Source organism: Bifidobacterium sp. M0399 (genome assembly GCF_016100595.1).
GTDB classification, from domain to species: domain Bacteria; phylum Actinomycetota; class Actinomycetes; order Actinomycetales; family Bifidobacteriaceae; genus Bombiscardovia; species Bombiscardovia polysaccharolytica.
This window is the reverse complement of the sequence record NZ_JACFSD010000001.1, coordinates 346030-575964: the sequence shown is the minus strand read 5'-3', so window position 1 is coordinate 575964 and position 229935 is coordinate 346030. Positions and strand designations below refer to the sequence as shown.

At 59.9% G+C, this 229935-nt stretch carries 213 protein-coding genes, 9 tRNA genes, 1 other RNA gene and 5 pseudogenes (2 of these 228 cut by a window edge); 117 read left to right on the top strand and 111 right to left on the bottom strand.

All coding sequences use genetic code 11. The annotated features are described in order from the left end of the window. On the top strand, nucleotides 1-606 hold the 3' portion of the coding sequence (dnaJ, locus tag H3V09_RS02330; RefSeq protein ID WP_198190815.1) for a molecular chaperone DnaJ. Its footprint begins 531 nt before the window's first position; only the last 606 of its 1137 coding nucleotides appear in the window; its start codon lies off the left edge, out of view; the stop codon is at nucleotides 604-606. A 1-nt stretch (nucleotide 607) separates the two neighbouring features. Here dnaJ and H3V09_RS02325 read toward each other — a convergent pair whose 3' ends face one another. Beyond that, complete coding sequence (locus tag H3V09_RS02325; RefSeq protein ID WP_198190814.1) at nucleotides 608-1402, bottom strand: fructosamine kinase family protein; 795 nt, start codon at nucleotides 1400-1402, stop codon at nucleotides 608-610. Nucleotides 1403-1547: 145 nt separating this feature from the next. Between H3V09_RS02325 and H3V09_RS02320 the strand changes: the two genes are divergently transcribed. From H3V09_RS02320 to H3V09_RS02310, 3 genes are all read left to right on the top strand, one after another. Then, a complete protein-coding gene (locus tag H3V09_RS02320; RefSeq protein ID WP_144177105.1) occupies nucleotides 1548-2423 on the top strand; it encodes an undecaprenyl-diphosphate phosphatase in 876 nt (291 codons plus the stop codon). A 531-nt stretch (nucleotides 2424-2954) separates the two neighbouring features. Then, a complete protein-coding gene (locus H3V09_RS02315; RefSeq protein WP_332461838.1) occupies nucleotides 2955-6146 on the top strand; it encodes an RCC1 domain-containing protein in 3192 nt (1063 codons plus the stop codon). A 741-nt stretch (nucleotides 6147-6887) separates the two neighbouring features. Continuing rightward, nucleotides 6888-7541 (top strand): helix-turn-helix transcriptional regulator, encoded by a 654-nt coding sequence (locus H3V09_RS02310; protein ID WP_110425241.1) that lies wholly within the window; start codon nucleotides 6888-6890, stop codon nucleotides 7539-7541. A gap of 557 nt (nucleotides 7542-8098) precedes the next feature. Here H3V09_RS02310 and H3V09_RS02305 read toward each other — a convergent pair. The 4 genes from H3V09_RS02305 to H3V09_RS02290 all read right to left on the bottom strand — a co-directional run bounded on the left by H3V09_RS02305 (nucleotide 8099) and on the right by H3V09_RS02290 (nucleotide 8468). Then, nucleotides 8099-8171, bottom strand: a tRNA-Val gene (locus tag H3V09_RS02305). 31 nt (nucleotides 8172-8202) lie between these two features. Further along, nucleotides 8203-8274: transfer RNA gene (locus H3V09_RS02300), tRNA-Val, on the bottom strand. Nucleotides 8275-8297: 23 nt separating this feature from the next. Beyond that, a tRNA-Cys gene (locus H3V09_RS02295) sits at nucleotides 8298-8368 on the bottom strand. Nucleotides 8369-8395: 27 nt separating this feature from the next. Further along, nucleotides 8396-8468, bottom strand: a tRNA-Gly gene (locus H3V09_RS02290). 162 nt (nucleotides 8469-8630) lie between these two features. Here H3V09_RS02290 and H3V09_RS02285 point away from each other — a divergent pair. The 17 genes from H3V09_RS02285 to H3V09_RS02205 all read left to right on the top strand — a co-directional run bounded on the left by H3V09_RS02285 (nucleotide 8631) and on the right by H3V09_RS02205 (nucleotide 26265). Further along, a complete protein-coding gene (locus tag H3V09_RS02285; protein WP_024628113.1) occupies nucleotides 8631-9461 on the top strand; it encodes a PAC2 family protein in 831 nt (276 codons plus the stop codon). A gap of 77 nt (nucleotides 9462-9538) precedes the next feature. Next, entirely contained in the window at nucleotides 9539-11584 is a 2046-nt protein-coding gene (gene thrS / locus H3V09_RS02280; RefSeq protein WP_198190812.1) for a threonine--tRNA ligase, read from the top strand. Nucleotides 11585-11587: 3 nt separating this feature from the next. Next, complete coding sequence (gene pgsA / locus H3V09_RS02275) at nucleotides 11588-12262, top strand: phosphatidylinositol phosphate synthase (protein WP_198190811.1); 675 nt, start codon at nucleotides 11588-11590, stop codon at nucleotides 12260-12262. Between the two features lie 4 nt (nucleotides 12263-12266). Beyond that, nucleotides 12267-13256: a phosphatidylinositol mannoside acyltransferase gene (locus H3V09_RS02270; RefSeq protein WP_198190810.1), complete on the top strand. Its 990-nt coding sequence runs from the start codon at nucleotides 12267-12269 to the stop codon at nucleotides 13254-13256. Next, nucleotides 13253-14539 carry a glycosyltransferase family 4 protein gene (locus H3V09_RS02265; protein WP_198190809.1) on the top strand — a complete coding sequence of 429 codons (1287 nt, stop codon included), beginning with the start codon at nucleotides 13253-13255 and terminating at the stop codon, nucleotides 14537-14539. Before H3V09_RS02270 ends, H3V09_RS02265 begins: the two co-directional genes overlap by 4 nt. A 61-nt stretch (nucleotides 14540-14600) precedes the next feature. Next, on the top strand, nucleotides 14601-15356 hold the full coding sequence (locus H3V09_RS02260; protein ID WP_110425236.1) for a YebC/PmpR family DNA-binding transcriptional regulator: 756 nt from the start codon (nucleotides 14601-14603) through the stop codon (nucleotides 15354-15356). Between the two features lie 4 nt (nucleotides 15357-15360). Further along, nucleotides 15361-15942: a crossover junction endodeoxyribonuclease RuvC gene (ruvC, locus tag H3V09_RS02255; RefSeq protein WP_110412913.1), complete on the top strand. Its 582-nt coding sequence runs from the start codon at nucleotides 15361-15363 to the stop codon at nucleotides 15940-15942. Between the two features lie 60 nt (nucleotides 15943-16002). Next, nucleotides 16003-16614, top strand: a complete 612-nt coding sequence (gene ruvA, locus H3V09_RS02250; protein WP_046322898.1) for a Holliday junction branch migration protein RuvA — start codon at nucleotides 16003-16005, stop codon at nucleotides 16612-16614. A gap of 3 nt (nucleotides 16615-16617) precedes the next feature. Then, a complete protein-coding gene (gene ruvB, locus H3V09_RS02245) occupies nucleotides 16618-17694 on the top strand; it encodes a Holliday junction branch migration DNA helicase RuvB (RefSeq protein ID WP_198190808.1) in 1077 nt (358 codons plus the stop codon). Between the two features lie 66 nt (nucleotides 17695-17760). Then, nucleotides 17761-18375, top strand: a complete 615-nt coding sequence (locus tag H3V09_RS02240; RefSeq protein WP_198190807.1) for a preprotein translocase subunit YajC — start codon at nucleotides 17761-17763, stop codon at nucleotides 18373-18375. A 108-nt stretch (nucleotides 18376-18483) separates the two neighbouring features. Then, entirely contained in the window at nucleotides 18484-19068 is a 585-nt protein-coding gene (locus H3V09_RS02235) for an adenine phosphoribosyltransferase (protein WP_046323766.1), read from the top strand. 22 nt (nucleotides 19069-19090) lie between these two features. After that, nucleotides 19091-20305, top strand: a complete 1215-nt coding sequence (sucC, locus tag H3V09_RS02230) for an ADP-forming succinate--CoA ligase subunit beta (RefSeq protein ID WP_198190806.1) — start codon at nucleotides 19091-19093, stop codon at nucleotides 20303-20305. Beyond that, nucleotides 20302-21225, top strand: coding sequence for a succinate--CoA ligase subunit alpha (gene sucD / locus H3V09_RS02225; RefSeq protein WP_198190805.1), 924 nt, complete (start codon nucleotides 20302-20304; stop codon nucleotides 21223-21225). Before sucC ends, sucD begins: the two co-directional genes overlap by 4 nt. After that, nucleotides 21222-22598, top strand: a complete 1377-nt coding sequence (locus H3V09_RS02220) for a cell division protein PerM (protein WP_198199026.1) — start codon at nucleotides 21222-21224, stop codon at nucleotides 22596-22598. Before sucD ends, H3V09_RS02220 begins: the two co-directional genes overlap by 4 nt. Nucleotides 22599-22650: 52 nt before the next feature. Then, nucleotides 22651-24252 (top strand): bifunctional phosphoribosylaminoimidazolecarboxamide formyltransferase/IMP cyclohydrolase, encoded by a 1602-nt coding sequence (gene purH / locus H3V09_RS02215; protein WP_198190803.1) that lies wholly within the window; start codon nucleotides 22651-22653, stop codon nucleotides 24250-24252. A 131-nt stretch (nucleotides 24253-24383) separates the two neighbouring features. Further along, nucleotides 24384-25757, top strand: a complete 1374-nt coding sequence (locus tag H3V09_RS02210) for an NAD-dependent succinate-semialdehyde dehydrogenase (protein ID WP_198190802.1) — start codon at nucleotides 24384-24386, stop codon at nucleotides 25755-25757. Nucleotides 25758-25917: 160 nt separating this feature from the next. Beyond that, complete coding sequence (locus tag H3V09_RS02205; RefSeq protein WP_232339334.1) at nucleotides 25918-26265, top strand: DUF3017 domain-containing protein; 348 nt, start codon at nucleotides 25918-25920, stop codon at nucleotides 26263-26265. 30 nt (nucleotides 26266-26295) lie between these two features. On the opposite strand, the gene H3V09_RS02200 is transcribed toward H3V09_RS02205, so the two are convergent. After that, nucleotides 26296-27564 carry an aquaporin gene (locus H3V09_RS02200; RefSeq protein WP_198190801.1) on the bottom strand — a complete coding sequence of 423 codons (1269 nt, stop codon included), beginning with the start codon at nucleotides 27562-27564 and terminating at the stop codon, nucleotides 26296-26298. A gap of 170 nt (nucleotides 27565-27734) precedes the next feature. Between H3V09_RS02200 and H3V09_RS02195 the strand changes: the two genes are divergently transcribed. The 3 genes from H3V09_RS02195 (at nucleotide 27735) to H3V09_RS02185 (ending at nucleotide 31336) form a co-directional block, all read left to right on the top strand. Beyond that, on the top strand, nucleotides 27735-28508 hold the full coding sequence (locus H3V09_RS02195; RefSeq protein WP_198190800.1) for a pseudouridine synthase: 774 nt from the start codon (nucleotides 27735-27737) through the stop codon (nucleotides 28506-28508). Further along, entirely contained in the window at nucleotides 28505-30613 is a 2109-nt protein-coding gene (gene der / locus H3V09_RS02190) for a bifunctional cytidylate kinase/GTPase Der (protein WP_198190799.1), read from the top strand. Before H3V09_RS02195 ends, der begins: the two co-directional genes overlap by 4 nt. A gap of 246 nt (nucleotides 30614-30859) precedes the next feature. After that, nucleotides 30860-31336, top strand: a complete 477-nt coding sequence (locus H3V09_RS02185; RefSeq protein WP_198190798.1) for a GNAT family N-acetyltransferase — start codon at nucleotides 30860-30862, stop codon at nucleotides 31334-31336. A gap of 446 nt (nucleotides 31337-31782) precedes the next feature. On the opposite strand, the gene H3V09_RS02180 is transcribed toward H3V09_RS02185, so the two are convergent. Then, on the bottom strand, nucleotides 31783-32511 hold the full coding sequence (locus H3V09_RS02180; protein ID WP_144177072.1) for an SdpI family protein: 729 nt from the start codon (nucleotides 32509-32511) through the stop codon (nucleotides 31783-31785). A gap of 10 nt (nucleotides 32512-32521) precedes the next feature. After that, nucleotides 32522-32860, bottom strand: a complete 339-nt coding sequence (locus H3V09_RS02175; RefSeq protein ID WP_052733317.1) for a metalloregulator ArsR/SmtB family transcription factor — start codon at nucleotides 32858-32860, stop codon at nucleotides 32522-32524. A 283-nt stretch (nucleotides 32861-33143) separates the two neighbouring features. Here H3V09_RS02175 and H3V09_RS02170 point away from each other — a divergent pair, with 283 nt between their 5' ends. The 12 genes from H3V09_RS02170 (at nucleotide 33144) to H3V09_RS02115 (ending at nucleotide 43712) form a co-directional block, all read left to right on the top strand. After that, nucleotides 33144-33818 (top strand): HAD family hydrolase, encoded by a 675-nt coding sequence (locus H3V09_RS02170; RefSeq protein ID WP_198190797.1) that lies wholly within the window; start codon nucleotides 33144-33146, stop codon nucleotides 33816-33818. 174 nt (nucleotides 33819-33992) lie between these two features. Further along, on the top strand, nucleotides 33993-34562 hold the full coding sequence (locus H3V09_RS02165; RefSeq protein WP_198190796.1) for a DNA repair protein: 570 nt from the start codon (nucleotides 33993-33995) through the stop codon (nucleotides 34560-34562). 320 nt (nucleotides 34563-34882) lie between these two features. Continuing rightward, nucleotides 34883-35923 carry a zinc-dependent alcohol dehydrogenase family protein gene (locus tag H3V09_RS02160; protein ID WP_198190795.1) on the top strand — a complete coding sequence of 347 codons (1041 nt, stop codon included), beginning with the start codon at nucleotides 34883-34885 and terminating at the stop codon, nucleotides 35921-35923. 314 nt (nucleotides 35924-36237) lie between these two features. Beyond that, complete coding sequence (locus H3V09_RS02155; RefSeq protein WP_232339333.1) at nucleotides 36238-36969, top strand: ABC transporter ATP-binding protein; 732 nt, start codon at nucleotides 36238-36240, stop codon at nucleotides 36967-36969. 32 nt (nucleotides 36970-37001) lie between these two features. Then, entirely contained in the window at nucleotides 37002-38387 is a 1386-nt protein-coding gene (locus tag H3V09_RS02150; RefSeq protein WP_198190793.1) for a hypothetical protein, read from the top strand. A 312-nt stretch (nucleotides 38388-38699) separates the two neighbouring features. Further along, nucleotides 38700-39233, top strand: coding sequence for a ClbS/DfsB family four-helix bundle protein (locus H3V09_RS02145; RefSeq protein ID WP_198190792.1), 534 nt, complete (start codon nucleotides 38700-38702; stop codon nucleotides 39231-39233). A gap of 210 nt (nucleotides 39234-39443) precedes the next feature. After that, nucleotides 39444-40040 (top strand): RNA polymerase sigma factor, encoded by a 597-nt coding sequence (locus tag H3V09_RS02140; protein WP_198190791.1) that lies wholly within the window; start codon nucleotides 39444-39446, stop codon nucleotides 40038-40040. 14 nt (nucleotides 40041-40054) lie between these two features. Continuing rightward, nucleotides 40055-40900, top strand: a complete 846-nt coding sequence (locus tag H3V09_RS02135) for a hypothetical protein (RefSeq protein WP_198190790.1) — start codon at nucleotides 40055-40057, stop codon at nucleotides 40898-40900. 107 nt (nucleotides 40901-41007) lie between these two features. Beyond that, nucleotides 41008-41625, top strand: a complete 618-nt coding sequence (locus tag H3V09_RS02130) for a hypothetical protein (RefSeq protein WP_198199025.1) — start codon at nucleotides 41008-41010, stop codon at nucleotides 41623-41625. Continuing rightward, nucleotides 41622-42380 (top strand): murein hydrolase transporter LrgB, encoded by a 759-nt coding sequence (locus tag H3V09_RS02125; protein ID WP_198190788.1) that lies wholly within the window; start codon nucleotides 41622-41624, stop codon nucleotides 42378-42380. Before H3V09_RS02130 ends, H3V09_RS02125 begins: the two co-directional genes overlap by 4 nt. A gap of 31 nt (nucleotides 42381-42411) precedes the next feature. Further along, nucleotides 42412-43272, top strand: coding sequence for an ATP-binding cassette domain-containing protein (locus H3V09_RS02120; protein WP_198190787.1), 861 nt, complete (start codon nucleotides 42412-42414; stop codon nucleotides 43270-43272). A gap of 35 nt (nucleotides 43273-43307) precedes the next feature. Continuing rightward, entirely contained in the window at nucleotides 43308-43712 is a 405-nt protein-coding gene (locus H3V09_RS02115; protein WP_198190786.1) for a DUF2511 domain-containing protein, read from the top strand. Nucleotides 43713-44011: 299 nt separating this feature from the next. On the opposite strand, the gene H3V09_RS02110 is transcribed toward H3V09_RS02115, so the two are convergent. Next, nucleotides 44012-44539, bottom strand: a complete 528-nt coding sequence (locus tag H3V09_RS02110) for a hypothetical protein (RefSeq protein ID WP_198190785.1) — start codon at nucleotides 44537-44539, stop codon at nucleotides 44012-44014. A gap of 84 nt (nucleotides 44540-44623) precedes the next feature. After that, nucleotides 44624-45427, bottom strand: coding sequence for a MerR family transcriptional regulator (locus H3V09_RS02105; RefSeq protein WP_198190784.1), 804 nt, complete (start codon nucleotides 45425-45427; stop codon nucleotides 44624-44626). 327 nt (nucleotides 45428-45754) lie between these two features. Here H3V09_RS02105 and H3V09_RS02100 point away from each other — a divergent pair, with 327 nt between their 5' ends. The 5 genes from H3V09_RS02100 (at nucleotide 45755) to H3V09_RS02080 (ending at nucleotide 50448) form a co-directional block, all read left to right on the top strand. Further along, nucleotides 45755-46744, top strand: coding sequence for an ABC transporter ATP-binding protein (locus H3V09_RS02100; RefSeq protein WP_198190783.1), 990 nt, complete (start codon nucleotides 45755-45757; stop codon nucleotides 46742-46744). After that, a complete protein-coding gene (locus H3V09_RS02095; RefSeq protein ID WP_198190782.1) occupies nucleotides 46741-47592 on the top strand; it encodes an ABC transporter permease in 852 nt (283 codons plus the stop codon). Before H3V09_RS02100 ends, H3V09_RS02095 begins: the two co-directional genes overlap by 4 nt. A 23-nt stretch (nucleotides 47593-47615) precedes the next feature. Continuing rightward, on the top strand, nucleotides 47616-48389 hold the full coding sequence (locus H3V09_RS02090; RefSeq protein WP_232342046.1) for an ABC transporter permease: 774 nt from the start codon (nucleotides 47616-47618) through the stop codon (nucleotides 48387-48389). 107 nt (nucleotides 48390-48496) lie between these two features. Next, entirely contained in the window at nucleotides 48497-49777 is a 1281-nt protein-coding gene (locus H3V09_RS02085; protein WP_198190780.1) for a sensor histidine kinase, read from the top strand. After that, on the top strand, nucleotides 49774-50448 hold the full coding sequence (locus H3V09_RS02080; RefSeq protein WP_198190779.1) for a response regulator transcription factor: 675 nt from the start codon (nucleotides 49774-49776) through the stop codon (nucleotides 50446-50448). The genes H3V09_RS02085 and H3V09_RS02080 overlap by 4 nt, the downstream gene beginning before the upstream one ends. 69 nt (nucleotides 50449-50517) lie before the next feature. Here H3V09_RS02080 and H3V09_RS02075 read toward each other — a convergent pair whose 3' ends face one another. Next, nucleotides 50518-51150, bottom strand: a complete 633-nt coding sequence (locus tag H3V09_RS02075) for an alpha/beta hydrolase family protein (protein WP_198190778.1) — start codon at nucleotides 51148-51150, stop codon at nucleotides 50518-50520. Between the two features lie 740 nt (nucleotides 51151-51890). Next, nucleotides 51891-52415, bottom strand: coding sequence for a hypothetical protein (locus H3V09_RS02070; protein WP_198190777.1), 525 nt, complete (start codon nucleotides 52413-52415; stop codon nucleotides 51891-51893). Between the two features lie 1518 nt (nucleotides 52416-53933). Here H3V09_RS02070 and H3V09_RS02065 point away from each other — a divergent pair. Then, nucleotides 53934-54239, top strand: coding sequence for a hypothetical protein (locus tag H3V09_RS02065; RefSeq protein ID WP_198199024.1), 306 nt, complete (start codon nucleotides 53934-53936; stop codon nucleotides 54237-54239). Between the two features lie 1629 nt (nucleotides 54240-55868). Further along, on the top strand, nucleotides 55869-56918 hold the full coding sequence (locus H3V09_RS02060) for a hypothetical protein (RefSeq protein WP_198190775.1): 1050 nt from the start codon (nucleotides 55869-55871) through the stop codon (nucleotides 56916-56918). A 341-nt stretch (nucleotides 56919-57259) separates the two neighbouring features. Here H3V09_RS02060 and H3V09_RS02055 read toward each other — a convergent pair. Beyond that, nucleotides 57260-57336 (bottom strand) — tRNA-Pro (locus H3V09_RS02055). 179 nt (nucleotides 57337-57515) lie between these two features. Here H3V09_RS02055 and H3V09_RS02050 point away from each other — a divergent pair. From H3V09_RS02050 to H3V09_RS02025, 7 genes and pseudogenes are all read left to right on the top strand, one after another. Then, a complete protein-coding gene (locus H3V09_RS02050; protein ID WP_198190774.1) occupies nucleotides 57516-58946 on the top strand; it encodes a UTP--glucose-1-phosphate uridylyltransferase in 1431 nt (476 codons plus the stop codon). Between the two features lie 143 nt (nucleotides 58947-59089). Next, nucleotides 59090-59873: pseudogene (locus H3V09_RS09155) on the top strand (helix-turn-helix transcriptional regulator); the annotation flags it as partial. A 74-nt stretch (nucleotides 59874-59947) separates the two neighbouring features. Further along, nucleotides 59948-61045 (top strand): annotated as a pseudogene (locus H3V09_RS09150) (helix-turn-helix transcriptional regulator); the annotation flags it as partial. Nucleotides 61046-61066: 21 nt separating this feature from the next. Beyond that, nucleotides 61067-61390, top strand: coding sequence for a hypothetical protein (locus H3V09_RS02040; protein WP_198190773.1), 324 nt, complete (start codon nucleotides 61067-61069; stop codon nucleotides 61388-61390). Nucleotides 61391-61403: 13 nt separating this feature from the next. After that, entirely contained in the window at nucleotides 61404-63968 is a 2565-nt protein-coding gene (locus H3V09_RS02035) for a DEAD/DEAH box helicase (protein WP_198190772.1), read from the top strand. Between the two features lie 84 nt (nucleotides 63969-64052). After that, nucleotides 64053-64400: an RNA polymerase-binding protein RbpA gene (locus H3V09_RS02030; protein WP_045935333.1), complete on the top strand. Its 348-nt coding sequence runs from the start codon at nucleotides 64053-64055 to the stop codon at nucleotides 64398-64400. After that, nucleotides 64393-65124: an HAD hydrolase-like protein gene (locus H3V09_RS02025; RefSeq protein WP_198190771.1), complete on the top strand. Its 732-nt coding sequence runs from the start codon at nucleotides 64393-64395 to the stop codon at nucleotides 65122-65124. The genes H3V09_RS02030 and H3V09_RS02025 overlap by 8 nt, the downstream gene beginning before the upstream one ends. 257 nt (nucleotides 65125-65381) lie before the next feature. Here the strand turns inward: H3V09_RS02025 and H3V09_RS02020 are convergent, their stop codons facing one another. The 24 genes from H3V09_RS02020 to H3V09_RS01905 form a co-directional block, all read right to left on the bottom strand. Next, the gene (locus H3V09_RS02020; RefSeq protein WP_198190770.1) at nucleotides 65382-65978 is read right to left on the bottom strand and encodes a MerR family transcriptional regulator; all 597 of its coding nucleotides are present in this window, start codon (nucleotides 65976-65978) and stop codon (nucleotides 65382-65384) included. 13 nt (nucleotides 65979-65991) lie between these two features. Beyond that, complete coding sequence (locus H3V09_RS02015) at nucleotides 65992-66435, bottom strand: FHA domain-containing protein (RefSeq protein WP_046322859.1); 444 nt, start codon at nucleotides 66433-66435, stop codon at nucleotides 65992-65994. A 6-nt stretch (nucleotides 66436-66441) separates the two neighbouring features. Beyond that, nucleotides 66442-67275 carry a DUF881 domain-containing protein gene (locus tag H3V09_RS02010; protein WP_082097744.1) on the bottom strand — a complete coding sequence of 278 codons (834 nt, stop codon included), beginning with the start codon at nucleotides 67273-67275 and terminating at the stop codon, nucleotides 66442-66444. 4 nt (nucleotides 67276-67279) lie between these two features. Further along, a complete protein-coding gene (locus H3V09_RS02005) occupies nucleotides 67280-67612 on the bottom strand; it encodes a small basic family protein (protein WP_015021764.1) in 333 nt (110 codons plus the stop codon). Between the two features lies 1 nt (nucleotide 67613). Beyond that, on the bottom strand, nucleotides 67614-68570 hold the full coding sequence (locus H3V09_RS02000) for a DUF881 domain-containing protein (RefSeq protein ID WP_198190769.1): 957 nt from the start codon (nucleotides 68568-68570) through the stop codon (nucleotides 67614-67616). Next, the gene (locus H3V09_RS01995) at nucleotides 68563-69177 is read right to left on the bottom strand and encodes a CDP-alcohol phosphatidyltransferase family protein (protein WP_198190768.1); all 615 of its coding nucleotides are present in this window, start codon (nucleotides 69175-69177) and stop codon (nucleotides 68563-68565) included. The genes H3V09_RS02000 and H3V09_RS01995 overlap by 8 nt, the downstream gene beginning before the upstream one ends. A 4-nt stretch (nucleotides 69178-69181) precedes the next feature. Continuing rightward, complete coding sequence (gene hisG, locus H3V09_RS01990) at nucleotides 69182-70033, bottom strand: ATP phosphoribosyltransferase (protein ID WP_198190767.1); 852 nt, start codon at nucleotides 70031-70033, stop codon at nucleotides 69182-69184. A 49-nt stretch (nucleotides 70034-70082) separates the two neighbouring features. Further along, nucleotides 70083-70346, bottom strand: a complete 264-nt coding sequence (locus tag H3V09_RS01985; protein WP_046322855.1) for a phosphoribosyl-ATP diphosphatase — start codon at nucleotides 70344-70346, stop codon at nucleotides 70083-70085. A 31-nt stretch (nucleotides 70347-70377) separates the two neighbouring features. Next, nucleotides 70378-71043 (bottom strand): ribulose-phosphate 3-epimerase, encoded by a 666-nt coding sequence (gene rpe, locus H3V09_RS01980; RefSeq protein WP_198190766.1) that lies wholly within the window; start codon nucleotides 71041-71043, stop codon nucleotides 70378-70380. A gap of 90 nt (nucleotides 71044-71133) precedes the next feature. Further along, nucleotides 71134-72045 carry a prolipoprotein diacylglyceryl transferase gene (gene lgt, locus H3V09_RS01975; protein WP_198190765.1) on the bottom strand — a complete coding sequence of 304 codons (912 nt, stop codon included), beginning with the start codon at nucleotides 72043-72045 and terminating at the stop codon, nucleotides 71134-71136. A gap of 37 nt (nucleotides 72046-72082) precedes the next feature. After that, entirely contained in the window at nucleotides 72083-72964 is an 882-nt protein-coding gene (gene trpA, locus H3V09_RS01970) for a tryptophan synthase subunit alpha (protein ID WP_198191114.1), read from the bottom strand. Beyond that, nucleotides 72964-75069, bottom strand: coding sequence for a tryptophan synthase subunit beta (gene trpB / locus H3V09_RS01965; RefSeq protein ID WP_144176996.1), 2106 nt, complete (start codon nucleotides 75067-75069; stop codon nucleotides 72964-72966). Before trpB ends, trpA begins: the two co-directional genes overlap by 1 nt. 43 nt (nucleotides 75070-75112) lie before the next feature. Continuing rightward, nucleotides 75113-75547: a phosphoribosyl-AMP cyclohydrolase gene (hisI, locus tag H3V09_RS01960; protein WP_046322851.1), complete on the bottom strand. Its 435-nt coding sequence runs from the start codon at nucleotides 75545-75547 to the stop codon at nucleotides 75113-75115. A gap of 162 nt (nucleotides 75548-75709) precedes the next feature. Then, complete coding sequence (hisF, locus tag H3V09_RS01955) at nucleotides 75710-76486, bottom strand: imidazole glycerol phosphate synthase subunit HisF (RefSeq protein ID WP_198190764.1); 777 nt, start codon at nucleotides 76484-76486, stop codon at nucleotides 75710-75712. 114 nt (nucleotides 76487-76600) lie between these two features. Next, complete coding sequence (rlmN, locus tag H3V09_RS01950) at nucleotides 76601-77788, bottom strand: 23S rRNA (adenine(2503)-C(2))-methyltransferase RlmN (RefSeq protein ID WP_415873492.1); 1188 nt, start codon at nucleotides 77786-77788, stop codon at nucleotides 76601-76603. 70 nt (nucleotides 77789-77858) lie between these two features. Continuing rightward, nucleotides 77859-78848, bottom strand: a complete 990-nt coding sequence (locus H3V09_RS01945; protein WP_198190763.1) for a phosphatidate cytidylyltransferase — start codon at nucleotides 78846-78848, stop codon at nucleotides 77859-77861. 24 nt (nucleotides 78849-78872) lie between these two features. After that, nucleotides 78873-79427, bottom strand: a complete 555-nt coding sequence (gene frr, locus H3V09_RS01940; RefSeq protein ID WP_046322848.1) for a ribosome recycling factor — start codon at nucleotides 79425-79427, stop codon at nucleotides 78873-78875. Between the two features lie 116 nt (nucleotides 79428-79543). Continuing rightward, a complete protein-coding gene (gene pyrH, locus H3V09_RS01935) occupies nucleotides 79544-80299 on the bottom strand; it encodes a UMP kinase (RefSeq protein ID WP_198190762.1) in 756 nt (251 codons plus the stop codon). 229 nt (nucleotides 80300-80528) lie between these two features. Next, nucleotides 80529-81380, bottom strand: a complete 852-nt coding sequence (tsf, locus tag H3V09_RS01930) for a translation elongation factor Ts (RefSeq protein WP_015021749.1) — start codon at nucleotides 81378-81380, stop codon at nucleotides 80529-80531. A 50-nt stretch (nucleotides 81381-81430) separates the two neighbouring features. Then, complete coding sequence (gene rpsB / locus H3V09_RS01925) at nucleotides 81431-82300, bottom strand: 30S ribosomal protein S2 (protein WP_046323753.1); 870 nt, start codon at nucleotides 82298-82300, stop codon at nucleotides 81431-81433. Nucleotides 82301-82525: 225 nt separating this feature from the next. Then, nucleotides 82526-83008: a peptide deformylase gene (locus H3V09_RS01920; RefSeq protein WP_198190761.1), complete on the bottom strand. Its 483-nt coding sequence runs from the start codon at nucleotides 83006-83008 to the stop codon at nucleotides 82526-82528. 3 nt (nucleotides 83009-83011) lie between these two features. Continuing rightward, nucleotides 83012-84994, bottom strand: coding sequence for an AMP-dependent synthetase/ligase (locus H3V09_RS01915; protein ID WP_046322845.1), 1983 nt, complete (start codon nucleotides 84992-84994; stop codon nucleotides 83012-83014). Nucleotides 84995-85032: 38 nt separating this feature from the next. Beyond that, nucleotides 85033-85587 (bottom strand): Rv3235 family protein, encoded by a 555-nt coding sequence (locus H3V09_RS01910; protein ID WP_198190760.1) that lies wholly within the window; start codon nucleotides 85585-85587, stop codon nucleotides 85033-85035. A 150-nt stretch (nucleotides 85588-85737) separates the two neighbouring features. After that, nucleotides 85738-86862, bottom strand: a complete 1125-nt coding sequence (locus H3V09_RS01905; protein ID WP_046322843.1) for a GuaB3 family IMP dehydrogenase-related protein — start codon at nucleotides 86860-86862, stop codon at nucleotides 85738-85740. Nucleotides 86863-87025: 163 nt separating this feature from the next. Here H3V09_RS01905 and H3V09_RS01900 point away from each other — a divergent pair, with 163 nt between their 5' ends. Next, nucleotides 87026-88276 carry an NADP-dependent isocitrate dehydrogenase gene (locus H3V09_RS01900; RefSeq protein WP_198190759.1) on the top strand — a complete coding sequence of 417 codons (1251 nt, stop codon included), beginning with the start codon at nucleotides 87026-87028 and terminating at the stop codon, nucleotides 88274-88276. Nucleotides 88277-88509: 233 nt separating this feature from the next. Next, nucleotides 88510-90072, top strand: coding sequence for a hypothetical protein (locus H3V09_RS01895; protein WP_232339402.1), 1563 nt, complete (start codon nucleotides 88510-88512; stop codon nucleotides 90070-90072). On the opposite strand, the gene H3V09_RS01890 is transcribed toward H3V09_RS01895, so the two are convergent. From H3V09_RS01890 to H3V09_RS01820, 16 genes and pseudogenes are all read right to left on the bottom strand, one after another. Next, the gene (locus H3V09_RS01890; RefSeq protein ID WP_198190758.1) at nucleotides 90042-91877 is read right to left on the bottom strand and encodes an AMP-dependent synthetase/ligase; all 1836 of its coding nucleotides are present in this window, start codon (nucleotides 91875-91877) and stop codon (nucleotides 90042-90044) included. The two genes, H3V09_RS01895 and H3V09_RS01890, sit on opposite strands and share 31 nt — an antisense overlap. A 110-nt stretch (nucleotides 91878-91987) precedes the next feature. Next, a complete protein-coding gene (locus tag H3V09_RS01885; RefSeq protein ID WP_198190757.1) occupies nucleotides 91988-92656 on the bottom strand; it encodes a M23 family metallopeptidase in 669 nt (222 codons plus the stop codon). Between the two features lie 194 nt (nucleotides 92657-92850). Further along, a complete protein-coding gene (arfA, locus tag H3V09_RS01880; RefSeq protein ID WP_198190756.1) occupies nucleotides 92851-94386 on the bottom strand; it encodes an arabinosylfuranosidase ArfA in 1536 nt (511 codons plus the stop codon). Between the two features lie 371 nt (nucleotides 94387-94757). Next, nucleotides 94758-94830 (bottom strand) — tRNA-Asn (locus H3V09_RS01875). Nucleotides 94831-94908: 78 nt separating this feature from the next. Next, a complete protein-coding gene (tsaD, locus tag H3V09_RS01870; RefSeq protein WP_110425172.1) occupies nucleotides 94909-95952 on the bottom strand; it encodes a tRNA (adenosine(37)-N6)-threonylcarbamoyltransferase complex transferase subunit TsaD in 1044 nt (347 codons plus the stop codon). Beyond that, complete coding sequence (rimI, locus tag H3V09_RS01865; protein WP_198190755.1) at nucleotides 95945-96457, bottom strand: ribosomal protein S18-alanine N-acetyltransferase; 513 nt, start codon at nucleotides 96455-96457, stop codon at nucleotides 95945-95947. The genes tsaD and rimI overlap by 8 nt, the downstream gene beginning before the upstream one ends. Beyond that, a complete protein-coding gene (gene tsaB, locus H3V09_RS01860) occupies nucleotides 96454-97242 on the bottom strand; it encodes a tRNA (adenosine(37)-N6)-threonylcarbamoyltransferase complex dimerization subunit type 1 TsaB (protein ID WP_198190754.1) in 789 nt (262 codons plus the stop codon). Before tsaB ends, rimI begins: the two co-directional genes overlap by 4 nt. Then, entirely contained in the window at nucleotides 97239-97841 is a 603-nt protein-coding gene (tsaE, locus tag H3V09_RS01855) for a tRNA (adenosine(37)-N6)-threonylcarbamoyltransferase complex ATPase subunit type 1 TsaE (RefSeq protein WP_198190753.1), read from the bottom strand. Before tsaE ends, tsaB begins: the two co-directional genes overlap by 4 nt. Next, entirely contained in the window at nucleotides 97838-98815 is a 978-nt protein-coding gene (gene holA, locus H3V09_RS01850; protein WP_046322837.1) for a DNA polymerase III subunit delta, read from the bottom strand. The genes tsaE and holA overlap by 4 nt, the downstream gene beginning before the upstream one ends. A 220-nt stretch (nucleotides 98816-99035) precedes the next feature. Further along, nucleotides 99036-99848 (bottom strand): annotated as a pseudogene (locus H3V09_RS09145) (ComEC/Rec2 family competence protein); the annotation flags it as partial. Between the two features lie 1184 nt (nucleotides 99849-101032). After that, nucleotides 101033-101698: a ComEA family DNA-binding protein gene (locus H3V09_RS01845; RefSeq protein WP_198190752.1), complete on the bottom strand. Its 666-nt coding sequence runs from the start codon at nucleotides 101696-101698 to the stop codon at nucleotides 101033-101035. Nucleotides 101699-101797: 99 nt separating this feature from the next. Beyond that, nucleotides 101798-104767 carry a leucine--tRNA ligase gene (gene leuS / locus H3V09_RS01840; protein WP_198190751.1) on the bottom strand — a complete coding sequence of 990 codons (2970 nt, stop codon included), beginning with the start codon at nucleotides 104765-104767 and terminating at the stop codon, nucleotides 101798-101800. A gap of 75 nt (nucleotides 104768-104842) precedes the next feature. Then, a complete protein-coding gene (locus H3V09_RS01835) occupies nucleotides 104843-105673 on the bottom strand; it encodes a glutamate ABC transporter substrate-binding protein (RefSeq protein WP_046322835.1) in 831 nt (276 codons plus the stop codon). A 9-nt stretch (nucleotides 105674-105682) separates the two neighbouring features. Continuing rightward, the gene (locus H3V09_RS01830) at nucleotides 105683-106633 is read right to left on the bottom strand and encodes a magnesium transporter CorA family protein (RefSeq protein ID WP_046322833.1); all 951 of its coding nucleotides are present in this window, start codon (nucleotides 106631-106633) and stop codon (nucleotides 105683-105685) included. Nucleotides 106634-106739: 106 nt separating this feature from the next. Then, the gene (locus H3V09_RS01825) at nucleotides 106740-107552 is read right to left on the bottom strand and encodes a DUF1287 domain-containing protein (RefSeq protein WP_046323744.1); all 813 of its coding nucleotides are present in this window, start codon (nucleotides 107550-107552) and stop codon (nucleotides 106740-106742) included. 5 nt (nucleotides 107553-107557) lie between these two features. Next, complete coding sequence (locus H3V09_RS01820; protein ID WP_046323743.1) at nucleotides 107558-108559, bottom strand: D-2-hydroxyacid dehydrogenase; 1002 nt, start codon at nucleotides 108557-108559, stop codon at nucleotides 107558-107560. A gap of 235 nt (nucleotides 108560-108794) precedes the next feature. Between H3V09_RS01820 and H3V09_RS01815 the strand changes: the two genes are divergently transcribed. Then, nucleotides 108795-108867: transfer RNA gene (locus tag H3V09_RS01815), tRNA-Ala, on the top strand. Nucleotides 108868-108915: 48 nt separating this feature from the next. Here the strand turns inward: H3V09_RS01815 and H3V09_RS01810 are convergent. From H3V09_RS01810 to H3V09_RS01795, 4 genes are all read right to left on the bottom strand, one after another. Then, nucleotides 108916-110088, bottom strand: coding sequence for a tyrosine-type recombinase/integrase (locus H3V09_RS01810; RefSeq protein ID WP_198190750.1), 1173 nt, complete (start codon nucleotides 110086-110088; stop codon nucleotides 108916-108918). 110 nt (nucleotides 110089-110198) lie between these two features. Continuing rightward, nucleotides 110199-110825 (bottom strand): PASTA domain-containing protein, encoded by a 627-nt coding sequence (locus H3V09_RS01805; RefSeq protein ID WP_198190749.1) that lies wholly within the window; start codon nucleotides 110823-110825, stop codon nucleotides 110199-110201. After that, nucleotides 110725-111237, bottom strand: a complete 513-nt coding sequence (locus H3V09_RS01800; RefSeq protein ID WP_198190748.1) for an ImmA/IrrE family metallo-endopeptidase — start codon at nucleotides 111235-111237, stop codon at nucleotides 110725-110727. Before H3V09_RS01800 ends, H3V09_RS01805 begins: the two co-directional genes overlap by 101 nt. Nucleotides 111238-111259: 22 nt before the next feature. Continuing rightward, nucleotides 111260-111643, bottom strand: coding sequence for a hypothetical protein (locus tag H3V09_RS01795; protein ID WP_198190747.1), 384 nt, complete (start codon nucleotides 111641-111643; stop codon nucleotides 111260-111262). Between the two features lie 122 nt (nucleotides 111644-111765). Here H3V09_RS01795 and H3V09_RS01790 point away from each other — a divergent pair, with 122 nt between their 5' ends. Next, complete coding sequence (locus tag H3V09_RS01790; RefSeq protein WP_198190746.1) at nucleotides 111766-112017, top strand: hypothetical protein; 252 nt, start codon at nucleotides 111766-111768, stop codon at nucleotides 112015-112017. A gap of 102 nt (nucleotides 112018-112119) precedes the next feature. Here H3V09_RS01790 and H3V09_RS01785 read toward each other — a convergent pair whose 3' ends face one another. Then, nucleotides 112120-112902: a hypothetical protein gene (locus tag H3V09_RS01785; protein ID WP_198199023.1), complete on the bottom strand. Its 783-nt coding sequence runs from the start codon at nucleotides 112900-112902 to the stop codon at nucleotides 112120-112122. 476 nt (nucleotides 112903-113378) lie between these two features. Here H3V09_RS01785 and H3V09_RS01780 point away from each other — a divergent pair, with 476 nt between their 5' ends. From H3V09_RS01780 to H3V09_RS01570, 43 genes are all read left to right on the top strand, one after another. Next, nucleotides 113379-113567: a hypothetical protein gene (locus H3V09_RS01780; protein ID WP_198199022.1), complete on the top strand. Its 189-nt coding sequence runs from the start codon at nucleotides 113379-113381 to the stop codon at nucleotides 113565-113567. Next, on the top strand, nucleotides 113558-113962 hold the full coding sequence (locus H3V09_RS01775) for a hypothetical protein (RefSeq protein WP_198190743.1): 405 nt from the start codon (nucleotides 113558-113560) through the stop codon (nucleotides 113960-113962). The genes H3V09_RS01780 and H3V09_RS01775 overlap by 10 nt, the downstream gene beginning before the upstream one ends. Beyond that, nucleotides 113943-114176, top strand: a complete 234-nt coding sequence (locus H3V09_RS01770; protein ID WP_198190742.1) for a hypothetical protein — start codon at nucleotides 113943-113945, stop codon at nucleotides 114174-114176. The genes H3V09_RS01775 and H3V09_RS01770 overlap by 20 nt, the downstream gene beginning before the upstream one ends. Continuing rightward, nucleotides 114170-114454, top strand: coding sequence for a DivIVA domain-containing protein (locus H3V09_RS01765; RefSeq protein ID WP_198190741.1), 285 nt, complete (start codon nucleotides 114170-114172; stop codon nucleotides 114452-114454). Before H3V09_RS01770 ends, H3V09_RS01765 begins: the two co-directional genes overlap by 7 nt. 122 nt (nucleotides 114455-114576) lie before the next feature. After that, the gene (ssb, locus tag H3V09_RS01760; protein ID WP_198190740.1) at nucleotides 114577-115011 is read left to right on the top strand and encodes a single-stranded DNA-binding protein; all 435 of its coding nucleotides are present in this window, start codon (nucleotides 114577-114579) and stop codon (nucleotides 115009-115011) included. Continuing rightward, nucleotides 114992-115207, top strand: coding sequence for a hypothetical protein (locus H3V09_RS01755; RefSeq protein ID WP_198190739.1), 216 nt, complete (start codon nucleotides 114992-114994; stop codon nucleotides 115205-115207). The genes ssb and H3V09_RS01755 overlap by 20 nt, the downstream gene beginning before the upstream one ends. Continuing rightward, on the top strand, nucleotides 115204-115341 hold the full coding sequence (locus H3V09_RS01750) for a hypothetical protein (RefSeq protein ID WP_198190738.1): 138 nt from the start codon (nucleotides 115204-115206) through the stop codon (nucleotides 115339-115341). Before H3V09_RS01755 ends, H3V09_RS01750 begins: the two co-directional genes overlap by 4 nt. Continuing rightward, nucleotides 115338-115523, top strand: a complete 186-nt coding sequence (locus H3V09_RS01745) for a hypothetical protein (RefSeq protein ID WP_198190737.1) — start codon at nucleotides 115338-115340, stop codon at nucleotides 115521-115523. Before H3V09_RS01750 ends, H3V09_RS01745 begins: the two co-directional genes overlap by 4 nt. After that, on the top strand, nucleotides 115520-116455 hold the full coding sequence (locus tag H3V09_RS01740; protein WP_198190736.1) for a hypothetical protein: 936 nt from the start codon (nucleotides 115520-115522) through the stop codon (nucleotides 116453-116455). The genes H3V09_RS01745 and H3V09_RS01740 overlap by 4 nt, the downstream gene beginning before the upstream one ends. After that, complete coding sequence (locus H3V09_RS01735) at nucleotides 116452-117177, top strand: hypothetical protein (RefSeq protein WP_198190735.1); 726 nt, start codon at nucleotides 116452-116454, stop codon at nucleotides 117175-117177. The genes H3V09_RS01740 and H3V09_RS01735 overlap by 4 nt, the downstream gene beginning before the upstream one ends. Nucleotides 117178-117226: 49 nt before the next feature. Further along, nucleotides 117227-117610, top strand: coding sequence for a hypothetical protein (locus H3V09_RS01730; protein WP_198190734.1), 384 nt, complete (start codon nucleotides 117227-117229; stop codon nucleotides 117608-117610). Beyond that, a complete protein-coding gene (locus tag H3V09_RS01725) occupies nucleotides 117603-117953 on the top strand; it encodes a hypothetical protein (RefSeq protein WP_198190733.1) in 351 nt (116 codons plus the stop codon). Before H3V09_RS01730 ends, H3V09_RS01725 begins: the two co-directional genes overlap by 8 nt. A 71-nt stretch (nucleotides 117954-118024) precedes the next feature. After that, nucleotides 118025-118264 (top strand): hypothetical protein, encoded by a 240-nt coding sequence (locus H3V09_RS01720; protein WP_198190732.1) that lies wholly within the window; start codon nucleotides 118025-118027, stop codon nucleotides 118262-118264. Then, on the top strand, nucleotides 118261-118665 hold the full coding sequence (locus tag H3V09_RS01715) for a hypothetical protein (protein ID WP_198190731.1): 405 nt from the start codon (nucleotides 118261-118263) through the stop codon (nucleotides 118663-118665). Before H3V09_RS01720 ends, H3V09_RS01715 begins: the two co-directional genes overlap by 4 nt. Next, nucleotides 118662-118811 carry a hypothetical protein gene (locus H3V09_RS01710; RefSeq protein ID WP_198190730.1) on the top strand — a complete coding sequence of 50 codons (150 nt, stop codon included), beginning with the start codon at nucleotides 118662-118664 and terminating at the stop codon, nucleotides 118809-118811. Before H3V09_RS01715 ends, H3V09_RS01710 begins: the two co-directional genes overlap by 4 nt. Beyond that, entirely contained in the window at nucleotides 118808-119539 is a 732-nt protein-coding gene (locus H3V09_RS01705) for a hypothetical protein (protein ID WP_198190729.1), read from the top strand. The genes H3V09_RS01710 and H3V09_RS01705 overlap by 4 nt, the downstream gene beginning before the upstream one ends. Nucleotides 119540-119996: 457 nt before the next feature. Further along, nucleotides 119997-120155: a hypothetical protein gene (locus H3V09_RS01700; RefSeq protein WP_198199021.1), complete on the top strand. Its 159-nt coding sequence runs from the start codon at nucleotides 119997-119999 to the stop codon at nucleotides 120153-120155. Then, nucleotides 120139-120486, top strand: coding sequence for an HNH endonuclease (locus tag H3V09_RS01695; protein ID WP_198190727.1), 348 nt, complete (start codon nucleotides 120139-120141; stop codon nucleotides 120484-120486). Before H3V09_RS01700 ends, H3V09_RS01695 begins: the two co-directional genes overlap by 17 nt. Before the next feature lie 156 nt (nucleotides 120487-120642). After that, a complete protein-coding gene (locus H3V09_RS01690) occupies nucleotides 120643-121119 on the top strand; it encodes a recombination protein NinG (RefSeq protein WP_198190726.1) in 477 nt (158 codons plus the stop codon). Next, on the top strand, nucleotides 121091-122533 hold the full coding sequence (locus tag H3V09_RS01685) for a terminase (RefSeq protein ID WP_198190725.1): 1443 nt from the start codon (nucleotides 121091-121093) through the stop codon (nucleotides 122531-122533). Before H3V09_RS01690 ends, H3V09_RS01685 begins: the two co-directional genes overlap by 29 nt. Beyond that, nucleotides 122530-123981 (top strand): phage portal protein, encoded by a 1452-nt coding sequence (locus tag H3V09_RS01680; RefSeq protein WP_198190724.1) that lies wholly within the window; start codon nucleotides 122530-122532, stop codon nucleotides 123979-123981. The genes H3V09_RS01685 and H3V09_RS01680 overlap by 4 nt, the downstream gene beginning before the upstream one ends. Further along, nucleotides 123920-125224, top strand: coding sequence for a VG15 protein (locus H3V09_RS01675; protein WP_232339330.1), 1305 nt, complete (start codon nucleotides 123920-123922; stop codon nucleotides 125222-125224). Before H3V09_RS01680 ends, H3V09_RS01675 begins: the two co-directional genes overlap by 62 nt. 83 nt (nucleotides 125225-125307) lie before the next feature. Further along, nucleotides 125308-125392, top strand: a tRNA-Tyr gene (locus H3V09_RS01670). An 82-nt stretch (nucleotides 125393-125474) separates the two neighbouring features. After that, a complete protein-coding gene (locus H3V09_RS01665) occupies nucleotides 125475-126059 on the top strand; it encodes a hypothetical protein (protein ID WP_198190723.1) in 585 nt (194 codons plus the stop codon). A gap of 26 nt (nucleotides 126060-126085) precedes the next feature. Next, on the top strand, nucleotides 126086-127042 hold the full coding sequence (locus tag H3V09_RS01660; protein WP_198190722.1) for a major capsid protein: 957 nt from the start codon (nucleotides 126086-126088) through the stop codon (nucleotides 127040-127042). Beyond that, entirely contained in the window at nucleotides 127035-127322 is a 288-nt protein-coding gene (locus tag H3V09_RS01655; protein WP_198199020.1) for a hypothetical protein, read from the top strand. The genes H3V09_RS01660 and H3V09_RS01655 overlap by 8 nt, the downstream gene beginning before the upstream one ends. Before the next feature lie 8 nt (nucleotides 127323-127330). Continuing rightward, complete coding sequence (locus H3V09_RS01650) at nucleotides 127331-127750, top strand: Gp19/Gp15/Gp42 family protein (protein ID WP_198190720.1); 420 nt, start codon at nucleotides 127331-127333, stop codon at nucleotides 127748-127750. Next, nucleotides 127737-128060 (top strand): hypothetical protein, encoded by a 324-nt coding sequence (locus H3V09_RS01645; RefSeq protein ID WP_198190719.1) that lies wholly within the window; start codon nucleotides 127737-127739, stop codon nucleotides 128058-128060. Before H3V09_RS01650 ends, H3V09_RS01645 begins: the two co-directional genes overlap by 14 nt. A gap of 2 nt (nucleotides 128061-128062) precedes the next feature. After that, complete coding sequence (locus H3V09_RS01640) at nucleotides 128063-128311, top strand: hypothetical protein (RefSeq protein ID WP_198190718.1); 249 nt, start codon at nucleotides 128063-128065, stop codon at nucleotides 128309-128311. After that, complete coding sequence (locus tag H3V09_RS01635; protein ID WP_198190717.1) at nucleotides 128308-128694, top strand: hypothetical protein; 387 nt, start codon at nucleotides 128308-128310, stop codon at nucleotides 128692-128694. Before H3V09_RS01640 ends, H3V09_RS01635 begins: the two co-directional genes overlap by 4 nt. Before the next feature lie 69 nt (nucleotides 128695-128763). Further along, a complete protein-coding gene (locus tag H3V09_RS01630) occupies nucleotides 128764-129381 on the top strand; it encodes a phage tail tube protein (protein WP_198190716.1) in 618 nt (205 codons plus the stop codon). A 116-nt stretch (nucleotides 129382-129497) separates the two neighbouring features. Next, a complete protein-coding gene (locus H3V09_RS01625; protein WP_198190715.1) occupies nucleotides 129498-129884 on the top strand; it encodes a hypothetical protein in 387 nt (128 codons plus the stop codon). 74 nt (nucleotides 129885-129958) lie between these two features. Continuing rightward, nucleotides 129959-130264 carry a hypothetical protein gene (locus tag H3V09_RS01620; protein ID WP_198190714.1) on the top strand — a complete coding sequence of 102 codons (306 nt, stop codon included), beginning with the start codon at nucleotides 129959-129961 and terminating at the stop codon, nucleotides 130262-130264. 46 nt (nucleotides 130265-130310) lie between these two features. After that, on the top strand, nucleotides 130311-133274 hold the full coding sequence (locus H3V09_RS01615) for a tape measure protein (protein ID WP_198190713.1): 2964 nt from the start codon (nucleotides 130311-130313) through the stop codon (nucleotides 133272-133274). After that, on the top strand, nucleotides 133267-134091 hold the full coding sequence (locus H3V09_RS01610; RefSeq protein WP_198190712.1) for a hypothetical protein: 825 nt from the start codon (nucleotides 133267-133269) through the stop codon (nucleotides 134089-134091). Before H3V09_RS01615 ends, H3V09_RS01610 begins: the two co-directional genes overlap by 8 nt. A gap of 251 nt (nucleotides 134092-134342) precedes the next feature. Then, a complete protein-coding gene (locus H3V09_RS01605) occupies nucleotides 134343-136187 on the top strand; it encodes a hypothetical protein (RefSeq protein WP_198190711.1) in 1845 nt (614 codons plus the stop codon). Then, entirely contained in the window at nucleotides 136187-136435 is a 249-nt protein-coding gene (locus H3V09_RS01600; RefSeq protein ID WP_198190710.1) for a hypothetical protein, read from the top strand. Before H3V09_RS01605 ends, H3V09_RS01600 begins: the two co-directional genes overlap by 1 nt. Continuing rightward, on the top strand, nucleotides 136432-137238 hold the full coding sequence (locus tag H3V09_RS08975) for a hypothetical protein (protein WP_232339329.1): 807 nt from the start codon (nucleotides 136432-136434) through the stop codon (nucleotides 137236-137238). The genes H3V09_RS01600 and H3V09_RS08975 overlap by 4 nt, the downstream gene beginning before the upstream one ends. A 126-nt stretch (nucleotides 137239-137364) precedes the next feature. After that, a complete protein-coding gene (locus H3V09_RS01590) occupies nucleotides 137365-137727 on the top strand; it encodes a hypothetical protein (protein WP_198190709.1) in 363 nt (120 codons plus the stop codon). Then, nucleotides 137724-137873 carry a hypothetical protein gene (locus H3V09_RS01585; RefSeq protein ID WP_198190708.1) on the top strand — a complete coding sequence of 50 codons (150 nt, stop codon included), beginning with the start codon at nucleotides 137724-137726 and terminating at the stop codon, nucleotides 137871-137873. The genes H3V09_RS01590 and H3V09_RS01585 overlap by 4 nt, the downstream gene beginning before the upstream one ends. Before the next feature lie 87 nt (nucleotides 137874-137960). Continuing rightward, nucleotides 137961-139106, top strand: coding sequence for a LysM peptidoglycan-binding domain-containing protein (locus tag H3V09_RS01580; RefSeq protein WP_198190707.1), 1146 nt, complete (start codon nucleotides 137961-137963; stop codon nucleotides 139104-139106). Between the two features lie 11 nt (nucleotides 139107-139117). Next, nucleotides 139118-139402, top strand: a complete 285-nt coding sequence (locus H3V09_RS09070) for a holin (RefSeq protein ID WP_269748562.1) — start codon at nucleotides 139118-139120, stop codon at nucleotides 139400-139402. Nucleotides 139403-140320: 918 nt separating this feature from the next. Then, nucleotides 140321-141319, top strand: a complete 999-nt coding sequence (locus H3V09_RS01570; protein ID WP_198190706.1) for an Abi family protein — start codon at nucleotides 140321-140323, stop codon at nucleotides 141317-141319. A gap of 212 nt (nucleotides 141320-141531) precedes the next feature. On the opposite strand, the gene H3V09_RS01565 is transcribed toward H3V09_RS01570, so the two are convergent. Beyond that, complete coding sequence (locus H3V09_RS01565) at nucleotides 141532-142167, bottom strand: hypothetical protein (RefSeq protein ID WP_198190705.1); 636 nt, start codon at nucleotides 142165-142167, stop codon at nucleotides 141532-141534. Between the two features lie 262 nt (nucleotides 142168-142429). Here H3V09_RS01565 and H3V09_RS01560 point away from each other — a divergent pair, with 262 nt between their 5' ends. The 4 genes from H3V09_RS01560 to H3V09_RS01545 all read left to right on the top strand — a co-directional run bounded on the left by H3V09_RS01560 (nucleotide 142430) and on the right by H3V09_RS01545 (nucleotide 146859). Then, nucleotides 142430-142726 carry a hypothetical protein gene (locus H3V09_RS01560; protein WP_198190704.1) on the top strand — a complete coding sequence of 99 codons (297 nt, stop codon included), beginning with the start codon at nucleotides 142430-142432 and terminating at the stop codon, nucleotides 142724-142726. Nucleotides 142727-143279: 553 nt separating this feature from the next. Further along, nucleotides 143280-144275 carry an ADP-ribosylglycohydrolase family protein gene (locus tag H3V09_RS01555; RefSeq protein WP_121913316.1) on the top strand — a complete coding sequence of 332 codons (996 nt, stop codon included), beginning with the start codon at nucleotides 143280-143282 and terminating at the stop codon, nucleotides 144273-144275. Nucleotides 144276-144431: 156 nt separating this feature from the next. Further along, entirely contained in the window at nucleotides 144432-145898 is a 1467-nt protein-coding gene (locus tag H3V09_RS01550; protein ID WP_198190703.1) for a purine-cytosine permease family protein, read from the top strand. Then, nucleotides 145891-146859, top strand: a complete 969-nt coding sequence (locus H3V09_RS01545; protein WP_198190702.1) for a PfkB family carbohydrate kinase — start codon at nucleotides 145891-145893, stop codon at nucleotides 146857-146859. Before H3V09_RS01550 ends, H3V09_RS01545 begins: the two co-directional genes overlap by 8 nt. An 89-nt stretch (nucleotides 146860-146948) precedes the next feature. Here the strand turns inward: H3V09_RS01545 and H3V09_RS01540 are convergent, their stop codons facing one another. The 12 genes from H3V09_RS01540 to glyA form a co-directional block, all read right to left on the bottom strand. Further along, complete coding sequence (locus H3V09_RS01540) at nucleotides 146949-148034, bottom strand: glycerol dehydrogenase (protein ID WP_198190701.1); 1086 nt, start codon at nucleotides 148032-148034, stop codon at nucleotides 146949-146951. A gap of 128 nt (nucleotides 148035-148162) precedes the next feature. Further along, a complete protein-coding gene (locus H3V09_RS01535) occupies nucleotides 148163-149092 on the bottom strand; it encodes a hypothetical protein (RefSeq protein ID WP_198190700.1) in 930 nt (309 codons plus the stop codon). A gap of 95 nt (nucleotides 149093-149187) precedes the next feature. Further along, nucleotides 149188-149928, bottom strand: coding sequence for a histidine phosphatase family protein (locus H3V09_RS01530; protein ID WP_046322827.1), 741 nt, complete (start codon nucleotides 149926-149928; stop codon nucleotides 149188-149190). Further along, nucleotides 149921-150397, bottom strand: a complete 477-nt coding sequence (gene rsfS, locus H3V09_RS01525; RefSeq protein WP_046322826.1) for a ribosome silencing factor — start codon at nucleotides 150395-150397, stop codon at nucleotides 149921-149923. Before rsfS ends, H3V09_RS01530 begins: the two co-directional genes overlap by 8 nt. 41 nt (nucleotides 150398-150438) lie before the next feature. Continuing rightward, a complete protein-coding gene (gene glmU, locus H3V09_RS01520) occupies nucleotides 150439-151815 on the bottom strand; it encodes a bifunctional UDP-N-acetylglucosamine diphosphorylase/glucosamine-1-phosphate N-acetyltransferase GlmU (RefSeq protein WP_255297787.1) in 1377 nt (458 codons plus the stop codon). A 14-nt stretch (nucleotides 151816-151829) separates the two neighbouring features. After that, nucleotides 151830-152627 (bottom strand): HAD-IIA family hydrolase, encoded by a 798-nt coding sequence (locus tag H3V09_RS01515; RefSeq protein ID WP_015021717.1) that lies wholly within the window; start codon nucleotides 152625-152627, stop codon nucleotides 151830-151832. A gap of 67 nt (nucleotides 152628-152694) precedes the next feature. Beyond that, nucleotides 152695-152765: transfer RNA gene (locus H3V09_RS01510), tRNA-Gln, on the bottom strand. Between the two features lie 82 nt (nucleotides 152766-152847). Next, nucleotides 152848-153864, bottom strand: coding sequence for a ribose-phosphate diphosphokinase (locus tag H3V09_RS01505; protein ID WP_029678934.1), 1017 nt, complete (start codon nucleotides 153862-153864; stop codon nucleotides 152848-152850). A gap of 103 nt (nucleotides 153865-153967) precedes the next feature. Further along, on the bottom strand, nucleotides 153968-154648 hold the full coding sequence (gene nadD / locus H3V09_RS01500) for a nicotinate-nucleotide adenylyltransferase (RefSeq protein ID WP_110425156.1): 681 nt from the start codon (nucleotides 154646-154648) through the stop codon (nucleotides 153968-153970). Nucleotides 154649-154653: 5 nt separating this feature from the next. Beyond that, nucleotides 154654-155211 (bottom strand): hypothetical protein, encoded by a 558-nt coding sequence (locus H3V09_RS01495; protein ID WP_046323738.1) that lies wholly within the window; start codon nucleotides 155209-155211, stop codon nucleotides 154654-154656. Then, nucleotides 155208-156521, bottom strand: a complete 1314-nt coding sequence (locus H3V09_RS01490; protein ID WP_415873501.1) for a glutamate-5-semialdehyde dehydrogenase — start codon at nucleotides 156519-156521, stop codon at nucleotides 155208-155210. Before H3V09_RS01490 ends, H3V09_RS01495 begins: the two co-directional genes overlap by 4 nt. 119 nt (nucleotides 156522-156640) lie before the next feature. Continuing rightward, nucleotides 156641-157948 (bottom strand): serine hydroxymethyltransferase, encoded by a 1308-nt coding sequence (gene glyA, locus H3V09_RS01485; protein ID WP_110417070.1) that lies wholly within the window; start codon nucleotides 157946-157948, stop codon nucleotides 156641-156643. 202 nt (nucleotides 157949-158150) lie between these two features. Between glyA and thrC the strand changes: the two genes are divergently transcribed. Continuing rightward, nucleotides 158151-159632 (top strand): threonine synthase, encoded by a 1482-nt coding sequence (gene thrC, locus H3V09_RS01480; RefSeq protein WP_198191108.1) that lies wholly within the window; start codon nucleotides 158151-158153, stop codon nucleotides 159630-159632. Between the two features lie 63 nt (nucleotides 159633-159695). On the opposite strand, the gene H3V09_RS01475 is transcribed toward thrC, so the two are convergent. The 15 genes from H3V09_RS01475 to H3V09_RS01405 form a co-directional block, all read right to left on the bottom strand. Then, the gene (locus tag H3V09_RS01475; RefSeq protein WP_198190698.1) at nucleotides 159696-160418 is read right to left on the bottom strand and encodes an ABC-2 transporter permease; all 723 of its coding nucleotides are present in this window, start codon (nucleotides 160416-160418) and stop codon (nucleotides 159696-159698) included. Continuing rightward, nucleotides 160415-161371, bottom strand: coding sequence for an ABC transporter ATP-binding protein (locus tag H3V09_RS01470; RefSeq protein ID WP_408610683.1), 957 nt, complete (start codon nucleotides 161369-161371; stop codon nucleotides 160415-160417). Before H3V09_RS01470 ends, H3V09_RS01475 begins: the two co-directional genes overlap by 4 nt. Nucleotides 161372-161393: 22 nt before the next feature. Beyond that, nucleotides 161394-161801 (bottom strand): GntR family transcriptional regulator, encoded by a 408-nt coding sequence (locus H3V09_RS01465; protein ID WP_198190696.1) that lies wholly within the window; start codon nucleotides 161799-161801, stop codon nucleotides 161394-161396. 442 nt (nucleotides 161802-162243) lie between these two features. Next, nucleotides 162244-164016 carry a DNA repair protein RecN gene (locus tag H3V09_RS01460; RefSeq protein WP_198190695.1) on the bottom strand — a complete coding sequence of 591 codons (1773 nt, stop codon included), beginning with the start codon at nucleotides 164014-164016 and terminating at the stop codon, nucleotides 162244-162246. Continuing rightward, nucleotides 164016-164954 carry an NAD kinase gene (locus tag H3V09_RS01455; RefSeq protein WP_198190694.1) on the bottom strand — a complete coding sequence of 313 codons (939 nt, stop codon included), beginning with the start codon at nucleotides 164952-164954 and terminating at the stop codon, nucleotides 164016-164018. Before H3V09_RS01455 ends, H3V09_RS01460 begins: the two co-directional genes overlap by 1 nt. A gap of 70 nt (nucleotides 164955-165024) precedes the next feature. Then, nucleotides 165025-166338, bottom strand: coding sequence for an ATP-dependent Clp protease ATP-binding subunit ClpX (gene clpX, locus H3V09_RS01450; protein WP_198190693.1), 1314 nt, complete (start codon nucleotides 166336-166338; stop codon nucleotides 165025-165027). Nucleotides 166339-166482: 144 nt separating this feature from the next. Continuing rightward, the gene (locus H3V09_RS01445) at nucleotides 166483-167151 is read right to left on the bottom strand and encodes an ATP-dependent Clp protease proteolytic subunit (RefSeq protein ID WP_015021704.1); all 669 of its coding nucleotides are present in this window, start codon (nucleotides 167149-167151) and stop codon (nucleotides 166483-166485) included. A gap of 9 nt (nucleotides 167152-167160) precedes the next feature. Beyond that, nucleotides 167161-167748 carry an ATP-dependent Clp protease proteolytic subunit gene (locus tag H3V09_RS01440; protein ID WP_198191107.1) on the bottom strand — a complete coding sequence of 196 codons (588 nt, stop codon included), beginning with the start codon at nucleotides 167746-167748 and terminating at the stop codon, nucleotides 167161-167163. Nucleotides 167749-167929: 181 nt separating this feature from the next. After that, nucleotides 167930-169306 carry a trigger factor gene (gene tig, locus H3V09_RS01435; RefSeq protein ID WP_198190692.1) on the bottom strand — a complete coding sequence of 459 codons (1377 nt, stop codon included), beginning with the start codon at nucleotides 169304-169306 and terminating at the stop codon, nucleotides 167930-167932. Nucleotides 169307-169355: 49 nt separating this feature from the next. Next, the gene (locus tag H3V09_RS01430) at nucleotides 169356-170642 is read right to left on the bottom strand and encodes an HRDC domain-containing protein (protein WP_198190691.1); all 1287 of its coding nucleotides are present in this window, start codon (nucleotides 170640-170642) and stop codon (nucleotides 169356-169358) included. Between the two features lie 351 nt (nucleotides 170643-170993). After that, nucleotides 170994-171875: a pyruvate formate-lyase-activating protein gene (gene pflA, locus H3V09_RS01425; RefSeq protein WP_015021700.1), complete on the bottom strand. Its 882-nt coding sequence runs from the start codon at nucleotides 171873-171875 to the stop codon at nucleotides 170994-170996. 97 nt (nucleotides 171876-171972) lie between these two features. After that, nucleotides 171973-174348 (bottom strand): formate C-acetyltransferase, encoded by a 2376-nt coding sequence (gene pflB / locus H3V09_RS01420; RefSeq protein WP_046322815.1) that lies wholly within the window; start codon nucleotides 174346-174348, stop codon nucleotides 171973-171975. Nucleotides 174349-174590: 242 nt separating this feature from the next. Then, nucleotides 174591-174827: a hypothetical protein gene (locus H3V09_RS01415; protein WP_144176940.1), complete on the bottom strand. Its 237-nt coding sequence runs from the start codon at nucleotides 174825-174827 to the stop codon at nucleotides 174591-174593. 5 nt (nucleotides 174828-174832) lie between these two features. Continuing rightward, a complete protein-coding gene (locus tag H3V09_RS01410; RefSeq protein WP_198190690.1) occupies nucleotides 174833-176506 on the bottom strand; it encodes an NAD+ synthase in 1674 nt (557 codons plus the stop codon). Nucleotides 176507-176590: 84 nt separating this feature from the next. After that, a complete protein-coding gene (locus tag H3V09_RS01405; protein ID WP_232342044.1) occupies nucleotides 176591-178246 on the bottom strand; it encodes an MFS transporter in 1656 nt (551 codons plus the stop codon). A gap of 248 nt (nucleotides 178247-178494) precedes the next feature. Between H3V09_RS01405 and H3V09_RS01400 the strand changes: the two genes are divergently transcribed. From H3V09_RS01400 to H3V09_RS01380, 5 genes are read left to right on the top strand one after another with little or no spacing between them, the layout of a single operon-like run. Continuing rightward, complete coding sequence (locus H3V09_RS01400; protein ID WP_198190688.1) at nucleotides 178495-179202, top strand: TetR/AcrR family transcriptional regulator; 708 nt, start codon at nucleotides 178495-178497, stop codon at nucleotides 179200-179202. Beyond that, nucleotides 179193-179564 (top strand): YccF domain-containing protein, encoded by a 372-nt coding sequence (locus H3V09_RS01395; RefSeq protein WP_046322812.1) that lies wholly within the window; start codon nucleotides 179193-179195, stop codon nucleotides 179562-179564. The genes H3V09_RS01400 and H3V09_RS01395 overlap by 10 nt, the downstream gene beginning before the upstream one ends. Nucleotides 179565-179577: 13 nt before the next feature. Then, nucleotides 179578-180117: a peptidylprolyl isomerase gene (locus tag H3V09_RS01390; RefSeq protein ID WP_046322811.1), complete on the top strand. Its 540-nt coding sequence runs from the start codon at nucleotides 179578-179580 to the stop codon at nucleotides 180115-180117. 12 nt (nucleotides 180118-180129) lie between these two features. After that, nucleotides 180130-180621 (top strand): very short patch repair endonuclease, encoded by a 492-nt coding sequence (locus H3V09_RS01385; protein WP_110425136.1) that lies wholly within the window; start codon nucleotides 180130-180132, stop codon nucleotides 180619-180621. Then, nucleotides 180587-181633: a Gfo/Idh/MocA family protein gene (locus tag H3V09_RS01380; protein ID WP_046322808.1), complete on the top strand. Its 1047-nt coding sequence runs from the start codon at nucleotides 180587-180589 to the stop codon at nucleotides 181631-181633. Before H3V09_RS01385 ends, H3V09_RS01380 begins: the two co-directional genes overlap by 35 nt. Nucleotides 181634-181719: 86 nt before the next feature. Here the strand turns inward: H3V09_RS01380 and H3V09_RS01375 are convergent, their stop codons facing one another. Continuing rightward, nucleotides 181720-182298: a haloacid dehalogenase-like hydrolase gene (locus tag H3V09_RS01375; protein WP_046322806.1), complete on the bottom strand. Its 579-nt coding sequence runs from the start codon at nucleotides 182296-182298 to the stop codon at nucleotides 181720-181722. A 403-nt stretch (nucleotides 182299-182701) separates the two neighbouring features. Between H3V09_RS01375 and H3V09_RS01370 the strand changes: the two genes are divergently transcribed. Further along, nucleotides 182702-183142 (top strand): MarR family winged helix-turn-helix transcriptional regulator, encoded by a 441-nt coding sequence (locus H3V09_RS01370; RefSeq protein ID WP_198190687.1) that lies wholly within the window; start codon nucleotides 182702-182704, stop codon nucleotides 183140-183142. A gap of 129 nt (nucleotides 183143-183271) precedes the next feature. Here H3V09_RS01370 and H3V09_RS01365 read toward each other — a convergent pair whose 3' ends face one another. Beyond that, nucleotides 183272-184669, bottom strand: coding sequence for an MFS transporter (locus tag H3V09_RS01365; protein WP_198191106.1), 1398 nt, complete (start codon nucleotides 184667-184669; stop codon nucleotides 183272-183274). 185 nt (nucleotides 184670-184854) lie between these two features. Beyond that, nucleotides 184855-186249: a replication-associated recombination protein A gene (locus tag H3V09_RS01360; RefSeq protein WP_144176924.1), complete on the bottom strand. Its 1395-nt coding sequence runs from the start codon at nucleotides 186247-186249 to the stop codon at nucleotides 184855-184857. A 269-nt stretch (nucleotides 186250-186518) separates the two neighbouring features. Between H3V09_RS01360 and H3V09_RS01355 the strand changes: the two genes are divergently transcribed. Beyond that, entirely contained in the window at nucleotides 186519-188033 is a 1515-nt protein-coding gene (locus H3V09_RS01355; RefSeq protein WP_198190686.1) for an amino acid ABC transporter substrate-binding protein/permease, read from the top strand. A gap of 86 nt (nucleotides 188034-188119) precedes the next feature. Further along, the gene (locus H3V09_RS01350) at nucleotides 188120-188845 is read left to right on the top strand and encodes an amino acid ABC transporter ATP-binding protein (RefSeq protein ID WP_198191105.1); all 726 of its coding nucleotides are present in this window, start codon (nucleotides 188120-188122) and stop codon (nucleotides 188843-188845) included. A gap of 10 nt (nucleotides 188846-188855) precedes the next feature. On the opposite strand, the gene H3V09_RS01345 is transcribed toward H3V09_RS01350, so the two are convergent. From H3V09_RS01345 to hisS, 7 genes are all read right to left on the bottom strand, one after another. Beyond that, nucleotides 188856-191459 (bottom strand): DEAD/DEAH box helicase, encoded by a 2604-nt coding sequence (locus tag H3V09_RS01345; protein ID WP_232339327.1) that lies wholly within the window; start codon nucleotides 191457-191459, stop codon nucleotides 188856-188858. A gap of 109 nt (nucleotides 191460-191568) precedes the next feature. Then, nucleotides 191569-192759: an amino acid ABC transporter permease gene (locus H3V09_RS01340; RefSeq protein WP_198190685.1), complete on the bottom strand. Its 1191-nt coding sequence runs from the start codon at nucleotides 192757-192759 to the stop codon at nucleotides 191569-191571. A 6-nt stretch (nucleotides 192760-192765) separates the two neighbouring features. Beyond that, on the bottom strand, nucleotides 192766-193443 hold the full coding sequence (locus H3V09_RS01335) for an amino acid ABC transporter permease (protein WP_110412705.1): 678 nt from the start codon (nucleotides 193441-193443) through the stop codon (nucleotides 192766-192768). Between the two features lies 1 nt (nucleotide 193444). Further along, the gene (locus tag H3V09_RS01330) at nucleotides 193445-194275 is read right to left on the bottom strand and encodes a glutamate ABC transporter substrate-binding protein (protein WP_046323731.1); all 831 of its coding nucleotides are present in this window, start codon (nucleotides 194273-194275) and stop codon (nucleotides 193445-193447) included. 43 nt (nucleotides 194276-194318) lie between these two features. Next, nucleotides 194319-195173 (bottom strand): amino acid ABC transporter ATP-binding protein, encoded by an 855-nt coding sequence (locus H3V09_RS01325; RefSeq protein ID WP_269748803.1) that lies wholly within the window; start codon nucleotides 195171-195173, stop codon nucleotides 194319-194321. Nucleotides 195174-195317: 144 nt separating this feature from the next. Continuing rightward, entirely contained in the window at nucleotides 195318-197120 is a 1803-nt protein-coding gene (gene aspS, locus H3V09_RS01320) for an aspartate--tRNA ligase (protein ID WP_198191103.1), read from the bottom strand. Nucleotides 197121-197159: 39 nt separating this feature from the next. Next, entirely contained in the window at nucleotides 197160-198545 is a 1386-nt protein-coding gene (gene hisS / locus H3V09_RS01315; protein WP_198190684.1) for a histidine--tRNA ligase, read from the bottom strand. 84 nt (nucleotides 198546-198629) lie between these two features. On the opposite strand from hisS, the gene H3V09_RS01310 reads away from it, so the two are divergent. Then, nucleotides 198630-200192, top strand: coding sequence for a DUF349 domain-containing protein (locus H3V09_RS01310; RefSeq protein WP_198190683.1), 1563 nt, complete (start codon nucleotides 198630-198632; stop codon nucleotides 200190-200192). 217 nt (nucleotides 200193-200409) lie between these two features. On the opposite strand, the gene H3V09_RS01305 is transcribed toward H3V09_RS01310, so the two are convergent. From H3V09_RS01305 to H3V09_RS01295, 3 genes are all read right to left on the bottom strand, one after another. Further along, the gene (locus tag H3V09_RS01305) at nucleotides 200410-202770 is read right to left on the bottom strand and encodes a RelA/SpoT family protein (protein WP_232339326.1); all 2361 of its coding nucleotides are present in this window, start codon (nucleotides 202768-202770) and stop codon (nucleotides 200410-200412) included. A gap of 83 nt (nucleotides 202771-202853) precedes the next feature. Next, complete coding sequence (dut, locus tag H3V09_RS01300) at nucleotides 202854-203318, bottom strand: dUTP diphosphatase (protein ID WP_046322794.1); 465 nt, start codon at nucleotides 203316-203318, stop codon at nucleotides 202854-202856. Continuing rightward, on the bottom strand, nucleotides 203318-203611 hold the full coding sequence (locus tag H3V09_RS01295) for a DUF4193 domain-containing protein (RefSeq protein WP_024627827.1): 294 nt from the start codon (nucleotides 203609-203611) through the stop codon (nucleotides 203318-203320). Before H3V09_RS01295 ends, dut begins: the two co-directional genes overlap by 1 nt. A 167-nt stretch (nucleotides 203612-203778) precedes the next feature. Here H3V09_RS01295 and sepH point away from each other — a divergent pair, with 167 nt between their 5' ends. After that, on the top strand, nucleotides 203779-204864 hold the full coding sequence (sepH, locus tag H3V09_RS01290; protein WP_198190682.1) for a septation protein SepH: 1086 nt from the start codon (nucleotides 203779-203781) through the stop codon (nucleotides 204862-204864). A 23-nt stretch (nucleotides 204865-204887) separates the two neighbouring features. On the opposite strand, the gene H3V09_RS01285 is transcribed toward sepH, so the two are convergent. Next, complete coding sequence (locus H3V09_RS01285; protein ID WP_198190681.1) at nucleotides 204888-206111, bottom strand: alkaline phosphatase family protein; 1224 nt, start codon at nucleotides 206109-206111, stop codon at nucleotides 204888-204890. A gap of 112 nt (nucleotides 206112-206223) precedes the next feature. Here H3V09_RS01285 and H3V09_RS01280 point away from each other — a divergent pair, with 112 nt between their 5' ends. Continuing rightward, nucleotides 206224-208857, top strand: a complete 2634-nt coding sequence (locus H3V09_RS01280; RefSeq protein WP_198190680.1) for a DNA gyrase/topoisomerase IV subunit A — start codon at nucleotides 206224-206226, stop codon at nucleotides 208855-208857. Between the two features lie 17 nt (nucleotides 208858-208874). Here H3V09_RS01280 and H3V09_RS01275 read toward each other — a convergent pair whose 3' ends face one another. The 4 genes from H3V09_RS01275 to H3V09_RS01260 all read right to left on the bottom strand — a co-directional run bounded on the left by H3V09_RS01275 (nucleotide 208875) and on the right by H3V09_RS01260 (nucleotide 218492). After that, nucleotides 208875-213785 carry an ATP-dependent helicase gene (locus tag H3V09_RS01275; RefSeq protein ID WP_198190679.1) on the bottom strand — a complete coding sequence of 1637 codons (4911 nt, stop codon included), beginning with the start codon at nucleotides 213783-213785 and terminating at the stop codon, nucleotides 208875-208877. Between the two features lie 48 nt (nucleotides 213786-213833). Next, nucleotides 213834-216248, bottom strand: coding sequence for a DNA gyrase/topoisomerase IV subunit B (locus H3V09_RS01270; protein ID WP_198190678.1), 2415 nt, complete (start codon nucleotides 216246-216248; stop codon nucleotides 213834-213836). 130 nt (nucleotides 216249-216378) lie between these two features. Next, entirely contained in the window at nucleotides 216379-217797 is a 1419-nt protein-coding gene (locus H3V09_RS01265) for an RNA polymerase sigma factor (RefSeq protein WP_046323728.1), read from the bottom strand. 113 nt (nucleotides 217798-217910) lie between these two features. Beyond that, a complete protein-coding gene (locus H3V09_RS01260; protein WP_176694641.1) occupies nucleotides 217911-218492 on the bottom strand; it encodes a DUF4192 family protein in 582 nt (193 codons plus the stop codon). Between the two features lie 224 nt (nucleotides 218493-218716). On the opposite strand from H3V09_RS01260, the gene H3V09_RS01255 reads away from it, so the two are divergent. Both H3V09_RS01255 and H3V09_RS01250 read left to right on the top strand, forming a co-directional pair. Next, nucleotides 218717-219943, top strand: a complete 1227-nt coding sequence (locus tag H3V09_RS01255; protein ID WP_176694640.1) for a polyprenyl synthetase family protein — start codon at nucleotides 218717-218719, stop codon at nucleotides 219941-219943. After that, nucleotides 219936-222185 carry a protein kinase domain-containing protein gene (locus tag H3V09_RS01250; RefSeq protein ID WP_046322785.1) on the top strand — a complete coding sequence of 750 codons (2250 nt, stop codon included), beginning with the start codon at nucleotides 219936-219938 and terminating at the stop codon, nucleotides 222183-222185. The genes H3V09_RS01255 and H3V09_RS01250 overlap by 8 nt, the downstream gene beginning before the upstream one ends. A 25-nt stretch (nucleotides 222186-222210) precedes the next feature. Here the strand turns inward: H3V09_RS01250 and H3V09_RS01245 are convergent, their stop codons facing one another. Continuing rightward, nucleotides 222211-222900, bottom strand: a complete 690-nt coding sequence (locus H3V09_RS01245) for a lysophospholipid acyltransferase family protein (protein ID WP_046322784.1) — start codon at nucleotides 222898-222900, stop codon at nucleotides 222211-222213. A 48-nt stretch (nucleotides 222901-222948) separates the two neighbouring features. Between H3V09_RS01245 and H3V09_RS01240 the strand changes: the two genes are divergently transcribed. After that, nucleotides 222949-223494: a hypothetical protein gene (locus tag H3V09_RS01240; RefSeq protein WP_198190677.1), complete on the top strand. Its 546-nt coding sequence runs from the start codon at nucleotides 222949-222951 to the stop codon at nucleotides 223492-223494. Nucleotides 223495-223590: 96 nt separating this feature from the next. Here H3V09_RS01240 and trpD read toward each other — a convergent pair whose 3' ends face one another. The 4 genes and pseudogenes from trpD to hpf all read right to left on the bottom strand — a co-directional run bounded on the left by trpD (nucleotide 223591) and on the right by hpf (nucleotide 228776). Continuing rightward, nucleotides 223591-224691: an anthranilate phosphoribosyltransferase gene (trpD, locus tag H3V09_RS01235; RefSeq protein WP_110425116.1), complete on the bottom strand. Its 1101-nt coding sequence runs from the start codon at nucleotides 224689-224691 to the stop codon at nucleotides 223591-223593. 230 nt (nucleotides 224692-224921) lie between these two features. Then, nucleotides 224922-225107 (bottom strand): annotated as a pseudogene (locus H3V09_RS09140) (SEC-C metal-binding domain-containing protein); the annotation flags it as partial. A 260-nt stretch (nucleotides 225108-225367) separates the two neighbouring features. Then, nucleotides 225368-227876: pseudogene (gene secA, locus H3V09_RS01230) on the bottom strand (preprotein translocase subunit SecA); the annotation flags it as partial. A gap of 225 nt (nucleotides 227877-228101) precedes the next feature. Beyond that, nucleotides 228102-228776, bottom strand: coding sequence for a ribosome hibernation-promoting factor, HPF/YfiA family (gene hpf / locus H3V09_RS01225; protein ID WP_110425114.1), 675 nt, complete (start codon nucleotides 228774-228776; stop codon nucleotides 228102-228104). Between the two features lie 177 nt (nucleotides 228777-228953). Between hpf and rnpB the strand changes: the two genes are divergently transcribed. Continuing rightward, nucleotides 228954-229331: RNase P RNA component class A (gene rnpB / locus H3V09_RS01220), an RNA gene on the top strand. Between the two features lie 36 nt (nucleotides 229332-229367). Here rnpB and H3V09_RS01215 read toward each other — a convergent pair. Beyond that, nucleotides 229368-229805, bottom strand: a complete 438-nt coding sequence (locus tag H3V09_RS01215; protein WP_046322778.1) for a regulatory protein RecX — start codon at nucleotides 229803-229805, stop codon at nucleotides 229368-229370. Between the two features lie 2 nt (nucleotides 229806-229807). Next, nucleotides 229808-229935, bottom strand: the 3' portion of a protein-coding gene (locus H3V09_RS01210) for a hypothetical protein (RefSeq protein WP_198190675.1). The gene runs 169 nt beyond the window's last position; only the last 128 of its 297 coding nucleotides appear in the window; its start codon lies off the right edge, out of view; its stop codon occupies nucleotides 229808-229810.

Sequence of the window (229935 nt, the reverse complement as noted above, 5' to 3'; positions counted from 1 at the left end):
CAGGCACCCTGCGAGCGATGCGAGGGCCACGGCACCATCATCGAGCACCCCTGCCCGGTCTGCAACGGCCACGGCCGTGTGCGCACCCGGCGCGAGGTGGGCGTCAACGTGCCCGCAGGCGTGGCTGACGGCTCCCGGCTACGGCTGGCCTCCCAGGGCGAGGTAGGCGAGGGTGGCGGTGCCGCCGGCGACCTGTACGTGGACATCACCATCAAGCCCGACAAGCGCTACACTCGCAGCGGCCAAGACCTGCATTGCTGGATTGCCGTGCCCATGACCTGGGCCGTGCTGGGCCACCAGGTTGACTTGGAGACCTTCGACGGCCAGCGACAGGTGGACATTCCCGCCGGCTGCCAGCCCGACCAGGAGATCACCATCAAGGGTCTGGGCGTCACCAGGCTGGGCAATCGCGAGGAGCGCGGCGACATCATCGTCCACGTGCTGGTCCAGATTCCCACAAAGCTGGATGACGATCAGCGCCGCCTGATTGAGGACTTCGCCAACAGCCACGACTCCGAAGCCAAGCAGGTCCCGCAGAGCGCCAAGCCTGCCGGAGTCGGGGGCCGCAAGGGGATCTTCGGCAAGCTCAAGGACATCTTCAGCTGAGTCAGCCCAGCAGCGACCGGCACATGGACCTGTACTCGCTCACATAGCCGCCGCCGAAGAAGGCACAGTGACCGGCGATGGCGTAGAGCTGCCAGAGTGTAGTCCGATTCTGGTAACCGTCCGCCAGCGGATGCACGCTCTGGTAGCCGTCCAGAATCTGCCCTAGATAGGGGATGCCGAACAGCTGCAGCATGGCCAGGTCCTCCTCGCGATGACCGCCGTGAGCTGCAGGATCGATCAGAACTGCTTGGGTGTTCCCGTCGTTCCTGGTCCACATGACGTTCCCGCTCCACAGGTCCCCGTGGACCCGGGCTGGCTTGTCATTGGCAGCCGCACCCAGCAACTCCGGCAGGGCCTGGATCACCTCTTCGGTCATCTTCATGTCCTCGCGGTTCAGTGCTCGCCGATCCATGGCCATGCTCACCATGGGTTCAAGCCGCCCCTTGGCCCAATATGTGGCTGGGTCGTCCCAGGCACCCACGTCCATGGGCAGCGGATCCTGCAGGGGGCCGAAATAGCAGGTGCCCGTGTAGCCCTCGGGCGCGGAGCCGAAGTGGTCGGCCCCGGCATCATGCATGTGGGCCAGCTGGGCGCCGAAGCGGTAGGCCGCGCCAGGCGTGGGGGAGGCGGAGGTCACCTCCTCGATGTCCAGATAGTCCGGGCCCCAGTCGTAGACGTCCACCACGCGGGGACCGCCCTGCGCCTGCGCCTCGCCCAGCCATTTAAGTCCGCGCCCCTCGCACTCGAAGAATCCCGCCGGGGCCCCGCCCCTGGATTTTCTGTAGGTCTTGGCCATGATGATCCACACCCCTATTCGTCGAGTCGTCGATTCCGACAAGATCCATTGTGGGCATTCTGCGAGACATGCCCGGCCCTTGGTTCTTCCTGCCTTGCGCGGTGGCTATGCTTGCCATTGTTGTCCGACATAGCAAGAGGGGTCCATGAATTTCTTCGAAGCCATTCTGTTCGGCCTGGTGCAGGCCCTGACGGAGTATTTCCCCGTCTCATCCAGCGCCCATATCCGCATTGTGGGCGGCCTGCTGGGCCAGGACCCGGGCGCAGCCTTCACAGCCATCATCCAATTCGGCACTGAGCTGGCGGTCCTGCTCTACTTCCGGCATGACATTGCCCGCATACTGACTCATTGGTTCCGTTGCCTGGCCGGCAAGGACGGCTCCTCCTGGCGCGAGCGGATGGGATCCAAGGACCATGATGCGGCCCTGGGCTGGTACATCATTCTGGGAACCCTGCCCATCGTGGTGGCGGGTCTGCTCTTCCAGAAAATAATCGAGACCAAGCTGCGCAACCTCTGGATCACCGTGGTAGTGCTGATCGTCTTCGGTCTGCTACTGGACTACTTTGACCGCCACGGCCGCCAAAACAAGGAGATCCGCCAGATGAATGCCCGAGACGCCCTGCTCTTCGGCATCGGGCAGATGCTGGCCCTGATCCCCGGCGTATCCCGCTCGGGCGGCACCATGACCTTCGGCCGCGCACTAGGCTACACTCGCGAGTCCGCCACCCGGGTCAGCTTCCTCATGGCCATCCCCGCCGTCTTCGGCGCCGGCATCCTAGAGACGATCAAGTCCTTGAAGAACATCAATGCGGACGCTGCCTTCCCCGGTTGGGGGGCCACCATCTGCGCCACAGTGGTCAGCTTCCTGCTGGGATACATCGTCATCATCGCCTTTTTGAAGATCGTCTCACGCTTTTCCTACCGGGGATTCGTCATCTACCGGATCGGCCTGGCCATCTTCGTGGCCATCATGCTCATGGTCGGCGCCCTGCCCGCCGTAGGCGGCGTGGCGGCCAACTGAGCCTGCAAGAACTGCCGAGGAATTCGGCGCTCTCCTGAATAAGTGATAATATTTTGTCACATGTTGCCCATGGTTCTTAGGGGTGGAATCAGTCCAGGCCTGTATAAGGTTTGTGGTCAATGAGGCATCATGAATTTTGGGGAGGTTTGAAGTGGTTTCGTCGTCTAGGTCTGCTGATTCTCGCAGTCATAGGTTTGGTCTTCGGTCACTCATATCGACATTGGTGCTGATACCCCTGCTTCTGACCGGCATGGCTGCCGGCACCGTTTTCGCCTCCGACGCAGATGTCAACGGGGGGGGGGTCGCTATACCGATCCGGTAGATAACGGTTCGCTTGGCAATTTACAACCGACTAGTCTGCCTTCTCCGTCACCGCTGACGACCTCATCTGTTTCACCGTCGCCTGCTCAATCTCAGTCTGAATCAGCTCCGAGCAATTCTCACGAGGATGCCAAAACCCAGTCAGCTACTGCCGATTCCCACACTGTGGTATTTGATTCCGCCAATGGAGGCAAAGCAGAACGCGTAACTGTGCCGGATGGTTCCTTGGCGTCACCGCCTATTCGCAATCCACAGCGTGACGGCTATCGTTTTGACGGCTGGGCGGAGCATGACGGGATCATGGATTTCCGCACCCCGATCACCAAAGACATCACCTTAAAGGCTAAGTGGACCGCGGTTACTGATTGGACTCTGAGTCCCGACCATGGTCCGGCTTCCGGCGGCACCAGCATCACCGTTACACCTCCGAACGCGGATTCCCTTTCCTTTAGCACGTTGGAAGCCCGTGACGACAAGCTGATCGGTGTGACCGGCGATGGCCGCCTGTTCACGTGGACAACGAACCATAAGATACCCGTTCAGGTGCCATCACCTCGAAGTACGTCTGGCGACGTGCGATTCATAACTGGAGTCGTTGGCAGGAACCGTTACGCGGCCTTGAGCCGGGACCACCGCATCTACACCTGGAATGGGAGCGGGGATACACCAGCCTTGCTCGCCTCAGACTCCACGACCTACGCCAGCATCGCCATGACTCCTGGCCACCTCTTAGCAGTGAATCAAGATGGCCTTATATGCGCATGGACCAGTAAGGGGAAGCTGACAGGAAAGGCCATGAGCCTGCCCAAACAGGCCTTAGCAGTCAAGGCGGTTGGCAATGCTGATCGCCTGCTCGCCTTGGATAGCAAGGGCCAGGTATGGACTTGGAAGCCGGATGCCGTCGATATCAATCAGATACAACCCGTCAAGGTCACCAGCCGCATTGTTCAGATATCATCCATGGATCATGGCTTTATACTTCTTGACTTAACAGGTCAGATTAGCTATCTGGATAACGAACAAAGCCAGCCAAAACCGCTTGTTTCATCTGAACTTTCTGCCATTACAGCCATAAGCAGTAACGTTATGCAAGCAACTCTTATAGACTCAAAAGGCCGCATCTGGGCCTGGAAGCCCGGCGAAGCGCCCATATGTACGACCGATGGGAATCAGCAGTACATGCAAGCCGCCGAAGCCGCCGGCAGCAGGATCACCGCCATCAGCAGGACGGGCGACATATATAGGTGGAGCCTGGACGAGCAGGGCCGGCCCGGCAAGCCAGCAAGGCTCGACACCAGCACCGCGCCCACACTGGAATCAGCCAGCATGGACGGCCAAGCATTGACGTTCAACAAGAACGACGACGCCTGGCAGGCGGAGATTCCCGCCCACAAGCCAGGGCAAACCGCCATCACCATCGCCGGCAGGCAGGACGGCCAGCCCTTCACCAGGAGTCTCAACTACACGGTCGACCAGCCCCTGACCAGGGAGGAGGTGCAAAGCCCCACTTACACGGTCACCTTCAATGCAGAAGGCGGAAACCCCAAACCCGCAGACCAGAACGTCTCCACCCCGTACGGCAGGGCCAAGCGTCCCTCCCCCGACCCGGCTCGCCAGGGCTACCTGTTCGACGGATGGTTCATCGGGGAGGTCGCCTATGACTTCAGCAGACCCGTCACCCAGAACCTTACCCTCACCGCCAAATGGACCTTCAAAGACCCCAACAACACGTGGAAAATTAACCCTGATAAAGGCAGCCAGACAGGAGGCCAACAGACCACCATCACCCCGCCAGACATTCCCAGGCGAGGCATCAGGTTCAGCCAGGTCAGCGAAGGAAAAGAAGGGAAAGATACCTATTTGACCAATTTTTCCTTGGCTTTGGGCAGTGACGGGAACGCCTACGCCTGGGGGAAAAACGACCATGGCCAGCTCGGCGACGGGACGTACACCGACCGGACTACGCCGGTCATGGTGCAGAAGCCTGCCGGCGTGCCTGCGGATTTCACCTACGTGCAGGTCAGTGCCGGAGGTGCCCATTCGCTGGCCCTGGGCAGCGACGGGAACGTCTACGGCTGGGGATTCAACCGGTATGGCGAGCTCGGCGACACGACGAGAACCGAACGGAATACGCCGGGCAAGGTGCCCAAGCCTGTGAATTGTCCGGACCTACCAGCGGATTTCACCTACGTACAGATCAGCGCCGGAGAGGATGATTCGCTGGCCGTGGGCAGCGACGGGAACGTCTACGCCTGGGGATGGGACTGGGATGGCGAGCTCGGCGACGGGATGGAGGGCGGCCTTTGGCTTGAGTCGCACAGAACGCTGAAGCCTGAAGGCACACCCACGAACTTTGCCTTCGTGCAGGTCAGCGCCGGAGGCGCTCATACGCTAGCCATAGGCAACGACGGAAACGCTTACGCCTGGGGATTAAACAGCACTGGTCAGCTCGGAGACGGGACGGACACCTACACCCAGACTAAGCCGGTCATGGTGAGGACGCCTGATCGCAAGACGTATCCGGACGTGCCTGCGGATTTCACCTACGTGCAGGTCAGCGCCGGAGACGCTCATACGCTAGCCATAGGCAGCGACGGGAACGTCTATGCCTGGGGAATCAATGTTGATGGCGAGCTTGGCAATAACAGCGAAGGTGACTTTGCAGGTTCGTCTGTTCCCGTGCGCGTGCGCGACCCAAGCAGCCCCACTGACGCGAGCAAAGGACTGAAAGCCACACAGGTCTACGCCGGAAGCCATCATTCACTGGCCGTGGGCAGCGACGGATACGCCTATGCCTGGGGAGAAGACAAGTATGGCAGGCTCGGCAACAACAGCGGCGGCTCTTCGAGCGTTCCTATTCATGTGCGCGACCCCGCCAGCCCCACTGACGCGAGCAAAGGACTGAAAGCCACACAGGTCAGCGCCGGAATGTATCGATCGCTGGCCGTGGGCAGCGACGGGAAAGCCTACACCTGGGGATACAAAGCCTACACCTGGGAATACGACCACGCTTCCGGTGATATCATCGACGGCGCCACCAACAACTGGAGTGTTCCAGTGCCGGTGGAGATCAAACTGCAGCTGGTGATCACCGGCGTCAGATTCGACCAGACCCCCGTATCAGAACTGAAGCTCGGCGATGGCGGCAGCGTGATCGTGACTACGCCTGCACACATGCCGGGCACGGTCACCGTCAGCGTGGACTACACGGTGCTGGGAGGACCCCAGCAGCCGGACACCTCCCTCAAATACACGTACTTGGCTGCAGGCGTGCTCCCAAAGGCGGGCGGGGAAGGCATCCTGCTCGCCCTGGCCACCGGCATGACCAGCGTGGGCGGGGTCCTGGCATCCCGCCGCCACCGGAGGGAGACACGCCTGCTGTCACACGCTTCGCACGAGTAAGACAGGCCTGAGGCGGATCAATCCCCCCGCCCCGGCCCACAAAAGGGGGCAGGGAGGCCAGTGTCAGTCAAGGCTCAACCCCAAGTGAGCCGACGCTCCCTCCCGCGCCCCCACCACACTTACGCCTGCTGGAGTTCAAGGCAGGCATGAACGCACCTCCCGCCTGGGAGTAGAGGGAACACGGCCGGGCCAGCCACGGGCAGAAACCCGCAGCCAGCCTTGCCGTTGTTTACTCATATAGGCATATGTTGTATAGACCTGTTCAACATCTTTGGTCAAGTCGCCTTTGGATCCAGCTGACATCTAAAAGTACGTGATCAGGCTCACATTATTCCTGTACCTTGTCCTAGGCATGCTATGGTACTTATCCTCAGCTTCTGAATTACTCAGTTTCCCATGATTACCAGGTTTCCGCTCTCATCCAGACCTGCAGGATTCGTGTAAAGCAGCTCCGCTACAACATCGAGTCCATTCCGACTGGCCGGGTTTGCGAAAAGCAAGATTCAGCCGCCTTCTTGCGTTACCATGAAAATTCATTCGGCACCTCAGCACTCCTGCGGTCTCAATAGGTCGTATGTAAAGGACTGAAGTGCACAAAAGAAGGTCTAATATACGGGATTAGAGGAGGCCGATTGGCTGGTATGGAGGTGATGGACCATATCACGCCATCCAATACCTTTCGCTTCCCGCAGCACCAACCGGTGGTTACAAGCCGCCCTGTTAGGATGTTGAGGATCAGCCATGCATTTCACAGTAGACAACCTTGAAGAGGTATTTCCCCTGGCAGAATTCATAGCCGATTCCTTCGGTCCCATGGCCGAGATTGTTGTGCATGACATCACACGCCCGGAAAATTCCATCGTCTTCATCCGCAACGGCCAGCTCTCCGGACGCTCCCTGGGCGACGCAGTCACAGACCAGACCCGACAACTGGCCATACGGGCCGACCAGGACGGGGCCGACTTCGTCTCCGACTACAGAGGGCGCCGGCTGAACAAGCACGAGTTCCGCGTCTCCTCCTACCTGGTCCGCAACCGGGAGCAGACCGTCATTGGTCTGCTTTGCATCAGCATCAACATTACCGAGTTGCAGCAGGCTGCCCATGTGTTGCAGACGCTGTCCTCGATCGACTCCGACGATGTACAGATCTCCACTGAGACCTCCCGCCACCACGTGAGCGAGGAGCCCGCGGAGAACATTCGCAGAATCACCAGAGATGAAGTCCGCCAGTTCAACATTCCTATGGACAAGCTGACCAAGCAGGACAGGCTGGAGATCATTCGCAACATCAAGGACCGGGGCATCTTCCTCATCAAAGGCGCGGTGGGCATCGTAGCCCCTGAGCTCAAGATATCAATTCCCACCCTCTACCGGTACCTGCAGGCCCTGAAATAAGGGCTAAAAAGTAAGACCTCCGGCGGCAGGAGAGGGGGGTATATTTCTGTGCCGCCGGAGGAGCTTTACAGCACGGCCGCCGCCATTGGCGACAACCGGAACATGGCCATACATACAAACCACGCAAGTATTACATAGGTAAAACAGGGAGCCCTCAGTTTCCTCGAGCTGGGGTGCATTGCAGATTCAGCCAGGCTAGATACGTGCTCTCATTGGCCTAGGCCTTTCTTCATGCTATCACCTCTTCAAGGATGTATCAGGTACTCCCGTTTCTGACAGGTCCCCCGACCTGCTACTAAGAGCAAATTATCACAAGGTCCCGGACATACTCAACACTCCGTTCGCTATCCGCCACGAAAACCGGTCGACAGCCACTGTAGTTAAGCATGAACAGCAAACTTCAGTCATGCTGGTAACAATAATTTATTACTTGCATCTTTGCCGGGGAATGACTAATGAGGGATCATCGAGAATTCAGAAAGTTCGTAAAATGCCAATCGCTGACTGAGAACTATCGGTAGATAAAAGATAGGGGAGGGGGAAGGAGAAAATCCAGGTGGGCGATGCAGGAATCGAACCTGCGACCCCTTCGGTGTGAACGAAGTGCGCTAGCCGCTGCGCCAATCGCCCGGATTGGAAAAGACCACCGAAGTGATCCTCGTGGGCGATACTGGATTCGAACCAGTGACCCCTTCCGTGTCAGGGAAGTGCGCTACCTCTGCGCCAACCGCCCGGGTCATTCTCGTTTCGAGAGAGAGGTGGGTACGAGAGTCGAACTCGTCTATACGGCTTTGCAGGCCGCTGCCTAACCGCTTGGCTAACCCACCGTATTGGTTAAACTGCTCGAAACCTCGAGCGGGCAACGGGACTCGGACCCGCGGTCTCGACCTTGGCAAGGTCGCGCTTTACCAACTAAGCTATGCCCGCACATTCAACTTTCACCGTGGTGGTGACTGCCGAAGCACGTTGCACTACTGTAGCGTAGACCTCCGCACTTGGCAAAAAGCGCGTGTCGCCGCGTCATAGAGCCACCCTCCGCTGACGGCAAAGCCGCCAAGTACAAGGCTTCCTACCGGTAGGGTGAGAGGTATGAGTGAAGAAGCCAGGCAGCACTGCACCATGGTGGCCGCCTTCGATGGCTGGAACGATGCGTGCTCAGCCTCGACCAACGTCATCCGCCACCTGTTAAACGTCTATGAGTCCCATGAGATCGGCAGCATTCCGGGCGATGGGTTCTACGACTATCAGATGTCACGGCCCATGCTCTGCCACGTGCAGGGTCGGCGGCGAATTATCTGGCCCTCTACCAAGATCTACCGGGTGCAGATTGATGATACCCACACGCTTCTGCTGGAGATGGGCCCGGAGCCCAACTACCACTGGAGCGACTTCTGCAGGCGCAGCATCCACTGGGCCGAAGACGATGAGGCGGAGGCCATCATCACACTGGGCGCCATGTTCGCCGACTGCCCCCACACCAGGCCCCTGCCCATTGACGACCTGGCTGGCGACCAGCCCAAGACCGACACCGATGGCCACTCCGGCCCCATAGGCATCCCCACCGTTCTGGACGCCCTGGCCACCCAGGACGGCTACAGCACCGAATCCATTTGGGTCTCCGTGCCCCAGTACCTGGGTAGCGACGAGTGCGCCCAGGGAACCCTGCAGCTGCTGCAAAGGCTCTCAGCCATGCTTGGCGTCCACCTTGACGAGGGGGAGCTGCCCCGCAAGGCCGCTGAATGGAAGGCCCAGGCCGGCATGCTTCTGCGCTGCAACGATGACCTGGCCAACTATGTCCACCGTCTGGAGATGGATGTCGACCAGGCCCAGGTGGACGAGCCGGCCGCCGAAGAGCTGGTCCGGGAAGCCGAGGATTATCTGCGCTCCATGGGCAACAAAGGCCCCTCCTTGTCTGAGTGACGACCTAGGCTGTGGGTCGATAAACCATGTCCAGCCTGCACCCTGTAACGCGGGCTCCGATAGCAAGGACGGCATTCATGACACAGTCGAGCATCTCCATCATCGTCAAAGGCGAACGGAAGGAGGTGGCGGCGGATCAGACTGGCGTCCAGCTTTTTGCTGACGACAAGGACATCATCGCCGTCGACCTCAACGGGCAGCCACGCGACCTCTACACACCCCTGCACGAAGGCGACAAGGTCGATCCCATCACCTTGGAGAGCGACCAGGGACTGGCCATCATGCGGCACTCGGCAACCCACGTCATGGCTCAGGCCGTCCAGGAAATTCGCCCGGACGCCAAGCTGGGCATCGGCCCGGCCATCAAAGATGGCTTCTATTACGACTTCGACGTGGACAAGCCCTTCACCCCCGACGACCTCAAGCAGATCGAACAGCGGATGAAGAGGATTATCAAGTCCTCCCAGAGCTTCCGTCGTCGCGTGGTGACCGAGGAGGAGGCCCGCAAGGAGGAGGCCGACCAGCCCTACAAGCTGGAGCTGATCGGAGCCAAAGAGGCCGAGATCAATAGTGAGGAAGCCACTGAGGTGGCCACCGGTGGCGAGCTGACCATGTACGACAATCTGGACCGCGAGGGCAACACGGTCTGGAAGGACCTATGCCGTGGCCCCCACCTGCCCAACACCCGCTACATCCGCTGCTTCAAGCTCATGCGAACGGCAGCCGCTTACTGGCGCGGGGATGAGAAGAACCCCATGCTCCAGCGCATCTACGGCACTGCCTGGGCCAACAAGGACGACATGAAGGCCTACACCGCCCGCCTGGAGGAGGCCGCCCGCCGCGACCATCGCAAGCTGGGCGCCGAGATGGACCTCTTCTCCTTCCCTGATGAGATCGGGCCCGGACTGCCCGTCTTCCACCCCAAGGGCGCGGCCGTCATCAACGTCATGGAGGACTACTCCCGCCAGATGCACCGGCGCAACGGCTACTCCTTTGTGCAGACCCCGCACATCACCAAGGGCCACCTCTACGAAATCTCGGGCCATCTGCAGTGGTACAAGGACGGCATGTACCCGCCCATGCACCTGGATGAGGAGAAGGACGCCAACGGCAAGGTCACCCGCCAAGGCTTCGACTACTACCTGAAGCCCATGAACTGCCCCATGCACAACCTTATCTTCAAGTCCCGGCAGCGCTCCTACAAGGAGCTGCCCCTGCGGCTGTTCGAGTTCGGCACCGTCTACCGCTACGAGAAGTCCGGCGAGGTACACGGCCTGACCCGCGTGCGCGGCCTGACCCAGGACGACTCCCACATCTACTGCACCCGTGACCAGATGAAGGGGGAGCTGACCAACCTGCTCCAGTTTGTGCTCAAGGTGCTCAAGGACTTCGGCCTGAACGACTTCTACCTGGAGTTGTCGACCAAGGATCCCAACAAGTTCGTCGGTTCTGACGAGGTCTGGGAGGAGGCTACCAACACCTTGGCCGAGGTGGCCAAGGACTCCGGGCTGGAACTGGTTGACGACCCCGAAGGCGCCGCCTTCTACGGGCCCAAGATCTCCGTACAGGCGCGCGACGCCATCGGGCGCACCTGGCAGGTCTCCACGATTCAGCTTGACTTCAACCTGCCTGAGCGCTTCCAGCTGGAGTACATCGCAGCCGACGGCTCCCACCAGCGGCCGGTCATGATCCACCGGGCCCTCTTCGGTTCCATCGAGCGCTTCTTCGCCATCCTGCTGGAGCACTACGCCGGCGCCTTCCCGGCCTGGCTTGCACCGGTCCAGGTGCAGGCTGTGCCCGTGGCTGACGAGTTCGCCCCCCACTTGGAGCACCTGCTGGACGAGCTGCGCGATGACATGGTCCGCTGCGAGATCGACCGCTCCGACGATCGCTTTGGCAAGAAGATCCGCAACGCAGCCAAGTCCAAGGCACCCTTCATCCTGATTGCCGGCGAGGAAGATGTTTCCAAGGACGCGGTCTCCTTCCGCTTCCGCGACGGCAGCCAGCTCAACGGAGTGCCTGTGAAGCAGGCCCGCGCCTGGATCAACGAGGCCATCAAGGTCCGCGCGCAGATCAACTCGGCAGACGACTTCCGAGCGAATACCTCCTGCAGTCAGGACTGACCAATGTTCGAGCATCTACGGCGCCCCTGGAAGCGCATCATCGCCCCTATCGCCCGCGGCCTGGTTCATCTGGGCGTGAGCGCCAACGGTGTCACGATCATCGGAGCCGTAGGCACCACTCTGGTCGCCATCGTGACCGGGTTCACCGGCTGGCTCCTGCCCGGGGCCATCGTCCTGGCCATCCTGGTGGCCTTCGACTCCCTGGATGGTTCCGTGGCCTCGCTGACCGGCGGAGGCACCCAGTTCGGGGGCTTCCTGGACTCCACCCTTGACCGGATAGCCGACTGGGCCGTCCTGACCGGGGTCATCATCTACCTGCGCCGCCACGAACTGGCCTGGGTGGCGGATGGCAGCCACCAGGATCCCGACATCTGGGCCCAGGTCGGCATGGCTGCAGCGCTCTTCGCTATCATGACCTCCTTCGTCACCTCCTACGCCCGGGCCCGGGCCGAGGCAGAGGGCTTCGAGGCCAAGAACGGCATCGCCACCAGGTCGGATCGGCTGGTCATCATCCTGGTGGGCATGGCACTGACGGGAGCCGGGCTGCCCCTGGCTGTGCTCAGCTGCTTCCTGGTACTGCTGGCCCTGCTGGGCATCGTCACCGTCTGGCAGCGAATCAGCCACGTCGCCAGGGACATGAGCCGCAACCCACAGCCTGCCAACCCCAACCACGAGTGAGCCTATGCCGGATCGACTGCTCATCTTTCTGGCACAGCACGCTCGTTTGGTGCCCGAGAGGCTGCTGCGCGGCCTCTTCCTGGCGGCGGCCGACCTCTGCTGGCTCTTCCGGATAGGCGGTGTCAGACAACTGGAGCGCAACCTGGCCCATGTCATGCCAGAGGCCGACCATCGCGTCCTAAGGCTGACATCGCGCCAGGGCATGCGCTCCTACTTCGTCTACTTTGTCGAGGCCCTGACCGTGGGGGCTCGCACCCAGGAGCAGCTGCTGGCACGCATACACGGTGGCGGCAGCGCCTACCCGGATCCGGCCAAGAGCGACATCGGCCTGCGCTCCCTGCCAATCGGCATGGGCCACCAGGGCAACTGGGACTACGCAGGCTTCTGGGCCTGTTCCACGGTTGGACAGGTAACCACGGTGGCCGAACGGCTGCGGGACCAGGGAATGTTGAACACCTTTGCGGACATCCGTCGCCGTCTGGGCATGAACATCCTGCTGACCGGCGAACCGGACATCACCGGCCGTCTGACAACCCTGCTACGGGACCCGGGCCAGGTCGTGCCCCTGCTGGCCGACCGCGATCTGAGCCGCCGAGGCGTATTCGTCAAGGCCTTCGACTCCTGGATTCGCGTAGCTGCCGGGCCTGCCGTCATCGCCTTGGATGCCCGTCTGCCCCTGTATACCGTGAACATGCATAGGGAAAAGCTGACGGGGGAGCGCCGCCGGCAGGCCAAGACCCCCTACGGCTATGTCTGCCAGGTGGACGGGCCTATCGCCATCGAACCCTACCTGGATATGCCCCGGAAGCAGGCCATCAACGATCTGACCCAGGCCTGGGTGGACCAGTGGGCGCAAGGCATTCACGAGCATCCCGAGGACTGGCACATGCTCCAGCCGATTTTCCTTGAGGATCTGGATCTTTCCCGGATGCATGACCTGCCGGACTCCATCCTGGCCCAGGCATCCAAGAACAAAGGGAGGTGTCAGGCATGAAAGCACCCGAGCAAAGGCCTGAAGAGGAGCCAGAACGGGACGCCATCAAGGCGCCTCTGCGGGTGGGGATCATCTCGCCCTACTCCTTCGAGACCCCAGGTGGCGTCCAACTGCACATCCGCGACTTCGCCAGGCATCTTATGGAACGCGGCCACCAGGTGCAGGTTCTGGCTCCAGGCCGACGCACCCAGGACATGCCTCTCTGGGTGCAGACCACCGGCTCCTCCTTCTCCATTCCCTACAATGGATCCGTGGCCAACCTAAGCTACTTCGGCGTGGTCGGCCACAAGACCATGCAGTGGGTCAGGCAAGGCCACTTCGACATCCTGCACCTGCACGAGCCCGAGGTACCCTCACTGAGCCACAAGCCCCTGCGGCCCGGATTCATTCCATGCCCCTATGTGGCCACCTTCCATGCGGCCTTCGATTCGACCCCGCTGGCTTTGAGGCTGACCAGACGCTACCTGCGTCGATACTTGGCCAATATCAGCCAGGCCATCTTCGTCAGCCCCTCGGCCATGCAGAACGCCCAGAACCTGCTGGAGCCGGGCATACCCAGCCAGATCATCCCCAATGGCATCGAGACCAGAGCCCTGCGCAATGCCCGGCCACGTCCAGAATGGCAGGGAAGCGACCGGCAGCCCACCATCGGCTTCCTGGGACGGATGAAGGAAGAGCGCAAGGGGTTCAAAATCTTGGCCCAGGCCGCACCTGCCATTCTGCAGCGTGTGCCCGGAGCCCGTTTCCTGTGTGCAGGTGACGGCCAGGGGGAGGCCCGGACAATACTCGAAGCCGTCGATCCCGGACTGGCCCAGCACTTCACCTTCCTGGGTCGGATCAGCGACGAGGACAAGGCCTCCTTCTACCACAGCCTGAACCTGTATGTGGCCCCGCAGACCGGGGGAGAGAGCTTTGGCATCGTGCTGGTCGAGGCCATGGCGGCTGGCTGCCCTGTGGTGGCCTCGGACCTGCCCGCCTTTGAGGATGTTTCCCAGAACGGCCACAGCGCGCGTCTATTTGCCTCCGGAGACCCCAAGGACTGCACCCGGGTGGTCCTTGAACTACTGAACGACCGACCCACACGCCTGAACTTGGCCTCGTGCGGAATGCGTCGGGCCAACGACTACGACTGGGAGCGGGTCACCGACCAGGTTCTGGATGTCTATGCCCGGGCCCTGGCGGCCAGGCCCGATCATCGCCGAGGCCTGCTGGGCAGGCTGGTGGGTCGGAGGGCTGGTTCTCTTTACGATGAAGCCTCCACGGAAGGGCCTGAAAACCCGTAAAATTGTCAAAGAGCGGAACTAGAATTCCATTCGTTTACGCATTCGTACCGTCAGGAGACATATGTCAGGGCATTCGAAGTGGGCGACCACCAAGCACAAGAAAGCAGCCATCGACGCCAAGCGTGGCAAGCTCTTCGCCAAGCTGATCAAGAACATCGAGATCGCTGCCCGCACCGGCGGCGGTGACCCCGACGGTAACCCCACCCTCTACGACGCCATCGTCAAGGCCAAGAAGTCCTCTGTGCCCGCAGACAACATCACCAGGGCCGTCAAGCGTGGCTCGGGCGAGGAGGCCGGAGCGGCCAACTACGAGAGCATCGTCTACGAGGGCTACGCTCCCGCCGGCGTGGGCATAATCATCGAGTGCCTGACCGACAACCGCAACCGTGCGGCCGCCGAGGTCCGTTCCACCCTGACCAAGGGCGGCGGCTCCCTGGCCCAAAACGGGTCGGTCAGCTTCAACTTCGAGCGCAAGGGTCAGATCATTGTCCCCTCGGAGGGCCTGGACTACGATACGGTCTTCGAGAAGGCCGCCGAGGCAGGTGCTGAGGACGTGCAGGACAACGGCGAGAGCTACACCGTGCTGACTGCCCCCGGCGATATGGTCACCGTACGTAAGGCCCTGCAGGATGCCGGTATGGACTACGACTCCGCAGACTTGGTCCTCAACCCCAAGAGCGAGGTCACCCTGGACCTGGACTCCGCCCGCAAGGTCTCAAAGCTGATCGACAACCTGGACGATCTGGACGACGTGCAGGATATCTACAGCAACTGGACTGCGCCCGACGAGGTCATGGCCCAATTGGACGACGAGTGACCTTATGATCGTTCTCGGCGTCGACCCGGGGCTCACCCGATGCGGCGTTGGCGTCATTGAAGCCGGTGCATCGCGCCGGCTTTCCTTTGTTCATGTGGACGTCGTGCGCTCAGACCCCGAACAGAGCCAGGACCTGCGTCTGCTGACCATCTACCAGGGGCTGACGGCCGCCTTGGACCGTTTCAGTCCCGACGTGGTATCAATCGAGCGAGTCTTTGCCCAGTCCAATCACAACACCGTGCTGGGAACCGCTCAGGCGGCAGGGCTAGCCATGCTGGGTGCTGCGCAGCGGGGGATTCCCGTGGCCCTGCACACACCCACCGAGGCCAAGATGGCCGTAACCGGCAACGGCCAGGCTGACAAGATCCAGGTGCAACGGATGGTAGCCCGCATCCTGGGGCTCAATCAGCTGCCCAAGCCTGCCGATGCCGCCGATGCTCTGGCCCAGGCCATCTGCCATGCCCTAAGGCCTGCCGGGGCCATCCAAGGTGGGGAACGCGAGGAGCATCTGACCCAGGCCCAGCGTCAGTGGGCCCAGGCCTCTGCCAAGTACGGCAAGCACCGGGGAGTCCAGCGAGACATGTAAGCTGATTCGAACAGACGTTCGATTCTGAACAGACGTTCGATTCTATTGAGGGGTGATCAAGTGCTGGCAATGCTGACCGGGCGGGTGGCCGCCATTGAAACGGGCTCGGCGGTCATTGATGTTTCGGGAGTGGGTTTCGAGGTGCGCATGCCTCAGTCAGATCTAGCTTCCATGCGGGCCGAGTCCACGGTCACCGTCTACACCGCTCTGTCCCTGACCCAGGACGCGCTGACCCTCTACGGATTCCTCAGCCGCACCTCCAAATCCCTCTTTGCCCAGTTGCAGAAAGTCAGCGGCATCGGACCTCGCGTGGCCCTGTCCATTCTTGCCACCCTGAACTCAGACCAACTGGCCCAAGCCGTGGCTGACGGCGATGCTGCGGCACTATCCCGGGCGCCAGGCCTAGGCAAGAAGGGTGCTCAGAAGATCATCCTCGAACTCTCCGGAAAGCTTGATTTGGATGCCGGCACGGGCAGACAGGGGCCAGCTCAGACCGACGATGGCGCCCACCAGGTGGTTGAGGGACTGATCTCCCTGGGATGGCTACAGCGTGATGCCGAGCAGGCTGTTGAGCAGACATGCCGCGATGGAGGCTACACCCTGCCCCTGCAGTCTGCCGACATTCCCAAGGTGCTCAAGCAGGCCCTGACCCTGCTGGACAGGGGGCGCTGATCCATGGCTGACAAGCAGATATCTACGGGGTATATAGATACCCAGAATGGTGATGCGCAAGAGGAATCCCTGCGGATGGTCTCGGCCAGGCCCATCGAAGGCGAGCCGGTCAGTGACGAGGAGCTGCGTCCGGAAACCCTGGACGGGTTCATCGGGCAGCCCCGGCTCAAGGCCCAATTGAGCCTCTTTTTGAAGGCTGCCAAAAAGAGGGATGTGGCCCCGGATCATATTCTGCTCGCAGGCCCCCCGGGCCTGGGCAAGACCACCCTGGCCATGATCGTTGCCCATGAGCTGGAGGTTCCCATTCGTGTCACCTCGGGGCCAGCTGTTCAGCATGCCGGCGACCTGGCCTCCATCCTGAGCTCTCTGGAGGCCGGTGAGGTGCTCTTCATCGACGAGATCCACCGTCTGCCTAGGGCCGCCGAAGAGCTGCTCTACATCGCCATGGAAGACTTCCGGGTGGATGTCATGGTGGGCAAGGGCCCCGGAGCCTCCTCCATTCCACTGACCCTGCCCAGATTCACGGTCATCGGAGCCACCACTCGTGAGGGCATGCTGCCCTCGCCCCTGCGAGCCCGTTTCGGCTTCACCGCCCACCTGGACTTCTACCCGGAGGAAGAGCTGGAGAAGTTGGTCGAGCGATCAGCCAAGGTGCTAGGCATTGTCCTACAGGATGACGCCGCCCATCAGCTGGCCCTGCGCTCCCGTGGCACGCCCAGGATAGCCAACCGCCTCCTGCGCCGTGTGCGTGACTGGGCCATAGTCCACGATCTTGACCGGGTCGGTCCCGATGATGTCAAGCAGGCCCTGGCCCTCTACCAGATCGATTCCGAGGGGCTGGACCGTCTGGATTTGGCCGTCCTCAAGGCCATCGTCAACAGTTTCGACGGTGGTCCCGTGGGCCTGAACAACCTGGCCGCCATGGTGGGCGAGGAGGCCGAGACGGTCGAAACGGTCTGTGAGCCCTACCTGGTGCGCGAGGGCTTCTTGGTACGTACACCAAAAGGGCGTGTGGCCACTTCCAAGGCATGGGAGCACCTGGGCCGCAAACCGCCCGAGGATGTCATGAAGCTGTTCTAGACTGGGGTCTTCGCAGCAATGCATATCGCCGTTTGATACCCGCCGAAACAAGGAGTGGAAACAACCATGGGATCCATGATTTTCATGATCGTCATCATCGCACTGATGATCGCCATGATGTGGGGAAGCTCCCGCAAAAGCAAGCAGCAGCAGGCCGCCGTCCAGGACTTCCGTCAGTCCCTACAGCCCGGTGACGAGGTAGCCACCACCACCGGTCTTCTGGGCAAGGTCGTTTCAGTTGACCTGGAGAAGGAGCAAGTAGTCATCGACTCCGAAGGTTCGCAGTCCCGCTGGCGCATCCAGGCCATCACCAGGCCACCAATCGTCCCCGCCTACGTTCACGACGACGAGGTTGATGAAAACGGCAACCCCCTGCCCGAGCAGGTTGAAGGCCACTCCGAGGATGTGGATGCCCCAGTCGAGGTCACCGCCGCTGAAGACGATGACAAGGCCGATGATGAAGAACGCACCGCTGACGATACTGCCACACAGAACTTTACAGCCTCAGAGGGCAAGGATGAGGCCGGAGCCAAGTCGAATACCGAGCGGGAGCCGGAGAGCAAATCAGGCAAGGCCGAGACTGCAGAGAAGTCCGACGACGCTGACGAATCGGATTCGTCCAAGGATTCTGTCGAATCCAAAGAATCCGAGACTTCGGATTCGACTTCCGCCAAGTCGTGAGCATTATACGCCCGCCACACCTTCCGCCAGGCTGACTCTGAACGGAAACGCGGCGAGCGTATGATGGCCCCGTCAACCACTTCCAAGGAGCAAGACAGAAAGAAGATCATGGCTCAATCGGACGATATCAAGGTTGGAGAACTTAAGCAGGTGGGCGATGACGACGCCGCTTATCTGATCTCATTGATCCGTACCATTCCGGACTTTCCGAAGAAGGGGATCCTTTTCAGGGACTTTATTCCGGCCATGTCGGATCCCAGGGGATTGGCCATCATCCTCGATGCCATGAAGCGCACCCTCCCCGTGAAGCCAGAGGACTTCGATCTGGTAGCCGGCCTTGAAGCACGCGGCTTTCTGATTGGTCCCCAGCTGGCCAGCGATCTAGGCAAGGGCTTCTTGCCCATGCGCAAGGCCGGCAAGCTCCCCGAGCCCACCTACAGCCAGGAATACGCCCTTGAATATGGCAACGCCCGCATTGAAATCGAGCAGGGTTGCCTGCAACCAGGCCAGCGAGTCCTGATAGTTGATGACCTGATTGCTACCGGCGGTTCCGCCCAGGCAGCTGCACGTCTAGTGGAGCAGGCTGGCGGTCAGGTTGCTGGTTTCAGCTTCGTCATGGAGCTCAACGGGTTGGATGGCCGCAAGGCTCTGGGTGCCTACCCGGTCACCTGCCTGATGAACATGCCCGCCTGAGCACGATTGGGGGATCAGCACCATGGATTTGTACGAATATCAGGCCAGGCAGCTGCTCGCTGAGCATGGGATTTCCCAGCCAAGGGCTGTCTATGCCTCAACTGCTGAAGAGGCCGGGCAGGCAGCAGACGTCATAGGGTACCCATGTATGATCAAGGGCCAGGCCACCATCGGTCACCGGGGACAGGCGGGAGCCGTCAAGCGAGCCGAAAATCACCAGCAGGCTGTGGCACTGGCCGAGGCCATCCTGCCCATGAACATCGACGGCCATCCAGTCAGCGGGATCCTGGTCACCGAAGCCCGCAATATCCTGCACGAGTATTACCTGTCCATCTCAGTGGACCGCACCTCCCGGGACTACGATGTCCTGGCCACGGCCAGTGGCGGCACCGAGGTGGAGACCATCGCCCGTGAGCACCCCGAATCGGTCCGGCGCCTGCACATCGGCCCACTGGAGGATTTCGACAGGCAGGCCGCCCGCACCATGGCCGAGCGCATCGGCTTCTACCACGCAGATCTGGAGCAAGCCACACAGATACTTTTAGGCATGTGGCACACCTTCCAGGACAGCGACGCGACCCTGGTCGAGATCAACCCCTTGGCCAAGGTGGGCGACCCGGATGACGAGGCCACCAAGCATCTGGACGCCCTCGATGCCAAGATCTCCCTGGACGGGAACGCAGCCTTCCGACACGACGGTTGGAAACGCTTCACGGACCCTGCACAGGTGGATCCCTTGGAAGCCAAGGCCAAGGCCGCAGGCCTGCACTATGTCCATCTTGACGGCCAGGTGGGTGTCATCGGCAACGGTGCAGGACTGGTCATGAGCTCCTTGGATGCGGTCGCCGGGTCAGGACACCGACAGGGTGTTCCTATTGGACCGGCTAACTTCTTGGACATCGGCGGCGGCGCCTCTCCAGATGTCATGCGCACCAGCCTGGACGTGGTCCTCTCCGACCCCCAGGTTCGTTCGGTCATGGTCAACGTTTATGGAGGTATCACCTCTTGCCAGCAGGTAGCCCAGGGCATCCTGGCAGCCGTGGATGCTGCAAGCAAGCAAGACCAATACGGCGACCAGCCCATTGTGGTCCGCTTCGACGGCAATGAGGCTGCAGAGGGACTGGACCTGCTGGCCAAGGCCCAGCAACCTCGGCTCAAGGTGGCCCGCACCATGGAGGAGGCGGCAGACCAGGCCGTGGCCCTGGCCGCTCAGGCAGGAAAGGAGACGGGACGATGACCCTCTTCATCGAGGACGGCGCCCCCGTTATGGTCCAGGGCATGACCGGTCACCAGGGCATGGTTCACACGGCCCGCATGATGGCGGCCGGCACCAATATCTTGGCCGGAGTCAATGCCCGCAAGGCCGGAATGACGGTGGATTTCGACGGTCCGAATGGTCAGGCCCATCATGTGCCCGTATACGCCGATTGTGCAACAGCGCGCAAGGCGACCGGAGCCCGTACCTCGGTGGTATTCGTCCCGCCCAGATTCGCCAAGGATGCCATGGTCGAGGCCATCGAGGCCGGCATTACCCTAATCGTGGTAATCACCGAGGGCATTCCTGTGGCCGATACCGCATATTGCGTGGCCCTGGCCAGGGAACGCGGCAGCCGCATCGTCGGTCCCAACTGCCCAGGACTGATGACCATGTCAGGCCGGCCCAACGGCGCCGGCGTAGACCTGGGCATCATCCCGCAGGGCATCGCCGGTCGAGGCCCGCTTGGCCTGGTCTCCAAATCCGGTACCCTGACCTATCAGCTCATGGGGGAATTGTCCTCTATAGGCTTCACCGCCTGCCTGGGCATTGGCGGCGACCCCATCGTGGGAACCACCATGCTAGAGGCTCTGCAAGCCTTCAACAGAGATCCTGAGACCAAGGCCTGTGTCATGATCGGCGAAATCGGCGGCTCGGCCGAACAGGAGGCAGCCCATTGGGCCTCCACCCACATGACCAAGCCCATCGTGGCTTACATCGCCGGCTTTACCGCCCCGGAGGGCAAGCAGATGGGCCACGCCGGAGCCATCATTTCGGGCGGCAAGGGCACAGCCGCTGACAAGAAGGAAGCGCTAGAGTCCGTCGGCATCAAGGTGGGCACCACACCCGGCGAGACTGCCCGGCTGGCCCGCGATCTGCTACGGGAGCATGCCATCATATGACCAACAGGGTGAAAGTATGGCTCCGGGGGGCCCTAGAGGCCTTCCTAGCCATACTTATCTACACCGTCGCCCTCGGTGCATGCATGGCCCTGCTCCTGCTCATCATTTCCATCGAGGAGGGCGGGCCATCCCTGTCAATGGCCACCGTGGCCCTGACAGAAACAATCACTCTGCTCACCCAGGGCTGCGGGTTCACAGCCGGAGCCCTGACCCTAACCATCATCCCCCTGCTGCTGACTGGCCTGCTGATATGGATAATCCGTACTCTGGTCGGCCGCATGGGCATGTCTGTCGGTGGCTGCATTGCCGGCTTGGTTGTCTGGATGCTGTGCAGCCTCATTCTCATGCAGGGCAGCCAGACCATTCAGGTCGACACCACCACGGTTATGCTTCTGCGCACCAGCCTAGTTTTTCTACTGGGTTACGGCTGGGCCTGGGTTCGCTCTGAACCTTTCCGTCAGGCTTTTGCCAAACTTATCAAAGAAGCCCTGCCAGTCCAGGTCCGCATGACCATCCGGCTTGGACTTACGGCCGGTGCGATACTCTTGGCCGCCATGCTGGTTGCCGGTATGATCACCGTGGTTGTCTGGATCGCCCTCTATCACGGAGATGTGGGCCGCCTGTTTAAACTGACGCGTATGGGCACTGCCTCGGCTGTGATGACCAGTCTGGCATCTCTGGCCTGGCTGCCCAACCTGATCATCTGGGCTGTCTCCTGGCTCTTTGGAAACGGTTTCAACATCGGCAGGCTGGCCACCTTCACCCTTTGGTCGGGCCACGCCTCCAGTCTGCCCTCGCTGCCCCTCTTTGGACTTTTCCCAGAGCCCGTTTCCCGGCAGGAGGTTCGTCTGATCCTGCTCAACCTGCCTCTGCTGGCGGGAGTTGTTGCCGGCATTCTATTGCTGACCGGTCCCTGGGGAGTCAGAATTCATGCCGCCGTGCGTCAAGCAGGGATAAAATCCCGAGATACCGCAGTCTGCTTCCTTATCGCAACCCTGGCAATGGCTCTGACCTGGCTGGTCACCCTGCTCGGTCTTGCCCTGCTTTTCCAACTCTCCAACGGAGCTCTGGGCCGCCAGCGACTGGCCGGGGTGGGCGTGCCCATTGCCTCCTCGCTACGCATGATCGGAACCTCCCTGGGGGTTGGCCTGCTGGGAGTATGGCTGCTGCCCCTCATCCTCGCCGCCCTGGTCATCATCAAGGACGCCCTGCTCGACTATCTGCGCCAGGCAGACCACAGAAAAACTTCCGCCAAGGCGGGAAACAAGGAAAAACAAAACCAATCACGCGGTCAGGAGAGAAAGGAGCCCAAAGCAACCGACCGAGCAGACACACCACGACAGATCTCGTCCACCCGCAGACCAGGCAAATAGATCCGAGGGTGGCGGGGCGCCTCGGCATTCAAGCATAGGAGTAGGAGTTTCCATGGTCACCACGAATCGAACCATCAACCGAGCACTGGTCTCGGTCTACCACAAGCAGGGACTTGAGGCCCTGGCATCGGCCTTCCGTCAGGCAGGCACCGAGGTCGTCTCCACCGGCAGCACCGCAAAGAAGCTGCAGGATCTGGGTGTCCAGGTCACCCCGGTGGAAAAGGTCACCGGTTTTCCTGAAAGCTTTAACGGCCGGGTCAAGACCCTGGATCCGCACATCCACGCCGGTCTGCTGGCCGACATGACCAACCCCGACCATGTCCAGCAACTCAAAGACTTGGGCATCGCCCCCTTCGACCTGGTAGTGGTTAATCTCTACCCCTTCGAGCAGACCGTCCTTGATGGTGCAAATGCTGACCAGTGCTTGGAGCGCATCGACATCGGAGGCCCTGCCATGATCCGGGCCGCAGCCAAGAACCATGCCAGCGTGGCTGTGATCGCCGACCCGGACGACTATGCTCTAGCCGCCGAGCGCATTGCTTCAGGCACCGGTTTCAGCCTGGCCGAACGCGCACGCTTGGCTGCAAAAGCCTTCGCCTTGACCGCCTCCTATGATGCGGCCATCGCCGAGTGGACAGCACACACATGGGTTGACGACAAGCAGGACAAGGTAGAGGATCAGAAACCAGCCCAGACGTTGACTCGCACCTGGCGTCTAGCCAGCCAGCTGCGCTACGGGGAGAACCCTCACCAGAAGGCCGCCCTCTACCTGGACCCGTTGGACCGGGACGGCTTCGCTGCGGCAGAGCACCTGGGCGGGGCCAAGGAAATGAGCTACAACAATTATGTAGATGCGGATTCCGCCTGGCGTTCGGTCTGGGACTTCCCAGACCTGCCCGCAGTGGCCGTAGTCAAGCACTCCAACCCCTGCGGTCTTGCCGTGGGTGAGGACATCGCCCAGGCCCACCGCCGCGCCCACGCCTGCGACCCCATGAGCGCCTATGGCGGGGTCATCGCCGCCAACCGCACAGTCACCCTGGCTATGGCCCAGCAGATCAAGCCGGTCTTCACCGAGGTGATTGTGGCACCAGGCTATGAGCCCGAGGCCCTTGACCTGCTGCGGACTAAGAAGAACCTGCGCATCCTGTCTGTACAACGTCGCCCGCGTCAGCGCCCGGTCATCCGTCCCATCGACGGGGGAGCACTAGTCCAGACGCCCGACCTGATTGACGCTCCTGGCGACAATCCCTCCACCTGGCGTCTGGTCTCCGGCAACCCCGCCGACCAGGCGACCATGGATGATTTGACCTTCGCCTGGCGCGCCATCCGCTCCGTAAAGTCCAACGCCGTGCTCCTGGCCAACCAAGGAGCGACTGTGGGCATCGGCATGGGCCAAGTCAACAGGGTGGACTCCAGCCACCTAGCAGTCGAGCGGGCCAATACTCTGGATGAAGGCCGTAACCGGGCCAAGGGCTCGGTGGCCGCTTCCGATGCCTTCTTCCCCTTCGCAGATGGTCTGGAGTACCTGATCCAGGCCGGCATCAGGGCCGTGGTACAGCCGGGAGGGTCCATCCGTGATCCCGAGGTGATCAAGGCCGCCCAGGATGCCGATCTGACCATGTATCTGACCGGAACCCGCCACTTCTTCCACTGATAAAACCGGACCCCGCGGTCAAATGACGCCCTACGACAAAATCCTTGACCGAGGGGTCCAATACGGTGCTATGCTGAATGAACTGAGCAGCGATGATGCTGACTAGGTACCCATAATTCAAAGGAGATATTGTGACCTATCAGACAGTCAATCCTTTTAACAATCAACTAGTCAAGACCTATCCAGATGCCACCGACGAGGACCTGGAGAATGCCCTGGCCCGCGGCCATGACCTCTACAAGACATGGCGCAAGCAAGAAGGCCCCGGAGACCGTCCCGCACAACTACGCCAGGTCGCCAAGCTCTTCCGTCAGAATGAGGATGCCCTGGCAGCCAACATGACCCTGGACATGGGCAAGCTGGTGGGCGAGGCTCGCGCCGAGGTGGAGCTGTGCGCGGACATCGCCGACTACTTCGCAGACCACGCCGAGGAGCTGCTGGCTCCCGTCCCCCTGGACAATCCCGCTGGCAAGGCCTACTACGTCAAGCAGGCCACCGGCATCGTGTTCATGGTTGAGCCTTGGAACTTCCCCTACTACCAGATCATGCGCGTGTTCGCCCCCAACTTCATCCTGGGCAACCCCATGATCCTCAAGCACGCCTCCAACGTGCCAGGCTCGGCTGTGGCCTTCGAACAGACCGTAAGAGAAGCAGGAGCCCCCGAGGGCAGTCTGACCAACCTCTTCGTCAACTATGACCAGGTGGACCGTGCCATCGCCGACCCCCGCGTCTCAGGCGTGGCCCTGACCGGGTCGGAGCGCGGCGGCGCCTCCGTGGCCAAGTCGGCCGGAGCCAACCTGAAGAAGTCCTCCATGGAGCTAGGCGGCAACGACGTCTTCATCGTCCTGGATGACGCTGACTGGGATCTGCTCAAGAAGGTGGCCCCAAGTGCCAGGCTGATGAACGCCGGCCAGGTCTGCACCTCCTCCAAGCGCTTCATCGTCACGGAGAAGCACTACGATGACTTTGTCTCGCTCATCGTCGATGCCTTCTCGCATGCGGTTCTGGGCGATCCCAGCAACCCCGAAACCACGCTGGCACCCATGTGCATGGTCTCCGCCCGCGACAACCTGGCCAAGCAGGTCGAAAGCGCTGTGGCAGGTGGAGCCAAGGTCGCCTACGGCAACAAACCCTACGATTCGCCGGGGGCCTTCTTCACTCCGACGGTTCTGACGGACATCGACCGCAACAACCCTGTATACAACCAGGAGATGTTCGGCCCTGTGGCCTCCATTTACAAGGTGGCCAACGAGGATGAGGCCATTGAACTGGCCAACGACTCCAGCTACGGCCTGGGCGGTGTGGTCTTCTCCTCGGATACTGACCATGCGGATGCTCTGGCACGTCGCATCGAGACCGGCATGACCTTCATCAACGGCGGATGGGTGACCATGCCTGAGCTGCCCTTCGGCGGCATCAAGAACTCTGGCTACGGCCGCGAGCTCTACAGCCTGGGCTTTGACACCTTCGCCAACGAGCATCTGATTTTCCAGCACAAGAACTGATTCGACTGCTCCGGCTTCTTGTTGAAACAGCGACCGTGTCGTCATCGTCCAAGAGCGATGGCGGCACGGTCGCTTTGCGTCAGCGGCGCTGGTAGGCTCGAACCGGCAGATCAAGTGCAGCAACAAATGGAGGTCGTCGGGAATGCGCAAACTGGGGAGCATGGCAGACGCAGATAAGGCCGAGAACCCGGATCTCAAGCCCCCGCAGCCGTACAAGTCATCTGGTCGAGGCCATCCCTTCGTCTCGGAGGCTCAGGAGGGTCGTCCTATCTGTGAGGGCATCATCTTTCTGGTGGTGCTGATTGCCGCGCTCGTGGCCTTCCTCGGATACACCTGGGCCGCAACTGGACTAGTGTCCGTCGCGGCCCTGGTTTGTGGCGCTCTGCGTCTGACTCTCAAGGATCGCAGCCCTTGGAAGGTTCGATCAGTACCCTTCGATGCCTTCATTAGCATCGCCCTGGGCATCGGCCTTCTGGTCACCTACTTCAGCATTCAGCTGTTGCTGTGACCCCTTTCGGGCTTTTCGGTCCTCGGTGGTTCAGTTTTCAGTGGGCTTGCCTTTGGATGCCTCGTCACCGTCTTCTGTTTTGGATGCAGTGCGAAGGGGCTCTACCTGAAGATCGGGAATGGTTCCTGCATCGGCAGGGGCAACATCATCCTGGCCACCCTCAGCATTCTTGCCTGAATTGGCGTCATGGCCAGCATCGACATCGGAAAGAGCCGATACATCAACAGTCTGAGCCGTGGTGTCTGCAGGAGCGTTTTGAACCGGTGCAGGAGATGCCTGGGTCGATTGATCCTGAGCCTGGACACCCGCGGCAGCAAAGGCATCAACCTGTACTTCAGCGCCCGCCTGAGTCTGGACACCGGTCGCAGCAAAGGCATCAGGTTGTGTTTGTGCTTGAGCATCTGCGCCCGCCTGTGCAACTGGCTGGGCATCAGTAGCGGTGCCCATGGCGCGCATGGCCATATTGTCGGTGATGATGTTGGTCATGATGATGACCAACGCCACCAGAGAGGCAGCCAGCAGGGGGCAGATCCAGAAGAGCCAGAGCTGCGAGATCGGGCTGACGGCCATGTGCTTGGACTGGGCGAAGATGGCGATGCCGGTAGACCGAGCCGGGTTCAGCCCCGAACAGGTGATGGGGTAGGTGACCAGCACGCCGACGCCGTAGGCCAGCCCAGTATAGAGGGCATGGTTGCGACGTGCGCGGCCGTCGGAGCGCAAGGTGGTGATGGCCGCAGCCACCACGATTATGCATCCGATCAGCTCAGCCACGATGGCCATGGGCGCCCCGAAGGCGATGTGTTGCTGGCCCAGGGTGGCTGCAGCAGGCGAACCGCCGGAAAAACCGTTGACAGAGAACATGAGCCAGGTCCTGTCCGGCACGGACTTGCTGACCGGAATAAGGGCGACGGCGATCGCACCGGCGCCAATAGCACCGATCACCTGGGCGACGATATAGGTCAGTCCGTCCACCATGCCGATTTGCGAGGTGAACATGGCGGCGACGGTGACGGCAGGGTTGAAGTGTCCGCCGGAGACGCCGCCCAGCATGGCCGTCACGGCCAGGTAGGTCAGGGCGGTTCCCAGGACCGGCAGCACCACACTGGGCTGGCCCATGACCAGTTGGCCGAAGCTGTAGGACAAGTAGATGACCGCGCAGATCAAAAAGGTGCCCGCCAGCTCGGCGGCCGCACGAATCCAACGAACATCACGGGGCCTGATCCGCCTGCGGACGGGCTTTGCGGCAATCTGCCCGTCGGCCTGTTCGAGGACCGGCTCAGCACTTGCTTCCATAGTCATGTTCCCCACCTTGCAATCCCTTCGACAACAATGAACAACAACAGTTTCTAGCTTAGGGCAAGCCAACAACACTTCCCTAGGCTCCGATATAGTATGATATGACCTTTCGGCGGCTGCGGTCGCTCAGAACGGTATCCGTTACATATCTATCAGGCCACGTTGGGAGAACGATGCCACATCCATACACACAGGCGATCAGAGCGCACGAACAGCGGGAGGAGGGCATCCGCCTCCAGAAAGTGCTGGCTCAGGCCGGATTCGGCTCTCGTCGCAAATGCGAACAGATCATCACCCAGGGCAGGGTCGAGGTCGACGGCAAGCTGGTCACCACCTTGGGCAGCCGGGTAGACCCCTCCCGCCAGCAGATCCGCGTGGATGGATCCCGCATCCACCTGAACGACAAGCACGTCACCTTGGCCTTGAACAAACCCCGCAAGGTCCTCTCGACCATGGACGACCCCAAGGGTCGGTTCACCTTGCGCGACATCATCGGGGACCGCTACGAGCGGGTCTTCCACATGGGCAGGCTGGACTATGACTCCGAGGGCCTGATCCTCATGACCGACGACGGGGAGCTGGCTCAACACGTCATGCACCCGCGTTATGAGGTGGAGAAGACCTATATCGCTACACTCAGCGGCCACATTGGCGGCAATGTCTGCAGACGGCTGGTCACCCAGGGTGTAGAGCTAGATGATGGCCTGATTCGCTTGGACCATTGCGCCATCATCGACCACAACCGCGAGCACACCATCGTCAAGGTGGTCCTGCACTCGGGCAAGAACCGGATAGTCCGGCGCATCTTCGGTGCCATCGGCTACCCGGTGACCCGGCTGGTGCGCACCCAGATCGGACCCATTCGGCTGGGCGAGATCCGCCCGGGCTCATACCGGGTGCTCTCCGCCGCCGAGATTAAGGCCTTGGATAAGGAGGTCGGACTGTGATCACTGTCGCCATCGATGGCCCTGCGGGAGTGGGCAAGTCCTCCACCTCGCGAGCCTTGGCCAAGCATTTCAGCCTGGCCTACCTGGATACGGGCGCCATGTACCGGGCGGTCACCCTATGGTGCATGGACCGCGGACTGGACCTGGACGTGGACCAGTCTGACCAGGAGGCGATCACCGAGGCCGTGGCGGATTCCATCACCGGCGGCCACCTGGTCATGGGGCTCGACCCAGAACATCCCAGAGTCAGCCTGGACGATGGTGACGTGGATGAAGAGATACGCTCAACCGAGGTATCCGAACACGTCTCCGTGGTCTCTTCGATTCCAGCTGTGCGACATGTCCTCATCGCCGCCCAGCGGGCCATCATGGCCGACCAGGAGCGGGGTGTGGTGGCCGAAGGGCGAGACATCACCACCGTGGTGGCCCCGGATGCCCAGGTCCGTGTGCTGCTGACGGCACGTGAGGAGGTCCGTCAGGCCCGTCGCAGCGGCCAAGCCCAGTCCGGGTCAGCCGGCGCCGAGGATCTGGCTGCCCGGGATGCCCGGGATTCCAAGGTCACCTCCTTCATGAGCGCAGCCGATGGGGTGACCACCGTGGACAACTCCGATCTGACCTTCGAGCAGACCCTGCAGGTCCTGATCGATCTGGTCTCCTCGGCCATGGAGGAGGACTCCTATGACGAGTACGCTCGCAACCTTGACGACTACGAACTGGACGAAGAAGACCGTGCCCTGCTGGAGGGCGGCTCCGAGAACCAGGATGACCAGGACCAGGGCCCCAAGGCCGTAGGCGTGCTGGCCGTGGTGGGAAGGCCCAACGTGGGCAAGTCCACCCTGGTCAACAGGATTCTCGGACGCCGTGCCGCTGTGGTCGAGGACACCCCTGGCGTTACCAGGGACCGGGTCAGCTACGAGGCCGAGTGGGCCGGCACCCAATTCAAGCTGGTGGACACCGGCGGCTGGGAGAGCGATGTGGAGGGCATCGAATCCGCCATCGCCTCCCAGGCACAGGTCGCCGTGTCACTGGCTGATGCCGTCATTCTTGTCGTGGATGGCCAGGTGGGACTGACCGCCAGCGACGAGCGGATCGTCACCATGCTGCGAGCCGCGGGCAAGCCGGTCGTCCTGGCCGTCAACAAGCTGGATGATCGGATGGCCGACTACACCGCTTCCGAATTCTGGAAGCTTGGGCTGGGTGAACCCCATGCCATCTCCGCCATGCACGGCCGGGGGATAGGCGACCTGCTGGATGCGGCATTAGAACAGCTCAGCAAGACCGAGAAGACCTCGGGATTCCTCACCCCGGAGGGTCTGCGCCGGGTGGCCCTGGTCGGACGACCCAACGTGGGCAAGTCCTCCTTGCTCAACCAGCTGGCTCACGAGGAGCGGGCCGTCGTTCACGATGTGGCGGGCACCACCCGCGATCCGGTCGACGAGGTGGTACAGGTGGACGGCGAGGACTGGCTTTTCATCGACACCGCCGGCATCAAGCGCCGCCTGCACAAGATTTCGGGTGCCGAGTACTACTCCAGCCTGCGCACGCAGGCGGCCATCGAACGCTCGGAACTGGCGCTGATCCTCTTCGACGCTTCCCAGCCCATAGCCGACCAGGACTTGAAGGTCATGAGCCAGGCCGTAGATGCGGGCCGGGCCATCGTCCTGGTCTTTAACAAGTGGGATCTGCTGGACGACTTCGGTCGGCAGCGTCTTGAGCGACTCTGGCAGACCGAATTCGACCGGGTCACCTGGGCCGAGCGGGTCAACCTATCTGCCAAGACCGGCTGGCACACCAACCGGCTGGCCAGAGCCATGCGCACCGCTCTGGAATCGTGGGACAAGCGCATACCGACCGGCAAGCTCAACTCCTTCCTAGGCAAGGTTCAGGCTGCACACCCGCATCCGCTGCGGGGCGGCAAGCAGCCAAGGATTCTCTTCGCCACCCAGGCCTCCACCAGGCCACCGCGTTTCGTGATCTTCGCCACCGGCTTTCTGGAGCACGGCTACCGCCGCTATCTGGAACGCTGCCTGCGCGAGGAGTTCGGCTTCGAAGGCACCCCCATCCAGATCTCCGTGCATATCCGCGAGAAAAAGAAGCGCAAATAAAGATGGTAGAAGGTCCCTAGCCCGACTCTTAAGTCAGCCTAGGGACCTTTCCATACCCCTGCAGATTGGGCGCAGCACATCGATCATCTCACTCCAATAGCCTCGCAATGCAAACTTGGCTGACAGTATTTGTGTCTGTCTCCCAGTTCGGGTTTTATTGATTAACCTTTGGGTCACTTAAACAAAAACTCTTGACTATTACTACCGATATTAATTCGGAGTCTGCACATTAAGTAAGGAGTAAATATGATATTTAAGAAAATAGCATACTTAACTCAGGCAAATGCAGACCAGATCGCTAGAAAATGGCACTATAATGGCCAATACAGCTTTTATGATATGGAAAATGATCCAGAGGATCTTGAAGAGATAATCACTCCGAAGTTACGGGGAAATAAGTATTACCAGGTTTTGAATGATAAAGATGAACTGGTTGGTTATTTTTGCTTGGAAAGGCTATCAGAGGAAAAAGTAGAAGTTGGTTTAGGATTGAGACCGGATTTGACTGGACACGGGTTAGGATTAAATTTCGTCAAAGGAATCGAAGAATTCATACAGAATAATTTTAATTATAGAATTACTGTTCTTTCAGTAGCCAGCTTCAATAAACGTGCAATTAAAGTTTATCAGGGCGCAGGATTTAAAATAATGGGTTCTAAAATGCAAAAATCGAACGATGGCGTATATGAATTCCTTAATCTAAGCAAGACTATGAATCGATAATAGGACGTACGAACTTCCCTGAGATCTAAACTGACTAAATAGCTAAACGAATTTTATAGCGTGCACACAGAAGATTGCCTAGTGTGTAGCCGGTCGTTATTGGGGTAATTAGATGAGAAAGGTGATGTGAAAGCTCTTACATCTCCAACAATCCCCGATAGGAGCGCACTGCTTTCGTCCTCATTTCGAGTGCATTCAACCTTGTTGCCATGAAATACAGGGTTTGTGCGGTGTCTGTTATTACAGTTTCTAAGGTGAGAGCAGATTACCTGTCCAGATTATTGCAGCTTGGCTCGTGAAATGATGCTGATGATAAAGGACCGTATTGTCGGGTGCTTGATTTGATCTAAATCAGCTTTGAGTCCTTCAACGAACTCAGGAAGTTCTTACTTGTATCCTGATCTGTCATTTACAGTCTCTTTTAGCTCACGCATTGCATACAGGAACTAATGGTGGTAGACAGGTCCTCCCTGTCCGGCATACTTTCTGCCCGCGTATGACCCATAGGCAAACATGAGTACAAGGACGATTGCCAGAGCGGTTCCACAGGTCCAATAGAGCCTGACTCCGCCATAAGCCAGGGCAGCAAGGATCATGACCACGCCCAGAATCATGGAGAGCACCCCGCCAAATTGCTGACAACGGCGCCAAGCCTCGCGGCTGGAGTAGGCACCTGGCACTCGAAAACCGCTGATGCCGTTGGGTCTGATTTTAGGAGCAAGATTGCCGATGACTATTAGAATCAGACCGGTCAATAGCATGGCGACTTTATCGATGCCGAAATCCGTCGGCCACCAGTCCCAATGAGGATCGGCAGCGGCTATGGAGAACGTATCTATAACAGCGAAAACAATCTGCATGCCTAGCCCACCCAGCAGAAAAACGGTTAAGGTATGTCCCGCTTCATCACCACGTTTAATCAAATATGCGCGCAGGACGAGCATGAGGATGGTCCAAATCAGCGCAATGACAAGACAGAAGCAGGGCATCCAAACCAGCTCCTGGGGAGAGCCCCAGCGATCCACCTGGTTCTGTGCATTCCAATGAAGCGGGACCTTTTCGTTTGGCAGACGATTGACAACTAAGCAGCTTACGCCCAGCATGATCATCCCCGGCAACCACTGAGCCACGACCAGGGTCGGGACGAACCGACCCGCTTTGCCGCCATCAGCCATGAGAATCTCCTTAGGACTCTGAAACCGCCGCCGAATCAGTTTCCGTGCTTGCAGTCTGCGGTACAGGCAGACTTCTCTTGTCGCTGGCGCTTGTCCGCAGGCGGTAGAGCCACTGAATGGTGCTGTCCAGCACACTCAGATTGAGTTCGTAGATGACCCTGGTGCCCTGTTTGTGGCCGACAATCAGGTCTGCTTCTTTCAACTTCCTCAGATGATAGGACAGCTTGGATGGCGTCATTCCCAGCTTTTCGGCCAGACGTCCGGCCTCCATGCCGCCCTGCTCCAAAAGATCCAGCACACGACGACGCAGAGGATCAGCCAGAGCCGCTGTTGTTTCCTGAATAGCCATAAGACTCCTTTTCGATGATTTTCTCTAGTATTTTTATGCTAACATTGTTTCAACCAATATTGTATATCTTCTTCAAATTATATGTGCTTTTCAATCACTGAGCGCAAAATTTTTGACAATCGTTGAGGTTGATGTCTTTCGTGGCAACACTAAACTGTTGAACATACCTACTTTTCTAAAGACAAGGCTGATTGAGCAGAACATTGGCTCTAAGCCGCTGGGCCAGACCCAATCTGAGGTCATGCTACTATGAATAACTTCGGCGGATAGGAGAATTTGCGGCATGGGCGAAAATGGAATAAAAGTCAACATTGGCAAGGCCGCCATCTTCGATCTCGACGGTACACTTCTGGATTCCTTGGGAGTCTGGAAGGAAATCGACCGCCGATTCTTTGCTCGCCGCAACATCCCCATGCCGGACGATTACGCATCTGTAGTAGCCTCCATGCAGACCGGTGCCATTGCCAGATACACCATCGACCGCTTCCACCTTGACGAGCGCCCAGACGATCTTGTGGAGGAGTGGAACGAGGACGCGCTCCTGCTCTACGCCACGGCTGTACAACCCAAGCCACATGCACTCGATTACCTGCAAGCGCTAAAAGCCAGCGGTGCCGCCCTGGCCGTGGCAACCAGCCTCCCTCCGCGCCTGCGACAGGCGGCTTTGAAACACGCTGGAATGACCGATTCTTTCGACCAGGTCTGCAGCGTGGATGACGCCGAAAGCATCGGTAAGGAAGAGCCGGAAATCTACCTGCTGGCTTCGCGGATGCTTGGTGTTGTGCCTGACCATTGCACGGTGTTCGAGGATCTTCTGGTCGCCGTCGATTCGGCCAAGCGCGCTGGAATGAAGGTCTGGGCCATGTACGACCAGTCTTCGGCCAAGGATTGGGACTCCATTCGCTCTGAGGCCGATGGCGCTATCACTGACTTCGCCCAGGCGCCTGCCATCCTCTGACTCGCTCCGCACCGACTGGAGCCAGCTGTTACCATGAAAAGCGTCAAGTAATTTGGTGGAGGCATTATGGGCAATTCAGGCAGAATAAATGCCGGTTGCTCAAGGTGGCTGTACTCACGTTTGCTCGCTCGTCTGGGATTGCAGAATTGGTGGCCAGCAGAGACTGACTTCGAAATGATGATCGGAGCGGTGCTGGTCCAACATACAGCCTGGGGAAACGCGGCCATGTCCATCGAGCAGCTGCGCAAGGCCAACCTGCTCAACCCCTGCAACATGGCCGACGTCGACCTGGCAAGACTGACGAGCTTAATCAGATCAAGCGGCTTTATGAAGGCCAAGGCACGCACCTGCAAAGCCCTGGCTCAGTGGCTGCTGGCTCATGGCATCCGCACCGCCGATGTGGAAGACTGCGCAGATGAAGGCCTGCGTGACGACCTGCTCACCATTGCCGGGGTTGGACGCGAGACGGCGGATGTCATACGGCTCTATGCCTTCGGCCAACGCTGCTTCATCTGGGACGCATATGCACGCCGAATGCTGGACGGTCTGGGGTGGGCCTCCCTGCGGTCATACCAGGAAGGCGAAAAACACGAGGCAGATTTTATTCGGGTTGACCAATGGCCACTCAACGATCTGCGCGAATATCACGGGCTGATCGTCCAAGCAGGCAAAAACAATCGCAATCCCCAGGCCTACGCTGCTTTCCTTAAGGAACTTGGCGGCCCACAAAGCTCCTCCAAATGAGTTGAATCGTTGGGGTTCGGCCTATGACGTGCATGCAAGGTTGCGTACGATTTGTCACAAGGCGTATGACGATACCTCAATACGCCACCTCTACATAGCAACCCTTATAGGGCGCCCCTATGCAGAACCCCCTATAAGGCACCAATATATGGCTGCATCTTATGACCGTATTCACGTGTGACAATCTTGTCCGCACCTCTGTGAATCGCGCACAATAAGGATTTGACTTGACTTCGAGCGAATTGAACTCCGTAGACTATGTTTCATCCGCATACTTGGCAGACGGATCCGCCAGGTAGTGAAGAATGGGGAGCAGGAGCATGAAGGCAGCAAAGTTTGTGAAGCCGGGTCGCATCGAGCTTGAGGAAGCACCGATGCCGACCATCGAAAAGCCCGGAGATGCCGTGATTCGGATCGTCCGGGCCTGCGTGTGCGGATCCGACTTGTGGTGGTACCGGGGGATTTCCTCAATGCCCTCAGGCAGTCACGTAGGGCACGAAGCCATCGGCCGGATCGAGAAGGTGGGCCCGGATGTCTCTCATGTCAAACCTGGGGACTTCGTCATAGCGCCATTCACCCATGGCTGCGGGCACTGCGCGGCCTGCAGGGCCGGCTTCGACGGTGACTGCCTTGATCCGGACAGGCGGGGGAGCGGCGGCTACCAGAGCGAGTATCTGCGTTTCACCAACGCGGACTGGGCCGTGGTGAAGATTCCAGGCCAACCTGAGGATTATAGCGACGACATGCTTGACTCTCTGCTAACCCTCTCCGATGTGATGGCCACCGGTTATCATGCAGCCGCAACAGCCCAGGTCAAAGAAGGCGACACAGTCGTTGTCATGGGCGATGGAGCGGTGGGTCTGTGCGGAGTCATAGCAGCCAAGCTGCGTGGGGCCGAACGCATCATCGCCATGAGCCGGCATGAGGACCGCCAGAGGTTGGCGCGTGAATTCGGGGCCACTGACATCGTGGCTGAACGCGGCGACGCTGCTGTGGAGCAGGTCATGGCTCTCACCGACGGAGCCGGAGCCGATGCAGTCCTGGAATGCGTGGGCACCGAACTGTCCACCGACACTGCTGTCAGAGCAGCCCGGCCCGGCGCAGTAGTCGGCAGAGTCGGCGTACCGCAGCAGGCTACCATGGACACCTCTCAGCTGTTCTGGCGCAATGTCGGTCTGCGAGGCGGCACGGCCGCAGTCACCACATATGACAGGCATCTGTTGCTTGACCAGGTGCTCAAGGGCAGCATCCAGCCAGGCAAGGTCTTCACCAAGCGCTTTGCCTTGGATCACATCCAGGAGGCCTATGAGGCCATGGACCAGCGCACCGCCATCAAATCCCTACTGCTTGTTAGCGAATGAGGCTGCAGCAGTAATCAGCTGATCCCCGCCGCTACTGACTTTGCCAGTGGCGGCGCGTAAGCATGGCTGATCGAGCATGCCTCTTATTTCGAAAAATCAGGGTCGAATCAGGGATAATTCAGGGTAACTCAGGGTATTTCATCCCTTCTTTCGCTGATATCAATGGAAGTGACTGATGACGACAAGGATGACCGTCATACAGGGGCAAGCGACGAACGAGGGCACATGACATCTGCGAGGCGAATCAGCATTACTGAGCGTAGATACCTCGGTCTGGAAGGTCGTCGATGATCATCCAAGTGAAAGATGCAACCATGAATAACCCCAACGTAAGCGAAAGCAGAGGCCCGACACCCACGATTGAAGCTACGGGGCTGTCCATGGTGGTCTCCCCGCGCCGCGGCGATTCACTGACCATTCTCGATGACATCTCATTCACTGCCTATCCGGGGGAGATGACCGGCATCATCGGGCCGTCAGGCAGCGGCAAATCAACTCTGCTGTACTGCCTGGCTGGGCTGGAGAAGGCCACTAGCGGCACTGTGCTTCTGCTGGGCAAGGACATAACCCGTCTGGGGCTGTCGGCCATGACCAAGTTCAGACGCCAGCATCTAGGCTTTGTATTCCAGTCCTACAACCTGATCACCAGCATGACAGTCGAACAGAATCTGGCTCTGCCATTCACCCTTCGCGGATCCCGCTTTCCCAGAAAGACGGCGGATTCACTCTTGAAGTACTTTGGCTTGATCGATCAGAAAAAGCAAAGCGTCACCCTGCTGTCAGGCGGCGAGCAGCAACGTGTTGCCCTGGCCCGCGTCCTGTTATCCGACGCAGACGTGGTATTCGCGGACGAGCCGACTGGCGCCCTGGATCAGGAATCCGGAGAAAAGGTCATATCGGTGCTGAAGGAACTCGCCAACCACGAGAAGAAAACCATCATACTGGTGACGCATAGCAATGAAGTGGCAGGTCAGTGCGATCGGTTGTTTGCCGTGCGCGATGGCCGAATCAGCCAGTCATTCTCTGCGAAAGCGCCCATGGCATGAGAGGCGCTCTGTCCGAACTCAAAGCAGCGCCCATGGTCTGGAGCGCCGTCTTGCTGGCCATGGTCGTATCCCAGACTGTCATCTGCTCCCTCATCGCGATCGCCACGATCATTGATCAGGACTATCAGGGCCCGGAGCAGGTACTTGGATCCACATACACTGGTCCCGCCTTGGCATTCAGCGTGATCATCACCATAGCTGTGCTGCTATGGGTCATGAATTCAGCACTGAATCAACGCCGGCATCAACTGGCGCTCATGGTTTTGCAAGGCGCTCTGCCTTGGCAACTGCTGGCCTGGAATCTGCTGATAGTCATGGGATTATTCATCCTGTCCATTGCAGCCACCTGCCTTTTGCTGCCGGTGATTACGCCCTTGACCTTCGCCATGGTGACAAATCCATTTGATTTGCATTTGACCTATGCCGGCAGCCACCTGTTCGATTCGCTAGGCAAAGGCCTCGCTTTCAGCGCTGCGCCCATCTTCATAAGCACCTTGTTGACTATCCGTTCGCTCTCGAAAATACGACCAATGGAAGCCCTCAGGCAATCCCAGGACCCTCCAAAGCGGATAGGCGTCTTCCGCTTCCTCCTGGGAATCGTATGCTTGATTGGTGCTGGCTGCATGTTGCTGATTCCAGCTTTTGCACTTGCAACTAACCCTCGTGCCAGTCAGATGAGCAGCGATGCCGCTCCAGATCGGATGACGGTATTTCTCGCCTTCGCCATGGGCGGCATGTTCCTCCTGATATTTTCGCTGGCAGCTTTCGCGCCATATCTCCTGCCCGGCTTCACGGCGATATGGACGCGTATTGTAGCGTTGCCATCCAGAACCTGGAGGCTGGCAGGCCAACAGGCTGTCGGCAGCATACAGCGCCAGGGAGCGACGATAATCCCGATGACTGCGGGTCTATCATTGCTGATGACCGTCAGCGGAGGGTTGAGCACAATGATCACCACCTTGCTAGTCGCTTTTCCCCACACACCAGGCAGCGTTCCGGCGACCACAGACATGTTTGCGAGTCTCTTGGCGCTCACTGGACCGCCAATAATCATCGCGATAACAGGTGCAATTGCAGGCACCTTGATCACTTCCAAAGGCAGAGGACTTGATCTGGCGCTGACCTACGTATCAGGTGCTGGAATCGGCCAGCTCAGAGTATTGGGCGCGCTTGACGGCATCATCACTATGATTACCAGCACACTGTTCTCCCTGGTCATCACATTGCTCTGCACCTCATCCCTGACTTTCATGCTCTCACGCTTCATGGGCAAAGCACAGATGAGCGTGCAATGGGGCGCATGGATCGTAGTGGTGCTCATCGTATCCCTGCTTGGTGCCGCAGCCACAGGAATCCAAGCTCTGACCACCAGGTTCGAGAACTCTGTCAGCGTCATATCGCATGCCATCGGCGAGTAATAAAGTCCTGTGGCATACAGCCGGGTACATATTTGAGCCACTGCAAGCCTGCCGACTTCTGTCATTCCTTCAGGTCTCTTGTTAAATCAATTAAGTCGGTACATGCAACGCTCGGGTTGATGAATTTAATTGGTAGGTGCGACTTTGAGCACTTGATGGCTTTCCACCAATACAGGTAAATATTGGAGTATGCGACGATTTGCTACACACGAGCATTTGCAAGGCCCATATGGGGTACAGTCGATGACAAACCGAGACAGGTGACAATCAACCAGTCAAATCTTGTCAACAACAGACAAATGGAGGACCGTCATGGCGCGACCGACCACCAAGGAAGAACTCATCAAGGCGGCTGATGATGGCTTCGACAAGCTGATGGCGTTGCTTGATCCGATGACACCTGAAGAGCGCAATGGCCGCTTTTCCTTCGACCTGAGTAAGGAGAAGGGGGCCCATTGGGCACGCGACAGGAACATCAAAGATGTGCTCGTCCATCTCTATGAGTGGCATCTGCTGCTGTTGAACTGGGTGGAGGACAACCAACAGGGCAGGACCCACGACTTTCTTCCCGACGGCTACAACTGGCGTAATTACGGCGAGATGAATGTGAAGCTGCGGGACAAGCATGATGACACCACCTACGATCAGGCTCTGAACCTGTTTATCGAATCCCATAAGAAGGTCATGGCCCTAGCACAATCGTTCACCAACGAACAGCTATTCACCAAGGGCGCCCTCCCATGGACCGGAAACTCTACCTTGGGCTCCGCCTTCATCTCTTCGACCTCCAGCCATTACGACTGGGCCCTGAAGAAGATACGGAAGTACTTGAAAGGGCGCAAATAAGCGCTAGGACACCTGAAAAGAGCCGGCTTCACTCACAGACAGTAATGGGTTGCCCTGCGACTTTGCGACTAAATTCACAGGATGGGCGACCCTAAAAGCGACATCCCAACATATTCGTAATAGCAATGGAGCATAACCGCGATAACCGCTTGCATAACAGTATGCAGGATGATATCTAGGATGTAGACAACATAGAGAAGGACATCATCAGTGAAACGATCTCGCATTGATCCAGATGCTGATGATATAAGGCTGATCAAAATGGTGGCTGACGAAAATGAATCGGCCTTTGAAGCACTTTACAATAAGTATGCTCATACCGTCCAAACCTTTATTTCCTTGCGAATATCCGACGATGAGGATGCCAGTGAAGTTTTTACTGACACATGGCTGGGCTGCTGGCGTTCCTCAAAAACCTTCCGCGCAGACAGCAAGGTGCTTACCTGGATACTCAGCATTGCCCGGCGGCAAATTTATATGAAACGTCGCAAACCGAAACCACCTGAGCAAATGGAGCAGGCGGAACTTGACTCAATAACCGATGATCAGCTGGAGCCTGTAGAACTGGTCAATAAGGATCTGACGATGGAAATAATACGGCAAAGGATTGATGCACTCCCAGCAGAAATGGCATACACGGTGACGCTGGCATGGCTTCACCAGTTACCCTACCCGGAAATAGCCTCCCTGCTCGACGTTCCAGTTGGGACTGTGAAATCTCGCATTGCCCGGGCAAGGCAGATCCTGCGCCCGCAGTTGACCGACCTTGTTCCAGCCAAACCCCATAAACTGCAGAGCCAGAGATAATTGAAGGGGTGATTATGACAGACCGATATAAGAGCACAAGCTCAGACAGAACAAACCCAGTTACCGGACAATACCAGGGTGAAGTTCAGGAGGTTCTTAGAGAGAAAGAGCTGAATGCCCAGCCAGCAGTTCCGGCTTTTACTAGCGTAATGAAGGCCATCCACCAGAAGCCTTCGCTGGCAACGGATCAACCGATACCATTCATGCGTCGAGTGCGTTCCTGTGGCCCACTTGTTCGGGCACAATTCCGCCTCATACCGCGATATATCCTACTGGTGGAAATTGCGATAGCAGCGTGCTCCGTCTTAATTAGCAACCTTATGCAAGGTGCACGTTACGGCAGTCTCGGTATGCATATCTTTTCAAATATGCTCATGCTCAACATGGCACTGACAATAATCCTGGTCTTTTCCATTAAAGAAGATCGTGAATTAATGCTCAGTATGCCCCTGGGACCTCAAGTTGTAGTAGCTACCAGGCTATTGCTGGCCTTTATCTCCAACATTGTCGTCGGAGGAGCAGCCTTATTGATTGTCACTGCCATCAACCCTGGAATAAGGCCCCTGCCAGTTATTACCCAAACCATAGCCCCCATAACACTCCTGGCGAATATCGTGGCCCTCTTATGCATATGGCAATGCTCTTGGGTTGCACTGCTCCTAGGGGTACTTGCACCACTAGTGAGAACCTTGCAGAACTTGAGATCATCATTTTTCCTACCGGCATGGGTCAATTCGGTACCCACTACAACCGCAGCCTGGGCGGGGACCATCCTCCTGGCAGTGGGACTCCTGTCTGCTGTTATCCTTACAGCCCCTCTTGCCTGGCATACTCAACTCGCCGGTGGAGATAAAAATTAATGAACCTTTTCATCCTCTCTCGCTACTAACTAAGCAGACGGAACGAGTAGCGAACAGTGTCTGGCGGCAGCCGAGGCCAAAACCAGATATGAGGAAGGTGGACGAGGTTGGCTTTCGTAGGTATACAGCTCAAGAGGCTTTATAGGCTGGTATTACTGCCGTTCATACTGACTGCAGGTATTCTTCTTGCGGGCTTCTTACTGGAAGGCATTTGGTCACCGGGCCGCATACGGCCGGTTATGATGGCTCTTACTCAGGTGCCAGTAATTGCTGCTGGCCTATCTACAGCTTTTGTGCTCAATGGTGACCCAATCGTTGAACTTACTGAGTCAACTCCAACTGGATGGCGGAAAGTTCAAGTGACCAGGCTGCTTATCATTACCGGAGCAAATCTTACTGCCGCAGGCCTTCTTTTTATCGGCTTGCATATGATGCGGCTTTGGCCACGTGACATGGGATGGGTGAGCATCATTACCCCGGTTGGCAGTATATTCATTGTCAACTGTCTGGTTTTCCTTATAGCCGTACTCACCACGTCTATGCCAACATCGTCGCTGGCTTGCATGGCTATTTGGCTGTTTTTATGTTTTATATGGGATCCATACATCACCGATCCGGTTCGGCAACGACTCATTCCATTGTTTATTGCAGCAGCAGGCGCAATCTTCGGATGGGACATGTGTGGTGATGCGGAGCACAATGTTCTAAAGGTGGCAGCCCTATGAGGATACTGAGCCTTGTACGCATCACGCTACTGATGTTTTATCGGCGCAAAGCCTTGTGGATAGCCAGCATACCGCTGGCGCTCTTCGCCCTCTTTTTAGCCTATGCTTCTCCTATGTCACCTGGATTCAGCAACACAGATGGTCTTGTCTTTACCGGACAGGTTCTTGCTATGTTCACCCCATTGGCATACGCAGCATCTTTTAGCGACCTTATGACTGCCGGCAAGCGAACAGGTATGGACGAGCTTGAATCCACCTCCCCCTTGCCGATGGCCGTCATCCGCTCGGCTCATGTCTTGGGAGCCTGGGTTATCTGCATATCATCTTCCCTGTTTTTCCTTGTATTGATCGCGGTCTACCAAGCCTTTAAAGGCAACGGTAAGGCAATACTGGTGGCCCTGGCAGTAGCACTTGTCATACTCTCACCATCAATGCTGATCGTTATGGGGATATCCGCCCTGCTAGGAGCCCTGTTGCCCACAATCGTAGCCCGAATTCTTGCCGTCCTGGTATGGGCTTGGCTGGCTTTCTATACCCCCCTCTTACCACTTCCAACGCTCAACGGTGGCCCTCTGGCCGTTATTGGTGATCCCATTGCGCAGGGATGGTTCCACACAGATCCTATGTACGTACCGGCGAACGGCCCCTTTACCGTCCAATCAGGAGTCATATCCCTGCTCTGGCAGGTGTGTATTATCTTCCTTCTTTTCACTGGTGCAAACATAGCCTCCAACCACATAAAAGCTCGGGTCTGACTTTCATCTGACTTTGAAAGGAATTACTCACATGTTTATCTCCATTGACCATCTGACCAAGGATTTTCGGGGGAGACCTGCCGCTTTAAACGATTTGACCGTTGATCTTCCACAGGGCATGATAGGACTTATTGGACCAAATGGTGCCGGTAAAACAACCCTCATGCGTATTCTCACCGGAATAATCAAACCGACTAAAGGTAAAGTTTTTATTGATGGGCAAGACCTGTCTTCGCCGGCCAATAGGCGAAATTTAAAACGACACCTGGGTTATCTGCCACAGCACATCACCCACTACGACAACCTGACACCACTTGAATTTCTTGACTATATCGGCATCTTGAAAATGATTGGCAACAAACACGTACGGCAGGAGCAGGCACATACCCTCCTGGGACAGGTGGGGTTGGAAGACGTGATGAACCTACCTATCCGGGGCCTATCCGGGGGTATGAGGCGCAGGGTTGGCATCGCACAGGCCCTTATGGGCGACCCCCAGCTGCTGGTAGTCGACGAGCCCACAGCGGGGTTGGATCCCGAAGAGCGCATGCGGTTCCGCACACTCCTTGCCCAACTGGGACAGGATCGAACCGTCATCCTCTCCACCCACATACTCGATGATGTTGCACAAACCTGCCCTTGGGTGTGTGTATTACGTTGCGGACGCAACCAGTATGACGGGCCGACAGAGGGACTGATCCATGAAGCTGCCGGTCACACCTGGGTCACGCCCCCCATCGCAGCCCCACCGGATAATGCCACAATCATCAACGGGGAACCCACCCCACAGGGGACAAGGTACCGCATAGTCACCGACACCCCGCCCGCAGGCTCTGCCGAGACCGCACCCAACCTTGAGGACGGATATATGGCTTTGGCCAGCGAGCGCTAGAAACCGTCTCCAAGTATGAAAGAACCTCGATAATTATGAAACGAATCAAGCAGAGCCTCAGAACCCTTTTCCTTATATGCGCCACAATTATTCTGACAGTAGGGGTTGTCGGCTGCACTGATGGCATGAAGCACCCTGAGGAGTATTCCACTGATGGAAGCAATAAGGTTGCAGCCACCAGTAACCCGCAAACAATTTCGAAAGAAGAACTGGGACACACCTGGCCTCTGAAGGTAGATGAGGGCACCGTGTCATGCAAGCTCAGTAAGCAGGGAGACCCCACTCTCCGCTTTACCACCTCAGATGGCGACCAATATGCGCTCAACCAGGTGCAAGACAATGAGCATCTCAAAAGCATTGAGACATTAAAATCAGATAAGAGTAAGTCAGTAGGAACTCTGATGAGTTTCGCCTTCTCGGTCTGCGATATACCAAAATAAACCAGTTTTACAGGGGTTTGCGGCTTGTCTTCTCCAGGTAGTCTATCTGATCTTACCGGGTCCAGAGCAACCTACCGGATCATGCATCTACATTCTGCTGCCACTGTGCTCTTCAACTGACTGGCAGCGCAGTTGGAATCCCTCTTCTTACCACCAAGTTTTGCCCGCCATCGAGAACGAAGCCAAAATTATCTGCTGAAAGATGCAGAGCCTTATGTTTTGACCCACCGGCTCGTTCGAGACATCTAATCGTTGCTCTTGCAATCAAATCACGAATAGGGGAGGTGCTTGATCTTTGCTCATTGACCGTGCGAGTTCAGATAAACTTGAGCCTTCTGTTTGTCGACAGCCAAAGCGGCTGTCAGAATAAGAATCAGGCCTTCTGGAGTGTGAATCCTGGCTTCGAGTGAGTTCCACGGCTTACGTAATGGAGCTGAAGTGGAGCCAGGACGAAGGCGCTCGCATGCATCCACAATCTTGCTGATCTGCTTTTCCGTGACTGCTACGCTCAGGCTTCCTATGGACTCCATCTCTGTGTCAGGGCTGCCAGCTTTGGGGCCACTCTTGCGAATCAGCACATCCTGAAAGGCCCAGCGCCGCAGGTGAATCATCACGCCTGGCATGGTGTATAAATTGATGAAACCCAATCCCTGCGTCCAGAAAACCTCTGATTCTTCTAGATTGTGGCTATACAGGCACATGAACATGGGCATGAGGTAAATGCCCTTATAAGGCTCCGGCGGCTTCGCATCCTTCCCTGGCTCCGGCACGGGACTTATGCTTGCACCTGTATAAGCAGTAGCTTTGGGCTGGTCATGGTTGTGCATGGTTACCTCGTTCTTTAATTGAAGGATTTTCAATTGGGTTGTCAAACAGAAAACGTGATACGTAGATGGAAGATACTGACTGCGTCACTCCCATTTGGCGGTAGCCGGATCTATCCCATTTGCACGAGCCGCAGTTTCGATTGCAGCAAGCATCCATTGCGCCAATCCAGGTTCCAGTTGTTCGTAATGGCGCCTGAAACGCGGGTCGGCCACATACATTCGCCCCAGAATGACATGCATGGACGGCGTCACATGGAACCATGACAAAGCCTGCCGATGCTCGTCAATCAGTTCTAGAACCTTATCTGAGGACGGTGGCAGGCCTTTTTGTTTGGCTTGTGCAAGCTCACTTTCCACGTCTTTAAGCCGGGTCATGTCCTTTTTCTGTTCTTGTTCGGAGCGGGAAGCTTTTCGCTCCGCATACTCAAGCCACTGTCTGCTAGCACCCCAGAGTTCGTATGCTTCCGAAAAGTACTGGTCCTCCTGATCGGTCTTCGTAGGAGCTGAATCATTACCTGACCTTCCCTCGGCAAAGGCTATGAGTCGGTCCAGACGATCCGCAGCTTTCCTAAGATGCTGGATTTTCTCATCAATTCGCGAGCGCTGTCCCTGCAACTCGTCCAAAGCAAGCGGTGTCTTGCAATCGAGCAATGCCTTGATTTGTCTGGCATTGAATCCCATCTCCCTGTAGGTCACAATTCGCTCCAGCCGTGCGACGTCATCCTGCATATATTGCCGGTAATTTGACAGTCCACGAATGGGATAGATCAGTCCTTCCTCTTCCCAGTGGCGCAGCATTCTCCTACTGACCCCTGTAAGTTCAGACATCTGACCGATGCTCAAGCCGCTCTTGCTGCCTTCGCCACTGAATTCGCTCTCGCGTGTCATGCCTTGACCCTAAACCCTGCCATCATGTCAGGGTCAAATCAATTGTTTCCCGGAGTGGGGTGAGGGAGTGTATGCACACACCGGCCCCAAACGCCCCAATAACAGGTTCTTGAGGAGGCAGCTTTTGATCCTGCTTGTTTGCGAAGTATCCCCCCCCGATTATGAAAACGACTAAATCCAGCGTGACTCCTTTCCCATGGGTGCAAATTAGCCTCGTCAGCAGCGACGTGTCCCCTACAGGGGACAGTTTCTTTTCCCGCGTTGAAGGATTGCGCCCGTCGAACTTGCATAGGAATCAGTTGAATTCCGATTGGAAGGGGAGGCGCAATGGCATATACGGACGGAAACAACGACCCGCAACTGGCTGTATCCACACAGGGGTTGGTCAAGGCCTATGGCGGATTCAAAGCCGTGGATGGGCTGAATCTACGGGTGCCGGCTGGCGGGGTCTACGGACTGCTGGGACCAAACGGAGCCGGAAAATCGACCACTATGAAACTCCTTCTGGGATTGACAAAACCGACTGCTGGAAGCATGCGGCTGCTTGGACAGCAGGTCGGGAAGAAGAGCAGGATCCAGCCGGGCCGTGTGGGCTCCATGATTGAAGGGCCCAGCTTCTATCCAGGCCTGTCGGGCCTGGACAACTGCCGCATGGTAGCCGATTATCTGGGTCTGCCAGTTTCAGCTGCCTCAGAAGTGCTAACCAAAGTTGGATTGCGGGGATACGAGAAAAAGAAAGCGGGCGCCTATTCTCTAGGGATGAAGCAGCGGCTGGGTATCGCCATGGCGCTGATTTCGCAGCCGGAGCTCCTGCTCCTGGATGAGCCCACCAATGGCTTGGATGCCGCGGCGGTGGTCGAAGTGCGACAGATGATCATGGACTTGGCTGCATCCGCGGGAGTCACCGTCATCATCAGCAGTCATATCCTGTCCGAGATCGAAAAGATGGCTCCGGTGGTTGGCATCATTGCCGATGGTCATTTGCTCTACCAGGGGACATTGGATAATCTGCGCGATAAGGGTCATATCGATCTACAGGTGTCCGATCCTGGGCTCGCGTCAGAGATACTTGAAACTCAAGGCATTCACCACGAATATATCTGGAAGAACGCAACCCTGCGCATTCCCGAGATGCCCGATCCGCAAATCGGGGCGCTGGTGACTCGGCTGGTATCGCATGGTCTGCAGGTATACCGTGTCGCTTCCGAACGCAAGAGCTTGGAAGAGGCCTTCCTCGAACTAGTGGAAAACCCGCAGAGTCATGCAGCGCAGTGCCCTATGCAGCCGTCAGGTCATAAACAGAGGAGCATACGATGAGCTCTGTCGAATCAATCTCCATGCGGTCCGAAGAATTTAGATTGGGGAAACCGCCACGCTCATCCCATCCTGGAGGGCTACTTACTCTGCTTTCGATGGAGCTGCACAAGTTGAAAGGCTCATCATTCTGGTGGATGGCCTTGGGCATGATTGCTCTAGTCTCGGCATGGTCGGGCTTGGCATTCATAAAACGAGCTGAATCTGCGAACCCTGCCACACATGCCGTGGCCCTTGCTCAAGGTGAGATCTACCAAACTGTTGGCCTACTGGCACCCATTCTTGCCGCTCTGCTGACCAGCCGACTTGCTGTCCTGGAGAGCGGTGAGCGCATGGATCTCAAATGGCGCTCCCTAGGACAGGATGCGACTGAGAGGTTTCTTGCCAAGCTCATAGTTGCTGGGTGTGTGATTACGCTATGTTTCGTAATTCCTCTGACGTGGGTACCGCTGACAGCTTCGGCACAAGGATTCCATCTCGCCGGCAGTCTCGCCGAATACGTACTCGTTCCAGCACTGATTGCCTGCTTCTCAACCATGGCGGTCACAGCTATACAACTCGTCCTCTCGCTGACGATAGATAAACAAGCCATAGGACTGGGTCTGGGTGTGATAGCCGGTCTGATCGGGACTGGACTGGGCCCGATGAATATGCCAGGTCTAGGCTGGCTCTTCCCGGCAGGAATCAGTTCCGCCGCCAGCCCCTTCCTGTCTTCTGCCAGTCCTGATAGTTTTGCCAGTATGACCTTGGTTGCCAATCCCTGGACGAAGGTCCTGACCAGCCTTCTGGCATGCATTATTTGGTCGGGAATATCAGCATTCATCGTCAAGGCCAAGGAGTTATGCCGATGACTAGGCAGTACCAAGCAAACGCTATGACTATCACCCCGATGCATCGCCACAGGCCATCAATCATTGCCGCTTTCAAATGGGAGATCCACAAGGCCGGCAATATCTGGTACTGGCTGGCCACCATGCTCTTCGACGCCATAGGAATCTTCAACGGTTGGGACCAGTATCGGAGCTACAGACCGGACTTCCAGGCTCAAGGGGTGACCTGGGCAGCGGTCTGGGGGCAGGCAATCCTTCTGCCAAGCATGGTCTTCATGCCAGTCCTGGTCGCGGCCTTTGCTGCCCAAATTGAAGCCAACGAGCACAAGGGCCGCAACTGGCAGCGTCTTAATGCCTCCGGCATGGTTGGGACTGCCATAGCTGGGAAGTTGATGCATGGACTGCTGGCATCCCTCCTTACCGTCGCTATCTTCGAATCTGAATTCATACTCGTGGGTGTTCTGGTAGGAGGCTTCGATCCAGCGGAACTCGGTCCCTATCTCTTGCGTGGCGTACCAATGACGTTGGCAGTGTGGGCGATTATGACTCTGTCCCAGGCCATAGCCGCCAGAGCCGAATCCTTCGCCTCGACTATGAGCATCATGTTTCTGCTCACTCTGGCAGGCTGTGCGCTGTCGGTTGCCACACCGGCCTTGGCGCTGCCGTATCCGCTGGCCTTGATCACCACTGCATCCGCAGCCCGTGACATGGGCAATATCGCATCTATGGCCTCTATGGTGGCTTCTTCTATGGCAGCAATTCTCTGGGTGCTGATCAGCCTCCTTATATTCCGGCACGAGGCCCGCAGAGCAGTCTAATTTTGATGCAGAGTCGATGAAGAGAGGATGTAGCACTCGCAAGGTCGCACATTTCAGTGTCTGACAGCATAATGGACTACCAGCAGTTACCAGGAAGAGGCTCATCGATGAGGGCAGACAAGAAGACTCAAGGTTGGATTCAGTTATGGAACCGGCCTTATACGGCCTTTGTGACAGTCTTTCTCTGCGCCATCTACGAGACGATGATGCTGACCAGGCTGATTCTCGCCCCGGGCAGTGCCAATCGAACCCTTTACCAGGTTTTGAAGTCTGACAGCTGGGGCTTGCCCCTGTTCGTGGTCATTATTTTTGTCGCACTTGTCACCCTATGCCTGCGCCGCCTATATCCTATGGCGACCCTACTGGTTTTCAGTGGCCTGCTTGCCCTGACTGCCGCAATCTATGGCTCGGGATGCACCTACCTGATCATTCCCTGGCTCGTCAACCTCTACGCCTGCGCTGTAGAAGCCAAAAGCATGGCATCATTGGCAGCTGGACTGTGTAGTTCCACCATTCTGGGTCTGCTCAGCATTGCACTCTCTACCAACTGGCATCATGATGTCCACTTCACTGACCTTCTATATCCGACTGGTCTGGCATTCGCCCTGTGTCTGACAGCCGCCTTTTTCTCACGCTCAGCAAGGCAGTCGCGCATGTCGGAGCAGACGCTGGAGGAGGAGCGCTCGCATGCCCTCACCTTGGCCCGAGAACGGGACCAGGCTATGCAGCAGTCCAGGGTCGCCGCTGAGTTGCACGACAGCCTGGGTCACGACTTGACCGCCATCATCGCCCTATCCGAAGGGTTGGATCATGCCAGTGAAAAGTCAGAAATCAATGAAGCCATCGCGATGATCAACGAACTGGCACGGCAGGGATTGGATGAGACTCGAACTGCTGTCAAAACCCTGCAATCAAAGGCAGGATCTGAAAACGACCCAGCGCAGTCCACAGGGGAGGAGCATGGCTGGGATGACATCAAACCCATCCTCGCCCACGCCCGTCATGCCGGCATCAGTACTGCCCTGACAGAGACAGGCCGTCGACCACAAGATCCCAGGCAAGCCAATCTTGCTTTCACTGTGACCAGGGAGGCGATCACCAACACCCTCCGCCACGGACAAGGAGTCGACCGTATTGTGGTCTCCTGGGATCACGACATCCAGGACGGCATAACCATTACCGTTCGTGATGATGGCCAACTTTTGAACAATGATGTTGCCGATAGCGGTGACAGCGGTACAGGCCTTGCCAGGTTGAGAGCCGAATTGCAGACTCATGGTGGCAGCTTCCGTTCGGGTCCTGGTCCCGACGGCTGGACCTTGCAGGCTCGCATACCCTCACTAGTCGCAATGGCAGCTGACGACAAGAGTGAGGAGGAAAGTGCATGATCCGTGTCATGATCGTCGACGATCAGCGTCCGACCCGCATGGGACTGGCACTCATGGTCGCTAAGGATCCAACCTTACATGTCGTAGCACAGGCGGCCAATGGACAGGAGGCTCTGGATCAGCTGGCCGCAGCCGCCGGGAATCAACAGCCTCTGCCCGATGTAATTCTGATGGATGTGCGCATGCCTGTCATGGATGGGCTGGATGCCACCAGCCGTATCAAAAAGCTCCATCCTAAAATCAGCATTCTCATTCTGACCACCTACGACGAGGACGACTATGCCTTCACAGCTTTAGCAGCAGGTGCCTCCGGATTCCTGCTCAAGGATGTCAAGACAGCCGATCTGCACAGAGCCATCCATGCGGTGCATGCAGGCGATGCCATTCTCACGCCGCGTATCACGGCTGAAGTCATCAGAAAAGGAGTCCCGAGGCCAAAAGCCAAAGATGAGTGTAAGGCTCGCGAGCAATTTGCCCAGCTAAGCAAACGCGAGCTTGAGGTCGCTTCGCTGGTCAGCCAAGGACTGACGAATGCGGAGATTGCCGAGCATCTCCAACTGCAGCCTGACTCGGTCAAAAAGAACGTCAGCCGTATATTGGCAAAACTCAAGGTCAGGGACCGGATCAACATCGCCGTCCTTTGGTATAAGGCCAACATGGCAAACCACTGAATAACACTGAATGCAAGCGGGCTTATCCCTAGATGGAAGGGGACTACATCCGGCTGTATCTTTTACGGCTTAATCCATATATTGGCGATAGAAGTCCGCCATTTGGTTCATCAACGGAACATCCAGCTCGAAGCCCCTCGACTTGTCGAAATGCTTGGCCGAATATGCGTTATAGCTTTCGTTAGAAGGCTTTTGACCCAGTCGTCTCATGTGTTCCTTGTATTCCTGGTCGAATTGCTTGCGGTATCGCACTGAGTCCTGTGAATAGTAGACATAGGCGTGCCCGCGATCCTGGTATTCACGAAAATGGAATCGTGGGTTGGACTGAAATATCTCATGGAAGAGGTCATAACTATATCTGACCGGGACCACCTGATCGTCACGGCTCTGAGTTATGAAGATTCCTGCCTTGGATTTCTTCAAGCCATCCAAGGCGGTATAGCCCGCAAACTTCCCAAACTTTACATGCTCATACAAGCCCAGGCAGGGCAGGATAAGCGAGACGGCAGGGCCAGCGATTTTTCTGCCAGGCTGACGCATCATATCGATCGAACGATTGCATCCAGAAACCATGACTGCAGCCTTGACCTCTGGGTGAAGGTTGAGAACAGCGCCGACCGCATAGCCTCCCCAGTTCTGTCCGAACAGGAAAAGAGAAATTAGACGATTACATATCTCGATGGGAGTAAGGTAAAATACCAAAACCCTGGCAAACCACAGCTATAGCACGATTTAAAAGCGCTATCTATCCGAAATACTACGAGACCACATGGGGTGCTAACACAAAGCAATCGAATATGGTCGTACGGGCAAAATAAATCGGACTATTGCTCAATGCCCGGCGTTGTTCCTTTACAGGTGTATTACGAAACACTTGACTGACCGACACAACCCCTTCAGCCTCAAATCCGGCAAATCTAAGCTCGTGCTCATCGCGGTCAACCTTCTAATGTCGTTTAGCTGTATTTGGATGACGAATGAGACTGGCCCAACCTTCAAGAATTCATATTCCACGAGCATAATGGTTCCCAAAATACACGTAATGAAAACACCATCGAGTTGAAGAAACTTGTTTAGATCACTGACATGGACACGAAATGTAAAACTTAACACGGAACCCACTAGCATGCTGTCCATGCATCTCGCTTCACTAAGTACCGCCTCCAAAAACCCACCCAGGAAATCGCGTACCACCCCATATAAGTGATTAGAGTGCGTCATGTCGCACCATTAGTTTAGACAAACGCATATAAGCCGTATAAAACTCGACTCGGCTCCCGCCATCGAATAGTAATTGGAATCTAACTATTAGATGTGGAATTTGAGACAAGGTTGCATATAGAGTTGTCCTACAGTTTTGATCACAATACCTTTATGCAAAAATTGCATTGCTGCAAGACGGGAGGTGGGATATATAGACTAATCATTCTTTTTGAACAAGATTACTCTCTCTCCCATAGAGCTATCTGTAAACCTTCGGTCTGTGCCTCATCTTCTGTGATTGGGAACAGAGCAACAATTCTGTATTGACCGAGATATGTGTATATGTTGCGTCTTGTGTCTTGCTTATACATTATGAAGATATGGCGTTTAAGACCTATAGAATTACCATCACGCTTGGAATTCTCTTCTTTTGGCCAACGTTCAATAATGTATTTTCTATTTGGTGTAGATGAAACAAAGTCCCAGTTATCTTTTCCTTCTTTAAAAAATGATATTTGAAGGCTGGTTAAACCTGGAGAGGCAGCAGTGACATGAGGTGAATTTTTTGCATTTAAACCAGTAGATACCGTTGGCGACCATGAGGAATGCTGATAGAAGCTGTAAACTGACGGAACTTGTTGATTTGTAAAACTAACCTTATTTTGCGCCATGAAAGTAAGTGCTTCTGGAATTGTGTGGAATGTAGCCCCCTCATCAGGAATCCTCAATGATTGCGATGCAATGCCAATAGGGTAGGAATCCATTTTTGTTTTCCTCCATATTTAGTGATCCAAAAACTCATCTAACACTTCACTAGTTTAGTATATGTATCATGTACTAAAAGCTGGTTCGTAAGCAGATTTCTGAGAATTTGCAATAGCATTAATTATGGTCCAAGATTCTTTATGTGGCGCTTGTTTTAGATCTTTGTCATTCCTAGCTACCAAAGTTTCTTCTAGAGTTTTATGGACTCCTCGGCACTGCTTGCTTTGCTATGCCTAAGTATCGCTATTTGTCTTATCCTAATAGCTTTTATATGTTTTCAAGGGTCTTCAGAAATTCCTTGCTTATTGGGATTCTTTGCACTAATCCTTCATTTATATACGATTGTTTTGTCTTTGAGAAACTACGATAATTCTATCAATGCCGTAAGAAGTGGCTAATTCCAAAATTGACTTGTTTGCAAAACTAGTTTGTCTCAGCCGCTATCTATTTTACAATATCTTGCTAGCAAATGATTATTGAGCATTTGAAGAAGAAGTGGCTTTTTTAAATTTGTCTATTTTGCTGCTGGTATCTTTACATTTTTCTTACTTTAACCTCATAAGATATATAATACAGTCTTACGCATGATTATTTTATTTTGATCATTGCTTTCACAATCGCATTTATAATGCGTTCATTGTTCTCTCATCGTTATATTTATTTTGGAAATACCATCTTTGTGTAAGGCTTCAATAACCTTTATTGTTAATGCATGTGACCTATAGCGACTTAGGTAACAGAAAGAGCAGTTATAGGTATTTGAATCTTGCTGGTTCCATCATCAACGCCTTACCACTAAATAATCATTGTGTGATATGCGGTACAACCGGCATTTGGCAGCGTCGCCGCTGACTTCGGCGTTTCAATAGCTGTGACAGGGCAGATTGTTACTGCTGTGATGGGCGGGTATCTTATCGGACTGGTACTGCTGGCTGATCGCTTCTCGCCTGGTCGATTAGTTCCCATTCAATTGGTTGGACTTTCCATCTTGCTAACAGCCGCAACCAGCGCTCCTACTGCAGGAGTTTGGTAGGCGTATTCGGACTTGTCGGGGTCGCTTCCCCAGTCGCTACAGAAGCCGTTTCCGCCGTCGGGCGGTTCACGCCGCTCGAAGTTCGTAGCAGCCCAGTAGGAATCGTTCTTGCAGGAAATTCGGCTGGTATTCTTCTTAGCCGCTTCGTCGGAGGAGCCTTGACGAGCTTGCTTGGATGGCGCGTGGCATGCTTATCTGCTTCGCAGCCCTGCTCGTAGCGACAGGCATGCTCTGCGCAATCGTATAGCCTCGACATCAGGAACAAACCGGAAACAAAGGTTCGTACTTTGCCACTCTGCGAGCGCTTCCTCGATTGCTGCGCATCTCTCCAGCACTTCGACTAACATCCGTAACCGGCACGCTCTGGTTTTCTGCTTTCAATCTCGTTTGGATCAGCCTTTCAATAGCACTCTCCAAACCGCCTTACAGTCTGAATCCTACGCATCTTGGGCTCTATAGCCTCGCCGGTGTCTCGGGACTGCTCGTGACCAGATGGGCCGGCAGCCTGACCGACTGTCACGGTCCGCATGTCGTCGTCATCGGTTGTCTGATCGCAGCCGCAATCGGCGCGACCATCCTGCTCATCGATATCGGCAACCCCGTACTTTGTGTAATCGGGCTCGCCATCTTTGATGCCGGTTGCTTCGGCGACCAAACAGCTAACCGAGTCGCCGTAGTATCCATCGATCCACCTCAGTTTGGCAATTACAGCAGCATGTATCTCACTCTCTACTACGCAGCTGGTGCCATAGGCTCATCCTTAGTGATGCCAATCCTGTTAATTTGCTGATGGACCAAGGTGGCCGTCGTTTGAGTTGTTTTGGCCGCCGCGGGCGCGCTCATCCAATTGCTGAGCTGTAGGATAAAAAGCTCGAATAGATAGCACTCCATCAGTCCAACGATATTCATTGGAGGTCCTGCCCAATTTGAGATGCAAGCTATTTATGATTGGGCAAGAAACTCCAACTCCCGACGCGACAATCGGCCAATCGGAACTCGCGGCGTTGAGCGTTTGAGGGCGGGGCCGTCTAAGCGAATTAGGGAGTGGACCGCCAACACCACGCACACCGCCCGTACCATTTGGGCAGTTTCTCGTCAGCCTTCGCAGGAGTCACAGTGCTGTAGTAACGCCACCGTGAGCGAGTTTACCAACAACCGGCTTATTACAAGCAAAATGTAATCACGTTCATTTGGTCGGTCTCAGTAAATTCGCAACCTCGAACCTAATCACAACAACCAATCACACAATAAGCCGGCCCAAGCTGAAATCTAGTCACGCTATTCAGATCGACTGAAAAAAAAAACTACACCGGTGATTTCCCCATAAACTTCAGCAAAGCACCGACAATAGTCGAGTATACTTAAGGCGCATTAAACCTTGAATAATCTTGAAGCAAGAATAATCTGAACACTGCATCTCAATATTGATCTTTCTGCAATCTATTTGCTCCAATGCCACAATTTGAGTTCCCGCGATAGGGGGGGGGGATGAAAGATGTATCCCATGCGGTTTCTGCAGCATAATATTTCATACAATTTTATATTACACCAGGTGAGAAAGGGTTACTTGTTTCCACCAATCCAGATCCAGTTGTGTACCCTCGATTCCTGAAAGCATAAAGAGCTTGAATCTACCGACGTTATTCATGCGTCTCAATTGACCATAATGTCGTCACAAGACTGGGTAGGTCAAACTCATGGATAGCAATTAGCTTTGATTCCAAGGGCAGACTCTTGGAAATGGCGGCCTATCACAAAAGCCCAGCGGAAATTGGCCCTGGAAAATAGCTGATTGATCACCCAACGACACCGCTAGTCAATAAGAACTTGCGCAGAATGAGAATTTATAGGAGATGACTATGGACAGGAAAGAAATCAATAATTATTTTAATGTAGACGACCAGATACTTGGCAGCATGGCAGCCGGATATGAGAAGGAGAACTGGCAAGCTTGGGGTAGGACCGATTAAGGCCAGGTGTCCTCACATGTCAGATGTGCATCTGAAAACGATCTCGGTGCGGCTTTCACAATCGCTTCTCCGGATCATAGATGTCAAAGCTAAGTCGAAGAAGGAAAATCGTACCGGTCTCTTCGGGACACCTTGAGCCGCGCTCTTCGAGACTAAGGCCCAACATCATATCAAGACTAGCTGCCTACAGGACTCCGACGCAAGCATGCAAATTATGGATTAACAAAGCTCTGCCCACAATATTTGAGCATGAACGCCGCTACCTGAGTACTGCCCAGATGCGTGTTTTCCAATGCGTAGCCAACAATTATTTTGGCTCACCATCTACCGTTAGATTTCTTCGAATGAACTGAAACTAATTAGAGTAAAGATATGGGAACATCTGAAGCACAGGTAAAGCTGAATCAGCACAAAGAACCTTTGATGCCAATGAGAAGGCGGGCATCAAGATGGCCGTTACTGATCTGCAATGGTGTCTTGAGAGCTTCCGTGTCATACAACAAGATAAATGGAATTGCCCTATTCTTATGATAATTGAGCTTCCATTCTATATGCAAGTTCTCGTTGAGAGCTTTCAATTGGAACAAGAGCTATTAAGAAAGCATGGCTTGCGCAAGATGCCACTGCCCCATAGCAAAGAAGCTGAGAATTACGAATTGCGCATGCGTCACCGATTGAAATTACTAGATAATACTAAATTTTCCATTCCCACAATGGAAAAAGAGCTCCAAACAATTTCAGATGTTTTTAAGAACCAATTCTGTATGCATCCAATTAAAGTATTGAGACAATTTCAAAAAGACCTAGGTATTTACACCATAAATAATAGACCCGTGGGTTCAAATTTAACAGTAACATTTCATTTAGGTTATGACAATCCTGAAGAAATAGACAGCATGCACCTTTACGAGTTATGCAGAGAATATGGTGCAGATTTGCGTCTTACCTTCTCACTATTCACTGGAAAGACAGCACTTCCTTCTTCCTTAAATACTGCTGATTTCAACTGGGCAATAGAATGCAAAGATTATTGCTCAGAGAAGTATTTTAGAGACAGATATGCCACAGGCCTATCTACTTCGCGAAAAAGAATACTGTTTCTCGTTGAGTCAGCAATTAATAATATCCTTTTCGTTGCGCCCAAGATCGAGTTTGGCTTCCACGGAACTTATTTTCGCAAACTTGTGCTTATCGCGTATCACTCTTTTAGAGCAATCCGACAAGTAATCCCCCAGAGCACCGAAAAATCTGCTCTTGCATCATTAAAAGACCTTACAGTATACAGTCCGGTGGCAGAATTGTTTAATTCCAAACAGGGACATATCCTCCGTAATCGCTGCATGCATTACTTAGATACCGGAAAACAGATAAATTTTGATAAACCCGACCCAGAAAACTGCATTGTAAGATCGCTATTCCCAGACATGAAGGCAGATGTACTGGGGAAAAAAATATACAAAAGTTTGTTAGAAATCTCTAACTTTCTTACTTATATGTAGCGGTTTTTACGATGTAACTGCAATGCATCCAAGTTTGCCGTTACACGTAATGGCTCTCAAGTTTCCGTCAGGACATATCAAATAACTATTTTTAGCAAAAAGGAATTCACGCCTTTCCGAAGCAGTGATAATATAATACACTGACATGGTTTATGGATTTTGACATGTCGTGCACTTGTAGAACAATCCGAATGACACAATTCTAATTAGTCACAGATGCTCAATACGTCGGAATTAACCCCAACGCATTAGTGAATTAGAAACCGAACTATGCAGTCTTACATCAATCCAAAAGCGCTCAGCAATAATTCCGAGGCTCTTTAAAATCGAATCGCTGTTATTGGTCGGGCCGGCGGGATTTGAACCCGCGACCCCTTGACCCCCAGTCAAGTGCGCTACCAAACTGCGCTACGGCCCGACAGTGCATCAGCACCGAGTAGAGATACTAGCACAGCATAACGGGGCCGACAACGGTCCGGCGAGTCCCAGCAAACAAGTCCAGACAGACCGGGTCGCGTGATCAACTTGCTATCATGTTTCTGGACGGTCGACGCAACCCGCGTCGACCGCAAGTCGTCCCAGCCCGGAAGGGGTTCCATGAGCACAGACGTTTTCGACCTTTCGGCCGCGAAGATGCGAGACAAGGGCATGAGCGAAGTCTCCATCAACCAGTTCAAGCAGCTTTACGAAACTTGGGAACGGGGAGACGCCAAGGCCTGCGTGCGCGAGAAGGATGTCACCCCGCTCAAGGACGTGCCCCGCACCAAAGACATCCACGACACCATGGACATGGACATGGCCCTGGATGCATTCTCCCGCACTGCCTTCATCAAGCTCAACGGTGGGCTGGGCACCTCCATGGGCCTGGAGAAAGCCAAATCCCTGCTGCCCATCCGTCGCCACAAGGCCCGTCGCATGCGTTTCCTGGACATCATCATGGGCCAGGTGCTGACGGCCCGCAAGCGCCTAGGGGTGCCGCTGCCGCTGATCTTCATGAACTCCTTCCGCACCTCGCACGACACCATGCGCGCGGTCAAGCAAGACCGTCGCTTTGTTCAGAAAGACGTGCCCATGGAGATCATTCAGCACATCGAACCCAAGATCGACGCTGAAACCGGCCGTCCGGTCGAATTCCCAGCCAATCCCGACCTGGAATGGTGTCCCCCCGGCCACGGCGACATCTTCTCGACCATCTGGGAGACGGGCCTGCTGGACACACTCAAGGAGCAGGGGATCGACTACCTGTTCATCTCCAACTCCGACAACCTGGGCGCCCGGCCTTCAAGGACCCTGGCCGGTTATTTCGCGCAGTCCGGAGCGCCCTTCATGATCGAGGTGGCCAAGCGCACCGATGCTGATCGGAAGGGGGGCCATATCGTTATCGACAAGGCCAGCGGACGCCTTATCCTGCGGGAGATGTCCCAGGTGGACCCGCACGACCGCAGCTCAGCCATGTCTATCCGCAAGCATCCCTACTTCAATACCAACAGCATCTGGGTCAGGGTCGATGCCCTGCGCGACAAGCTGACCGAATACAACGGCGTACTGCCGCTGCCCATCATCGAGAACCGGAAGACCGTGGACCCCACCGATCCATCCACTCGCCCCGTGGTGCAACTGGAGACCGCCATGGGCTCTGCCGCCACGCTCTTCGAAGGAGCCATCTGCGTACAGGTGGACCGTATGCGCTTTCTGCCGGTCAAGACCACCGATGACCTGTTCATCATGCGCTCCGACCGCTTCCATCTGACCGACTCCTATGAGATGGAGGATGGCAACTACGATTTCCCAAACGTTCAGCTGGATGAGCGCTACTACAAGTACATCGCCGACTTTGACGAGCGCTTCCCCTACGGGGTTCCCAGCCTGGCGGCTGCCAACTCGGTCACGATCGAAGGCGACTGGACCTTCGGCAGGGATGTGACCCTGTATGCGGATGCTCATCTGAGTGATCAGGGGCGCTCCTCATACGTCCCCAATGGTCAGTATGTGGGACCCCAGGGAATCGAACCGGACGAGTGGGTCTAAGGCCAGTCTCAGCAGGGTTCAGCCTGTCAAGAAAAGGTACCGTATTTGGGTGTTTGGCTCCCACGGTCCTGAAAATCAATCTATGATAGATAAACGTGCGTTAGGCGCACTGATACACAAATTTTAACGATACGCGAGGACTGATGGCAGAAGGCACGAACGGAAGACGGCGTTTCTCGGATAAATGGGGCAAGCACGAACTTGATGTCCTAGCCGTCTTATCGTCAGCTTTCCCGCAATGGCTTACATCTCGGCAAATAGCCCAACGGGTCAAGGCCTATGCCGACTCCTATGGCGAGCTGGCTGACCAGGCCGCCAAGGCAGCTTTCGCCAAGCAGTTCCAGCGTGACCGCGCCAAGCTGGCAGCTATGGGCATAGCCATAGAATCCCGTCAGCCCGAGTATTCCTCCAAGTCAGAGGGGCAGGATTTCGCCTCCTACCGTCTGCAGCTGGGGGACGAGCCCCGCATCCGCATGCACTTCAATCAGGAGGACATGCCAGTACTGGCCGCGGCCAACTACCTAGCGCGATCCATAGCCATGTCCCAGGAGGCCAGCGAGGAGCCGACCCGACCGGTCTCGCGCACCACGCCCCGGGTACCGCAGGTGCCCATCCCTGGCCTGGGCCTGGACTCCATAGCCCCTGGATTGGGCACCCAGCGCATTCCCGACGATCTGGTCAAGGTCATCGATTCCCGCCGCTTCGCAGCCACTGTGGACGTGGACGGGGAGAACCTGAACGTGGCCTATGCCGACTCCGATGACCTGGCCATGTTCGTCCTGGAGCACCCCGATGCCTCCATCGTCAGCCCTCAGGAGGCCGCAGATGCCTTCCGGCGCCGCCTGGATGCAGCCGCCCGCTTCAAGCTGGCCGACGAGTCTTTGAGCCCTGGCGCGGCAACGGTCATCTCTCCGGAGATTGCCCGGACCAGCGTCGAGCATTTCGCCACTGACCTAAGCGACGATGACACCGACCTTCGCCACGCCCGTCGGGTCAGTGCATCCTCCTTCCAGACCGGATCCGAGGTGGACCGCCGCCTGCGGCTGATGCTCTTCCTGTCCGCCCACCTGGGCGAGGAGTTCTCCCTGGCCGAGCTGGCCGATCGCTTCATCGGCCATCCCAACAGCAAGGAAGAGCTTCGCAAGTACGTCAATACCATCCATAAGGACATCAACACCCTTACTACGGTCTCAGACGACGGCGAGATGGCCGGTAGCCAGTTCTTCGACATCGACTGGTCCCTTCTGGACGACAGCGGCATCGTCTCAGCCACCAACTCGCTGGGGTTGGAGCGACTGGCCGGCATTTCACCCCAATACTTGAGTATGCTGACCGCCTCGCTCAACTATTTGGCCCATTCGCCCCTGCTGCCCGAGCAGTCCCGTACTCAGGCCGAGTCGCTCTACCAGCGCCTGCGCACACATGTTGGACCTGGTGAGACACCCTGGCTATCCCTTACCGGCTATGAGACCGAGCCCAAGAGCTTTTCGGTAGTCCGCCGGGCCATCAAGACCGAGTCCTTGCTGGACATGGAGTACACGGACGCCGCCGGCCGCACCCGCCGCAAGGTGGTGGCACCTGCCAAGATCTTCGTGGATGAGGGCGTCTACTATGTTGCCGCCTGGACCGATATAGGCGATGCAGCAGAGGGCACTGAGGCTGCGGATGCTCCCTCGGATTCCAGCCGCCACCTCAAGCAGGGCACCGGACGCAACAGGCAGTGGCAGGTTCTGCGAATCGCCAGAATCGAGCACGCAACCATCGTCAAGCCCAGCCATAAGGTGGAGTTCCCGGATGTGCCGGTCAGCGAGCTGCGCAAGTGGTCCTTCGACAATGGCACGGCTGCGGTCTTCATCACCGACCGGCCGGATCTGCCCTACATCAAGTCCCTGCCGGGCGCCTCGGTCGAGCCATGCGGATCCGGGCAGAAGGTCCACCTGACCGTCTCCTCGGACTCATGGTTCGTGGCCTTCTGCATCGCCCACGCCAAGCACATCACCGCAGTGGCGCCCAAGACCCTGCGCACCATGATCCTGGCCCGCGCCCAGCGCGAGATCACCATCAGCGACGCTCACGACAAGGAGCAGGACCGGCACTAGTCCCGGTCGGAGAGGAGTGCCATGCCTGGATGGATCTGGATCTTTCTGGTGATTTTCATGCTGGCCATGCTGATTGGCGGAGCCGTCTACGCCATCCGCCACGCCATGACAGCCGGCCGCTCCATAGGGCGGGTCTCAGACGATCTGAACCGACACATGCCCCAGCCCCCAGTTGCAGGACAGTCCCAGGCAACAGACAGGGCTGAAGGTCCGGCTTTCGCCCTGCCCCTGTCGCACTCAACCGAGCGCTACAGCCAGGCCCACGCCCAGGTTCTGCAGCGCAGGGAGCAGCGCAGGAGGAATCATGCCCGCGTCTGGCGGCGGTGGAAGCAGTTCAATAAGTAGTTCTTGGAGGAATATGTCAGGTCATCGTCACCACGGACAGGATTCATCAACATCCGAACCGGGGCCGGCGGAACGCTACGCCCGTTTCAGTCGTCATCGTAAGCGAATGACCGGGGCGCCCGCACGTTTTCAGTCCAAGTTGCCCTTCCCTCTGGACGACTTCCAGCTGGAGGCCATCACTGCTCTGGAGGATGGCGACAACGTTCTGGTGGCCGCTCCGACCGGCGCCGGCAAGACCATCGTAGCCGATTTTGCAGTATTTTTGGCCCAGGAGCAGAACGTCAAGACCTTCTACACCACCCCTATCAAGGCCCTCAGCAACCAGAAATACCATGACCTGGTCGACCGCTACGGCGAGGACCGGGTGGGACTGCTCACCGGCGACACCTCCATCAACTCCGAGGCGGACATCGTAGTCATGACCACCGAGGTCCTGCGCAACATGCTCTATGAGCAGTCCTCCACCCTGACGGCCCTCAAGTACGTAATCCTGGATGAGGTCCACTATCTTGCCGACCGCTTCCGGGGACCCGTCTGGGAGGAGGTCATCATCCATCTTCCTGCCTCCATCCGCATTGTGGGGCTGTCGGCCACCGTGTCCAACGTAGAGGAATTCTCCGACTGGATTTCATCGGTGCGTGGACGCACCCATCTGGTGGTCTCCGAACGCAGGCCCGTACCGCTGGAGCAGCACGTCCTGGTCCAGGCCGACAGGCACACCGAGCCCGAGATCCTGGACCTGTATCGACACGACAATTCAGGACGGCAGACCCCAAAGATCAACCCACGTCTGGTCTCCCGGCTGGCCCAGCTGGACAAGGCAGGACAAGAACGTGCCCAGGCCCGTGATCAAGGACACCATCACCACCATGGCCGCGGCGGCAGGCCAGAGCGACGGATGGGGGAGCGGTATCGTCCAAGCCGGGCAGACGTGGTCGATGAGCTGGACTTCATGGACATGTTGCCCGGCATCTACTTCATCTTCTCCCGTACCGGCTGCGACCAGGCCGTCCAGCAGTGCATCCGGGCAGGCCTGCAGCTGACTACTGATGAGGGGGCCCGCCGAATACGGCACATCGTGGACTCCATGGCAGCCGGCCAGCTCAGCAAGGAAGATCTCAAGGCGTTGGGATTCTCCCAGTTCCGTTTCGCTCTGGAGCAGGGCTTCGCCGCCCATCACGCTGGCGTGGTCACCCTCTTCCGGCAGATAGTCGAACATCTGTTCGAACTGGGACTGCTTAAGGTGGTCTTCGCCACCGAGACCCTGGCTCTGGGCATCAACATGCCTGCCCGCTGCGTCGTGGTCGAGAAGCTGGAGAAGTTCGACGGCACCGGCCATGTAGCCCTGACGCCCGGCGAATTCACCCAGCTGACCGGTCGAGCCGGCCGGCGCGGCATCGACGACATCGGCCATGTAGTAGTGGTCGACCACCGGGACTTCAGCCCCAAGACCATGGTGGCCCTGTCCAGCCGGAGAGTCTATCCGCTGCACTCCAGCTTCCGACCCACCTTCAACATGGCCGTCAACCTGCTCAACTCCTCCAGCTACACGCGTGCCCGGGATACCCTGGACCATTCCTTTGCTCAGTGGGAAGCCAACCGATCAGCCTCAGAGCTGGAGGAGCGCATCGAGACTCTGACCAGCGGCCTGGAGGACTACCGTAAAGCCGCCCAATGCAGCCGTGGCGATCTGATCGAGTTCATGCGCATCCGTGCAGCCCTCTCTTCGGCCCAGAAGAACGATCGCCGCCGTTTGAAGCGTCAAAGGTTCACCAGCGAGAAAACTCGCGACCAGGCATTCCGTGACCTTGACCGGCACATCGACCAGCTGCGCGAGCAGGAGCGCAACCATCCCTGCCGCCAGTGCCCGGATCTGCCCAAGCACCTTCGCTGGGGGAACCGGTGGATTCGCATGGACAAGGAGCTGCAACGCACCCGTGAACAGTACGAGTCCAAAACAGGATCAGTCTCGCGCCAGTTCGACAGAATCTGCCAGATTCTGGCTGACCTGCACTACACCCGTCCCGTCGACCCTGATGACTGCCGATTGACGCGCAAAGGGCAGCTGCTTCGGCGCATCTACAGTGAGCAGGATCTGAGCCTCGCCGAGATTCTGGATCGAGGCATCCTCAACGATCTGGAGCCCGCAGAACTGGCGGCCGCCGTTTCCGGAATGGTCTACGAATCCCGCCGTGGGGTAGGAGAGCAACCGGGGGAGAGGGCCGGGTACAAAGCTCCCAGGCTGGTTGAGGCCATGGAGGATATGAAGCGTCAGTGGTCCCAGGTGCAGGAACGTTGCGATCAGGCCGGGTTGGAACTGCCCCCGGAACTTGATTTTGACTTAGGGCCGACCATCTACGACTGGGCCTGCGGTGACTCTCTGACCACCATCCTGCGTGACAGCGATTTGACGGCGGGGGACTTCGTGCGCAACGCCAAGCGCCTATCTGACGTGCTCACCCAGATCGTCCAAGTGGAACCCTACCTGGGCAGGGGAGGGCATCACCTAGCCAGGGCAGCCAGCATCGCCGCCGACCAGGTCAATCGCGGCATTGTGGCATATACAGGCGTGGAGTGAACACGGCCGCAGACAGGGAATAAGTTTCAGGTCAACACTGTTCTGTAGCTTGGAGGCAGTGACGGACACGAGTAAGGAGGAATCATGGCAGAGCGCAGTCTTCGCGGCATGAGTATTGGGGCGAAGTCCCTGGAATCCGATCAGAATGTGGACTTCGCGGCACGCAGCGAGGTCGCCTACATCTGCCCCAAGGGCCATCGGACCATTCTGCCCTTGGCCGAGGGCGCTGAGGTGCCGCAGGAGTGGGAGTGCCGCTGCGGGCAGATCGCTCACCTTGAGGGGCATGACGAGCAGGAGTCCGGCAAGACCGGCAAGCCGACCAGGACCCACTGGGACATGCTGCTGGAGCGTCGGTCCGAAGACGAGCTTAAGGCTGTGCTTGACAAGCGTCTGAAAATGCACCGCGAAGGATGGTTCCCCGACTATGAGTAAATCACCGCGCCGCCTGGTTCTGCTGGATCTAGACGGTACCCTGACTGCTTCACATCCGGGCATAATCGCATCTGTGATACAAACTTTCAAAGAGCTCGGTCATCCTGTACCCGATGAGAGCGCACTTCGACGATTCATCGGACCAGCTATCGAAGTATCCTTGCGCCACAACGGGATCAGAGAGGAAGACGTCGATAGGGGCGTTCAAATCTACCGGCGTTATTACAGCGAGAAAGCAGCATTCGAGGATCCTGAGCATCCTGGACAACACATCCCTGGACGCCTGCTCGCCACAGTCTTTGACGGCATTCCCGAACAGCTGGATCGTATGCGCGAACATGGTCTGACATTGGTTGTAGCCACCTGTAAACCCGAGTACCAGGCTCTGCCGGTCTGTGACCACTTCGGGCTGACATCACTAGTAGATGGTGTCTATGGCGCCAGCAAGGACTCCACACGGATCACCAAGGCCCAGGTCATCACCTACGCACTTGAGCAGATTGGCTTCAATGCAAAACTCGACGACAGGGCCCTTATGGTCGGTGACCGCTGGACAGATGCCGATGGTGCGTTAGAAACCGGCCTGGACTGCCTAGGATGCCGCTGGGGCTATGCCGAACCTGGAGAACTCGAGTCTCACGGCTGCTACAGGATCATTGACCGAGTCGATCAATTGTACCTGGCTGCCGATGATTACTTCGACAAGGATCGGACTCAGCACTGAGTCGACTAGAACTGTATAGAACCGTTGCATCTATTAGTGCCACCCGAGATCACCTTGGTCACCCTTTACGATTAGTGAGCAATACTCTTGCAGCGTCAACAAGTTGACCGTAATAAGCAGACAATGAAATCGCTGGAAGACGTCTAAATTAAAATCATGACCTAATAAGCCGATAATGTACGTTATGTCAAATTACTTATTATTTTTCTCCCCCGTTAGGCCGCCACATGGCTTCCGCACAATGTTGTCCTCGTCGATCATGCAGCCCGTTGACGCTGCTCGTGCTGATGCTCCAAACGCTGGCGCAGACGCATAGCCGTCAGCTCGTCAATGGGCCGCTCAGGCAAGCCTGGTGTCAGCTGTCCGGTAGTCAAATCCACATGGTCGCAGGTCTGCAGTTCCAGATCCATCCGATGCCAGATAGCACCCACAGAGATAGCAAAGACGGCACGCCCGGACTGCATCAAAGCGAAGACCTGATCCGGGCCTGAACACTCGCTAACCTCGTCCCCGTCGCAAACCACAGTCACATGCTCAAGCTGACCGACTGTCCGATGCTCAAGATAAGCCACGGTGCTCGTTGCATTGACCAGGTTGACACCGGCATCCAGGAGTCGCTTGAGAACCGCCAGGATGACCACATCTTTAAAAGAATATAGCCTGCGGGAGCCTGATCCATGTGAGGCCTTGATTGAGGGCTCTACAATCCGTTTGCGGGCCCAGTAATCCAGCTGCCGATAGGTGATACCGGCCACCTTGGCCGCGACAGTTCCCCGGTAGCCTCGGGTCGTGCCCTCGGCCTGCTCAGCCGAGAAGAGTTCCCCCTGCACCAGCGTCGGCACCTCTTCGGCCATGCCATGCCCCCTATCAGCTCTTGGCGATAACTGCCCGATTGTCGAAGTAGACCAGCCTGAATTTGCCGATCATGATCTCGTCGCCGTTGTGCAGGTCGGCCTGGTCCACGCGTTCACGGTTCACGTAGGTGCCGTTGAGGCTACCCGTGTCCTCGACCCTGAAGCCTTGGTCAGTCCGTACGAATATGGCGTGCGCCCTGGAGACTGTCGAGTCGTCCAACAGAATATCCGCTTTGGGATCACGGCCCACGCTGACCTGGTCCTCATCGAGCAGATAACGCGATCCCGACACCGCTCCCCTGGTAGAGATCAGCAGGGCTGTACCCTCAGGCAATCGGGCCATAGTCTCCAAGTCGTCCTTGGTCAGTGGACGGTCACCGTTGGAGGTGACTGGAATGTTCAGGGCCGGCATGCCAATGATGGTCGTCTCGCCCGCAGTGGGAATAGGTTCTGTCATAACTGTCTATTCTACAGGCTTTGCATACTGATAGTCCTGCACGCGTCGAACCTGGTCGATTCTGACACTATCGGACTGCTCCACGGACACGGATGCATGGAATTGGACCTTGATCCGCGAGCCCACTCCCCCGGCGATCTGAATGGCGTTCTGCAGGCTATCCGGGTCCCCGATGGCCTTGACGACATAGGGGCTTTGCAGCTTGGAGTGGTCGCACTGCAGGCCGGTGCGGGTATCCAGCAGATAGGTGTTGGTGACCACCCGGACATCGTTGAAGGATATGACCTCGGCCCCTGCATTGCGCAACTCCTCGATTAGGTTGAACATAGTCGAGGCATCCACACGGTCGCTGTCCTCGGTGACAGTCACCACCACTCCCCTGCCCTGGGCTGGCAGCCGTCCGGACAGGATGCCGCTGCTCTGCTCGTTCTGCTGGGCGATGCGGGCGGCTTCCTTTTGCTTGTCGGCGGCGGACTTTATAGAGGTCAGCTGCTGGTTGAGTTGGCTCTTGCGCTCCTCCAGCTTATCGACCTGATTGCTGGTTTCGTCCAACACCCGCACCAGCTCTTCCTCCGACAGGCTTTGGTAAGAGGACTGGTTGTTGCGCACTTGGACGGCGTACCCGAAGCCCAGCAGGGCGCACATAAGGGCCACCAAGACGCTGGTGACCAGCCTGACCCTGGTGGCGTTGGAATTGAGCGTGCGCAGAGGCCGCCGACGTACCACCGGGAAAGCACCGGTCTGCGTATCGTCGGATGGAGCCCTGACCCGCCCAGGCCGCCTGGGTGGAATACTCTCGGGCATCCGTTCATCGCGCTTCTTCCTGAGGGTGTGTCTCATATACTCACCCCTTGAAAATGAACCGTCGAATGGCGGAGACGTTAGAGAAGATGCGGATACCCAAGACCACGATGACAGCTGTGGACAGCTGGGAGCCCACGCCCAGCTGATTGCCCAGGAAGACCAGCAGAGTGGCGGTGATCACGTTAGAGATGAAGGAAACCACGAAGACCCGGTCCGAGAAGCTACGCTCGAAGTAGGAACGGACCGCGCCCATGAGTGCATCCAGGGCCGCCACCACCATAATGGGCAGGTAGGGCTGCAGGACGATGGGAATGTCTGGCTTGAGGAAGATGCCCGCCACCACACCTAGGATCAGGCCTAGAATTGCCGACATGTCAATGACTCCTTCCGGCATAGGACAGATTGGGCAGACCGACTGCATTCAGGTTCAGGCGCCGCTGCTTGTTCACATTGACGGTGATGTTCGCATTCTTCAGGTCATGCAGGCGGCTCTGCAGATCGCTGCGAGACATCAGATCAGACAGTGCACCCTGGTCGCCTATGGCCTCAATCTTGTAGGGTGCCTCGATGGAAGCGGTCCCCACCAGGATGGTCTGACCGGCCGTGCGCACTGATGTCTGTGTCCCTATTCTATTGCCGTTGATGGCAATGGCCTCGGCTCCCGCGGACCAGAGCTTGGTCAGGAACCACTGCAGATCCTGGTCGGTGACCAATTTGATCTGATCCGCATTGTCTCGGACATCCTTGGAGGCAATAGGGTTAGCCAGGGTGATAACGATGCCTTGGCCCTGCACCTTGCTGGTACCGTTGGTCAGATCGTCGGCGGTCTGGGTGCCGTTCTGCCCCTGGCCGCCAACTTGACCCGAAAGCGTGTCGATCTTTCCGTTGAGGTCTGAAATCTGGCTGTTGAGGTCATTGGCACGTTTGCTGACCACCTCCACTTGGGAGATCAGCTTTTCACGTACCTTCTGACGCGGGTCCCGGTGCAGCACCTGCACTATGCCCGTGCCAGCCAAACCAACCAGCACACAGATGACAAAGACCAGGATCCTGTTGACCCAGACGCTCAGCGGTGATCTGCGTTCAGCAGGCAGCAGGCGGGCATCCTCGAACATAGGATCCATGGGGCGGTTGGTCAGATCGTCTATCAGCCTCAAGGACTCATCGGCCATGCGCCGACGAATGGACTCCTGTGAGGGCTCAGAGCTCTCTTCATCAACATAGTGGCGTTCCAGACCAGAAGTGGAATGCGAAAAAGCCGCCCGGCGGTGAATCAGGGCACGGTCGGGCGGCACGGGGAAGGATTCAGGCATCCTCTGCGGTTCAGTCATGATGGCGGTCCTGACGAATCAGTCCGATGCCTTGACGTGCGTATATCAGCCCTGCCAGCCAATAGAGGCCCACCCCCCAAATGACGGCTGCCAGGGCCACCAGATGAAAGAAGCGGAAGAAGGGTGAAGTACCGACATCCGCAAAGATCAGGGCCGGTATAGCCAGCATGAGCACGGCTGTGCCAGTCTTGCCCGCGAAGTGAACCGGCAGAGGACCATAATTGTGCTGAGCCAGCACCAGAACCAGCAGACCCATGAGCACGTCCCGGGCCCCGACCAGGGCCAGAAGCCACCAGGGCAGGATTGAGGCTATGCTCAGGGCGAGGACGGAGCAGAGAATGAGTAGACGATCGGCAACCGGATCCAGGATCTGCCCCAGCTTGCTGACCTGGTTGAACCTACGGGCAATGATTCCGTCCACCCCATCTGACAGGGCCGAAATCAGCATGACCACCAGAGAGATGATCAGGTGCCGATTGGCCACCAGGTAGGCAATAAGAGGTATGGATAGGATACGGAGCAGGCTGATGACATTCGGTACAGTGAAAATCACAGACCGCGGCTCAGGGCTGTACCTGCTGCGTGAAATTCGATCAATCAGTGCCATCCGACTACATTCTAGAAGCTTGAAGGGCTGTTACAAGGATGGCACGCGCACCAATCTCATAGAGGCGGTCCATTAGGTTGTTCACCTGGTCCCTGGGGACCATGGCCCTGACTGCCGCCCACTGCTTGTCATGCAGGGAGGAGACTGTCGGCGACTCGTACCCGGGCGTGATGCCTACAGCCATGGCTACACGCTCGACCGGGATGTCGTAATCCATCAGTACATAGCGACGGGCTGTCAGCACACCCTCCAGCCTACGGGACATGACCGCCAGCCGCTCATCATCCGGATCCAGGCGGGGCGACCTGATGAGAATCCCCTCCGATTTCAAAATGGGATCGCCGAAGACCCGAAGCCCGGCGTTGCGCAGGGTGGTGCCGGTGGAGACCACATCGGCGATCAGGTCGGCTACTCCCAGCTGGACTGACGACTCCACTGCCCCGTCCAAGTGGATCAGTTCAGCCTTGAGCCCTTTGCTGGTCAGGTAATCCTCAAGAAGCCGGTCGAAAGTGGTGCCGATCCGTTTGCCGTCCACGTCCTGCAAGGTGCTGATGGAGCTGTCTTCTGGAGCAGCGAACCTGAAAGTGGAAGCGCCGAATCCCAGCTGCGTGACCTCGACGGCCCCAGTACCAGAGTTGAGCAGAAGATCACGCCCCGTGATGCCCAGATCAATGGTTCCAAGGCCGACATAGACCGCTATGTCGTTGGGCCTTAAGTAAAAGAGCTGGATGTCGTTGTCAACGTCATCAACAACCAACTGCCGATCATTGGAGCGCAGACGATAGCCAGACTCTGACAGCAGCCTCCATGCGGGCTGGGACAACATGCCTTTATTGGGCACCGCGACCTTCAACACGGCAACCTCCTAGTTGCGGAAGCGAATCTACAGTGGGACAGGATTGGGGTCACAGGTACCTGTAGACATCCTCCAAGGTAATGCCCCGATCAATCATCATGACCTGAATGTGATACAGCAGCTGGCTCATCTCCTCAGCCGTCCGCTCCTTGCCCTCATACTCGGCGGCAATCCAGGTCTCCCCAGCCTCTTCATTGATCTTCTTGCCGATGAAATGCGTGCCCTTGTCCAGCTCGTCTACTGTCAAGGACCCTTCTGGGCGCTCCTTGGCCTTGGTCGTGAGCTCCTCAAACAACCCATCGAAGGTTTTCATCTGGCTATCTCCATTCTTCCCGCAAAACCTGTCAGTCCTTGTAGCTTACCTGCGCGGCCTGCCTGATCTGGTCAATGGCCTTGGCCGGGTCGTCTGCGCCGTAGACCGCGGAGCCTGCCACCAGGACATCGGCTCCAGCCTCTGCCACGATGGGAGCCGTGGTGGGGCTTACCCCGCCATCCACCTGGATGTGGGTCTTAAGACCGCGAGCGGTGATCTGGTTACGCAGGCGGCGGGTCTTAGGCATCTGATTGTTCAGGAACTTCTGGCCGCCGAAGCCTGGCTCCACGGTCATGACCAGAATCATGTCAAACTCTTCGAGAATATCGAAGATCGGCTCCACAGGTTCGGCAGGGCGCACGGCCAGGCAGGCCTTGACCCCCATGTCGTGCAGCTGGCGGGCCAGACGGACCGGGGCATGGACGGCTCCGGTATGGAAGGTGACAGAGGCAACACCCAGCTTGGCGAATTCAGGGGCCCAGCGGTCGGGGTCCTCGATCATCAGATGTACGTCCACTGGCAGGTCGGTCACTTTGCAGATGCGCTCCACCACGGGCTCGCCAAGCGTCAGGTTGGGAACAAAATGGTGATCCATCACATCCACGTGGACCATATCGGCATTGGCAATAGCCTTGAGATCCCGCTCCAGGTTGGCGAAATCGGCGGAAAGAATGCTGGGTGCTATCTGAATGCTCATGGAGATTATTCTATGTTGTACGGAAGACCGGCGGCACCGGTTTGTGGCTCAATTGCACAGGTCCCGGCCTTCTGGCAACCGAGCCCTGACCTACTTGCTCTGGCCCTCGGATTCCTGACGTACCTCTAGCTCGGTAATGGTCCTCAGCTTTTCGGACAGCAAGGAGGTCGGCTTGCCCTTGCGCGCTATGAGGACGAAGGCTGCAGCCGCCAGGAAGAAGACCGTCATGGACACCCAGACGTTGATCCTGACACCTAGGAATTCGTGGGCGAAGTCGATGCGAAGGGCCTCGATCCAGGTGCGCCCCAGGGTGTACCACATGACATAGAGGGCGAAGAGGGAGCCGGCCTTGAGGATGTTCACGGCCTTGTGGCCGATCCAGACCAGGAGGGCCGCACCAATCAGGTTCCAGATCATCTCATACAGGAAAGTGGGCTGGAAGAGGGTGCCGGTCGGACAAGTGGTCCCGTCATAGCACTGTTCGCTACTGCCGATGGCGGAACCTGCAGCGTCGATCTTCAGTCCCCAAGGCAGCGTGGTGGGAGCCCCGTAGAGCTCCTGGTTGAACCAGTTGCCCAGCCGCCCGATGGCCTGGGCCACCAGAAGGGCAGGAGCCACGCTGTCGGCCAGCAGGGCGGTCGGGTAATTCTTGTGACGGCACCAGGCCCAGGCTGCCAGAGCTCCCAGGAAAACCGCACCCCAGATGCCCAGGCCTCCGCGCCAGATGCGCAGGATGTCAGCTGGGTTGCCATCAGCTCCGAAGTAGCGTTCGGGGGTGGTGATGACGTGATAGAGCCTTGCACCAACGATGCCAGCTGGAACCGCACAGATGGCGATGTCCAGAATCTGGTCAGTCCGACCACCCTCCTTCTTCCACCGCCTGGTCGTAATCCAGGCAGCCACGATGATGGCCAGGAGCATGGTCAGGGCATAGAACCGGATGGTGACCGGCCCCAGATGGAAGCTGGATATTCCCGGCGATGGAATGTAGGCAAGCGTCATAAAGCCCCAATCTAGACCCTGGGCCTTACAGCCCCACTCACTTCCTGGCCTGGGAGATGCCCCAGCGCAGGTCGGAGCAAATCTCAGCCAGGGCCGCAAGAGCCTTTCTGCGGTCTTTCCGTGGTCTGCCCTCGTCATCCAGAAGACAGTGGACCAAGGCCGATCCGACGATTACCCCGTCTGCATAGGCGCCAACCTGAGAGGCCTGCTGGGCAGTCGAAACCCCGATGCCCACGCACACATAAGGAGCGCCCGCATGTCTGACTCTTGCCACCAGGTTCTGGGCCGAATTGGACATGCTGGTTCGTTCGCCGGTCACTCCCATTCGTGAGGTCGCATAGACGAATCCTCTGGCTGCTCGAGAGGTGATCTGCAGGCGTGTATCAGTGGAGTCGGGCGAGACCAGATAGACCCGGTCAAGCCCATAGCGGTCAGACTGCTCTATCCATTCCCCGGATTCATCGACAATCAAATCCGGGGTGACAAGCCCGGACCCGCCAGCCTCGGCCATGCGCTGGGCAAAGTCCACTACGCCATGATGGAGAATCAGATTCCAATAGCTCATGACCAGAGCCCTTGCACCGTCCGCCTGGACCTGGCGAACCGCATCGAAGACACCCTCGACCTTAACGCCATTGTCGATGGCGCACTTGCTGGCTGCCTGGATTACTGGGCCATCCATGACCGGGTCGCTATAGGGCAGTCCGATCTCAACGATGTCGACTCCGCTTTTCACCATGACCCGCATGGCCTCCAGGGATGTTGGCACGTCGGGGAATCCGTAGGGGAAGTAGCCGATAAAGGCAGGCCTGCCCTGCTGCCGGAGGGCCTGCAAGGTGGATGCCACCGGGCTGGTCGCGCGGCTGAACCCTTTGGGCTGGGCGGGGGCTTTTTGCCATTGCCATATCTGGTTGACCATCATCTGGCCTCCTCTTCCGCTTGATCACTCTTGCCGTGCCCGGCCTGGGCTTCCAGCGCACTGGCCTCCTGCTCGGACAGGTAGCCGAACCATCTGCCCGCAGTGGCCACATCCTTGTCGCCTCGGCCCGAGATGTTGATCAGGATGACAGGATTCCTGATTCCTTTGCGCAAAAGGTCGGTGGCCGCCTTGCTGGCTCCGGCCAAGGCGTGCGAAGACTCCAGGGCGGGGATGATGCCTTCGGTCCGGCAGAGGTCGCTGAAAGCCTGCATGGCCTCCTTGTCGGTTGCGTAGTCATACTTGACCCGGCCTATGTCGTGCAACCAGGCATGCTCAGGTCCCACCGAAGCGTAGTCCAGGCCGGCGGAAATCGAGTAGGTGTCCATGGTCTGGCCTTGGTCATCCTCCAAAAGATAGGACTTGGTCCCCTGGAAGACGCCGATCTGGCCTGTCCCTGGCGACAGGCGGATGGCGTGCTCGCCTGACTTGGGCCCGTTTCCACCAGCCTCGTATGCGTAAAGGGAGACTCGGGGATCATCCAGGAATGTGTTCATGATGCCGATGGCGTTGGAGCCTCCGCCGACGCAGGCCACAACCCCATCAGGATGGTCGATGCCGTACGCAGACAGCTGAGCGGAGGCTTCTTCGCCGATAATCTTCTGAAAGTCCCTGACGATGGTCGGGAAGGGATGGGGTCCTGCTACCGTGCCCAGCAGGTAGTGGGTGGACTCCACGTTGGTCACCCAGTCGCGCAGGGCCTCGTTGATGGCATCCTTGAGAATCCTGGTTCCAGTGGTCACCTCGACGACTTCGGCGCCCAACATTCGCATCCTGGCCACGTTCAGGGCCTGTCTGCGGGCGTCGACCTGCCCCATGTAGATTCGGCATTTGAAGCCAAGGAGGGCACAGACCGTAGCCGTGGCCACACCGTGCTGCCCAGCTCCGGTCTCCGCGATCACGCGGGTCTTGCCCATGCGCTTGACCAGGAGCCCTTGACCCAGGGCGTTGTTGATCTTGTGCGCGCCCGTATGGTTCAAATCCTCCCGTTTCAGAAAGACCCTGACCTGGCCGCCGACCCGATCGCTGATCAGCTTGGCGAACCGAGGCGCAGGCGTCAGAGCCGAGGGACGCCCCACATAGACCCGGTTGAGCCTATTCAGCTCCTCACGGAAGGCCGGATCGGCCTTGGCCTCCTTGTAGACACGCTCCAATTCGTCAAGGGCGCCAACCAGGGCCTCAGGTACATAACGACCGCCATAGGGGCCGAAATAGGGACCGTCATGGGTAGAGAGGGGCCTGGCCTCGGCAGCCTTGAATCGATGACCAGCCTGAACCAGCAAGCGAACCGTCCCCTCCTGGTCCTGGGAGGTGACCAGACCTTCTCCTATCAGGACTGCATCGGCCCCGGCCCGGGCGTACCGCTCCAGCTCGACCGTCCCGAACACTCCGGACTCAGCCACCTTGACCACGTCCTTGGGCAGGTTGGAAGCTAGACGGGCATACTGGTCAACGTCAACACTCAAGTCCTTCAGGTTGCGGGCGTTGATGCCAATCACCTTGGCTCCGGCCGCAATGGCACGCTCGATTTCCTGACGATCATGCGTCTCGACCAGGGCGGTCATGCCCAGACTCCCGGCCAGATCGAGCAGGTGCTTGAGGCGGGTGTCATCCAAGGCCGCCACAATCAGCAGGATCATATCGGCCCCATTGGCTCTGGACTCCCAGACCTGGTAGTCGGAGACGATGAAGTTCTTGTTGAGCACGGGAATGCCCACTGCCTGCCTGACCTGTCGCAAATCTTCCAAGGACCCCAGGAAGCGTCTGCCCTCAGTCAGGACAGATATGGCTGAGGCACCCCCGTTGGCATACTGTCGGGCCAGGGCAGCAGGATTTTTGATGTCGGCAAGATACCCCTTGGAGGGCGAGGCGCGCTTAATCTCTGCGATAATCGGAATGCCGACGCTCTCCCTGAGCAGTCGGGCGGCATCCAGAGGTTTGCGCTTCATGCTCCTGACCTGTTGCTTGAGGCTTTCCAAGGGAATCTTCTGTACCCGGCCCCTAGCATCCTCCACGGCGCCGGCCACCAGTTCATCCAAGACGGTCATAGAGCCCTTCCCTCCAGTTTTCTGTGTGTTCCCTGCAACAACCTTAGCGTCTTTCTGCACTGGATGGCCCTTCCTGACTCTGCATTTCCGCCTGAGTGCGATTGCCTTGCACTACCGGAAGCGGTCCGCCGGCTTCGAAGCACGACCTGGTCCCGGTATGGCAGGCCGCCCCTACCTGGTCCACCTCCACAAGAAGCGCGTCCCCGTCGCAGTCAATACTGACCCCCTTGACATACTGGACATGCCCGGAGGTGTCCCCTTTCCGCCAGTATTCCTGCCTAGAGCGGGACCAGAATGTGACTCTTCCTGTTGTCAGGGTCCGTCTAAGGGCCTCCTCGTCCATGTAACCGACCATGAGCACCTGGCGACTGTCATACTGCTGGACCACTGCGGCCACAAGTCCCTTGGCGTCCTTCTTGAGCCTGGCCGCTATGCTCGGGTCCAAACGCTCTTCCTGGTCCTTCGAAGACTGTGACATTGATCCTCATTCTCCTTTATTCAGCTAATTAATTCGGCTAGTTTGTCCGACATAACCTTGGCGATTGATTGTTCACGGTATGGGTATGGTTTCCCGATGGCTGCCAACAAGGCCTGCACAAGCCATGCACCGTATGGTGCCGAAATTCTTTGCGGGATTGGTTCAGGCCTGCCATCGAACCGGATACCCGGCCGCATGGAGCGCCTGCTTGACGTCCTTGATGGACACCTGGCCAAAATGGAAGACGGAAGCCGCCAGGACCGCATCAGCCCCAGCCTTGACCGCAGGAGGAAAATCGGCAGCCTTGCCTGCCCCGCCGCTGGCGATGAGCGGAAGGGATACTGCCTTGCGCACGTCGGCGATCATTTCCAGATCGAACCCTTGACGGGTGCCGTCCGCATCCATGGAATTGAGGAGAACCTCGCCGGCTCCGAGTTCCTGAGCCTGCTTGACCCAGTCAACAGCATCGATGCCGGTAGACTGGTGGCCGCCCATGGTGGTCACTTCATATCCCGAGGTAATGCCCTGTGCATTAGATCGGCGGGCATCGACCGAGAGCACCAGAACCTGGCGACCAAACCGCTGGGCGATATCGCCGATGACCTGCGGGTTGGCGATAGCTGCTGTATTGATGCCGACCTTGTCAGCCCCGGACCGCAGGAGAGTGTCGACATCCTGCGGGGTGCGCACGCCTCCGCCGACAGTCAGCGGAATGAAAATCTGGTCGGCAGTGCTTTTGACCAGGTCCACCATGGTGGCTCGCCCGCTGCCCGAAGCAGTCACATCCAAAAAGGTCAGCTCGTCGGCTCCCTGTTGGTAGTAGGCGGAAGCCAGTTCGACCGGATCACCCGCATCGCGCAGATTCTTGAAGTGGACGCCTTTGACCACACGGCCCTGGTCGACATCAAGGCAGGGAATGACACGAACCGCAACCGTCATGCGACCTGCCTTCCTGCCTGAACCAAATTGTTTGAGTCAAAACTTTAGCTTCTGCAGTGTCTGATGACTACCGCATGTCCACACTATGGCATGACAAGATTGCAAAACGCTAAATCAGGCCTGAAGCTTGACGGCCTTGGCTGCCAGCTGTCCGCAGGCGCCGTCAATGTCCGATCCGCGGGTGTCCCTCATGGTTGCAGTGATACCGGCCTTGTGAAGGATATCCAAGAAGCGCTGCTCATCCTCAGGCTTGGAGGCCGTCCAACGAGACCCCTCAATCGGATTCAGAGGTATGGGATTGACGTGCGCCCAGTCGTCCCCATAGTGGTTGAGGCGCTTGGCCAGAAGACGGGCATGCTCGGCCTGGTCGTTGATGCCTCGCATTAGGGCATACTCGATGCTGACCCGTCTGCCGCTGGCCAGGTAGTAGTCGTGAGCTGCATCCAGAACCTGGGTCGTGTTGAAGCGCCTGTTCATGGGCACCAGCTCGTCGCGCAACTTGTCGCTGGGGGCATGGAGGGAGACGGCTAGACGGACCGGAATTCCCTCTTTGGTCAGCTTGCGGATGCCGGGAACCACGCCCACCGTGGACACAGTGATGTTCCTGGCCGAGATGCCGAATCCCTTGGGCGGCAGGGCACTGATCTGCCTGACTGCGGACATGACAGCCCGGTAGTTGCCCATGGGCTCGCCCATCCCCATGAAGACGATATTACTCAGACGTCCCGGGCCCCCGGCAACCTGTCCGGACCTCATCATGTGAGAGGCGGCCCTGACCTGTTCCAGAATCTCGCCAGTCGACATGTTCCGAGTCAACCCAAGCTGACCGGTGGCGCAGAAGGGGCAGCCCATGCCGCAACCGACCTGGCTGGAAATACAGAGGGTGGCCCTGGAGGGATATCGCATGAGCACGGACTCGATTCTGGACCCGTCGAAAAGCTCCCAGAGAGTCTTGATGGTCGTCCCTTGATCCGCTTTCTGGACGGTGACTGGGGTGATCAATTCAGGGAAAAAGCGGCGAGCAGCCTCTTGACGACTGGCCGCAGGGAAATCCGTAAAGTCACCCGGATTGATGGACAGGTGATTGAAGTAATGGTTGGCCAGCTGAGAGACACGGAATTTCGGCAGGCCCAGTTGAGCGCAGACCTCCTGACGCTCCTGCTGGTCCATGTCCGTAAAGTGGCGCGGCGGCTTACCTCGACGTGCATGGTCGGCCGCCAGAACGTCCCTGAAGGCACCATCTTTGCCTCCGGGGGTGATGCCGGTTTCAGGCTCGGCACCGGTCATGTCGACATCTGTCATACCTCTACCTCATCCTGTATCAGCTACTCAACCCGCCAAAACTATGGAAAACACGTACAGTCAATTCCGATTACAGACCAGTGATCAAAAGGACCAGTGTGATGAATGGTGCGGACATGAGGATGGAATCCACCCTGTCCAGCACTCCGCCGTGGCCCTTGAGCAGGTGGCCCATGTCCTTGATCCCCAGGTCTCGTTTGATCAAAGATGCGCTCAAGTCGCCCAAAGTGCCAGTGGCGCCGACCATGATGCCCATGAGCAGGGCGACCCACCAGATCCGCCCCCAATCCGCCATAGGATAGGTGGCCGCAAAGATGACCAGAGCGCCGACCAGACAGCAGAGCATGGAGCCTAGGAGACCCTCCAGGGACTTGCCGGGAGAGATGCGGGGCGCAATCTTATGCTTGCCGAAAAGCGAGCCGAAGAGAAGTCCGCCGATGTCGCTCAGGGCAGGCAGGAAAATCACCATGAAGGCGTGCGCGGCAGGATGCCCGCCGAAGGTAGTGGGCAAGGTTATCAGACAGGCCAGGAGGGTGATGTAGACAACAGTCAAAAGAGTGACGCCCACATTGGCAAGGCTGCTTAACTGGCTCTCCGCTTTTGCAGCACCGTAGGAGGCATCGACCATGGTCTGTGCATCCTTGCCCGACAGCTTGGCATTCACCGCCTTGAGCAGACGGCCACCCAGGCGATGATTGCGAGTGGCCGCAAGAGCCCCGATCAAGGCAGTGACCAGAACACCAGCGGTCATGACCACCACGTGGTCCGGCGCGTAGAACGAGGCCAGCATGGTGGCCGCCGAGCAGATCCAGAGCTCTATCACCGGTATATGCAGACCTGCTGTGGCAAAGTCCACCCTGAGCTCCCAGAGACCCAGGGTCATGAAAATCACAATCAGATAGATGAATGCGTCGATTCGCACAAGGATGCAGGCCAGGATGATGACGACCAGAAGCGCGCCAGTGGCCACCGCCTGCGGCATGTTGCGCCCGGTCCGCTTGTTCAGGGTTTCGACGGCATCCTGACCTGTCTTCTCAGCGGAGCTTTCCTTGGTACTCATGAACAGTGGATCCTCCCAGGCGAATCAGACCTCGAGGATTTCCTTCTCCTTCGCATCCAGGAGCTGGTCGATCATGTCGTTCTTCTGCTTGGTGACGGTCTCCAGCTCCTTCTGCAGCCGGTTGCCCTCATCCTCGCCCAGATCGCCATCCTTGACCTTGCCCTCCAGCTCTTCCTTGACCTTACGTCGAATGTTGCGGACAGCCACCTTGCCCTCCTCGGCCTTGTTCTTGGCCAGCTTGACATAGTCCCGGCGACGCTCCTCGGTCAGCTCGGGCATGGTGACCCTGATGACGTTGCCGTCACGGCTGGGGTTGACGCCCAGGTCCGAGTCGCGGATGGCCTTCTCGACTGCGCCTGCCTGAGAGGGGTCGAAGGGGGTAACGGCCAGGGTGCGGGGTTCCGGGACGCCAATGGATGCCAGCGACTTGATGGGCGTCGGAGTGCCGTAGTACTCCACCATGATGTCGTTGAGGAAGGAGGGGTTGGCACGCCCGGTCCTAATTCCCGAGAAGTTCTCCTTGGTCGCCTCGATGCTCTTGTCCATCTGCCTTCCGGCCTGGTCCACCACTGTGGTCATGATCTGCTCCTTGCTGTATGGACCATCCGCCTGTACGCGCGAGGTCCGTCATTCTTATACTCTACGGCCATGGGGCCTCAGGGGCCAAGCGGCGCGGGGTGTGTGCCCGCAACCGGTCACACGGTACGATCAGGACCGCCGTGGACCAAGGTGCCCAGGCGCTGACCTTTAAGCGCCCCGGTCACGTTGCCTTCACCCTCCAGTCCGAAGACGCGTATGGGCATGTCATTGTCCCGGGCCATGGACAGCGCTGCTGCGTCCATGACGGCCAGGTTGTCCACCAGGGCCCGCTGGTAGCTCAGATTGGTGAACATGCGCGCAGAAGCCTGCTTGTGCGGATCAGCCGTATACACACCGTCCACGCCGTTCTTGCCCATGAGGACCTCGACGCAATGTATCTCCAAGGCCCGCTGGATGGAGACCGTGTCGGTTGAGAAGTAAGGCATGCCGGATCCGGCGCCGAAGATGACCACGCGTCCCTTCTCCAGGTGGCGGATGGCCTTGAGCGGAATGTAGGGCTCGGCCACCTGGCCCATGGTGATGGCTGTCTGCACCCTGGTGGCCTGACCATCCTGCTCCAGGAAGTCCTGCAGGGCCAGGCAGTTCATAACCGTACCCAGCATGCCCATGTAGTCACCGCGCGAACGTTCGATTCCGGCCTGACTGAGCTCGGCTCCGCGGAAGAAGTTGCCACCGCCCACCACGATGGCCACCTGAACGCCGCCCTGCACCGCCTGGACGATCTCCTTGGCCACCCGCTTGACCACCTTCACGTCAATGCCGACCTCGCCTCCCCCGAAGGCCTCTCCGGAGAGCTTGAGCAGCACACGACGAGGCGATGCTTGGTTTTGCGCTGAATCGGATCCGGTCATAAAAGCCCTTTCTCCAGACATGATGACGGGCGGTGTACGCCGCTAACAGGGTATCCGTGCTGGGCGACAACCCCTCTTGAGCAGACCGAGGGGATAGGCCCTGGGAATTGACTTAGGACAAAAGAAGGGGAGCGGCTACGAAAGCCACTCCCCTGCCATCAATGCCGGACGTTTGCCAGTCCCTTAGACAAGATCAAGCAGACGACACAAAACATTGCTGGACTACTTACTACTCCTCGTCGCCCTTGCCGACCTCGAGACGTGCGAAGGCCAGAGCCTTACCGCCTGCCTGCTTGAAGAGGTCACCAATGGTCTTGGATGTGTCCTTGACGTACTGCTGCTCCAGCAGAACGGTCTCCTTGAAGAAGGCGTTCAGACGCCCCTCTACGATCTTGGGTATGATCTTCTCGGGCTTGCCTTCGGCCTGGGACTTCTCAGTGGCCACGCGACGCTCGGACTCCACCACATCGGCGGGCACATCCTCGCGGCTGAGCCACTTGGGGCTCATAGCGGAGATCTGGAGGGCCACCTCATGGGCGACCTGGGCGCCGGCCTCATCAGTGGCGATCATGGCCACGATGGATGGGGGCATCTCCACAGACTTGCGATGGGCGTAAATCTCTACACGGGGACCTTCAACTCGGGCCACCTGGCCCACCTTGACGTGCTCATGGAAGAGAGCACCAGCTTCCTCCACGGTCTCCTTGACGGTGCCTGACTTGGATGGAGCGGCATCGACCTGCTCGGCATTGGAGGCATCAGCCTTGGCCACGTCGTCGATGACCTCCTGGCCGAACTCGACGAACTGAGGGGTCTTGGCCACGAAGTCGGTCTCGGAATTGAGCTCAACGGCGTAGCCGATCTGTCCCTGTCCACCCTCAACGACGGTGGAGGCAATCAGGCCCTCTTGAGCCTTGCGGCCCTCGCGGGCGCCTGCGGCCTGGATGCCGGTGGCGCGGATGATCTCCTTGGCGCGGGCCATGTCGCCCTCGGCCTCGGTTAGGGCCTTCTTGACGTCCATCATGCCGGCGCCGGTCTGGTCACGCAACTCCTTGATCAGTGCAGCGGTGATTTTTGCCATAAAACTCTCCTATCTGGTCTTTCCTGAATGCATCATCTAGACGCCAAAGTTCAGGCGGCCTGATCGGCAGCGGGGGTCTCCTGCTGCTGTTGCGCGGGCTGCTCGGCCTGGGGAGCCTGGGCGGTCTCCTGGGCCTGCTCCTGCGGCTGTCCATCCTTGTTCTCCAGCAGATTCTTCTCCCACTCGGCCATGGGCTGGTCAGAGGCCTCCTCGGTCTTGGCAGCCTTGCCAGAGCGCTCCAGCAGACCGTCAGCCACGGCATCGGCCATCAGCCGTGTCAGCAGCTCAACGCCGCGAATAGCATCGTCGTTGGCCGGAATAGGGTAGGTGACAAGCTCAGGATCCGTATTGGTGTCCACCAGGGCCACGACCGGGATGCCCAGCTTGTTAGCCTCGGAGACCGCCAGGGCCTCCTTGTTGATGTCGACCACGAACAGGGCCGAAGGGGTGCGGCTCATATTGCGGATGCCGCCCAGCTGACGCTCCAGCTTGTCCTTCTCGCGCCGCAGGAGCAGGAGCTCCTTCTTGGTCAGTCCCGAGCCATGCACGTCGTCGAAGTCCATCTCCTCCAGCTCCTTCAAGCGGCCAACCCGCTTGGTCACGGTCTGGAAGTTGGTCAGCATGCCGCCCAGCCAGCGCTCGGAGACGTAGGGCATGTTCACCCGGGTGGCTTGAGCCTTGATGGCCTCCTGGGCCTGCTTCTTGGTCCCCACGAAGAGCACGGTGCCGTTGTGGGCCACGGTCTGCTTGATGAAGTCATAGGCTTGGTCGATCAGACCGAGCGACTTGAAGAGATTGATAATGTGGATGCCGTTGCGCTCCATCAGGATGTACTGCTTCATCTTGGGGTTCCAACGACGGGTCTGGTGTCCGAAGTGGACGCCGGCCTTCAGCATTTCGCTCATGGTGATCTGTGCCATGTCCGTACCTTTCATTGTCGGTTATTGCCTGGCCATGTGCACCTGCATGCAACTCCGAGGAGCCGACCGACACAGGACGTCGCGGACATGGCGCGAATTTACGGCGTGTGTTTGGGAATACTCTTGGCGCGCATGCCCACCCGTGACAGCGGACCTGCGCAATGACACGCCAAGTTACTATAATACCCGAGGCCAATGACCTCGGGAACCGTGTTCGCCCTCTGCCTACCTGGCTGATCTCAGCTGCTGCATGGCCTGGCGGCGAACATCGCTCTCCAGCCGATCCACATAGACATGGCCGTCCAGGTGATCGCACTCGTGCTGGATCATCCGACCCATGATGCCATGGCCTTCGAGAGTCACTGTCTTGCCGTCCAGATCGATGCCGTGGGCTCGTGCGTAGTCGGCCCGTCTGGTCGGATACCAAAGGTTTGGAAGGGACAGGCATCCCTCCTCGCCATACTGCTCGCCGGAGGTCTTGTCGATGACCGGATTGATGATGTAGCCCACCTTGCCGCCGATATTATACGAGAAGACTCGCAGGCCCACGCCGATCTGGTTGGCCGATAGGCCTGCCCTGCCCGGATCGTCGACAGTATCCACCAGGTCACGCACCAGACTGCGCACAGCCGGGGTGATGCTGGTAACAGGATCGCATGGTGTACGCAAAACCGGATCGGGAACCACTCTGATTGTACGAATCGCCACTGCCTACTCCTCGTCATCCCGGCCGTCGTGGCCGTCCTTCTCGTCCTCCGGAGCCGCTTCCTCCTCCTGGCGGCCATCACGCTTGCGTCCGGTCATGCTGGCCAGGGAATCGCTCATAGTGGTCCGTGCCCTGCTGACGATGTCGTTCTCTTTAGCAGCGGGTTTGGCTGGCGTCCTAGGCGCATAGAGGACCTTGTCCACAAGTTCGGCATACTGGCGGAGCACCTCGGGGCGCACAACCTTCAGGCTGGGGGTCAGGGTACCGTCCTCCTGGCTGAAGTCCTTGTCCAGCACCAGGAACTTCCGCACCGACTCGGCCCGCGAGACGTTGCAGTTGGCCTTGTCCACATACTGCTGGATGAAGGCATGGATCGCATCGTTATGGCTGGCCTGCTCCATGCTCATGTCAGCGTCCAGACCCTGCGAGGTCAGCCACGATTTCAGCATGCCGACATCCAAAGTAACCAGGGCGCCCACGAAGGGTCTGCCGTCGCCCACGACCACGGCTTGAGAGACTATCGGACAGGTGCTGATCACATCCTCCAAAGGTGCCGGACTCACGTTCTTACCGCCGGCGGTGATGATGACGTCCTTCTTTCGGCCGGTGATGAAGACGAAGCCCTGATCGTCGATCTGGGCTAGATCGCCGGTATGCAGCCAGCCGTCCTTATCAAGCACGGTGGAATCCAGCTCGGGCTGGTGGTAATAGCCCATAAAGACGCTGGGGCCCTTGACCAAAAGCTCATCGTCGTCGCTCAGCCTGACCGTGATGCCCGAGCCAGGTCGACCGACCGACCCAACTTCGTTGGCATCCTCGAAGTTGACAATGCAGGGGGCAGCCGTCTCGGTCATTCCGTATCCCTGAATGAAGGTGATCCCGTCGATTCCGTTGAAGAAGTGGGCCAGGTCGGCGTTCATGGGTGCGCCACCGCAAGCCAGATAGCTCAGGTTGGAACCCAGGGCGGACTCGATTGTGTTGCCGACGGTTTTGGTGTAGAAGGCGTGAGCCAGGCGGGTCAGCGGCGAGTGGCCGCGCCCCTCCTGCTCGTCCTTTGACCACTTGATGAAGTGCCTGGTGGCCTTGGCAAAGACCTTGCCGGCCAAACCTGTGCCGGCCTTCTGCGAGGCGGCATTGTAGACCTTCTCGAAGACTCGGGGCACGCCCAACAGATAGGTGGGCCGGAAGGTGCGCAGGTCAGTCAGCAGGTGCTTGGCGTTGGAGACGTATCCGACCACGCCCTGAGCGCCGATGGCCACGTACTGGATGTAGCGGGCGAAGCAGTGGGCCAGAGGCAAGAAAAGCATCAGGCGGGAGGGGGCTGCCAGCATGTGGTAGAGCACATCCCAGCCGACGAAAACGATGTGGACGAAGTTCCGGTTGGAAAGCATAGCGCCTTTGGGCTCACCGGTGGAGCCCGAAGTGTAGACGATGGTGGCCAAATCGTCGGCCTTGACCTGGGCGATGGCTTGATCCAGGCGCTCGTCGTCAATCCCCTGGCCGAATTCGCTGACTGCATTCAGGCCCCCTGCCTCGAAATTGAAGACATACTTGAGCTTGGGCGATGACCCCCGGACCTGCTCAAGGATCTGCGCATGCTCCGAGTCGCCGGCAAAGGCCAGAACACAGTCCACGTCCTGAACGATCTTCTGGGCCTGGCTGGGCGAGTCGGTCTCATAGATGGGCACAGAGACCGCCCCGATGGCCGCGCAAGCAAAGTCCGTGACCCCCCAGTCATAGCTGGTCGAGGCGTAGATGACTACGGTGCTGCCTTTTTCCACACCCAGGGCCATCATGCCCTTGGCCACGGCACGAACTCGCGCGGACATCTGCCCGGCCTTGACATCGTGCCAGTTTCTGGTCATGGGATCCTGCCACTGGGCAACCAGCTCCTCAGGATCGCGAGCGGTGCGTTTTGCCAGGAGCGAATAGATGGTGTCCTTGTCCGTCGTCGGGTGTTGAAGCTCGACCGTATATTCACGCAACATACCCACCATCATATGGGTCAACCCGCCAAAGCCGCCGCCTAGCCCATGTCGAAGCGTACACAGACCCAGCGCGAACCGCTCCTTGCGACAATCATGTTGGCAAGCACAGTGCGCTCGCCGACCAGGAATCCGATAGTGGTTTCGTATCGGTCACGGTCCACGCGGTAGATCTCAACCAGTTTAGGAATCAGCGGCAAGTATGTCATTCCGGCATGATCCGCAGTACGAACCATGCCCAGATGCCGATCATTCAGCAACCGGGCCAGTAGGGCCAACCGTTCCATGCATACGCGGTTGAGCACACGCTCCAAGCTCTTCATCGGCAGACGGCCCCGTAGCACATCGAAAACCCTGGAAGCCAGTGCGCACAGGTTGACGAGAATTCGCTTGAGACCCCCTGGCAGGCCCTCATTCTCAGCAACATCTTCCGGCCGAACGAAATTGACTGTTCGCACTGTCAGATTGATGTCGCCGAGTCCGAGCGGCACCTGTGTACAGGTGGACGGCCACCAGCTGTCGAACTCCTGTCCTTCTGGATCCTCGATTGCCTGATCATTATCCCAGGCCGGTGCCAGATCCATATACTCCGTCATACTTCTCTCCTTGCACTTCGGCGTGCCTGATCCCCCTCCGCGCACCGGGCAACTGACGCAACGACAGCGATTACGTTCAGAACAGGAATGCGCAGAGGAATTGTAAATGTAAGTGTTGTGAATAAATAGGCTGTGGATGTCTTCTTCTGCTTAGCTGCGTGGAGCAGGAGTCACTGCCACACGGCACTTTTGGAAGTTCTTGACATCCACGTAGCCGGTGGAAGCCATGGCTCGCCGCAGAGCCCCGATGAAATTCAGACTGCCATCGGTGCGATCGCTGGGTCCAAAAAGTATGCGCTCCAGGCTCCCCACCTGGCCGACCTGGACCCTGCGACCCCTTGGCAGCTCAGGATGATGGGCCTCGGCCCCCCAATGCATGCCCTGGCCGGGAGCATCGGTAGCCTTAGCCAGAGGCGTGCCCAGCATGACCGCGTCGGCCCCCATGGCCAAGGCCTTGACAAAGGACCCCGATGTGCCCGTCTCACCGTCGGCGATGACCTGAACGTAGCGTCCGCCGGACTCATCCAGGTAGTCGCGACGCGCCTCAGCCACATCCGAGATGGCCGTAGCCATGGGGGCCTGAATGCCGATGGTGGCGGAGTCAGTTGAGGAGGCTCCCCCGCCGAACCCGACAAGAACCCCAGCGGCACCCGTGCGCATCAGATGAAGAGCCGCCTGGTAGGTGGCGGCCCCGCCAACGATGACCGGAACGTCCAGGTCGTAGATGAATTTCTTCAAATCCAAGGGCTCATGGCTGGTAGAGACATGCTCGGCCGAGACCGCCGTCCCACGGATCACGAAGAGATCCACGCCCGCATCAACCACCGTAGTGTAGAACTCCTGCGTGCGCTGAGGGGACAGAGCCCCGGCCACTGTGACTCCGGCCTTGCGAATCTCCTGCAGACGGCGGGTAATCAGCTCTGCCTTGACCGGCTCCCGGTAGACCTCCTGAATGACCCCAGTCGCCTGCTCCGACGAGGCATGGGCTATCCTGTCCAGCTGCGGACGCGGATCTTCATATCGGGTCCACAATCCTTCCAGGTCAAGCACACCCAATCCACCTAACCGTCCCAGGGCAATTGCCGTCTCGGGGCTGGTCGCCGAATCCATAGGCGCCCCCAGCAAAGGCAGGTCGAACTCGTAGGCATCCACCTGCCAAGCCGTGGAGACATCCTGTGGATCCCTAGTCCTCCTTGAAGGGAGTATGGAAACATCATCGAGCGTGTAGGCGACTGTAGCCTTCTTGCCGAGACCAATTTCGATTTCCTGTGTCATGTCTGTCAGCCTAGCGCCTCATGATGACGCTCCGGCGTGCTACGAACGGGTTACGAGCAGGGGAACAGAGAGTAACAAACTTGGGATAGAACTGTTCGCGAGCGCAATTGCGGCATCGGGAGCAGGATCCGGCCCCCGACCCGCCGACCGATAGGAGGCCGCCATGGACAAGATCGCCGTGAAGGGACGCATCGTCGAGCTCGACGGTGACGAGATGACCCGGGTCATCTGGAAAATGATCAAGGAACGGCTGATTCTGCCCTATCTGGACGTGGACCTGGACTATTACGACCTGGGCATTCGCAACAGGGATGCCACCGACGACGAGGTTACCGTGCAGGCGGCTCAGGCCATTCAACGCGAGCATGTGGGAGTCAAATGCGCCACCATTACCCCGGACGAGGCCCGCGTAAAGGAATTCGGTCTTAAGCGCATGTGGAAGTCGCCCAACGGCACCATCCGCAACATCCTTGGTGGAACCATCTTCCGCGAGCCCATCGTCATCGACAATATTCCCCGGCTGGTTCCCGGATGGACCAAACCCATTGTGGTGGCCCGCCATGCCTTCGGCGACCAGTACCAGGCGACTGATTTTACCGTTCCCGGGCCGGGAAAGCTAAGCGTCATGTTCACTCCTGATGACGGGAGCGACCCGGTGACCAGACAGGTGACCATCTACCCGGGTCCGGGCGTGGCCCAGGTGCAGTTCAACCTTGATGATTCCATCCGTGACTTCGCGCGTTCCTGCTTCAACTATGCCCTGCAAAGGGGCTATCCGGTCTACCTGAGCACCAAGAACACCATCCTCAAGGCCTATGACGGTCGGTTCAAGGATATTTTCGCCCAGGTCTACGAGCAGGAATACCAGAGTCGGTTCGAGGAAGAGGGACTGACCTATCAGCATCGGCTGATCGACGACATGGTGGCCTCCTCGCTCAAGTGGCCGGGAGGATACGTCTGGGCCTGCAAGAATTACGACGGTGATGTCCAGTCTGATGCAATAGCCCAAGGGTTCGGGTCTCTTGGCCTTATGACCTCCATGCTGATGACGTCCGACGGGCAAACTGTAGAAGCCGAGGCTGCCCATGGGACCGTGACCAGGCATTACCGGCGATGGCTCAAGGGCGAAACCACCTCTACCAACCCGATCGCCTCCATTTTTGCCTGGACCGGCGGACTCAAGCAACGGGCTCGGCTGGATGATACGCCCAAGGTAGCTTGGTTTGCGCGAACTCTGGAAACTGTGGTTATAGAGACCGTGCGCTCCGGCCGCATGACCAAGGACCTGGCCAGCCTGGTCGGTCCTGATCAGCCCTGGCTGGACACCGAGGGCTTCATGGATGCCCTGGACCATGCCCTTGCTGAACGTATGGCTTCAGCTACGACAGAGGCCAGGGACAGCAAGGCGGACTAACAGATCATCACACAGAGCATCATCTCCTAGCTATTGCAAACGGTCAATCTGTTCGGATCGGTCTTGACCGTCTGCCCCTTGGCGAGAACCTCGTCACAAAAGCAAGGAGGTTCCATACGCTCCTGCCCGAGAGCCATACAATAGTTGCTCGGGACCCGGCCAGAGTCGGGCTCTGTCAGGATGAAGGAGCGAATGTGAAGAAGACCGGCTTTGCACGGCATTTGTCCGACTTGATGACCCTGCTGGCATGCCTGGTCATGGTCGCATCAGCAAGTGCCTGCGGTCCGGCCATAAGCGGGGGGAGACAATCCCCGACCACCCCGCAGAGCCAGGCGACCTCCACGGCAACTGCCGAAGTACCCGGTCGGGTGGCCATTTTCACTCCCTCTGACGGCATCACCCTCTCCCAGCACACACCCATCAACAAATGGGCCGCCCTGGTTCCAGAGCTCAAATCGGCACTGACCAAGGAACATCTTTCCAGCAAGCGCATCGACGCATACACCAGCGGGAATCTGGAGGATCAAAGCAAAGAACTGCAGGACTACGTGGTCAACCGTCTTTCGGAGCGCAAGGCCGAAAAGACCTCAGAGCCGACCACATTGGTGGTGGCGCCCATGACCTCGCCAGACTCCATCACCCGCCAGTATGGCGACTATATCAGCAAGTCACTGGATGTTGATGCCAAAGACAAGGCGAGTTCACGTCTGGTCTCGTCTCTGCGTCTGGCTGCTGGAGCGGGCATGCATGTGGTGCTGATGGCCAACCAAGTACCGGGCATTCAGCCGGATCTATTCGTACAGTTGTCTGACGCACGGGCCATTGGTCAGATGCAGGCGGAGAAGCTGGCCAGCAAGCTGGAGCTGGACAAGGCCAGCAAGGACAACCCCTGCCACATCGAGATCCTGCTGCCGAACCGTCCTGCCGATGCATCCTCTGATGCATCCTCTGCTGACACGGGTGCTGAAGCCAACCAGGCTGAACAGGACCAGCAAGAGGATCAGAATTCCTTCCCCGCCCAGGCCTTCGCCGGAATCTGGCAGGTGCTAGGTCCATATTTCAAGGATGGAAGGGCCGACAGTCCCTCGGGACGCCTGCAGGCCGATAGTACCGAGCGGGACTGGCAGGCTGTCGCCTTCGATCCAGGCAAGGATGCCTCGGCTACAGGCAAAGAGCTGGCAACCCGCCTATCCATGAACGACGACGCCAAATCCCATACCGAGGTAGACGGCATTCTGGCCATGAACGACTTCATCGTTTCCGGAGTGGTCTCTGAGCTCAGGGATTTAGGATATCGAGGTTCGTCGGCGGATGTCAACCCGGAGATTTCCATATCCGGCATCGTGGGATCCATGGCCGGCCGTCAGGATCTGCACCGTCAGCGCGTGCCCAAACCCGCCCAGAGCCCTGCAAGCCAGAATTCGTCGGGGTCGCAAGCGGATTCTTCGCAGAACACGGGCAAGACCCAAGAATCCACGTCCTCCGACGACCACACCGCCTGGCCTATCATCAGTGGGTATGGCGCCTATGCGGACAACATCCCCCAAATCGTGGACGGACAGCAGTGGATGACCGGACTGGAAGACAGACTGGGGCTTGCGGGTGATATTGCCAAGGCCTGCGTCAACCTCAACAGCCAGGGCAAGGTGCCAGCCATGGATACGATTCAGACCGTCAATCAGGACGGCAAACAGTTACGCCGCCTGTCAAGACCTTTGGTTGCGGTTTCGGCATCCAACCTCAAGGCGACGCTGATCGACACCGGCTACATCAAACCTGCCGATGCTGGTCTTTGAGCATAGATCTCCTGCTCGATCCGATCCTCATACCGCTTGAGAACCTCCTGACGGCGGGGCTTGTATGATGCGGTGAGCAGACCGTTTTCACGAGTGAAGTCCTGGTCCAGAATCAGATAGCGGCGGATGCCTTCGGCCCGGGATACCTGAGCATTGGCCGCATCCACTGCACGGTCGACCTCGGTGCGGATAATGGGGTTCTCCCCAGCCGCAGCGGCCTCTTTCAGGGGCTCAGCGCCCTGGTCCCGCAACCAGCGGTCGACCTCCTCGGAATTGAGGGTGATCAAGGCCGAGACGAATGGCCTGCGGTCTCCAATGACCATGCAGTGGCTGATAATGGGCGAACGTTCAACAGCCGTCTCCAGCAGCGCCGGAGAGATGTTCTTGCCGCCAGCAGTAATGATGATTTCCTTGCGCCGACCAGTCAGCCGAACGAACCCGTCCTCGTCCAGACTTCCCAAATCGCCGGTCAGCAACCAGCCGTCGCGAATCTGCCTGGTGGTGATTTCTGGATGGTTGTGGTAGCCCATGCAGACATCGGGGCCCTTGACACAGAGCTGGCCCTCCTGGTCGATGCCCACGGTGATGCCGGGCATGGGCAAGCCGATGGTGCCCAACCGGTAGCCCTTGGTAGGGTTGACCGTCACCGGACCCATGGTCTCGGTCATGCCGTAGCCCTCGAGGAGGGGCAGACCTATGCCGTTGAAGAAGTCCGCAATGTCCCTGTCCAGGGGTGCTCCGCCCGAAATGGCATACTTGACCCGGCCGCCCAAGGCCTCGAGGATGGGATCGTAGACGGTTCCCGTATACATGAGGTGCTTGGTCTTCAGCGACATGGGAACGCGGGTGCCGTTCTGTTGATGACGGGACCACTGCCTGGCCACCCCTGCAGCATCCAGGAAAATCCTGCCCCTGGCGCCTGTGCCGGCCCGCTGGGATGCGGCGTTGTAGATCTTCTCGAAGATTCGCGGCACAGCCAGGATGAAGGTGGGCTTGAAAGTCTGCGTGTCCTGCAGCAGATTGCGGATGGACCCGGTGAGCCCCAAGGTGAGATCCGTGGCGATGGCGAAGAACTGCAGGCAGCGGGCAAAGGCGTGGGCCAGAGGCAGACAGAGTAGAAGCCGCCTGCCCTCGCCCAAGCAGATGTCGGGAACCGCCTGAGCACCCGAACGAACGGTGAAGACGATGTTGCTGTGGCTGATCTCTATGCCCTTGGGCTTGCCCGTGGAGCCTGAAGTGTAGACGATAGTGGCCAAGTCGGAGCCTCGCACCGAGTCGGCCCGGGATTGGAAGTCTGCCTGGTCCACCGCCCGTCCGTAGGCGGTCATGGTGGTCAACGCCCCCCTGGTTATCACATACAGATCGTTCAGATAGGCGCACTGGGAACGAACCGCGTCCACCCGGGCCCTCATGTCGTCATCCTCCAGAAAGGCCATGCCCACATGGGAGTCGTTGAAGATGCGGCGGATCTGATCGGGCGAGTCTGTCTCGTAGACCGGCACCGTAACCGCTCCGATGGACAGGATGGCCATGTCCAGGGCAGTCCACTCCCATCGGGTGTGCGAGACGATGGCCACCGAATCCCCACGGCTTATCCCCCGAGCCATAAGCCCCTTGGCCAGCCCGACCACACAGTCCCGGAACTCACGGGCCGTTATGGTGCTCCACTCACGTCCGCTTCGGTATTCAATCAAAGGATCGTCCCCCAGGCGGACCACCCTGTCTTCAAGCAGGGAGAAGACGCTGGCATCGGCATCTATGGGCTCCTCAAGCGGACGCGTGAATTCTTGCTGAATGTTCTGCATGACCACTCCCTGCTGAAACGGCGTTATGATTAACGATTCTAACCGCTCCCCCGGGCCAGCGATATACCCGGTCTGCAGACGCGCGCGTCATCTGAATAACTGTGGCACTGCTATAAGGGTTTGAGACGAATCCTATGATTTCCGACCTTAGCGCCGGGATCCAAATAGCGGCCTTGACTGTCTTTGAGACCCCAGTGCAGACACTCCTGAGCACAGTGGTCCGAGACCCCCTCTACTTTCCCCCAGACCATGCCGGCCTGAAGTCGGGTTCCCGCCGGCAAAGAGCTCTGCGCAGGCTCATAGGTGGAGACCAGATTGCCGTGACGAATGGAGACCACGTCCTTGCCTGCTACGGAACCTGCAAAGGCGATGACACCGTCTGCCGGAGTCATGATACGCCTGCCCTGCTGCGCTGCCAGGTCAATCCCACGATGACCGCTCAGCCAGGGATGATCCGGCGGATCAAAGGAACGAATAATAATTTGCGATGCGGCATTATCGCCAGTCAGGGGTTCAAGGGGCCACAGCCAGCCCTGGCGGCAGGCTGCAGTCGATGATGTAACTCGACCGTTCTGCGCCGGAGCTGCAGCCGAAGGCAGGGTCGGCACAGGCTGAGCCATGACAGTTGCCGTGGGCCCTGCGGCCGACAGGACCAGTGCCAGCATCAGCACCAGCAGAGTCCTGGGAAACCAAGGAGGCCGACAGCCGGAAGGCATAATGGGCATCCGGCCGGTAATCCGTTTGATGTCCTTGTTCTTATGGTCACGCGCACAGGCCATAGGTGCACCTTCCCTCCGTCATCGTGAACACCCGATTGAGCGTTCACCATCAGGATGGATTGGATGCCAAGGCCGCGTGAGCCGGAAAGAGGCATGTGGTCGAATATCCAGTCGTCCACATCCAGATAGACCGTAAAGGTACCACACCCTAAAACCTTGAAAGGGTTCCCAGCCCAGATGCCTTTAGCGGCCTTTTAAGCCAAATGAATGACCGTCCAAGAGATGGGAGGCAGTTGAAGATTCAAGGCATACTCATCCATCTTGAAGTCTTTCCGGGCATGCATGACGACCCGTTCCTGGTCTTCAAGAGTATTGCGTGCCGAGGGGTCGTCCTCATGCAGGGTGCTGACTGTGGCTTGTCTGCGTCGATCCTGTTCAGGCAAGGCGATTCTGAAATCAACAGAACTGTCAGGGCTGCGGTTGACCACAAAAACGCTTAGTGAACCGTCGGCACCCCTGACGGCGACTGAATCGGTCATGGGCACCTGACCATAGCGCGAAGTCTCATAGGTGTCGCCGCTTTGCAGACTCTTGAGCACGTTGCCGCCTCGTGCATAACGAGCTGTCAGGGCGAAGGGGTAGAAAATGGTCTGCCGCCAAGCAGGACCGCCGGGCTCAGTCATGATGGGGGCAATGACGTTGACCAGCTGGGCCAGGCTGGCTGCATGAACGACATCGGCATGCCTGAGCAGGGTAATCAGCAAGTCGCCCACCACCACGGCATCTGCTGCCGAATAGACATCCTCCAAAAGCGGCGCGCCTAGAGGCCAATTGCCGATGCCTTCGGGCGATCTGCTGGCCTGAGCCTCCTGGTACCATACATTCCACTCGTCAAAGGAGATGAAAACCTGATGATCGCTGCCCAGCCGGGCACGCGAGGCAGCAATGATGGCCGCCACATCGGTGATGAAACTGTCCATGTCCACGCCGGAAGCCAGAAAGCTGGCCATGTCTCCATCCTTAGGTGCGTAATAGGCATGGCATGAGAGGAAGTTCACATTTTCGAAGCAGCGCTCCAGGACTGTACGCTCCCAGAGGCCAAAAGTGGGCATGGTGTGCGAGGAAGACCCGCATACAACCAGATCCAAGTCCGGGTCGATCATCCGCATGGCCACAGCCGTCCGGTTGGCCAGATCAGCGTATTCCTGTGCACTCTTGTGGCCAATCTGCCAGTCGCCATCCATCTCGTTGCCCAGACACCACATCTTGATGCCAAAGGGACGATCATGGCCGTTGGCCCGCCGTCGTTCGGACAGCTCGGTACCTGATGGCACATTGCAGTATTCGAGCAGGTCCAGGGCTTCCTGCATGCCCCTGGTACCCAGGTTGACGGCCTCCATAAGCTCGTTGCCGCCCAGCTTGTCCAGCCAGTCGCTCATCTCGTGCAGGCCGAATTCGTTGCTTTCGCCGGAGTGCCAGGCCAGATCGAGACGGCGAGGACGGCTTTCGCGCGGTCCCACACCATCCTCCCAGCGATAGCCCGAAACGAAGTTGCCACCTGGGTATCGGATGGTTGTCACGCCTAATTCCTTCACAAGATCCATGACGTCGCGGCGGAAGCCCTGCTCGTCTGCTGTCGGATGCCCCGGTTCATAAATACCCGAGTAGATGCCCCGACCCAGGTGCTCCACGAAAGATCCGAAGAGGCGATCGTCAATGGGTGTAGACTCCTGCTCCTCATCCACCTTGAACTGTGCCCCGCTCCTGTGATTTTGCTGCCCTTGCGTCACTGTCTGGCTCCTTCGTTCTGACTTTATCGTCAATGATTCTCGTCCATCTCCAAAACTATGGATCATCTGAATAGTACAACGTTGCTAATTCGGCCAGGCACCTGTCTGTCGCCTCATGCAATACCGAAAAGGCGCCCTCCGGGTGCCAAACGAAAGGCTACATAATCATTCATCTGTCATGAGAGAAGCGAATCTCCAAAATAAACTGGCAGCATTAAACCCTGGATCAGGAGACTCCAACAGCAATTCAATAGACTGATCGTCCCGATACTCGTGTTGACAACAACCAAGACCATTGGGAATAACAGGATTGCATGTGTCTGAACAATCGCACTATATAAAGAAACCGCCGGAAGACCGGCGGTTGAGAGCTCCCGCAGCTGGGCTTGAACCAGCGACATTTCGATTAACAGTCGAACGCTCTGCCAACTGAGCTATGCGGGAATGTCCCGTTCAACTCTCGCTGAACACAATTACCATACTATAGTCAGGACCTTCGTATCCGACAACTTGGCGTGTCGATTACATGAGGATCTTGTCCATCGGCATGGCTGAATCAATAGAGAAGTCAGGAGCAGAGGGAGGCAGGCCGGCCTGAACCAGATTGACGCCCAGCATGGCCACCATGGCACCGTTGTCCGTGCACAAGTTGATCTTCGGAATACGGACCTTGACGCCCTCCTCGTCGCCGAACTCCTGAAGCCTGCCGCGCAGCTGCGAGTTGGCCGAGAACCCGCCGCCGACAATCAGGGTATCCGTGTCGAACCGGTGGCAGGCAGCCATGGCCTTGCGGGAGAGGACGGTGGCCACGGAGTCCGCCAGCGAGGCGCAGACATCATCCACGGGAATGTCGAGCCCGGCCTGCTGTCTGCGCTCGACCCATCGAGCCACTGCGGTCTTGACCCCCGAGAAGCTGAAGTCATAAGGATGCTCGGCTCCGGCCCGGCCCTTTGTCAGCCCCTGGGGCACGGCGATGGCGTGGGGGTCGCCCAGACGGGCATGACGGTCGATGTGGGGACCGCCCGGATAGGGGAAGCCGAGCAAACGTGCAATCTTGTCGAAGCACTCCCCCGCCGCATCGTCCAGGGTGGTGCCCACCACCTGGACCGATCGCGCCAGATCATCCACGTGCAGCAGCGAGGTGTGGCCGCCGGAGACAATCAGAGCCAGGGCATTCTGGGGGAATGGACCGAATTGGAGCTGGGTGACCGCTATATGGCCGATGACGTGGTTGATGCCGTACAAGGGCTTTTTCGCCGCCCAAGCCAGCGCCTTGGCACCGGAAACGCCTACGGCCAGGCATCCAGCCAGTCCAGGACCGGCCGAGACCGCTATGGCATCGACCTGGGACAGGTTCATATCCGCATCGTTCAGGGCCTTGGAGACGACCGGCACAAAGGACTCAGCGTGTGCCCGTGAGGCGATCTCGGGTATGACGCCGCCATAGCGGGCATGCTCGTTCATGGAGGATGCCACCACGTTGGACAACAGCCGGTTGCCCTGAACCAAGGCGGCCGCGGTCTCGTCGCAGGTGGATTCGATGCCAAGCACCAGAGGCTCACTCATGGTCAATGATCCTTTCCTGTCCTTTCGAAAGCTTGTTGCTGACAAAGCCCACCGGGCCCGGTCCCACCGAGATTAAGGGCCTGGTCATAACCCAGGCATCCACATCCTCAGGCTGATAATAGCCTTTGCACAGACCCGTCTGTGAGAAGCCAAAGTCCTCGTAGAGGTCGATTGCAGCGGAGTTGTCTACGCGCACTTTCAGGTTCATGCGCTGCAGACCCTCGCGATCGGCTCCAGCGATCAGCCTGGCCAGCAAGAATCCTGCAATACCTCGATTCCGGGCTTCCGGCAGCACCCCGATGGTCATCAGCTCGGCATCCTGTTCACCAGACCAGTAACCTCCGTAGCCCAGGATGGCTCCCTGGTCATCCCATACCAGGTAGGTGCGTGAGGGCGCAGACAGCTCGAACCGCAGCGCCTGCCGACTCCAGGCTTGATCGCCGAAAACGCTCGCCTCCAGATCGACCAGCTGGTCCAAATCCCCCGAGGCCACCCCGCGAATCATGACTGGACGGCTACGTGTTTGAGCGGATTGGGCACGGAGACATCCGGCCTACGAAGGTAAAGCGGCTCCACAGGGTCGATCAGCCCCTGTTGGGCACGTCGGCATGCACAAGCAGCCATCAGGCTTGTCCCGTCAATCCTATCCTCCAAGAAGGATCCCTCGTCCAGCACAACCCGTATATCAGATTGCTTGTTCAGACGCTCCCATTGGTCAGCGTAGCGACCGGTTCCGTGGCCGCTAACGACCATGGTGACAGGATCTTGGTCGGGGGACCTCCGCTCTTCTACCATAGCCGCGATCTTCTCACAGATAGCTGCTGGATAGTCGATGCTCATCTCGGTCAGCGGCCTGGCCTGGCCCTCCACGTCTCCAAAATCGTCAAAAAGACGATAGTAGAGCTGGCGACGTCGAGCATCATTGACTGCCAGGACCAGGAGCCGGGTATGGTCTTGGTCCTGCTGCTTGAACTGGCTGTAGGCATAGCGGGCTTGCGGCTCCAGGATGTCCTGTCCAAGCAGACGGGCACCCGTGGCAAAAGCCAGGGCCTTGGCGGTGACGATGCCTGCCCGCAAACCAGTGAAAGGCGCAGGACCCAGTCCCACTACGATGGTCCTCAGTTCGTCTGCAGACAATCCAGCCTGGTCCATGACCTTGGCGATATTGACTTGAAGACGTTCCACATGCGAGCGCGAGTCGGTCTCGATGCAGGGCTCCCTCCCGGGCAGCCCCACAGTCGAGCCATATGAGGTATCGATCACTAAAAGGGGCGTATCGCTCCCGCTCATGCCGTCATCGCCTTTCTCAGCTCCTCCAGTCTGGTGGCCCATGAAGGACCCACTCCACGCAGACGTACCATACGCTGACCCTGGGAGCTGGGTGGAGCGTCAGGATCTTCCCGGGCGTCCACGGGTCGGCTGATGGTCACTTCCAAACGTTGATCGGCCAGCGCCGAGGCCATCTGCTCCCCCCATTCCATCAGGATGATGGTGCTTTGACCCGGATCTTCCAATTCCTCGTCCAGACCAAGGGACTCCAGCTCGTCCAGAAGCCGATCCACGGCATCTTCGCCAGGCAGATAATCCTGTCCGCCCAACCTATAGGCATCCACATGAATCAGGGTCACAGGTGAGCCGTCGGACAGATGGCCGTGCAGCTCTCTTGCGATGGTGAACGTAGGCGAGACTACAGGGCCGTCCACTCCAAGTCCGCTGCCCAGCCCCTGGGCCAGCGTGGTCTTGCCCGCCCCCAGAGGACCAGACAGAAGAATCACATCCCCGCCATGCACACACGAGGCCAGGTTTCTGCCCAGGCGTTGCATGTCCTCGCCCGTAGGCACGGCCAGCTCAAATCCATCCTGCTGACCGGCGCTGCCCTGCAGGCTCATGCCAATGTCCTTCCCTTGGCGGCAATCAGCTCCACTGCCCGTTCCAGAGCATAACGAGCATCGCCGCTGCTGGTCTTGCTGACCTCATCTGCCTGGGCCAAGGCCTCAATGCAGGCTGCCAGACCGGAGGAGGTCCATCCATGCAGCTGCCGTTTTGCCTCCCGCAACTGCCAGTAGGCGGCCTTGGCCTCGGCTGTTGTGATGGATCCCGATTCGATGGCCGCCTCCTTGCCCAGCGTCCGCAACTTCAGAGCCAGTACCCCAATTAGAGAAACCGGTTCATTGCCCTGTTCCAAAGCTGAACGCAGAGCGACGACGGCTTGGGCCGGCCGCCCAGCAAGGGCCCTGTCCGCCACGGCGAATCCGGATACAGCCGGATTATCAGTCAAATACCGGTTAACGATCTCCAAGGTCATGGGGTCCTGGTCAAAATCGAAACAGAGCTGGGAGCACATGGCGGCCAGTTCAGGAGTACGTTCGCCCAGGACATCCACCAGACGCTGGGCCGCCCGTGGCTGGATGCGGCGCTGATGGGCCTTGAATTGTCCATAGACGAAGTCGATCTTGTCATCGAACTTCTTCAGATCCGGCATCCGCTCTATGACTGCTCCAACTCGTTCCATCTGGTCCAGAAGCCTGCGGCCCCGGTTGCCCCCGTCATGACGTGCGATGACAATGCTGGATTCGGTTTCTGCCGGCTCGCGGCAAAAATCCACCAGGGCCTGAGTCAAGGCCTCATCGGCCACCTGCAGATCATCCAGAAAAACCACGGCCGTCTGACTGAGCAGAGAGGGTCCGACCGCCTCCTGAAAGGCGTAAGCGTCGCAGTCTGCCGCGTCCATTTCTATGTATTCGCTGTCCGGATGGGCTGCACATGCCTGTGCACACAGTTCCTTGACGCGTTGCCCGTTGAGGAAGGGATCGCCACCAACCACCAGATGGACGGAAGGGTTCTCCTGCTGAGCTTTGGTCATGCCTCAAATCTCCCTTCATCACTGGACATTGACGTCGGTCGTTTTTGAAGACCAACTGGGCCAAAAGTCCATAGGTCTGTTGCAGCCAGCCCCTGATTGACGCCCAGGCCGACGGCCGAAAGGGAACCCCCGAAGCCACGTTTGTCGCAGTTGACCATGAACAGTCCCGCCTCCGGACGCGGATGAGTCGAATCAGCCGGTGATCAATCACGGCCATGAGACCCAGACCAAGCAGGCAGGCACTGCCAACTGGCCCCGATGGCCAAGCCGCCGGAGCAATAGCCTCGCCCATCCATTTGGCGGCAAAAGCCATAACTCCGGTACCCAGGGAGGTCAGTCGGGCCAGCAAGAACCCCACTGGAGGCCACACCCAGGAGGTGAGCAGAGCCAGCAGGCCGGTCACTGTGGCAGCATCGACCACAGGAGTGACTAACAGGTTGGCCAGCGGGGCCAGCAGAGGCAGTCCTGGACTCATCAGCATCTGCACGGGCAGCGTCCCGGCCTGGGCACACAGGGTCGGGGCCAATGGACGTGCAAGAAATGCTGGAAGATGGTCTTCAAGAAAGGCCGTCAAACGCCGGTTGCCCAGACCGATGCCCAGCACGGCTGCGCAGGAGAGCGCAAAGCCGAAACTTGCTGCCATGGAAGGCCGCAGAATTAGTATCAGCAGCACACACCAGGACAGGGTGTTCAATGACTGGGCAGGCCGACAGGCAGCCAGAGCCAATGCCGAAAGAAGTCCCATGGCCTGAGCTCGCAAGACTGAATCCCCGGGAACCATCAGCATACCCAAACCCATATAGGCTGCAGACAAAACCAAGGCCATCAGCAAGGGCGGCGAGCGTAGGGCCCGCATGATCGAAACCAGCAGCGAGGCCAGGATCATGAAGTGTCCGCCGGAGACGGCCATCAGATGCAGGATGCCAGATGCCCGGAAATTCTGGGTTAGACGAGCAGCATATGCAGGCTCCACTGCCGGTCTGCCCAGAGAACCACCCGACCCGGGTAGGGCTTGGTTACCCAGGATGCCCATGGTCAACCCCGGCACCAGGATTCGCCCCTGGTCATCAAGCCCGCTGGTCTGTTCAAGAAAGGCCTTTTGCATACGAGCTATCAATCGTCTACAGGGCCCTGGCGGCCTGACCTGTTGCAAGCCCTCCTCCACGGTCAGCCAAGGCATAGGACGGCCGTACGTGGGGGGTGCCAAAAGGCCTCGCGCACGATACTGTCCGCCCTGCTGCAACAGGCATGACCGGCTGCGAGCGAAGAGCACGATCCGTTCATCGGAAGGCATGCGCACCCCGGCCAAAGTCACCCATTTCAGTTTTAATTCCGCCTGACAGTCCCAGCCTCGCCGAGAGGATGCGCTCATAGGGCCCACAGCTCGGCCATGCACCTCGGCAAGTGCCTTCCCCTGCCGAATCTGACGGGCTGCAGGCCCATTACGCACTGATTCATGACCAACTGCAGCGGCAGTTGCTACAGCCAAAGCCACCGCAGTCAGGACGGCGAGCATTGGTAGCCTCCGAGGACCATACCAAGCGGACACCAATGTTTGCAAGGCGGAAACAAGCATGGAAGAAGAACGGAATGAGGAAGACTTGCAATCAGAATAGCCCCTGAACCCGGTGTATGAGCGTTTGCCTGAGAACCGGCGTAACCACTGAATCCGGATATCCCGATGAGTCGTATTCTTATAAACGGTGTCTTTGGTGTTCGTGGTATTCACGCAGGGTGCATTCCGATGGTTTTCGTTCCAACGACTTTTGTCCCTATGATTCTTCTGCCCAGGACTCGCACAAACTCGGGACAGCTGGTTCCGTCTGCGTAAGCGAGGGGACCGCCGACATATCTGACTTCTGCAATCGGGATCCTCTGTGGCGGACAAGCAGACGAGTTTGATGGCAAGCAGGACCATTGCAAGGAGTAATGGAAGCGCTAGGGCAAGCGGCATTATCCAGACCGCCATGCCCATGCTTCCACCGGGTGTACTCCCGCCGGCCATAGCACCTCTGGACTCCTCCGCCGTCTTGGCCCAATCACCGCTCTTGCCTGATACTGGCATGACTGCGCCCATGCTCCTGTCCAGAAGCCATAGGACCAGTAGTGCAACCGCCCAGGCCAGACAGGCAGCGGGGAGCATTCGAAGATTGCAGCTGCCGTTCTCCTGATCAATTGCATCGTGAACCCCAGCGTGAACTCTTGAATGAACGGCCATCATTGCGCCATCAAATATGGGCGTAAGCGGGCCAAGGTCTTGGCACCGATGCCGGGGACATCCAGGATCTGGTCTACCGAAGTGTACCGACCGCCGATGGCGCGCCGGTGCTCCAATATTTTTGCAGCCTTGACCGGGCCAATTCCCTTGACATTTTCCAGATCCTGCTGGCTGGCGCTGTTAAGATTCACGCGTCCCGCCTGGTCTGCTGACTCCGAAGAGGAACTGGGGGCCGGCACAGCAGGGGCATTGTCGGCCTTTTCAGTATGTTGGGCGGAGTCTGAGGCCGGATCGGCCTGCTCGCTTACTACTGCGCTCGAAGTGTCCCGGCTACGTTCATTACCCGAGGCTTGCTTGCCTCGGTGTGCAGCGCTGTTCACATTACCGTTCGCAGGAGCCGATGAACTGGTCCCGGATCCGTCAACGGCTGCTCCTGCAGCCAGCGCCCGTCCCTGCTGGGCCAGCAGGGTCAGACTTAGGGCAAGAGCCGACACCAGAATAAGGATGGCTGTCAAGGCCTGGAGGGGCGTAAACGACCAGACGGGCCGATTCCGTCGGACCTGGGACTTGGCCTTGCCTTCGGCTGACCCCTCCGAATGAACCGATTGATTCAGGGCCAAAGCTTGTAGGGGCGGCGCTGGCGGCTGGGTGATGTTGATGCTCATGGACCCAGCCTGGCATGAAAAGTCCCCCGATATGAGGTCGGGGGGCTATGTGGTCGAAGGTCGTCATCCGTCCACAGCCTGGCTGCGGACAGTACAGGATCAGGCCGGCACGACCGAAACGATCTTAGGGGCCTTAACAATGACCTTCCGCGGCTCCTTGCCACCCAGCCGCTCCTGGACGGCGGGCAGTTCCAGGGCCATGGCCTCGAGTTCATCAGGCGCGATGTCGGGACTGACCTGCAGCTTGCCGCGGACCTTGCCTTTGACCTGGACAACGGCGGTGACCGTGTCCTCACCAAGATAGCGATCATCCCAGGTCGGCCACTGGACGTGCGCCAGGGACTCCTTGTGTCCCAGACGGCTCCAGAGCTCCTCGCAGATGTGCGGGGCGATGGGCGAGAGCATGAGCACCAGGGGCTCAATGGCTGCCCTGGGCGTCGGATTCAGCCCGGTCAGATGGTTGTTGAGCACGATCATCCTGGCGATGGCCGTGTTGGGCCGCATGGCCTCCATCTCCACCGTCACGTCGTGGATGGTGGTGTTGAGCAGCTTCAGGGTCTTCTGGTCGAGCTCACCCTCGTCCAGAACCACCTCGCCGGTCCGTTCGTCCACCACGTTGCGCCAGAGCCGCTGCAGGAAGCGCATGCCGCCCACCACGTTGCGCGTATTCCAGGGCCGGGACTCGTCCAGGGGTCCCATGCTCATCTCGTAGAGGCGGAAGGTGTCGGCCCCATAGGTGCGGTACATGTCGTCAGGGGTGATGATGTTCTTCAGGCTCTTGCCCATCTTGCCGAACTCGCGGTTGACCGGCTGCCCCTGCCAGGTATAGCTGACCTTGCCGCCCTCATCATGTTCCTCCACCTCGGCAGCGGGCACGTATTGGCCGCGCTGGTCCGTGTAGGCGTAGGCCTGGATCATTCCTTGGTTGAAGAGCTTGTGGAAGGGCTCCTTGGACGAAACGTAACCCAGATCATAGAGCACCTTGTGCCAGAAGCGGGCATAGAGCAGGTGCAGTACCGCGTGCTCAACACCGCCCACGTAGAGGTCGACACCGCCTGACTCCCCGGCCGTGGCGTTGTGCTGGGGCCCCAGCCAGTAGTCGTATTCCTCCGGATCGACCATGTGCTGGTCATTCTTGGGATCGATGTAGCGCATGTAATACCAGCAGGAACCGGCCCAGTTGGGCATGGTGTTGGTGTCCCTGTGGTAGACCTTGGGCCCGTCACCCAGGTCCAGGGTCACGTTCACCCAATCCTGGTTGCGGCTCAGCGGGGCCTCCGGGCTGGACTGGGCATCCTCGGGGTCGAAGGTCTTAGGCGAGTAGTCGGGCACGTCTGGCAGGGCCACCGGAAGCTGATCGTCGGGCAACAGATGGGGCAGGCCCTGGTCGTCATAGACCACCGGGAAGGGCTCGCCCCAGTAGCGCTGACGGGAGAAGAGCCAGTCGCGCAGCCGGTAGGAGACTGTCCCATGGCCAACGCCGGCCGACTCCAGCCAGGCAGTGACTTTCTCGATAGCCTGGTCAACCCGCAAACCATCCAAGCTGAGCGAGTCGCCAGCGGCCTGGGTTGCCTGAACCGAAGAGTCGACCACAATGCCGTCGTGAGAGACGAAAGGTGCCTTGCCCCGATAGTCGTCCAAGGTCTGTCCGGACTCAGCCAGTGGGCTGACCGTGTAGACGACGGGAAGGCCGTACTTGACGGCGAAGTCGTAATCGCGCTGGTCACCGCCTGGCACAGCCATGATGGCTCCGGTACCGTAGTCCATCAGCACGTAGTCAGCAGTGAAGATGGGCAACTTGGCCCCGGTGATGGGGTTGATCGCGTACAGCCCGGTAAACAGGCCGGTCTTGGCTCCGCCCTCGTCCACGCGATCCTTGGCGGTCTTGGCCTCGGCGGCCCGTCGGTAGGCTTGCACACCCTCAGCAGGATTGACATAGCCGCCCTTCCACTGCTCGGGCACATCCTCAGGCCACTCCTGTGGCAAGTGCTGCAGCAGGTCGTGCTCTGGGGAAACCACAGCGAAGGTAGCACCGAAAAGCGTGTCAGGACGGGTGGTGTAGACCTCCATGGTCTGATCGCCGTCAGGGCTGGGCACGGTGAAGTCCACCGAAGCCCCGTGTGACTCCCCGATCCAGTTGCGCTGCATGAGCTTGACCTTATCGGGCCAGTCCAGGATATCCAGATCCTCCAGAAGCCGGTGGCCGTAGGCGGTGATGCGCATGGACCACTGCTTGAGCTCACGCTGGTAGACCGGGTAGTTACCTCGTTCCGAGCGCCCCTCGGCGGTCACCTCCTCATTGGCCAGGACCGTGCCCAGTCCGGGGCACCAGTTGACCGGCGAGCGAGAGATGTAGGCCAAACGGAAGTCGTTGAGCACCTCGGAGCGCTCGGCCGCGTCCAGGTCATCCCAGGAGGCATCGGCATGGCCGGGGATGGGCCTGCTTCCGGACTTGAAGGCCTCAACCAACTCGCTGATGGGCCTGGCCGAGCCCGTCCCTCCATCTGCACGGCGGTAGTCGGGGTCATACCAGGACTTGTAGATGCGCGAGAAGATCCACTGTGTCCAGCGCACGTAGTCGGTATCGATGGTGGCGAAGGAGCGGCGGTCGTCGAAGCTGAGCCCCAGCCGGTGCAGCTGCCACCGCATGTTGGCGATGTTCTGCTCAGTAGTGACCCGGGGGTGCTGGCCGGTCTGGACCGCATACTGCTCGGCGGGCAGGCCGAAGGCGTCATAGCCCATGGCATGCAGGACGTTCTCGCCCTTCATCCGGTGATAGCGGCTGACCACATCGGTGGCGATGTAGCCCAAGGGGTGGCCCACATGCAGGCCCTTGCCCGAAGGATAGGGGAACATGTCGATGACGAAGTAGGGACTGCGGCCCCCAGCATGATCTCCCTGGGCATCCGTCAAGTCGCCCTTGGTGTTGGCGGCCCAGAAGGTGCCCTCCTTGTCCCAGCGCTGCTGCCAGCGCTCCTCGATGGTCTGAGCCATGGCGGCATCGTAGCGGAATTGAGGCTGTTCGGATTCCTGGGTCTGCTGATGATCCCTGTCTTCATTCGCGTTCATATCGTGAATTATCGCCATTCACATGGACACAGCCAGGCTTATGTCCAGCATCCGTCATCCTAACCGGAGCTGTGCTCAGTGGTCGCCAGGCTGCAGGGTGCGAGCTGCGGCATTGATGGAGAAGCCGATGGACTTGGAGGCCCGACCCAGTGCGGCCTTGAAGGATCCGTCCCGCATCATCCTCTTCAAAGCCTGGTCAATGACATCCACCAGCTCCGGATCCCCGTGGGGCACGCCGATACCGTACCGTTCATGGGAGAAGGGATTGCCGACCAGGCGCAGCTGGCCGCCGCCGCGAACATGAGTCAGGCCGGCCAGGGCAAAGTCGTCCCCGCTGGCGGCATCAGTGTCCCCGCTGAGCAGGGCCGTGATGCACTCGGGGAACTCCTCCCGCTCCTGTACCTGGGCTTGGGGGGCCAGCGAGCGCACCAGAGCCCCGGAGGTGGACCCAGATGCCACGCAGACCCGCTTTTGGGCCAGATCCTCCACCCCGGCGATATCGTTCTGAGTGCGGCGAACCAGCAGGTCCTGCCCCGCAGCCAGGTAAGGCCCGGCGAAATCCACCAGCTTTTGCCGTTCCTGGGTGATGGAATAGCCAGCCACGACCATGTCTACCTGACCTTGTTCGAGCATGCGCTCGCGGTCCGCAGGCTTCACCTGGCGGAAAACAATCTGCGACTCGGCGTATCCAAGTTCGTGGACCACGTACCGGGCCACATCCACATCCAGACCCCGGTACTGGCCGGACTGGGCGAATCCAAGCCCGGGCTGGTCGAAGGAGATGCCCACGCTGATCTTGGGCCCGATGGAACCAGCCCGGTAGCGATCCTCCTGGCGGTCGCACCCGCTCAGGGGCACCGCCAGAACCAGCGCAACCAGAGCCGCCGCAATCCTGCGTGCAAACATAACCGGCCCCTACTTGAACATTCTCGAGCGCGTCAGGAACCAGGTTACCAGGGCGGTCAGCAGGCCTGACAGAATCACCACGACCGCAAATCCCCAGGGCTTGTCGGTAAAGGGCATGCCGAACATACCCTGGTTGAAGTTCATGCCATACATGGAGAAAATCAGCGTGGGCACCGACAGGCTGATGGAGATGATAGTGAAGATCCTCATGACGTTGTTGACATTGTTGGAGACAATGGAGGCGAAGGCGTCAGTCATGTTTGAAAGCACGCTTGAGTAAATGTTGGCCATCTCGATGGCCTGCTTGTTTTCGGTAATCACGTCGCCCAGAAGATCCTCGTCGTCCGGGTAGCGCTTGATCCGCTCCAGGCCGGTCAGCTTCTCCAGGACGATCTCGTTGGACTTGAGGCTGGTGGCGAAGTAGACCAAGGTCTTGTTGAGCTCCAACAGCATGAGAATCTCTCTGTTCTGCATGGAGTGGCGCAACTTGAGCTCCAGCCGGTCCGACTCGCGGTCGATGATGCGCAGGTAGCGCAGATAGAGGGTGGCGTTACGGTAAAGGATCTGCAGGATGAAGCGGGACTTCATGAAAGTGTTGAAACCCCGAATGGTGCCCTCCATAAAGGGATGGAGCAGAACCGTGTCCTGCATGCAGACGGTGACGATCAGATCCTCGGTAACGATGATGGACAGAGGAATGGTCTCGTAGTAGTCCCGCCCGTCGCGCTCCTCGGCCCGGGGAATGTCAACGATGACCATGGTGTATTCGTCCTCCACGTCCACACGCGAGCGCTCCTCATCGTCCAAGGGGGCGCGCAGGTCAGCCAGGTCGATGCCCGTGGTCTGCGAGACGTTGGCCAGCTCGACATCGGTGGGCGCCGATAAGCATATCCATGAGCCCTTGGAAGCCTTGCCGATCTGCTCGATCTGCCCGTTCATGGTGCTGAATACTCTCATCATCGCCATCACCGCCTCTCGTGCTCGAACCCGGCCGACGTGTCTGGCCGAACCGATAGTAGCAGATAACCAGTTGCCGCCGTGTTCAATTTCGCAGGGTAGTCCCTGGTCACCCCCTCCATGGGCGCAGGACGGCGGGTTGGATTTTGGAGGCGTCGAAGCGGAAATGACCGGTGATGGGACGATGACCGGGCGATTCCAGGTAGTCGTTCTCCCTGGCGCGCTGGCCCATGTTATGCAGAAGCAAGGGAATACCCCGGCTGTCCCTTTTATCCGAGGCCATGCCGATGCGCCAGGAGGTATCGAAGATGACGATGTCGCCCTGCTGCCACTGGTCGGTGGCCGCGATGTCGTTGGTCAGACGCTGGGCGTGCCGGGACAGGAATACGCCGAGGACGTTGGTGCGTCTGAAGTCGATGTTCGGATCAGGCCTGCTGATGACTCCGGCATAGGCCCCAGGAGACGAGGCGATGTCAGCGTCGACCATGGCTTTCAGATCGTAGCCGGCCTGTCGGAAGGCCCTCCAGATCTCATCGGTACAGGCACCCCGGTCATCGGGTGGATAGCCGCCCTGATAGTAGCCGCTGTCATAACGTGGATGGATGCGTGCCTCCTGATGGGCTCCACGCACCATAGCCGTGTAATCGTCCACACCGTCGTGGTTGTAGTCCACAGGCGAGATCAGAGGCGGGTGGACAGCAGTCTGCTCAGGAGAATACCCGAGAGGGCTATGGGAAGCGGTCTTGCGGCCGTTTGCAGAGGAACTTTGATTATCATGGCGAGCAGATCCGACACCCATCAGCCTGCCAGCCAAGGCCAAGGAGCCCGCCACAATCAAAGCAAGCGCCAGCAGAACGGCCACCCACCGCAGAACAGTCGTCCGCCCACGACTGTTGCCGCTACGGCTTTGCTCTGTCGGCACGGCGGTCACCTCATCCGGTTGCGAAGGGGTCTGCCATCCATGAACCGACGAAGATTATCCAGGCAAATTTCCCGAACCTTGTCCATGTTGGAGGGGAGATGAGCTCCCCCGGCTACATGCGGAGTGAGCAGGCAGCGTGGTTGCCTCCAGAGTGGGTGGTCTTCAGGCAGAGGTTCCGGTTCGGTCACATCCAGCCCTGCACCGAAAATGCCATCCTTATCCAGGGCTTGGGCCAGAGCCATGCAATCCACGGCATCTCCCCTGCCCGCGTTGATCAGCACGGCGGTGGACTTCATCAATGCAAGACGATGGCCGTCGATGATATGTCTGGTCTGCGGCGTTGAAGGCAGGGCCAGAGCCACTACATCCATCTCAGGCAGCAGGGCATCCAGATCGTCAAAACCAGCCAGACGGTCGAACCCCTCCACCGGCTGGTCGGGATGCCGCCTGATACCGATGGTCCGAGCGCCTACAGCCTTGGCCAGACGAGCGAAGGAGGCTCCGATATCCCCCGTGCCCAACACCAGAACCTGGCAACCGCGCGGTGAAAGGACAGCCCCGCGAGGTTCCCAACGGCCCATGCGTTGATTGTCCCGGTAACCAGGAAGGTCCTTCATCAGGGCCCACATCATGGCGAACATGTGCTCGGAGACCGACTGCCCGTAAACGCCTGAGGCACTGGTCAACATGGCATCCGGAGGCAGAACCCCCGGTTTCAGGTAGGCATCCACACCCGCGCTGCTGGTCTGCAGCCAGACCAGGTTACGGCAGGCAATCACCTGCTCGGCCGGCGGATTACCCAAAATGATCGTGGCCTCCGATCGGAGGGATTGAGGGACATCGATGAGCCAATGCATGCTCTGCCGCATGTCCGTGTCGACAATGAACTCCTGATGAACGCCTGGAGCCGCCTGAAGGAATTCCTGTCGCTCACCCTTATCCAAGGGCAGGCAGTTGATGATCAGCTGGTCCCCGGGATGGTCCTTGTTCCGCTTTTCATCCCGCATTTCGGCATCGACTTTGCCTGTCATGGTCCGCCGCCTTTCAGTTGCTGCCGACCCCCTTGGTCGCCCCTTGCCCTCATGCTAGCGCACTAGCAAGCTCAAAACGACCCAAGACCATTCGAGGATAAAATCCATCAAATAGCTCACAATCCCTGCAATTCCGGGGCAACACACTGAGTTGCTCCATTCGCCAATCCCGGTGTACTATAAGCAAGGCTTCACCAAGCAAGGTAAGTACGGGGCTATGGCGCAGCTGGTAGCGCGTCTCCATGGCATGGAGAAGGTCGGGGGTTCGAATCCCCCTAGCTCCACGATTAATCCCGGTCCGAAAGGGCCGGGATTTCAACGTTTAGAGCACATCACGCAACCGGCGAAACCGACTTTGAGCGCACTTTGAGCGCACTTTGCAGCAACAGCTCGTTCATCGACTTCCCCACCGAATCCAGGTCCTCGTCGAACAGATCCGCATACACATCCAGGGTCATCGCAGCCGACGTGTGACCCAGCTGCCGCTGGATGGCCTTCACGTTCGCCCCGCTCTTGACCATCAGGCTGGCCGCCGTATGCCGCAGGTCATGGATGGTCATCCGTTTCAACCCGGCCGCATCGCACGCACGGGCAAACCACTTGCCGCCATCCTTCGGCGACACCGACTTCACGTATCCATGGAAGCTCCCCGTGAACAGCAGCTCGTCAGGACCACGCCCGCCAATCAGCCGGTGCAGCCTGTCATCGAGGACCGCGGGAAACACCACGCTGCGCTCGCTACCGGTCTTGGGCACGTCCACCTCCATCCTGCCGTTGACTTCCGTTGCGGACACTCTGACCTGCATGCGGTGCCGGCGGAAGTCCACCAGGCCTATTCGCATGCCGATGCACTCGCCCCACCTCATGCCGGTGGTCCCGAGCACAAGCACCAGCACTGAGCGCTGGAAGCGCTCATGGTCGGCGTTCCAGTTCCTGCCAGGTATCAGGCAGGCGTCCGAAAGAGCGTACAGCTGCCGCTCGGTGAGGTAAATGTGCGGTTTGCGCCGGCGCTTCGGCAGGGTCACCTCGCGGGCCGGATTTTCGGCGAGCAGCTTGTCAGCCTTCGCGTCGTCCAGTATGCCGGCGAGGATGCCGTATGCCCGGATGACGACGCTGGCGCTCTTCGGCTTGCCCTCGTCGCCCGAGGACAGACCGGCCACCCACCGCTGTATCTCGCTGCGCTTGATGGAGCGGATGGAGCGTTTCGCCCACCTGGGCCCTACATGCACTTTCCATGCCGTCTCAAGCGTGTAGTAATAGCTGGCCTTGACAGCTATCTTCTTCTTCGCCAGCCACGCAGGGGCCAGCTCCCCCACCGTCCTGCGCCCCTTGGAAACATCGACAAAAGTACCGTCGTTGAGCTGCGTCTCCAGTTTGGCTGCAAACAGCTCCGCGTCCTTCTTACGCGTGAACCCCCGCTTGATGGTCGGCCTGTGGTCCGGGGTCCGATACCGGACCATGTACCGCCGGCCCTTTGCCGTCTCGTATGCGCTCACACTCGCCATGGTTCGCTCCATTCCGCCCCGACGCTAGAATGTAGCGTGAGGCATTTCTCATCGATTTGTTCTCACCGCCCCGTCGCATGGCAGTGCAGACGGGGCATTTTTGGGTCGTCCTACTGGGCCGTCCAGCCGAACACCTCCGGCTTGTCGTTGGATCCGCGCACATTGCAGTTCACGGTCACATCACGCTTCGCGTTGTACTCGTTCTTCACCGTGGCCCTGAACTGGAGCAGCACGCTGTCTGGCGACCACATCGGCTCGGCTGCATCAGTTATGAAATGCGGTTTGAACCCGTAAGGGAACTCTCGCCTACCCCTTTGCTTGCAAGCCAGCTGGGCGTAAGCCTGGGTAAGACCACCCGAAGTGGACTTCTCTACGCTGGGAGCGGGTGTGTTCTGCTGCTGCACCTTTTTCTCAGCCCTTTCCTTCTGCTTCTGTTCGCCTTTCTCACGGGTCTCATCCAGGGAACTCTTCACTGTGAGCTTTACTTTCATATCATCGGTCTTGGTGCCCCCCTTGGGGTCCTGACCAGTGACCATGCCATCGAAGCCGATGCCGCCGGTACCATCCTTGGCATCGTACATGAACCCTGCCTTCGACAAAGTCGCGGCGGCGTCCGAGAAGCTTTTCCCCGTCACGTCAGGCACCTCCTTCTGCGCGCCGCAGGCGGACAGGCTCAGCACCATCGTCAAAGCCCCAATCACAGCCACAATGCCGCGAGCGCGTATTCCAGCCTTCATCTGTTCTCCTTCTCGTCAGGCCTTGACGTTGTTCGAGCCACATTCTGTAATCATGTATGACTTGGACGGTCACACCAAGCTCCGAGGCTATCAAAAACGTGTCACCGTCATATATGGCCTCGGCGCTCGCATACTCCACCGGATTGACGAGGCGCAAGGCTGTCTCTTTGCGTGCCCTGCGTTCGCCTTTGGTGCCGGCTAGCCCGCAACCTGAGTCGTGGTGTTTGGCGTGCACGAGCTCGTGGCAGAGGGTGCAGCGGTATTGCCAGTCGGGCAGGCATTCGTTCAGCATGATCGTGCGGTTCTTGTCCCAGTAGAACCCGCATAAATCCGGGGCAAGTGCGCGCTCTTCAATCCTGACTTCAAGCATTGTTGCTTCGCGCAATAGATCAGCTATATCAGGATGTCTCATGCCTGCTTTCTCCCTCTGAATCTCAATCTCGTGGAGTCTCCCTTTCCATCGCCGCATTCGGATCGCGTAAAGCGGCGATATCGAAATCTTCCGGATGAGCCGCAACCTGATCCAGTAATTCATCCAGCTCATCAGCTCTTGTGTTGGGCTCTTCGGCTGTTGTCTCCAACATCCGCATGACAGCAGATGCTTCAAGGCCAAGCAAGCGACAAAGACCGATAAATTCATCTAGGGTTGGGACGCCGGCCGTCATGTTGAGCAGGCCACCAAGTCGACCATGCTTAATTCCTGTTAGCCCCTCGATAGTTCTTAGTGATAATTTACGCGGATCTTCTTCGATGCGGCGATTGATGAAGGCAACAAACGTCTTGTCTACATCCGACCATGTTCGACCTTTTAATGCCATGTCTCAACAATAACCAATTGTCCAAATAATTCGACAAACGGCGTGTTGTACTTGTCACAATGACCAAATATTTGTACAGTTTTTCTATGACCAAAAATTTGGACACATTGACTTCGTTGACAATGGACGAACTTCTTCGAACAAAAAGGGCCAGCGGTATCAGCAATGTGCAACTAGGACAGGTCCTAGGTCTCAACCGTCAGTCTGTCGGTGCCAGATTCAACAAACAGCACAACATGTCTCTGGACGAGTTCATCGGGACAGCGAAGGCAGCCGGCGAGCTTCCCTCCGAAATCCTCCGGCGCGCAGAAGCACGCTCAACAACGAAAGTCGATGCAACACCTTCCGCGCTCTCAGAAGAGGAGAAGAGATGAAGAAGCTGAACTTGCCCAAATATAGGAGAGATCAGTTCTCGGCTGCATCAAACGTCTTTTTTGACGTACTCGCAAATCTTAACGACGTAATAGGGCAGAACGTCATTGCTGGGCGGCCGGAGCCTCTGGACCGGGAGCAGTTGGACGGGCACCTGGCTGGTGATTTTCAGCATCCGTTTGCTGATCGGAATGCCCGATCTGAGGAGCAAACAAATTGATGTCATCAATAGCTGCCTGGGGAACACCCAGCGTAACCGAGACGGCGGTTATGCACGGAAGAAGCTTCTGCGTCAAAAAACTCATGAAACTTTTGTGCTGCTCCGGTTTGGTTGAAGAAGTAGCCACCACGAACAGCGATGACTGCAGCCTGGAAAACGCAGTGTCGAGCTTAAAGTCACCGGTCGTATCGTACAGGTCCAAGGCCACTTGGACTTCATGTGCGAGGAGAAGCACGTACCGTTTCAGCTCCGACGGGACCGACAACGGCTCCAAAGCTTCACGCAGAGAACCGACGAGCTCCCGCACGCTGTCACGGCGTTCCTTTGAATACACGTTCACCTTGTCCCCAAGCAGCCGTTTCGCAATCCGTAATGCCATCTCGCACTCGTTGCTCAACCCGACACCCCCCTGCGGGATTGGGATATTGGGGTCTCTGTTCTTGTCCCGATGGAAAATTTCCCCAACAGCCCACCAGAGGTCCCTTATGCATTTGGCTGCAGAACCCGCCTCCTTGTCCCCACTGGCCGCCGCGGCCGATAACGCTTCATCAACTTCAGCCATAGCGGCCGATAAGTCGCCGAACTTAAACACCTCGCTATCGCTCGTGGCTCCTTCGCCAAGGAAAAACTTCAGCAGGTATGCAGCGGAGTTCATGGCCACTTCCATCACACTTCCCCTTCGGTGAGAACCGCACCCGACATGCGGCTCTGCAATCCATCTTAGGGGACCGTCGGGGCGGTTTATTCCCACCGCCCCGGCTTCATCTTTGCAGAAGAAAAGAAGAAGCCGCTGGTGACGCAGCGGCTTCATAGACAAGAAAGTTGGTCATTCCAATGTCTGACAACAGTATACCCGCCGAGCCAAAGCAGCGCATGGAAAAGCCCAGGCAGGCCACGCTGATGATGCTGTACGCCCCACGGCAAGGAACCGCCGGCCCTCCGGCTCTCATACCAGCGCGGCGACGCGGGCGAACGTTCCCTGCCGAAGACCGGACTTCCCACAGCAGGGAACGGGAGAACCGATATGAGCTTCCACGGGTCGGCAGCCGGGCAGGCCGGCCTGGTGAGGTGCCTACACCAGCTCGCGCCTCAATTCATCAACGCAGTAGTGAAAACTGCGGAACGCAGCGGGGAGGGACGGCGATGACTGCGATGAAAGCGTTCCTGTTTCTGCTGGCAGGGTCGGCCGGCCTGCTGCTCGCAGGCTGGGGGTCGACATGGCTGGCATACGCACTCACCAAGGGCGTGCTGTCCTTGGCGCACCTGGCGGCAGCCGCCGCCGGCCTGGCCCTGGCTTCATACGGACTAGGGAGGTGGGAGCTGTGCGACTGAGGCAACCCACGATAGAGGATCTGCTGGAGGCCCCCACCCGTGAGGGCGATCCGTCCACCAGTTTCGAGGCGGCCGGCCGGGTGAAGGTCAAGGAGAAGCAGCGGCTGGCCCTGGAAGCGTTGCTGGACCTGCGTCGGCACAACGCCGCACCGGTCGAGGCATGGCGGGTGGATCGCAAGGCCCAGAGGATTCATGAACGGCGTCACCCGCAGGCCCGTCCGCTGGGCGAGTCCACGATTCGCACGCGCCTGTCCGAGCTATGCCGGCTGGGCCTGGTGGAGGTGGCGGACCAGGGGGGCCGCAGCGAGGCTGGGGGCCGATGCTCGCGCTACCGGCTGACACGCGCAGGCATGGCAGAAGCGAAGGAGGTGCGCGATGGGTGCCAGGACGATTGAACGGCCCGGGGCCGAGACGCCATGGTCTCCTCGGAGGGTTTCCGAATACCTGGGGATCCCGGTCAAGACCCTCGCCCTATGGCGGTTCGAGGGCCGGGAATTGCACGAGTATTACAAGCTGGGCCGCGCCGTCAGGTACGACCCGGCTGTGGTACGGGCGTACAAGGCCAGCGCCCTGCGCCAGAGCACCGCGGAAGGAGGCAGCGAATGCTGACACCCAATGATGTGCATGACAAGGAGTTCGATACCCATCGCCTGCCTGAGGGCTACGACATGGATCAGGTCGATGCCTTCCTGGACGAAGTGGCGGACACCATCGCCGCGGTCGGCTGCGAGTGGGCCAACGCGCGCAGCAGACGGATGGCAGCCGAGTCGCGCTACCTGGCGCAGCAGTCATGGGCCAAAGCGGCCTGGCTGTCCAGGGCCCGACATTTCCGCGGGGGGACAGGCCTGTCGACGGCGTTGGAGAGGTGCTGGCGTGAACGCGGCTGAGCGCCTGTTGGTGCATTTCTGCCGGTACCCGTCCTTCCGGGCGGCCTTGTCGAAGAGCGACCTGGTGATGTGGCGTCGATTGGATCTGATGCGCCAGGGAGTCGAATGGAAAGAGGAATCAAATGATTAATGAAGCAGCCGTAAGCGTGCACGGCAACCTGACCGCGGCTCCCGAGCTGCGTACGACGGGAACAGGCAAACGGATGGCGGGGTTCACCATCGCCTCCACGCCCCGGGCCTACAACAGGCAGTCGAAACAGTGGGAGGACGGACAGACCGTGTTCCTGCGCTGCACCGCCTGGGAGGGGCTGGCCGAGCATATCGCCGCCAGCCTTGACAAGGGCAGCGCGGTGCTCGCCACCGGCAGGCTCTCTCAACGCTCCTACACCGCTAAGGACGGGACGGAGCGCACCGTGATCGAGATGACCGTGGACGACCTGGGCCCCAGCCTGCTCAGGTCCACTGTCCAGGTGATACGGGCCCACAGCGATCCGGGATTCCAGGGAGCCGACAACGGATGCGGGTTCGGGAGCGACGATGGCCAACCCGAGTTCTGAACCCCGCGTGCTGCCGTTGGAGAAGCACCAGGTCCGCTGGGCGGTCCATGAATACTACGACCGCGACGGCGGCATGAGCGCCTGGCATGCCTTCGACCGCTGGCTGGGCCAGATCAAAGCCAGGGCCTGGAAGGAAGGGAGGCTCTCCGCGGAAACCTCCAGGCGTCTCCCCAACCCATACAAGGAGAGCTCATGAGGCAGACGATAGCAGCCATCATCCTGCTGGCAGCAGCCATAGGCATCGCCTGGGCCGCCAGCGGGGACCACGACGAACAGGAACCCGGACCGCGCCCGCGGGACGGAGAGGAACCGACAGAGGAGCAATCATGAGCAAACGGTGCGAAAGCCCCGCGGCCGAGGATATGAACGGCAGGCACGTGCGGGGCGAGACCTGCATGTGCGCTGAGGCGGATGAACAGTGGGCTGCCGATGCCGTCAGGCAGGCGCTCCAGCGCGACACGATGCCCCCCGCCCGGTTCACGCCTGCGCGTTTCAAGGATGCCCGGTCATGAAGGGCGGCTTCGCGCAGTTGCGCAACGACCTGTGGACGAACGAAAAGATGCGGCGCATCGCGCAGGAGCATCCCAAGGAGTTCGCCCTGTGGGTCATCTCCATCAGTTTCTGCAGCGACAAGCTCACCGACGGCCAGATCTCCGATTACGCAATCTCGGAGCTCCTGGGGGCGAAAAAACGACAGAAAGAACGCATGTTCGAGCTTGGCCTGTGGGACGAAACCGAAGACGGAGCGTGCGTGCATGACTACCTGGAATCGCAGAACTCACGAGAGGAAATCGAACAGATGAAAACATCAAACGCCAAGCGACAAGCCAAACACCGGGCAAAACAACGCAAGGATAACGCCGACGGTAACGCGTTACGTAACGGCACCGATAACACGCAAATAACGGATACAAACCTAAAACCTAAAACCAAAAACCAAAAAGAGAGAGAAAAAGAGAACCCCTCCCCCTCCGATGATGATGGTCACTGGCCCGACGTGGATGCGTGGCATCCGTCGCCGTCCTGCTACCAGCGGGCGGTGGAGCTCCGGGAGCGCGGCCTGCCTTTCGTGGACGTGCCGGACCTGGAGGCCGAGTTCCGCGACGCCATCAAAGCCAAAGGCATCCGGCACTACGGCTACCGGAACCTGGACGCCGCGTTCGCCTCATGGATCACAAAGCGCGCCAAGAGCCTGCGCGACGAGCGACAGGCAGCCACCCCGGGCCTGCCAGCCACAGCCGACGCGATCCCCGCCAAGCCACACAAGCACACCTGGAAGTGCACCCACGTGCGGGACCTGCTGCGCTGCGAGGACGGCGAAAGCCCGGACGTCGACCTGGGCTGCCGCCTGGCCGACCTGCTGAACACAGGAACCAGCCCGGACCAAGCCCTGGAACAGCTGGGACTGCGCGCCCGAACGGACGAACTCAAGGAGATCGCATGAGCGGTAACCATCGAAGCAACCTGCCACACCGACTGCTATGGATCGACGTGGAAACCACCGGCCTGAACCCGGCCTCCGATCTGCTCCTGGAAGCGGAGATGCGGGTGACGGACCTGCAGGCCAAGCAAGTGAAGACAAGCCTGCACACAGTCATCGCCCCCCGACGGACCCACACAGACGGGCCGTCGGCATGGGCACAGCGCACGCATAGGGACAACAGGCTGCTGGAAGAGAGCCGAACCGGACTCAAACAAGCTTCAGCCCAACGCATGTTCGCAGCCTGGCTCCGCCGCCAAACCAAACAAGCCGTCCTGCATCCGGCAGGGTCAAGCGTCCACTTCGACACCAAATGGCTGGACCATACCATGCCAGGCCTGCTCGAAAACACAAGCCACCAGCACATGGACGTATCCAGCCTGCGCATCCTCCTCGATACCATCCGCCCGGCGCTCGCACACCGCATCCGCGAGCGCATACCTGCCACCGATCACCGCACGTCTCATTGCCTGGACCGGGACATCGCAGAGTATCAGATGATGCTGGACGGCCTGAGAGCCGCTGGCGGTGGGTGCTTGCAGGTGGCGGAGGATTTGCGTGGAAGCGAGGTCCATGGTTTTGAGGTTGAGCACTCGTTTGACAAGTCCAGCCGTGATTCCGAGGCGGAGATGCCGCAGGGAGGCCACTATCCGTCGGGTGACCTGTGGAATGGGGGCCGGTTATGAGCCGGCGCTGTTCTCATGTGTGGTTGTGGAAGATGTGGGAGGAGCAGGCATGAGCAACCAGCCCAGCGAACAGGTCAAACGTCTGGTGGACCGGCGCGACAACTGGCGGTGCGTGCGTTGCGGCAGGCCCTTGGGCTCCACCTGGATGAACCGGCACCATCGTAGGATGCGTTCGCACCGGTGGCCCGGCCTGCATGAGGCGTCAAACCTGATTCTGTTGTGCGGGTCCGGGGACAGCGGCTGCCATGGCGACGTGCACGGGAGTGCTACGGCCGAGGCATACGAGAAGGGCTGGCTGGTGCATGCCTGGCAGGACCATCCCGAGATGGTGCCTGTCCTGACCCGCCAGCATGGCTGGGTGCTCCTGGATGACCAAGGTGGATGGACACCGGTACAGATACCGACGGACATGGAAGGAGTCAATCATGAGTGAGACGAGGAGGAACAAGGGCGTGGACGCGCTGGTCCCGGACGAGGCCACCCCGGAGATGCTGGTGGAGCTGCTGCCCAAGGCGCAGGGCATTCTCAAGGCTTCTGCCTCCTACCTGGCCCTGGTGCGCAGGGCCATGGACTCCAAGACCAAGCAGGAGCACCTGCAACGCTGGGGCGACATCGACCCAATCACTGAAGTGGTCTACGACACCGCCGGTCTGGCCCAGCGGACCCTGGATGCGGGCCTGGCCATCGAGACCATGCTCTCCAAACCTCTCAAATCGCGTGAAGTGGTCATGCTCGCCGACCTGCGTAGCAGCCTGGAAGGAATCGACCAGCAATGAACGATGAACTGAAACGGGCCGGCCCTGCTCCTAGCCCACTTCATCCTCGAACACGTCAAGGAGGGAAAGCGATGAGAATCTTGCTGGACGACGGCCTGCACGCCGACCCCGAAGCACAAATGGCTGCGCTGGGGCAGGGGCGGCTGTTGGACGGCCACGGCTTCTCCGATGCACCAATGTATGAGCACAGCGAGTCAGGACTCGTCGACAAACCGGTGGTGAATGAGGAGGGCGAGCTCGATTTCGAACGCTACGCCCGTCTGATAGGTGCGAAGCACCCGGACAAACGGAAGCCGGAGGAGGCAGCATGAGCACGACGACACCGGAGGACAACAGGACTGACCGGAAGACGGGCGTCACCTGGAGCAGCGGCAGAGACAGCGAAGGCGATTACGCCTGTATCTCGCATGAGTCCTGGTCCGAGCAGAGCGGACAACCGGATGTGGATGTCACCCTGGCTGCAGACAGCCTGCGCCTGAGCCTGTCCGGCGACCAATTCGACATGTATGCCATGGTCGACGTGCCCACGGCCCGCAAGCTGGCCCAATGGATCCTCGACCACACCCCCTCCCCCGAAGAGCCGCCGGAGCAACACGAACGAGTGTCGGCCCTCCAGGCTGAGGCATGGCGTCAGGGACACCAGGACGGGTACCTGGATTGGTTCACCAGACGGCAGAGCGGCAACCCCTACAACCCCAAGGAGGAAGCATGACCAGCAACGTGCTACGCGAATGGATCCTCACCTGGGCCCAGGCAAGATACACAGTCGAGCAGACCGCCAAGCTGCTAAGCCAACCGACGGCGAAGAGGCGGACCGTCGTTGACCAGGAACGAACGACAGAGAAGGGGCGCGCATGAACCAGACGGTCAGCCAGGACCACGACCACCGGCATCTCGACCAGGACCTGCGCACCTTGCGCGTCTACCTACCCGACCTGCGGCTATTGGCGGCTAAGAAGGCGTCCGTGACAGCCCACAGCTCCCGTGCGGGCCTGCGCACCACTGCTCCCATTCCCTTGAACGAAGGCGCATGGAACCTCTTGGAGGACATCGAACACTTCGCGTGGAGCCTGGGGCGGGCCGTGGGCGTGCGCCAGCGGCACGTGCCGACCGAGGGCCTGCTGGCCGCCGCCACCAATCGAGTGGACCGCCTGCTCGCCCGGCCTGACGCGCCCATCATCAAGCGGATGGCCGCGACGCTCGTCCAGCGCATGGGCCGACAGTTCGAGCCGCCAGAGGACCATACGCTGATAGGCTACTGCCAGCAGTGCGGGTCCGAACTGTGGTGCGCCCAGGACGACCTGGAATCCGGCTGGACCGTTTGCCCATCCTGCGGCAGGACCCTCAAGGTCATGGAGGTGCAGCAGATCAGGATACTGCACCTTGCCTCCTGCGGTACTCAAGGCACCGCCGCAGGATTGTGCGACCTGTTGAAGCGATGTGGGATTGGTATCAAGCGCAACACGGTCACCCAGTGGCGCAAACGTGGTATCATCCGCCAGGTGAGCGAACAGGAAGGCAAACCTGTATATCTGCTCTGGGATGTGTGGCAGGCTTTGACCAGGCGGACTGTCACCGAAAATTGACAAGCCAACTGTCACCGCCAACACTAGTAGTGTTGGTCATTCCTGGCGAAGCCGGGGCGACATCCAGCAAGACTGAAAACAGAGCTTAGCAAAGACCGGCATACAGTTCATTCTGCTTGCCGGCCTTTCCTTATATATGTATAGTGCTTTATGATTCAGGCCTCATTGCCTCTTATCTGTTTCAATTCATTTTGGTATCTATCGTAACATTCAGCGCAATAGTTGGGATCGGGTGACCTATCCGCTTCTGTGATGACTTTGCTGCATTCTAAACACAGATCTTCGTAATACGGATCTTCGTTTTCCATTGCCATCTCCTTTGTTGATTTAGATATACGCAATAACACTGTATACCAACTTCCTGCATTCCCCTTGTGTTCCCTACTGCACCCACGTTTATTTGCTGGCTGATTTATTGACGGGAGTCGCCATGAACCTCATCATAAGAACTACCGATATGGAACGACCGGATGATGTCTATCAAGGAGCCAAGGGCTACCGGGTGGACCGCAAAGGTAACCTCATCGTCTGGGGCGATCATTCAAAGACCTGGGCCATCTATGCTCCCGGCAGGTGGGAGTCGGCAATGTGGCAGCGCAATGGGCAGGTGCAATAACCGCAGGGCTAACGGGTGGCGGCGCGACCAGGTGACGGCCAGGGTCAAGGCGGCCTACGACATCTGCCACCTGTGCGGGCAGCCGGTCGACAAGACCCTGCCGGCGGGCCTGCCCGGCAGTCCCGAGGTCGATGAGCTGGTACCGGTCAGCCGTGGCGGGTCGGCCACCGACTTCTCCAATTGCTTCCTGGCCCATCGCTGGTGCAACCGCATCAGATCCAACCACACCGTGGAATGGGCACGGGAACGCATCAGACAGCTTCAGAAGATCGGCCGTGCAGAGGACATCAGGTCCACATCATTACCGCTAGAGACCAGCGGCGACTGGTGACCCTGGGGGGAGGACCCCTCGGGTGGCCTGAACGGCAGCCTCGGGTGCAGTGCTGATCTCTCCCCGGGCGATACCAAGGAAAATGAAAAACGTCGCAGGGCACCGAAGCGTCGCATGCCGGGAGCCTTACTGCCGACTGGCGAGGAGGCAAAGGGCATGAGCCGCGGTAAAACGTCGCACGAGGCCCTGTCCGCCGAGATCCGCAAATGCCCGCAATGTGGCAAGGCTTTCATCCCCTCCCGCAAGGACCAGAAGTACTGCTCGCCGGCCTGCCGCAAAAAGGCCAGCCGCGAGCGCACCCGCCTGGCCTCCTCTCCCCGTCAGCCCGCCGGCCAGGCCAAGATCATGCGCCGCCGGCGCAAGGATCCCGAGCGGCTTACCCAGGAGGACTTCGAGGAGATGGTCGACCCGCTGCCCTCCTACGAGGACATGCTGCGCCTGACCGTGCGCCGGCTGAGGAAAGCTATTGAATCCGACGAGACTTCCAGCCGTGACTTGCCCGCCATCTCCAGGCAGCTGCTCGCGGCTTCCAAGGAGCTGCAGGACTACCGGGAGGACGACGACCCGGTCGCCGCTCTGGACGACCAGGAAAGCGAGGCGCAGGATGTCCCGTTCAGCGCCGAAGCTATCTGAGGCCGCCCGCCACCTGCTCATCCCCTCTGGCATCGTCTCCTCGGAATGGCCCAGGGTCAGGCAATTAGCGCAGGCCCTCCTGGGCATCGAGTTCGACTACTGGCAGGACGCGCTGGGCATGCTCATCCTGGCCAAGCGAGCCGACGGAAGGTACGCAGCAGGCATTGGCGGTGTGGTCATGAGCCTGTGCCGGCAGGTGGGCAAGACATTCCTGATCGGATCCTTGGTGTTCATGCTGTGCATCCTGCACCCCGGACTCCTGGTCCTGTGGACCGCCCACCGCTCGCGCACCTCGGACGAGACGTTCGGCGACATGCGCTCCATGGCCCGACGCAAAGGCGCACGCCGGCGCATCGCCCGCATCCGCAGCGCCAATGGGCAGCAGGAAGTCGCTTTCGTCAACGGCTCTCGCATCCTGTTCGGGGCCAGGGAACGCGGGTTCGGCCGCGGGTTCAAGGGCGTGGGCATCGTCATCCTGGACGAGGCACAGATCCTGACCGAGACCGCTATGAGCGACATGGTCCCCGCCATGAACACCGCCGACAATGGCCTGCTGATCATGATGGGCACCCCACCCAAGCCCGGCGACCCCAGCGAGGCATTCACCATCCGCCGCCAGGAGGCACTAGCCGGCACCGATGACATGCTCTACCTAGAATTCAGCGCCGACCCCGACGCAGACCCCGACGACCGCAAGCAATGGGCCATGGCCAACCCCTCCTACCCTAGGCGCACGCCGGCCAGCTCGATCCTGCGCCTGCAGAAACAGCTCAGCCCTGACAGCTTCCGGCGCGAGGGACTCGGCATCTGGGACACCGTCGCCGCCAGCAGCGCCATCGACCCGGCGCAATGGCGGATGGCGGCCACCGACGAGCCGGACACCGCTGGCCTGGTCGGCTACGCCATCGACATGCCCCCAGACCGCTCGAGCCTGGCCATCGGCGGCTGCGTCAAGCACGCAGATGGCAGCGCCCACATCGAGCTCAAGGCCTTCGAATCCACCCGGTCCAAGGGCAGCGCCTGGGCCATCGACTGGATTGCCGACCGGTGGCCGCGCACCGCTGCCGTCGTCATCGACGGCCAGTCGCCCGCCATGGCCCTCCTGCCTGACCTGAAAGCCCGGCACGTCAAGGTCATCACCACCAGCGCCCCAGACATGGGACGCGCCTGCGGAAGGATGCTGGACATGCTCAGGGACGGCAAGCTCACCCACCTGGCCGACGGCAAACAGCCCGCCCTCGACATCGCCGTGGCCAACGCCACCACCCGCAACATCGGCGGCTCAGGAGCAGTCGGCTGGAACAAGCTCGGCTCCGACATCGACATCAGCCCCCTGATCGCGGTGACGCTCGCCCTCTATGGAACAGCGGTCACCAAACGCGACCCCAACCGAAAGCAGAGGCTCATACGATGATCATCCCGCCTCAGACCATCAGCGGCCTGACCAACGCTGAGCAGACCCTCTACCGCAGGCTCCTGCGCCGCCTGCTTGAAAAACGCGCCCGCAACCTGATCCGCACCAAATACTACGACGGGCGCAACGAACTCAAGGACATAGGCTACAGCCTGCCGCCCATCGCCAAGGACATCGACATCGTCGTGGGCTGGCCCGAGAAAGCCGTCGAAGCGCTCGCCAACCGTGTGGTCCTGGATGGGGTCACCACCCAGGACGGCTCCGAGCTGTCAAGGCAGGTGTCCGACCTGATGGACGCCAACGGCCTGCTGCAGACCGCCCAGTCCGCGCATACCGACGCGCTCGTGCACTCATGCAGCTTCCTGGCTGCCCTACAGGGCGACACCTCCATCGGCGAGCCCGAAGCCATCATCCAGGAGTTCACCGCGGACGTGGCCACCGGCGTGTGGGACAAGCGCCTGCACGGCCTGGCTGCGGCCCTCCTGCTCGACGTGTCCGACGACGGCAAACTCCTGCAGGGCATGTACCTGATGGACACCGAGCACACCGTCGGCATCGTGCAGTCCGGCCCTGTCTGGCAGGTGTACTCGCGCACAGACCACGCCGGCCAGCGCCTGCCCTGCGAACTGCTGGCCTACAAGCCCGACGCCAAACGCCCCTTCGGCCGCAGCCGCATCAGCCGCACCGTCATGAGCCTGACCGACAGCGCCGTGCGCACCTTTCTGCGTTCCGAGATGCAGGCCGAGCTGTATTCCGTCCCGCCCCGTTACTTTATCGGAGTCAGCGAGGACATGTTCACCGATGAGGATGGGGGCAGGATTCCCAACTGGAAGATCATGCTGGACCAGGTGCTGGCCATCCCCAGCGATGTCGACGGGGAGCAGCCCACCGTCGGTCAGTTCCCGCAGTACAGCTTCGAGCCTCACAGCGCGCAGCTGCGTCAGACAGCCACAATGTTCGCCTCCGCCACCAGCCTGCCGCCAGACGCGATGGGCGTGCTCACCGACAACCCCTCCTCCGCCGAGGCAATCGATAAGGCCCAGAAGGAGCTGTGCCTGACTGCCGAGCAATGCCAGTCCTGGTTCGGCCCCGCCTGGCAGCGCATCATCGCAAGGGCCCAGAACCTGGCCGGCCCCGACGGAACCACCCAGGCGATCTCCTGCCAATGGCGCAACCCCGCCACACCGAGCCGAGCCGCGGCAGCAGACGCCGCCGTGAAACTCGTGCAGGCCGGCATCCTTCCGGCCGACAGCGACGTGACCTACGACATGCTCGACCTGTCCGACCGCCAGCGCCGCACCCTGCGCGGCGAGCAGCAGCGCGCAAGAACTCAGGAGCGCATCGACCAGCTGAAAGCGACCATGCTGCATGGACCGGAGGTGGATGATGAGTCTCAACGACCTGCATCCAAGCCCGGACCGCATGCGGGAGCTCCAACGGCTGCTTGACCAGGCCCACAAGGACCACCGCAGGAATCTCGATGCCCTCCGCGAGACTGCGGCCGACGAACTGGAAGTGGTCCTCTCACGCGACCCCATGGACGCGAAAGACCTGATAGCCCAGTACGCCAGAGACGCCAGCCAGATGGCCAACGACTACTATGACACCCTGCGCACCCTATGGGCCGAATACGGAGATGCCGACTTCCCCACGTTCGACCACACTGCCCTCATCGACCCCGACCGCACCCTATGGCAGGTCCAGGGCGGATTCAACGATTCGGACTTCGCCGGGCTTACCTACCAGGAGGTCGCCGAACGCCGGTCACGGGCCCGCAAACGCATCGAGGACCTGTGGCCCGACCTGTCGAACCTGGATGACGCACAGCAGTTCATCGCCGAAATGATCGCAGCATCGGAACGCCTGACACTGCAACGCAACATGAGACTGGACCCAACCAAACCCAGATGGGCTAGAGTGCCGGCCGGCCCCACCACCTGCGCCTTCTGCCTCATGCTCGCCTCCCGCGGCTTCGCCTACCTCAGCGAGGAGTCAGCCGGTCTAGGAAACTCCTACCACCCTCACTGCGACTGCCGCATAGTGCCCAGCTGGGGCAAGCAGCACCTCGCCGGCTTCAACCCAGACCGGTACCGCCGCATGTGGGACTCCACAGGCAGCGGCAACTACCGCGAACGCCTGGCACGCATGCGCACCATGTACCCCGAGCAGCTCAAGGATGGGGTCGCCACGGATAGGACACGTACCGCCTGGAAGGACGAACGGCGCATCCTCTCCCTGCAAAACGAAAAACCGCATCCCCAAAGCGTCTGGGACGCCCGCCAGCGAAAACTCGGCATCCCCACATCAAAGGACGTGCTGGAGATGCACGAAATCGTATTCCTCGAACGCTTCGCCAAACTCGGCAACCACTACCGATGGATCCCCAAGGACAGACGAAAGTTCTTGCCCACCAACGACTTCCACTGGAACGAGCAGGACGGCGACTACGAGCTGAAGTCCATGCAAACCGCCAAATACTCGCACATCGCCAAACGCATCTCCGAAGCCGCCAGCAAGGCAGCCAGAAAAGGCGTCACCAAGGACTCCTTCATCATCGACCTAGGCGACACCGAAGTGCCAGACAAGCTCATCAACCAGCTTGCGCTCTATAACGAGCGCACGCAAACACCCATCAAGAGACTATGGATTCTCAGCAACAACGGCCTGAAGGAGGTCACACTGAAAAAGTAGAGCCAGGAGACAATCCCCTGGTTTCCGTAGGTTATTTCACTACCCCGGAGGGCCTCCTGGCACTATCCAAGCTACCACACCCCGGCTAGTTACCCAAGAGGACAACGGGAGCCGACTATAACTCGGCCGCCTCAGGCTACGCAGGTTCGAATCCTGCACCCGCCACCAGATCCTCTCACAGCACCATCTTTCGCGGACCCCGCACGCCGCGTCGCTAACCGTGCGTCCGACCAATCCAAGGAGAAACCCCATGCACAACCATCCCGTGCCCCTCCGTATCCGCTGCGTCACCAACCCCGACCCCAATCCAGCATCCGGAGGCACACCCACGACCGAGCCGAAACCCTCGGATCCAAAACCCGCCGACCCCAAGGCCGGCCGGTCAGACGAGTCCAAGGAATTCAGCCGAGCGCTCGCCAAGCGCGCCGCCGAGATCGAGGCCAGGTACGCCGACTACGACGAAATCAAGTCGAAAGCGGCCAAGCTTGACGAGATCGAAGAGGCGAAAAAGAGCGAGATTGACAAGTTGCGCGAACAGGCCGAGCAGGCGGCCAAGGAACGCGACGAGCTCAAGGCGGCCCATGAACGCGAGCTGCTGCTCGGCTCAATCGCCGATGACACCGGGCTGAGCCGGGAGGTCGTGGCCCTGCTGGCCGGCGAGGGGGACGCGCTCAAGGCGAACGCGCAGAAGCTCCAGGAGGCCATCGGAGAGATCACCGAGAAGCAGCAGGGCACCAAGCCCAAGCTGCCGCCTGCCAACCCGCCGACCGCAGGCGGCGACTGGGGCCGTATGAGCCCCGCCCAGCTACTGGCCGCCGCCTATGCGGACCAATGAACACCATCTGAAAGGAGCCATCAACCATGGCCGTCACACTAGCCGAATCCGCGAAGCTCTCGCAGGACATGCTCGCCAAGGGCGTGCTGGAGACCTTTGTGCAGTCCAGCCCCATCCTGGACCGAATCCCCTTCATGCCGATCGAGGGCAACGCCTTCTCCTACGATGCGGAAGCAAGCCTGCCGGGAGTCGAGTTCCGCAACGTAAACGAGGGATACACCGAATCCACCGGCACCGTCAACCAGAAGACCGAGTCCCTGCACATCCTGGGCGGCGACGCGGATGTGGACACCTTCATCCAGAAGACCCGCAGCAACCTCAACGACCAGCGGGCCGAGCAGACCGTTCTGAAAACCAAGGCCCTGTCCTACAAATTCCAAGACACCTTCTTCAACGGTGACACCGCCGTGGATCCCAAGGCCTTCGACGGGCTACGCAAACGCCTGGTCGGCAGCCAAGTCCTGGAAGCCGGCGTCAACGGCGCTCCAATCGTGGGCTCCACCACAGCGGAGATCCACGCCTTCCTGGACCATCTGGATGACCTTCTGGCAGCCGTGCCAGGCATCAACGCCCAGAACGGCGCAATCTACGCCAACTCCGCGGTCGTGCGCAAGATCGGATCCGCGCTACGGCACGTGAGCCTGGATGCCGTCCTGGAGGAAGACATCGCCGGCAAGCGGGCCATCCAGTGGAACGGCATCCCCATCCTGGAGGCCGGCACCAACCCGGACGGCACCCAGATCCTCGCACAGTCTGAGACCCAGGGCACAGCGACAGCCACCTCCAGCATCTACGCGGTGCGGTACGGCTCCTCGGAAGGCGACCAGGCGGTCACCGGCTTGACCAACGGGGGCGTCAACGTGCAGGATCTGGGCCAGCTGCAGGACAAGCCCGCCTACCGCACCCGCATCGAGTTCTTCGTCGGGCTTGCCGTTTTCGGCGGGAAGGCAGCCGCACGACTGAAGGGTGTCATCAATGGCTAGCAGGAAGACCCCCGGCGCAGCAGCCAAGAAGCATACTGAATCGGAGCCGACCCAGGCCGTCACCGCGAACGAGCCCGAAGATGCGCAGACCGAGCCCGTGCAGGAAACCCCCATCGAGGAACCCGACAAAGAGAAGGAGCCGCCAGCAGCCCCCGCCTCTTCCGCGAAGGACGAGCCCGACGGCCGTTACGAGACCTTCGAAGCCACCCGCCCCGACAAGGTCCGGGTGCGCATCACGCGCAACCTAGACACCGGCGAGCAACGGGTGGACGAACTCTAGGAGGAACCATGGGCGGACGAGACGAAACCCCGCAGGACAACGCCTTCGCATCCGTTAAGGAGTTGGAATCCGGCTGGCACAAGCTGACCGGGGACCAGCGCAGCAAGGCCGGCATCCTGCTAGCCCGGGCCTCGCGCAAGATCCGGGCCACCTGCCCCCGGTGGGCCGACTACGAGCTGCAGGAGCCAGGCATCTGCGCCGACATCTGCTGCGCCATGGTCCAACGGGCGCTGGCGGCCGACGAAAGCGGTCTGCCAGCAGGCACCAGCCAGGCGAACGAGACCACCGGCCCGTTCACCAGCGGTTACACGTTTAGCAACCCGCTGGGCGACCTCTACCTGCTCGACAGTGAGAAAAGGTCGCTCGGCGTAGGTGCCGCGCGCAGGGCCTTCGTCATTCAGATGGGAGAACCGGTTGGAGACGATTGAGGTTTACCGGGGGCTTGCAGACACCGACGCAGACGGAAACACCTTCCAGTCCGGCCTGCACCTGTGGAAAAGCATGCCGGCGCTGGTGGCACCTCTCCAGAAGGACACCGCCGCCGACACCGACTCGCTGGCGGTCGAATACAACTGCACGCTCTACATCCGCTCCCCCGAGCCCACCGGCATCCGGGAGAGCGATGTGGTCAGGGTCAGGGGGCGCATGGCCCGGATTGAGGGCACTGTGGCCGTCTGGCATGACACCGCCGGCCGCCACATCGGCGAGGTCATGAACGTGTCGATTAAGGAAGGCTGAACATGGCAAAGCGGTGCAAGTTCGTATTCAACCGGCAGGCGTTCAGCAACGAGGTCTTGAAAAGCCAACGAATCCAGCAGGTGGTGCACGAAGCCTGCGAGCGGGCCGTTGACCCCGATCCTCATGCACGCATCAAGGTCAGGGACCAGAGCGAGGGCAGGACCCGCAACGGCGTCACCCTAATCACCGACGGGCCCAACGAGACCAAGAACGGTGCCTTGACGCAGGCGCTCGGGCGGGTGCGCATATGACGCCGCCAGCCCGTACCCCCAGGATTGAGGCCACGCTCCTGCCCTTTCTGCGAGCCTGCTTCCCCGGCGTGCACTTCGGCAGCCTGCGCGACAAGGGCAATCCGCTTCTGGAGTGCGTTCTGGCCGGGGAGCCGCAGGGCATGGCCACACCCGTCAGCCAGTACGTGCGCCTGCGCCTGAGCGTCATCGCCCGCCGGGAGGACGGCACCGGCGACTTCGCCAAGGCACAGAACCTTGCCGCCGACATCATCCACGCCATCACAGCCGGCGGCCTGCCCTTCCCCATCGTGTCCGCAGCACCCTCCTCGGGCCCCATGCGGCAGGCGGACGGGCCGCTCATCTTCGCCTACGCGATTCTGCTTCTGCAGGTATCTACCACATAACCCGACAAACCGCATGCCGCCACATGCCTTCACCTCTACAACAGTCAAACCCGAAAGGCACATACGGCAATGACCAAGCCAGACACCTCCTACATCACCAGCGGCAACAACGCCGACCTCGTCAAGCTCATCAAGGACTACGCGCTCTTCCTGTTCAAGGACGGCGAGGAGTTCACCATGCCTGCAGACACGGCATGGCAGCCGCCGGAGGGCAAAAAGCCCGTCGGCTACAACTCCGAAGACGGCGCGACCCTGCACCCCGAGCCGGGCGACACCACCGACATCAAAGCCCACAACGGCGACATCGTGGTCTCCGAGACCGAGCCCGGATACTGGACCCTGCAGATCCCCGGCATCGAATGCAAACGCGACATGGCCGAGGCCTACTTCGGCGTGGCCGCCGACGAGCACGGCGCTTTCCATATCAGGGACGCCACCACCAACCAGCGCTACGGCTTCGTGCTGGCGGCCCTCGACCAGTACGCCAACCCCATCATCGTGTGTGGCGGCAAGGCCAAGGTCAGCGACCGCGACGACCTGACCCTGACTAACACCGACACCATCAAGTTCACTGTCACCCTGCAGATGGCGAAAGCCTCCGACGGCTACCAGTTCCACGCTTACGGACTGCTCTCCGACGAAGCATCGCCCGCCACCACGCCGAAGGCGGCCGCGAAAAAGGCCTGATATCCCAGAACACGCATACTTCCCTCCCCCGCTGGATGGCGGTCTCGCGGGGGTGGGAACCCTAACCCAGAACAGACCGCCCCACCACAACAACAATCAACATCCAGGAGACCGCCATGAGCGATAAGACCACCTACGCCGTAGTTGAACCCCAAATCGATGAGGACGAGCAGGAATACCCCCAGGTCCATCTGGAGGCCTTGGGACTGAAGTTCGACCTGCCCAACCTGAACAGCAAGGCCGGGCTGCCCTTGGAAATCATCCAGATGATCTTCATTATCAAAAGCAAGGTCGTCCTCTCGGAGGAAGAGCAGTATCAAGCCATGGCGGTTTTCCTGGCTTACTTCGAACAGATCCACCCCACCCTCTGGAACAAGCTACGCAGGTCCGACAACGCCATGGGGTGGCTGACCGGAATTGTAAAAGCCTGGGCAACGGAATCCGGCATCGACCCAAAAGCGCTTACCTCCTCATCCTCCACGGACAGCACCGAGGAGCATTAGACGCGGACTGGCAGCAGCGCTACCGCACGACCTGGCGACCAGTAAGCCTGCGCGCCTGGCTGAAAGCCCCGGCAATGAGCAAACCCAGCCCCAATATCGGCTTCGGCACTGCCTGGAGATTTACACGAGAAATACTGCGGAACCACACCAGCAGCAGCTATGCCGCACTCGCAGGATGGTCCTACATCCCCACGGGTGCCGAGATTGCCTTATGGGACCAGATGGAGCTTGAAGGCAGACTCAAACACAAAGGCTATCGCCCTTGGACCGACGCCAGGAACAACCTCTTCGCGCCGTCCCGCCAGGAAACCAGCCAGCAACACGCGGAAAGGCTCGCCCGACGCAAGCGTCTTCAGGACACTTTCCACATATCCGACTGACCCGACCGCCATCGGGACCGACCTAAGAACAAAGTAGGAGCAACCGATGGCACAGGACGTGGGAACCGTATACGTCCAGGTCGAGCCCTCCGGACGCGGCTTCGGACGAAAAATCGAAGGCGACCTCGGCAATAGCATCGACAAAGCATCCACCCGTGGTTCAACAAGCCTTGTCGGCAAGATGGGGGATGCCTTCAACAAGATCGGCAAGACCGGGCTCGGAGTCATCGGCACCATCACCGGCGGCATAGCCGGCCTTGCAGCTAAGGGAGGCTTCGGCCGGGCGCTGGCCATCGAAAACGCGCAAGCCAAACTCAAAGGCCTAGGCCACTCCGCCGGCGACGTGACCGAAATCATGAACGACGCGCTCAACTCCGTCAAAGGCACCGCCTTCGGCCTGGGCGATGCCGCCACTGTCGCCGCCAGCCTGAGCGCATCAGGCATCAAATCCGGCAGCCAGATGACCCGTGTGCTCAAGACCGTGGCCGACACCGCCCAGATCTCCGGTCGCAGCCTCACCGACATCGGCACCATCTTCGGCTCCGTCGCCGCCCGCGGCAAACTCCAAGGCGACGACATGCTCCAGCTCATGTCCTCCGGCATCCCCGTCCTCCAACTCCTCGGCAAGCACCTGGGAAAGACCAGCGCACAGATCTCCGACATGGTCTCCTCCGGCAAGATCGACTTCCAGACTTTCGCCGACGCCATGGAGGAAGGCCTTGGAGGCGCAGCGCTCGCCGCCGGAAGCACCTTCCAGGGAGCGTTCGACAACATGCGTGCGGCCATGGGCCGGCTCGGTGAAGAGTTCGGCACTCCAGTCCTGAACGCGGCCCGCGACCTGCTCAACAAGCTCAACCCGGCCATCGACGCTGTCGCCAAACAGCTCAAACCATTCGCCGACATGTTCGGGGACAAGCTCGCGCCGGCTGTCAAACAGGCCGGCGACTGGCTGTCTGCGTTCACCGACAACCTCAACAACGGTAAGGAATCCATCGGCGACCTGGCCGGCAAAATTGCCTCGCTGGCGGCCGGGTTCGGCGTGCTGGCCGGGGTGGGCGGCAACGTCAAGACCGTCAGCGAAGCGTTCGACAGGATCGGTCATGCCGGAGACAAAGGCATCAGCGACCTGCTGTACAAAGTGAAGGGCCTGCCGGACAATCTGCAGGGTGCCATGGGCGGCCTGCAGCAGTTCAAGGGCTACTTTAACAAGGATCTGCGTGAGGCGATGGCCGTCGACGGCGACCCGTTCGCCAATGCCTTGAACCGCATAGGCAAAGGCGTGGACGGCCTGACCGCCCCTTTCAGGAACATGGGCTCCAAGCTGGCCGACACCAACATCGGCGGGAAGATCGCGGGACTGGGCTCCTCACTAGGAGTGGGCTTCGGCAGGCTTTCCAGCGTGGCGGACATGCACTTCCAGGTCTTCTCCACCCGTATGAGCCAGGGCTTCTCGTCGGCTTTCGACAAGCTCGGGGGTAGCAAAATCGGCTCAGCCTTCACACGCATAGGAGCCGGCATCAAAGGGGCGTTCGCCCCCTTGGCTTCGAATGTGAGCAATCTGTTCGGCGGGCTCGGCGACATCATAGGAGGCCCGCTGCAGGCAGGCCTTGGCAAGGTCGGCAGCCTGGTCGGCGGATTCTTCGCCCCAGGCAACTTCCTGAAGTTTTTCGGCATCGGCGCGCTCGCCTCGGCCCTGGTCGCCGGAATCGGCCTGCTCAGCCAGGGCATGGATGGCGGACTGGCCGCCATGATCAACGACATCGCAGGGAAGGCCCCGGCGATGATCGGCGAGATCACCGCGAAGGTGCTGGCCGCCCTGCCGGGGATCATGGCATCGGGAACTCAGGTGATAGTCAGCCTGATGGACGGCATCACCGCCGCCGCCCCCTCGCTCATAGCAGGTGCCGCGCAGATCATAGCCTCCTTGGTGCAGGGGCTGGCCCAGAACCTGCCGCAGATCGTCCCGGTCGCTCTGAACATGGTGATGACGCTCATCACTGCCCTGGTGCAGCAACTACCGCTGATCATGTCGGCAGGCATGCAGTTGCTGAGCGGAATCATCCAGGGACTGGTGGCCGCACTGCCACAGCTGGCCGCGCAGATACCCATGATCATCACCACGTTCCTCACGGCTCTGACCTCGATGCTACCCCTCATATTGACCGGCGGCATGGATATCCTGCTCGGTCTGATCCAGGGACTGGTGGCCGCACTGCCACAATTGACTGACCAGGTGCCTGTCATCGTCACTTCCATCATCACGACGCTGGCCCAGAACCTGCCCCAGATCATCCAGGCGGGGACGCAAGTTCTCCTGTCCCTGATCGATGGTCTGGTCAACGCTCTGCCCCGGCTCGTCGCCCAGGTGCCGGTGATCATCGCCAGCATAGTCAACACGCTGGCCCAGAACCTGCCGCAGATCATCACCGCCGGCATCCAGATCATCGTCACGCTGGCGGGTGGACTGGTCCAGGCCATTCCGAGGCTGCTGGCGGCCTTGCCGCAGATCATCACCGGCATCAAGAACGGCTTCGCGCAGGTCAACTGGGGGGGAGTCGGCATCAACATCATCAAAGGGATCGCGGCAGGTCTGGCCGGTGCCGCCAAGCAGCTCGCCCAAGCCGCTGCAGATGCAGCCGGCAACGCCCTGGACTGGGTCAAGGGCAAGCTCGGCATCCACTCTCCCAGCCGCGTATTCCGCGACGAAGTCGGTGTGATGATCGGCCGGGGCATGGCACTGGGCATCACCGACAGCCAGGACACTGTCAATCGCAGCCTTTCCCAAATCGCGCAGGGCATGACTCTGGACGGGCACAGCTTCGGCCTGCCTGCCCCGGCGCTTTACGGCGGCTACGGCCAGGCAGGCAAAGCGGGCCCGCCCGACGGGATGCATGACGTGGTAGAAGCCATTCGCACCCTGCAGGCGGCCCTGCCCGGCATCCTTGACGACGCTCAGCCTGACGGCATGACGGAAAGGGACCTGGGAAGGATGGTGAGACGGTATGCATGACGAAGTCATCTACAAGCCGGGCACACCCGGGCTGTCGGACATCCATCTTGATGCCGGGTCCTTGTATGTTGGGCCTGCACCTGAGCTCCGTGCCCGCCGCTGGTCGTACACGCTGACGGCCCGCTCGCTCAAGGGGCTGACCCGTGTGGCCCGTGAGGCGACCTGCACTCTGTCCGCGCTGTCCTGGTCCGAGCTGGACCGGGCGGAGATGGCCTTCGACGCGGATGTGGCGGCAAAACGTCCGGGCATCCTCGTGGACCGCGGGTGGTCCTGCCGCGCTCTGGTCGTCAAAAGCGACCCGAGTGAGATAAGGCCGAAGCTGGTGCAGACCTCTTTGACCGTCGTCCTGCTCGACGGGGTCTGGCGCAGGCCTACCACCACGGCTTTCAACCCCACACAGATTCCCGCTGCGCAATGGTTGGACCTTCCCTTCGACTTCCCTATGGACCTGGGGCCTTCCCGGCTGGGGGCCCAGATCAGCAACCCGAGCCTGACGCCGGCGAGGATCAGGCTGGTGGTATACGGCCCGGCCGTCAATCCATACATCATGATCGGCGGCAACCGCTACCAAGTGGACGTGCCCGTTCCGGCCGGCGGCTATCTGACGGTCGACGGTGTCGCACGCACCATCGAACTGACCTCGGCGGACGGCGACCGCATGGACTGCTTTGCCCAAGGGCGTCGCGGCTCAGGGCTTCACGGCGGCGAGTACATCTTCCAACCCATACCGGCAGGGAGCAGCGAGATCTCCTGGCCCTCCAGCTTCGGCTTCGACCTGACTGTCTATGAGGAAAGAGGAGAGCCGCCGTGGATCTGATCGTCACCAACCGCGACCGCAAGGACATCGCAGCACTGACCGACTACACCCTCGACCTGGCCTACGGCGCGGACGAGAATAACTTCACCCTATCCTTCCCCGACGGCCCCAGGCTGACAGCCGGCTGCCTCGCCTACATGGACGGCACTGAATACGGCGGTGTGGTCGCCTCCGTCGGCACGCGCCGCACCCGCACAGGCACCATCCTGACCTACAAGGGCCCGACCTGGCATGGGGTGCTGGCCGAGCGAGTGCTGTGCCCGGATGCCGGACAGGATTACCTGACGGTGGACGGGGACGCGAACCGCGTGCTGGACGATCTTGTCGAGCGGGTGGGCCTGTCCGTCCTGATGCGCGCGGAGGGCACGGATTCAGGCGTGCGAGTGAGCGGTTACCAGTTTGAACGGTACACGGACATGTACACGGGTGTACGCAGGATGCTCAAGGCGTCGGGAGCGAAGCTGCTGATGGGCTACAGGGACGGGCTGGTGCGCCTGTGGGCCGTGCGTGCGCAGGATTATACAGACGAGGTGGACTCGGACCGGATCGAATTCGACGCTGAACGCGACTGGCGGCCAGTCAACCATCTGATCGGCCTGGGCGAAGGCGAGTTGAAGGAGCGGGCGCGCTCCGACTGGTACGCGGACCGGGACGGCAGCGTGAGCCAGACCCAGACCCTGAACGGCCTGGACGAAGTGGCCGCTGTCTACGACTACAGCAACGCCAAGCGCGAGGAGCTGTCAGACAAGACCCGCGACAAGCTCAAGGAGCTGCAAGCCCAGGGCAAGGTCACGGTCAGCGTGTGCGAAGGCCAGCCCTTCGACCTGGGCGACATCATCACCGGCCGCGACAACGTGACCGGGCTGACCGTGTCGGCCGAGGTGTCCAAGAAAATCGTCAAGGTCGAACGGGGCGTGATGACAGTGTCCTACGAGGCCGGCCGGGAGACCAGCGCCAAGCAGGACCTGTCCGGGCGGGCCGAAAGCTCGCCGGGCGGCCACTCCTATTACGCGGGCGAGGGACTGCAGCTGGACGACTACACGTTCCGCTCCCAGGTCACCCCCGCCGGCCTGGACGCGGTGCGTCACACGGCCGAGCAGGCCGGCACCGTCGCCGGCGACGCCTCGGATCTGGCGGCAAAGGCCCTCAATGCCGCGCATGAGGCGAAAGGGGTCGCGTCCGGCAAGACCCGTATCAGGTATGCGGACGTCGCCCCGTCTGGCCCAGCGTCCGACACGGTTCCCGGCGACCTGTGGTACCGGCTGGGCGACGGCTCCTCGGTCATCGGCATGTGGGTCAGTGACGGAAGCACATGGATTCCCAAGTCCCTGTCCGGCAACAAACTGATCGCGCCGGGTTCGGTGGGTTCGTCCCAGCTGGCCGACGGGGCGGTCACCCCGGCCAAGATGCGGGTCCGTGACATGAGCAACCTGTGGCCCAACCAGCGCTTCGAGGACGACGGCCCGGTATTCGGTGCTGCCAGCGAAGTTGCGCCCCCGGTCGGCCGGGCCCGCCTGATGGGGTCGCGCGAGCATTTCGCACCCGCCTCTACCTCCTTCGAGGTCACCCCTGGCGACACCATCGCCGTTGAGGCGACCGTCAAGCCCGTGCGCGGAAGCCTGGACCTGCACGCCGGCCTGTGTTACACCAACCAGTCCAACGGCAACACCATGGACTCGTACACAGGCGGAGCCAGGACGGGCGCGACCTACCCGGGCGGATGGGAGCGCGTGCGATGGCTGGTCAGGGTGCCTGCCGGCAAAAGCCGCGCCGTCGCCTGCTTCGAGATTGAACAGGGCATCGGGTCTGAGCCGCCCTTCGGCGACACCCAATGGCTGGTCTCCGACCTGACGGTGCGCCGTCTGGACCGTGAGCCTGCCACTGATGGGCAGCTGGGGCACGTGCGCCCCGACGGCACCAGCGTCACCATCGACGCCGACGGCGTGATCAGCGCCCACAGCGACGGCGGGCTGGCTAAGCACCCCGTGGGCAGCGTGACATGCAACACCGACGGCCGGGACCCCGCCCGCTACCTGGGCGGCATCTGGCAGCAGCTCCCCTCCCTGGGGGCCTTCATTTACGAAAGGATCAAATAATGGCTGTGACCAAGAACATCACCCGGTATGTGTGTGACCGGTGCGGCGCGTCCGCCTACCTGCCCGACAGGGACCCCAGGTCCAGCGAATGGCATCCCGTGCAACGCGTCACCAGCGACGGGGCCCTCATGGACCTGCTCCTTTGCTCCGCCTGCCACAAGAACTACCGGTCCCTGGCCGTGCAGCAGGATGGTGAATACAACAGATGGATGATCCCCACGGCCGGCGACAAGGAGGAGCAGGCATGAGTGCGCACCTGATCACTGGCTTCGCCGGCAAGCCTCACATCAGCTCCGATGACGTGGGCGCGCTGCATGCCGGGGTCATCGGCCCAGGCAACTATGTCCTGGACACCCGCCAGGGCCTTAAGGCCTCCATGAGCAGCGCCAACACCTGCCTAATCGCCCCCGGCGACCTGCTCATGGGCGGCCGGCACGTCGCCTTCCCCGACGCCACCGCGGTCACCATCCAGTCCGGCACGCAGGGTATGCGTCGTGCCGACATGGTCGTCTGCCGCTACACCAAGGCGTCCAATGGGGTCGAGACTGCGGCCCTGACTGCCCTTAAGGGGCAGCCGGCCTCCGGCGCGTCCGCCGACCCCGTCTGGAACAAAGGCAGCATACCGGACGGCGCGACCATCGCGGACATGCCCCTGTACCGCATCCCCTTGGACGGCATCAGCGTCGGCCAACCCGTTCCCCTCTACGACAAGTTGCCCAGCATGTGGGATTCCCTGACCCGCACGCCCGCCCCGGTCGTCCTGATCAGTTCGAAGTGGGGAACGGTCACCGGGGCGAGGGCCGGTCGCATGGTCCATCTGACCATCAACTGGAAGTCCGCAGCCGGCGGGTCCTGGGAGTCCGGCGCGATCGGAGTCCTGCCCGACGGATGGCGGCCAGTCATGGACGTGGCTGCCGCCTACCAGGGCAGGGACGGCGGCTCGCAACGCCAGATCCTGATCCAGTCCGACGGCACCGCCACCTACCAGAACATGGGCGGAACGCAGAACACCGGCGGGTTCATCGCAACCGTCTGCTACCTCAGCGCCTAGCATTCTCCAACCCACAGGCCGTTCGGCTGGCCTTCCCCGGTTGGCATCCCAACAATCCCAGACGCGCCACCCAGCCGAAACCAGGCCCCTGCGCGTAGGTATCACCGACGGAAGGACGACCTCCCCATGCCCATCGACCTGTCTGACGCAATCATCGTGGCCATCATCAATTCCGTCGCCCTCATCTGGGTGGGGTGGCTGCAATACCGGCAGGGCAAGGAGCTCAAGGCCCAACGCCAGACCCAAGCCCAGGACGACCGGCAGTCGGCCATGGAACAGGGCATGCGCGCCCTGATGAAGAGCCAGCTCGTAGCCATCCACGAACGCTACGTCCAGCACGGCGAACCCATGCCCATGGAAGTCAAGGACGAAGCCGACCAGGTCTACGACGCCTACCACGTCCTGGGCGGCAACGGCGTGGGCAGCGAATTGCACCGCCAGATCATGCAGGCCCACGTATCCGACGACCGACCCGAGGAGCACCCATGAGACGCCGCACAGCCATCATCCTCAGCGTCCTGGCCTGCCTGGCCGCTGGAACGCTCGCCGCCCTGGGCGTCACCCTCCTGCTGGGGGCTGTCCTGCGCCGCCTCCTGCCCCTCCTACTGGGAGTCTTCTACCTGCTGGCCGCATAACACCAACCGCGGAAACCAAACCTATGGCCGTCCCTGCTCCTGGGGGCGGCCTTTCCTATGCCCTATCGGGCGGAGAGGGGGCCGGTCATGGCTCTCAACGGAATAGACGTGTCGAGCTGGCAGTCGGGCATCGACCCGGCCGGCATGCCCGCCGATTTCATCATCGCGAAGGCCACGCAGGGCACGGGGTACGTCAGCTCGGCGTGCGCCCCGCAGGTGGACGGTGCGCTGGCAGCCGGAAGAATGGCCGGCGTCTACCACTACATCGATGGGTCCGGCGCGCAGGCCGAGGCCCGGTACTTCGTGGACCAGGCGCGGGGCTGGCTGCACCGCGTGGTCCTGGCCGTGGACTGGGAGTCCGGATCGAACGGCGCATGGGGCGACGTGGGCTACTTGGACGCGGTGGTCGCCGAGATCATCCGGCTGACCGGCGTCAAGCCGCTCGTCTACGCCTCAGCATCGGTGTACGGCCAGATCGCCCAGGTCGGCCAGACCCATGACTGCGGCCTGTGGGTTGCGCAGTACGCGTCCATGGGCTCCACCGGCTACCAGGATTCGCCTTGGAACGAGGGGGCATACGGGTGCGCCATGCGTCAGTACTCCTCCAACGGCAGGCTGCCCGGGTACGACGGGCCGCTGGACCTGGACAAGTTCTACGGCTCCCGTGAGGACTGGCTGGCATACGCCGCCTCCGACGGTTCCCAGCAGCCACCCACACCGTCCGTCACCGTGCCCATCCCTCCGAGCGTGGATATTTCCGGCGGCGACTCCTATACCGTCCAGCCCGGAGACACGCTCTCCGAGATAGCCGAGCGGTACGGCACATCCTGGCAGCACCTGGCGCAGATCAACAACATCGCCGACGCCAATCGGATATTCCCTGGACAGGTGCTCCGCATCGACTCAGCCGCGCCGGCATCGCAGACTTCCCGCGGCTCATACACCGTCCAACCCGGAGACACCCTGTCGGCCATCGCCGCACAGTTCGGCACCACGGTCGGCGCACTGGCTTCCGCCAACGACATCGCCAACCCCGACCTCATCTACCCCGACCAGGCCATCATCGTGTCCGGCAGACCCAACGGCGGCGGAGACAATGTCTATACGGTGAAGTCCGGAGATACCCTGTCGGCCATCGCCCAGGCCCTGGGCACCAGCGTGGACCACCTGGCCCAAACCAACGGCATCAGCGACCCCGATCTCATCTATCCAGGACAGGCCATCAACTACTAAGGAGACCAGCAATGACAGATCCAAGCACCATGCCCGAGCACACCACCACCCAGCCGCCCAACGTACTGTCCTCACTGGCCGCGTGGGCCAGGGCCGCATCCATCCGCGCAATCAAAACCGCAGCCCAGGCGGCCGTCGCAGCCGTCCCCACCAGCGCCGCCACCATCGGCACCGTGGACTGGCTCCTGGTCGCCGGCACCGCCGCACTGGCCGCCCTCATAAGCCTGCTCACCAGCATCGCCGGCCTGCCCGAGGTCGACTCCGGAGCCAGCGTCCGGCGGATCGCCAGCAGATAAACCCCACCAAGCACAAGCGCCCCCGCCTCCGACAAACCGGAGAGCAGGGGCGCTTTTCTGACTCCCGGCCGTATGGATTATCACTGGGACCAAGTCACCCTGTAGAATCTTCCCCCACGGATGTGGCACTCAGCCCGTACATCCCGATGAACGACACCAGACGTCCGTAATCACCCGTCTGCATCCTTTTATCCTCACCATTATCGTCATCATCACGTCTGTCATTCTCGCGGTCTCGCGCAATCCGATAACCCATCACTCCGACCTCCACCAGCATGACCAGACATATCAAGGCCATCAGCGGCCACTTGCCAGTAGGAACCAGAGAGACGTCTACAACCAGCAGGCAGCATATATTCAGCAACGATATTGCAGTATCCGTTTTATGTTTTTTGTTTCTTTCCCATGAAGAATCTTTCTGTCAGCATCCCAAGGAATGTAATGCACGCCGTCGTATAGGCCATCAATGTACCTATCCAACAAGAGGTGGGTCATCCCCGCGGACACGAGGAGCGCAAGGTTTACCTTTCAAATAAACCTTCTATGGCGGATCATCCCCGCATGGGCGGGGACCACATAACAGAGGAAGCAAGTGGGCGAGGCACAATCAACGCCTTCAAGCTGAAATCATCCCCGCATAAGAAACGAGCAACCTTCACTGACCATGTGACCGCTTCGGTGCGCCCGGGAAGAGGTAATACACCCTCCCGGCGTGTCGTGGTGGATAGGGTTTTCCCCAATATTTAGTTATTCTCTGGTGTTGTGGTACTACATATAGTGGTACACTTTTCTAAGCGTGGGGAGACTTGACCTACGGCTCGTATTGTACATATTATGTATATGCGAACTAAGCCAGACCCCGTCTGGCTCGCGTGGCCGCCTTAACCGGCGGCCATCGTGCTTATAGAGTGGGGACACATGTATAAGCCATTCCGCACAGTGAATGAACAGGTGCAGATACTTGAATCGCGAAACCTGATTGTTGGCGACGACTCATCGCACTATCTCCGTCGCGAGGGATATTACGACATAATCAATGGCTACAAGGATCTGTTTCTCGACAATAAGCCCCAGTCACCTGGACAAACTGACCATTTCGCCGACACGGTCACATTCGAGGACATTTACACCCTATTCCTGTTTGACAGAAACCTAAGATTCCTGATGTTCGAAGGCTTGGCGAAGGCTGAGGCGGTATTCAAAACGGCCTGTTCCTACTGCTTCATGGGTGAGCACAGGACAGAGACGAACCCATATCTCAACGTTGGTAATTATGATCAAAGTAAAACCGGGAGTGCCAACAAGCTGATCAATGCGGTATTCAATAAAATCCGAAATAATAATGACGGGAATCACCCCAAAAAGGAAAAAGACTATATACGGCATTGCATGATCAGCCATGGCGGGGAAGTACCGTTGTGGGTGTTGGCAAATGATCTATGCTTCGGACAAGTGAAGTGGTTCTTTCAAGTCCTGGACAAGGATATGCAGATAAAGATCTCGGAAGAAATCACCGAAATCTATAGGCATACTCGTCAAGGACAACATGAATATAAAATTAAGACCGACAAGCTTCAAAGGATTCTCAATAGGCTCGTCTTCTTCCGCAACATCTGTGCTCATGACGAGCGTCTGTTCTGCGCAAAATACGACAATCGTGAGAACGAGTCTGTATTCGCGGCAATAAACGATTTGCGCTTCTTCCTAGACAAGGATGACTATATTGCCTTCTACAAGCGATTTCTTCAACTCCTTAGTGATATTAAGCATAAGCTTCCTAATCAATGGGCACGATTGCACGAGAGTATGGGAATAAGGCACGAGGACGAGCTAATGACCAAGCTGGAAAAGTACGAGGGATGTCAAACAAGCTCTGCGGTCATCACCGATCCCGAGAATACTAGAAACAAGCCGTGAACATAAACGCGCAATACTGCGGCCGGTGACATTTCAGGGGTTCAATCAAAGCACAAAATGGCGAAGGAGCCACTTATCCACATTCCCCAAACAGGTCGCCTGATTATGAGGTTTTCTTATAACCTGGTCTTGTCATGCCGTCCGGCTCCCCCGATAATGCGGACGGCATGATGTTTCTTCATGTTCCTTGTATTCATTGGTCGGTGATGTTTTCACACTCCGTCGTCTTGTTCCTTGCAGAATCGCTCATTAAACACTTGAATGAAATATGTTATGGTCACAAACGATAAGACAGCGTTGGCAAGCGAATCGGTATTTTGGAATACGCTTTTACCAGTAGGAGGCATCGTGAACGCTGCATAAGTGACAAAACAAATGCCAGTTATACAATACGGCGACGTTCTTAAAAACCAGCGCAAATTTAATGAGTTTATTATGTCATAACCTGCATATATCACTACGATTGTCTCAATCGTGCTCATGGCGAGGAAAGGGATATTGTAGATAAGAGATTTCTCGTCGACCATTGTCAGGATCATTGAGTACAGACAGTAAGCGAACGAAACGCAGACAACAGCAATAGATTGCGTTTTTTTGATGCCGAAAATGGTTTTATATGATGGCCTGGATGTATTTTCAGCAGAAAAACAATAGGAAAATATCAGAAAAACGTACGGAACTGCTACAATGCCAATTACTGCGAAAAATAGCATATGGTGGGGATAATCAAATTGATACCATCCCAAAGAATAGGATACCCAACAAAACAAAAAAAGCCCTATCCCCACAATTACCGATACTAAAGCTATGCATAGCGTATGTGCCATATCAGACGTATGTTTAGCCATGCTCGCTCCCCTGCAACAGTTGCGAAATAGTATACTGTTTTTTGCTTTACTGTTCTACCATGGCGGCAGTATGCATTTCGATTTTATTCGAGATACTGGCTGAGTGTGATGGCGACTCTGCCTTCCATGACGTGGCGTACATGTCGTAGAATCCGAGCATGCAGGAGCTAGTCCAGACCCGGGAGGCCATGATGTCGCAGTCGAGAATGCCAACATCCCGACATAAGGCAGTGAAGGTACGGCGCAGACCCGTCTCACACTCATGACCTACTACGATGACGCCCAGGACGTAAGCATGCGCCCCAGCGGCTACAACCCGGCAGACCAGAGCACGACCATCGCGCGCCACCTGCAGATCAAAGCCACCATGGAACGCCATAAGGACGCGCTACTCGACAAGCTCCAAGACCCCACTCTCACACTGAAAGAGCGCTCGCAAATCGAGGCGGCCAAGGATGAAGTCAAACAGGACATCGCGGCAATCAGGGTATGGGGAAGCAATGAGGACTACGAGCGGATGCGACGCAAGTACGACAGGATGATACACCGGCAATTTTGAACGCATTTTGAGCGCAACCCATCTAAAATTAACTGTTCTAACTGTCCTAGAAGGCATACGAGAAAATGCCGATAAAAGCCAATCAGGAGTAGGCTTCAACGTCTTACGCATACTCCCGCTTGATTCATCGTTTTTGCTCATTTTAGGGTTCGAATCCCCCTAGCTCCACAGATAGAATCCCGAGGTCACCTCGGGATTCTTTTTTATATCCAATGCCCTTGCATATGCTGGAGCCTGGACCAAGACAGCACTGCCAAACTCCAGTACGGCGTAGACGGACGATCCCGTTCAATGGCCGTCTGCACTATATAGAACACACATCTCGATATCTCGATCAAGTCTTTAACCCCAGATTGCCTGCAATGTTTTTATCTCCCACTCCACTGGGTGGAGCTCGTTCAGTTCCCCATTCTTCCGTGCGAATCTTGCCTGCTGCATCCGTCGTACTGACAATCTTCCAGGGGCCTTACAATGATTCTGATTAAAAATGTCGCAGTCTATCTGCAGACAGATTAATAGGCTCATCGCAGCGACTCCGGAGGCTTGTACAACAATGACCAGAACTGAAAAGGGCGCACTGGGCGCGCTTACTGGGTTGTCCTTAGGGGACGCGTTGGGCATGCCCACGCAGAGCATGAGTCCTGCAGCAATACATGAGGCCTACGGCAGGATCCACACCCTTTGCGATGCCATTCCGGATCAGCCCATAGCTCCCGGTATGCCTGCAGGGTCTGTAACCGATGATACCGAGCAGGCGTTGATCGTGGCGGAACTGACTATCGAGGGTAAGGGACACATCGATCCGAAAGAGTTTGCCAAGCGTCTTCTGGCCTGGGAGGATGACATGAAGTCGCGTGGATCGCTCGATTTGCTCGGACCATCCACCAAGCTGGCCCTGGAACAGGTTCGCCAGGGCGCGGACATCATGACCACAGGAAGGACCGGCACCACCAACGGAGCCGCCATGCGAGTCACTCCGGTAGGCATAGCCAACAGGCCCGAGGACACCAGACGACTGGCCAATCGCATCTACGAGTCCTGCCAGGTCACCCACGACACGGTCGCAGGCTTCCAAAGTGCTGCGCTGATCGCTACGACAGTCAGCCTGGGGCTTGAGGGGATGACCGTTCGCCAGGCACTGAACGAGTCCTTGCGTATGGTGCCCGCCATGGAAACGTCCGGGGCCTGGACTCCGAAGGCATCGGTCCCCGCACGCGCTCGCCAGGCAATACGACTATCTGAGGAATTCAGCGATGAGGACGATTTCGAATGTCACCTCATTGAAGACTGCGGGACCTCGGTCGAGGCCAATGAGTCTGTGGCAGCCGCCTTTTCCCTGGCTTGGAGATTCGCCGACAATCCTCAATCGGCTCTGTTCGCCGCAGTCAACCTTGGTGGCGATACGGACACCATCGCCGCAATGACCGGCGCAATGACCGGCGCGTGCACAGGTCCCGAGGTCTTCGACCCTGCACTCTGCTCCCATGTAGCTTCGGTATCCCACCTCGACCTGCAGAAAACTGCCCGTGGCCTGATTGCCCTAAGGTAGCAAAGCGCAAAACGAATACCGTCGAATCCTTCAGGAACACAACAATGTAAAATCCACTCAACCCCAAGACCATGGGGTCCACCCAGACCACACCACAGGACTGAACAGACAAGTCATCACTACATCCAGTACATCTTGAGTCGAAGGAGACAATCCATGTCAACTGCACCAAAGGAGGGCACCATCCTCTCCAGAGTCGAGCAAAGGGGCATCGAACCTGTGCCCGAGGACCAGAGGAACGGATCGCCCGGACAACTCTTCTGGGTCTGGTTCGCCGCCAATATCTCAATTCTGGGAATCCCTCTGGGAGCTACCCTGATTGCCCAGGGTCTCAACCTCTGGCAGGCCGTGCTCGCCACGATCATCGGAGCCTTCGGATCCTTCGCCCTCGTCGGCATCATCTCCATAGCCGGCAGAAGAGGCGGCGCGCCCACGCTGACCCTGTCCCGGGCCATTTTCGGCGTCAGAGGCAATGCAGGCCCCACGCTGGTGGCCCTGCTGTCCAGACTGGGCTGGGAGACGGTGAACACGATGACCGGCGCTTTTGCGCTGCTCTCCCTGATCGCCATCATCTTCGGAACCTCAGCCGATGCCAAGCGCTCCCCCCTCCTGACCTTCGTCTGCATTGCCGTCTTCGTGGCCTTGACCGTGGTGGTCTCAGCCGCCGGTCACGCCTTCATTCTCACCGTGCAGAAGTGGGCCACCTGGATATTCGGCGCCCTTACACTCCTAGTGGCCATCTATCTGGCCACGACCGTCGACTGGTCCTCCTTCCTCGGCAATGCCCCCGGCTCAGCCAGTGCTTTCTTGATTGGCGTCGGCACCATAGCTGCGGGGACGGGCATCGGCTGGGTCAACTCCGGTGCAGACATGGCCCGTTACCAGAAGACCTCGGTAAAATCAGGCCCTCTGATCCTGACCGCGGCGGCAGGCGCCGGAATCCCCCTGGTCGTGGTCATCGGCCTGGGATCGGTCCTGACAGCAGGCAACTCCACCATTGCCTCCGCCGCCGATCCTGTCGCCGCGGTTCGAAGCGCTCTGCCTGCATGGGTTTCAATCCCCTATCTGATTGCCGCATTTGCAGGCCTGCTTATGTCAAACAACCTTTCCGTATATTCGGCCGGCCTGACCACCATCACCCTGGGCATCAGAATCCCCCGCGTCTATGCGGTCGTGGTCGATGTGGTGGTGACCACCTGCGGAGCCTTGTACTTTACCTTGGGTTCCGACGGATTCTACGGCCCCTTCGTCACCTTCATCTCCCTGCTGGCAGTGCCACTGAGCACCTGGGCAGGCATCTTCCTGTCAGATATGATCTTCCGCAAGCGTTACGATTCGGACGGCCTGCTGAATCTTCAAGCAGATTCCCCATACTGGTATTGGCACGGAGTCAACCTCCCAGCCATCATCAGCTGGCTGGTGGGGATAGTCGTCGGCTTTCTGTTTGTGACGGCCCAGGTCTCCAAGAACGAAGTCTGGTTCTCAGGACCGCTGTCCGGCAGCTTCCTGGGCAGGAACGGCCTAGCATGGCTCGTATCCCTCCTCCTGGGAGGAATCCTCTACGCCATTTTGCACCTCCTCTCCAAGGATTCCGTGGCGGTGGGGAGCAGGAGCCATGACTGAACCCAGCATCCTCCATCTGGGTCAGGTGGTGGTTGACCTTAGCATGGACATCGACCACCTCCCGGAGCGTGGAGGGGACATTTTCGCCAGACGAAGTGCCATAAAGGTTGGCGGCGGATACAACGTGATTCGCGCAGCCAGGCAGATGGGAGCGCCCATAGCCTACATGGGAGCGATTGGCACAGGTCCGATGGCGGACATGGTCCGTGTGGCCCTTGCCGCCCTTCAAGTTCCCGCCCAAGGGCCTGTTCTGGAAGACTGCGATACCGGATACTCGGTAGCCATGATCGAACCCTCCGGCGAACGCACCTTTGTTTCAGCAAGGGGCGCAGAGACCCGCGTACCAGAGGGCACCTACGAAAGCATGAATCTGGTTCCTGGCGATGTCATCTATCTGAGCGGATATTCCTTCTGTCACAAGGACAATACCCGAAGCCTGGTCGGTTTTGCTGAGAAACACCAGGACGAGGGATTTCCTGTACTCTTCGATGTGGGACCCATGGTGGCCGATATTGAGCTGGATGTGCTTGATGCGGTCAACGGACTGCATCCGATCTGGTCGCTGAATGAACGCGAGGGACCAATCCTGGCGGAACGTGTGGGATGCCAACTCGAAACTGGCGACGTAACCGAGTTGGAATCCCTCTGCCGCTCGCTTTCGCTAAGACTGGACAGTCCGGTGGTTCTTAGGGCCGGCGCTCGCGGTGCCTGGTACTGCCAGCCCAAGAATGCGATGCAAATCAAGTACATTCCCACCCCACAGGTTCGTACCATAGACACCAACGGTGCCGGCGATGCCCATTCGGGCGTTCTTTGCGCCGGCATATTCCAAGGCCTGCCCATCGAGGAGTCACTGATATTGGCAAACTGTGCAGGAGCGCTTTCCACTACTCAGCCCGGTCCAGCCACATGCCCAGATGAGGAAGCCATACGAAAGGCCGCCAGCTCGCTTCAAGGGTGACCAATGCAACGTCGGGAAAAATAAAAGCGACCGCCGACTCCATGCCGACGGTCGCTTGGCATCTCAAAGAAAGATCAGAGCAAGAGGACTCAGAGTTGCTTGCCCAGCTGATCGGCTGCGCGCAGGGCGTGAGCCACATCGGTGGGAGTCACCCCGAAGGGCATGTTGCCCATGGTCTCGTCGGGACCGCAGGCATGCTCGCCGACCTTGAGCAGATCCTCCTCGCTGGCCTGGCCGATGCCGATCTGCTCCAGGGAGGTGGGCAGACCCACGCTGCGGAAGAAGTCATAGACCCCGCGGGTCTCCTCCAGAGGCCGATCCTCAAGGACCAACTGGGCCAGGGTGCCGAAGGCCACCTTTTCGCCGTGCAGCATGGAGTGGGTGCCCTCCAGGGCGGTCATCCCGTCATGAATGGCGTGGGCTGCAGCCAGGCCAGAGCTCTCGAAGCCCAGACCGCTCAGCAGCGTATTGGCCTCGATGATCTTCTCCAGCGCAGCTGTGCGCACACCGGCCTTGGCAGCGGCCACGGCCTTGACCCCATCTTCCAGCAGGGTATCGCGGCAGAGACGGGCCAAGGCAAAGGCGGCCATGGTGGCGTGGCCTCCGGTCATGGTCACGGCGTTCGACTGCACGCAGGCGGCGGCCTCGTAGTAAGTAGCGAAGGCATCGCCCAGCCCTGATACCAGGAAGCGCACCGGAGCCTTGGCGATGACGTCGGTATCCATCAGGACCACGTTGGGGTTGGCAGGCAGGGGCAGATAACGGTCAAAGACACCCTCAGGCGTATAGAGCACGGACAGCCTTGAGCAAGGCGCATCCGAGGAGGCTGCCGTGGGCACAATCATGACCGGCAGATGGGCGAAGTGAGCCACAGCCTTGGCGGTATCCAAGGTCTTGCCGCCGCCGATGCCGATCACCGCGTCACTGCCGCCCAAATGGGCACGATGACGGTCGATCTCCTCCATGGAGCACTCGCCGCCGAATTTCATCAGTTCGTAGGGGATCCCATCGTGCTCAAAGGAGGCGACAATGTCGTCGTGGTAGAGCCCGTCGATGACCGGATCGACGATCAGATGGGCGCCCTTGGTGCCCAGAGCCGCATATTCTCCGGCCAGCTTTCCCATGGCGCCCTCCTGCTGAACATAGGAGCCTGGAGAGCACAGAACCTTGCGCATATACACACCTTTCTCATTGCTGATCCCACCTTCAGGACCGGGACCTTCGAGACGGGCCTCTTGGACCGTCCAAAAGTGACCCTAGTCACATTACATGATGGAATGGGTGTGCCGCGCCGGGTCGTTCGTCAGTTGTGAGGCGAGGGACTGGTCGTTGTCATCGGTGACGACTGTGGTGTTGAAGTCGTGCTTGAGGGACTGGGTGTGGAGCTGGTCGCGTCGGCAGACGGCGAAGGCGAGCTCGTAGGGTTGCCTCCATGCTGCTGACTTTGCCCGGATCCCTGTTCGTTGCCCTGGTTCTGATTCGTTCCTGAAGGTTGATTTTGAGGGGCACTCGGGGTCGACTGATATTCGGGCTCCTCTGTCCGCTGCACCGGTTTGGAGGGGGTCTCTTCATCCTGGTTGGGGGTTACCACCTGGCTGGTCGGTGGGCTGACCACGTTGCGAACCACCTTGTCGGTGCCTTCGCCCTTGGTCAGAGCATTGATGGCCAGGGCGGACAGCAGTACGGCCACCAGGGCGCTGACCACAGAGACAATGATGACGTTGCGCCGGCGCTGATCCAGCTTCTTCTTACTGGTTGCTGCAATGGAGGCCGTATGGGTTCGTGGTCCATTGCTTGACGAAATGGTTCTGCCGGTCTTGGCTGCCGACTCTTCGTCACCGACCGTAGGCATGACCTGGGTGGACCCATCTACCGGGGCCATTACCTGGGTCGATCCGTCGGCAATATTGCTTGAATCGTTTGGATGACCCTTTCCCTGGGCCGGCAACGCCGTGGTCTGTCCATCGGCGGCTAAATCGGCACTCGATTCAGTTCTGGAATCGTCATCATCCTTGTCGGCACTACCGCCCACGGACTCCTGAAGCTTCTGGCCAGAGGCTTCCAAAACATTCTTGTAGATCTGCGAGGCCACAGCAGAGACGATGGAACCGATGGCTACGCCGATGATGGATCCCGCCACGCCGATCTTGGCGGCCAGCCAGAAGGAGGTCATGGCTGCAAGAGCGCCGGCGATGATCTGCGCCCAGGAAATGTCATGAAAGAACTGCTTCACTCCGACCCCTTTTGATCCAACGGCTGGTTGCTGCGCTCTTATGGTAGCTGGTGGTCATGGCGATAGTGTGATGGTGGGCCGATCGCCCAAAAACCTCAGTCGGTCTGGACCAGCCCCCTGGGATTGTCCCAGTCACCCCGCATGGCGATGGCTGGTCCACGATTGTAATCAATCATGGACCATCGCAGGCCACCGTCTGGCAGGTCTCGTGGCATCAATCGCGCCCAGTGGGCGTTCCGCATGGTGACCAGGCCCAGGTATTCGGGATACGCAGTGGCCATGCCCAGCAGAGCCTGAAGGGTCTCGGCAATAAAGGACCCATGGGAGAAGACCATGAGATCCGTGTCCGGACCAGCCCGGTGAATCCATCGATTCAGGGTTTCCAGGCCTCGTTTGCCCACCTGGGCCTTGGTCTCGGCACCGTGGAGCAGCTCTCCCCCGGCGCCCCGGGACCAGGATTCGTAATCCTCAGGCCAGCGTTGACGAACCTCCTCAGCACTGGCTCCCTCCCACTCGCCAAAGCTGCGTTCACGCAGCCCGCGATCAAGATGGACCGGCTGATCCAATGGATCGGCGAAGGCATGAGCAGTGGCAGCAGCCCGGCCCAGATCAGAGGAAACCACCAGCAGGTGACGGTCTTGGGGTGCGCCGTCCACATATTCAGCCCGCAACTCCTCGCCGGTCCTCTCCACCTGCCAGCGGCCTACGCTGTTGAGAGGAATGTCAATCTGGCCCTGCATCCTGTGCCCTGCATTGTATGAGGTCTGCCCATGGCGGACCACAGTCATGGAGCGCACATGCCGGCTATCTTTGGCGGTGGTATCTGTGTCAGTCATGGCTTTCCTGAGGATCAGCGAAACGGCTGCGCAGATCATCCTCATTCAGATCATCCGCCTTGGAGGCCAGCTGGCCGTCCGGGTCATCATCGGCAAGGGTGAAGGGATGCTCCAGCTGCAGGTCCACCTGGGGGCAGTCCTTCCAGAGCCGTTCCAGGTCGTAGTAGGCTCGGGCCTGTTTGTGCATGATGTGGATGACGAAGTCACCGTAGTCCAGCAGAACCCACTGAGCCTCCTGGACGCCTTCCCGAGAGCGCGGGTCCAGATTCTTTTGCAGATGAAGCTGCTTCTCCACCTCCTCGGCGATGGCCAGAACCTGACGTTCGTTGCTACCGGTGGCCACCATGAAGATGTCGGTGATGGCAATGGGTTGGGAGACGTCGAAGGCCACGATATCCATGGCCTTGACATCGTTGGCAGCCCGAGCGGCCACCCGGACCGCGTCGATGGATTCCTGCAATGCTGGCACTTGTCACGCCTTTCCTCGTTGTGAAGCAGATGCTGTCATGGTTACCGTTCCCAGGCGGGCTTCCAGTCCGGAACCTGATGCTGGTCATTAGTGGAATAAACCATGGCCCCGTCTTCCACCGGATGGCGGATGACCGAACCGGCTCCGGTCGTGACTCCGTCGCCCACCTGGACCGGAGCTACGAAGAGATTCCCTGCGCCCACGTGCACTTCCGACCCAATCTCGGTCCGGTTCTTATGCACGCCATCGTAGTTGGCCGTGATGGATCCGCCACCCACGTTGCTGTCGTGGCCTATGTGCGCATCCCCTACATAGGAAAGATGGGGAACCTTGGTCCCGTGGTCAATGGTGGCCTTCTTCATCTCGACGAAGGCCCCGGCCTTGGTGTCCTCGGCAAGGATGTTGCCAGCCCTTAGATAGGTCCAGGGGCCGATGTTGGCCCGGGCTCCAATCCGGGTCTCCTGCACGCGGGAGCGCTCAACCTTGGCCTGCGGCTCCACGATCGCATCGATCAGGGTGGTATATGGGCCGATGACGGCATCCGAGGCGATCTCGGTATGACCCTGCAGGAAGCAGCCGGGAAGAATGACGGCATCCCGCTGGATGACCACGTCGTCCTCAATCCAGGTGGTGGATGGGTCCAGGATGGTCACCCCCTGGCGCATGAACTCCTGGCAGACCCGCAGGTTATGGGCCTTAGCCAGATCGGCCAACTGAATCCTGTCGTTGACCCCTTCAACCTTGAGCGGATCAGGAGCGGCGAAGGCCCCGACCCTGCCCAGGCGACGAGCAGTCTCCAAGGCATCGGTCAGATAGAACTCCCCCTGGGCGTTGCTGTCGTCCAGGCCGCGGACTGCCTGTCGGAGCAGGTCAGCCTCGAAGACGTAAACAGAGGTGTTGACTTCCTTGACGGCCAGCTCGGTGCCGGTGGCATCCCGCTGTTCGACGATGCGCAGAACCCGTCCATCCTGGTCACGAATGATGCGACCGTATCCGGTGGGATCGTCCAGATTTACTGTCAGCACGGTGGCGCCGTCGCCGGAGCTGACATGATAGTCGAGCAGACGATGCAACGTGTCTGCGTCCAACAGGGGCATGTCGGAGGCGACGATCAGCACCTGACCGTCGTGTCGAAGTTCTCCATCCAGCTGATCCACGGCGCACTGGACCGCGCGTCCCGTACCCGGTCGGCTGTCCTGACGCACGATGCGCACCTGCGAATCGTAAGAGCGTGCAGCCTGCGCCACCAGGTCGGCCTGATGATGAACTACCACAGCCGTCAGCTCGGGATTCAGAGCAGTCACCGAAGTCATGACCCGCTGCAAGAAAGTCTTGCCGGCCAGGGTGTGCAGAACCTTGGGATGGGCCGAGCGCATACGAGTGCCCTCGCCTGCAGCCAGAATGATGCCAGCGGTCAGCGTCTGCCCGCCGCTCAAAACTCCACCACCCCGCTCTCGGCGATGTCGATCAGATCCTGAATGGAGTCCACCACCTGGTCAGGGCGGTAGGGGAAGGTTTCCACCTCAGATCGTGTAGTGATGCCTGTCAGCACCAGGAAGGTGTTCAGGCCAGCCTCAACTCCGGCCACCACATCAGTATCCATACGGTCGCCAATCATGGCCGTGGTCTCGGAGTGGCCACCCACCCTGTTTAGAGCCGTGCGGAACATAATGGGATTGGGCTTGCCCACAAAGTAGGGCTCCCGGTTGGTGGCCTTGGTCACCAGAGCTGCGACGGCTCCCGCCGCAGGCAGGACACCGTTCTCGCTGGGGCCTGTGGCGTCCGGGTTGGTGCAGATGAAACGGGCCCCGCCCAGAATCAAGCGGATAGCTGTGGTGATGGACTCAAAGGAGTAGGTTCGGGTCTCGCCCAGAATCACATAGTCCGGGTTGATATCGGAAAGAATGAACCCGGCCTCGTGCAAGGCTGTGGTCAGCCCGGCCTCACCAATCACATAGGCCGATCCCCGCGGCATAGTCCGAGACACGAAGTCGGCTGTAGCCAAGGCTGAGGTCCAGATCCGGTCTTCAGGCACATCGATACCCGAACGACCAAGGCGGGCCGAAAGGTCGCGAGGGGTGTAGATGGGATTGTTGGTCAGCACCAGATACTGGCGGTTATTGCGCTTGAGGGTGTCGATGAATTCGGCAGCGCCGGGCAGGGCCGTGTTCTCGTGCACCAGCACGCCGTCCATGTCGGTGAGCCAGGTTTCGATCTTCTTGACTGCCAAGACAGTTCCTTTCGGTTGGTCACCGACCCCAAGGAGGCCGTCTCCGACCGGAATCGGCGAGCGTAAGCTCCCCCACCTGGATTCGAACCAAGACTAAGGGTTCCAAAGACCCGTGTGCTGCCTTTACACCATGGGGGAAAGACGGAGCCCTTCAGGCCCCGCCAGGTTCATTATGCCACAGCCGGACGATTACGCCACGCCATGCCAGGCAGGCAAGGCTTTAAGCGAAGAGGAAGCCCTGACCATGATGAGCTGGATACGTGTCGAAGAGGCGGGCCACCGAGCCGTCCTCGAAGACCGCCTTGATGGCCGAGGCCAGCAGGGGGGCGATGGACAGAACGGTCAGGCCATCCCAGCGCTTCTCCTGGGGAATGGGAACCGTATCGGTCAGAATGACCTCCTTGGCCTTGCAGGACTTGAGCCGCTCCACGGCGGGTCCGGACATGACGCCATGGGTGGCCACGATAGTGATGGAGTTGGCCCCAGCCTCATCCAGCACGTTGCAGGCCTCGGCAATGGTGCCACCAGTGTCGATCAGGTCGTCCACCAGCACGCAGTCCAGGCCGCGCACGTCGCCCACCACCCGGTGAGCCACAGCCTTGTTGGGCTGGGTGATGTCACGGGTCTTGTGGATGAAGGCCAGGGGCACACCTCCCAGACGCTGGGCCCACTGCTCGGCCACCCGGATGCGGCCCGCATCGGGAGAGACCACGGCCACCTTGGACAGATCCATCCGGTCGCGCACATAGTCCACCAACACGGGCATGGCAATCAGGTGATCCACAGGCCCGTCGAAGAAGCCCTGGGACTGGGCAGCGTGCAGGTCGACTGACATGATTCGGTCAGCACCGGCGGCCTTGAGCAGGTCGAACATGAGTCGGCAGGAGATGGGCTCGCGGCCCAGATGCTTCTTGTCCTGACGGGAGTAGCCCAAGAGTGGGCAGACAGCGGTGATGGACCGCGCCGAGGCCCTTTTGAGGGCGTCGATCATGATCAGCTGCTCCATGATGGACTTGTTGACCGGGTCGGAATGGGTCTGCAAAACGAAGACATCGGCTCCACGCACCGACTCCGTATAACGCACATACATCTCGCCGTTGGCAAAGTCGTATGCTGTCGTCTCCAAGACGTCAATGCCGAGTTGATCGGCCACGTCCGCCGCGAGTCTGGGATGGGTCCGGCCTGTGACAAGTATGAGATTTTTTCCTGGTCTGCCTTTGAGTATCGCGCTCACCATATCTCCAAACGTTGTTTTCGCTGAAGCGGACAGCCTCCATAATAATGGCGCGCGCTGACACAGCAGGGCAGTCCGTGTTGGCGAGTCCGACGGTACGCGAAGTTCAGGAAGCCGAGCGGTAGAGCCCGTGCTTGTTGATGTACTGCACCACCCCGTCCGGGACCAGATACCAGACCGGCATGCCTCGGGCCGAACGACGCCGCACGTCCGTGGACGAGATGGACAGGGCCGGAATCTCCAGGGTATCCACCCGCTGGGCAGGCACCTGAAGATCTCGCAGACTGGATGAGTAGCCAGGTCGGGAGACGGCCACGAACTTGGCCAGATCCCACATCCGGTTGGCATCCTTCCAGCGCATGATCTCGGCCACTGCATCCGCTCCGGTGATGAAGAAGAGATCGCTATCGGGGCGCATCCGCTTGATGTCGCGCAGGGTGTCCACGGTGTAAGTGATGCCAGGACGCTCAATATCCACCCGGGAAACCGTGAACTTGGGGTTGGAGGCCGTGGCGATCACGGTCATCAGATAGCGGTCCTCGGCATTGGTCACCGTCTTGTTCAGTTTGAAGGCCGGGCGGCCGGTGGGCACAAAGATAACCTCATCCAGGTCATAGACCCAGGCCACCTCCGAGGCAGCCACCAAGTGGCCATTATGGATGGGATCGAAGGTGCCGCCCATGATCCCCACCCGGGGTCGACGGTTATGGTGGTCAGGCCTACAGGCTCCGTCAATATCTGATGGCTCCTGCCCAGACTCCCCCTCCTTGGACAGTTCAGACATCATCCGGTTCACGCCTGCTCGCCCTCCCGTCTGGCTTCCGAGGCGTTCTCCTCGTTTTCGGACTCGGCCTCCTGGCGCATTTGCTCGGCGCTGGGGTTGACCCTGTCGGGATCGATCCGCTCCATATCGGCATTCCACTCTTCCTGAACCACACGGCGGATCTCGGAATAGGTGGGCAGGGGAAAGCCTGGCTGGTAGGCTCGACGGACCTGGGCCACGCATCCAGTGATGGCTACCAATGAATCGGACAGATCAGCGATGCGCCCCTCCTGCTCCTGCTTGCGGAAGACAGGCACCCGTTCCTCCATGACGGTGATGTCATGCCTGACCTTGTTGAGCTGGTCCTGGTCCAGGTCATACACGTCATCGGCATGTTCGTCGGGCCAGCCAATCAGGACCGCATCGGCGTACTCCAGGCAGGAGCGCTGATCTGCATCCGGGATGCCGTCCTCGATTTGGACCAGAAATACGTACCGCAACAGGCTTAGCCGCTCTGAAGCCACCCTCAGCCAGATGCGCGGATTGTCGTGCTCGCGTTGGAAGAGCTCTTCGATCTTCTCGTTCACGGCCGCACCTGCCCCCTGCCGTAGCCGATCCATTTGGTGGTGGTCAGTTCCTGCAGACCCATGGGTCCTCGGGCATGCAGCTTCTGGGTGGAGATGCCCAGCTCGGCACCCATGCCGAACATGCCTCCATCGGTGAATCGCGTTGAGGCGTTGACCATGATCACAGCTGAATCCACCCGACGGGAGAACTCTTCAACAGCCTCATAATCCCGGGCCAGGATGGCCTCGGTATGGCCGGTGGAGTGACGGTTGATGTGCTCGATGGCCTGGTCAAGGGAGTCCACCACGCGCACTCCCATTTTCAAATCCAGATACTCACGGTCCCAGTCGGCTTCCTCAGCGCGGACCAGCAGTTCTTCAGGCAGACCATGCCCGGCCAGGATGTCCATGGAGACCGCGTCCAGGTGCAACTCGACCTGGGCCTGGGTCAGCGCTTGCGCCACACGTGGCAGGAACTCAGCGGCCACATCCCTGTGGACGATCAGTTTTTCAGCGGCGTTGCAGACGCCCACCCTCTGGGTCTTGGCGTTGACGATGATGGGAATGGCCTGATCCATATCCACCGAGCGATCCACATAAATATGGACATTGCCAGCCCCGGTCTCGATGGTGGGCACGGTGGCCTGCTCTATTACGCTGCGGATCAGCCCTCGGCCACCTCTGGGCACTAGCAGATCAATATGACCGCGTGCCTTCATCAGAGCCTGGGCCCCCTCGCGACCGTATCTGTCTACGGAAGCTACCAGCGCCGGATCCAATCCCTGCTCACGAAGTACCCCGCCTATCAGCTCCACCAGGGCGTGATTGGTGCGTTCAGCCGCGTGACCCCCTCGCAGAAGGGCCGCATTGCCAGACTTGAGGCAGAGGGCCACCACATCGATGGTGACATTGGGTCGGGCCTCATAAATCATGGCCACCACGCCCAAGGGAACCCGCACCTGATTGAGCCGCATGCCGTTGGGCATGTCATGGCCGCGAACCACCTCGCCCAGGGGATCGGTCAGCCCGGCCACCATGCGCACGCCGCTGGCGGCATCCGCGATACGAACCTTGTCCAAGCGCAGACGATCGATCAGACCGGCGCTCATTCCTTCTTCAAAAGCCTGCGTGCAGTCCTGCTCGTTGACTGCTGCAATCTGATCGGCCTGGTCGATCAGTGCATCGGCCAGGGCCAGCAAGAGAGCGTTCCTGGTCTGGCCGGTCATGCCTGCCAGACCTGCTTGTGCAACAGCCGCTGCATCGGCCATGGCACAGACCCGATCGAACACACCCTGACGATTGGAGTTCTCGTTTTCACTCATGTTCGTCAGATCCTTTCGCCCTCGCGGGTCAGCCAGACCCATATTCTGTACCGATTGTAACCCTCAATGAGGGCAATGACGACAGGAGGAGGGAGGGCATTGCTGCACCTCCCTCCTCCAAGGGCCAATCAGTGGGTCTGGTCCAGCTCAGGATAGAGCGGGAAGGCCTCAACCAGCCGGTCTACCCGGGCCTTGAGAGCATCCAGATCCGCCTGGGGGCCCTGGGCCAGCGCAGTGCCGATCACGTCGGCCACCTCCTCGTACTGAGCAGGGCCGAATCCGCGAGTAGCCAAGGCGGAGGTTCCGATGCGCAGACCGGAGGCCACAGAGGCCGGTCGAGGATCGAAAGGCACTGTATTGCGGTTGACGGTGATGCCGATCTTGGCCAACAGGTCCTCCCCCTGGCGGCCGTCCATCTCGCTGTTGCGCAGATCCACCATGACCAGGTGGACATCCGTACCTCCAGTGAGCACGGTGATGCCGTTGTCGGCCACGTCCTTGGCCATCAGGCGTTCAGCCAAGATCTTCGCACCCTCCAGGGTGCGCTCCATGCGTTCCTTGAATTCAGGCGTTCCTGCCAGCTTGAAGGCCACAGCCTTGGCGGCGATCACATGCATAAGCGGGCCGCCCTGGTTACCGGGGAAGACCGAGGAGTTGAGCTTCTTGGCATATTCCTGACGGGCCAGGATGAAGCCGGAGCGGGGTCCGCCCAGGGTCTTGTGAGCTGTGGAGGAGACCACATCAGCATAGGGCACCGGGCTGGGATGCAGGCCGGCTGCCACCATACCCGCGAAGTGGGCCATATCCACCCAGAACTTGGCACCCACTTCGTCGGCGATTTCCTTCATGGCTGCGAAGTCCTCAATACGCGGATAGGCGCTCCATCCGCCGATAATCAGGGCTGGATGGGTTTCCAGGGCCCGCTGGCGGATGATCTCGGGCTCGATGCGGAAGGTCTTCGGATCAACCCCGTAGGATTCGGCATGGTAAAAACGTCCGGAGAAGTTGATCTTCATACCGTGGGTCAGATGGCCGCCATGATCCAGGGCCAGGCCCAGCACTGTGTCGCCGGGCTTGATCAGGGCCTGATAGACGGCGGCGTTGGCCTGTGCGCCCGAATGAGGCTGGACATTGGCGTACTCGGCACCGAACAGAGCCTTGGCGCGGTCCCGGGCCAGGTTCTCGACCTGGTCCACCCACTCGCAACCACCGTAGTAGCGTCTGCCAGGATAGCCCTCGGCATACTTGTTGGTCAGTACGGATCCCTGAGCCTGCAAGACGGCCTTGGGCACGAAGTTCTCTGAGGCGATCATCTCCAGACCACCGCGTTGGCGCTCCAACTCTCCATCCAGCAGTGCAGCGATCTCCGGATCCACCTGCGAGATCGAAGAGTTCAGGACATCGTAGGATTGCTGTACCGGGTTCTCTTCGACCATGGGCCACTCCTTTGTCTATAAGGTCCAGCCACGGATACAGGGCTGGTGGGCAATACTGTACGCCATGCCAACCCCTGGCAGGCCGTGGTGTCCATAGACGGTTTCCTCCGCGAGCCGAGCAAGGCCATGGTTCGGACTCCCGTACGGGGTAGAATGCCCTGGTAATGATCTGTTCGGCGACATGGCGGAGGGGCAGGCAACCATGAGCACATACCACAGCACCCGAGGCGGCAAGGAGCAACTGCAGTCCAAGCAGGCCATAAGACGAGGCCTGGCTCCTGACGGCGGACTCTATGTCAGCGATGAACTGGACACTGAGACCATCGAACCTGCCTCGGTTGCCGGTCTGGAATACAAGGGCACAGCCAAACTGGTCCTTTCGAGACTGCTAAGTGATTACTCTTCCACTCAGCTGGACTCCTGCCTGGACGCAGCCTACGGAGAACAGTGGTCCGATACGGCAATCACCCCTCTGGTGGACCTGGGCGGTAACGACTTCGTACTGGAGCTCTTCCGCGGGCCCACTTCGGCTTTCAAGGACGTGGCCCTGCAGCTTCTGCCAAGACTGATGGCGCTGGCCGGAGACGATGATGAGCGAATCATGGTGCTTACAGCCACCTCCGGAGACACAGGCAAGGCGGCGCTGGCCGGGTTCGCAGACGCGCCGGGCACGGGCATCACCGTCTTCTATCCTCAGGGCAAGGTCAGTCAGATCCAACGCCTGCAGATGGTCACTCAGGAGGGCGGCAACCTGCAGGTCTGCGCGGTTCGGGGCAATTTCGACGATGCCCAGTCCGCAGTCAAATCCATCTTCGCCGACGCTGATCTGGCTCAGGAGCTGGACAAGAAGGCCTCAACCGTTCTCTCATCGGCCAACTCCATCAATGTGGGCCGCCTGGCACCACAGGTCGTCTATTACTTCCGGGCCTACGGGTCCCTGATGGAACGGGGGGTGATAGGACCTGGGGATCCGGTCGAATTCTGCGTGCCCACCGGCAACTTCGGCGATGTGCTGGCCGGATACTATGCCAAGATGATGGGCCTTCCGGTGGCCCGTCTGACCGTGGCCTCGGACCGCAACCGGGTCCTCAACGACTTCCTGACCACAGGTGTCTATGACCGCAACCGTCCCTTCTACACCACCACCTCCCCCAGCATGGACATCCTGATTTCCTCCAACCTGGAACGGATGCTCTATTACATGGCCGACGGCGACACCAAACTGATTGCCTCGCTTATGGCCGATTTGGAGTCCACGGGACGCTACCAGGTGCCTGAGGCCTTGATGACCAGAATCCGCGGGCTTTTCTCCTGTGGCTGGGCCGACGAGGACCAGGTGGCCTCAGCCATCAGCGACTGCTGGGAGGACCGGGGATACCTGATCGATCCGCACACGGCCTGCGGCTACCAGGTCATGACCGGCCAGACCGACAGGAATCCTGCCGTACCCCGGGTGCTGCTTTCCACAGCAAGCCCCTACAAGTTCCCTAGGGTGGTCTGCCAGTCCCTGGGCCTGGAGACACCGGAAAGTGACTTCGACTGCATGGACATCCTGGCCGAGGCCACCGACACCAGGCCCCCCAAGGCTCTGCGCGCCCTGGAAAACGCACCTGTGCGCTTCCAGGACTGCATCGATCCCGGGGACATGTCCGACTACGTCCGCCGTGCGGTCATGCGGTCCTGAAGCTTGACCCAGGACTGCGAGGACAAAGGTCACCGTAATCATTGCCAGATTGAAAGTCTGACATCAATCAATCTCCCCGCGTGCGTAGACCCTGCTGGAAACGCCTGCTGAGACCAGGTTCGCCAACAGGACTATGGCCAGACCAAGGGTTACAGGTTTCCACAGGTCCCTCGTAAGAAAACGCCCCAGCTTGGTCATGAGGGTTCCCCAGTCCATTGGTAGCCACGCCAAGACAATACCGACTAGGGCAATAAGAGCGAAAAGCACCAACAGGGCCCTTAAGGCTTTTACCGGCTCAAGCCAGTAGAAAAGTGGGGCAGCCAAGGCAAAAAGCAGCATTTCCAACACGAAGATAGCCAAGGTAAACAGGGTCGCAGCCTGCCAAGGATCCGAACCCTTCCAAGGCTGACCTCCAGCTATCCGCAAATAGATCGCGAGACTGCAGCATTGAGCCAGGACCAGTAGCATAACAGCCGAATAGCGTCCCAGCACCTGATGATCACGCGAAATAGGCACAATGCCATTCAGACGCGCTGCTGAAGAGGAAAATTCAATGAATAATTGAATTTGCATGGCAGCAGCACCTGCAACGCAGAAACCTGTGACCAATCCACTTACCAAGTCTATATTTCCGTCCTGGTTGTGGCCGGTTACGACCAGAACGCCCTTCAGGACGACTCCTGCCAGTGGTGCAGCAATGAGGAGCAGCACACCCGGCCAATAACCGCCGGTGCCTCCGCTGCAACGTTGCATGTCCAACCTGATCTGCTTGGCTATCGCCTTCATGACTCCACCTCCTTATTTTTGTCGGCCGCAGCAGGTGAGCCCGCGGTCAGTCTGATGATGTTGTCAAAGTCGGCCCGCTCCACCAGGTAGCGGCCCTCTGAAAGCTCCACGGCTGCAGGGGAAGCCGATGCCAGAAAATCCTTCACGTGTTCAGTGGGCACCAGGGCCTCGAAACCGATGGCGGAACGCTGCAGGCCCATCAGATGCGGCATTTGCGCTCTAGCCAGATCGTCCGGTCCCCCTCTCACAACCTGAAAAGCCTCCAGCAGTTCATCCTTGGGGCCAGTGTAGAAAATCGATCCCCGATTGATATAGGTAACGAAGTCAGCCACCCGTTCAAGATCTGCGGTGATGTGAGTGGAGAAAAGCACCGAGTGACGACCGTCACCGATGTAGTCCAGCAGAATATCCATGAGCTCGTCTCTGGACAGGACATCCAGGCCGCTGGTGGGTTCATCCAGAATCAAGAGCCTTGCATCGTGACTGAGGGCAACGGCCAGCATCAGCTTCATCTGCATGCCACGGGAAAGCTTGCCGATTCTGCGGTTTTCTTGCAGACCGAACCGATGCAGATAATCCTGATAGCGATCACTGTTCCAGGAGGGATACATGGGTGCCATCACTGGCTCGACGGCCTTGACCTTCCATGTCTCTAGGAAATAAATGGAATCGAAGACCACACCCAGGTCTGCTTTGACCTCCTCCTCCTGGCTCAAGGGATCACGGCCCAGAATACTGATTTCTCCGTTGTCTCGGCGGATCATATTCAGCAAGAGCCGGATCAGGGTGGATTTGCCTGCGCCGTTGGGGCCTATCAATCCCATGATGTAGCCCATGGGCAGGTCCATGGTGACCTGGTGCAGGCGGAAACCCGTGCCGTCAGCCTTGACGTAGCTTTTCCCCAGGTCGCTGACGCGCAGGGCATAGTCGACCTCTTCACCAGAAGTTGTCATCGGCGGTGATGCACGCATACTGCTATTCCTTTCCTTGTTCGGACGCGGGTGCAGAAACCCTGTTGCCAAGCAGGCCGTCGAGCAGGCCGCGAATCCGGTCCGGCTCCATGCCGGCCCGACGAGCCGTGTCGACCGCCTCGCCCAGCAGGGACTGCACACGGTCCTCCAGATGCTGCCGCATGACCTTGTCTCCGCTGTCGGTCACGAAGGTCCCCTTGCCTTGGATGTTTTCTACCAAACCCTCTTGAGCGAGTTCGGTATAGGCGCGGGTCACGGTCAGCACGGACACCCTGAGCTCCTGCGAGAGATGTCGCAGGGAAGGCAGCCCCTCCCCCGCTTGCAGGTCTCCGGTCAGGATGGCCGAACGTATCTGGTCCTCGATCTGCCGATAAATCGGCTGTCCGGACAGGGATGAGATGATCAGCTTCATCCAAGCCCCTTTCATTGATAGTCGGCACGACCCTGGCTGAGCTGTGCCGGTGTTCATGTATACACTATAACAGTTTGGCCATGAAGACAAGCCTGTCGCTGATCTTCTGTCTACGTGATTCAAGATTCGATAGAAACGGTCTGTAGTGCTGATCTGCTGGCCAATCACGGGTAAAGGCAAACGGCCATCAGAATCGGGTCGCCGCAACATTACTCAAGCCAAGGACGGACACGGTGTACTCAACGAAAAATCCAACATGATCGTACCGCACGGCCACCAACAGCCGAATGAGTACAGTCAAAGCATCAAAATGAAAAGCAACGGAATGACGGATGTCGAGCATGCAGTGGCAAGGCCGCAAAAGGCAGCGATGTCGCCAAGACTTGTCAAAGTCACTAAATTGACGAACGTTGGCACGACAAAGCGTAGACGGCAACCAGACCTATCGGGCCTGGAGCCTGCTGGAGGTCAGAAGCTCCCGAGCGTGCTTCAGGGAGGTCGTAGACTCGCTGCCAGCCAGCATCCGGGCGATCTCCCGCTCTCTGTCTTCGCCCTCTACCTGGCGGACCAGGGTCTCTACAGCATCGCCACCTTCACGTCCTTTGGCCACGACGAACTGTCGATCGGCCCAGGAAGCCACCTGCGGCAGGTGGGTGACCACAATCACCTGGGCGGTGACAGCCAATCGGGCCAGACGATGACCCAGCTCCACGGCAGCCCGACCGCCGACACCAGCGTCCACTTCGTCGAAGATGAAGGTCATCGTTGGGTCGCCAACCTGGGAATCAAGGCTAGCTTGCCCATGACCAGAACCGTCAGGCCCCGATGAAATCCGGCTTTCGGCGGCCACCAGCTCCAGGGCCAGCATGAGCCTGCTGAGTTCGCCGCCCGAGGCGCTCTTACCCATGGGCAGAAGGTCCGAACCGGGATATGGCCTGAAGAGAAAGTCGATCTGGTCCAGACCATGCCCGTCCATGTCCTGGTCCTGGCGTGGCCTGACGCGGATCTCCAGCCCGGCGCCCGACATGGCCAGGGAGTGCAATTCGCCATCGACAAGTTCGCTCAGTCTTCGTGCAGCCTTGCCCCGCGACGCTGACAGTTTCCGTGCCGCTTTCAAGGCGCTCCCGCGAAGCTGCTCAACCTGTCCTTGAAGCTCCTCCAGCTTCTCGGGTGAGGCATCCATGTCTTCAAGCTCAAACGCAGCCTTCTTGCGCCAGGCCAGAACGTCGTCGATATCTGGTCCCCAGCGTCGGGTCAGCTCATCCAAATCGTGAATCCGGGCGTTGATCTTGTCCAGATCGCCCTCCTGGCCTTCGTCATCCAATTGGCTACTCAGGGTGAAGACCAGATCAGACAGATCGGCATTCATCGACCGCAGCCGCTGGGCCGACTCCTGAAAGACCCCCTCCACACCGATGCCTTCCAAAGCGGCAATGGCCCGTTCGACCAGTGCCGTGGCCGATGGTGCGTCAGCATCAGGGTCGATTTGGCCGGAGTCCAAAGCAGACAGCGCAGACATGACTCCCTGACTGATCTGGGCAGCATGCTCAATCCGGTCCCGCTGGGCCTTGAGTTCACGATCCTCCCCGGAATGAGGGCCAACGCGGTCAATCCGGGCAATGGATTCACGAAGATAATCAGCTTGGGCCATCGCGCCGGACTGCTGGTTACGCAGCTCCTCCAGATGGTCCTGAGCCTCTCGGTACTGCCTGAAGGCCTTGGAAAAAGCCTCCAGCTGCGGGCCGTCACCGGCATAGGCATCCAGAAATTCGCGCTGCCGGGCCGGACTGGCCATACGCATCTGATCCGCCTGGCCATGAACAGTGACCAGCATCCCAGCCACCTCCTCCAGCAGGCCACGAGGGGCCGTCCTACCGTTCAGAGCGGCACGGGAACGCCCCTTGACTGGCATGGTTCGGGCCAGGAAGATCTGTCCCTCATCCTCCACGGGCAGGCCAGCCTCGGTTACGGCAGCGGTCACTGGATTCTCGGCTCCTGCCGCTCCAGCATCAAAAATCCCCTGTACCCAGGACTCGCGTGCTCCGGGAGACACCAACTGCGGACGGGCAGCGGACCCTGAGATCAGTCTGATGGCGTTGAGCAGCATGGACTTGCCAGCCCCGGTCTCCCCGGTGATGGCCGTCATGCCAGCAGCAGGGCGTAGCAGGGCATGATGGATGGGACCCAGGTCTCGTACTTCCAGCTCTTCCAACATCAGTGCTCCTTATTGGACTCCGGCAGCTCCCCCTGATCCTGCCCGTTCGCAGCCGCCGAAGGGCGATGCTGCTCCCTCCAGCCGACCACAGGCAGGTCGAACTTGGAGACCAGCCGTCTGGTGAAGGGCACCCCGGACAGCCTGGCCAGCCTCAGGATGTCATGGGACTGTCGCACCACAATACGGGACCGCTTGGGCACTGGCCGCTGACGGCGCCCGTCGTTGCAAATCCAACCGGCCGACTGGGAATCACTCAGGACATCCAGGGTGAATTGCGACTTTGGACCGATGATCAGGGATCGGGCAAAAAGGGCATGGGCAGCAATGGGCACCATCTGCAACGACTGCGCATCCGGCCAGACGATGGGCCCGCCTACCGAAAAGGCATAGGCCGTCGATCCGGTTGGGGTGGCCACAATCATGCCGTCGCAGCCGAAGGAGCTCATCTCCACATCGTCCACTCGGACCGATACCTCGATCATCTTGCCCCGATCATATCGTTCCAGGGTCATGTCGTTGAGGGCCCAGTCGCTCAGTGGTCGATCGGCCCCAGGTATCCACAGGTCCACATGGGCCACCATGCGTTCGTCGATGGAATAGTCATGATCAGCCACCCGACGAATGGCCTCCCCTATCTGGAAGCTCTCGAACTCTGCCAGGAATCCCACATGGCCCAGGTTGACCCCCAAAATGGGCACCTGGGTGCCCTTGACCAGCTCTGCAGCCCGCAGAATGGTCCCATCACCACCCAGAACAATGACAATCTCGGTGTCGTCGGCCACCTTCTGACTGGGGCTGCCGAATTCCGGGGCGGCAATGTTGTCGACGATTGAAACGCGAAACCCGTCCCGGCGCAACTGCTGCTCGACCTCGTCCACCAGGTGGCCGCTTGCCCGGACCCTGCTGTGCGTGACTACGACAGCGCTACGAGCACCCATGGGGCCTCCCTTCCGGCAACAATGATCATCCTATCGGGCCCGGTCAACAGCGGCGCTCATCGTGGCGGGGTCAAGCCAAACGACGACCAGCAGCTGCGGCCACGCCCTGCCCGGTCTCATACCGGGGCGATCCCGTCCCGTCCACGGCATCGGCATCCACCACAACACGGGAGACATCCGTCCTGTCTGGTAGCTCGAACATGGTCGCCTCAAGGGTGTGCTCAATGATTCCTCGCAACCCTCGGGCGCCGACCTTGCGCTCCAGGGCGACGGCCGCAACCCGATCCAAGGCGGCATCCGTGAAGACCAGATCAGCCCCGTCATCCAGGAACATACGCCGGTACTGATCGACCAGGGCATTGTCCGGTTCGGTCAGCACCCTCCGCAACTCATCGGCACCCAGCGGCTCCAAGGTGGAGATGACAGGCAACCGCCCCACAAACTCAGGAAGCAGGCCAAACTGTTCCAGATCCTCGGCCCTGACCTGGCTCATGACCCGGTCGTCGGGCACTCTGTCAGTCCCCTGAGTAGCCGAAAATCCGCTCTCCCGCAGGCCCAGCCGCTGACGAACAATCTCCTCAAGACCGACGAAGGCGCCGCCGCAGATGAAGAGGATATTGGACGTATCCATGATGACCGTGCGGACATCACCATGCCGCCGCGAACCCTGTACCGGCACGCGGGCCTGGGTGCCCTCGATGATCTTGAGAAGGGCCTGCTGGACCCCCTCGCCGGACACGTCCCGGGTGATGGAGGTGTTCTCCCCCGATTTTCTGGCGATCTTGTCGATCTCATCAATGTAGATAATCCCCCGCTGGGCCAGGTCCATGTTGCCGTCGGCAGCCTGGAGCAGCCCCTGCAGGACTGATTCCACGTCCTCGCCTACATACCCCGCCTCGGTCAGGCTGGTGGCATCCACAATGACGAAGGGAACGTTCATGATGGTGGCCAGTGTCCGCGCCAGGTAGGTCTTGCCCACGCCGGTGGGGCCCATAAGCAGGATGTTGGACTTGTCCACCTGGACGCGTGGGACCGCATCCTTGCGTTCAAACGCAGTGTCTGCAGCACGCCCACGGTCGCCCAGGTCCATGTTGACGCGCTTGTAGTGGTTGTAGACCGCCACCGACAGCGTGCGCTTGGCGGCCTCCTGACCGATGACATACCGGTTCAGATAGGCGAATATCTTTGAGGGTGCAGGCAGGGTCACCCGCTGGTCGGCAGCGTCCTTGGCCATGTCCTCCTGAATGATCTGAGCGCATAGACGTATGCATTCGTCGCAGATGGCGCAGGAAGGACCTTTGACCAGGCGGCGCACCTGGTGCTCATCCTTGCCGCAGAATTCGCAGCGATTCAGTCCGTCATTGTAGCTGACCACACGGCCCATGGCTCTCCCTTCCCGGAGAATCCGCAAGGATCGGCGAAATCAAATTTGACTGGCATCGTCTATGATGCCAAAAACATCCGGAGGCCGTGGGTCCCTGGGGCCCGCCGCCATCCGGACGATCAATCATACGCGCAGTCACCGATGCTAATTGCGGTGCTCCAGGACCTCGTCCACCATCCCGTAGTCCTTGGCCTGCTGGGCGGTCAGAATGGTGTCCACCTCGATGTCCTTGCGGATCTTTTCCACATCCTGACCGGTGTGCTTGGCCAGGGTCTCCTCCAGCCAGGTGCGCATGCGCAGCATCTCCTTGGCCTGGATCTCGATCTCGGTGGCCTTGCCGAAGTCCTGCTCCATGGCCGGCTGATGAATCAGCACACGGGCGTTGGGCAGGATCAAGCGCTTGCCCTTGGTGCCTGCCGCCAGGAGAACTGCAGCGGCCGAAGCAGCCTGGCCCAGGCAGACAGTCTGTACATCGGGCTTGATGTACTGCATTGTGTCATAGATGGCGGTCATGGCCGTCATGGATCCCCCCGGCGAGTTGATGTAGATGATCACGTCGCGATTGGGATCCTGGCTCTCCAGAACCAGGAGCTGGGCCATAATGTCGTCCGATGAAGTGTCATCCACCTGGACGCCCATGAAGATGATCCTGTCGTCGAAGAGCCTGGTGTAGGGGTCCTGGCGCTTGTAGCCGTATGGGGTGCGCTCCTCGAACTGCGGCAGCACATAGCGGTCGGTGGGCACAGCGGCCAGGCCGCGAGGGCCTGCCAGTCGACGGGCCCGTGCTACGAATTGCGCTTCTTCAGATGCCATGTGGAGTGCTCACTTCCCTTGATCCGCGGTCATAGTGCCGTGGGTGGTCACGATCCGGTCGACGAAGCCATACTCCAGGGCCTGCTGGGCCGTGAACCAGTGATCATATTCGTTGTCCCGGTAGATCTCTTCCAGGGTGTGGCCAGTCTGCTCGGCCGTCAGCTGGGAGAGCGTGCGCTTCATGTCCATGATCAGCTCGGCGTTGATCCTGACATCAGTGGCCGTGCCTCCGACACCGCCCGAGGGCTGATGCATGAGCACCCGCGCATGGGAGGTGACGAAGCGCTTGCCCTTGGCCCCGCTAGAAAGCAGGAACTGGCCCATGGAAGCAGCCATGCCGACCGCGACCGTAGCCACGTCGGGCTCGATCAGCTGCATGGTATCGTAGATGGCCATGCCGGCCGTAATGGAGCCGCCAGGCGAGTTGATATAGAGCCAGATATCCTTCTTGGGATCCTCGGCCGCCAGCATCAGCATCTGTGCGCAGATGACGTTGGCGTTGACGTCCTTGACCTCGTCCCCCAGCCAGATGATCCTGTCCTTGAGCAGTCGGTTGAAGATGGGATCGGTCGGCGTAGGGGCCTCCCCCTCCTCCATCACGGGACTGGTTGCCAATGAGTTGTTCACCCTGTCTCCTTCGATAAACGTATCTGTATTGAGAGTAGCCCCCGCAATCGACGCGTCCACAGTCTTTCTGCTCTTTGCGCAACCGCTACGACAGGGCCGCACCCAGGCTGTTTCGCCACTGGGTGCGGCCCTGTTCGCTGCTTTGAAAAAGCTACTCCTGATCCTGGGAGAGCTGGTCGGCCACTTCAGCCGCAGCAGAGGCAGCCTGGACGCTCTCGTCCTGCTCCTCCTGGACCTCGGACTCATCCTCGCCCAGGAAGCGGCTCAGGTCCACCTCCTGGCCATCGGGATCCTTGAAGGTGACGGCCCGCATTCCGGCCAGCATACCCTTGGAGCGGCCGACCTCCTGCACGGCCGAACCCAGCTGGCCGTTACGGACGATGCCGTTGATGAAGGCGCTGGGATCCATACCATACTGCTGAGCGATGGAGGCCAGGAAGTTGGTCACGTCAGCCTGGCTGACCGTGATGCTCAGCTTCTCAGCCAAGGCATCCAGGGTCATCTGGTCGCGCAGCTCCTTCTCCACGGTCTGTTCGGCCTCGGCCTTCTCGTCCTTGCTGGCCTTGTCGGGATCCTTGCCGGTGTTCTTAAGCTGATCGGTCACCATGGACTGCTTGATGCCCTTGGGCACCGGGATGTCCAGGCCGTCTTGGAGCTTAGCGATGAAGGCATCGCGGGCGTCAGTGGCCTGCCGACCCTCGGCATCCACCTGGCACTGCTTGCGTACGTCCTCGCGCAGCTCCTTCAGGGTCTCGAACTCCGAGGCCTCCTTGGCGAACTCGTCGTCCAGGTCGGGCAGCTCCTCGGCCTTGACCGAGTTGACCTTGACCTTGATTTGGGCCTTCTCGCCCTGGTGCTCGCCGGCCTCCAGGGTACCCTCGAAGGTGGTCTCTTCCCCGGCGGACAGCCCGTCAAGGGCCTCATCCAGGCCATCCAGCATGGTGTTGGAGCCCAGCTCGTAGCTGACCCCCTGCTGGGAGTCCACGGACTCACCGTCGATGACGGCATCCAGATCGATGTTGGCGTAGTCACCCTTGGTGGCGGGGCGATCCACACTGACCAGGGTGCCGAAACGCTGACGCAGGTTGTCCAGACGCTTGTCCACGTCCTCGTCGGTGACGGCAGGCTTGAGGACCTCAATCTCCATGCCCTCAATGTCGGGAAGCTCGAACTTGGGACGAATCTCCACCTCGGCGGTGAACTTAAGCTTGGTGTCGTCCTTGGCCGAGGAAGGAATGTCCTTGACATCGATTTGCGGCTGGGCCATGGCGTGCAGCTGCTTCTCCTCCAGAGCCTTGGAGTAGAGCTCGGGCACGCCCGCGTTGACGGCCTCGCCCGCCACGCTGGCAAAGCCTACGCGCTGATCGATGATGGGTCCAGGCACATGGCCCTTGCGGAAGCCGGGGATGGTCACCTGCTTGCCGATCTCCTTACGGGCCTGATCCAGGTAGGGGTTCAGCTCATCGGGATCGACGGTGATGGTGAGCCTGACCTTGGTGGGCTCGAGGTTTCTGACGCTGATTTTCACGCTGCGCTCCAATTCATCCAAACCGTTTGATCTGCCAGTAAGGCAACCGTTACATAATAGCGCGAGACAGAGACTCTGACAGGAGCGAAACCTGCCAGGGGCGGGCGCCCTCCTGACGCAAAAAGTCGGCCACATCACGCTTCTCCGGTTCGTCTGTCCAGCAGAGGTTGCGCAGGTAGCGGGGCTTGATCAGAATCTCGTCGGGTGTGTTGGTCCGGCGTCCCACTTCAGTCACCGCCTTGCGCGCTGCCTCCAGCCTTGCAAACCGGTCTGGATGACGATGCCGCCAGATCTGCATGGACTTGGGGGCATTGGTCTCCTCACACCGCGGCTTGGGAGGCACCGGCAGCTCTTCGGTGGGCAGACTCAGCGCCTCCAGAATAGCCTGTTTCCAGACTGCGGGCCTGACCCGGCGCTGGATGGGCGCATAGCGCTCGAACATGCGGTCCTGCTCGCCGCCGGTGTGGATCCTGACCCGCTCGTTCAAGGATCGGATGGCTCGGAACTGCGCGTTGTTGTGCGGCTTGAGTCTGCCGGCCTCGATGATGGCCTTGTCGGGCAGGAGGAGCGTCGGAGCGATGTCGTTGCGTCTGGCCAGCTGATCCCTGACGGTCCACAACGAGCGGGCCACAGCCAGGCCTCGACGGTCATTGTGCAAGGCGTTGATATGCGAGATATGTCGCCAGGGCTGCTCAGGCTCCGGCTTGGGGATTTTGCCCTGCTCCAACAACCAGGCGAATTCCTGCCTGGCCCATTCATTCTTGCCGTGACTGCGCAGGTCCTCCAGCTCGCGCGTTCGCACCTGATTCAGCAGCTCCACGTCCAAGGCTGCGTAATTGCGCCAATCACGCGGCAGTGGGCGGTAGGACCAATCTGCGGCAGAATGCTCCTTGGCCAGCGTCAGCCCCAGGTAGTGCGCGGTCACTGCAGACAGGCCGTAATGCCCCAGATTAAGCATCCTGGCTGCAAGCTCGGTGTCGAAGAGAGAGGAGGGCCTCATGCCCAACGCATAGAAGCCAGGCAGATCCTGAGGAGAGTCATGAATGATCCACTGGGCACCATCAACAGCCTTATTGAATTCCGACCAGTCACAGCCCGCCTTCATCAGCGCCGGTGGGTCCAGCAGGAATATCCCCGCTCCCCGGCGCTTGAACTGGACCAGGTAGTCGTCGTGGCCATAGCGGAAGCCAGAGGCCCGTTCAGCATCCGCGGCCAGCGCACCGCTCCCCTTTGACAGCATTCGACAGGCCCGGCGGTATTCGGCCATATCGTCGATGACCGACGGCACACCCTGGGCGGGCTCTGAAAGCAGCTGCGTCTTAGGTTCCGTGGTCACCTGCGCTCAACCTCTTTTTTAGTTTGTCTTCCATCACGCTACCGGACCGACCGGCCCGGAAAACACACGCCTGAAAGCATAGTCCATGGCCTCAACCCACCGATAAACCCTTGCTAAGCAGACTTCGTCGACAATTGATCGATTTACGGGGTTGATCATTTACCAAGCCGGTCATTCAGCGTGCCCGTCATTTAGTGAATCTGACAGTGAGTGAGTCTGTCATTCGCTGATTGGCTGGCTGGTCTCCGCTCAAGCAAACAAAACTCCCCACGACATCTGCCGTGGGGAGTCACAAGAAAATTAATTGGCTTTCTCCTGGGTCCGTCATGGAACCACAAAGGGTTCTGAGGCTCAGTAGACCACGAAGCCATGGGCCTCCAGCTGCTTCTTGACCCTATCCTTCAGGGCCGCCGAGGGGCCTTTGGCATCCTCCAGTGGGTAGGGAATGCGCAGCTCATGCCATTTGGGCCGTCCAAGCTGATGGAAGGGAAGCACATCAATGTGCTCAATGGCATCCTTGAACTGTTCGCACACACGAGCGACATTCTCGACGTTCTCCTCCGAGTCGGTCAGCCCAGGCACCAGCACGAAGCGAACCCAAATCTTGCTGCCACGGGCAGCCAGACGCTTGCCGAATTCGATTGTGGGGGCCAGCGTGCCGCCGGTCACCTTCTTGTAGGTGGCCTCGTCGCCGGATTTGACGTCCAGCAGGCACAGGTCGATATCGTCAATCATGGCATCGGTGTAGTTGCGATTGAGGAAGCCTGAGGTGTCCAGGCATGTGTGGACGCCCATCTCCTTGGCGGCCCGAAAGACGCGTGAGACAAAGGCTGCCTGCATCATGGACTCGCCGCCGCTGAAGGTGATTCCTCCGCCCGTACTTTTGAAGAGGTCCTGGTAGCGGGCCACCTTATCGATCATGGCCTGTAGGTATACGGGCTGGCCATCGCGCATCTTCCAGGTGTCAGGATTCTGGCAGTACTGGCAGCGCAGGGGGCATCCGCTCATGAAGACGGTCATCCTTGTGCCCGGCCCGTCCACTGAGGTATTGATGTCCCAGGAGTGAACAAATCCGATGTCGCCCGTGCGCAGGGCATTCATACGGTCGTGCCGGTCCAGTCCAATGGGCGATTCGAACCCCGAAAGGCCGCCCATCAGGGTCTGGCTCTGGTAGACCTTGGATTCCTTGAGCATGTGCGGCTGTGTGGTATGGAAGGTGGTGGTCTCCGTCATTGGATCCTCCTGAAAAAGACGAAAAGGGGGCGGGGCCTTGGTGCGCCCCGCCCCATGATTCACCGTCTCATCAACGGTTGCTATCGCACAAGGGCGATCAGTCGGTCACCGCACCCTGGTGGAAGGTGCGGGAGATCACGTCGAGCTGCTGCTCGCGGGTCAGCTTGACGAAGTTGACGGCGTAGCCCGAGACGCGCACGGTCAGGTGCGGGTACTTCTCGGGGTGTTCGACGGCATCCTCCAGCTGCTCCTTGCGCAGGACGTTGATGTTGGCGTGGTAGAGCCCGTGGCCGTTGCCAGCGTCCAGGATGCCCACCAGGTTGTTGATGCGCTCATCCTCGTCGCGGCCCAGGCCGTCAGGGGTGATCGTGTTGGTCAGCGAGATGCCGTCCAGGGCGTCGTCGTAGTCGATCTTGCCCACGGAGAACATGGAGGGCAGCATGCCGTGCGAATCCATGCCGTTCTCGGGGTTGGCGCCGGGAGCGTACGGGGTGCCCTTCTTGTGGCCGGAGGGGAAGGACCCGGTGTTCTTGCCATACTCCACGTTGGAAGTAATGGTCAGAATGGACTGGGTCGGCACAGCGCCACGGTAGACAGGCAGACGCTTGATCTGGCCCATAACGGTGGAGACAGTCCACTTGGCCAGGTCGTCGGCGCGATCGTCGTCGTTGCCGTAGATCGGAAACTCGCCGACGGTCTTGTAGTTGACGATCAGATCGTCGTCAGCGCCCTCGACATACTCAGGGGTGCCCTTGGCATCCTTGTTGTAGATTGGGTAGACCTTGGCGTACTTGATAGCCGACAGGGAGTCAGCGGCGATGGACAGGCCGGACATGCCGCAACCCAGGGTGCGGTAGACCTCCTTGTCGTGCAGGGCCATCTCAATGGACTCGTAGTCGTACTTATCGTGCATGTAGTGGATGATGTTCAGAGCCTCGACGTAGGTCTCGCTCAGCCACTCCAGGGCCTTCTCGTAGTTGTCCTTGACCTCCTGGAAGTCCAGAGAACCGTCTTCCTTGGGGGTGACAGGCTTGATCACGTCCTTGTCGATGACCTGCATGCCGGTCATCTCGTCACGGCCGCCGTTCATGGCGTAGAGCAGGGCCTTGGCGGAGTTGACGCGGGCGCCGAAGAACTGCATCTGCTTGCCAACCCTCATGGGGGACACGCAGCAGGCGATGGCAGCGTCATCTCCCCAGTGGGCGCGAATGTCCTTGTCGGACTCGTACTGGATGGCGGAGGTGTCGATGGAGATACGAGCGCAGAAGCGCTTGTAGCCCTCAGGCAGCTTCGGATCCCAGAAGATGGTGATGTTGGGCTCGGGGCCGGGTCCAAGGTGCTCCAGGGTCAGGGTAGCCAGCAGACGGAAGGAAGTCTTGGTGACCATGGGCCTGCCATCGTCGCCGAAGCCAGCGTCGGACCAGGTGGCCCAGTAGGGGTCGCCCGAGAAGATGTTGTCGTAGTCCTTGGTCCGCAGGAAGCGCACGATGCGCAGCTTCATCACGATGTTGTCGATGATCTCCTGGGCATCGGTCTCGTCGATCAGGCCAGCGGCCAGATCACGCTCGAAATAGACGTCGAAGAAGGCGGACAGGCGGCCGATGGACATAGCGGCGCCATCCTGGCTCTTGACCGAGGCCAGGTAGGCCATGTAGGTCCACTGGACGGCTTCCTTGGCGTTCATGGCAGGACGGCTCAGATCCAGGCCGTACTCCTTGCCAAGGTTCAGCAACTGCTTAAGAGCCTTGATCTGCTCGGCGTGCTCCTCACGGAAGCGGATCCAGTGCTCGATCTCTTCCTCGGTAAAGTCGTTGCGGTAAGGAATCGAATCCTTGTCGGCCTTCTTGCGGGCAATCAGCTCGTCAATGCCGTACAAGGCCACACGACGGTAGTCGCCAATGATACGGCCGCGGCCGTAAGCATCGGGCAGACCGGTCAGAATCTTGTTGTGGCGGGCCAGCTTGATCCTCTTGGTGTAGACGTCGAAGACGCCATCGTTGTGGGTCTTGCGATACCGAGTGAAGATCTTCTTGACTTCAGGATCGGGCTCCTTGCCGGCCTCCTTGAGGGCCTGCTCAACCATACGCCAGCCGCCATAGGGCATCATCGCACGCTTGCAGGGGACATCGGTCTGAATGCCGACAATCACGTCGTCTTGTGTTTCGCCGGCAGGCTTGCCATCGATGTATCCGGCCGGGAAGGCGTCAATGCCAGCCGGAGTGTGGGTGTCCACGTCGTAGACGCGCTGCTTACGCTCTACGGCAAGGAAATTATCGTCCAGGTAATTCCACAGGAACTTGGTCTTCTCTGTGGCCGGTGCCAGGAAGGATTCGTCACCGGTGTACGGAGTGTAGTTTTTTTGGATGAAGTCGCGAACGTCGATGTCTTTCTTCCAGTCCTCGCCCTTGAAGCCCTTCCAAGCCTTGGCTTGCAGCTCTGCGGGAGAGACGGTATTGGTCTCAACTGCTGTCATAGTCAACTCCTTGTTGATATGGTCAATGGCGCTTCCTCACACCACTGTCACTTTCAAGTATAGGGGGCGCATTACCACGGGAAACCGAATCACGACGTGAGCTATATCACACTGCGAGCAGACTCGCAATAGGCGCCACGCCCATATCCTGCAAGCTCGCCCGGCACACCGCCTGAGCCCCGATCCATTCTGATTGCTCAGCCAACTGGTTGCCAACGCTGGTGTGCGATCCAGCGGAAGCTTCATCTGTCAGCTGAGGACTGTTCCTGCCCAGGATCACCCTCCCAGGCCTGCCGCCAACGGCGGTCCTCTTCATCCCATTCCTTGTTCCGGCGCTTGGCAATCTTCCAGGCATCTAGGGCCTCCTGCCTGCTGTGGTAGGGGCCCATCCGCCTGTCCTGTGGAGACAGCTTGCCTTGCTCGGGTCTGCCAGTGACGGTATTGAAGTACCAGGCCGTCCGCTGCTCTTCGGAGCCCATAGCGATCACTCCCTGAAAGCGTTGGTGACGGGCAGCCGCCGGTCCCGGCCGAAGGCCAGGGAGGTGACCTTGGGCCCCAGCGGGTACTGGCGCCGCTTCCACTCGGCCCGATCCACCAGCCGCATGACCGTGTCGACCGTGTCGGGATCGAAGCCGTCGGCCAGAAGGTCGGCCCGACCATGCGCATGCTCGATGTATGCCTCAAGGACCTTGTCGAGCAGGCTGTAGTCTGGCAGGGAATCAGAGTCTTTTTGCCCTTGGCGCAGCTCGGCCGAGGGAGGCTTGACGATGGAGTTGACCGGGATGGGCTCACGCTCACCCCTTGCCTGGGCCTCAGCGTTGCGCCAGCGGGCCAGCTGCCAGACCCGGGTCTTGAGCAGATCCTTGATAGGTGCGTAGCCGCCGACCGCATCGCCATAGATCGTTGAATAGCCGCAAGCCAGCTCGGACTTGTTTCCGGTGGCCAGGGCAAGAAGCCCCTCGGCATTCGCGTAGGCCATGACAATGACGCCGCGTATCCGGGCCTGCAGATTCTCTTCCGCTACCCCTTCCAGATGCAACTGTCCTTGGAAGGCATCAAATTCCGGGCCTATGGCTTGGACCACGTAACGCACGCCCAAACGCTGGGCCAGGTCGGCAGCATCATCCCGGGAACCTTCCGAAGAATAACGGCTGGGCATGGAGATGCCGCGTACATGCTCCCCCCCGCAGGCATCGGCGGCCATGGTGGCCACCAGGGCCGAGTCGATTCCGCCTGACAGCCCCAGGCAGACGCCCGTGAAGTGGTTCTTGGCCATATAGTCTTTCAGCCCCAACACGCAGGCCCGATAGACCTCCTCATCCCCGGGCATCTCTTCGGCCATGCATGACTCACTGGGCAGTGGGCGCTCCCCTGGTGCAGGAAGGGTCCAAGTAGACAGATCCTGGACGAATCTAGGCGAGCGCTCCAGCAAGGTGCCATCCTGGTTCACCACGAAACTGCCGCCGTCAAAGACCAGATCGTCCTGCCCGCCCACCTGGTTCAGGTAGAGCAGAGGCGCACCGACCTGCTTGGCCCGGCGAGCCGCTAACTCGTAGCGGACATGCCCCTTGCCCTCCTCGAAGGGAGAGCCATTGATGGTCACCAGGAGGTCAATGCCCCTGCCAGCCAGGTCGCTGATGGGATCGCCCTCCTGCCAGATGTCCTCGCAGATGGCCAGCCCTATCCGGTGCCCCTGCACCTCCAGGACCACAGTCCTATCCCCCGGGGTAAAAATCCTGTATTCGTCAAAGACCCCGTAGTTGGGCAGGAAGTGCTTGTCGTAGCCGGCCTCGACCCGCCCCTGGTGCAGGACCACCAGCCGATTGCGGGGCCTGTCCTGATCCATATCGGTGCCCACGGTCCCCACGATCACATACAGATGGCCCAGACCCTGCTCGTCCAGCTCCTTGGCCAGACGGTCGGCCCTAGACCAGGCGGCCCTACGAAAGCTGGCACGAAATGCCAGGTCCTCGATTGGGTAACCGGTCAGGCTCATCTCGGGAAAGACCACCAGGGTCGCTCCCTGCTCAGCTGCCTTTCGGGAGTAGTCCATAATAATGTCGGCGTTGCCGTCAAGATCGCCCACACAGGTGTCGATCTGAGCCAGAGCCACCAGCAGATCGCCATCCCGCCGCGGCTGTTTCTCTTGTTTGACCATACCAATGATTCTAAACCGTGCCTGGGCCGGCTGACCGGCAGACAATCCCAAAAGACCGAGGCAAAGAAGCAGGGTACGGATGCCTCAGACCTTATCGGCGCCAGCCTTGCGAGCAGCCCTACGCACCAGCACCGAGGCGACCAGTCCCAGGAGAAGCAACAGGACTGCAAAGCCCATGGCCCACTGGGCGCCTTGGGTGAATCCCTCAGTCAAGGCATTGGTCACTTGAGGACCCAAGGCTCCCAGTCGGCCCCGGGTGCCTTGAGCTCGCATGCCGACGATGGCATTACCTGCAGAGGATTGAACCGATCTGACCAGGCCATCGGCGATCTGCACTGAAATCCCCTTGAGGGCCGTCAGATGTCTTGGCAGCACCAGACTCAGAGCCAGGGAGAGGGCGGAACCGGAAACTGCAGCGCCCAGGGCAGTCCCCCACTGACGAATGGTGGACTGGGTGGCTGAAGCCTGGCCGGACTGGGACACCGGAACACCGGACAGCACCAGACTGGTCAGCTGTGCCGAGGCAAAGCCCAGACCAGCACCGTAGATAATCAGAGTCAGGGTCATGGGCCAAACCGGCACCGACCCACGCATGAGCAGAATGGACAGGGCCACGCCGACGATTTCCATCAGCAGGCCCGTCTGCACCGTGCCTCCAGCTCCCAGTCGGGCTGAGACCACTCGAGCCAGACCCCCCGAAACAACTGACCCCAGGGCCATGACGCCCAGGATGGATCCTGCCCCAAGGGGACTTAGGCCTCTGGCGTTGATCAGGTAGAGAGGCAGGACGAACATGACCGCGAACTGACCGGCGTTGACGATGGCGGCCGTCAGGTTGCCCCAGCCGAAGGTGCCAATGGCGAACATGGACACGTCCAGGATGACCATCTTGCCCTTTCGTGCCCTGGCCAGCTCGGTCAGCGCAAAGGCGGCCAACAGGACCAATCCGAGGATCAGACTGACCGGAACCGGCGACAGGGGCACTGCTGCAGACCAGTGCAGTGGGCCCAGTTCAAATGCGGCACGCGGATGCCACCAGCCGTAGGCCTGCCCCTCGATCAGCGCAAAGACCACCAGGGCCGACCCTAGAGCCGAAAGAAGTATGCCCTTCCAGTCGGCAAGCATCCCCCACCGGTCACCAGTCTGCCGGGGAGCGGACTTGGTCTCGGGCACAAAGACTGCGCTGGCCACGAGAACAATCAGTCCCAGAGGCAGATTGACCAGGAAGATCCACCGCCATCCGATGGTGCTGGTGAAGACCCCGCCCAGGAAGGGACCGACCGCCGCAGCGGATGACATGACGGCTCCCCAGATGCCGAATGCAGTGGCCCGGTGACGACCCCGGAAGGTGGCGGAAACGGTGGACAAGGTGGAAGGCATGACCAGGGAGCCGCCAATTCCCTGAACAAGCCGGGCTAGAAGCAGCACTGTGCCGGAGGAGGCCGATGCAGCGAAGATGGAACCCAACACAAAGATGACCGTACCCACCTGCAGGATCCGCTTGCGCCCGATCATGTCCCCCAGACGACCGGAAGGCAGGAGCAGGGCCGCCAGAACGATGCTGTAGAGAGCGGTCACCCATTGAGCTTGAGCCAAGTTGATGTGGATGGCAGCGATGATGGAAGGAATGGAGACGTTGACAATGGACGAATCCAGCACAATCATGGCCAGACCCAGGGCCAACACCCAGAGGGCACGCCAAGGCGGTGCCGCCTCCTGAGAATCCTGGCTGCCTTTCATACTGCCTTTCTTCACGTCTATGCTTGCCGATCCAGTCATCAGCTCTCCCCCCTCGCCCTGGTCTGCGAATTTTTTGCGACTATACGTCGCGAAAATCCATCTGGCAAGTTCACTCAGCGCGGACAAGCCGCACGCTAAAGAGACCCTTACGGCTTGGCTCTGCTGTAAATAGGCCATATCATATGCCCCATGACCGGCTGAGCTTGATTCATCGTCGCTGCAACCAGGAGGCCGAACCAAGGAGGACCATGCCCAGGATCCACGAATCCACGCTCCAGGAACACCGCGCCAAAACACTAGACCAGATCATTGCCGCCGCCGAGGCCATCCTGCGCACCGGCGGACGCGGCCGGCTGACCATGGCTGAGGTGGCCCGACGCACCAATCTGGCCCGGAATTCCCTCTACCGCTATGCCCGGGATGCCGACCAGCTCTGCGACATGGTCATGGAACGGCACCTGCCCGACTGGGGTCAGGCCCTGGATCAGGCCTTGGGCAGGACAGACGACCCGCGCCGGACAGTCGAGATTTGGACCCGCACCAATCTGGAACAAGCCGGACTGCACGGACATGGTTGGCTGATGAACCTCTATGCCGAGCAACACGACGAGCAGTTACGCCAGACGCTGATCTACGGCAATCCCTCCAACCCCCAGGAGCCCGTCCCAAGGAGCGATCGACCCACGGACCGGCAGGCCCAAGCCCTTCTGGACTTCCACCGGCAGGTCAACCAGCCGCTGATCCAGGCATGGGCAGCCGTGCGGCCAACAGATCCTGCCATGGGCGTGGAAGTGACACGTGGCATCGTCCAATCTGGCATGCGACTGATCGATGCTCTGGACCAGGATCTTGCGCCCGAACAGCGGCAGGAACGGCTGACCATCATCATTGAAAAAGTGACCGCCTGCGCCAAGGCCGTCATCGACACACTGACGGAAGGACCTACATGCGCCTGATCGGCAACATCTGCTGGCTGCTGCTGGGAGGACTGGCCATTGCACTGGCCTGGACCCTGATGGGCATCGTGCTCTGCCTGACAGTGGTGGGTATCCCCCTGGGGGTCCAGGCCTTCAAGATGGCCAGACTCACCCTGACCCCATTTGACCGACAGGTCATCTACGGAGGCGGACTGGGATCCTGGCTGGCCAACCTGCTCTGGATCATCCTAGGCGGCTGGTGGCTCGCTCTGGCCTATCTGGCGGCCGGGCTGGTCACCATGCTGACCGTGGTGGGCATACCCTTCGGCCTGCAGGCCTTCAAGATGGCCCGCCTGGCCCTGATGCCCTTTGGATCCTCGGTGCGCGTCGCCGTCTTATGAAAGGATTGGGAACATGAGCACAGTCATCATGCATACCTCAGAAGGCGACATTCGCCTGGACCTCTTTGACGATAAGGCCCCTGAAACCGTAGCCAACTTCCTGGACCTGGCCGCCGGCCACAAGGACTGGACCGACCCTGAGACGGGCCAGAAGCGTCAGGATCCTTTCTATGACGGGCTGACCTTCCACCGGATCATCAAGGACTTCATGATCCAGGGCGGCTGCCCGCTGGGCACCGGCACAGGCGGCCCCGGCTACGAATTCGACGATGAGATCGACCCCTCTCTGACCTTTGAGGAACCCTACAAGCTGGCCATGGCCAATGCAGGGTTGCGCCGGGACCCCGCCACCGGAAAGACCCATGGCACCAACGGATCACAGTTCTTCATCACCACCGTTCCCACCCCCTGGCTGAACGGGCACCACACTATCTTCGGCCAGGTTGCCGATGAGGATTCCCGGCAGGTGGTCGACAAGCTAGATGCCGTGGCCACCGACTCGGGCGACCGTCCCCTTGAGCCGGTCTTCATCAACAGCGTCGAAGTCCTCTGAGCCGTGTCGGGGATGGTTTCGAAAAAGACACCCAGCAGATTCCAGCCCGGCACACGCAGCTACACCATGTCCCGAATCAGGGGCACAGAAACATCAATAGAACGCCAGGTCCGGTCCTACCTCTTCTCGCGCGGTCTGCGGTTCCGCAAGAACGACAAGAGGTATCCGGGCCATCCTGATGTGGTTCTGCCCAAGTGGCGGGCCATGGTATTCGTCAATGGCTGTTTCTGGCACATGCATCAGGGCTGTGCCAAATTCTCCCTTCCCAAATCCAATGTGGAGTTTTGGACCACAAAGCTGACAAGGAACCGTCTGCGGGATCAGGAGCAGGGCGATAAGCTGAAAGCCATGGGCTGGCGGGTTTTCACCGTCTGGGAGTGCGAGCTGGATGCACGTCATGCCCAAGAAACCCTGCAGAAATTGTATGAGGCCATCACAGCAGATGGCCATTCGAACGAAGGAGTCAAGGATGAGCAGATTGAACGGCAAACGACAAGAGGCTGAGCAGAAGGGAATGCGGGTCAACTTCGCCATTCTCGGCGCTGGAAGTATAGCCAACGCCCTAGCCAAAACGGTGGTCATGATGGCCCAAGATCCGCAGTACAGCCACCTGGTGGCCCCCTATGCTGTGGCCGCCAGGGACGGGGATCGTGCAGCCGACTTCGCCAAAAAATATGGATTCCAGCATTCCTATGGCTCCTACCAGGAACTCCTGGATGATCCCCAGGTGGATCTGGTCTACATCGCCACGCCTCACAGCCTCCACGCCGAGCAGGCCATCGCCTGCATGAAGGCCGGGAAGAACGTGCTGGTTGAGAAGTCCTTCACCGCTAACGCCGACCAAGCCAGGCAGGTCATGGAGACATCCGAGAGCACCGGCCTGCTCTGCACCGAGGCCATCTGGACCAGGTACATGCCCTCGCGCTCCATCATCGACGATGTCATCTCCTCAGGAGAAATAGGCGCCGTCAAAACCGTGACCGCCAACCTGGGATATGTAACCGTGGGCAAGGCCAGAATGACCGACCCCGCCCTGGCCGGTGGCGCCCTGCTCGACGTGGGTGTCTACCCTCTCAACTTCATCGACATGGTCATGGGACCCAAGCCCATCGAACGGGTCTGCACGGATTGGGTCCGCAGCCCGGAGGGCGTGGACAGCCAGAACTCCACAACCATTTTCTACCAGGATGGATCCATGGGAGCAGCAACCAGCTCCATGGTCTCAGTCAGCGACCGGACCGGCCGCATCTGGGGAGACCAGGGTTACCTGCAGTGTGCCAATATCAACAATGTGGAGTCCATCGACCTGTACGACGAGGACCATAAATTGAGGAAGAGCTACCCCATCCCCGACCAGCTGACCGGTTATGAGTACGAGGTGGCCAGCGCCGCACAGGCCATCCTGGACGGCAAGACCGAGTGCGCCCAGATGCCCCACAAAGACACGCTGCGCATCATGGAGCTCATGGACTCCCTGCGCCGCCAGTGGGGATTGGTCTTCCCCTTCGAATCATGAACTAGCACACAGGCCGCTTCAATGATGGAATCATCCCTCCAGAAGGAGTCTTTGCCAATGAGGAGGAGGATGCAGGCAGACTTGGCCTATTTGATGCGGCGGACCTTGCCATGCTCGACCAGGTAGGCACGCCGGGCAAGATCGATCATGGGCAGGTCGAAGGCCGAATCGGTGTAGAAGGCGTCAATAGCCGCCTCCTGGCCCAGGGTCCGCTGAAAGTGCAGGGGCTTGTCAGGTCCGAAGTTGAGGTAGCCCACGGTCAGGGACTCCAAATCCAGAGTGGAGCCGATGCAGTGGTTGATGCCCAGTCGTCGGCAGGCCTCCCCGGCCACCAGATCGAATGAGGCGGTCACCACCACGTCGTCGGCCTGGGGGGTGTACCAATCCATGATTTTGTGCATGTTGGCATCCCAGAACTGGCTGACCAGCCGGTCCATGTCAAAGCCGGGACGCGAGGTCAACCGTCGCAGGTAGCGCGAGCCCACCCGACGCATGGCCGAATCCAGCTGCTCCAGGGTGACCCGGCCCAAGCGGTAGCGGACGGCATAGAAGAGGGCAACCGGCAGGTAGTGCAGCACCCGCGGATCCTTGCGGGCAGTGAACAGGTAGAAGTCAAGCAAACTCTCGCCATCGTAGATGGTGCCGTCGAAGTCCAGTACCCGCATGCCAGCCCTTTCCAGATTAGGTCGCGAAAAGAGAACATTTTAGCATACCGTGGAGCAACGACGGTGATAGTCCCCGACCTTGGACGAGCAAAGGGGCAATTCCTTTTCACCCAAGAGCCTGAGGTAGACAGAAAGTTCCTGGATGATCGACTGGTACAGACATCAAGTAGGGGCAGCCTGGGGAATTATGATGCGCCTGGCCTCTGTTCCGATTGTGGACCATCCCCATGGTGTCGACGGTATTGATATGATGAAAAATGCGTCGTCCATGCTAGGCCGAGGCTAGGGAGTTGCCGGGAATAGGCCTGGAAGGGGAACGGCGCCGAAGGGGTCCATGCGGTTATCGGGTTAACCATGCCCGCAGAATTCTTCGATCTTCCTTACCAGCTAGGGGGCAGCAGCGATGTTAAAGAAGAGCCACTACCACAACCTGAGCAGCTGCATAGCCGGAATCTATCGGCATGCACGCAACGATGCCAGCCGCTATACAGGCGACTCCACCTTGCGGGGCACCCAGGGTGATCTGATTGTATACCTCTATGATCATCCAGGCCTCAGCCAGCGCCAGATAGCCCGGGACCTGTGCGTGGATCCCAGTCTGCTGGCTCGGGATCTCAAGGCTTTGAAAGCCCAGGGCCTGGTCAGCCGTGAACAGAACCCCGCTGATCACCGAATCAATATCATCGCCCTGACCAGGTCAGGCGCAGATATGGCTCGCAAGAGGATCAGGTTGGTCAACAATTGGTGGATTGACCTGTTCAAGCAGAATCCCGACATCGACCCCGAGACCTTTCAAACCGAGTTACGTTGCGTCTACAACCGGCTGCTGGCTAACCAGCTCTGATCTCTCTTCCTGAGAAAGGATTAATACTGAGAAAAGGACCTGGCCGATCTCTTGACCGCCCGTCGACGGTACCAGGCTCATGCCAGGCCTTTTACCTGTTATATCCTTTACGCCCTTGGATCGGCCCTATCAGCCCACCGAACGGCCGGACGTCTCCCAGCCCATCAGGCCCACAACCAGCATGGAGGCCAGGGCCACCAGGCTGATGGTGACAAATATTGAAGTGCTCCCCCACCGGCTGAGCATGGCTCCAATGAGCACGGGCATGAGCACATTGCAGAGCTTGGCAACGGCATTGGCAATGCCTACGCAACGGAAGCGGACAGTGGTCGGGAAGAGCTCGGGCGCATAGACCGCCACCACCGAAGACATGAGGACATAGAGGCTGGCCATAAGCAGGATGCCCACCAGAATGGCTGTGACCTGGCTGGTCTGCGCGGCATAGAGCAGACCGAAGACCGCCGTCAGCAGGAAGGCTGTGACGATGATCCGCTTGCGGCCAATCCGGTCCAGAAGCAGGGATCCAATCAGGCAGCCGAGAGGAGCACCCAGCATCATCAGAGTGCTGATCCACAGGGATCCGCTCAGATCAATACCCCGCTTGAGCAGGATGGTGGGCACCCAGGAGGTGAAAGCGTAGGAGCAGACGTTAGTGGCTGAAACTGCCACAGTCGCCACAATCAGGCCACGGACAATGCTACCCGACGCCTTGGCAGGTACCTTAATTCCCTCATTTTTTCCGGCGAGGGCGGAACCACTGACAGTGCCAGAGTCTGACTCTTTCCGACCGTTATCGGCCTCCAGAAGTTCAACCACCTGGGTGGCCTCGGCCATCCGCCCATGCAGGGCAAGCCAGCGAGGAGACTCAGGGATGTCACGCCGCAAGTACCAGATCAGCGCAGCTGCCAAGCCGATTCCCATGAAGAGCGGCCTCCATGACCAGCGGGGAATGATCCAGGCGCACAGGAGCATGGCCAGGGGCACTCCGGTGTTAGCCACGAGGGAGACGATGGCACTCCAACGGCCGCGGTGCTTGATGGGAGCGAATTCGTTGACCATGGAGAAGCCGGTGACAATCTCGGCGCCCAGCCCCAGGCCGGCCCCCAGACGACAGACCGAAAGGACGGCCATGTTCGGTGCCAGAGCGCCCAGCAGGGTAAAGCCTCCGAAGAGCAACAGGTTGATCTGATAGGCGGTCTTGCGTCCACGCAGGTCTCCGATAAACCCGGCCAGCAGCGAACCCACCAGGAGCCCTAGGAAGCCGGCCGACAGGAAGAGGGAATTCTGGGCGACCGTGGACCATCCGGTGCTCAAGGCCGAACTGGCTACTGCGCTGCCCACATAGACATCGATGCTGTCCATGAGCATTCCCGCAGCCACCAGGGCCACGATCTTGTAGAAAGTAGCCGATTCACGAGCATTGTCTACTCGCCGGGTAATCTCGCGGACCGCCAGGTCGTCCTCGGCCACACCGAGACCCTTTGATTGTTCGGATATGTCTGCTTTGTCAATGACCGCTGTCGACATCGTCACCCTCGCGCCCGTGCATGAGGCAGGCAAACCCCATGCGTCCATGCCAGGCCTGCCGACGACGACAGACTCCTTGTGGGAGCGTGGCGACCGTCAATATGGAAGGCCTGGATCCTGCGGCGTTTCGGTCATTGTGTGGCTGCTCAACGTCTATTGGGTGTTCAGTATAGGAGTCTCGGCGGTCATTGCCTAGACCCGGCGTTTCCCTCCGGCCCGGCGGCCCTGTCCAGGATGGCCCTGATGGCCTCCAGTCGGGGACCGAGCTGGCGCTCATAGCCCCGATCATTCGGATGGTAATAGCGTCGTCCGACCAGTTCGTCCGGCATGTACTGCTGGGGTGCCACTGCGTCCGGCGCATCGTGGGCATACTGATAGCCTTCGTGGTTGCCCCAGGCCTTCATCAGCTTGGTGGGAGCGTTGCGCAGATGAAGGGGAACCTGGCCGATATGCCCGGCATCCACGTCTTCCAGGGCCTGGTTGATGGCCAGGTAGGACGCGTTGGACTTGGGTGCGGTAGCCACGGCGATAACTGCCTCGGCCAGGATCAGGCGGGCCTCAGGCATGCCCACCATGGCCACGGCCTGAGCAGCTGCGACCGTGATCTCCAACACCTCCGGAGAAGCCATGCCTACCTCCTCGGCAGAGGCGATCATGATTCGTCGGGCGATGAAGCGCGGATCTTCGCCAGCCCGGATCATCCGAGCCAGGTAGTGCAGGGCCGCATCCACGTCGGAACCACGCATTGACTTGATGAAGGCCGATGCCACGTCGTAGTGATCGTCACCCTTCTTGTCATAGCGGACAGAGGCCACGTCCATGACCGAGGAGACCACCTTGGCATTGATCAGCGGCCGACGCGCCCCCTTGGCGCGAGGCCCGTCCTCGGTGACAGCTCCCGCTGCAGCCTCCAAAATGGTCAGAGCACGACGGGCATCACCTCCGGAAAAACGCACGATCTGGTCCAAAGCCTCTGGATCCAGTCTTACCTGATCCTTGAGCCCCCGCTGGTCCTTGACAGCCCTGCGGACCAGCTTGGCCAGGTCCTGATCGTCCAAGGCCTCCAGCTTGACCACCACCGAGCGCGAAAGCAGGGGCGAGATGACCGAAAAGCTGGGATTCTCCGTGGTGGCTGCGATAAAAGTCACATCCCGGTTCTCTACGCTGGGCAGCAGTGCATCCTGCTGCGACTTGGAAAAACGGTGGACCTCATCGATGAAGAGGACCGTTTCCTGCCCCTGACTGACCAGCCGCTCACGAGCCTGGGCGATAACCTGCCGGACCTCCTTAACCCCCGAGGTAACAGCCGAAAGCTCCTCGAAATGCCGCCCGGATTGTCGGGCGACAATGTAGGCCAGGGTGGTCTTGCCCACACCGGGAGGACCGAAAAGAATAACCGAGCTGGGAGCCGTCAGACGGTTGTTCGGATCCGACCGGGCCAGGCGCTCCAAGGGGGTTCCAGGGGCTGTGACCTTGTCCTGGCCGACCACCTCGTCCAGGCTTCTGGGCCGCATCCTGACAGCCAAAGGCAGGGTGTGCTCCTCGGGGGGATCAGCCGCCTGGAAGAGATCATCAACCATCTGCAATACCTCATTCCTCGGGGCCCCTATGGCTCCCCGCCCTCACCAGCATAGGCCTGAGCCTGCCACAAATAGCAAGACGAACGCGCTAGACTGGAAACCCATATGGCCGTATCGCCCAGCGCGTAGTTGGGTTCCAGAAATACGGTGTGTGTACAGTTTACTGGTCATCAGCCTGGATATCTTCAGGAAAGTCCGTGGGCGGCAGCAAGGCCTGTCGCCTGAAAAATCGGGACCGGTACAGGTCGGAGCAATAAGGAGAATCGCCAGTGATCGCCAAGCATGTTCGCCAGGGATGGACATCGGGTCCAGGCAGGTGGGTCGTCGGCCTGCTCGCCCTGGTCCTGGGGCTCTCAGCCCTGATCGTCGCCCCCCTGGCCACGCCGGCGCAGGCGACCCAGGACTCCCCCGCCGCGCAGGCGGTCCACGGACGAACCTTCCGCGTCGCCACCGACACCACCTTTGCACCCTTCGAATTCAGGGACTCCTCCGGCAAGCTGGTCGGCATCGATATGGATCTGATCCGCAAGATCGCCGACATCGAGGGGTTCTCGGTGCAGATCCAGTCCTTGGGCTTCAACGCCGCCCTCCAGGCCTTGAACTCCCAGCAGGCCGATGTGGTCATAGCCGGCATGACCATCACCGACCAGCGCAAGCAGGTCTACGACTTCACCGACCCCTATTTCGACTCCGGCGTGCAGATGGCCATCGCCAAGGACAACGACCAGATCCACAGCTACAAGGATCTGCAAGGCACGGTGGTGGCCGTCAAGACGGGCAGCGAGGGCGAGGCTTTCGCCAAGCAGCGTGCGGCCCAATACGGCTTCACGGTCAAGGCGGTGGACCAGTCCTCCACCATGTATGAGATGGTCAAGTCCGGCAATGCCCAGGCGGTCATCGACGACTACCCGGTCCTGGCTTACGGCATCGCCCAGGGCAACGGACTGAAGACCGTGACCAAGAAGGAGCCTGGCGCCTCCTACGGGGCGGCCGTCCGCAAGGGCGAGAACAAGGAGTTCGTGGCCGCCTTCAACGAGGGCCTGGCCAAGATGAAGGCCGATGGCAGCTATAAGAAGCTGGTCGATTCCTATGTGGGCAGCGGCCACTCCAGCAAGAGTGCCCCCGCCTCCCGGCCAGGATTCTTCGAACTGGTCCGCCAGGCCTTCCCCTCCCTGATGCTGGGCCTGCGCAACACCCTGGCCATCACAGCCATATCCTTCGTCATCGCCCTGGCCATCGGCATCATCCTGGGACTGTGGCGGATAAGCCCCAACCGGATCCTGTCCTGGATTGCCCGCATCTACGTGGCGGTCTTCAGGGGCACACCCGTCCTGGTCTGGGCCTTCTTCTTCTACCTGGGTGTCCCCCAGCTGATCGGCCACCGCATCAGCATCTGGCTGGCCGGCGCGCTGACATTGTCCCTCAACTCCGGAGCCTATCTGGTGGAGATCGTGCGCGGGGCCATTGACTCGGTGGACGTCGGGCAGATGGAGGGAGCACGCAGTCTGGGCCTGACACGTCGCATGGCCCTGCGCCGGGTCATCCTGCCCCAGGCAGTCAGATTCGCCACGCCCTCCATCATCAACCAGCTGGTCATCATGCTCAAGGATTCCTCCCTGCTGCTGGCCATCGGCTTCGGCGAACTGCTCTACCAGGCCCAGCAGATCTACGCGGCCAACTTCCGCGTGACCGAAACCCTGTTCATGGTGGGCGTCATCTACTTCGTCGCCATCAGCGCCCTGACCTGGATGGCCAATATGCTCGATAGGAGGTTGCATCGATGAACTTCGAGGACCCGGACATGGACACCGGACGACTGACCCGTCGCATCCGCCAGAACCAAAGTCGCCGCAATCGAGGAGAGTCCCAGATGGCCGTATCCATCCGCGACCTGCACAAGTGCTACGGCGACACCGAGGTCCTCAAGGGGATCGACATGGAGGTCAAGCCCGGTGAGGTCATCTCCATTATCGGCCCATCGGGCGCGGGCAAGTCCACCCTGCTACGCTGCATCAACGCCCTGGAGATGCCGACCTCGGGCACGATCAGCGTCTATGGAATCGACATTTCCGATCCAAAGACCAACATCGACAAGCTACGCGAGCATGTGGGCATGGTCTTCCAGCACTTCAACCTCTTCCCCAACATGAGCGTGGCCGACAACATCATGCTGGCCCCCCATATGCTGCACAAGACACCCAAGGAGGATGCCCGGCAGCAGGCCCTGGACCTACTGGAGACCGTAGGGCTTCAGGAGAAGGCGGACGCGCGGCCCACGGATTTGTCAGGCGGGCAGCAGCAGCGTGTGGCCATCGCCCGCGCCCTGGCCATGCACCCGGACATCATGCTCTTCGACGAGGCCACCTCGGCCCTGGATCCGGAGATGGTGGGCGACGTGCTTGAAGTCATTCGCTCCCTGGCAGAGGGCGGCATGACCATGATTCTGGTCACCCACGAGATGGCCTTCGCCCGGGAGGTCTCCTCCAGGGTGATCTTCACCGATGCCGGGATCATCGAGGAGGAGGGCACGCCCGAACAGATCTTCGGCCATCCGCAGAGCCCTCGGCTGCAGTCCTTCCTCTCCAAGGTCCTGTAACGCCTCGGGGCTAGAGGTCCATCAGTTCCTCGATGGGACCCACCCGGTACTCCTTGAAGACCACCTGGCCGCTCTCCTGGGTGGCATCCAGATCCACGATGCCTGCGATGCCCCAGTCGCGTTCGCCCTCGACGTCGTCAAAGATCTGTTGGACCCGCCAGGTGTGCCCCTGGTACTCGTCACGGTCATCCAGGCTGAAGAAGTCCGAGGACCTGGCCTGGGCATCGGTCAGAATCTGCTCATGGTCCTCGTAGAGGTCGTCCAGCGCGTCGCTCCAGGCCCGCAGGCCATAGCCCCAGTCCGCATCCAGGTCGGCCAGGACCTCCGGCCGGTCGGCGGCCGCCAGTTCCACCCGCTGGAACATGGCATTGCGCACCAACAGGGTCAACCCACGCCGGTCCGCCACCACCTGGTTTTCCACCTTGGGCGGAGCGGCATCCAGACCGCTTGCGACTTCGCCATTTTCGGCCCTGCCTGCGGCCTCCCACTCATCAACCAGGCTGGAATCCACCGAGCGGACAATCAACCCCAGCCAGGCCAGGATGTCCTCCAGCCGCTCATCCATGAACTCTTCGGGCACCGTCCTGCTGAGCGCCCGATAGGCGTCGGACAGATAGCGCAGCAGTGTCCCCTCCGACCGGGATATTCCATAGCGGGCGATGTAGCCGTTGAAGTCCGATGCCGTCTCGATCATGTCCCGCAGAACAGACTTGGGGTGGATCTCATAGTCGTTGGCCCAGGGAACATCCCGGCGGTAGCGGTCGAAGGCCTCCCCCAGCAGCTCCTCCAGGGGCTTGGGCCAGGTCACCTCCTGCAGACGCTCCATACGTTCCTCGTACTCCAGGCCATCCTCCTTCATCTGCTGGATGGCCGCATCGCGGGCCTGCCGCTGCTGTGCCTTGAGTATCTGCCGGGGATCCTCCAGGGTGGCCTCGACCATGGAGAGCAGATCCATGTCATAGTCAGGGTCCTCGGGATCCAGCAGCTCCAGGGCGGCCAGCAGGAAGGGCGAAAGGGGCTGGTCCAGGGCGAAGTCCTCGGGCAGGTCCACGGTCGTGAAGTAGTCCAGGCCGCCGTCGGGGTTCCTTTCGGTCTCGATGACCCCGGTGTCGGTCAGGGTCTGGAAGATCTCGTCTGCCCGGTCCTGCAGATGCTCCTTCTGCTGCGGTGTCTGACGGGAGTCCTCGATCAGGTCCTCGACCCGTCTCCTGGCATCACCGCCCTGGTCGACCTCGTTGAGCACCATGGCGTGGGATATCTTCAGGTGCGGCGTCAGGGTCTCGGGACGTGCTTCGATCAGCTTGTCGAAGGTTCCCTTGCCCCAGGTTACGAACCCCTCCTGGGGCTTCTTCCGCTTGATCCGCTTGAGCTTCTTGGGGTCGTTGCCGGCTTTGGCCACGGCCTTGGCGTTCTCTATCTCGTATTCGGGGGCCTCGGCCACGACCAGCCCGCTGGTATCGAAGCCCATGCGTCCGGCCCTGCCAGCAATCTGGTGGAATTCCCGAGCCCGCAGGCGGCGCATCCTGTAGCCGTCGAACTTGGTCAGTCCGGTCAGCAGGACCGTGTGGATGGGTACATTGATGCCGACCCCCAGGGTGTCCGTGCCACAGATGACCGGCAGAAGGCCATCCTGGGCCAGCTGCTCCACCAGACGCCGGTACCTGGGCAGCATGCCCGCATGGTGGACCCCGACCCCGGTGCGCAGCAGCCGCTGCAGAATCCTGCCGAAGGCCGTGGTGAAGCGGGTGCCGGCCATGACATCCTTGATCCGGTCGCGCTGGCCCCGGTCGGAGACCCCCGTGCTGGACAGGGCCTGGGCCGTCTCCAGGGCGGCATCCTGTGAGAAGTGGACGATGTAGACCGGCGAATCCCCATCGGCCAGCAAGGACTCCACAGTGTTGGGCAATGGGGTGTCCACATAACGGTAATCCAGTGGGACCGGTCGGGGGGCGTCGGCGACGATGTCCACCCCCACCCCGGTTTTGCGCTCCAGGTCCTGGGCGATCTGATCCACGTCGCCCAGGGTGGCCGACATAAGCAGGAACTGCACATCGGGCAGGGTCAGCAGGGGCACCTGCCAGGCCCAGCCTCGGTCCGGATCCCCGTAATAGTGGAACTCATCCATGGCCACACAGCCGATATCGGCATGGCGACCCTCCCTGAGCGCCTGGTTGGCCAGGATCTCGGCAGTGCAGCAGATGACCGGGGCATCCGTGTTGATATGGGTGTCGCCGGTGATCATACCCACCCGGTCGCGACCCAGAACCGAAACCAGGTCGAAGAACTTCTCGGAGACCAGGGCCTTGATGGGAGCCGTGTAATAGGAGCGCCGCCCAGTGCACAGGGCGATGAAATGCATGGCCAGGGCCACCATGGACTTTCCCGAGCCGGTCGGGGTCGACAGAATCACATGGTCGCCAGAAACCAGGGAGAGGACAGCCTCCTCCTGATGCGGCCAGGGGGTGATGCCCCGGGAAGCCACCCAGGAGAAGAAACGGTCGTAAATCTGATCCTCGGTCAGATTGCGGGGGCCTCCCGCCTCAGGGACCAAGTCGCCCAAGGAGACTGGTTGGTCGGTTGAGGCGGTTGAGGAATCAGCATGTTCTTGGACCATGTCCACCAGTCTATCCGGCCAGGCACACAAGTCCGGCCGGACACAGGCTTCGTCAACTAAGTCCAGAAACGGGAAAGCCGCCAGACAGGGAACAGCAAGGAGCTCTTCGTCAGCTCCTGTTCTTGCTGTCTTTGTCGCTGCCGCCTTTCTTCTCCTTCCTGGTCTTCCCCTCGGCTTTCTGCTCACCACCGGAGCGGCTGCCACGGCCGGGTTTAAGGAAGTCCGGAATCTCAAGGCTCGCCTTGTGCGGATCGACCAGCGTGTCGGGCTGGGTCCTGTCATAGCCCTGGATGTAGCGGGTCTTCCTCCAGTGCTGGATGGAGGCATTGGATCCACGGTGGTGGGCGTGGTACTGCAACGGCGCACCGCCGTACCGGTCCTCGTCCACCTCCTTGGCTACGGCTATCTGGTTGACGTTGGAGGGATCCATGATGGCCACGGGCGCGGCCGGCTCCACGAAGTCGGCGGGGGCGGCAGTGCGCTCCTGCATCTTCTTGGGCAGCCAACGGGCGAAGTGCGACAGCAGGAAGCAGACGAAGAAGTAGACCACCGAGGCCACCACCAGGGTCTGCAGGATGTTGAAGTACATGGAGCCCAGACGACGGGACTCCTGCAGCAGATCCGTGTACATGATGATGGAGCCCAGAGCCGTATCCTTGAGGACCACGACCAGCTGGGTCACGGCCGCCGGTAGCATGGCGTAGACGGCCTGCGGAACCTCGATCTGCATCAGCGACTGGGTCCTGGTCAGCCCCAGTGCCAGGGAGGCCTCACGCTGGCCGTTGGGCAGGTTGCCCACCCCCGAACGAATCAACTCAGCCACCACGGAGCCATTGTAAAGAATGAGGCCCAGCACGACGGCCCAATAGGAGGCCTGGCTGACTCCGGCAAAGGCGAACCAGCGCCAGAAGAAGATCATCATCATAAGAACCGGGACGGCCCGGCAGAACTCCACGATGATTCCTGAGACTGCCCTTACCAGCCAGTTGGGCAGCAGACGGCCAAGGCCGAAGACAAACCCAAAGATGACCGAGCCAATCACTGCAACCACCGAAGCCTTGATGGTCAGCCAGAGCCCAGGCAGATAGAAGTCCGACCAAGCTTCGTAGTCCAGGGCCGGACGCCAAAGCTCCCAGCTGAGCTGGTTCTCCCCATCAGGAGGATTGTGCAGCCTCATCAGCACCAGAATGACCACTATGGCGAAGATGATAGCGGCTATCCAATTGGCGATTCGTATGGTGCGCCGACCCTTGGGACCGGGCTGATCGAAGAGCAGCGAGCTCTCATTATCTGGTGCCATGGCCGCTCACCTCCTCACTGCCAGCTTGTTTGACAGGTACGTGGTCAAAGCTCCGATGGGCAAAACCAGAATCACATATCCTAGGGCGAAAATCAGGAAGATGGCCACAATGGCATTGGCGTGGAACTCTATCATCTCGCTCATCAGGGAGGAGCTCTCGGATGCCACGGAGGCGGCCGCAGCCACGGTGGAGTTCTTCAGCAGGGCGATGAAGGTGTTGCCCAAGGGCGCTACCGAACCACGGAAGGCCTGGGGCAGAATGATCTGCGAGGCCGACTGGAAGAAGCTCAGCCCCAGGGCACGGGCCGCCTCGGCCTGGCCCAGAGGCACCGTGTTGATGCCCGAGCGCAAGGACTCGCAGACAAATGCTGCCGTATACAGGGACAGGCCCGTCACTGCCAGCCAGAAGAAGTTGACGGAGAATTCCGGCGAGAAGCTGATCTTGAGCTGTGCGAAGGCTCCCAGGACCATGAAGACCATGATGATGGTCAAAGGCATGTTCTGGAAGAACTCCACATACCCTCGGCCGACGGCCCGCAGGGAGGAGATGGGCGAGATGCGCATGATCACCAGGATGATGCCCAGGATCAGCGAGAAGAGGGCCGACCAGAGGGTCAGCTGGATGTTGACCCAAAAGGCTGCCGGGATGTCGTAGTCGGTGAACAGTTCGATGATGGTTGACATCTCACTCCCCCTCCTTGGGCTTAGGTGGGTTGTAGCGCGGATCGGGTTTGTAATGGGTGCCCCGGGTGTTGTTCTCGAGCGCCCGCTGCCAGGAGCCGTTGGCCTCCATGTCGGCCAGAGCCGCGTTGATCTTGTGGGCCAGCTTGGTATTGCCTTTTTTGATGCCCACACCGTAGTACTCCTGGGTGAAGGGCTTGCCCACCAGCCGCAGCCTTCCACGTGAGGCGGAAGCCAGACCAGCCAGGATGATGTCGTCAGTGGTGACTGCATCGACGATGCCGGAGAAGAGGGCGGTGGCGCATTCGGCGTAGCCCGGCTGCTCCATCAGCTGGACTTCTTTCGCGAACCGTTTCTTGACGGTGACGGCCGAGGTGGATCCAGTCACTGAGCACAGTCGTTTGCCATTGAGGTCTTCGGGGCCACGGATATGGTGGTCCTCCTTGCGCACCAGCAGGTCCTGTCCGGCCACGATGTAGGGTCCAGCGAAAGAGACGGCCCGCTTGCGCTCATCCGTTATGGAATAGGAGGCCAGGATCATGTCCACGTCGCCGTTCTGGAGCATGGCCTCACGCTGCTTGGAGGGGGCCTCCTTCCAGACGATGTCGTCGGGGCTATAACCTAGCTTGTCGGCGATGTAGGTGGCCACGTCCACGTCAAAGCCCACATAGGTTCCGGCCTTCTTGAAGCCCAGACCAGGCTGGTCGAACTTGATGCCCACCCGAATCTTGCCTGCCTCCTTGTCGGAGCCGCAGGCCGCCAAGGAGATCAGGCAACCCAAAGCGCACAGGATCGCGGTCAAATTCCTGGCAAGCCGTTTCAACGGCTGGCCCATGCCATGCATGCTTGCATTCATGCGGATACGCTTCCCTCCTGCTTCAGTGGGTCAGAATCTTGGACAGGAAGTCGGCGGCCCTCTGGGTCTTGGGGTGATCGAAGAAGTCGTCGGGGTCGTCCTTCTCCAGAATCCGTCCATCGGCCATGAAAACGATATGGTCGGCGGCCTGGCGGGCAAAGCCCATCTCGTGGGTCACGCAGATCATGGTCATGCCCTCCTGGGCCAGCTGAATCATCACATCCAGCACCTCGTTGACCATCTCCGGGTCAAGAGCCGATGTGGGCTCGTCGAAGAGCATGATCTTGGGCTGCATGGCCAGGGCGCGGGCTATGGCCACGCGCTGCTGCTGGCCGCCTGAGAGCTGGGAGGGCATCTTGGAGGCCTGGGATTCCACGCCCACCCGGGCCAAGAGGTCCATGGCCAGGTCCTCAGCATCCTTCTTGGGCATATGGCGCACCTTGATGGGCGCCAGGGTCATGTTCTCCAGGATGGTCTTGTTGGCGAACAGATTGAAGGACTGGAAGACCATGCCCACCTCGGCCCTGAGCCGAGCCAGGTCACGTCCCTCCTGAGGCAAAGGCTCTCCCTCGATCCTGATGACACCGGAGTCGATGGACTCCAGACGATTGATAGTCCGGCACATGGTGGACTTGCCGGAGCCTGAGGGGCCGACCACCACCAGCACTTCGCCGGTATCAACCTGCAGGTTGATGTCTTTGAGGACGTGCAGGTTGCCAAAATGCTTCTCGACGTGCGCCAGCTCGACCAGCGGCCCGGAATTATCCTGGACGGGGCGATCCGAGGCCGGTTTCTCCGGCAGAATCCGCTCCGACGGCTGTTTGCTTGTTTCGCTCATATTGGGCAGTTTACTCATCCTTTGTTGCAGAGCGGCCATAGAAACGGTTCTCCTGAAAAGCAGAGCCACTGGCCGAACGCGACCAATTGACCTGCTGCGCGTAAACTGGCCTAAACAATAAGGGCCGAAATCCCGCAGAATTCCAGCCCTTTTAGACTCTCGTCGACCAGTGACGAAGTGCGCTCAGTCGGTATCCTCCTGATCCGGTTCCCAATCCACACCGGTCTCGGCGCGTTGCTGGTCGGAGATGGGCGCCGGAGCCCCGGTCATAGGATCCTGGCCGCCACCGGACTTGGGGAAGGCTATGACATCGCGGATGGAGTCCGCTCCGGTCAGGATCTGGGCAGTCCTGTCCCAACCGAAGGCGATGCCTGCGTGGGGCGGAGCGCCGTATTTGAAGGCCTCCAGCAGGAAGCCGAACTTCTCCTGGGCCTCCTCGGGGCCGATGCCCAGCACTTTGAAGACCCGATCCTGAATGTCGTCGCGGTGAATACGCACCGAGCCGCCGCCCATCTCCTCGCCGTTGCAGACGATGTCATAGGAGTCGCTCATGGCGTGTTCGGGATCCTTGTCGAAGCGGTCGATCCAGTCGGCCGAAGGCATGGTGAAGGGATGGTGCATGGAGGTCCACTTAGAATGTCCCACGGCCACATCGTCGTCGTCCGGGTCGTCGGTGGGCTTGAAGAGCGGGAAGTCCACCACCCAGGTCAGGGCGAATTCGTCGGGTTTGAGCAGCCCCTGGCGACGGGCGATCTCCACACGGGCCGCGCCAAGCAGGGTTTGCGAAGCCTCACGGGGACCGGCTGCAAAGAAGACGGCATCCCCGTCCGTGGCGCCTACGGCCTTCTTGAGGCCTTGGCGCTCGGCATCAGACAGGTTCTTGGCCACCGGGCCCTTGAGAGTGCCGTCGCCAGTGAACTGGACATAGGCCAGACCCTTTGCACCACGCTGGCGGGCCCATTCCTGCCAAGCGTCGAACTGCCTGCGGGGCAGGTTAGCCGCACCCTGGTAGACCACGGCGCCTACGTATGGAGCCTGGAAGACCCGGAAGGGGGTGTTCTTGAAGTAGTCGGTCAGTTCGACGATAGGGTTGCCGAAGCGCAGGTCAGGCTTGTCGGAACCATACTTGTCCATGGCCTCCTGCCAGCTGATCCTGGGGATGGGCAGGGTAACCTCGAATCCTGCAGCCTTCCAGACCTCGGCAATGACCTGCTCGGCCATGGCCATGACGTCCTCCTGGGAGGCGAAGCTCATTTCGATATCCAGCTGCGTGAACTCGGGCTGCCTGTCGGCGCGGAAGTCCTCGTCGCGGTAGCAACGGGCGATTTGGTAGTAACGCTCAAAGCCGCCCACCATCAGCAACTGCTTGAGCAGCTGGGGAGACTGCGGCAGGGCGTACCAGGATCCGGGCACCAGGCGGGCCGGCACCAGGAAGTCACGGGCGCCCTCGGGGGTGGACTTGATCAGGGTCGGCGTCTCGATCTCGCAGAAATCCATCTTATCCAGGGCAGCACGGGCGGCACGGTTCATGGCGGCCCTCAGACGGATGTTGTGCTGCATGGAGGGGCGACGCAGGTCCAGATAACGGTAGCGCAGCCGCACATCCTCGCCGGGCAGCTTGTTCTCGGCCTCGTTCTCCAGGGCTGTGGACACCTGGAAGGGCAGGGCTGCCGACTTAGCCAGAACCTCAATCTTGTCTGCAACGATCTCGATGTGTCCGGTGGACAGGTGTTCGTTGTCATTGCCCTCAGGACGTTCGCGAACCTTGCCGGTGACCTGAATGACGTACTCGCTACGCAGGGGCCGGGCCTCTTCCTCGTCATAGATGACGATCTGCACCAGACCGGAGCGGTCACGCAGGTCGATGAAGGCCACGCCTCCGTGATCACGGCGGCGATCCACCCATCCGGCCACCGTCACCTGGCGACCGACCATATCTTCAGTGACATCCGTGGCGTAGCTCGTTCTGTAAGCCGACTGGCCCATGCTTTCCTGTACCTCCATAATGCTCGGCCTGCCCCTGCGTCAGGCCTGGTATTCCACACTCTGCCGGGCATACAGGCTATCCGGCGTCCACGACACCAGGTCAGCCGGAGTCTGATTCCCGGTGATGATGTTCTTGACCTGGTCGCCCTCCTGCTGGCCCTCCTTGGCAGGGAACCAGACATAGGGGATGCCCAGGTGGTCGGCATAGCGGATCTGTTTGCCAATCTTGGCTGCAGTAGGCGCCACATCAGCGGCAATACCCCTGGCCCGCAGATCCTGGGCGATGTGGTTGCTGATGGTCCGATCCTCCTCGTCCCAGACGGCGACCATGACCGCAGCCGGAGAAACCCTGGAGGCCTGAACCCCGTGGGCCAGCAGGTAGGAGAGCAGGCGAGAAAGCCCAATGGACAGCCCTACTCCTGGATAGGTCCGGTTGCCCTGGCTAGCAAGATTGTCATAGCGGCCGCCGGAACAGATGGATCCCAGGGACTGCGCCCCCTCCAGGAAGGTCTCGTAGACAGAGCCGGTGTAGTAGTCCAGCCCGCGGGCAATCTTCAGGTCGGCGATGACCGAGCCAGGCCGAATGCGGGCAGCCTCGTCGATGATCATGGCCAGCGTCTTTAGCCCCTCAATGGCTAAGGCGTACGAAGAAGACTCCTTATCGATGCCAACCTTGTCAACCAAGGCATCGAACCGCTGGCGCAGCTGCTTGCCATCGTCGGCGGTCAGCTCGGCCAGATCCAGGCACGCCTTGGCCTGATCCTGATTGGCGCCGCACTCACTGACCAACAGGCTGGCCACCTCGTCAGGGCCAATCTTGTCCAGCTTGTCGATCTCGCGCAAAACGCCCTCGACATCCTCCAGACCCAGACCCCGGTAGAATCCCTCGGAAAGCTTGCGGTTGTTGGCATGCACAGTGGGCTTGGGCAGGCCGAAGGCCCTCAGCTCCTCCAGAGCACTCAGCATGACCAGGGGCACCTCGACCTCGTAGTGGTCGGGCAACTCTCCGTTGCCAATTACGTCAATGTCAGCCTGAACGAACTCCCTGAACCGTCCCTCCTGGGGGCGCTCTCCTCGCCAGACCTTCTGAATCTGCCAGCGTTTGAAGGGGAAGGTCAAGTCGTTGCTGTGCTCCACAACATAGCGACTCAGCGGCACGGTCAGGTCAAAATGCAGCCCCAGCCGGCGCTCCACTGGCACATCCTTTTCCTGGCCCAGATCCTGCAGTCGGGAGAGCAGGTAGATCTCCTTGCTGGTCTCCCCCTTCTTGAGCAGGCTGGAGCCCTCTTCTACGGCTCTGGTCTCAATGCCGATGTAGCCGTTCAATTCGAAGACCTTGCGGAGCGTGTCGAGGATGCGCTGCTCCACCACTCTTTGCGAAGGAAGCCATTCTGGGAAACCGGATAGAGATGTGCCTTTTGCCATAAGAACCTATACTATAGGAGGTCAAGGAAAATGGTATTGCCATATTTTGCGATCTCTCCAACACACAAGCCTAAGGAGCTGGCCATGGCCGACAACACCGCCATCACACCCGAGAACACCTCGACACCGCAGGAGGAGCACACCGCGGACGCGGAGGGCCAGGTCGCCGCTGCGACAACGCCCGAAGCCGGGCAGGAACAGGCTGCCCCCGGACAGACCGCATCTACTGAGGATGCACCAACCCAGAGCGCACCGGTACCGGCTGAGCCACAGCCTGCAACTGCGGAAGCACCCGCGCCAGCAGCTACACCTGCTGCGCCCAAGCCCAAGGCGGTTCCCTCCCCCGCAGCTCTGGCCCACAAGGCCCCTCACGTCAAGGCCGCCCCGGCCGCTCCCACCTACAGCCAGGAGGAGATCGACAAGGCAGAAGCCTTCGGCCGGGTGGACGAGCAGGGCAACGTCTTCGTCCGCGAAGGTGACCAGGAGCGCCAGGTGGGCCAGTTCCCCAATGCTGATGCCAAGGAGGCCCTGGACCTTTATGCTCGCCGATACTTGGACCTCAAGGAGAAGCTGAACCTATTCGCCTCCAGACTGCGCAGTCCCAAGATCAAGGCCCACGAGATCGACGAATCCATAACCTCACTCAAGGAGGAGACCAGTCAGCCTGAAGCAGTCGGCGACCTTGCCGCCCTGCGCACGCAACTGGAGCAGCTGGCCGAAAAGGGGCAGACTCGCAAGGCTGAACTGGCGCAGGCACGCAAGGATGCCATGGCCAAGGCCATCAAGGAGCGGACCGCCATCGTGGAGAAGGCCGAAGAGCTGGCAGCATCCCTGGGCGACTCCACCAACTGGCGATCCACAGCAGACAAGTTCCGTTCCCTCTTCGAGCAGTGGCAACACCACCAGCGCACCACCATCCGCATCGACAAGGCCGACGCGGACGCGCTCTGGAAGCGTTTCTCCTCCGCCCGCACCACCTTCAACCAGGCCCGCCGCAAGTGGGCCCAGCAGCGTGACGCCCAGCGGTCCGAGACCAAGCGGATCAAGGAAGAAATCATCGCCGAGGCCGACCAGATCAAGGACTCCACTGACTGGGGACCCACTTCCCATCAGTTCAACGAGCTCATGGACCGCTGGAAGCAGGCCGGGCGTGCAGGACGTCAGGATGACGACGCCCTCTGGGCTCGGTTCCGTCAGGCCGCGGATGTCTTCTTCAACGCCCGTCAGGCCGACCGAGACAAGACCTCGGTCAACGAGCGCGAGAACCTGACCAAGAAGGAGGCCCTGGTGGCCAAGGCCGAGGCCTTGCTGCCCGTCAAGGATTCCAAGGCCGCCAAGCAAGCCCGGCAGGAGCTGGCCAAGATTCAGGAGGAATGGGACGCCATTGGTTTCGTCCCCCGTGACGACGTGCGCCGAATCGAGGGCAGGATGGATGCCGTGGACCGGCAAATCAAGGCCGTGGAAGATGCGGCCTGGAACCAGTCCGACCCCGAGGCCGATGCCCGCGTCTCCAGCTTCGAGCAGCAGCTGGCCGCCCAGCTTCAGGACCTGGATCAGCGAATCGCCGCCGAGCAGGATCCGGCCAAGAAGCAGGAACTGGAGGCCGAGAAGGCCACCAAGGAGCAGTGGATGAACGCCGTGCGCTGATTGTAGCAGTTTCCGTTAGAACCCCCGGCTTAGTCATTGACCACCGGGGGTCTTTCTGTAATAACCGTTAATAACCGTCTTTTTAATAACCGTCTTTTAGACTTTGAGCCGTTGAATTTTCAAGGCTGAAAGCAAGTAATAGGTTTGACGAGATACCGGCAAAATGCCGTCGCGAGAGTAAGAGGAAAAGTAGGCATAACGGTGATTGCAGGGAAAGTCAGATGGCCCGCATATGAGGTCTGGTCGAGCCCTTGGCTCCGGTCAGCCGGTAGGCATCGAAGACACCGTCGATCTTCCTGACAGCCGACAGGAGCGTATTCAGATGTTGGGGGTCGCCCATCTCGAAGACGAATTGACTGACCGCAACCCGGTCACGACCGGTGGATTGGCTGCCCGACAGGATGTTGACCCCGTGGTCGGACAGGACCTGAGTAATGTCCGAGAGCAGGTGGGGCCGGTCCAGGGCCTCCACTTGAATCTGGACCATGAATGTGCCCTGTTTGCCCGTCCAGGAGACCTCTATGATGCGTTCGGGCTGCTTCTTGCGCAGTTCCAGAAGATTCTGGCAGTCGGACCGATGAACCGAGACGCCCTGGTTGCGGGTGATGAACCCGGTGATGGGGTCCCCTGGCACTGGAGTACAGCAACGGGCCAGCTTGACCCAGACATCGTCCACGCCCTTGACCGAAATCCCCTGGGAGGTCTCCGGCCGGCTGGACTTGGTGACCCGCTGCAGGGGAATGGCCTCCTGCTCCACCTCGTCCTCAAGGGCCGACCGGCCGGCATCATGTACCAGCCGGGAGATCACGTTCTGAGTGGAGACCTGTCCGTCGCCAATAGCGGCGTAAACCGCCTTCTCATTGGGATAGTTGAGCTCGTCGGCAGCCCCCACCATGGCTTCAGGGGTCAGCAGGCTGGCCACGGGCAGGTTCCGCTTGCGCATGGCGCGGATGAGCTCGTCCTTGCCCTCCTCGATGGTCTCCGAACGGCGCTCCTTGCTGAACCACTGACGGATTTTGCTGCGGGCACGGGGGCTCTTGGCAAAGCTGAGCCAGTCGCGCGAGGGCCCATCGGTGTCGGACTTGCTGGTCAGAATCTCTACCGTGTCCCCGTTGCGCAGCTTGGTGTCCAGGGGGACCAGGCGGCCATTGACCCTGGCGCCCATGGTTCTGTGGCCAACCTCGGTGTGGACGGCATAGGCGAAGTCCACGGGCGTTGAATCGGCCGGCAGGGAGATGATCTTGCCTTTGGGCGTGAATACGTAAACCTCGGCCGCGCCCAAATCATCCTTAAGGGAGCCCAGGAACTCGTTGGAGTCCGGAGTCTCGCTGGTCCAGTCGGCCAACTGCTGGATCCAGGTCAGGTTGTCCTCCTGGCTCAGCTCCCCCTCCTGGCGTTCACGCTTGACGTCGGACTTGTCGGGCTGGGAGAGCTCGCGGCCTGCAGAACCGTTCTCCTTGTACTTCCAGTGGGCGGCGATGCCGAATTCGGCGCGGCGGTGCATCTGCCAGGTGCGAATCTGGATCTCGACCGGCTTTCCGCCCGGGCCCACCACCGTGGTATGCAGGGACTGGTAGCGGTTGGTCTTGGGCATGGCGATGTAGTCCTTGAACCGCCCAGGCACCGGGCTCCAACGGGCATGGACTGCACCCAGGGCAGCATAGCAGTCGCGAATGGTATCCACGATGATGCGCACCCCAACCAAGTCGTAGATGTTGGCGAAATCGTGCCCGCGCACGATCATCTTCTGGTAGATGCTGAAGTAGTCCTTGGGCCGCCCTGTCACCTGAGCCTTGATGCCCTGAGCATCCAGATCCTCGTGAATCTCGTCCAGTATCTGCTGCAGGTAGACCTCCCGCTGGCCGGCTCTGCGGGAGACAAGGACCACGATTTCATTGTAGATCTTGGGATAGAGGGTCTTGAAGCTGAGTTCCTCCAGCTCGGTCTTGATGGCGTTCATGCCCAGCCGGTTGGCAAGGGGCGCATATACGTCCAGGGTCTCACGAGCCTTGCGCTGGGCTGATGAAGCCTTGACATAGCGCCAGGTGCGGGCGTTGTGCACACGATCAGCCAGCTTGACCACCAGGACGCGCACATCCCGGCTCATGGCCACAATCATCTTGCGGATGGTCTCAGCCTGGGCCGAATCGCCGTAATCCATCTTGGATATCTTGGTGACCCCGTCCACCAAGCCAGCCACCGTGTCGCCGAACTCGTCCCTGCACTGCTCCAGGGTGTAGTCGGTGTCCTCCACGGTGTCGTGCAGTAGACCGGCCGAAACTACCGTGGGCCCCATGCCAAGGTCGGCCAGAATTTGTGCCACAGCCAGTGGATGGATGATGTAGGGCTCGCCAGACTTGCGCCTCTGGTCGGCATGCTGGACCACGGCCCGGTCATAGGCGCGCTGAAGCACGGACAAATCCTCATCAGGATGATGGGCGGCGCAGATCTCCCAGATTGGCATCAGGGGGTTGAGCGGATCGTCGCTGACCTCACAGCCCAAGGCTCTGGAGGACAAGCCAGAAGGGGCCTGGTCGCCGACATCATTGCTACAGACGCTGCCCTCCTGAGTGACCATTCAAGCCTCCAATATCCCGATATAATGCACCAATCCTACACTTCGATATAGCCCATTCAGGTCGCTCGTGTCCGAACCGCGCCTCAGCGGCCGGTCGAGCCGAATCCGCTATCCGAACGCGCCGAGCCAGGCAGGCGTTCAGCAGGCACGAAACGGGCCTGCACGTAACGCTGGATGACCAGCTGGGCGATGCGCTCCCCAGGCTCGAAGTGGACCGACTCATGAGGATCCAGGTTGATCAACGGCACCTTGATCTCGCCCCGGTACCCAGCATCAATCGTCCCCGGCGCGTTGAGCACGGTCACCCCCATTTTCACTGCCAGCCCCGAGCGCGGGTGAACCAGGCCGACGTACCCGTTGGGCAGGGCCAAGGCCACTCCCGTGGGAACTAGCGCCCGCTGGAAGGGGGCCAGATCCACAGCCATCCTGGTTCGTAGATCGGCCCCGGCATCGCCGGGCATGGCGTATTCCGGCACGTCGGCCCCGCCCAAGGACTTGAACAGGACCTCGACCGTTTCGGGCTCGTTGTAGGACTCGTCATAGGCCATCAGGCGGCGCACTCCTTGCAAACGGGCTTGCCGTCGGGGGTGGTGTAGGCCAGTTGGCTCCGGTGCTTGACCAGGAAGCAGTTGGAGCAGATGAATTCATCGCCCTGCATGGGGATGACGGTCACCGAAGAATCCTCATTGCTTAAGTCGGCGCCAGGAAGCTCGTAGTCCTCGGCGATGGCGTTCTCGTCGTCGTCCAGATCGGCCCCGGCATCCTGGCCGCTTTTGCCGAGCTCCTGCAGGGATTCCTCGTCTTCATCCTTGTCTCGCGGGGTATCGTAATCTTGTGCCATCGTGTACCCTTTCCTTGTTCGACCAGTCACCTCGTATACCGGTCATTCCACACGATATGTACTGCGCATAGGATACACGATTTCAAAAGCACGTAAAATACCAACCGTAGGGCACAATGGAAATACCTGAGGCCGTGTAAAGGAACCGTAAGAGGATAGGGGCGTGCATGTCTGAGAATGGGACCAGGATGGCCAGCTTTGACCATGTCGACGACAGGGGCGATCTGGTCTTCGTCTGTGACCACCGGCACTTCGCCGTACGGGTCGACGATGCGCTTGATCGCGCCATTCTTGAGGCCAAGCAGGTCAAGGAGGAAGAGGATGTGGATCCCCAGACCGGCAAGTCCAAGCCCCTGCCTGTCTCGGCCATCCAGGCGGCTGTGCGTGCCGGCGCCCGCCCCGAGCAGGTGGCACAACAATACGCTGTCAACGAAGCGCTGGTACGGCGTTTCGCGGCCCCGGTGGAGACCGAAAAGAAGTATGCCATAGAGCAGTTCCTGACCATGCCGGCGCCCAAAGGGTCGGGCGGGCGAAATTATCAGGAACTGATCGGCAAGGTGCTGGCCCGTGCCGGGGTCAGCCTGGCACAGGTTTCCTGGCAGGCCACCAGACGAGGGTACGAACCCTGGAACATCAACGGCGTTTTTACGCTGGACAAGCGGATTTTCAACGCCCGCTGGGCCTGGAACATGCATGACAACACTGTGACCTGCCTGAACAGGGCAGCCAGGATGCTGCTGGATGATTCCGCAGACGACCATGGCCAGGATCGGCCCGATTTGGACCAGGGCACAGCCGAAGAGATCGATGACCAGACTGACAGGCGCCCTCCAAGCCAGGACGATGCCTTTGCCCAAATAGAGGACGAGGAAGAGGACCATGGATCGGGCGACCAGGAGAACGGGGAGCGTCAGGCGGCGCTCACCGCCTGGCTCTATGGCAAACCCAAGGAAGGCCAGGAGCGGACAGCCGGGCGAGAACCCAACCACCTCAGTGCCGAGCTGACTGAGGACCCCGACACGGCTGAGCATCCCCCAATCAGGGACACCGAGTCCACCATGGTCCTGCCTGTTCAGAGCCATGGGCAGAGCCAGGCTGACCAGGAGCAGCTCCAGCAGCCGGATCAAGGCGATGATGCCAGTCAGGACGGTCAGGAGGACGAACCCAAGGAGGGTCGCCGGAGCAAACGCGCCAAAAAGCACTCCGGACGGTCGGCCGTACCCAGCTGGGACGAAATCCTCTTCGGCAAGTAGCTGTAGGGTTCTATCCCCAGCAGTCAGACCAGATCGATCAGGCAGGGAATCTGCGTCTCCAGACGGGTCCAGGAGCCATGGACGCCAGGCAGTCTGGTCGCTGCATCAGTCTGATCAGCCGAATTCACCAGGGTGACCCGGTCACTGGCCAGAACCAGAAGGTCACCGATCATGGGGCGAATCCGAACGTCCACCGGGCCGAAGATTCCCCTTTCGATGGCCTGATCCCGGGTCAGCACCCAGGCCCGCTCCCCCAGACGCTCCCGCCAACGGGCGGCCACGACCTTGGGATCCGCCCTCTGGTCCAGATAGAGCATGACGGCCCTGGGCTCGCCGCCAACCAGTCGCACTTCCCGGTTCAATTCCGGGTCTTGAGCGATGTCAATGCGCTGATCCGGATCAGCTTCGACCATGCCATGATCGGCTACGATAACCGTCAGCGTCCCGGCTGGCAGGCGGCGATGAAGCTCAGCCAGCTGTGCATCGGTCGCTTCGAGAGCGGCCACCCATTCTTCGCCCTCCCAACCGCTGTGGTGGCCCACCTTGTCCACATCGCGGATGTAGAGGTAGGTCAGCCCTGGCTGGCGGGCAGCCTGGCAGGCGGCCAGGAGACGCTGACGGGAGTGGTTGTGGGCCAGGTACTCTCCGCCGCGCAGAGCCGCACGGGTCAGGGCGGAGTCGCGAAAACGCGGCAGGCCCGAAGATGTCACGCGGACCCCTTGCGCCTGGAGGGTCTCGAAGACAGTTGGACGGCGCTGCAGGCACTCGGGGTCCTGGGCGCCTCTGAACTGGATCATCTGACCAAGCTGGCCGGTGTCGGGGTTCAGCTGTGTGTAGCCGGTCATACCGGTCAGTCCAGGGCTGGTCCCAGTGCCGAAGACCCCCATGGCCGCCACCGTAGTCGAGGGCAGGCTGGTATAGAGGGGACGCTGGTTGATGGGTTCGGACAGCAGCGAGCGCAGGTAGGGCACATGGCCCTGACGGCTGACCAGGTTCCAGAATCCCAGACCATCCACAAGGACGACGACAACCGACCGGGCATCAGGCAGCCCCAGGGCCTCCTGGAGGGCCTTGGCAGACGGATGAACGTCAGTGGCCACAGGCACTCCCAGACATGCGCTCAGGGCGGGCAGGACAGCGGACAGATGCCGAGGTCCGCCAACATGATTGTCCCCCGCCTGGTCCCCGTATTGGATAGGCAGACTCGGCTCCAGCAGTTCCTTCATGTCAGGTGTATCCAGACCCATACCTTCCATTCAAGCACGGTCAGACCCCAGGCCGACACCGGACCCAGCAGGCACGCTTTGGCGGACCGTCCGGTTATCATAAGGCGGAACGTGAAGGAGCAGGAGCTGGAGCATGGCAACTCATCGCAGGAGCAAGGCGGCGGGGTACGACCCCCGGCAGGTCAAGGAGCACATCGTCGAAACCCCTCTGAACGAGGAGATGAGCAAGTCCTTCCTGGAATACGCCTACTCGGTCATCTACGCCAGGGCCCTGCCCGATGCCCGTGACGGACTCAAGCCGGTCCAGCGACGGATCATCTACCAGATGGGCCAGATGAACCTCAACCCGGACCGCCCATACATGAAGTCCGCCAGGGCCGTGGGCGAGGTCATGGGCAAGCTGCATCCCCATGGCGACTCCTCCATATACGAGGCAATGGTCCGCCTGGCACAGCCCTTCGCCATGCGCCTGCCTCTGGTCGACGGCCACGGCAACTTCGGATCCTTGGACGACGGACCGGCGGCCTCCCGTTACACCGAGGCCAGGCTGGCCCCGGCGGCTCTGGGCATGAACGCCGACATCGACCAGGACACGGTGGACTTCTCCCCCAACTACGACAACAAGCTCAAGGAGCCCCAGGTCCTGCCCTCGGCCATCCCCAACCTGCTGGTCAACGGAGCCTCGGGCATCGCCGTTGGCATGGCCACCAATATGATCACCCACAACCTGGGCGAGGTGGTGGCCGCCGCCAAATATCTGATGGCCCACCCGGACGCAGGGCTGGATGAACTCATGCGCTATGTACCCGGTCCGGATTTGCCCGGAGGCGGGATCATCGTAGGGCGGGACGGCATCCGCAAGGCCTACGAGCACGGCCGGGGGGCCTTTGTGACCAGGTCCGTCACCCACTTGGAAAACGTGACCGCCCGAAAGAAGGCCATCGTGGTCACTGAGCTGCCCTTCATGGTGGGCCCTGAGCGGGTTCTGGAGCGCATCTCCGAGGGGGTGCGCAACCACAAGCTGGAGGGCATCTCCAGCGCCATCGATCTGACCGACAGGCACAACGGGACCCGCCTGGTCATCGAGATCAAGACGGGATTCGACCCAGGCAAGGTCCTAGGCAAGCTCTTCAAGTACACGCCCCTGGAGGACTCTTTCACCATCAACAACGTGGCCTTGGTCCATGGACGACCCAGAACCATGGGGCTCAAGGAGCTGCTGGAGGTCTGGGTGGAGCACCGGCGGACGGTCATCCACCGTCGCAGCGAGTTCCGCCGCAAGAAGGCCCTGGAGCGTCTGCACCTGGTCGAAGGGCTCCTGCTGGCCTTGGTCGACATCGACGAGGTCATCCAGGTCATCCGCAGTTCGGACGACGCGGATGCGGCTAAGACCAAGCTGATGGCGGTCTTCGACCTGGATCAGACCCAGGCCCAGTATATTCTCGACCTGCGGCTGCGGCGGCTGACCAAGATGAGCAGGATTGAGCTGGAGGGCGAGCGCGACGACCTCAAGAAGCAGCTGGAGGAACTGGAGCGGATTCTGGACTCCTCGGCCGAGCTGGACCGGGTGGTCATCCAGGAGATGGATCAGGCGGTGGCCCAGTGGGGCACACCCAGGCGCACGGTCATCCTGGACCAGGAGCCATCCGGAGATCTGGCCCCTGTGCAGTCGGCAGCCAGTGATCAGCAGACTGCTCAACAGACCACCAGTAAGGCCAGTGCTGGCCGAAAGGCTGCACTGGCGGTCAACGGAGGAACCAGCCGCAGCGAAGATGGTGGCGATCTGCACATGGAGGACAAGCCCTGCACGGTCATGATGAGCGCCACCGGACTGCTGGCACGCAGCACTCCAGGCGCCCTGGATGCATGGCGGTCCCGGCCACGCAACCAGGACCGGGGGCATGACGACCAGATCATAGCCATATTCGCCACCACCACCCTGGCCACATACGGCCTGGTCACCACAGCTGGACGGCTGATCACCGCTCCTGTGGCCGACCTGCCGCTGATCCCGGCCACCGCCAACCCCAACCTGAGCGGAGGCATCGTGGCCGACGAGCTCCTGAGCGGAACGGCCAGCACCGAACCCCAGGCCGACGAGCACGCCGTCACCGTCATCAATATGACCGACTCCCGGCCTCTGGCCCTAGGCACACGCCTGGGCAAGGTCAAGCGCTGGAACCGCGAGTCGCCGACCACCATGGACTCCTGGTCGGTCATCGACCTCAAGGATGACGACCAGGTGGTCTTCGCAGCCCCCTGCCAGGACGGGGACCGCATGGTCCTTATCTCTTCGGATGCCAGCCTGCTGACCTTCACCGGGGACAAAGTCCGACCCCAGGGCCGCAATGCAACAGGCATGGCGGGCATACGTCTGGCCCAGGGCTGCCAGGTCGCCACCTTCGCGGTCGTACCGGCAGGGGAGATCGGCTGGACCTACCAGGAGACCGGCGAGGATGGCATGAGCACCCAGGCCGGGGCCGTGGTCCTGACCGTGGCCGGCGACTCCGAGGCCCTGCCAGGCACCGAGAATGGATCGGCCAAGCTGACGCCGCTGGAAATGTATCCGGTCAAGGGCCGTGGCACGGGCGGCGTGCGCTCCCAGCGCTTCCTCAAAGGTCAGGACACCCTGCTGCTGGCCCGGGTGGGCTCCTGGCCCCTGCATGCCAGCACTGCTGCCGGATCGCCGGTCGAACTGCCCGACGTGGACATGCGACGGGATGCCTCCGGCCAGGAACTGGCAGCACCTATCGCCTTCGTGGCATGAGGACGCTCAGCAAAGGCTCAGTAGAGGGCCATGCCGCCCGGCCCGGCCGTGAATCCGGCAGCGGACATGGCCATGCCCACCGGTTCGCGCATAGTCAGGGGTCGGCCATTGGCATCACTGAAGAGAATGCGTCCCTGCCCACCCCGCCTCAGCCATGAGGCCAGCTGGGCGAAGGCGGCCTCCAACAATCCACGGTCCGGCTTGCCGAAGACCAGCAGATGATGACCCTTGGGTGCCGCATAGACCAGGGCACGGCCTCGATTCTGCACCATGAGGTTCCCCATGCGCCGAATGGGCCGACCGCTGCCATCCCCCGATGTGGTTGGCCAGGCAAGAGCCGTGCCATAGAGGTTGGCTGGATCGGTCACGTCCATGACCACGGGTTCGGGGGGCCGCTGCTCGGAATCATCGTTAGCGCGCTCATCCTCTTGGAAGCCTCTGAGCTGGTCAATCACCTCCCGGGGGGCGAACTGGGCGCCGCCGAAACCGTCAACGATGACTCCGCGCGTCAGCTGGCCGGCCTCCTCCATGCGTCTGCAGACCTGATAGAGGGCCGAGAATCCGCCAGGGAGGGACCGCACTTCAGACAGTACCGGAGCCAGGAGCCCATAACGGTCCAGGATGGCTTGCTCCTCGTGGACCAGGCGGACGGTCCGCTGCCGGTCAGCGTACTGGCTACTACCTCTAAGCTCATCGCTTGAATCATCCTTGTGAGTCCCTGACGCACCTCCCGCTGCTCCGCGCTCATCCGCAACCAGAGTCCAGAACCCCTCCGTAGCCGCTGACAGCGCTGATGATCCGGCTGTCCGCGTCAAGGCCGAACGACCCAAGGGCCTGCCGCGTCCACGCAATCCATGAGGCAAACGGCGGGTCCTACCTGAGGTCTGTGGGCCTGACCCTCGGACAAGGCGCCGTACTGGAGCCAAGGAGGCGTTGGTGACCATTCCACGCCTGACCAGCCACCAGAGCGACCGGGCCAGAGCCTCCTGGTCGGGGGTCTCAGAATCAGTGGAATCAATGTCACTTCTGCCCCGATCGGCGCAGGCTCGCAGAAGCCGATCGAAGCGGTAGGCTCCGCCATCAGCCAGAACACCCAGCAAGGTCTCTTCCAGATCGCCCGCGTTGCCCGAGTTGCTCGACTTGTCGGCCTCATCCGTGACCGGTAAAGAACCGGCAGCTTGTGCTGGCAGCTCCTCATCTAGGTCCTCAGCCAGATAAAAGGTCATGGCGCCCAGAGGCCCCTCACCCTGTTCGGAACCCACCCAGACCACCTGGCCCGCGGCCAGCAGATCGTCCATCAATGCGGGACCATAATCACGCACCCTGGCCGGGAAGATGGCCGATTCCCAGAGCGCAGGCGGAAGAGCCAGCCCTTCCAGTTGCCCGACTACCTCCAGTAGCCCCTCAGTGCCCATCAGAGGTTCCTGACCGAGGGGTGCCAGACCCTGCCGATGAAGAAGAAAGTCGCTGTAAACATGACCGGGAACGGGGCTGGCAGCCTTGCTGGCCTTGGCCAGGGACCTCGAGCGCAGTCGACGGAAGACCTCGGGATCCAGCCATCCTCGACGGGGTTCGCCTCCCTCCCATCCGGGCTCACCATAGGCACTCAGGTCAGGACGGGGGAAGACCCCGGTCATGAGTAGCTCGCGTGCGACCATGGAACGCAGTCTGTCCTCCAAGAGGGCACTGCCCAGGCCCAGGTGGCCAGCCAGGTCCTCGGTGGTGAACGGCCCATGGACTGCAGCGTATTGCCTGACCAGCTGGTCGAAGGCCTCGCCGTCTGATTCCTTTGTTGGCTGAGGGGATGGCTGGATGCCTGGGCCCAGGACCGCCGTAAGCCGCCCCGCCTGACCAGCCCATACCCAGCAGTCGCGAGCGCCTAGCCTGATCTGTACCACCCTGTGTTGGGCCTTCAGCTCTTCCAAAATGACTAGAACCTGTGCCTCCGTCGCCGGTTCGTCCTCCTGCCCGCGCATGCGCCGACGAATCCCCGCCAAATCCATGGGGCCCAGGATACGCAGCAGGTCGGCCAGTCCTTCGACCCCCTTGGCCTGGGTCCTGGGCGAAAGCCGCTGCAAATCAGCGGTCACCTGGTCTACTGTCTCCTGGTCCAGAAGGTCGGCTATGTCCACCTGGCCGACCATCTGCTCCAGCAGGTCGGAGTCGATGGCCAGCATAGCGGCATCGCGCTCGGCCTTGGGCATGTCGTACTGGTACATGAAGGTACCCAGGTAGCCGAAGAGCAGCCCTGAGGCCATGGGCGAGGGGGTCTTGGTAGAGGCCGGGACCAGACGGACGTTCCCCTGCTCCAGGTCGGCCATCAGCTCGCGCAGGACAGGCATGTCATAGACGTCCTGCAGGCACTCGCGCATGGTCTCCAGAACCAGGGGGAAGTCATCCTCCTTCAGGGCTGCGTCCAGCAGACGGGAGGCCCGTAGACGCTGCTGCCAGAGCGGAACCCTGCGGCCGGGCTCCATCCTGGGCATGTAGAGCGAGCGGGCTGCGCACTGGCGGAAGCGGGCTTGGAAGAGCGCAGAGCCAACCAGATGCCGTCGAACCTCGCGTTCCACCTGATCGGGAGTGAATCCGAATATTCGCTGATCTTCCAGGAAGGCATCCGTGTCTGGAATCTGCACGACAATGCCGTCCTCGCCTGCCCAGACGGATCCGTCGTAGCCGCGCTCGCGGGAGAGCCGTGCGGTGATGGCCAAAGCCCAGGGCTCGTTGACCCTGCGTCCGTATGGCGAATGGAGGACCAGCCTCAGGTCGCCCTCCTCGTTGGGGCAACGCTCGACCACCAGATGCCGGTCGTCGGGCACCTGGCCCGTAGAGGCCTGCTGCTCGGCCAGAAAGGCGGCCAAATTGTTGATAGCAGGACGGTCCAGGCCGTCCTCCAACAGACGAGAGCAGACAGCTTGAGTGAAGCCCGGCCGACCGGAGGCGGTCTGGACCGCCGGTATCAGACCCTGGGACAGTTCCCTGGCAAGCTTGCCGAGGCGACGGCCGAAGGCAGGGTCACGTCCAGTGCCTTCACCATGCCAGAAGGGCAGTCTGGCTGAGCGTCCCGGAGCGGGTACCACCACCACACGATCGCGGGTAATCTGCTGAATTCTCCAAGAGGTGGTACCTAGGGTGATCACATCTCCCTTTCGGGACTCATAGACCATCTCCTCGTCCAGCTCTCCTACTCGACGGGGTTTGCCGCCGGCGGCCTCTGAAGGCATGACCACACTGTAGGAGCCACGGTCGGGAATGGTGCCTCCGGAGGTAACCGCCAGGCGTTGCGCGCCGGGGCGGGCTGTCAATGTGCCGGCCTGGTGATCCCAGACCAGGATGGGGCGGAAGGCGGTGAAGTCCTGTGAGGTGTAGGCGCCGCTGAGCATGCCCAGCACCGCCCGATAGACTTGCTGGTCCAAGTGGGCGAAGGGTGCAGCCCGTCTGACTGTGGCAAGCCAGTCCTGCTCCTTGAGTGGCCCCATGGCAGCTGCGGCCACCGTCTGCTGAGCCAGAACATCCAAAGGACTGCTGGGCATGATGGTGGGTTCGATATCGGCTTGGACCATGCTTTCCATGCTGGCCGTGCACTCCAGGATCTGCTCACGAGTCAGGGGGAAAAGCCTGGCTTGCGACACCCGTCCCACCTGATGGTCGGCCCGGCCCACCCTCTGCAGCCCCGAGGCGGTCGACAGCGGGGCATTGACCTGGATGACCAGATCGACCGAGCCCATATCGATGCCCAGCTCCAGGCTGGAGGTGGCTACCACGCACCGCAGCCTGCCGGCCTTGAGGTCGTCCTCAACCTGGCGGCGGCGCTCCTTGGACACCGAACCATGGTGGGCCATGGCAATGGGTTGGTCGACACTCAGGCCGGAAGTCCTATCGGAAGTGGACCCAGTGGCCGAATCGTAGTGGGCGGGCTCCCTGTCCTGCCCAGCCCTGCCGGTGGACTCAACTGTTTCATGGGATAAACCTGGCTGGTCGTGATTCAAGGCCTGCAGATCTGACTGATGCAGGTCGTTCAACCGGGCGGTCAGGCGCTCGGCGAGGCCCCGTGAGTTGACGAAGACCAGGGTGGTGTGGTGGGACAGGACCTGGTCCAGAATGGCCCGTTCGACGGCAGGCCAGATGGATCCGCTTCTTTGGTCGCCATCCTGCCCATCCTGGCCCAATTGGCCGGGCGGCGCAGCCAGATCGCCCATGTCCTCCAGGGGTTCGATAAGCCGTAGGTCCATGGCTGTGGACGACTTGGGCTGAATCAGGCTGACGGGACGGCTGCCTCCCAGAAAACGGGCCACTTGCTCGGGCGGCCGGACCGTAGCCGACAGACCTATCCGCTGCACTGGCCGTCCGACCAGGTCGTCCAGCCGCTCCAGGCTCAGCGCCAGATGAGCCCCGCGCTTGTTGCCCGCCAAAACGTGGATTTCGTCCACAATAACGGTCTGGACGTTCTTCAGTGTGCTGGCCGTCTTTGAGGTCAGCATCAGATAGAGCGATTCGGGGGTGGTGACAAGAATATCCGGAGGATGAGCAGCCAGAGCCCTACGGCCGCGGGCATCGGTGTCCCCAGTGCGGATGCCCGTCCGGACCTTGGGCACTTTTCGTCCCTGTCTGGCGAAGCGCTCGGCAATGCCGTCCAGCGGATTCTGCAGGTTGCGGGCCACGTCCGTCCCCAGGGCCTTCATGGGCGAGACGTAGAGCACAGCGACACCTGGTTCCCGAGAGCGCCGAGGCCTGGTCACGAGCTCGTCAATGGCCCAAAGAAAGGCAGCCAGAGTTTTGCCTGAACCGGTGGGCGAGATGATCAGCGCATTGCCGCCCGAGCGGATGGCCGGCCAGGCTTGTACCTGGGTCGGCGTGGGACCTTCGGGAAAGGCCTGACGGAACCAGTCCGCCGTCTGCGGGGAGAAATTACCCAAGGGATCGTCCATATGCGTCACGCTCCTCTCCCCGTCCTTTTGGACATTCCTGAAGGTCAATCAGGTATCGATCTTGCTCCGGTCGAAGTCGTCGGCATTGTCCACGATGAACTGCTTGCGGGGCGGTACGTCGTCGCCCATGAGCAGGGGGAAGATGCCGGCCGCCTGAGCGGCATCCTCCATGCGGATACGGCGCAGCATGCGGGTCCTGGGGTCCATGGTGGTGTCAGCCAGCTGGTCGGCGTCCATCTCACCCAGACCCTTGTAGCGCTGCACATCGGGATTGTAGTCGATGTGCTTGGCCTGCAGGTCGGCCAGCTTGCCTTCCAGCTCATCGTCCGAATAGGTGTAGATGAACTTCCCCTTGTTCTTGCCTGCAAGAGCGATTCGATGCAGGGGCGGCACGGCTGCATAGACCCGCCCGTTCTCGATCAGGGGCCGCATGTAACGGTAGAAGAGGGTCAGCAACAGGATGCGGATGTGTGCGCCGTCAACATCGGCGTCGGTCATCATGATGACCTTGTTGTAGCGGGCCTGGTCGATGTCGAAGCTGGCTCCCGAGCCAGCACCAACCACCTGGATAATGGAGGCGCACTCCTTGTTGGTCAGCATCTGGGACAGGGATGCCTTCTGCACGTTGAGGATTTTACCGCGGATGGGCAGCAGTGCCTGGAACATGGAGTTTCGGGCGGCCTTGGCCGTACCCAGAGCGGAGTCGCCCTCGACGATGAACAGCTCAGCAATGTCGTCGTTGCCAGGCATGGAATCCGAGAGCTTGGAGGGCATGGAAGCTGACTCCAGGGCGTTCTTGCGCCTGGTGACCTCCTTGGTCTTGCGTGCCTGGACGCGGGCGTGCATCTCGCCGACGATCTTCTCCAGTACTTGGCCGGACTGCTCCTTGAAGCCGCGCTTGGAGCCACTGATCATTTGGCCGAACTGATCGTCGGTCATTCGGGTGACGATGGGTTTGACCTGGGCTGTACCCAACACATCCTTGGTCTGGCCCTGGAACTGCGGCTCGGCGATGCGTACCGTGACCACGGCCACCAGCCCAGCCAAGACATCGTCGCGCTCCACCTTAGTGTGAGAGTCCTTGAGGTTGACCTTGAGGCGGCGGGCATTGGCCTCCACGGCCTTGCGCACCTGACGGGTCACGGCGTTCATGAACCCGTCCACGTGCATGCCTCCGCCGGGTGTCTCCACCACATTGACGAAGCTACGGACGACTGAATCGTAGTCATTGACCCAGCGCAGGGCGATATCCACCCCGCAGACACGTTCCACCTGCTCGGCATGCAGCTCGCCGTCCGAACCCACTCGCTGGGTCTCCTCCTGGTAGGTGTCCTGCCCACTGATCCGCCAGATGTCGCTGACCGGCTCACCCTTGGACAGGAAGTCAACAAAGTCCGTCACCCCACCGGTGTGAAGGAACTCCTCCACTCGCTGATGGCCGGACTCGTCCTCCGGCTGCAGCATCAGCCGGTCGGCCAGCTCAGTGGCCGAAAGATTGGCGTCATCCCTCTCATGATCCGATCCGTCGGAATCAGAGCCATCTGAATGTCCGACCGAGGTTAGTGCAGCATCTGCCTGCGTGTCCTCGGCACGTTCGTCTCCGGCACCTTTTTCAGAAATGTCGCCGTTGTCAGACGATTCACGAAGGTTCTCATGAATGTCCTGATCGTCCTGGACCGGAGCGGGGTCGCCGTCAACCTCCAGGCGCAGGTCCTGTTCGGCGCTTCCTGTAGCCGGAATGCGGTCGTCAATCACGGTGATCTTGAGGCCGGGCACCAGGAAGCTGGTCTGACGCACCCGGTCAATCAGCTGGGCGTAGCTGAACCGGGCCGTAGTGTTGAAGATTTCTGGGTCAGCCCAGTAACGCACCCTGGTGCCGGTGCGGGACTTGGGCACGCTGCCCACTACCTCCAGGGGCGTAGGCCGGTTCTTCCTGGTGCGTTTAAAGGGCGAGTCAGGCGATGGATGCTCCGAATCTGGGTCCTGGTAGGTGCCAGGATGACCCTGGTGGAACCGCATCCGATGGGTCTTGCCATCCCTGTCCACCTCCACGTCCAGTCGGGAGCTCAGGGCGTTGACCACCGAAGAGCCCACTCCGTGCAGGCCGCCCACAGCCGTGTATGAAGAGTTACCGAACTTGGCGCCGGCGTGGAGCTTGGTCAGGACCACCTCCACGCCGGTCAGCCCTGTCCGAGGTTCAATATCGACAGGGATGCCTCGGCCGTTGTCGTCAACCTCGATAGAGCCGTCCCGGTGCAGGATGACCTTGATGTGGTCGCACTGGCCGGCCAGGGCCTCGTCCACGGCATTGTCGATGATCTCCCAAAGGCAATGCATGAGCCCCTGGCTGTCCGTGGTCCCGATGTACATGCCTGGACGCTTACGTACTGCATCCAAGCCATCCAGGACCGTCAGACTGCCGGCACCATAGGACTTTCCCTTATCAGGCTTTTTCGCCACCATTTACCTCGCCGTTCACCTCATGGCGCCCAGGAGGATACAGCTCCTCACATGGGCCGTCGCTTACGCACCGATGACCATTTCTAGCAAGGAGGCCTCGACAGTGTCAGAGTCTCCCCACCGGGCGTAGAGGTCACTGATCCAGGAAGTCCCGCAGGGTCTGCGAGCGCGAAGGATGCCGCAGCTTGGACATGGTTTTGGACTCGATCTGGCGGATGCGCTCACGGGTGACCCCGTAGACACGGCCGATGTCGTCCAGGGTCTTGGGCTGCCCATCCTCCAGGCCATAGCGCATTTTAATGACACCGGCCTCGCGGGGGCTCAGGGTCTCAAGCACCTGCTGGAACTGTTCCTGCAACAGGGAGAAGGCCACAGCATCCGAGGGGGCAATGGCATCTGTGTCCTCGATCAGATCGCCGAACTCCGAGTCGCCGTCCTCACCCAGAGGGGTGTGCAGGGAGATGGGCTCACGCCCATACTTCTGGACTTCCTGAACCTTCTCGACAGGCATGTCCAGCTCCCGCGCCAGCTCGTCGGGGGTGGGCTCGCGGCCCAGGTCCTGCAACATCTGACGCTGAACGCGGGAAAGCTTGTTGATGACTTCGACCATGTGGACGGGCACGCGGATGGTTCGGGCCTGGTCGGCCATAGCACGGGTGATGGCCTGGCGGATCCACCAGGTGGCGTATGTGGAGAACTTGTAGCCCTTGGTATAGTCGAACTTCTCCACAGCGCGGATCAGACCCAGGTTGCCTTCCTGGATCAGATCCAGGAAGAGCATGCCCCTGCCGGTGTAACGCTTGGCCAGGGAGACCACCAGTCGCAGATTGGCCTCCAGCAGATGATCCTTGGCCTTCTTCCCGTCATTGGCAGCCCACTTGAGCTCGCGGCGGCGCTTGAAGTCCATGCCCTCGCCCTCGGTGTCCAGCAGATGCTGGGCATAGAGGCCGGCCTCGATACGCTCTGAAAGGTCCACCTCCTGCTCGGCGTTCAGCAGGCTGACTCGGCCAATCTGCTTGAGGTAGTCCTTGACAGGATCGGCAGTGGCGCCAGCGGTGACCACACGACGCTTGGGGTTGCCTGAGGGGGTAACATTCTCGTCGTCATCAGAATCGTCGACAACGAAGGCACCCTTGACCTTGGCAGCGAGGGCATGAGCGGCCTTGCGGTCCTCCTCGGCCTCATCCTCGACCTGGGAGGCCTCATCCTCCTCCTGATCGTCCTCGTCGGGTTCGTCCTCCAGCTGATCCTCGCCCTTGTCCAGCTGGTCGTCCTCCTGGTCCTCTAGCAGGTCCTCGTCGGGCTCTTGCTCCTCCTGCTGCAGGACAGGCTCCTCTTTGACCTTCTTCGTGGTCTTGGAGGCCGAGCGGTGGTTCATCTTGGTAGCCGAAGTGCCGGCAGTGGCGGTCTTGCGGGCTGTGGTCTTGCGGGACGCCTTGCTGCTGGTCTTGGACCTGGTGGCGGTCTTGGTCTTGCCGGCGGTTGAACTGGTCCGGCCCTTTCCGGTATCCACTGTGGCTGTCTTGGCTGACTTGGTGTCCTTCGTGGCCAAATTCTCCTCCTGGATCATCCCACCCGCCGACACTGCTTTTAAGGCACAGCTATGGCAAGGTCAAATCGTAGACTCACTAAGTGAACCACCCCAGGGGGACGATTATTCCCGATTCAGCCCGATTGCCTCCAAGCTGGGTCGATACTGCGGCCGATCAGTGCTAGAACGATGGCGGCCAGGCTGCATGAGCGGTCGTCGTCCAGGGCTCCCTCAGCAAGACCGGACGCCAGGGATCCCCCACTCCACCAGTCGACATAGGCCGCGACCGCCAAGGGCTGGGACCGGAACCCCGGCGGAACCTTATCCGCCATAGCCTCAAGCATGGCCAGTCCAGCCTGACAACGTGGTTGGTCCGGCCGTGTCGCAGGATCCTTGAAGACCGCATCCAGAATGCTGCAGAGCGCCGTGACGTTGGATGGATCGTTGGGACGAACACACAGGTCCAGCAACCGATCCCTGTGCAGACCAGGCTCAGGCGCCAGGATGGACAGAATAAGCCCGTCGCGTATGGCCAGGGTCTCCTTGATGGCCACAGCCAGACGGTCAGCTGTATCGGAGTCCAAAGGCGGGTACGGCTGCTGCCCTTTCAAGCCGGCAGTCCAGTCCGTCAAGGGTTGCCGGAGCCATCGCCTGTCAGCATCTTCCACACCCCATCGTCGTCGGCCCTCTCGGTAGTTCTCAACAAGTTTTGTCATGCCTTCTTCGTGCATGTCACTCATACAGTCATCGCCTCCCATCCGCTCCCGGTCTGTGGTCCGGGGAGCCTTGGCACCATCCTGAACCAGTTGGAACCGTTGGGAGGGCCACAGCCGATCATGTGGTCAAGTGGGGTCATCCATCCACCATGTTCCTTGCAGCCATGGGCCGTGCAGCCCGCCCGCTGGGCAGATATGCAGATAGGCTCTAAGGCATGAAGAGCGTGACAGCAGCACGGGTCGAACAGCGTATGGAGGAACTGCTCCAGCGCCATTTCGACTACCTGACTGCTACAGGGCCCGGACCGGACCATCCCCTAGATGAGGACCCCTCCCAGGAGGCTTTGCAGGCGGTCATTCTCCAGGCAATCGAGGCTGGCCGAGGCGGCAAGCGGCTGCGTGCCCTGCTGCTCTGCGACGTCTGGAGGGCTCTGGAATCCGAGCAGAATCCAGACCGTGAACAGGCGGTAGTGGACCTTGCCTGTGCCCTGGAGGTCTACCAGACTAGCGCCCTGATCCACGACGACATCATTGATGGCTCCCCCCGTCGTCGGGGCCGCCCAGCCGCGCATCTGGCTCTGAGCCGGTCGGTTGCCGAAAACAATCCAAACGACCGGGCCCCCGCCCGACCTGATGCTCGCGGCACTGGCTTGGGCATCCTCCTTGGCGACCTGCTGGCATCGCTGAGCACGGCCCTGGCCCTCCAGGCGGCTGCCGACCTGCCTCAGGGGCCGGCCATCGGCAGGGTCTTCCAAGCTATACAGACAGCTGTGGTCACCGGACAAGTCCTGGACATGGGGATGGAAGAGGCTTCCTTGGACGATCCGGAACGTCTGCGCAGCCAGGCCATGCACACCATGGCATGGAAGACCGCCTCCTACACCACCATGGCCCCCCTGGCTCTGGGGTTGCTAGCTGCCGGAACGGACCTGGAAGAGCATAAAGTGTCAGTGCACGCCCTAGGACTGGATCTGGGACTGGCCTTCCAACTGTCGGACGATCTGCTGGATGTGGCAGGCGACGACCGACACACCGGCAAACCCGTGGGAGGCGATATTCGCGAGGGCAAGCGGACCGTCCTCCTGGCCGACACTCTGGCCATGGCCAATCCTGACCAGGCCAAGGAGGTTCGCCGTCTCTACGATTCCCCCTCCCAACGCCGCAAGGATACCCAGGTGAATATGGTCCGTGACCTGATGCAGTCCTGCGGGGCCGTAGAGGCCAGTCGTCGACGCATAGCCGACCTGTCCGTCCGAGCCCAGGCCCGAGCCCAGGCCCTGGCCGATGACCTGCACCTGTCTGCCAGGGGCCGAACCATCTTCCTGAAGGCCTGCCGACGCTTCCTGCCGCTTGCCACCACCGCCGGGTATCATGAACGTGTATCTTCCATTGATGCCGAGGCCGGTCAGGCCTCCGAGGTGCAGAGGGCCGGACAAGACGAGCATGAGTGAAGCGGACGAGAGGACAAGCGACCGGATCATAGACGGGCGCTACCGCATTCTACGCGAGATTGCGCAAGGTGGCATGGCCACGGTCTACGAGGCTCTGGATCTGCGGCTGTCCAGGCATGTGGCGGTCAAGATCATGCACACCATGCTGGCCCAGGGGCCGCACAGGGCCCAGTTCGAGGAGCGTTTCCGCCGGGAGGCCAGGTCTGCGGCCGCCATCGCCAACCCCCACATTGTCCAGGTTTACGATACCGGCGTCGACCAAGGTCTGGACTACCTGGTCATGGAGTATGTCCACGGAATAAGCCTGCGGAGGGACATGACCCGTCAGGGCGTCTATCCCCTGAAGGAGACCCTGCGCATCGTGGGCGAAATCCTGGACGGCCTGGCCTCCGCCCACCGAGCCGGCGTCATCCATCGCGACATCAAGCCAGAAAACATCCTCATCAACGACCGCGGCCATGTGGAGATCACCGACTTCGGCCTGGCCCGCGCCGCCGCTCAAGCCACTCTGTCCTCGACAGGCATGCTCATGGGCACGGCCGCCTACCTGGCACCCGAAACCATTGAGAACAATGATGCCTCCCCCCAGAGCGACCTCTACGCCGTGGGCATCATCGCCTACGAGATGTTGACCGGCACGGTCCCCTTCGCCAGTGACAATCCGGTAACCATCGTCTTCAAGCACGTCCACGAGGATGTCCCCTCCCTGGCCAGGGTCTGCCCGGGAATCGACCCATCCGTAGCCGCCCTGGTCTCCGGACTGACCGACCGCTCCCCTGAAAATCGCCCAGACAACGCAGGCAAGGCCCTGGAGAGCCTGAGAAAGGTGGTCAGGGGACTAGACCGGCAAGCCATGGACTACATGTTGCCTGCAACAGCCACAGCGGCCGTAGTAGACGCAGCAAGCGGAGAGCCCAAACTCACCATCGCCGGGACCCCTGGACACGACCCTGAGATGCCCGAATCGCTAACTCAAAGAGCTACGGCACCCAGTGACGATGCCGAAGATGCAGCCACACATACCATTGCTGCAGCAACCGACCCGGAGGGTTCAGACACGGTCCTGGCTGTGCCCGCCCCGCCCGAAACCGATGCGGACGCAGCGACCAGACGCTATCGGCTCAACGACGTGGACACTCCCTCCCAGGCCGAAACTACAACCGTTCTACAGCCTCAGGACCCGACGACTTCCCCCGCCGATGTGGCGGCTGTCCCGGCTTCTGTCCAGACCATGCAGCAAGGCGCTGAAGCAGCGAAACCCAAGCACCGGCATCGGGGCTTGATCATCGTGCTGGTGATTCTGCTGGTACTGGCCCTGGCTGGAGGCGGCGGAGGCGCCTGGTGGTATTACCTGGGTCCGGGCAGTTATTACGCACTGCCCAAACCGGATGACATCTCCTGCTCCGAGAATCAGGAGTGCAAGGTTATTGGCGCCGACTACGCCAAGTATACCCGCACGCTTAAGGTCGCAGGCATTAAGGTCTATACCGACTATGACTTCAGCGATCAAGTGCCCAAAGGGGCCATCATGGCTGCGGATCCCGATGCGGTCGGGGCCCATATCAGCAAACGTGGCGGTCGCCTCAACCTGACCGTCTCCAAAGGGGTTCGCCAGGCTACAGTGCCCAAGGACATCCTGATGCCAGACACCTCCAACGGCAAGGACCCCGTCCAAGCCCTGAAAGCGGCTGGGTTCGACAAGATCGTCCATGACTCATCCAAGGACCAGTACTCCATGGATATACCTGAAGGAGCGGCGATTTCAGTGGAGCCGGCCCCAGGGACCAAGACCCGGCACGATACCAAGGTCAGCCTGGTCCTGTCCAAGGGTCGGATGCCCGTGGCCATGCCCGACATCATCGGCAAGGCCAGGGACGATGCCAAGGCGGCCCTGGAAGCCCTTCGGCTCAAGGTCAACTACAGCGAGGACTGGTCAGACACGGTACCTCGCAACCAGGTGATTTCCGCCTCCCACCAGGCCCAGGAACAGCTTCACTGGGGCGATGCGGTCAACGTAGTGATCTCCAAGGGGCCGCAGTCCATCACCATGCCCGACGTGAAGGGCAAGAGCCAGGACGAGGCCACACAGATCCTGCAGGGATACGGACTCAAAGTCAACATCTCCGCACCGCTGGGCAACCTGACCCATACGGTGCGAATTCAGGATCCCAACCCCGGCACCCGAGTCAAGGTGGTCAATGATGACGGCTCACCAGCCGTCGTGACTCTGACTGTGGTCTGACTACGCTATTCCCTGCAGTCCGTCGTCAGCCCAGTTCTTCTTTGCTCTCATGCGCCTTGATGACCTGAGCATACACATCCACGTAGCGCTGCCCGCTCATCTCCTCGATCTCCTGCATAATCCTGTCGGTCAGGTTGCGGATCTCCTCGTGGGTGAGGCTGTTGACCGGCACATAGGGCACAGTAATGGGCTTGCCGAAGATGACCTTGGTCTTGCCGCGGTGTGGAAGCACATGGCCGGGTTCCTGAAGCTGCCGAGTACCGATGATAGCGGTGGGCACCACTGTCGTTCCAGTCTCGAAGGCAAGCCGCGCCGCCCCGGTGTGCCCGCGGTAGAGCCTGCCGTCAGGGCTTCGCGTACCCTCTGGATGGATGCCGAAGATATGTCCGTGTTCCAGGATGGAACGTGCGGTTTCCATGGCTCCCAGTGACTTGGAGCCGCCCGACCTATCGACGGGGAAGACTCCGACCGAGCTGAACCACCACTTCTTGAACTTGCCCTTTATTCCCTTGCCGTTGAAGTACTCGGCCTTGCCCATGAAGTGGATCATCCGCGGGCAGGTGATGGGTAGGAGGGCATCGTCGATGACGGCCAAATGATTGGAAGCGATGATGGCAGCCCCCTGCTTGGGAATGTTCCCCGTGCCTTCAACGGTCGGTTTGAACCAGGTACGCGCCAACGGACCGAGCAATTTGACGAAGAACCAGTACAGCACAGAGACTCCTTGGTAGCGAATGCGTGCGGCCGAGGTTACGATGGTTCTATGACCGAGCACAAGCATAACGACGCCGGGAATCAGTATAACAGCGAGGCGGGAACCGGGTCCTCACAGGGGAACGATGAGTGGATGGACTTCCTGAACTCGCACGCTGACGAACTAGGTTCCCTGGAATCGTCCAAGACGGCCAAGGAATTCGAAAAGAAAGCTCGGAAGTCCGAGAAGAAGGCAGCGCTGAGGGCCGAGGACTTGAAGCGCGATTCCTTCGTCGGCGGCTCCGGGCCACGCGATTTCCAGGGCAGGAGCTGGCTGGACACCGACGAGGTCATGGACCAGTCGTCGAACTTTGCGCCGCCTAACCCTGACCTGAGCGACCTTGGCAAAAGGCGGATGGCCTTCATCATCATGACGGTGCTGGGCCTGGTCTGCTTCTTCCTGACCATCCTGATCCCCCGCTGGTCCGGCTTGACCGGCCTGCTGGCGGGCTTGCTTCTGCTGATAGGCATCGCAGGATTGATCATTGACCGGAAGAACTTCCGCGATGCCTCAAGTGGCCTCTTCGATGATGACGAACGACACTACCGGCGATGAAGCTGTGAGCCGCCATATATAAGCCGCCAATACGTTCGGGCCTCGCTGGCAGAAACATCAGCCAGCGAGGCCCGAACAGTTGTGGCAACCGTGAACCTACACCAAGATCGGGCGACGTGCCCGTTCCTCTTGCTGGCAGCGGGTCTGCGCCTCCTGGGCTCCGTGAATCCAGGCGGCTAGCAGGTCGGCGGCCCTGCCCTGGTCCACAACCTCCGTAGCCAGTTGGTAGGCCTGAGCAAACCGGACACTCAGATCGGCTTCGGGATCAGCTTCGATCTGTGTGCCGTCAGCTACGATGGCCGACGCTGCATTGAGCAGGGCTGTTGAACGGGAGGGAATCGACTTTCCAGCCAGGAAGTCCCTGACGACACTGGCATTGAAAGCTGGATCGCCGCCGCGTAGGTCATCCAGATCGACCGGATCAATACCTAGCTCACGAGTCGGGTCGAAGGACCGCTCCTCCACCTTGCCCTGGTGTATCTCCCAAATGGAAACCGGGCCGGTCGGGGCCATCTCGTCAAGGCCTTCGACCGAGGTGTAGACCATGCCCTCCTGACCGCGTGAGGCGTAAACCTGGGCCATCATGGGGCTCAGCTGACGCTGGGCGCATCCAATGGCCACATAGCGCGGGTTAACCGGGTTGGTCAAGGGTCCCAGCAGGTTGAAGACGGTCGGAATGCCCAGCGACGAGCGGACAGGTCCTGCAAAGCGCATGGCAGGGTGGAAGGTCTTGGCAAAGACGAAGGTGATGCCGTAGCGGTCAGCCATGGCGGCCACCTCCTTGGGCGGCAGATCCAAGGGAAGACCCAGCTGTTCCAGACAGTCGGCGGTGCCGCTCTTGCTGGATGCGGCCCTGTTGCCGTGCTTGACGATCCTGACTCCTGCTGCTGCAGCCACGATGGCGCCCATGGTCGACAGGTTGACTGTTGCAGCCCCGTCGCCGCCAGTACCGACGATGTCGGTCACGTCGCCACTGACCTTCAGCGGCACCGCATGACCCACCATGGCCTTGGCAGCCCCTTCGACCTCCGGACTGGTCAGACCCAGAGTGGACTGCATGGACAGGGCGGCCCCCACCTGCACCGGGTCGGCATTTCCGTCCATCAGGTCGTTCATGCACCACTCGGCCTCATCCGCGCTCAGGTGTCGACCGGACACCAAGGAGTTCAGGACGGATTTCCAGCTAAGTGGCCGCATGATGACTCTTTTCCTTCGAAGAAGCGGGGCTGGATGCCCTGCTGTTTGCTCTAGGTTTACTGCCCTGCCCCTCCCTGACACAAGGACATCCCACATTTCGGTCACTTGTCTACCAATATATGGAAGCACCTAATCCAATATATGGAAACGGCCACCGCCCTAATGAGCGATGGCCGTCAAGTAGATCAGCAACCCTGCCTAGGCAGTCCGCTGCAGATTATGCATACGTGTCATTTCTTCTCGTTCTGGCCATGGCACATCTTGTACTTGCGTCCAGACCCGCAGGGGCAAGGAGCGTTTCGAGGCGTGCCTGGGAAGGTACGGCCATCGGCCCAGGGCGAGTGATCTTCTACGGCCTTAGGCCTCTTATTGGCGGGAACCTTGCCCTCGGCATGACTGATGGGCGCAGGTCCTACCGGAGCCGGAGCGCTAGCGTCATCAGTCTCGCTCGCTTCAGCGATATCCTCGGAAGAGTCTTTATCGGAATCCTCTTCCGAATCCTCCTGGACGCTACCAGCAGGAGCACCTTCGTCACGCTCCTCGGCAGTCTCTTCGATGTCAGTGGTCTCGTCCTCGGCATCAGGCTCTTCAGGCGCCTGATAGTTGACCGGCTCGGACTGGCCCTCCTCATTCTCCTTGCGCTCCTCGCGGGCCCGCCGCTCGTTCTCCTGGCTGGCCGCGATCTGCTTGAGGTCCACGTTGAAGAGCAGCTGTACAGTCTGCTCCTTAATGGCATCGATCATGGAGTTGTACATCTGGTAGCCCTCACGCTGGTACTCGACCAGAGGGTCACGCTGACCCATGCCGCGCAGGCCGATGCCGTCCTTCAAGTAGTCCATCTCGTAGAGATGCTCACGCCACTTGCTGTCCAGGACGGAGAGGACCACCTGGCGCTCCAGCTGCCTGGAGCTCTTCTCGCCCAGCTCATCCTCACGCTCCTGGTAGATGGAATCGGCATCCTCCACGACCTTGTCGGCCAAGGCTTTAACGGCCTTGTCACCCTTTAGATCCTCCAAGGAGTCCATGGTCTCATCCTGATCAAGACTGATCGGATACACGGAGGCCAGCGCCTTCCAGAGCCCGTCGGCATCCCAGTCCTTTGGCTTGTCCGAACCGTTCTGAGCCCCGCGGATGTATGAGGTCACGGTCTCTCGGATGAAGCGGAGGATGTCCTCATGAATGTCCTCACCCTTGAGCACGGCCTGACGCTCGCCATAGATGACCTGACGTTGCTTGTTCATCACGTCGTCGTACTTGAGCACGTTCTTGCGAATCTCGTAGTTGCGGGATTCAACGGACTTCTGTGCATTGCGCACACCTTTGGAGACACTTTTGGTGCCAATGGGTTGACCTTCGGGCAGACTCTTGGAGGACATCATTCGGGCCACCAGCTGGGTGTTGAACAGGCGCATCAGGTCATCCTCCAAGCTCAGATAGAACCTGGACTCACCGGGGTCACCTTGACGGCCGGAACGGCCGCGCAGCTGGTTGTCGATTCGACGGGACTCGTGCCGCTCGGTGCCCAGCACATAGAGGCCGCCCAGCTTGACGACCTCCTCATGCTCGTCCTTGACCTGCTCCTTAACGGAGTCCAGCATCTTGGGCCAGCGCTTCTCATACTCCTCTGGTGTGTCGTCTGGCGAGTAGCCCTGCTCCTTGAGCTTCTGATCGGCAAGGAACTCCACATTGCCGCCCAACATGATATCGGTGCCGCGTCCAGCCATGTTGGTGGCCACGGTCACGGCCCCCTTGCGCCCTGCGACTGCCACAACCGCAGCCTCACGCGCATGCTGCTTGGCGTTGAGGACCTGATGGTCGATGCCGGCCACGTCCAGCAGGGAGGAGACCACCTCGGAGGACTCCACGGATGCGGTGCCCAGCAGAATCGGCTGGCCCTTTGCATGCCGTTTGGCAACATCGCGGACGATGGCGGCCAGCTTCTCCTTCTTGGAGCGATAGATCAGATCGTCCTGATCCTTGCGGATCATGGGCTTGTTGGTGGGAATGGGCAACACACCCAGCTTGTAGGTATTCATGAACTCGGCGGCCTCGGTCTCTGCCGTGCCGGTCATGCCCGCCAGCTTGTCGTACATACGGAAGTAGTTCTGCAGGGTGATGGTGGCGAAGGTCTGGTTCTCGGCCTTGACCTCCACACCCTCTTTGGCCTCGATGGCCTGGTGGAGACCCTCGTTGTAGCGGCGTCCCTTGAGCAAACGGCCGGTGTGCTCGTCCACGATCAGGACTTCGCCGTTCTGGACGACATAGTCGCGGTCGCGCAGGAAGAGCTCCTTGGCCTTGATGGCGTTGTTCAGGTACCCGATCAGAGCGGTGTTAGCGGGCTCATAGAGGTTGTCGATGCCCAGGTAGTCCTCCACCTTGGTGATGCCGGGATCCAGGATGCCGACGACTTTCTTCTTCTCGTCGACCTCGTAGTCCTCATCCCTGGTGAGCTTGGGGACCAGCTTGGCGAACTGCCGATACCATCGGGTCACGTCGCCTTCGGCCGGGCCGGAAATAATCAGAGGAGTTCGTGCCTCGTCGATCAGGATGGAGTCCACCTCGTCCACGATGGCGAAGTGGTGTCCGCGCTGAACCAGCTCGTCCTTGTCCCAGGCCATGTTGTCGCGCAGGTAGTCGAAGCCGAATTCGTTGTTGGTGCCGTAGGTGATATCCGCTTGGTATTGCTTGCGGCGCTCGGCGGGGCGCTGGTCGGTGATGATGCAGCCCACGCTCATGCCCAGGAAGCGGAAGATGCGCCCCATAAGCTCGCTCTGGTAGGAGGCCAGGTAGTCGTTGACCGTAACCACATGCACGCCCTTGCCCTCCAGGGCATTCAGATAACTGGGCAAGGTAGCCACCAAGGTCTTGCCTTCTCCGGTCTTCATCTCGGCTATGTTGCCCCAGTGCAGGGCCGCTCCACCCATCAGCTGGACATCGAAATGCCGCTGGCCCAGGGTGCGCTTGGAAACCTCGCGTACCGTGGCGAAGGCTTCGGGCATTAGGGAATCGAGGGATTCGCCGTTCTCCAATCGCTGCTTGAACTTAGGCGTCTGCGCCTTGAGCTCCTCATCACTCATGGCCGAGATCTGATCCTCGAAGGCGTTCGTCGCCTTGGCCACCCCCTGAAGCTTGCGAATCTGACGACCCTCGCCCATACGGAGGACCTTGTCCAAGACTGCTACCACGTTGCGCTCCCTACCGTTTCTTTATGGCCTTCACACGCCCTCAGCTGGCGTAGGCCCAGACCTTGATTATCTTACGCGAATGCACCGATTTTCTCGAAACCGCTTGTTCCACAAACCCAGCTTCGGCCTTAGCAGCTGGACCAGGCATTGAAGAAGGGCCATTCTCCGGTGGTCAGACAACCTGCCGCCGGGGAATCGCCCCACAGTTCAATATCCGTTCTTCGGTTACTGCTTTCGGCCTACATGCTCAGGCGTATCGATCTCGAAGACGCCATAGCTCCATCCGTGCCGACGGTAAACCACCGATGGCCGCTTAGTCTCCTTGTTGACAAAGAGGAAGAAGTCGTGGCCGATCAGCTCCATCTCATATAGGGCCTCATCGATACTCATGGGCTCCGCGATGTGCAGCTTGCGACGAATGACGATAGGGGTGTCCCCCACCTGCACTTCGACTGACTGGCCCGGCGCCAGGTCCGAGGCCACGGCGCTCTGGGCGCTGTTGTCGGGATTGGACTCCTGGCCCTGCTCTCCCTGATCGCCTGCCTGATTATCCACGGGCAGATCGACGGGCAGGGGCGGATGCTCCAGTCCCCGGCGGTGATCCTTGCGGCGGTCGCGGACTCGCCGCAGACGCTGGGTCAGTTTGTCCAAAGCCATGTCCAGCGCGCTGAACTCGTCGGCGCTGGAGGCCTCGGCGCGAATCACGGTCTTGCCGGCCTGGACAGTGAGCTCCACCCTCTTGGCGCTGTCAGCCTGGCGGGGATTGCCTTCATGTGTCAGAACGACCTGGATGCGCTGGGCATCGGGGGCGATGGCCGTCACCCTGTTCATCTTGCTGTCCACAACATCGCGGAACCGCTGCTTGATTTGGGTATGTCGACCGGTAATGACGATCTCCATGGGAATCTCCTTGCACTCGTGAGCGGACGAACCGCTGGTGCGATGGCGGACTTGGTCACCATCGACTGTGCTTCCGATTGTATCCGAAGAGCAAGGCTGACTCACTGATTGAGCTTGAGGCCACAGCGGAATCATCACCACTGGTACGGTCGTTCAGTTCCGCTATGCTGTATCCCCGAGACCTCTCGGATGGCCGCGGCCCCTCCTCTTGGGAAGGGTTGAGGAACTTCCGGGCTCCATAGAGCACGATGGCGGATAACGTCCGCCCAGGGCGACCTGAGAGATAGCGCAACAGAGAACAGACCGCTCGTCCTGTAAAGACGGGTAAGGGTGAAACGGCGGTGTAAGAGACCACCGGGTCGACGGTAACGCCGACCGCATGGCAAGCCTCATCGGGAGCAAGGCCAAGCAGAAGGCATTCAGGGGTTGCTCGTCCCGCCTTCGGGTAGGCCGCTAGAGCCTGGCGGCAACGTCAGGTCGAGATGGATGGCCATCCGTCGTCCGGATTTCTATCCGGTCGATGACAGAACCCGGGGTATATGAGAGGTCTCATCTTCTCTTCTACTGTGTGGTGCTTTGGCAGCAATCAGCTCAATCAAGAGGGTCGTCAGAAGCGAAAAGGTCTGCTGCGACCTGGTTGAGGAGGTCGGGACTGTGGCCCTTGCGGGATCCAGCACTCCAGAATCGCCGTTTGCGTACCTTGAGATCGAGTCCGGCTGTCTTGCGGGCCACCTTGCGACCGAGCTCATAGGCTGAGTCGACGAAGAGTCCCTCACGAGAGGCCTGGGCCACCACCTGAGCAGCCAGTCCTGAATCCAGACCCTTGCGGGTCATCTCCGAGAGCACGCCCCGCTCCCCCAGTGTTCGATGCAGGCAGGAACGCAGAAGATCCTGGGCATAGGCCTGGTCATTCACAAGACCCAGTCTGGTCAACCGGTCGATCACCTGATTGATCACGTTCGTGTCGAACCCCTTGTCGGCCAGACGACGGGCCAGGGCTCCGCTTGAACGGGCCGCCGCATCCAGCAAAGTCAGGGCAGCCTCCCTGCAAACATCTGCGTCATCCGCATCTGCTCGTGGGACTGCAGGCGCGGAACCTCCGCCAAAGCCGCCAGCACGTGGGTGACGGCCACGACGGCGGGCCTTTCTGTCAAAACCC

What these genes read in the sequence shown, in the direction of transcription:
- H3V09_RS02325 (WP_198190814.1), bottom strand. Translation starts at nt 1,402, where the DNA reads ATGGCCAAGACCTACAGAAAATCCAGGGGCGGGGCCCCGGCGGGATTC.
- H3V09_RS02320 (WP_144177105.1), top strand. Translation starts at nt 1,548, where the DNA reads ATGAATTTCTTCGAAGCCATTCTGTTCGGCCTGGTGCAGGCCCTGACG.
- H3V09_RS02310 (WP_110425241.1), top strand. Translation starts at nt 6,888, where the DNA reads ATGCATTTCACAGTAGACAACCTTGAAGAGGTATTTCCCCTGGCAGAA.
- H3V09_RS02285 (WP_024628113.1), top strand. Translation starts at nt 8,631, where the DNA reads ATGAGTGAAGAAGCCAGGCAGCACTGCACCATGGTGGCCGCCTTCGAT.
- thrS (WP_198190812.1), top strand. Translation starts at nt 9,539, where the DNA reads ATGACACAGTCGAGCATCTCCATCATCGTCAAAGGCGAACGGAAGGAG.
- pgsA (WP_198190811.1), top strand. Translation starts at nt 11,588, where the DNA reads ATGTTCGAGCATCTACGGCGCCCCTGGAAGCGCATCATCGCCCCTATC.
- H3V09_RS02270 (WP_198190810.1), top strand. Translation starts at nt 12,267, where the DNA reads ATGCCGGATCGACTGCTCATCTTTCTGGCACAGCACGCTCGTTTGGTG.
- H3V09_RS02265 (WP_198190809.1), top strand. Translation starts at nt 13,253, where the DNA reads ATGAAAGCACCCGAGCAAAGGCCTGAAGAGGAGCCAGAACGGGACGCC.
- H3V09_RS02260 (WP_110425236.1), top strand. Translation starts at nt 14,601, where the DNA reads ATGTCAGGGCATTCGAAGTGGGCGACCACCAAGCACAAGAAAGCAGCC.
- ruvC (WP_110412913.1), top strand. Translation starts at nt 15,361, where the DNA reads ATGATCGTTCTCGGCGTCGACCCGGGGCTCACCCGATGCGGCGTTGGC.
- ruvB (WP_198190808.1), top strand. Translation starts at nt 16,618, where the DNA reads ATGGCTGACAAGCAGATATCTACGGGGTATATAGATACCCAGAATGGT.
- H3V09_RS02240 (WP_198190807.1), top strand. Translation starts at nt 17,761, where the DNA reads ATGGGATCCATGATTTTCATGATCGTCATCATCGCACTGATGATCGCC.
- H3V09_RS02235 (WP_046323766.1), top strand. Translation starts at nt 18,484, where the DNA reads ATGGCTCAATCGGACGATATCAAGGTTGGAGAACTTAAGCAGGTGGGC.
- sucC (WP_198190806.1), top strand. Translation starts at nt 19,091, where the DNA reads ATGGATTTGTACGAATATCAGGCCAGGCAGCTGCTCGCTGAGCATGGG.
- sucD (WP_198190805.1), top strand. Translation starts at nt 20,302, where the DNA reads ATGACCCTCTTCATCGAGGACGGCGCCCCCGTTATGGTCCAGGGCATG.
- H3V09_RS02220 (WP_198199026.1), top strand. Translation starts at nt 21,222, where the DNA reads ATGACCAACAGGGTGAAAGTATGGCTCCGGGGGGCCCTAGAGGCCTTC.
- purH (WP_198190803.1), top strand. Translation starts at nt 22,651, where the DNA reads ATGGTCACCACGAATCGAACCATCAACCGAGCACTGGTCTCGGTCTAC.
- H3V09_RS02205 (WP_232339334.1), top strand. Translation starts at nt 25,918, where the DNA reads ATGGCAGACGCAGATAAGGCCGAGAACCCGGATCTCAAGCCCCCGCAG.
- H3V09_RS02200 (WP_198190801.1), bottom strand. Translation starts at nt 27,564, where the DNA reads ATGACTATGGAAGCAAGTGCTGAGCCGGTCCTCGAACAGGCCGACGGG.
- H3V09_RS02195 (WP_198190800.1), top strand. Translation starts at nt 27,735, where the DNA reads ATGCCACATCCATACACACAGGCGATCAGAGCGCACGAACAGCGGGAG.
- H3V09_RS02185 (WP_198190798.1), top strand. Translation starts at nt 30,860, where the DNA reads ATGATATTTAAGAAAATAGCATACTTAACTCAGGCAAATGCAGACCAG.
- H3V09_RS02180 (WP_144177072.1), bottom strand. Translation starts at nt 32,511, where the DNA reads ATGGCTGATGGCGGCAAAGCGGGTCGGTTCGTCCCGACCCTGGTCGTG.
- H3V09_RS02175 (WP_052733317.1), bottom strand. Translation starts at nt 32,860, where the DNA reads ATGGCTATTCAGGAAACAACAGCGGCTCTGGCTGATCCTCTGCGTCGT.
- H3V09_RS02170 (WP_198190797.1), top strand. Translation starts at nt 33,144, where the DNA reads ATGGGCGAAAATGGAATAAAAGTCAACATTGGCAAGGCCGCCATCTTC.
- H3V09_RS02165 (WP_198190796.1), top strand. Translation starts at nt 33,993, where the DNA reads ATGATGATCGGAGCGGTGCTGGTCCAACATACAGCCTGGGGAAACGCG.
- H3V09_RS02160 (WP_198190795.1), top strand. Translation starts at nt 34,883, where the DNA reads ATGAAGGCAGCAAAGTTTGTGAAGCCGGGTCGCATCGAGCTTGAGGAA.
- H3V09_RS02155 (WP_232339333.1), top strand. Translation starts at nt 36,238, where the DNA reads ATGAATAACCCCAACGTAAGCGAAAGCAGAGGCCCGACACCCACGATT.
- H3V09_RS02150 (WP_198190793.1), top strand. Translation starts at nt 37,002, where the DNA reads ATGGTCTGGAGCGCCGTCTTGCTGGCCATGGTCGTATCCCAGACTGTC.
- H3V09_RS02145 (WP_198190792.1), top strand. Translation starts at nt 38,700, where the DNA reads ATGGCGCGACCGACCACCAAGGAAGAACTCATCAAGGCGGCTGATGAT.
- H3V09_RS02135 (WP_198190790.1), top strand. Translation starts at nt 40,055, where the DNA reads ATGACAGACCGATATAAGAGCACAAGCTCAGACAGAACAAACCCAGTT.
- H3V09_RS02125 (WP_198190788.1), top strand. Translation starts at nt 41,622, where the DNA reads ATGAGGATACTGAGCCTTGTACGCATCACGCTACTGATGTTTTATCGG.
- H3V09_RS02120 (WP_198190787.1), top strand. Translation starts at nt 42,412, where the DNA reads ATGTTTATCTCCATTGACCATCTGACCAAGGATTTTCGGGGGAGACCT.
- H3V09_RS02115 (WP_198190786.1), top strand. Translation starts at nt 43,308, where the DNA reads ATGAAACGAATCAAGCAGAGCCTCAGAACCCTTTTCCTTATATGCGCC.
- H3V09_RS02110 (WP_198190785.1), bottom strand. Translation starts at nt 44,539, where the DNA reads ATGCACAACCATGACCAGCCCAAAGCTACTGCTTATACAGGTGCAAGC.
- H3V09_RS02105 (WP_198190784.1), bottom strand. Translation starts at nt 45,427, where the DNA reads ATGACACGCGAGAGCGAATTCAGTGGCGAAGGCAGCAAGAGCGGCTTG.
- H3V09_RS02100 (WP_198190783.1), top strand. Translation starts at nt 45,755, where the DNA reads ATGGCATATACGGACGGAAACAACGACCCGCAACTGGCTGTATCCACA.
- H3V09_RS02095 (WP_198190782.1), top strand. Translation starts at nt 46,741, where the DNA reads ATGAGCTCTGTCGAATCAATCTCCATGCGGTCCGAAGAATTTAGATTG.
- H3V09_RS02090 (WP_232342046.1), top strand. Translation starts at nt 47,616, where the DNA reads ATGACTATCACCCCGATGCATCGCCACAGGCCATCAATCATTGCCGCT.
- H3V09_RS02085 (WP_198190780.1), top strand. Translation starts at nt 48,497, where the DNA reads ATGAGGGCAGACAAGAAGACTCAAGGTTGGATTCAGTTATGGAACCGG.
- H3V09_RS02080 (WP_198190779.1), top strand. Translation starts at nt 49,774, where the DNA reads ATGATCCGTGTCATGATCGTCGACGATCAGCGTCCGACCCGCATGGGA.
- H3V09_RS02070 (WP_198190777.1), bottom strand. Translation starts at nt 52,415, where the DNA reads ATGGATTCCTACCCTATTGGCATTGCATCGCAATCATTGAGGATTCCT.
- H3V09_RS02060 (WP_198190775.1), top strand. Translation starts at nt 55,869, where the DNA reads ATGGCCGTTACTGATCTGCAATGGTGTCTTGAGAGCTTCCGTGTCATA.
- H3V09_RS02050 (WP_198190774.1), top strand. Translation starts at nt 57,516, where the DNA reads ATGAGCACAGACGTTTTCGACCTTTCGGCCGCGAAGATGCGAGACAAG.
- H3V09_RS02040 (WP_198190773.1), top strand. Translation starts at nt 61,067, where the DNA reads ATGCCTGGATGGATCTGGATCTTTCTGGTGATTTTCATGCTGGCCATG.
- H3V09_RS02035 (WP_198190772.1), top strand. Translation starts at nt 61,404, where the DNA reads ATGTCAGGTCATCGTCACCACGGACAGGATTCATCAACATCCGAACCG.
- H3V09_RS02030 (WP_045935333.1), top strand. Translation starts at nt 64,053, where the DNA reads ATGGCAGAGCGCAGTCTTCGCGGCATGAGTATTGGGGCGAAGTCCCTG.
- H3V09_RS02025 (WP_198190771.1), top strand. Translation starts at nt 64,393, where the DNA reads ATGAGTAAATCACCGCGCCGCCTGGTTCTGCTGGATCTAGACGGTACC.
- H3V09_RS02020 (WP_198190770.1), bottom strand. Translation starts at nt 65,978, where the DNA reads ATGGCCGAAGAGGTGCCGACGCTGGTGCAGGGGGAACTCTTCTCGGCT.
- H3V09_RS02015 (WP_046322859.1), bottom strand. Translation starts at nt 66,435, where the DNA reads ATGACAGAACCTATTCCCACTGCGGGCGAGACGACCATCATTGGCATG.
- H3V09_RS02010 (WP_082097744.1), bottom strand. Translation starts at nt 67,275, where the DNA reads ATGAGACACACCCTCAGGAAGAAGCGCGATGAACGGATGCCCGAGAGT.
- H3V09_RS02005 (WP_015021764.1), bottom strand. Translation starts at nt 67,612, where the DNA reads ATGTCGGCAATTCTAGGCCTGATCCTAGGTGTGGTGGCGGGCATCTTC.
- H3V09_RS02000 (WP_198190769.1), bottom strand. Translation starts at nt 68,570, where the DNA reads ATGACTGAACCGCAGAGGATGCCTGAATCCTTCCCCGTGCCGCCCGAC.
- H3V09_RS01995 (WP_198190768.1), bottom strand. Translation starts at nt 69,177, where the DNA reads ATGGCACTGATTGATCGAATTTCACGCAGCAGGTACAGCCCTGAGCCG.
- H3V09_RS01985 (WP_046322855.1), bottom strand. Translation starts at nt 70,346, where the DNA reads ATGAAAACCTTCGATGGGTTGTTTGAGGAGCTCACGACCAAGGCCAAG.
- rpe (WP_198190766.1), bottom strand. Translation starts at nt 71,043, where the DNA reads ATGAGCATTCAGATAGCACCCAGCATTCTTTCCGCCGATTTCGCCAAC.
- lgt (WP_198190765.1), bottom strand. Translation starts at nt 72,045, where the DNA reads ATGACGCTTGCCTACATTCCATCGCCGGGAATATCCAGCTTCCATCTG.
- trpA (WP_198191114.1), bottom strand. Translation starts at nt 72,964, where the DNA reads ATGGTCAACCAGATATGGCAATGGCAAAAAGCCCCCGCCCAGCCCAAA.
- trpB (WP_144176996.1), bottom strand. Translation starts at nt 75,069, where the DNA reads ATGACCGTCTTGGATGAACTGGTGGCCGGCGCCGTGGAGGATGCTAGG.
- hisI (WP_046322851.1), bottom strand. Translation starts at nt 75,547, where the DNA reads ATGTCACAGTCTTCGAAGGACCAGGAAGAGCGTTTGGACCCGAGCATA.
- hisF (WP_198190764.1), bottom strand. Translation starts at nt 76,486, where the DNA reads ATGACGGTTGCGGTTCGTGTCATTCCCTGCCTTGATGTCGACCAGGGC.
- rlmN (WP_415873492.1), bottom strand. Translation starts at nt 77,788, where the DNA reads ATGACAGATGTCGACATGACCGGTGCCGAGCCTGAAACCGGCATCACC.
- H3V09_RS01945 (WP_198190763.1), bottom strand. Translation starts at nt 78,848, where the DNA reads ATGAGTACCAAGGAAAGCTCCGCTGAGAAGACAGGTCAGGATGCCGTC.
- frr (WP_046322848.1), bottom strand. Translation starts at nt 79,427, where the DNA reads ATGACCACAGTGGTGGACCAGGCCGGAAGGCAGATGGACAAGAGCATC.
- pyrH (WP_198190762.1), bottom strand. Translation starts at nt 80,299, where the DNA reads ATGACCGGATCCGATTCAGCGCAAAACCAAGCATCGCCTCGTCGTGTG.
- tsf (WP_015021749.1), bottom strand. Translation starts at nt 81,380, where the DNA reads ATGGCAAAAATCACCGCTGCACTGATCAAGGAGTTGCGTGACCAGACC.
- rpsB (WP_046323753.1), bottom strand. Translation starts at nt 82,300, where the DNA reads ATGGCACAGATCACCATGAGCGAAATGCTGAAGGCCGGCGTCCACTTC.
- H3V09_RS01915 (WP_046322845.1), bottom strand. Translation starts at nt 84,994, where the DNA reads ATGTTGCGTGAATATACGGTCGAGCTTCAACACCCGACGACGGACAAG.
- H3V09_RS01910 (WP_198190760.1), bottom strand. Translation starts at nt 85,587, where the DNA reads ATGACGGAGTATATGGATCTGGCACCGGCCTGGGATAATGATCAGGCA.
- H3V09_RS01905 (WP_046322843.1), bottom strand. Translation starts at nt 86,862, where the DNA reads ATGACACAGGAAATCGAAATTGGTCTCGGCAAGAAGGCTACAGTCGCC.
- H3V09_RS01900 (WP_198190759.1), top strand. Translation starts at nt 87,026, where the DNA reads ATGGACAAGATCGCCGTGAAGGGACGCATCGTCGAGCTCGACGGTGAC.
- H3V09_RS01895 (WP_232339402.1), top strand. Translation starts at nt 88,510, where the DNA reads ATGACCCTGCTGGCATGCCTGGTCATGGTCGCATCAGCAAGTGCCTGC.
- H3V09_RS01890 (WP_198190758.1), bottom strand. Translation starts at nt 91,877, where the DNA reads ATGCAGAACATTCAGCAAGAATTCACGCGTCCGCTTGAGGAGCCCATA.
- H3V09_RS01885 (WP_198190757.1), bottom strand. Translation starts at nt 92,656, where the DNA reads ATGGCCTGTGCGCGTGACCATAAGAACAAGGACATCAAACGGATTACC.
- tsaD (WP_110425172.1), bottom strand. Translation starts at nt 95,952, where the DNA reads ATGAGTGAGCCTCTGGTGCTTGGCATCGAATCCACCTGCGACGAGACC.
- rimI (WP_198190755.1), bottom strand. Translation starts at nt 96,457, where the DNA reads ATGATTCGCGGGGTGGCCTCGGGGGATTTGGACCAGCTGGTCGATCTG.
- tsaB (WP_198190754.1), bottom strand. Translation starts at nt 97,242, where the DNA reads ATGAGCGGGAGCGATACGCCCCTTTTAGTGATCGATACCTCATATGGC.
- tsaE (WP_198190753.1), bottom strand. Translation starts at nt 97,841, where the DNA reads ATGAGCCTGCAGGGCAGCGCCGGTCAGCAGGATGGATTTGAGCTGGCC.
- holA (WP_046322837.1), bottom strand. Translation starts at nt 98,815, where the DNA reads ATGACCAAAGCTCAGCAGGAGAACCCTTCCGTCCATCTGGTGGTTGGT.
- H3V09_RS01845 (WP_198190752.1), bottom strand. Translation starts at nt 101,698, where the DNA reads ATGAGCATCAACATCACCCAGCCGCCAGCGCCGCCCCTACAAGCTTTG.
- leuS (WP_198190751.1), bottom strand. Translation starts at nt 104,767, where the DNA reads ATGAACGCGAATGAAGACAGGGATCATCAGCAGACCCAGGAATCCGAA.
- H3V09_RS01835 (WP_046322835.1), bottom strand. Translation starts at nt 105,673, where the DNA reads ATGTTTGCACGCAGGATTGCGGCGGCTCTGGTTGCGCTGGTTCTGGCG.
- H3V09_RS01830 (WP_046322833.1), bottom strand. Translation starts at nt 106,633, where the DNA reads ATGATGAGAGTATTCAGCACCATGAACGGGCAGATCGAGCAGATCGGC.
- H3V09_RS01820 (WP_046323743.1), bottom strand. Translation starts at nt 108,559, where the DNA reads ATGCGGGATGAAAAGCGGAACAAGGACCATCCCGGGGACCAGCTGATC.
- H3V09_RS01810 (WP_198190750.1), bottom strand. Translation starts at nt 110,088, where the DNA reads ATGGCGAGTGTGAGCGCATACGAGACGGCAAAGGGCCGGCGGTACATG.
- H3V09_RS01805 (WP_198190749.1), bottom strand. Translation starts at nt 110,825, where the DNA reads ATGAAGGCTGGAATACGCGCTCGCGGCATTGTGGCTGTGATTGGGGCT.
- H3V09_RS01800 (WP_198190748.1), bottom strand. Translation starts at nt 111,237, where the DNA reads ATGAGACATCCTGATATAGCTGATCTATTGCGCGAAGCAACAATGCTT.
- H3V09_RS01795 (WP_198190747.1), bottom strand. Translation starts at nt 111,643, where the DNA reads ATGGCATTAAAAGGTCGAACATGGTCGGATGTAGACAAGACGTTTGTT.
- H3V09_RS01790 (WP_198190746.1), top strand. Translation starts at nt 111,766, where the DNA reads ATGGACGAACTTCTTCGAACAAAAAGGGCCAGCGGTATCAGCAATGTG.
- H3V09_RS01785 (WP_198199023.1), bottom strand. Translation starts at nt 112,902, where the DNA reads ATGGAAGTGGCCATGAACTCCGCTGCATACCTGCTGAAGTTTTTCCTT.
- H3V09_RS01780 (WP_198199022.1), top strand. Translation starts at nt 113,379, where the DNA reads ATGACTGCGATGAAAGCGTTCCTGTTTCTGCTGGCAGGGTCGGCCGGC.
- H3V09_RS01770 (WP_198190742.1), top strand. Translation starts at nt 113,943, where the DNA reads ATGGGTGCCAGGACGATTGAACGGCCCGGGGCCGAGACGCCATGGTCT.
- H3V09_RS01765 (WP_198190741.1), top strand. Translation starts at nt 114,170, where the DNA reads ATGCTGACACCCAATGATGTGCATGACAAGGAGTTCGATACCCATCGC.
- ssb (WP_198190740.1), top strand. Translation starts at nt 114,577, where the DNA reads ATGATTAATGAAGCAGCCGTAAGCGTGCACGGCAACCTGACCGCGGCT.
- H3V09_RS01755 (WP_198190739.1), top strand. Translation starts at nt 114,992, where the DNA reads ATGGCCAACCCGAGTTCTGAACCCCGCGTGCTGCCGTTGGAGAAGCAC.
- H3V09_RS01750 (WP_198190738.1), top strand. Translation starts at nt 115,204, where the DNA reads ATGAGGCAGACGATAGCAGCCATCATCCTGCTGGCAGCAGCCATAGGC.
- H3V09_RS01745 (WP_198190737.1), top strand. Translation starts at nt 115,338, where the DNA reads ATGAGCAAACGGTGCGAAAGCCCCGCGGCCGAGGATATGAACGGCAGG.
- H3V09_RS01740 (WP_198190736.1), top strand. Translation starts at nt 115,520, where the DNA reads ATGAAGGGCGGCTTCGCGCAGTTGCGCAACGACCTGTGGACGAACGAA.
- H3V09_RS01735 (WP_198190735.1), top strand. Translation starts at nt 116,452, where the DNA reads ATGAGCGGTAACCATCGAAGCAACCTGCCACACCGACTGCTATGGATC.
- H3V09_RS01730 (WP_198190734.1), top strand. Translation starts at nt 117,227, where the DNA reads ATGAGCAACCAGCCCAGCGAACAGGTCAAACGTCTGGTGGACCGGCGC.
- H3V09_RS01725 (WP_198190733.1), top strand. Translation starts at nt 117,603, where the DNA reads ATGAGTGAGACGAGGAGGAACAAGGGCGTGGACGCGCTGGTCCCGGAC.
- H3V09_RS01720 (WP_198190732.1), top strand. Translation starts at nt 118,025, where the DNA reads ATGAGAATCTTGCTGGACGACGGCCTGCACGCCGACCCCGAAGCACAA.
- H3V09_RS01715 (WP_198190731.1), top strand. Translation starts at nt 118,261, where the DNA reads ATGAGCACGACGACACCGGAGGACAACAGGACTGACCGGAAGACGGGC.
- H3V09_RS01710 (WP_198190730.1), top strand. Translation starts at nt 118,662, where the DNA reads ATGACCAGCAACGTGCTACGCGAATGGATCCTCACCTGGGCCCAGGCA.
- H3V09_RS01705 (WP_198190729.1), top strand. Translation starts at nt 118,808, where the DNA reads ATGAACCAGACGGTCAGCCAGGACCACGACCACCGGCATCTCGACCAG.
- H3V09_RS01700 (WP_198199021.1), top strand. Translation starts at nt 119,997, where the DNA reads ATGGAACGACCGGATGATGTCTATCAAGGAGCCAAGGGCTACCGGGTG.
- H3V09_RS01695 (WP_198190727.1), top strand. Translation starts at nt 120,139, where the DNA reads ATGGGCAGGTGCAATAACCGCAGGGCTAACGGGTGGCGGCGCGACCAG.
- H3V09_RS01690 (WP_198190726.1), top strand. Translation starts at nt 120,643, where the DNA reads ATGAGCCGCGGTAAAACGTCGCACGAGGCCCTGTCCGCCGAGATCCGC.
- H3V09_RS01685 (WP_198190725.1), top strand. Translation starts at nt 121,091, where the DNA reads ATGTCCCGTTCAGCGCCGAAGCTATCTGAGGCCGCCCGCCACCTGCTC.
- H3V09_RS01680 (WP_198190724.1), top strand. Translation starts at nt 122,530, where the DNA reads ATGATCATCCCGCCTCAGACCATCAGCGGCCTGACCAACGCTGAGCAG.
- H3V09_RS01675 (WP_232339330.1), top strand. Translation starts at nt 123,920, where the DNA reads ATGAGTCTCAACGACCTGCATCCAAGCCCGGACCGCATGCGGGAGCTC.
- H3V09_RS01665 (WP_198190723.1), top strand. Translation starts at nt 125,475, where the DNA reads ATGCACAACCATCCCGTGCCCCTCCGTATCCGCTGCGTCACCAACCCC.
- H3V09_RS01660 (WP_198190722.1), top strand. Translation starts at nt 126,086, where the DNA reads ATGGCCGTCACACTAGCCGAATCCGCGAAGCTCTCGCAGGACATGCTC.
- H3V09_RS01655 (WP_198199020.1), top strand. Translation starts at nt 127,035, where the DNA reads ATGGCTAGCAGGAAGACCCCCGGCGCAGCAGCCAAGAAGCATACTGAA.
- H3V09_RS01650 (WP_198190720.1), top strand. Translation starts at nt 127,331, where the DNA reads ATGGGCGGACGAGACGAAACCCCGCAGGACAACGCCTTCGCATCCGTT.
- H3V09_RS01640 (WP_198190718.1), top strand. Translation starts at nt 128,063, where the DNA reads ATGGCAAAGCGGTGCAAGTTCGTATTCAACCGGCAGGCGTTCAGCAAC.
- H3V09_RS01635 (WP_198190717.1), top strand. Translation starts at nt 128,308, where the DNA reads ATGACGCCGCCAGCCCGTACCCCCAGGATTGAGGCCACGCTCCTGCCC.
- H3V09_RS01630 (WP_198190716.1), top strand. Translation starts at nt 128,764, where the DNA reads ATGACCAAGCCAGACACCTCCTACATCACCAGCGGCAACAACGCCGAC.
- H3V09_RS01625 (WP_198190715.1), top strand. Translation starts at nt 129,498, where the DNA reads ATGAGCGATAAGACCACCTACGCCGTAGTTGAACCCCAAATCGATGAG.
- H3V09_RS01620 (WP_198190714.1), top strand. Translation starts at nt 129,959, where the DNA reads ATGAGCAAACCCAGCCCCAATATCGGCTTCGGCACTGCCTGGAGATTT.
- H3V09_RS01615 (WP_198190713.1), top strand. Translation starts at nt 130,311, where the DNA reads ATGGCACAGGACGTGGGAACCGTATACGTCCAGGTCGAGCCCTCCGGA.
- H3V09_RS01610 (WP_198190712.1), top strand. Translation starts at nt 133,267, where the DNA reads ATGCATGACGAAGTCATCTACAAGCCGGGCACACCCGGGCTGTCGGAC.
- H3V09_RS01600 (WP_198190710.1), top strand. Translation starts at nt 136,187, where the DNA reads ATGGCTGTGACCAAGAACATCACCCGGTATGTGTGTGACCGGTGCGGC.
- H3V09_RS08975 (WP_232339329.1), top strand. Translation starts at nt 136,432, where the DNA reads ATGAGTGCGCACCTGATCACTGGCTTCGCCGGCAAGCCTCACATCAGC.
- H3V09_RS01590 (WP_198190709.1), top strand. Translation starts at nt 137,365, where the DNA reads ATGCCCATCGACCTGTCTGACGCAATCATCGTGGCCATCATCAATTCC.
- H3V09_RS01585 (WP_198190708.1), top strand. Translation starts at nt 137,724, where the DNA reads ATGAGACGCCGCACAGCCATCATCCTCAGCGTCCTGGCCTGCCTGGCC.
- H3V09_RS01580 (WP_198190707.1), top strand. Translation starts at nt 137,961, where the DNA reads ATGGCTCTCAACGGAATAGACGTGTCGAGCTGGCAGTCGGGCATCGAC.
- H3V09_RS09070 (WP_269748562.1), top strand. Translation starts at nt 139,118, where the DNA reads ATGACAGATCCAAGCACCATGCCCGAGCACACCACCACCCAGCCGCCC.
- H3V09_RS01570 (WP_198190706.1), top strand. Translation starts at nt 140,321, where the DNA reads ATGTATAAGCCATTCCGCACAGTGAATGAACAGGTGCAGATACTTGAA.
- H3V09_RS01565 (WP_198190705.1), bottom strand. Translation starts at nt 142,167, where the DNA reads ATGGCTAAACATACGTCTGATATGGCACATACGCTATGCATAGCTTTA.
- H3V09_RS01560 (WP_198190704.1), top strand. Translation starts at nt 142,430, where the DNA reads ATGACCTACTACGATGACGCCCAGGACGTAAGCATGCGCCCCAGCGGC.
- H3V09_RS01555 (WP_121913316.1), top strand. Translation starts at nt 143,280, where the DNA reads ATGACCAGAACTGAAAAGGGCGCACTGGGCGCGCTTACTGGGTTGTCC.
- H3V09_RS01550 (WP_198190703.1), top strand. Translation starts at nt 144,432, where the DNA reads ATGTCAACTGCACCAAAGGAGGGCACCATCCTCTCCAGAGTCGAGCAA.
- H3V09_RS01545 (WP_198190702.1), top strand. Translation starts at nt 145,891, where the DNA reads ATGACTGAACCCAGCATCCTCCATCTGGGTCAGGTGGTGGTTGACCTT.
- H3V09_RS01540 (WP_198190701.1), bottom strand. Translation starts at nt 148,034, where the DNA reads ATGCGCAAGGTTCTGTGCTCTCCAGGCTCCTATGTTCAGCAGGAGGGC.
- H3V09_RS01530 (WP_046322827.1), bottom strand. Translation starts at nt 149,928, where the DNA reads ATGACTGACACAGATACCACCGCCAAAGATAGCCGGCATGTGCGCTCC.
- H3V09_RS01505 (WP_029678934.1), bottom strand. Translation starts at nt 153,864, where the DNA reads ATGGTGAGCGCGATACTCAAAGGCAGACCAGGAAAAAATCTCATACTT.
- nadD (WP_110425156.1), bottom strand. Translation starts at nt 154,648, where the DNA reads ATGATGTCTGAACTGTCCAAGGAGGGGGAGTCTGGGCAGGAGCCATCA.
- glyA (WP_110417070.1), bottom strand. Translation starts at nt 157,948, where the DNA reads ATGGTCGAAGAGAACCCGGTACAGCAATCCTACGATGTCCTGAACTCT.
- thrC (WP_198191108.1), top strand. Translation starts at nt 158,151, where the DNA reads ATGAGCACATACCACAGCACCCGAGGCGGCAAGGAGCAACTGCAGTCC.
- H3V09_RS01475 (WP_198190698.1), bottom strand. Translation starts at nt 160,418, where the DNA reads ATGAAGGCGATAGCCAAGCAGATCAGGTTGGACATGCAACGTTGCAGC.
- H3V09_RS01470 (WP_408610683.1), bottom strand. Translation starts at nt 161,371, where the DNA reads ATGACAACTTCTGGTGAAGAGGTCGACTATGCCCTGCGCGTCAGCGAC.
- H3V09_RS01465 (WP_198190696.1), bottom strand. Translation starts at nt 161,801, where the DNA reads ATGAAGCTGATCATCTCATCCCTGTCCGGACAGCCGATTTATCGGCAG.
- H3V09_RS01460 (WP_198190695.1), bottom strand. Translation starts at nt 164,016, where the DNA reads ATGTTGGAAGAGCTGGAAGTACGAGACCTGGGTCCCATCCATCATGCC.
- H3V09_RS01455 (WP_198190694.1), bottom strand. Translation starts at nt 164,954, where the DNA reads ATGGGTGCTCGTAGCGCTGTCGTAGTCACGCACAGCAGGGTCCGGGCA.
- clpX (WP_198190693.1), bottom strand. Translation starts at nt 166,338, where the DNA reads ATGGGCCGTGTGGTCAGCTACAATGACGGACTGAATCGCTGCGAATTC.
- H3V09_RS01445 (WP_015021704.1), bottom strand. Translation starts at nt 167,151, where the DNA reads ATGGCATCTGAAGAAGCGCAATTCGTAGCACGGGCCCGTCGACTGGCA.
- H3V09_RS01440 (WP_198191107.1), bottom strand. Translation starts at nt 167,748, where the DNA reads ATGGAGGAGGGGGAGGCCCCTACGCCGACCGATCCCATCTTCAACCGA.
- pflA (WP_015021700.1), bottom strand. Translation starts at nt 171,875, where the DNA reads ATGACGGAGACCACCACCTTCCATACCACACAGCCGCACATGCTCAAG.
- pflB (WP_046322815.1), bottom strand. Translation starts at nt 174,348, where the DNA reads ATGACAGCAGTTGAGACCAATACCGTCTCTCCCGCAGAGCTGCAAGCC.
- H3V09_RS01415 (WP_144176940.1), bottom strand. Translation starts at nt 174,827, where the DNA reads ATGGGCTCCGAAGAGCAGCGGACGGCCTGGTACTTCAATACCGTCACT.
- H3V09_RS01410 (WP_198190690.1), bottom strand. Translation starts at nt 176,506, where the DNA reads ATGGTCAAACAAGAGAAACAGCCGCGGCGGGATGGCGATCTGCTGGTG.
- H3V09_RS01405 (WP_232342044.1), bottom strand. Translation starts at nt 178,246, where the DNA reads ATGAAAGGCAGCCAGGATTCTCAGGAGGCGGCACCGCCTTGGCGTGCC.
- H3V09_RS01400 (WP_198190688.1), top strand. Translation starts at nt 178,495, where the DNA reads ATGCCCAGGATCCACGAATCCACGCTCCAGGAACACCGCGCCAAAACA.
- H3V09_RS01395 (WP_046322812.1), top strand. Translation starts at nt 179,193, where the DNA reads ATGCGCCTGATCGGCAACATCTGCTGGCTGCTGCTGGGAGGACTGGCC.
- H3V09_RS01390 (WP_046322811.1), top strand. Translation starts at nt 179,578, where the DNA reads ATGAGCACAGTCATCATGCATACCTCAGAAGGCGACATTCGCCTGGAC.
- H3V09_RS01385 (WP_110425136.1), top strand. Translation starts at nt 180,130, where the DNA reads ATGGTTTCGAAAAAGACACCCAGCAGATTCCAGCCCGGCACACGCAGC.
- H3V09_RS01380 (WP_046322808.1), top strand. Translation starts at nt 180,587, where the DNA reads ATGAGCAGATTGAACGGCAAACGACAAGAGGCTGAGCAGAAGGGAATG.
- H3V09_RS01375 (WP_046322806.1), bottom strand. Translation starts at nt 182,298, where the DNA reads ATGCGGGTACTGGACTTCGACGGCACCATCTACGATGGCGAGAGTTTG.
- H3V09_RS01370 (WP_198190687.1), top strand. Translation starts at nt 182,702, where the DNA reads ATGTTAAAGAAGAGCCACTACCACAACCTGAGCAGCTGCATAGCCGGA.
- H3V09_RS01365 (WP_198191106.1), bottom strand. Translation starts at nt 184,669, where the DNA reads ATGTCGACAGCGGTCATTGACAAAGCAGACATATCCGAACAATCAAAG.
- H3V09_RS01360 (WP_144176924.1), bottom strand. Translation starts at nt 186,249, where the DNA reads ATGGTTGATGATCTCTTCCAGGCGGCTGATCCCCCCGAGGAGCACACC.
- H3V09_RS01350 (WP_198191105.1), top strand. Translation starts at nt 188,120, where the DNA reads ATGGCCGTATCCATCCGCGACCTGCACAAGTGCTACGGCGACACCGAG.
- H3V09_RS01345 (WP_232339327.1), bottom strand. Translation starts at nt 191,459, where the DNA reads ATGGTCCAAGAACATGCTGATTCCTCAACCGCCTCAACCGACCAACCA.
- H3V09_RS01340 (WP_198190685.1), bottom strand. Translation starts at nt 192,759, where the DNA reads ATGGCACCAGATAATGAGAGCTCGCTGCTCTTCGATCAGCCCGGTCCC.
- H3V09_RS01335 (WP_110412705.1), bottom strand. Translation starts at nt 193,443, where the DNA reads ATGTCAACCATCATCGAACTGTTCACCGACTACGACATCCCGGCAGCC.
- H3V09_RS01330 (WP_046323731.1), bottom strand. Translation starts at nt 194,275, where the DNA reads ATGGGCCAGCCGTTGAAACGGCTTGCCAGGAATTTGACCGCGATCCTG.
- H3V09_RS01325 (WP_269748803.1), bottom strand. Translation starts at nt 195,173, where the DNA reads ATGGCCGCTCTGCAACAAAGGATGAGTAAACTGCCCAATATGAGCGAA.
- aspS (WP_198191103.1), bottom strand. Translation starts at nt 197,120, where the DNA reads ATGGGCCAGTCGGCTTACAGAACGAGCTACGCCACGGATGTCACTGAA.
- hisS (WP_198190684.1), bottom strand. Translation starts at nt 198,545, where the DNA reads ATGGCAAAAGGCACATCTCTATCCGGTTTCCCAGAATGGCTTCCTTCG.
- H3V09_RS01310 (WP_198190683.1), top strand. Translation starts at nt 198,630, where the DNA reads ATGGCCGACAACACCGCCATCACACCCGAGAACACCTCGACACCGCAG.
- H3V09_RS01305 (WP_232339326.1), bottom strand. Translation starts at nt 202,770, where the DNA reads ATGGTCACTCAGGAGGGCAGCGTCTGTAGCAATGATGTCGGCGACCAG.
- dut (WP_046322794.1), bottom strand. Translation starts at nt 203,318, where the DNA reads ATGGCCTATGACGAGTCCTACAACGAGCCCGAAACGGTCGAGGTCCTG.
- H3V09_RS01295 (WP_024627827.1), bottom strand. Translation starts at nt 203,611, where the DNA reads ATGGCACAAGATTACGATACCCCGCGAGACAAGGATGAAGACGAGGAA.
- sepH (WP_198190682.1), top strand. Translation starts at nt 203,779, where the DNA reads ATGTCTGAGAATGGGACCAGGATGGCCAGCTTTGACCATGTCGACGAC.
- H3V09_RS01285 (WP_198190681.1), bottom strand. Translation starts at nt 206,111, where the DNA reads ATGGGTCTGGATACACCTGACATGAAGGAACTGCTGGAGCCGAGTCTG.
- H3V09_RS01280 (WP_198190680.1), top strand. Translation starts at nt 206,224, where the DNA reads ATGGCAACTCATCGCAGGAGCAAGGCGGCGGGGTACGACCCCCGGCAG.
- H3V09_RS01275 (WP_198190679.1), bottom strand. Translation starts at nt 213,785, where the DNA reads ATGGACGATCCCTTGGGTAATTTCTCCCCGCAGACGGCGGACTGGTTC.
- H3V09_RS01270 (WP_198190678.1), bottom strand. Translation starts at nt 216,248, where the DNA reads ATGGTGGCGAAAAAGCCTGATAAGGGAAAGTCCTATGGTGCCGGCAGT.
- H3V09_RS01260 (WP_176694641.1), bottom strand. Translation starts at nt 218,492, where the DNA reads ATGACAAAACTTGTTGAGAACTACCGAGAGGGCCGACGACGATGGGGT.
- H3V09_RS01250 (WP_046322785.1), top strand. Translation starts at nt 219,936, where the DNA reads ATGAGTGAAGCGGACGAGAGGACAAGCGACCGGATCATAGACGGGCGC.
- H3V09_RS01240 (WP_198190677.1), top strand. Translation starts at nt 222,949, where the DNA reads ATGACCGAGCACAAGCATAACGACGCCGGGAATCAGTATAACAGCGAG.
- trpD (WP_110425116.1), bottom strand. Translation starts at nt 224,691, where the DNA reads ATGCGGCCACTTAGCTGGAAATCCGTCCTGAACTCCTTGGTGTCCGGT.
- hpf (WP_110425114.1), bottom strand. Translation starts at nt 228,776, where the DNA reads ATGGAGATCGTCATTACCGGTCGACATACCCAAATCAAGCAGCGGTTC.